Raw genomic sequence first — 230,686 nt, 5'->3', positions numbered from 1 at the left:
CCCTGATCTTGATGTGAACATATATCCTGAAACAGCACTGGCGGATATTACACTGGCGGATGTTGAGGGTTATGATGTAATCATGACAACCAACAATACGCAGTGGTTGGCGGGAGGTAACGTAAGCCCTGCACTGATTGGTGATCTGCTGGCAGATTATATTGACCAGGGCGGAAAAGTAATTGCCAACTGTTTTGCTTATGACTATGATGCATGGGCGCTTGAAGGCAGGTTTATTACTGAAAATTATGGTCCGTTCACAGTAAGCAATACTGATTTTACAAATGATGTTACTTTGGGTACTGTTCATGAACCGGGACATCCTATCATGGAGAATGTATCTGCAATAGGAAATACATTCCTTTTCCAGGATCCGGGCTTAGCCCCGGGAGCTACGCTGATAGCTGACTGGTCTGATGGAAATCCTTTTGTAGCTGCTAATGATAATGTAGTGGCGCTGAACCTGCTTCCGAGCAGCGGCGGTGGTATACCGGGCTGGACAGGAGATCTTCCTACCCTTTATCACAATGCTATTATGTGGCTGTCAGGAGCAAGCTTTGTATCAACTGACATTAAAGAGGGTACACTTTCAGGAGGCGAATCTATTGATGTTAACGTTACGATCAGTGCAGAAGGCCTGGAGTCAGGGTTCTATGAGGCTAACATAGATATTACATCCAATGATCCTGTTAATGGTTTAGTTCAGGTACCCGTTTCCTTAAACGTACTTGGGCCAGCCGTAACTGCTAACCCTGAATTCTTTGATGTTACTGTAATCAAAGGACTTTCAGCTACACGTCAGCTTACTTTGTCTAACAACGGTTCGCTGGATGCGGAATATGTAATAGATGTAGTTAACGGAACACCAGAGCCCGAGCCTACGTTCAGTGCTGGCTATGCTAATACACCACCAAGAAGCAATGCTTTTTCGGGTGCTGTTTTAGATGTGGCTGCAGCTGTGGCCAAAGGCGCCGGCCAGATGGCTGCTGGTGATGAGATATACAGAACTGGTTTTGAAAACTTTGCCATCGGAAATATTAATGGCCAGCAAGGATGGACAGGACAGTTTGGTAACTGGAGAATCGAAGCGAATAACCCGGCTACAGGTAGCCAGCATTTCAGAGGGTTGTCTGATGGCTTGGGTCAGTCAGCAGCTTTTACTTCTCAACTTGAAATGGGAGGTGAGGCCGTTGCCACTGCTTCTATGGATATTGATCTTGAAGCCGGAGCTTCATGGTGGATCTCAACAGAGTCATCTACTGCCATCAATGGTCGTGTGATATTTGATCCTCAGGGTAATGTGGTAATGGTTTCTGATGACGGTGCCGGTGGTGCTGCATTAGATACTTTGACCTTTAATGCTCCTGATGATTATTTCAACGTCGCTTTTGAGGTAGACAAAGTTTCAGGCAACTTCAAGTTCTATATAGATAATGTAGAGGTATTTGAAGGCAAAGCTTTCTCAACTGATCTTGAATTTGTAGCCGTAGTTTCTCAAATGGAAATTGCCGGACCTACATTTGATATGGATAACCTTTCAGTTTATGAAGGACAGCTTGTTCCTCCATTCCTGAGTCTGTCAGATTATGCCGGAGTAATACCTGCAGGATCAAGTGTTACACTTGATGTTGAATTTGACGGTTCTCAAATTGACTTTGGTACTTATTTCAGAGATATCCAGGTATTCATTGGCGGAGCTTCAAGCCCCGATCTTGTAATCCCTGCAACATTTACAGTAACAGGGCAATCTTCAGTAGAGGTTACCCCACAGGTACTTGAGCAGGTTGTAAATTACAAGGAAGCGGAAACTACCGAATTCACCATCAAAAACACGGGTGGTAAAGCGCTGAACTTTGATATCGGCGTATTTGGTGCTGACCTTGAAGATCAGCAAATGCGTATGGCCGAAGCCAGAATACCGGCAGCTTCAAAGGCTAAGTTCGAGAAAAACATGGCATACCAGGCCACTCAAACTCGTTCTGTCGGTGTAGCTCAACTTGTAGCTGGTGAAACTATCTTTGCGGAAGACTTTGACGGAGGTACATTCCCTCCTGCAAACTGGACCGTAGTAGATAACGAAGGATCCGGATTGGTTTGGAGCACTCTGGCCGAGCAAGGATTAGAAAACTGGGCTGGTTCGGGAGAAGCTGCTTCCGTTAATAGTGATGCTAATCAGGGAGTGGAGTTTGATACCGAGCTGGTTACTCCTGCAATTGATATAGCTGGCAGAACTGGCGTAGTTGTTCAATACAATGTTAATTACTTGAACTTCATAGGGTCTGATTTCCTTGATCTGGAGGTAACTACGGATGACGGGGCTACATGGACTACAGTACTTAGCTGGAACGAATCACACGGAACAGGTTTCGGTACCCCGGGTGAATTTGTAGTGGCTGAACTGGATGATTATGTGGCCGGAGCTTCAGAAATGAAGCTGCGATGGAGATACTACGATCCTAATTCAGGCGACTGGGATTTCTATGCTCAAATTGATGATGTCGAAGTATTAACAGATGCTACTACCTGGCTTACGGTTTCACCGGCAAGCGGTACAGTGCCTGTAGGCGAAGAACTGAAGATCGATGTTACCTTTGACGCTTCCAAAGTGGATCCGGGCGAGTATTTCGCTGGCATCTTAGTCAATAGCAATGCGGCAAATATGCCTGTTGCGTCGGTTTTTGCTATCATGGAAGTGCTTAGAGCCGCTGATATTGAAGTTAGCCCTACTTCTTTGGAGCAGGTACTGGTTACAGGTTTCTCTGACACTCAGACTTTGAACATTACCAATAATGGAGAAAGTATACTGAGATATGAATTGGGAGGATACCTAAAAAACAGTAAAGTAGTATCTGTAAGTAAAAACAATGATGGAAGGATAGAGCCAAACCTTAGAACAGCACCCTACGATGGTGAGTTGTATCAGGGTAAAAAGGCTATACCTCTGACTAACATAGAACAAACCGCTGGCTCATTGGCTTATGGCACCGACTTCGAAAGCTTCGAACTGGGTGATATCAATAACCAAAACGGCTGGTTTGCTCAATACGGTAACTGGACAGTTGAAGCAGAAAACGCCGATAGTGGAGTTAAACACTTCAGAGGTCTTTCTGACGGACTTGGCCAGTCAGCGGCCGTTACACCAGGTGTTGGTATTGGCTCGGAACCAGTATCTTCATTCACCACAGATGTAAATCTGACCGGAACAGGTGTAACCTGGCAGCTCATACCACAGTCTACTACTGCCCAGCTGGTAATTACAAGATTGCAGATTAATCCTGACGGATCCATGGATGCACTTGTTGATGATGGAGCAGGAGGTGCTGTATTCGAAACTGTGTTGGATGCTGTAAGTACTTCATACTTTAACCTTAAGCTTGAAGTTGACAGGACCACCAGTGAATTTACAGTATTTGTAGATCAGGAAGCGGTTTATACAGGACAGGGTTTTGCCGGTGACATAGAGGAGGTCGTTATACTTTCTTTGATGGAAACTGCAGGTCCTACTCTGGATCTTGATGATTTGAACATTTGGGATGGCGAAGCGCCAATTCCGTTCTTGTCAGCTAATCCTGAGTTTGGAAATATTGCCGCAGGTGAAACAGTAGAAATCGAAGTTACTTTCGATGCCACTAACCTTGAAAAAGGAATTTATGAAGATCAGATCATTGTTTTCAGTAATGACCCTGATCAGCCTGAAGTTGAAGTGCCGGTGACATTAGAGGTTATCAATCCTCCTGCACTTGAAGTTTCTCCTGATACTATCATTAGTGATGTAGTGCTCAATACTATGAAAGAGCATACCGTTACAATTGCCAATGCAGGTGAGGCTAATCTTAGATTTGGATTTGCAGGTTATGGAGATGCTCCGGTACCTGGTGAGTTCAGAAGAGAAGATGACTTCGGTCCGGAAAGAAGGAAAAAGATGCAGGAAGACCTTGATAAGTCCAGAGCATATAATCCTGCCAGACCTATAACCTTCATGGAAGGTGAGCAATTACTGTTTGAAGATTTCGAAGGGACTACTTTCCCTCCTGAGGGCTGGACATTGGTTGACAATGAAGGTACAGGTGTTGTATGGGAGTTGTCTGACGAAAACTATACCGGTGGTACCGGAAAATCAGCCATTGCCAATAGTGATGCTGCCGGTACGGCAGAGTTTGATACTGAGTTGATCACTCCGGAAATCAATGTTGATGGTAAAGAAGGAGTAGCGGTTCAGTACTATGTAAACTACCAAAACTATCTCAATCAGGATTTCCTTAACCTGGATATCAGTACAGATGGTGGTAGCTCATGGACAACCGTACTTAGCTGGAACGAAGACCACGGAGGTTTATTCACCGTTCCCGGTGAGTTCGTAAGTGTACCGTTGGATGAGTACCTCGAAGGTGCTTCTACAATGATGCTGAGATGGCATTATTATGATCCTAACACGGGTGACTTTGACTGGTATGCGCAAATCGACGAGGTTGAGATCATCTATGAAGGTATCCAGTGGTTAACTGTTGATCCGGGACAAGGTATTGTACCTGGTGGAGAGTCGTTAGACGTAACAGTGACCTTTGATGCTACTGAGGTAGAAAAGGGACAGTATGTGAAAGATCTTCTTTTACTTACCAACGTTCCTTCAGAGCCTGAGAAAGTGCTTCATATGGTGATGAACGCTGTAGGTATCGAGCCATTGACTCTTGAGTCATTGTGTTCTGATAATCCTGATGAGGAAAGAAGATGGAGCGTTTATAACCCTAACAGCTTCGAGGTAGATACCTATTGGTTTATCATAGGTTCTAATGAGGGTGATAGCCTTACTGTAAAACCTGGTGAGAATATCTTTACCAGCAATACTTTAAGTGACAGACCTAATACTTTGAAACTGAAATGGCTGGATGAAAGTCAGCAACCTCAGGAAACAGTAAAAGAGTCTGCTTTCAACCCTTGTGGTATTGAAGAGCTTACGCTTGAGTCACCGTGCTCTAACAACCCTGACCTGTTCAGAAGATGGAAGGTGACCAATGCCAATCCGTTTGGCATAATGGTGAACTGGGAAGTGCTGGGCACTACACAAAGCGGTAGCTTATGGGTAGCCAATGGTGTTACGTATTTCTATACCGAAGCAATAGCCGGTGATAACACAGCCAGAATCTCCTGGTTGGATGCCGAAGGCGAAGAGCACGAAGTAGTAACTACATCAACCGGTGAAGTTTGCGATATAGACAACTCTTGTATGGGTGATGAGGTGATCTCGTTCACTCAGGGCTTGAGGAAGAAGGGTACTATGGTACCGCCTCGCAGAAGCAATCCTGAGCTTGCTCTTGGAATGCCGGAAGAGAACAGTGAGATCAACTTTGTATCTCTGGGCTTCGGAGGTGAGTTAGTGATCAAACTCAATAACATAGTGGCTGACCAGCCAGGTGATGACTTTATCGTATTCGAAACTACATATGATGATGTAAATGATGAATGCGGAGTTTACCCTGAAACAGCCGATGTATATGTGTCTGACAATGGTGTTGATTTCTACTTCGTAGGATCGGCCTGCAAGGACACTGCGTTTGATATTGCTAACAGTGGTTTGATGGATATCCAATATATCAAAATAGTGGATACTTCAGATATCAACTACAAAGGCTTCGGTCCTGCAGCAGATGGTTTTGATGTGGATGGTATCCACTGTATCAATGCCCACTACTCAGCGGCCAGACACCATGAATTCGGCTTGGCGAATACCGTGCCTAACGAGCCTTATGAGAAAGCGATAACTACTTTCCCTAACCCATTCCAGGATGAAATATCTGTAACGATGGAAGTAGAGAAAGAAGGAGTCTACGAAGTGATGGTACACGATATCTTCGGAGCATTGATCTATAAAGGAAAAGTGAACTCTTCATTGGGTGAGCTGAGAACTGAAATTGATGCCAGAGGATTCGCAAGAGGTACTTATACCATAACCATTACCTCAGAAGACGAGCACTACAAAGAATCAAGTCTGTTGATTAAGAAGTAGTGATATAGTATAGGTTATTGAATTAAGGGCTGCCCGTTGGGTGGCCCTTTTTTTATAATCGCTCCTGAGTTTGTATAGCGAACTTATTTACCCTTATATTTGTATTCTTAATTGAAAACCGGGGCCGACCGGTTTTGACAGGATGTGTGATTACGTGGGTAAGCATGCAGGCTCATGGGATGAGAGCCTTGAAAGATAGTTCCACAACACAATTGGCGAATCTAATTACGCCATGGCTGCCTAATCTTAACAACTCGTTAAGATAGCAGGCTTAAACGGTTGAATCGCCAGACGCGATTCCCGGGCCACACTCTGCTGACCGTCGTTATGTCCGGTCAGATTTGGAGTGTCGAACAGACATAACTAGTGCTGACAGGGTTGTGATGTTGGTGCGAAACTTAATCGCAACTAAGGTAAAGTTCGGTGGTTGTCTACCTCGCTTTACTCGAAAATCCAAAGACAACTAAGCATGTAGAAGACACGATAGTTGCCTTCACTGGACGAGGGTTCGAATCCCTCCGGCTCCACCAAAAGGGGGAGAGTAGTTTTAGAGCTACCCTTCCCCTTTTTTATTTCTTTAATTTTTGCTGATAATGAGGGAATTACGTGGAAAAATGAGTTAACCCTGTCAGTTCGAACTGCATCATTTTCACGATTATACCTAATACCTTCAGGGAATATCAATTGTTGCAGGCTTTGCTTTTTGGTGTAGTCTGATAAATCCCACATTTTCAGTATGTTACAACTTAAATCGAGTGTGAAATCAATGCATTCGGTCAAGTTCGAACTACTCACAGCCGAATTTTCTATTTTCTGCTCAATTGTAAGCTTCTCCTCCCTGAACTTGGAGGCATACTTGTCGAACAATGGCCGTTCAATTTCGCCTATGACAAACCTTTCTTCGATGCCTTCCAGCTTCTTTTCAATCTGCGATAATTGTGATTTGTACAATTTGATTTCTTCGAGAGCCTCGGCATTCAGTGTATGGAACAGCTTCTCCATTTGAGCCTTCACTAGTGGCTTATACTCGGTGCATAGCTCATAGTAGCTTAACATGCCACGGAATAGTTCATTTACCTGGTTGGCATTGCGGTTTTTGGCGCAGCCTTTCATGCGGCACTTGTAGTAATGGATGTTCTTCTTTTTGACGATATATCCAGTCATTGGAGCGCCACAGGAATCACATTTAAGGAATACCTTGAGCGGTAAACGGTCGTTTACAGGGTTTACTTTGTATCCCTGCGGTCTTGCCCGGTTAACATTGTTGATTTTGAAAAATAGCTCCTCACTGACCAACGGCTTATGTTTTCCCTTTACGGCTTCCCCCGGGATCAGGGTGTTTACAATAATGCCGCAATAGAAAGGGTTTTTGAAAATCTTAAATATCTTCTTGTCTGTCATTTTCAAACCCATAGACGTGAGCCTTTGAGCAATTTCCACATTCGTAAGCCCCTGCGACTTCCAGTGAAAAGCCTTCCTTAACAGTTTGCCATCCTCATTGATTTGCAGGTCATGTTTATCGGCTGTACTACCCAGGTTTACATTTGTGTAGCCTAACGGAGCTTGCCAGACCCAATATCCCTTGCTGATTTTCTGTTTCATCCCTGTCATGCACTTCTCCCTGCGCTGCTCATTATCAAATTTGCCAAAGAGATAGTACAAGTCTTGCTGAAATGAGCCGGACGTAGTATTAGGATCAACCTCTTGGGTGACTGATAAAGTTACTACGCCACGGTTAAGCAAGTCCTGACTAATATACGCTCCATTGGTGCCTGTTCTGGAAAACCGGTCATAGCTGTAAACAATGATGTATGAAACCTTTTTAGATCGTTTGACAAACGCCAGCATCCGCTGAAATTCCTTACGCCCGTCACTTTTTGCGGATTCATAGGTGCCCCCAAAATAGCCGATAACCTCCAGCCCTTTTCTACTGGCAAATTCTTCACAGTACCGTTTCTGGCTTTCAAGACTGGCACCTTTTTCCATCTGCTCCCTGGAAGATACCCTTGTGTATATAACAGCCTGGTTAGAGTTTCTTTGTTTCTTACTCTTTGAACCTTTAGTAAATTGACTGAATGCCTCTAAAGTGTTTTTCATGGTCTTTTTTTATGGTTGTTATAGGCTTGATAAGCCATTATACAAAATTCGTGCATAAAATCAGCAAGCCGGTGAGCTTCTTGCTCCGTGATGTTTTCAAAGCCGCTACAAACCCTTATTTCGTTTACAGTAAGTTTACATTTATCATTTAGATTTTCCATTACAGGTGAAAAATTGACGGCTATCCTGTTTTACAGTGATGCTATCGGCCTGTAATGTCCCTTTTATTGAGGGTGAGTTTTCAGCTAACTTTATTTTAACAGTACTTTTAATTACCGCTACCTTCCCGTTGGACGTTTTGACCATGATGTCCTGGTATTTGCTTTCGTTTACTATGTCAGTAATCTTTCTCTTTACGTCATGTACTTTTACCATTTCAAGGGTATTCATCTTCCTGTTTTTGAAACGGATGGTAACCGATTCGCACAATCCATCCAGTCCCATCTTAATGGCTTTCTGGAGGGCCAGGTCATGAAATCTTTCATTGTTGTTATTGGTTGTCATTTTGAGTTTATTTTATGGTTTGAATTTTTAATTTGTCTGAAATATCCCAAAGTACGGGATACCCTGCGTCAGTGATAGCCAGTCCGCTTTTGTCAGTTCTAATGAAGAAGTCGGCAAGGTCAAGGCCATTGTTCCGGTCATTGGCAGTAGCATACCTTTCCAGCAGGGTAGAGGTTCTGACCCGAAAGCCAATGCCTCCTAAATAAGCGGCCTTTTTCTTCCATAGATCAAAACAGTTTAGGTCAGGGAAAAGAATGATGTTCCTGTCTTTCAAAACTTCACAAATGGAGGCTTTGAGGTTGTTTGCACTTCCACAGGCCAGCCATAGGTAATCAGGAAGCAGTACCGTCATGAGTACAGCGGTTTTTTCACTTTCTACGATGGCAACGGTTTTGTCCGGGTACGCTGCGAGCTGATTCTCTCCGAAAAAGCATTGTTTCAACTCAAAATCATGAAGCAAACCTCTTTTTTCCATCAGGCTATGAACCCAATGTAAACGATTGTAAGGTTCCTTTACTCGTCTGCCTGTTTCCGCATGATAAAGCATGATCTTACCAGCCCTTACAAAGTGGGCGATGTCTACCTGCCAGAAAACAGTTGCCCCCCTCCAATGAGTAGCAGTGCCAATATGAAATCGCCTTCTTACATCTTGTATAGTCTCACTATTAAAAAGCGTTGCCACATATTGTAAAAAATTGTTTTCACAGTTTACAGCCATTGACTTTTCCAGCAGGCCGTATGGGAGATAATGGCTTGTCTTTTGTTTGGCATTACTTTTAGAACTGTAAACGCGGTTTACAGTAGCGCTTGATTCCTTTTGGTAACTAAATGCAGTGTAATGATATTGACAGTTTACCTCCCGGTCACACCTTCCGACATGATCGGGTAAATAATCTCCCGTTAACGTGTCCACGTACCGCACTAACCTTTTCCGCCCACATGACGGACATTGAAATTTTTTTGAAGTTTTATCTAATATATATCTGTAGGTATTCATTGCTACTTGTTAATTGAAAAACCAGCCGTCACAAAGTGTCACTGGGTGTGACACATAACCTGCTGTAAATCATATACTTATATTGAGTGTCACATTTTTAATTTTGTGACACCTGATGACAGAAAAAAGTCATTTCTACGCTCCATTGCCGTTTTTCATTTTCTGCAGCGTCCTTTTAACCCTCATCGGATGTACCTTAAATTGCCTTGCTATATCCCGAAAGGAGCGGCTTTCATCTTCTTCATGACAGGTGATTATCTGTAGATCCAGTTCCTCCTTTTCCTTTTGAGTCTTAACCCGCAAATGTTCGTATTCGCTCCCATAGTTCAGAAATTGAAAGATCATGCAGTTGTCATTTTTGACAAGCTCACCAACTATGACATTATCACTGCCATATATTTTTTCGCAATTTCTTTGTTTTACCTGCTTGATATACCTGACATATTCGCTTTGGGTACTCTCACCTACGGCTATAGCGCTGTCAGCAAAATTCATGAGGGCACTGCTCCCGAAAAGGTCCTTTTTCTCAATTGGCCGCGAGCAATCCCTTTTTGGAGTATGTGCTAGGATCAGGAATGTATAGCCATGCATTTCCTTCAAAGCCTTTAATCTTTTCATCAATGCCAGTACACCTTTAGACTTTTCAAGCGTATCCTGCAGATAGGTGAGGTTGTCAACAATTACTATTTTTGCCCCGTGAGATATAATCAATTGCTCAATTTCTTCCAGCATAGCCTTCCCATTTTCAATATAAGTATCTTCATTGAGCAATGCCTTGCCATTGGGTTCAACCCTTAATAATAGGTCACTAAATTTATAATGGTTGTTACCTCTATTGGAGTATCGTATTTCTACCTGTTTATCTGAAAGCTCAAAATCAAACAACAAGACCTTCTGTGGTCCAACTTCTAGCTTAAAACCAGGTATGGCCTCGCCCTTTGTGATGGAATCGGCTATTTGTACTGATATGGCTGACTTACCCAAGTTGGTATCGGCAAAGAGAAAACATATTTCACCTTCAAACCATAGCTCGCTGAGAAGCATCTTTGGCATTGGCTTCTGGCTTGCATCTTTCATATATTGGTTCATTGTTTTCACTGTAAACACCTCTTCACGTTTTTCAGAAACCTTCAGTGTCTTTTCCAACTCTTGAATTTCTTCTTGCAGCGCGGAAAGGCGGATCGGGTGATGTGCTGTCCCGTTTACTCCTTTTATAGTTCCATTTACTGACATATTCAGGGTTTTTGACCGTTCCTGATTTTATTTGCAATACTTTCTATATCGCTTTCCTTGTAAAAGACTTTAGCACCTACTTTAAAATAAGGCAGGCGTCCTTTTTTACGCATATACCAGAACCACGTAGTTTCCCGGCCTAGCCTGGCCTTGGCATCATCTTCTGAAATATGCTCTCCTTCAACAGGTATTTGTTGACCTGCCTTTCGTAGTTGTCTTACTGCCTCCCGCAGATCGTCAATGATCTCCTGGGGAATCATCATAAAAGTGTTGTTATTGGATTTCATCTGTTGTTATTGAATTAATAAGTGTGTATTTGTTTTAATTTATACGAACATTGTCTGTAAATTTTTTTTGTTTTCGAAATGTTTACGGCCTGTTTACTTACTGTTTATATAGAAGTTTACTGCGCGATTGATAAATTTTATACGCTCCTTTATCTTTTCGGGCTTTCCAGGGTAAAGTTGAGCCAGCCTGCTGGTATAGTCAGCAACGGTAGTCCCGTCAAGCCAGTCAATAACAGCATCAAATTGCCACCTGAGGAGCGCATCAGGCATATTATAAAACTTGCAGTACTGCTCAAAGTAAGAAACATCCTGATCAAAGTTCTCAGGTAAGTTTTTGGGCAGGTCATCAAATAGCCTTTGCGCCCCGCTGTAAAGCATATCAAACGTCATTCCCCTATCAGCCCCAATGTAAAAAACATAAGATTCAACAGGATTACTCCTCATAGCTGCTTCTCCTAGTTGATGTTTTAAATATTCACTTAATGCAGTTAATAAAGGAGTACCATATGTCTCGTATTTGTTTCCAAGCCCCTTTACTTCGTAATTATCTCCATGCAGGTTTATCTCATGCTCAACAATAGCTCTGATTATCCTTCGCTCATGATCAATTTTATGAGTGGTATGAGTGCCTTCAATATGTATAAAATCATCGTTTATCCTGCTTTTAAATTGTGTGTTTTTACGATTATAAGTCACCATGATGTATAGCGGATGTACGGGGCCTGGGCCAAGTGATTTATTGAGAAAATGTTTAATGGTTACTTTCTTTTTCCGAGCCATACAGTGGTGATAAGCTTATTGATAAGTCAAACATAAATGAAAAGTTATTTCAAATCAAATATTTTAATAACATTTGTTTTTAACTTGTTTTATTTGAAACTGTAAACACTGTTTGCAGGTGAAAGTCATGGAGACCGGTATGTAAAATTAAAGCTCCTAAGGAGGTAGTTATTATTTTGTAGCCTTTCATTGTACTTCATTATACATTTTCGCTTGGTTCCATGACAATGTACCTTATATTCCCTTAGTTGTCTTTTTGTCCTTCCCCAATTTTTGCAAAGCGTCACATAGGTGTCACAATCTCTAAAATTGTGACACCTATATTAACTTTTTGATTTTCAGCAAATTAAGCATCACAATATGTGACACTTTGTGACACCTTTGTAGCTGTGGCATCATCTTTTCGGGCTGGCATAAAATTATGAATTGCGCCAACAGGAAATGAACCGCTGGGAAATGCCTCGCTAACCGGCCCTAAAGCCGTATCGCGGCTTGCATTTGAAGCTGGCTTGAAGCCTTCCATACGGCTGATTTCCGCCTGTAGCTGAGCGACAATATCTGATTTTTGGGGGCATGGGGAACTCCTTTTCAAAGCTTTGTGATCATAACACAAAACCAATTACTATTTTTTAGTAAAAACAAATGCAATAAAGCTAAAAATTTTAGTAAAGTAAATGCCTAATAAGTTGCTCAGCGTAAAACATAAAATGTTCCCAGTGTAAAATGTTTGACTAAATACAATTGGGTTTGTACATTTACCTTAGGCTGTTACTACTACTTTAACACGAAAGTGTAACCCACCCATTTAATATGAATACTAAAAAAGTGTTTGAAGCAAATAACGAATTGTCGGATATCCTATTGAACAAAGGACTTATAGAAATAACCTCCTTAAAAGATAAAGAGAAAGGTCTAAGAATCTTTAAGCCGGCAGTAGCCTCAAAAAAGAAAATTTATTTTGATCACGCCGACATTACTGTATTCTATGGTAATCTTTTACAAGATAGCCTATTGGAACTCTCAGAAGAACAACTCCGTCAGCTCCTTCTTTTTTGCAAGCTACCAATTACTGACTTTAGATTAGTTGACTACTCTGGTGAGTTCAGTTTTGTGCGGATGAATTCTAATATGAAAAGGGTCAGGGAAGAGGTAATCAATTACAGGAAATTTGATGTGCAAGAATCAAAGAGGAGAAAAATTGAAAACATACTAAAAGTATATGACAATATAGAAGTGTTTTAAGAGACACAGAAAATACATCAAACTACCGCTCCATAAGTAATATATGTACTCATACACCGATCTTTCAATCATTCCTGATAATGCATACAAATTTGCTCAATTCATTGAAGGTGGATGTTATGACAACATTATCTATTACGAGTTTCATCAGGAGGTGAACCCCGCTGAAATTTATAATTGTATTGAAGGCCTTGAAGAGTTTAACAACAGGTCTGGTAGTTTGCATAAAATATTTTTTGCTTATGACCTTGTAGACCAAGTGCCGCAATAATTCATGTTGCTTTAAAAATTGCTGATGAATGGTTTATAGCCAGGGACTGTGGCGCTAACTTCTATTTAGGATATGGGCCTTGCGGAATATTAGAATTGCGAAAAGCATGCGAAATCAAGGGTGTAATGAGTTTTTTATCGACCGAAAGCTTTGATAAATGGATAGAAGATAAATTTGGTAAAGCGAAGTCTCCTTTAACTTCGGGACAAAAAAAAGAAGATGCAGCCCAGTTTAAAACTATTTGCCGCAAGCTGGAACATCTCGCAGTGGATATGCAAAATCAACCTGACATATATAAGGACTTGAAGGAAGAGAATATTCGCTCTAAAATGAAAACGCCATTGAACACTATTTTTGAAGGAAGAGTATCTGCAGAGGCTAAAAACTGTAAAGGAAAAACTGATATACTTATCAAAACGAAGAATGGACTTAACGAGCATATTTTCGAATTAAAGATCTGGCGTGGCATCAAAACATTAGAAAGTGCCATTACTCAATTAAATGGATATTTGGGCTGGCATAACAATTTCTGCGGTATAATCATATTCTGTTACAGACAGGGCTTTACAAATATTCTAACAGAGATTCATAGTTATCTCTTAAAAAACTATGAGGAAATACATCGGCACAAAGAGAGTCAGTTTACCTTTCAAATGGTACATGACAAGGACAACAAAAAGAAAATCGAAATTCGGTTGGTTCTTATAAACTTAAAATGTTAAGTGCTTGCTCTTCTAGCTCGCCGACAACTTCACATTCTCCACCACCACCATCATCCCTCCAGGAGCATTGAGCCTGATACTTTTATAGTTCCCTTCTACCAAATAATCAATAAGCTTTAACCCGGAATATGCAGACTTCTCCAATAGCCGTACGCTGCCATCAGGAAGGCTTACTTCAATGGTATTGTATTCTCCGGAACTTATGATTTGCAATACTTTTAGCTCAACGGTCGAGAACAAATCGATTTCATTGATAATTAGCCCGGCTTTCGGGTGAGCGAAGAACTCCCTGATGATCCTGGTGAGGGAAATATTAAAATGACTTTCATAAAGGATCTTCTCTCTAAGTTCTTCGGGATAAATGCTGACATCGTTATTAAACAACGGGAGCCAACCACCATCACCAAATATCAGCAGGTTGACAGGCTCTTTGCTAAAAATGGCTTCGCTGACTAACAGTTGAAATAGGTTGAACTGTTTACTGGCTTTTTTTCTTTTTACCCCAATCTTAATAACCTCAATCAGTTCGGTCATAGAAGAACCATCGCCCCAATCATCCATCAACTCCTGCTCCATGCGAATAAGGCGCTTCATAATCTGAAAGTCCACATGGTAGAAAAGCTCTTTTTTCGTGCGTTTAAGTACCTTGCTTTTTATGCCAATGCCTTGAATATCATCCAACACCCTGATCCATACGAATTCAAGGAAATTAAACCTTCGATGAATGCCTTTGTTTTTTCTGGGGGTTATGATTAACTTTTTCGAATCCCACGTATCTATGGTACGATTATGCACGCCTGTATCCGTGACAGAAAGTATAGGCTCCGAATTGAAAAGGCGATTAAATTGAACGGCCTTTACCGTGCCTGCTATTGAGAAAACATTTTCCAGTTTTTGTAACATAAATCAAAAATACAAAAAATGTATTTTCATTTTATCTTATTTTGTATTTTGTGTAGTTTAGCGAATGAAATGACTGTATCAGTGTTTAAACGCATCCACCATACCTATAAGATGGTCATTATTACTAAGAGCTTTATGTAATGTTTCTTTTAATAAGTCAAGATTAGTACTTTATAACAGTCAATTATTTCCATTTCAGTACAAATCAGTCAATTTATAATTTCGTGTTATTGTTGGTAAATTCAGAGGTGTTCAAAAAGTTGATAAATTGTATTTTTTCTATTAGTGTCTATCGCGATAAATTGTAAGTGCTTAGTTACTAACGTAATTATGACATGAAACTCGTCGGATTATTTCACTCGGAAAGCTCTAGGTTTGCACTAATCAAATAAAACGTACAAACCATGAGCACAAAAAGAATTATTGTAATTGCCATAATTGCAACATTTGGAACATTGACTATGTCATGTAACGAAGAAGAAGTTAAACCGGCTATAAAAAACACTATTGAAGTAGCCACGGAAGGGAATGGTGGTCATGTTGAGCCACCTGTGGAAAATGGGAATTAGAAATAAAGAAAGGTTAAGTTGTATAGATTTGCCTATGCATGTAAGATAACGAAGCTAATTCATATACGGTCAATCAATTTATATCAACAATTTTGCCTGATACCATTTTGAAACCGACCACCTTATGAAATTTGTTTTACCTACGGCTACAATATTTTACCTTTTGCTAGTTGCATGTTCTGATCAGGAATCTATTGTCTCTTTTGACGATTCGAATGACCTCCAAAACCTTGAAAGAATTTATCAGGAATATGCGGAGCATTATTCTGAACCACATGTCGCGTATGACATGTTGGAAAAGTTAAGAATTCAAGCAGAGCAAGTAGGTAGTAAAGCGTATTTAGCAAAATATTATATTGGATACGGGTATTTGAAGAAGCAGAATAAGCATTTTGATGAGGCTGTCACTGCATTTTTGAATGCCCTCCATTTATATCAACAGGTTGGAGATACACTGTTTCAGGCTAAGGTATTAAATAATTTAGGAGATATTTATCGCATCACTAAATTAACCGAAGAGTCCCTGCACTATTTTAAGGAAGCAGAAACTTTGTATCTAAAAATTGGCAGGAGGGATAAGCTTGCCGGATTGTATGAGAACATAGGGCTGATTTTTCTTGATAGTAGTTCTTATGATATTGCAAACCAGTATTTTTCCACGGGTATGCAAATCAGTCTGGAGAACGAGATGGATCAATTTATCCATCAGTACTATAACTTATTTGGGGAACTATATTTTAAAAAAGAGAGCTATCAAACTGCCCGAGATAACTATTTTTCAGCACTTGACATAGTAGATGAAAACAGCCTTAGGACGGCATTCATTTACGGAAATATTGGAGAAACCTATTTAAATGAGGGGAAAATAGAAACGGCTGAAAGTTGGTTTAACAAGTCTTTAACCCTTAAAAAATCCATTGATAATGTCGATCTAAGGCCTACACTAAATTACTTGGGACAGGTGGAGCTTCAGCGGGGAAACTTTAAGAAAGCACTGAGCTACTTTGATCAAGTAGTAGACCTATCAAAAGAAGATGTAATCAATGATGAGCTAGATGTGGCTTTAGAAAATATCCAGACCGTTTATGAAAGTAGTCCGGGCATGCGAACCGATGAAGGTTTTAAGAGATCGCTATATTATTTTGGCGTAGCGCGTGAAAGTAAGAAAGTTTTGGCCGAGCTTCAGTCAAGACTTAATACCCTCTATGCCCAATATTCAGTCAAAAAGGGTTATAATGAGTATATCTATGAAAATAATCTTAGGAATGAAAAGGAGGGCAAATTCCAGTCAGTTGTAGCCGCAGTCATACTGGCTTTATCATGCTTAATTCTCCTCGCCGCTATAATAATCTATAGGAAGAATCTTAAAGTGACAGCCCAAAATTTAAAGACCGCCAAAGAAGATTTAAGGATAACAACAAAAGACTACCAGCTTTCTAAGACACAAATTGAAAGGATTAAGCAAACACTAATCGAAAGTGGATATCCCCCATACCGCAACGTTTAGATTACATTGAAAGGTTTTTCCTGATTTTATCAATTACAGCTTGGGAATCTTCAGCTTCCCGCTTATACCTTTTCATTTCGTTTTCAAAAGATGCAGACTGATCACGTAATGCCTGGATCTCAATTTTGGATTGCTGTAAAGCTTCAATAGCCTTCCCATAAGCCTCTTTAATGTCTTTCTTTGCCAACTTTTCTGATTCTTCAATAGCTTGAAGTGTTGGACTTTTTGCAACAACCTTAGGATACTTGTAAAATAGCTCGTCAGTGGAAATATCAAATATTTTCGCAAGTACAGGTACAAGTTCAGATGGCACCTTGCGTCTGCCTTTTTCATAATTGGAAATCACGTCTCTACCCAGAGATTTACCGGTTATTTCCTTGATTTTTTCACCCAATTCGGCCTGAGACCATTTATTTCTTGTACGAAAGTGATAAATTCTTTCTTCTATTGTTGTATTATTCACGACAATATATTAATTTCGAATCATTATTGTTTTTGACTACAAAAGATTCCACTTAATAACTTTTGATGTAGAGTCCTTTTTCAAATTTACAATTAAGATCATTAATTACCATGACCAATCAACCCCTTAAATTTCCGTATTTGGAAAGCAATCTTGAAACCGAATATAGTACTATTCTGGAACAAGTGCATGCACTTGTAGAGCGTTCACCGATTTGCTGGCTAGCTTATGAGCAACTTGAAGATTACTTCGCTGGTAATCAAATAACTGATGATTTGAGTTTTCACATTAACGACGGAGCTATAGACTTTGTCAAAAGTAATTGTGAAGACCCTATAGCATTTATGCTGTTTGATCAAAAGTATGTAGCCTTCGGAAACCCGATAACCATTGCGGAAGAAGAACCATCCGAAAACATGAGTGTCAGGCGCAACAGAAAGCCTATCCGTTATTCTTTAGGGTACCTTAAAGAGAAATTGTCCAGGGTTAGGCGACGCTAACAGCAATCGTGGGAATACCACTTATCATTTGGCGGCTTATGCAGTTGGAGGATTTAGTTACCTCCAAAAGTACAGGGACATTGGAAGAGCTTGCCGCGAAACTTGAAATGAATACCGAATTAACGAAAGCATATATAGAAAGCCTGGCAGAAATGAGGGAATGCAAAATTGAGTACGATGCCGGGTGCTCAAGCTTTGTCTTTGTTAGCCCTAATTGGGTTTAGGTTGACGGGTAACGGGAGGTGCAGGAAAGCGCACCTCCCAAATACCTTAACAGATTTACAGATCGCAAATGAAGGAAAGTAAGTTTTTAGAGCGCATAGAGCGCATGGACAAGCTCATTCAAAGGCGCCGGACCGGAAGAGCAGAAGACCTTGCCAGAAGGCTGGACATATCCACCAGAAGCGTATTCAATATGCTCAGGATTATGAAAGAGGACTTCAATGCCCCGATCGTATTTGACAGAGGCCTGAACACCTACAGATATAAAACCGAAGGCAGCATAGTGGCGGCCTTCGTAGCAAAAGAAAAAACATAAAACACTTTGCCTTATGTGTTTGAGTTGGGCCATCCGCGGGGAGCGGCAAGTGTCTCTCCCGGGTGCCCATTAAACTATGAAACTATGGAAAGAAAAAACAACCGATGGGAAGAATCGGCAGAACGCTATGGCCAGCTATTGGACGCCGTCAACGACCTGATCCGCCACACCAGCCAGCTGGCAAAGTCTTACGAAGACACCAACATGGGATTTGCCCACCTCATCTATGAAAAAGGCCTATACGAGATCATGAAGAAAGCCAATACCCTGCAAGACTACGAAAGAAGCTTCGAAATGATGTACTACAGCCTTAAAGGACAGGTAGAGCAACTCAAACACCTGCGAGGCGTGCTGCAAGTGATCCTGATCAAAGACCCGGTCAATATCCCGACAAACTAAAGTACATGAGGATTTTTGATTACACCCACCGGCTTAAAGGCAACTACTTTATCTATGTGAAGGATAAAGTAGTACTCATGGACACAGAATACCAGTCCCTCAGACCGTCGAGTTTTTCCTTAAGGCTGTTTTTCCGCCTAAAGCGCTGGCAGCTATATGAAATACCTCCTGGGAGTGCCCTATATCAGGATTTGTTGACAGACTATATACAACTCGTTGATAATCTAATATTTATGAATAAATCGCAGTTTAAATATGATTAAACTTATTTAAACTATAAAAATTATATCTATATTCGCCATCCCCAAAATTAAATTTATCTCAACCTTTAATTAATCATGAAACCTACGAAATTCCTGATTGCATTACTCTTTTGTGCATTATCCATAGACGTTATTGCCCAGGGCGATGCCCCGACACAAGCCCCGGAAGCGGGCTTTCAGCTTGGCAGCGACATTACCGGTGGTGCCGTAAGCGCTGTCAACCTGTTTACAGGAGAAGTCAGTTTTCCTTTAAACCTCGTATCCCTTCCCGGTCAAAACGGGATTTCCCCCAATGTCAGCATATCTTATAATTCCGCAGGTGTCAGCCGGCAAGCTGAGGTTTGGAACAGGGACGCTCCCGCCGGGGTGATTGGGTTGGGCTGGCAAATGGATTTCCCAAAAATCATTGTAGATCACAAACAAACCGGTACGCGGGAAGATGATGATTTTTACCTGATGGATGGCGGGGTCAGCCAAAAACTTGTACTGATCAGGAACGGTGCTACCCAGCATTACACTACAGAACAAAAATCAGCGACAGCCATAACTTATAACCCTGCGCTTGAAGAATGGAAAGTAATAAGCGGAGATGGCGTGATCATGACTTTCGGTAATAAAAACAGCAACCGCAATACTATCCAGTGGGTTGTAAATCATGGTAACTGGATTGGCAGCAGCACACGCAGCACTAATTCCTCATCGATGGCCTATATCTGGAACTTGTCCGAAACCCAAAACCGCCTCGGCGATAAAATGACATTCCGCTATGAAGAAGCAAATCAGTTAGCCGGTGGCAAAAAACAAACAGAGACTTCCTATCTCAGCCAGATCGCCGGGCCGACAGGCGCTAAGATCAATTTTATCTATGCCGACAAGCAGGCGGGCGAATATGTAGAACCTCATCAGGAAAAGGCCGAACCGGATGCCTACCAGGAAGTTTATCAAAAAAGATACCTGCACCATATCGATGTGATCAACCCCTATGGCTTAAAGCTGAATACCTTGGGCTTTACCTACGAGTTGCTCGGGGCAGGGCATAGCACCAAACGCTTATTAACTTCAATTAAATCCACCAACAGCTTCGGAGAAACCTCGCCCGGTATTGCGTTTGAATATGAGCGTTCAGGTGGCCTCATAGGCAAAATATCCTCTATCACCGGGGCTATGGGGGGCAAAGTCAATTACCATTATGCACCGGTTACGCTTTCACACTCGGAGCGCTTTAAGAGTATAACAGCACCCGCCGGTTATGGGGCTCCTTCGGTATGGCAGGGCAATAATTTTGTACTGGCGGGCTGGCATGAGCTGGATGCTGACGGCAAAGCCAAAAAATCCGGTGCGGCATTCAAGCTACAGGCCCACACATGGGATGGAAGATGGATCAGCCGGGATATCTTTAATATCAACAACGTAGTTTATGAATATGGAAGCTACAGGGATATCCAGGTCGTGGCTATGGGGGATTACTTTGCCTTTCTGAAAAAGACATCCAGCCAAAGCTATTCTTTTTATGCGTATCATAAAGACCCGCAGCGCCCCGGCGAATGGGTAAGCTTCGGGCAAAGCTTTGACTTAGGCGGCGGACAGCCCACCCTGATGGGAGGTGATAACTTCGTGGCCGTGGGAGAGCGTGAAGATGGTGACCTGCACATCATCACCTGGGATGGTCACGGTTGGGAGAAAAAGGTTATAGCCTATGCAGGCAATAAAGAGGTGTTTAACTACACGGCTGCCAACAACTACATTATCCGGCATAGCACCTACGGCAGCGATGATGTGGAACTATACCATGTTAATGGTAAGCGGGAGTGGACGCGCAGCAAATTTCCTGAAACTTATGAAGTGGATACACGTCCCGACGATTTGGTACGTTGGTACGCCTCCAACTCTTTTGCTGTATTGATCGGAGAAAGCTTATTTCTAAACAGCAACAAGTTTATCTTTAATTGGGACGGGAATTACAATGTCAACCAGCGAACCGACATAGACATACAGGACAATGATGCCATTATAAATATCGTAGGAAATGACCTGGTTGCCTTTAAATTTCCTCAAACGCAGATCAAGGCCTACCGCTATGACGGCGGGCAGTGGAGAAGTACTTCGGGCATGCAATATATGTATGCTGCCTTCAGCGCCCCTTCCTACGGTGAGGATATCATTCTTTATACTGATAAGGATAGCGGTATTGGAAAGCGCAATATTTATAACCCCAACACGAGTACCTGGAGTGGAAGTGTAAATTTAAGCAGTAGTGGCTACCAGCAAATGGCCGGGCCTGATGGTCTGTTTTATAACAACTATAAATTTTACAAACGTAAGGTTGATGGCACCGTATCGCAGCTGGCAACAACTTCTAATACCACTTTGCGTGGCAAGCCCCATTACGGCATCGGCATGGAGCCTTTCGCCATCTACACGTCAGGAAGTGACAGCTATATCCAAAAGTTTGATAATGGCGAAGATGCAGGATTGATCACACTAACAGGCCGGAAAATAGACGGCCCTCCCTGCGATGGCTTTAACCTGCTTTCCCGCCAATATGTTAACGGACAGATCATTGCTTCATATAACGGCAGTTGTCCTGACCGGGCAACGAACCTGCAACTTAGCTACCTGGCAGATGGTGAGGTTTCAGGGCAGATTACGCGACAGGTGGTCAGCAAAGTAGAGGTCAATGACGGGTACCAATCAAGATATACAGCCTTTAGCTATACCACTAACACGGCCAAGGCGGATGTGAGCGGTATAACCGCGCAGTTTAATAAGGCAAGGGTTATTCCGGGAAGTAGTAGCGCTTCATCCACGCCATACGGTTATACGGACACGTATTTCTTTAATGGGTTAAGCTCTGAGGAAAGCAGCCTTCCGTTTCCGGATGAACAGGCCAACCCCGGTTTTAATTTAGGCACATTGATGGGGACGGCTTATGCTGCTTACGGCTATGATAAGGAAGGTAATAACGTTTCGGTCAGCAAAACCACCTATAAAGGATTTTTATACCTTAATTATAATGAGGCCGGAGGCTTGCAATACCAGTCACGTTATATCAGGCCTGTTCATCAATATAGCAAGGTAGATGGCCTGAGTACCGAAACCCGCTACACTTACAATACTGAAGGGCAGAAAGCCACGATGGTGGCTGAAAACTATAACAGCTCCGGCAGTAAAGATGTCATCACCACATCCAGTAAATACTGGTGGGAGGCTTATGATCCTAACCTCACAGGTACATTCCTGGGGCCGGTAGTGCAGACCAGTGAAAAAGTGAACAACACGACAATTGCCAGCACGGCGACCCGCTGGAAATCCCATACCGGAAAAACTACTGCCCCGATGCCTTACCGCAGCTATACATGGAAAGGTACCGGCTTACCGGATTTCAGTGCCTGGAATGGTGATCCGTCAACGTCTGACTGGCTCATCACAACCAACATCACCGAAAGGGACCGGGACTTTAATATTGTCAGCACCAAAGATATGGATGATCGCTACACCACCAATGTCTATGACCATTATGGTGTTCAGGTTGCTACTGTTTATAATGCAGCCCCCGCAGAAGTGCTTTGTGCTGATTTTGATGATCATGACCTGATCAACAGTTCGGGAAGCTGGACGGGCACGTCTCACTGGCAATTTGACAATGGGACAATGAAATTTGATAACGCCTCCCAGAGCGCCAACCTTTACAGCAATAAAGCTGTCAGCACCTCTAAAAATCAGATTGCGGAGTTTGATTACAAGCTGGTCCACGGCACTGGCTACCTGGCCTATCATTTTGGAAAGCAATCGGCGGCACATGCCCCTCAAAACTCAGGCTACACGGTGCGCATCTACAGCGATGCCATTAAGGTCTATTACACCGGAACCCTGCTTGAAAGCTACACCTTTGCCAATGATAAGAGATGGCACCACCTTACTGTACGAAAGGGTGGTAAGATTAAGGTGATGCTGGATGGGGTGAAAATCATAGAAACCCTTGCTTCTTATGCTTATGGAACGTACGACGGGATATATGCCACCTCCGGCAAAATGTATACGGATAATTTCAGGCTCTACCCCGAAGATGCTTATGCTACCAGTACTTCGTTTGACAAAGACCATCTCTATGCTACCGCCTCCATCAGCAGTGAAGGGCTGATAACGCGGAAACTATATAATAGCCTTGGCTATGCGGTGGCTTCCATAGGCATTGACGGTACACCTTTTTCAACCTCTGCCGGGTATAACGGCTACCGCGAAACAGGGAGCTTCAATACCGCAGACCCACCCAGTGCGCATACCACCACCATAAAGGCCAAAGATGGGATTTATGAAGATTTTGCAACAGATAATCCGCACTGGAAATATCAGGAGAATAGCAATGGGGCAACGCCTGTATTTAAATTTGAAAATGGTGAACTGCACGTAACCAGTAGCGGTGGTGCAACCAATGGACAGGCCGATATCTATTATCTGGATATGTCAGGAGAGCTAACGGGCAATGTAGGTGTTGAATTTGATGTGCGTATGATCCAGCCCGGCAATAACCATGCTTTGGGGCTGGCCATGGGCGGCGATGGATGGGACTTGCGCAATGGAAGTGCTGAAAATGCCGTATGGCTCGATTTCTCCGCTAACAAGTTGCAAACCCATAATGGCCAGTGGAGCACTATAAAAACAAACCTGGAAGCAGGCACCACTTACCGCATCAAGGTCGTGGTCAATACGGAAAGGGGCACGGCTGATTATTTTGTGGACGGGAGGCTTTATCTCAACGACCTGCCCTTAAGGGCTAACACCAGCGGTATTCAAAAGGTTGGCTTTCTCCATTACAGCTATGGAAGCGCCAGTGCATATGCCGTCGATAATGTGGTCGTCTATGCTGATCCTATAGAAAGCACTACCTACCTGGATGCTGCGGGTAAGGTATTGCAGCAGCAGGGCAAGGAAAGTGACACCACTTTATTGGTCAGCCAGCAGCTTTATGATGCGCTCGGACGGGGCGATGTCACGGCAAAACTTACGCGGGTAGCAGGGGATTTCGGTTATCGTCAGAATTTTATCACAAACTATAACCGCGGTAACGGCTACATGTATGGTGAGGTAAGGGACCTGAACAATGACGGTTATTACCCTTACAGTGCTACCCGGTATGAAACTTCACCGTTAGGCAGGGTTTTAGAACAAAGCAGCCCCGGCACTACTTATAAGTTGGGGTCGGGTAAAAACGGAAGTATTGAATATCTCACCACTTCGGATATTGATCTGGGCTACGCCGGGGGTAAATACAGCGTGGTAAAAACCATTTCTCCTGATGGTAGCGAGCAGATTACCATGAGGGATCTGGCAGGCAATGTAATTTTGGAAAAAGCCGGCCCGGTTACCGGTACGGACCAGGAGCCCCATTATACAAATAAAACCGTAACGAGCGGGCAAAGCCATGCGTTTTCAGTTCCCTTCAGCAGTGAGGTAAGCTATGACTATGCAGATGTGGAGACGTATAAGACGCGGGTAAAAATAGGCACCACACCGGGCGCCGGGGATATTGTGGATGGAGAAGTTAACGTCTCCGGCACATTTCAGGCGCAGGCCGATAAGACCTATTACGCAACGGTAGTTTTTGAACTGCCGGAACCGACCTTATATTATGATCTCGATTGCACCACGATTATCGAATATGATCCGAAGTACTGCTTTGATGAGAACAATTGCCGGATATTATGCGTCCCGGATATTGTCTATTACGATTATGATTGCAGCACGCCGATAGACTATGATCCTGATTATTGTTTCAATGCGCAGAATTGCCGGATCAGTTGCGGGCCTACACCGGTCAGGTATTACGATTATGATTGCCGTACGCCTATTGCCTATAATCCTGACTACTGTTTCAATAACAAGTATTGCCGTATTATGTGCCCTGCGCCCTCGGTGGCCGATGCCCGGGCAAGGCAGCTCAACAATAAATCATACCTGAAACTGACATACGCTGATGGTAAAGTTTGGGTGGATGGCCATACGATCTATGCCACGACTACTTATAAGTATGACACTTATGGTCACCTGGTTAAGGTCTATCCGCCCAACTTCCACAACCCGCCGAATAATGAGGTGGACAGGAATGCTTATATCAAGACATATGCTTATGACTTCTTAGGCCGGGTGAAACAGCAAAACGGCCCGGATCAGGGAACTACAAAGTCTGTTTATAATGAGAATACAGGCCGTCTGGTCTTTTCTAAGGATGGCAATGGTACGATCAGCTATTTAAAATATGACCGGGAAGGCCGTGTGATTGAAAGCGGTATCTATACAGGGACATGGAATGAAAGCACTCTTCAAAGCCTGGCCAATGGCGCTGGCCCGGCGGCTTCCGACACGAAAGCAAGGCAGCATCATACCTATGAATCCGCTTTGGGCGATGATATTTTCCACCGGGGGGAGCTGGTCAGGACAACAACCTATTACGAGGGTAACAATGATGTCGTAAACGAGTATTTCACGTATGACCGGTATGGCATGAAAACCAAAGGGCTGCGGGTAAGTGACTACAGTGAAGAAACGGTAACGCTCAGCTATGCGAGGAATAATGTCGGTTCCCTGATTGAAGAAGTGGTGCCCGGTTTGGGTACACTTACTTATGGTTATGACAGGTTGGGCAGGCTGATTGCCATTGGTGAAACCGGTGCGCCTGAAGCCTACGCTTCTTATACCTACGGGCTGAATGGCGGGCTGAGCCAGGAGAAGCTGAACAACAACAGCTTTGTCCGTAATTTCAAGTATGACGGCACAGGTAAGCTGGTACAGATTGATGATCCGTATTTCAGGGAGGATATCAGCTATAGTAATGGCTATGGCGGAGACACTTATCATTCCGGACTGATAGCCCGAACGACCTATAACTATAAGGACATCACTACCCTGGACGGGGCACCTGCCACCTATCATTATGCGTACCGCTATGACAAGCTCGGCAGGCTTGTGGTGAGTGACAACAGTGCGGATAATAATTGGGACATCGGGGTCGGGAGCCCCACCGGCTATGATCCTAACGGCAATATCCTGAGTATAAAGAAAGGCAGTACACAGCAACATTACAGCTATTATAATAACACCAACCGCGTAAGCCGCATTTCCGGCAGTACGGACCAGTTCAGCTATGATGCCAATGGTAATATTACCAGCTCTCAGACCAAACAATTAAGCGACATAACTTATGACAGCTATTTCAATAAGCCTTTAAGCACGGTTTATGAGGGTGGTGTGGCGCGATACCGCTACAGGGCGGATGGTGAGCGCGTGATGAAGACCACGGTCCCTGCTGATGGCAGTGATACACATTATACCCTGTATGTCAGGGGCATGAATGATTACCCAATGATCGAGAAGGAGCGGATTGATGCAGGGGACTGGCATACGAAGTATTTTGTTTACGGGCTTACGGGGCTGATCGCTTCTAAAACGGTAACGGCTTATGCCAACGCGGGCTTCGCGCCGAGTACCGCTACTTTTGAAACGGATAAACGGGCAGATGAAGAACAAGAGTTTGGTGAGTCTTACCGCCAGGCACCTATCGTCAATGCCAGCCTTTTCAATGCCACGAAAGCAAAGGATGCATCTTATGCCCTGAAGCTTACCGGGGAAGCGGGTAAGAAAGTCGGGGTAACGAAGATGCTCCAGCTCTATCATGGTGATACGGTAAAGATGACTGTATCGGCCAAGTACCTGAAGGCTCCTGAAAACAACAAAAGTTTTGTACCTGCGGCATTGGCGGCGGAGCTGGTGCAATCGCTTGGCATCCCTGCCGGGGCGGAAGGTAATTTGTTTCAGGCGGCTTTTGAAAATGCGCTTTCCATCGGGGCAGCAGGGCTACAGGCGGATGAGAAGGGTGTGCCTCAGGCGTTTCTGAATTACATCTTTTTTGATAAGCATATGAACCCGGTAAGCTATGGCTATAAACCGATTACCGAAGCGGCTTATGAGGATGGCACCGGTCGCAAACATGAGGTTATAGAGCTGGAGATGATGGCCGACCGTGAGGGGTTTGCGGTGGTCTATGTGAGCAATGAAAGCCGCGAGTATAGCGAGGTGTATTTTGATGATTTTTCGGTGCAGCAGGTTTCCGTACCGCAGGTGAAGTTTTATAGCAGAGATCACCTGGGCTCTACGCGGGTGGTGGTCACGGCAAGTGGTACAGTGGATGCTCGCTATGATTATGATGTGCTTGGCAATATTGTAAGGCAGGAAGAAGGGTTTATTCCCAATGTTTACCGTTATACCGGCCAGGAATATGATGCGGAAACGGGCCTGCATAATTACAGGGCAAGGTTTTACGACAGTGACCTGGGCAGGTTTTATGCTGTAGACCCGCAGGGGCAGTTCCATAGCCCTTATACGGGCATAGCAAACAACCCGGCCAATTTTACTGACCCGTCAGGGGAAATCGTCCCCTTAATTGCGATTGGTATTGGGGCGGTCATTGGCGGTGCTATCAATGTAGCAATACACTGGAACAAGATAGACAGCTTCGGTGATGGTATGGTGGCCTTTGGTATCGGTGCCGTGGCCGGGGCAGTAGGTGCTGCCACCGGGGGAGCGGCTTTTACGGCCATGGGTGGTGCAGCGGCAGGAGCCGGAGGCTTTATAGCAGGGTCTATCGGGGGTATGGCAGGGTCGGCTGCGTCTATGCCAATACAAAGTGTGGGCAATTCCTTGTATTTCGGTGATCCTTATTTGACAGCTAAAGACTATGCTATTGGTATTGTAGCCGGTGGGCTTATTGGAGGGAATTTCCAGGGAATTGCTGCACTGCGAAACGGTAGAAATTTCTGGACGGGTGCGTTTGGCTCTCCAAGCCCTGTAGTAGCACCTAGCGTACCTACTATTGCCAGACCTGAAATTCCTGATACCGAGCTTTTGCCTATGCCACTGAGCGAGGTGAAAAAAGCGCCATTGGCCAGCTCAGCACCAAAAGCGGCGCTGCCGAAAGATCCGCTCGGGGCAAATGGAATGAAGATTGGCGGTGGTGATTTCCTCGAAAATACTATATATTTGGATGAGGTTGTTATTTCAGCTAAACCAAGCACTTCAACCTGGAATCAGTTCCAAAAGATGACAGCAGGACAATTCGTATCAAGAGCTGAAGCTGCAACAGCATGGAATGTATATAAACAGGCCAATGGTATTGTAACAGGAACTACGCGAAGCATGGCTCAGAGGAGTGCTTTTTTGAAAGAGGCTGGTGCTTCTGGGAAATATCCATCATGGATGAAACCTTGGTTAAATGGTGGTAAAGTTCCCCCAGGCTACCACGTAGATCATTATAAAGCCCTATTTGATGGAGGCCTGGATATTCCTGCGAATATGCGTTTAAAGGATATTACAACTCATATAACTAGACATAGATATTATAGACCGTAATAGGAAACCAGTATGAAAACAAGAAAAATAATAGTGCCAATTGACCTAGAGAAACCTGAAAAAAAGATCAGTGATTTTCTTTATCCAAAATTATCAAATGAAGGGGCTAAGTTCTTTCAGGTAAGTAAAGAGAAAGAATGGAGATATGGTTTGGTAATATTAAAAGGAGGTGGAATAACGGAAAATGATCTGTTTGCAAGAATTGTTGATGCCAAAATAAAAATTGAATCAGTAGATGGACTCCTAAATACCCTGAAGGCTTATCTGGAAAAAATAAAAGAATTTTCAATTGGAAATATTGTATGTATTGAAAGTTCAAATAATGACGCCGGTTTTAAACTAACGAAATATGCCAACAGACCCAGTGTAAAAAGAAATAGTAATTTACCCTAGTTTAGATGGATAAGTACTTCCCTCATCTGGTCTTATGTTTAAGCGCAGCGATCCTAAGATCTAAAATGAAAACAGGGCGTCCGCCCCTGACACTTGTGAGTAGTGATTTTAATGGATTGCTTTTAGAACTTGAAAAATAAACTTTGATAAGCGGCCTTCGGCAAAGCGGAGGCCGTTATACAGACACATATACACGACCCTAAGAATTTGACTTGGTGGTCAAGCGGTGCTCATAGAAGTGCAGCAGATGCATATAACAATGCATGGTCTGAGTTCTTTAGAGCAACTCCAAATGCTACTCGTCAGCAGATTGAAAGTTTTGGAAGTTCATTAATGAAAAGTTACGGATTTTAGGTATGAAAAAATTTTATAGTTTTCAGTGGGCTCAAAAAAGAGGCGAAATCCTTGTTGAAGCACTGAAAGAATATGATGAAAAGGCTCTTATGCATGGTAATTTAGTTTTAGAGACCCCTTTTTGGGTGAAGGTCAGTGAAGGAAAAAAGCTCTATGATATAGCACACCTACAAGACCCTTTTAATTTTGCTGTTTCGGAACGAGTGTACAACTTATTGAAGGAAGCAGGACTTACAGGATGGAGCAGTTACGAAATAGCTATTGAAGGGAGAAGCGAAAAGTATTATGGTTTTCAAGTAACAGGCAAGTGTGGTAAGCTCGATGTGCCTAAAGAAGAAGGGTTTTACACAGGATATAAATTTGATTATGATACTTGGGACGGTTCAGACTTCTTCTCACCCGAAGACACTTTACTTATATTTTGCACGGAAAGAGTAAAGACGTTTTTTAAAGTAAATGAAGTAACCAATACTGAATTAACTGACATTAGTGTCGTTAAAGCCTACTCGGTTGGCACTATTTAAGCAGCATATTACTTTTTTAAGAAAGCTGCTGTTTCAGATTAGACTTTAGCAGGAAAATAGACAGCGTTTTCTTTTGGTCATCCTAGCTGCTGCGTTTTATTAACAGATTAAGAAGCTCGTTATCCGCAATGCAGATTGAACTGCAACCCAAAGGTTATGTCTAACTTTTGGGTACAGTTCAGCAATCGGGCTTTTGTTTTATAGAACATCTTGCGGCCTCACGCGGTCAAATAAAACGTACCTACTATTGCCAGCTCCGAAATTCCTGACACGGATCTTTCACCATGCAGAGGGCTTGCTTAAAAGATACGGGCTTGAACATTTACCATATGTTCCATACTAAGTTAATATGATATGAATAATAATATTTCTTTAAAAGGAGAAGATATAAAACTAGATATTGGATCACAATATTATGTAATTGATGCTCTTTATCTAAACGAGTTAAAAGAAGGTATTGATAACCTCCAAAGAGATATTTTAGATGAAGAAATTGAATCAAAAATATTTCCATATACAGAAGCTCCATTTGCTAAAGTAATTCCTAGTAAAGACTCGTTTCAAGTTCGGAGTATTAAGAAAGCGGATCGTGAAGAACTACCATCTGAAGAAAGGTATTATTTCTCATGTGATACAGAGTTAATACTTTTTATTAAGGAATCTCAGCTAGAACCATTTATCAAAAAGTACAACTATGATGATCTAGTGGATTCGCTAACCGAAGAGATTAACTCAGAACACTGGAAACAAATCACGGAAGGTATACTCCAAAATGATATTGGTTTAATTCTCTCCCCAGGAATAGATTCTGGATTCGAGTTTGAGGGAAGTGGGTTTTACAAAATCACTTCATAGTTGATGTTAATGGAAAGTCTACTTAAACCTAACACGAAACCGAGGTAGCGAGCGCTTTTACCCGGCAAGAAACTGAACTTGATCATAATTTAATTGAAGAGTTAAAAGGTAAGATTTCCTTTCCTTTTGACTTTGAATTAAAGAACGAAAAGCTATCAATTCCAATATGATTTTGGTATGCAAAACTTAAAGATTTAGGCTGGACATTTTAAATTAATTTGACAAACCATGGAAAAAGAAATAGATAAATTCGCTTCTCATGCGATCAATCACCATAAGTACACTGAGGAAGGTGATTGGAAAAAAGGTAATGCCGAAATAAAAAAAATTAACAAAGTCTATAATATTATAAAGGGCGGAGGGACTGAAGCAAAAAAGGAGTTATTAAAACTAATTCATTCAGATAAAACCGAAGTTGCCGCACTTGCGGCGACATATAGCATGACTTTCAGCCCGGAAGAATGCATTGCCGTTCTTAAAGACTTGTCACAAAAGAATTTACCTCATGTTAGTTTTGCATCAAAACAGGCAATAGAAAATTGGAATAATAATGAATGGTACATTGATTAAAATTATTACAATGAATTCTTATAAGCACTGAAGTCACATTGAAATTGTAAAAGCGCCTAGCTTGGAAACATGAATATTGAAAAGTTTGCCTCTGGTTTCAGCTTTAAAAAATCTTGTACTCTCTTATTCAACCACGCAAACCTTTTACAAATTGGTGGAGAGGATATCAATAAGCTTAAGAGATATGAAACAGTATTTAATTGAAATTAAGAAGTTGTTACAACACAAGGAAAATGTAACCACTCATGAGGGATTAGTTTCTGAGATAGTCATGAATAATCCGGCTAATAGCGACGAAACTCTTACATGTCAAAAGTCTCTGAAAATAGAAATTCCAGAAGATTATAAACATTTTCTTAACGAATTTAATGGAGGTATAATTTTTAAAGTGGAAGATTTCGCTGGCTACAGGTTTTTAGGAACCAACGAGATGTTAAGCGAAAATCGTTTTCAAAGGGAAAATTTTGGGGAAGATTGGGCCGATGATGTTCTTCTATTTGGCGTGTGTTTGGGCGACAATGAATATTTAGGTTTTAGAGTGGAAAAGAAATCCTATAAAATACTGCACTGTATCATGGAATTGTATCCAGATGAATGGCAAATAATCGATACTAATTTTGATCATTTTTTAGCTAAACTAATCAGGGAAAGAGGACAAAAGTATTGGTTAGAAAATCACGATTGATGTATTTCTCTATTTAATTGAAGAGTTAAAAGGTAAGATTTCCTTGCCTTTTGACTTTGAATTAAAGAACGTGAAGGAAAGCGCCAATGGGATAATTGTGAATAACAATTTAAACGAATTAAAAATACGGTATCCCTGTAGGTTTTTAAACATAGAGAAAAATGACTATAAAAGATTTCTTTTCATTTAACAGTAAACTTGTTTCATCAACAATACAAGTTAGTGCAGTCAGCTTAAAGGATTTTTCGCCTATTGACCCGGATAAGACATATCCGTATGATGAGAATAGATTAATACAAGGAGACTATACAGACATTTCATTCCCTGTTCTGTTTAAGCAGGAATATGGAAAAAAGCTGCAGGATATGCTGGATACCGGCTGGACAAGTTTGCATCTTGTATCCGATAAGATGACAGCCGTTTTGTAAGACTTCCCTTCTTTAGTACGGGTTTAAATTTAATTTTTTTCTCAAACAGCCCGACACAAAATTATTGAAGCTTACGAACAAGTAAAGGCTAAAATGAACGACTCCTTACAGTCGTCGGCCTTGACTGGTACTTCACTTTCAATGAGTAGTTTGTTTTGTGCTTTTAATGGTTCGAAGTTTTTCCTTGGGTTAAACTATGATCTACCAGTGGCAAGTATATCTGAGCCAGAGCAAACAAAAAACGAACCCCTCAAATCTGAATAGCCGCTATCGCCCATCTGGAGTATTATAATATCGGTCTTTCTATATTAACGCTTCTAAAAGGTGTATATTAGCAGGTAGTCCGTGACCATGTTATCTCAAAAAACACTTATTCCATGAAACTATATATTAAATATATGGTGAGCCTCAGATGCAAAATGATGGTTAAGCAGGAGCTGGAAAAACTGGGCTTACACTATGTGTCTTTAGATCTGGGTGTGGTAGAGGTGTTGGAAAACATCTCTGATGAACAGCGTGAAAAACTGAAAATAAACCTGAAGAAATCCGGACTGGAACTACTAGATGATAAAAAAAGCATTCTGATCGAGAAAACAAAGAGCATTATCGTTGAAATGATCCACTACTCGGATGAATTGCCAAAGATTAATTATTCAGATTTTATTGCTGAGAAACTCAACTATGACTATACCTACTTGTCCAACATATTTTCAGAGGTAAAAGGCATTACCATTCAGCAATACATCATAGCTAATAAAATAGAAAAGGTAAAAGAACTACTATTATACGATGAATTAACACTCACAGAAATCTCCTATCGGCTCCACTACAGCAGTGTAGCACACCTGTCCAACCAGTTTAAAAAGGTGACCGGTCTGTCACCGTCTTATTTCAAAAAGCTTGGCAAAAAGCGAAAAAGTAATCTTGAAAACCTGTAAGATATGCAACATCCATGTAGTTGAATGTAACGCATTAGCGGTTTGTTATATCCACCTTTACAACTATCAGGCCAACTAAAACACAAGGAGGGATATAATGAACGACTTATGATGACAATAGCAATTATTACCTATATAGGATAGATGCAAGTGCGCAAGGCTCGACAGATGACGCGAGATTAGAAAGAACAACCATGGATACCCGGGGTAGATTTCAATTTGGGTTGAAGGCAGGGATCAATTACTCTAATGTTTATGATACCAAAGGGGAGAAGTTTGTAGCAGATCCTAAATTCGGTATTGCTATGGGGGTTTTCTTAGCTATTCCTGTTGGAGAGACAATAGGAATACAACCGGAGGTGCAATTTTCTCAAAAAGGGTTTAAAGCGACAGGGATGATACTGGGAGCAAGCACCTTATGAATTTAAAAGAACGCCCAGCTACTTGGATGTACCTCTGTTTGTTACTTTGAAGCCCGCGGAGTTCCTGACGCTAATGGCGGGTCCGCAATATTCTTACCTTATTAAACAAAAAGATGAATTTACCAATGCTTTTACAACTGTAGAACAGGAACAGGAATTTGAAAATGACGATGTGCGAAAAAGTACGTTAGGATTAGCTGCCGGATTAGATTTGAACTTTGAACATGCCGTAGTCAGTGGCAGAGTAGCGTGGGATATTCAGAAAAATAATACAAACGGATCATCCACCACACCGGAGTACAAGAATGTATGGTTTCAGCTAGCGTTGGGCTATAAATTGTAGATTAAGAGAGGGGCTAAAAAGCATGGCAAGGTAACATAGTTCCTCTTGACATTCACTTCTTTAATCAAAAATTCTTTGAACACCTCAAACCAACAAATGCTATGTGTAAACCTGTGAAATTCTCCACATTTAAATCAAATAAGGACGCTCCAAATTACCTTGAAATCAATGATTTGAAGAAACACATAAAGCTGGTAACGAATAAAAACATTCGTTACCAGCAAAAGATAACACGACAAAAACAGGAATTAATTGAAATGGCCGAGATTAATACCCGGTTCCTGCTAATAATCGGTCATGATTTAAGAAATCCATTGAGCGCTGTAATGGCAGTGCTTAAGTTACTACGCGATTCCAATCCAAGTGATACTAAAGAGTATATCGATATTGCTTCAAATTCGGCAGCTCGAGCTATTCACCTTTCTAATAGTCTTGTGGCCTGGGCCACGTCTCAGTACGAAGGAGATAGGTTACAGATGACAGAAATTAATCTGCATGACCTGCTTACCGATGAGGTAGCGAATTCCTTTGTAAGTGCCAAACAGAAGCAAATATCATTGGTATATGAGGGTACTTCCCCCGGGTGTGTAGTGGCTGATGAAGAAATGATCAAAACCGTACTCAGAAACTTGATCAGTAATGCGATAAAATATACGCCTTTGGGTGGTAGAGTTACAGTATTAGCATCCAGAACCAAACGCATGGTTAAAATCTCGGTGAAAGATACAGGCGTTGGTGTAACCCCTGAGATGCGCAAAAAACTAATGAGAAAAGATTCGTTTTTTTCAACTCCCGGGACTATGAATGAAAAAGGAACGGGTTTAGGGCTGTTAATATGCAAGGATTTTGTTGAATTACATGGCGGAAAACTATCTGGAAGTAGTAAAGCAAAGCGAGGCAGTACATTTCATTTTACATTGCCACTTAGCTTGAAATAACGCAGTGGCTTTATCCAGCAAGCTATGCTACAGGTTAGTTACAGACATATTTCTTGAGTTGCCGATTGATAAGTGGGATATATGTAACATTCACCTTTTAATGTGTAATGTATTCATCTATCACTATCACGACCTTTACATTACAATTTTATATAAACCAAAAAGAAGATGGATAATACCGATAAAAAACCAACCAATCAAAATGTGACGGAATTCAAAATAACTGGAAACTGGGATAAGCAAGCACAGGTTCTTAAGCAGAAATTTCCTCAGCTAACAGATCAGGATCTGAAATTTGAACCCGGCAAAGAAAAAGACCTGCTCAAAAGAGTAGAGTCCAAGCTCCATAAAAACCGTGAGGAGGTGATTAACATCATCAAAAAAGGACAACCTGAAAAGGCAGGATTATAGACTTTTAAATGAAAAACGCGATTATTTAACAGATAACACGGGATACATTTAAAATCGAAGGGGGCAGCTTGGGACCAATGTCCTGTTCTGCTCCTTTTTTACTATTTAATACCTCATTCAAAAATGGAAAGTGTTGAACAAAAAAAATCGCAGGTCTTCATTGTCGTGGAAATAATAGAATATGTACCTAACTCGGTGGTGATCAAAACGATCATAAAAAAAACTACAGGTAATGTGAGTGCCGTTTCATTTGACTCGGGTGAAGCACTAACAGAAAAAACATCGCCTTTTGATACGTTTATTCAGGTAATAGATGGAAAGGCAGAAATTGTAATAGATGGCAAAACGAATGTTCTGGAAACCGGGCAATCCATTATAATACCCGCTCATATGTGCAATACAATAAAAGCCAATGTGAGGTTTAAGATGATCTCAACCATAATAAAGAGTGGATATGAAGAGATTGTATGAAACACACACTGTAAATAAATAAAACCATGGAAAATGTAAATGAAAACAAGTACAAAGAAGGGGACATAGTGTATGAAAAAACAAACCCTGATGTGAAGTTGGTAGTGAGACGCTACTTAAACAGGATCTATTACTGCAAATTTCAGGATGATGCCGGACGAAAAGAGTTAGCCCTTTATGAGAGAGAAATAGGTGCCAGCCCTGCTATCGCAAACCCTGACTATTAAATCTGTTTGAGCATCAGTCAGAACGCATATCTATTTTCCAAATTGTAAAACGATACCCTATGAAAATTGCCTATATAAGCACCTATTCTCCACGAGAGTGTGGGATAGGTACTTTTACTACAAACCTGGTAAATGCTATGGCTTCTGACAAATCTGTAGAAAGCTTAGTAGTTGCACTTAATGACTATGATCAGGGCTATGCATATACGGGAGAAGTAAAACTCATCATTAATCAGGAGCACCAGGCCGACTATCTGGAAGCCGCCAATTACATTAACCTCAGCGGGGCGGACCTTTGTATTCTTGAACATGAGTTTGGTATTTATGGGGGGCAAAGTGGTATATATATACTTCCGTTGCTACACCGGTTAAACATTCCGGTAATCACCACATTACATACTGTTTTAAAGGCGCCTTCATACAGCGAAAAGGCAGTGATGAAGGAAATATGTAAGATGTCTGACAGGCTTGTAGTGATGACCCATAAAGCTATGAGGCTCCTTCTCAACGTTTACGATGTGCCACAAAAAAATATAGAACTTATAGAACACGGAGTTCCTGATATTCACTTTGATCGCAGTCAGTCAAGAAAAGAGCTTAAACTTGAGCGAAGGAAAGTGCTCCTTACCTTTGGTTTTATTGGGCGCAACAAAGGCATTGAGACGGTAATAAGAGCGCTGCCAGAGGTTATTAAGGAATATCCCGATGTGTTATACATGGTGCTCGGCAAAACACATCCCAATGTTATCAGACAATCCGGAGAAGAATATCGTAATTCACTCCAGCTTCAGGTCAAAAACCTTGGACTCAATAAGCATGTTGTTTTTCTCAATGAGTTTATTGATGAGCAAGAATTGTTCAAGTATTTATCCGCATGCGATATCTATATAACCCCCTATACCCATGAGGCACAAATAACAAGCGGCACACTTACTTATGCTATGGGTTCCGGGTGCGCCGTACTATCAACACCGTATTGGCATGCGGCGGAGCTATTGGCTAATGCGCCTGATCAGCTCTTTGACTTTCATGATTCCGAAGCTTTATCAGCCATTCTAATGAGGCTACTTGAAAAACCGGCACTGTTAAAACAAATCCAGGCAACCGCCTCTGAGTATGGCAAGAGCATCACATGGCCCAAAATCGCGGATAAGTATAAGGCCCTGGCCAGCCATGTTCTGGCGCAACCAGGTGAGTTGGCCATTAAAAAAGAAACGGTCATTGACCTGCTTCTGCTACCTCCGTTTTCGCTGGCACATATCAGGCGCCTTACCGATGATACCGGTGTTATTCAGCATGCAAAATTTGGTATCCCTAACCTTAAGGAGGGCTATTGTATAGATGATAATGCCAGGGCCCTGTTGATGGTATTAATTGCATATAAGCAAAATAAGGATGCATTATCGCTGGAGTTGTCCCCTATATATTTGAGCTATATCCATTATATGCAAAACCAAGATGGGACTTTTCGTAATTTCCTTAGCTTCAGCAGAAATTTTCTTGACGATGTTGGCTCGGAAGATTCTTTTGGGAGAACGATATGGGCGTTAGGGTATTTAATTGGTAATGCCCCTAATGATGCTTATTGCCAAACCGGCAAGCTGATGTTTTTTGAGGCGGCATCTAATTTTGAAAAAATAAAATCGATTCGTGGCATTGCAAATACCATTATTGGGATTAGTTATTACTTAAAAAGTAACCCGGGAGATGCTAAAATGCTGGAAGTTTTCAGCAATCTTTCCAATAAACTCGTGCGGCATTATGAAGATAACCATACAGCGCACTGGTTCTGGTTTGAGTCTTTGCTGGCTTATGATAATGGAATATTGTCCCTTGCAATGCTTCATGCAGCAGAAATTCTCGGTGAAGATAAAATAACCCAGATAGCACTCGACTCGATGGACTTCCTCACCCGGACTACCATGAAAGAGGGGTATCTTTCAGTTATTGGAAATAAGGAATGGTATGAGAAAGATGGTACCCGATCTACTTTTGCTCAACAGCCCGTTGATGCCATGGCCATGATCCTGATGTATCATCAGGCTTTCCATCTTACACGCGACAAGGAGTATCTGAATAAATTATTCTCTTCTTTCATGTGGTTTTTAGGAGAAAACGACCTTCGTATGACGCTGTATGATTTTGACACTAAAGGCTGTTGCGACGGTTTTGAAGATTATGGGGTCAACAGAAATCAGGGAGCAGAGAGCTCGCTGGCCTATCTTATATCTCATCTGGCCGTATTGCAGGCACATGAGGAGTTTTATAATCCGGTAGAGATTACTCACAGCAATGGCTTGTTTAAAAATGACAAGAGGAAGGCACAAAATTCAGGAATGAAATTATAACGGGAATTAGTTATTGAAAGCAGCCATATTATCATCCATCGCCTGGCGAACACCACCTGAAGGTTACGGTCCCTGGGAGCAAGTTGCTTCCAATATTGCCGAAGGGCTGGTGGCCCTTGGTGTAGATGTAACACTTTTTGCCACGGCAAATTCTATAACTGAGGGTAAGCTGGCCTCAATTTGCCCTATGCCATACGAGGAAAATAATAATATTGACCCTAAAGTATGGGAGTGTCTGCACATCAGTCATCTTATGGAGCAGGCATCTCAGTTTGATATCATTCACAATCATTTTGATTTTCTGCCGCTTACCTATTCCCGGCTGATTGACACTCCGATGATTACCACTATTCATGGTTTTTCTTCTCCGGGTATTATGCCAGTATATAAAAAGTATAACAACTCCAGTGCCTATATCTCAATCTCTGATACTGACCGGCACTCAGAGCTTAGCTATCTGCGTACTATATATCATGGCATAGACCCCAAGCATTTTTCTTTTAATGAAATTAAAGACGACTATCTACTTTTCTTTGGAAGAATACACCCCCACAAGGGCACCCATATAGCCATAGAGATTGCACGATTGACCGGATGCCGTTTAGTAATAGCAGGGCTCATACAGGATGAAATGTATTTTGATGAGTTGGTTAGGCCTTATATTGATAATGATAAGGTTCAATACGTTGGGAATGCCGGGCCCAGTCTGAGGAATCAGTTACTTGGTAAGGCAAAGGCCCTCCTTCACCCGATATGTTTTGAAGAACCCTTCGGGTTGAGTGTAATAGAGTCCATGATGTGCGGTACACCGGTAATTGCATTTGCAAGAGGTAGCATGCCGGAGCTTATCATCGATGGCACGACCGGCTATCTCGTTAATGACACTTCGGATGCAGTGGCTGCCATAAAAAAGCTAAAAAATATTTCTCCTTACGCATGTCGTGAACATGCCCAAACAAATTTCAGTTTGAAGCAAATGACCGGGGATTATTTAGAGGCCTATAAAAGAGTGATAGAGATGCGATGAATGGTATTTTGAACTTCCCTGATTATAACATTTACCTTTTACTGTTTACCCAAATACCGTTACTATTTACGTCTGCCGGTCACACTTACCATCGGCTCGCCAAATACCGCTTACCGAATTAACGCCTCCAATAATTCTTCCATATCCACCACGCCATAGGTAGAGGAGTAATCCGATACCGCATAAGGCAGTATGAGGCTCTTGTTATGAATGATAGAGCCACAGGAATAGACCACATTGGGTACATAGCCATCCCGCTCATCTTCTTTTGGAGAGAGTAACGGTTCCTTGAGCCTTCCTATTTCTTTTGTTGGGTCCTCCAGGTCAAACAGTGAGACGCCGAGACAGTACCGTCGCATAGGCCCTACACCATGGGTAATGACCAGCCACCCTTCTTCTGTCCGTAGCGGTGAGCCACAATTGCCCATTTGCGTAAATTCCCACGGAAACCGGGGCTCCTGAATAATAACAGGCTTGTTCCACACTGTCGTTCGGGAGGAGTACATCAGGTAGTTGTTCACACCGTCAATCCGGGCCAGCATAGCATACTTGCCTTTGATTTTCTCAGGAAACAAGGCCAGGTTTTTATTTAGGGCCCCTGCGCCATGAAGTGGCATAACCCTGAAGTTGTAAAAATCTTCGGTAGAAAGCAGTTTGGGCAGAATGGTATGCCCATTATAGGCTGTATAAGTGGCATATATTGTTTCCTTTTTATTATCATCAGTAAAGCGTACAAACCTTGCATCTTCAATACCCCGGCTTTCTGCTTCAGAAGCAGGAAAAATGACCCGTTCCGTTATATCCGAATCATGGTGGAACTTCACATCGTAAAATGAATCCGCCAGCCAGGTCATTTCTTCAAGGGCCATCCTGCGATCTGCACTGATATCACCATTGTTCAATACCCTACCCACGGCCACCTTCAAAGCATAGTATTCAAACATCTCCGGAAGGTCCTGCATAATAGCCGCTGAGTATTTGGCCGGGATGTTCATTTCACCCAGTTTTTTTACAAACCGGGATTTGTTGTACAATTTTTTATGCACCACTTCAGCCGTATCGATATTGCGGCCTACTTTCATGATAGAGAGATTATTGTTCTTATCCAACACACCCCTTCTGAACACAATGGATGAGATATGTCCTTCTCCTGTAGCACGAAATGACATGAGGACCCTTTTCTCCCCGTTTTCAAGATATGACTGGTCCAAGTCCTCAATAATTGATGGATTGAAAAAAGCCGCGGATTCAATAGAGTATTCCATAGTACAATAAGAACCTATCAGCATTTTTCTCTCTTCTGAGAGACTTTGGTAGTCCAATTCCATACCTTCTATTATATGCTGAATATTGGCACAATGTCTTAGAAATACACGGGTAATATTCCGGTGGCGGCTCGCAAAATCGCGCAGCGTTTGCTCAAGAACGAAACTCACCTGAATATCATTCATGGCCATAACACGCGTGATCATATTTCGGGTCCTGTCATCACCGTTCATAAAATATCTGGCAATCACCCTACTTGAATCAGGAACAAATCTCACACTCTTTCTGGATACAGAAACCCGCATATTGTTCAGTCTTAATATCTCTTGAATGTAACCGAAAAATGTTGCATCACATAGATAAATCGCATCTCATTTCTGCGGATATTATTCGGCCCGCAGTATTTACTATTTTAAGATTTGTAATGAGGGATGGATATTAATGAGTACTCTTGTGTTTCAGATGATTTTGTAAAAGACAATAAACTGACTTTGTTGTTATAATAGCAGCTTGAAAGATGCCAAATTTTTATTAATTACCATTAAATGCATTTAGAAATCGGCAATATACTTTTTGTAGGATCAGTATTGCTTCTCATCAGCGTAGTAGCCGGCAAAACTTCCTATAAGTTTGGTGTACCTACCCTTATCCTGTTTTTATCTATAGGCATGCTGGCAGGTTCTGACGGTCTGGGAGGAATAGTTTTCGATGACCCGGGATTGGCCCAGTTTATAGGCATAATTGCTTTAAATTTCATACTTTTTTCGGGAGGTTTGGACACAAGCTGGCTTGCCATTAGGCCGGTGTTGTGGCAAGGAGTGGCATTATCTACCCTGGGAGTACTACTCACCGCATTATCACTGGGTACATTTGTATGGGCCATTACAGATTTTACCATTTATGAAGGGCTGCTGTTGGGAGCCATTGTTTCTTCTACTGATGCTGCGGCTGTATTTTCAATTCTGCGATCAAAAAGTTTAGCCCTAAAGGCCAATTTAAGGCCTGCCCTGGAGTTGGAAAGTGGTAGTAACGACCCTATGGCTTATGTGTTGACGATAGCATTTCTCGGGCTTGTGGTTGATCAGGATCAGAACCTGCTTTCCATCATACCCTTTCTACTTCAGCAAATGATAATAGGAGCACTTGCCGGGTTGCTTTTCGGCAAGGTAAGCAAATATGCCATTAACCGGATCCGCCTCGATTTTGAAGGGCTGTATATTGTTCTTGTCATAGCGCTAATGTTTATTACTTTTTCAGCAACAGACCTGCTTAATGGGAATGGTTTTTTAGCTGTTTATCTTTGTGCTGTATACTTGGGCAACCAAGACCTGATCCACAAAAAGTCAATTATGAAAATGTTTGACGGGCTTGCCTGGTTGATGCAGATCGTTATGTTCCTTACACTCGGTCTTCTGGTGTTTCCCGGGGAAGTAGTGCCGCTGATGGGTATAGGACTGATAATTTCACTTTTTTTACTCGTAGTGGCAAGGCCTGTAAGTGTACTGCTGAGTTTACTACCCTTCAAAATGAAAATGAGACGAAGGTGGTATATTTCATGGGCAGGCCTGCGCGGAGCTGTCCCCATCGTTTTTGCTACTTACCCGTTAATCGCCGGTATAGAAAAAGCGGATACCATCTTTAACATTGTCTTTTTTGTATCCGTAACCTCTATACTGACACAGGGCACAACGCTATCGATAGTTGCCAAATGGCTGCATGTGGCACTGCCACAGAAAGCAAAACCTAAAACACCTATTGACCTTTTTCTGGCTGAGGGAGCAAAGTCGGAAATAACTGAAATCAGTCTTCCGGGCCAGAACTCTACTGTGGGCAAAAAGATAGTAGAACTGGATTTCCCCAAAACCGCTATTATTGCCATGATAAAAAGAAAAGGAAAATTCCTCACACCGAATGGGACGACTGTACTGGAAGCAGGTGATACTCTTATTATACTATCTGAAAACAAACAGGGCGTCGAGCAGGCACGTATTAGCTTGAATATCACATAGCAACAATTATTAACCAAGTATGATGACCGATCAAAGATGAAACGTTTTATTAAGGTCCTGCCCTTTCTTCAACCGGTAACATGCAAAAAAAACTTAACCGATCCGGCTCTTTGAGCCACAGCGACCCTTCAGCTTTTACGCTTGCTACAATAAAAAAAGAACCAAAGACAGAATTGCTTTGGTTCTTTTCACTGGTTGTTGAATGGAACTAATTAACAGGTGAGATCAATCGTCATCTAACTTGATATAACTGGTCAAGGTCTCCCAGCTAAATGGCCGGATTACAATATCAATTCTTCTATTTTGAGCTCTTCCTGTGGCAGTTTCATTATTGGCCAAAGGCTTGCTTTCACCAAAACCGGTAGTGCTAAAGTGAGAAGAATCAATGTCAATATTCGCCTTCATGTAGCTGAGTACAGCATCTGCGCGCTCAAGGGATAAGTTAAGGTTGGCATCATCACTTCCCTGCGAGTCGGTATGGCCTTCTATGACGATATCCGCGTTCTTAAAAATTTTAACAGCCCTTTCAAGCTTAGCTAATACGGCATAATCCACCTGTTTAATCTGAGCTTTTCCTACATCAAAATTCACACCTGTCAACCGTATGATAACATCATCTTTTTGACGAAAAACCTGGGCTTCATCCTGGGTGAAAATACGCTGGATCTGATCAAACTTGGAATCAATATCTTCCGCTCTATCTATTTTTGCCTGCAGGGCCTGCTGTTTTTTCATCGCATCCTGTGCATCCTGCAATTGCTGGCCGTTCATAGTTTCCTGAATTTTGCGCTGCTCACTGAGCATTTCTGATAAAATATTGTTTTTTGCCCTGGATTCATACAGGTCGCCTTCCAAATTCACCATTCTGGCCTCATCTTTATTGATACTGGCTATAATTTGGGTCACAGGAGCATCGACACCCTGATCAAACTTCATGTCAATTCCGAGGCCTTCACCGATGGTACTAATAGGCTTATACATCATCAGGAGGTAATCTTCTGTTTCGTAGTCCAACTCATCCAGGGATTTTTTCTGTTTTGCAATGTGCATGGCCAGAGATGCTTTATACTCTGCTTCTTTGGCTAAATGTCTGGTCTCATCCGTATCATACCGGTTCTCCGCAAGTGCTTTTTCAGCATTATTGATCAGCAATTTAGCCTCATTAAAAGTTTTAGGAGCTAATTTATAGGCCTTTTCATCATCGGCCTTTTCTAAAAGTTCCTTGGCACGTGTCAAATAATTGGCTTTGATAGATTCAAGTTCCGCTTTTCTATATAATCCCGAAGCACTTTTTGCTTTCTCTTTAGCATCATGTGCGTCACCTTTTTCGAGTTCTACCGCGGCCTGCTTCATTTCTTCTTCAGCTTCAGCCCACATTCTTTTGCTAAACTGACCCGCTTCAGCATTTATCGCGTCATTTCTTGCTGATAATGCCCCTGAAAACATAACCGCACTTACTTTGGAATTCTCTATAGATTCAGAAAACTTGTTAAACGCAGTGCTGATGTTTTCCTTAATTTCGGAAAGTTCACCATCTTTACTATAGTCATCCATGGCTTGCCGGTAAGCCTCCATTCCCTCACGGTAGGTCTTTGGTGATAATACGTCGGCCTGCGCTGTAGTGGCAGATAACATTACCTTATTCACGTCATCGAACATCGATGTTTGCAGTTGCTGGCCAATTATATTGCCGTTGAAAAGCAAAGCGGCAACCAAGGTCCCGATTGATTGTAATATATTCTTTTTCATAGTTGGTTTTATTTAAAATTGTCCTTCATGATGATCCGGGCAGATTTTAGCCTTAATGCCTGTTCTGCAAGTCACCAAATACAAAGGTCACCCATGCCGAACGATTTAGTCTTACATAGTAACCGGTGTTTGTTACACATTTCACGTATTATTGGTTAAAATGGGGAAGTAAGCCTCCTGAAAGGATCTTTTTTTGGAGCAATGGTTATGGCCTAACCACGATAAACAGATTTCTCTTTCTTTGGTTTAATATCTGGTAGATCCGGAATCTTCATTTTACGTTTTATTGTTCACTAAATTTATTATTATACGATGAAAACAAACCAAATTCTAGGCTTTGAAGACCCTGTTGACTCATGGACTCACTTGTTTGGAGCCCTGGCCGTAGGTATTTTGCTAGTCTACCTTTTCAGGAGAGGAGGGATAGGCAGAAGGTACCCTGTTCCAATTATCATTTACGGGTTTTCCTGTATTTTCCTTCTGTCCATGAGCGGTGTGTACCACATGATATCAAGAGAGTTTACTGCTCGATATGTGTTGAGAATACTTGATCATGCCGGAATATTTATCCTTATTGCAGGTACCCTTATTTCCGTTCATCTCGTTTTGTTTTCCGGTTTTATGAAATGGGGTATCACCATTATAGCTCTGGTAATAGCTGCTCTCGGCATTACATTTGGATCAATATATTTCAATGAGCTGCCAAAATATACAACTCACATAGTTTACCTTGTCTTTGGGTGGCTTGGTCTGGTTTCTATCATTGGTATTTGGAAATTAAAAGGAGCCACATCATTTAAATATTTACTTTATGGTGGATTGGCTTATACCATAGGGGCGGTTATAGACTGGATGCAATACCCGATCTTACTCCCTGGCTACTTTGAGGCGCATGAGCTTTTTCATGTTGCCGTATTGATTGGAATAGCCTTTCACTGGGTTTTCCTCTTTCAATCCATCCGGTCTGCTGATCAGGAGAGTTGAAACGGCAGGCCTACTAGCGGGAAAGAAAAATAAAGTATATCCCAGAGGGGGCTGACCGGCAACAAAATCAGGAGATGGGGTTGACCCTGCCCAATTGCCGAAGCATTCGTATATGACTTACAATTGCGTCAAAAAAGGTTCTTTTGGTATGATAAGGAATGCCATACTCCTCAGCAGTAGATTTTACAATCTTTGATAATTGCCGGTAATGCACATGACAAACATTCGGTAGCAAATGATGTTCTACCTGATAATTCAACCCGCCAATCAGCCATGAAAACAATCTGCTGCCCGGGGCATAATTAGTAGTTGTAGCCATCTGATGCAGTGTCCAGTTTTTATCCAACAGCCCATTTTTATCAGGCAGGGGGAAATCCGTATTGGGCATAACATGCGCGGTTTGAAAAACAACACTTATTAAAAGGCCAGTGATAAAATGCATAGTAATAAAACCCAATATAATTATCCAGGCGCTCAAGGGTACCATGATCAACGGCAGTATTAATGCATAAGAATAATATAACAGCTTCCAACCTACGAGCTTTACAACTTCTTTTCCAAACACCTTATTTTTGTCAAGAAGGCCCAGATTTTTGTAGCGGGTAATCCTTACAAAATCTTTCATGGTAATCCAGGATATGGTGGAAAGTCCATAAAAAAACCAGACATATATATATTGAAACCGGTGTAGCCAGTAGTGCTTTGCGTGTGGTGAAAATCTAAGAAAAAGGGGGGTATTGATATCATCATCAGCTTGCTCTATATTCGTATAGGTATGATGTAATACATTGTGCTGGATCTTCCAAACGGTCGAGTTAGCACCTATAAGGTTCATGGTAAAGCCCATCACCTTGTTCACCCTTTTATTTTTTGAATACGAGCCATGTATAGCATCGTGCATGACCCCCATACCTATTCCTGCCATGCCTATCCCACTCAATATATATAACATAAAAAGTAACGCTACATGGGTGATTACCCCAAAGCTTAAGATAATTAGCGGTATAAAAAATAGTGATAACATAAGCACTGTCTTAAGCGTCATGCTGGCATTTCCGTATCGGCTCAGATTATTCAATTTAAAATAATCACTCACTCTACTATTCAAAACTGTTGAAAAATCAGAGCCGTTGTTTTTAGAAAATTTTAGTTTTTTGATAAGATTAATATTTAAATGTTTCGATCCTTATTAATTGGATATGTCACCTGATTCAGGTTCTCCATTTACCTTTTGCTTAAGAAATTATTCGATTTTTTAGGAAGGAAGTAATTTGAAAACAATATGTAATAAAGTAACGAGCAGGCTATCATATAAGTTCTTATAATTAAATGTTACCTCCAAAAGAAGCGCCATGGAGAACAACCCTGTTCTTCAAGTGGACCTTGCACCAGTTGCCCGGGCAAGGAGCTGTTATCGCCTAAAGTAATTTACTTTAGTCACCATTCATTTTGAATGAAACGTTATGGGAAATGCTTAAATAAAAATAAATTCAGTATTTCTGATTTATTTCTCAGGGTCATTCTAAGCCTGTACAACAATCGCTTGTAGGGATTTTCCAGATACCAGCCGTTTAGTTTTGCATCACTCAAATATACTTGATTATCAGGATGATACCTGCATACCACAAATCCACGGCCGTTGAGTTCTATAGTAGCCCTTTGTCCGGTACGGCTTTTCAGTACCATTGGTAGCCCCATCGCTAAAATTACTTTTTTGTTCATGGCCAGGTAGAAGTTAAAGGTGATTTCGTAAACTGTTTTTCCTTGCCTAGACAGGCTTACGTACCTATGGTAACGTCAAGCGACAGAAAAAATCTATAAATCAGTAACATATGTAACTTCTGGTTTGCCGTATGTAACGTTTTAATCACTTCATACAGCGACATTTACACTAAAGACCATAATTATGAAAAATTATAATGAGGACAATTCTACAGGAAAGAATCATGGGGGTTCACAACCTAACCTTCCTTTAAAATTGTTAGCCTGTTCTTCAATGATAGGGGGAAAGGTAAACAACACCAGCGGAAAATATTTGGGCAAGGTCAAGGATGTGATGATTGAACTGAGCACAGGTAAAATAGAATACTTTGTAATCGAGTTGGGCGGCTTTTTTGGCATAGGTGATAGATATTTTGCCTTTCCATACTCACTCGTTAAAGTAGACACCATAAACCAGAGCTTTACATTGGATCAGGATCCGGAGATTATCAAGAAGGCTCCCGGGTTTGACAAGAATCACTGGCCAATGACAAACAGACATGCGTACTCTAGTGCAAATTCATACTGGGGAGGGTTCATGGGGCCAAACACGGGGAGTTCCTATTGAAGCTCGTAGTATATGCATGCTAAACACGCAGTTGATATAAAATTACGATCATGGAAAAGTATATGAACAACGCAACAGTAATTACTTCTAATTTGAAGGTGATCTACGCAATATTCCACAGCCGGGAATCATCTGACGGTGCCTTAAGAAATCTTAACAGGCATGGGTATTCAAAAAAGGAGGTGGTCATTAAGCAATATAACCCTGACGGGCTGTTTTTCCTTAAATCGCTATTTGGGTTGAAAGTGGGGGCAATTGCGCTGGGTCTCTCAGCAGGAGCTTTAGTTTTAATCTTCTTCGCATTTAGCCAAAGCTTGTTGCAAGTTAACCTACTCCTGTCAGTGTTGTTTAGCATGGCAATTGGGGCGATCTGGGGCGGTACACTTGGCTTTTTAATAGCACCGCAATTAGACCTCCTTATGGAGAAGCAGAAGCCTGTACTTTTAGCAGGAGATACTTTGTTAAGCTTTCAGCCAAAGAACGAAAGAGACAAACAGTTCTTTGTGCGGTCTGGCTGGAAAACATTGCCTAAATAAACAGGAAAGAACTATGGATATTTTGAGGAGCTGGAGAGAACAAAAAGTGATGCTAAAATGGAGATTTCCATTTCTCACTGATGACGATTTTGCTTTTAAAGAGGGTGAAAAAGAGAGTATGCTAAACCAGCTATCCAGTAAGCTTAGAAAATCAAGAGGAGAACTGGAATTGCTATTCCAGGAATTGCAGAAATATTAGAATCGAGTTTTTCCAACCCGACCTTTCAAATTTACAGAGAAAAAAACGGAGAATCTTGTTAAACTTTTCCAATACTCAAAAATTTTCTAAAGCCAAGAGGAATCAAAAATTTGGGTTTCCTTTTGTTATAGTAGAAGAGAAGGGACCTGAACTTAAATTGACTGCCAGCTAAGGTTACTTTTTTATAAAACCCTGTAATTGAGGATGGATTGAACGTCCTCCCTCAAAAAGTTCGAAATTGAGACCTTGGGGTCCACAGAAGTTAAAAACCGGTCAAAAATCGACGATTTTAGCCGGTTTTTACATTTATGAAGTTCGAACCCCTGAAGGTCAGTTAAATTTTTAGTGTGCAGTATTTGATATTACAGATTAACCAAATCATTTTTTATTGCATATATGGCCAAGCCAATTCTATTTTTAATTTCTAATCTTTCAAAAAGAGCCTCACGGTATCCATCTATTGAACGAACCGACATGCCCATTTCATCTGCTATTTCTTTATAGGTAAGTTCTGAGCAAACCAGTTGAAGAAACTCTAATTCTTTTTCACTAAAACTATGTCTTTGCTCAACCTGAAGCTGATCAAGTAAAATCTGCCCAACTTGGCTTGAGTAATAGAAACCTTTATTTATTATTTCGTTTAAAGCAACTTCCAATTCATCTGGGTCGGCCTCTTTTAAAATATAGCCACTTGCCCCAGCTTTTAACATCTTAATAATAGTTGACTCATTTTCATACATAGAAAGGGCTAATATTTTAATTTCTGGATAATTGGCTTTAATATGTTTTGCTGTTTTATAGCCATCCCAACCTTTCATATTTATATCTACTAAAGCTACCGAAGGTAATGTATTTTTGAACTGACTTATTAATTCTTCACCGTCATTCCCCTCATAGATGACGTTAAATCCAACGAAACCATTAATTATCTCTACTATTCCTTTTCTGAATAAGCTATGGTCGTCAGCTACAGCTACAGTGTATTTACTCGGATTCATATTTTAGCTCTCGGTTTATTAATAATTCAACTGATGTTCCATGCCCTTTTTCACTGTTGAATGCTATAGTTGCATTAATTGCCTTAGCTCTTTTATGTAAATTTAGCATTCCTAATCCTGTTTCCTGGGAGGTTTCACTCATGTCATAGCCTATTCCATTATCTTTTACTATTACCAAAATTCCTTGGCTATTAGAACTACAATGAAATTGGATTATTGTAGCCTTTGCGTGTTTGATTATGTTGTTTACAATTTCTTGGATTATCCGGTAAGCTATAAGCTGTATGCTTGGCGCTAAAACTATATTTGGCTTTTCAATTTTGGTAATGATTTTATGTTTGCCTAATTGCTCAAGTCTTGAAGCTTCTTGTTGTAATAACTCTGAAAAACTCTTGCGTACTATGAAATCGGAGTTCATTTCTTTTGATAGATTTCGTAAGTCTCCGATAGCCTTTAAAATTAGCTCTTTTAAAAAAATAAATTTTTCATCTGGTATAGGATCCCTTCTTTTTTGAAGTTGACTTAACTGCAATTTGGCCAAGGATAATATCTGACCAATATTATCATGTATTTCCTGAGATATGTACGTCAGAGTTTGCTCCTTTACTTCAAGCTGCGCTTTAAGTAGCTCTTTTTGGTAATTATTTTCGAGTTCTTTGACATGTACATTATGTCTGTTCTGAGCTTTCTGATAGAACAGTAAAGAGGTAATTATAATACCTACTAGCATGATAAAAAGAAGTGTGCCGGAAATGACGAGTACTGCTATAGGAATATTTTCTTGCATAGGAAACCTATTAAATACAAGCTGTATAATGCATAATTTAACAATTTTATAATTATGCTCAATTCCTTGGCCAGTGTCTCATTATCTCTGGCTATATATGCACTTAGTCCCATTTGGAAAAATGTGCCACAATAAAAAAAGAGGTTGCCTGTATTGATCCAGAAATAGGGGTTTGTAAACAAACTTGAGTGTTCAGGAGGGTTAGCGTACAGTTCATATACATATATTAAGGCATATAGCACAATAATAGTGGACCCTAGCAGGAAGCTATAAGTATTGGGCATGTGTAGGCCTTCTATAAAAATGGATAAATAAAAGGAGGTAATTAAGAAAAGCGGCACGATAACCAGCCAGTACCTGTTGAGTACCTTGTTTCGTAAAATATTTTTATAAATGAGCGTAATAAGAATGAATTCGAGAGGCTGATAAAAATGATCAATGACATTGTTATACTCTCTTTCAATAGCCAAACCACTTAACTCAAAGAGAAGGACAGCAATGAAAAGGATTTGAAAATATCTGTAGGTAGCTAAAAGGTATTGCCTGTTGGTAGTACATGCTACCAAACAGGCGATGATTAAAATAATATAAACTAAGAATAAAGTCATTGGGTTTTCTTTCTTCTTTCTTCTTTTTTCTTTTCTTCTTCCTTCTCATTTTCCTTTTTCGTTTCTTCTTTCAGTTCAAGAATTGATAAAAAATCTGTAATTGCCTCTACAATATTTTGATCCTTTAAATCCGTCATTTTACCATCCATAGAACCTACGGTTGGCCACCTTTCTTCTACAATAGACAATTTAGACTCTTTTATGGCGGGTACAGCTTTTCCAGCTGAATCAACTGGAATTACGGCAATAGTTTGCCCTTTTAATAAATCATTATTTTTTTTATTATAATCAACACCATACAGCATTACTAAGGCATCACAACTCTCTAATTTCAAAAGCTCATTTAACACTGCTTTACTTATTATAACACCATTCGGCTCATGTGATATATTAGTTTCTGGGTTACTCTTAATATTTCTAACCCGTTGACAATAATGTTTCATGATTTTTTCGCATTCAGAAAGATCAATTCTTTCAGCTACTTTGTTTCCAAATGCCTTATTAGTCTCTTCATTACATGCGATGTAGACTCTTAATTTTCCAAGCAGACTTTTCGAATTTTCCATAACTATAGGTTTTTGGTTAATAAATGGTTTAATAATATAGCTCTATATTCGTTATAATACCTTCTGCCGACAAGGGTGTTTTTAACACAATCTCCGGGGATAACCCCAAATACCCTGATAAAATATATTCCTGTTACGGTGTAAATACCTTTAATATCAGTCTTTTATTGGAATAACTTGGGCGTTATAATCAATGAATCCATAAGTATTTAAACCAATTATGCCATGAAAAATTTATTAAAAAACACCAAAGCATTGTACATATCCGTATTAATTCTCCTCAAAGGAAATTTACTTGCTTCTACCAGTGCTAATACAGTAGATTATTATATTGATATGGAAAGTCCTGTAATACAGCTATCTGCGGTTGGGAAGGACGCAGATAATAACTATCATTTTATCTTTGGTTTTAACTGGACTTCCGATACTACCGCATTTCATAGAGATATGATGCCGAGTATAGATAAGCTTCATTTTGTTAAATTAGATCAAAATACACCATTTTATAGCCAACTAAACCCTGTGGCTTCTCCTGTTTATGAATTTGTTGTAAAACATGATGACATAGATGAGATAGACGAGGTCAAGTTCTATTGTACATATATAATTGGAGGGCGAGTCTATAATACTAAGCCTGTCCACCTTCAACTCCGATTTGAAAATGATCCTGACCTTGACATTAAGATATCTAGTGAAGGATTATATTACTTTACAAATTCGATTACTCCGAAGGTAAAATTAGGAGCTAATATTGATGGGGTACGTATAGAGAGTTTAGTCATCAAAGAAATAAACAGCAATGAAGCCCCTGTTTTGGCAGCTGGCGATGGGTTGAGTCATATATATTTAGGACCCCATCAATATACAGAAGTGAGTTTCCACGCATATTCAGGTCGAAGTTTAAGCGTTAACAATGAGTATTTTGTAATAGGTCAAATTAGAGTCGGGAGTGAAGTTAAATCTTTTAGCAAAAGGTTAAGGGCTCTTAAAAGGTCGATGTATTATGTAGTTGCACCTGTTCACGAATTGGAAGTATACGGAAATAGTGATTTGGAAGTATTCGTAAATACATCGGCTCCAGTCAAAGAAGTAAAGGCGGAAATATTAGAAGCCTCTGTTCCGGCAACACTTAAATATTATGACCTGGAAGGTGCTGGGGAAAACAGATGGCGGCTGAAAATTAACTCTTCAAATAAGAGTATATCTTTTGGAAGCTATACAATTAAATTTACAGGTACTTCCGTAGAAGACACACCATTAATTGTAAAGGAATATTCATTTAAAAAGAAACCTATAACCTGGAAATCCATTCATATTAAAGAAAGCAAAGCAGGTTATAGTATAACCGCTGAACTGACATATCCCGTAATAAATAAATCAGATGTTGAGTTACTTTTAGATAGTCATGGTTTCTCTATGTCATCTGTCGATAATAAGATATTCACAAAGGAGTTTTCTTTAAATGATCAAAGTCTTAAGGAATTCACGGAAGCAATGAATGATGATAACTTTAAGAGAAATATTGCAGTTGGTATTCAAGTTGAAGGAGTACCTTCTGACAAGAATGTTATTTTTACTGCAACCATTCTTGATATGAACCAGTTTGAGGGCAAGAAGAAAAAGGAAATTTGTGAAAAGTTAGAGGAAATAGGTTTTGAAGAAAATCTTGACAAGATAGCATTATCTATTAGTGAAGAGCTCAAAAAGGATGAGCCAGATCGTGAATGGGCAAAGAATGTTTGGTCAGATGCTATTGAGTATGCTCCAAAAGTATTAGGACTGATAGCTATGTTTTTTTAAGTTTTGAAACTAAAGGTTTTATACTTTAAAATCTAAAATTGCTCTAATATCCTCCCTCAAAAAGTTCGAAATTGAGACCTTGGGGTCCACCATCGCCCGCCGAAGTCCGATCAGGACGAAGGCGGGCATTTTTGTTTGTAGTCCTGCCTTTTAACTTCCTGGCAGTTCGGCCGGGCTACGGCGGAGGAACTCCACCATCGTCCACCACGGTCCGATCAGGACAAAGAGGGCATTTTTTTGCAGTCACTTCCTTTTGAACTTCCCAACAGTTCCGTCGGGCTAAGGCGGAGAACTCCATCATCGTCCACCATAGTCCGATAGGACGAAGGCGGACATTTTTGTTTGCAGTTACTTTTTGTTAGCTCCCTGTAGCTTTGGGCGGGCGGTGGCGGGCCATCACCAGTTACGAGGTTTTGTTTCAATTAATTCACTCCATATCATTTTAGGTTGATACGTAGAATTTCCTTTATTTGTAATTCTACTTTGTACCCCATATAAATCAGCCAGAGTGAAGAAGTTTTCCCTTATGGCTTCTGAATATTTTGTTTGTTAAAATTTGATTGATGATGTGGTACGTTTATATCCTGAAATGTAATGATGGTACGCACTATGTTGGGTGTACCAACAGCGTGGAAAATCGCTTGAAAAGACATATGAATGGGGAGGTGCATTATACTAAAAGCAGGCTGCCAGTTGTTGTGATTGTTTATACTGCATTTAATGACAAATACAAGGCCTACCAATATGAGAAATATTTGAAATCAGGATCAGGAAGGGCTTTTTCTAAGAGGCATTTGTTGTGATGTGGGCTTTTGCTATTCCAAAACAGTACTGGCGGATGTCCTTGTTCATTACAGGTTGTAGGATTGCTGTGCTGAACCTGGGGCCAAAAACGATCCCTTGCCCAAGGATAGCATGAAATGTCTGATTTCTCGGAGAATTGTTTTATTTTGTAAGCATGTACCTCAATTAAGGAATTAGAATATTAGAACTGAGTTCTCTTTCATGAGATATCTACTGACATTATTAATATTAATCGGTGTTAATGGACTTCATGCCCAGAAGCAAGACGCCAATCTTATGGCTGGTCATAATGCTTTGTCGAAAGGAGAATATAAGGAAGCGATAGAGGCTTTCTCCAATGTGCTTAAATACGATAAAGACAACAAAGAGGCATTGATACATAGGAGTAAGGCATATTATTCCTTAAAAGACTATGAGAAGACAATAGCAGACTGCGATGCAATATTGAATATTGACCCGGAACTTGAAAGTGTATATGACTTATCCGCTATGCACAATATGGCGTTGGCCTATAATAGTTTAAAGAAATACGATAGGGCGCTGTTATATCTTGATGAGCTAAAACAGCTGCAACCGGACTACCTTCCTTCATATGAGAGTGCAGGGTACAGCCATTTGGGGTTAAACCAGTTAGATTTGGCTCTCCAGGATTTTAAAGCCATGGTTCGGCTCGACTCAACCTCGGAAAAGGGTTATTATGGAATTGGTATGATACATTATTTGAAAGCTGAATATTCTAAAGCCATTGAAGCCTACAACCAAGCCATTCAAATTAATCCGGATTATGCCATGGCTTACCAAAACCGAGGTTCCGCCAAAAGGGAGTTAGGTGATATGGAAGGCTGTTGCGTGGATTGGAATAAGTCTTATATGCTTGGCCTGGTGCAGGTGGAGGCTTACTTGGGAGAGTATTGTAGGTGAGGTGTTTTGGGGCGGAGTTGTGGTGTGTTATAGGTCAGGTTGCGAGCCGGCTCATTATTTTGAAAGCTCCTTAATTCAAAGTGGTTTCAAGTCTTTCTTTCCATTTCTTCCAGTCGGGCATTATTGTTTCTTGAAGGTCGTAGAATGCACGTGTGTGGTTGTGATGTATTAAATGACACAACTCATGAATAATGACATATTCTATACTTCCTTTTGGTGCTTTGATCAATTCTGGATTTAGTATTACTTTTCCTTTGGGCGTGCAACTTCCCCAACGCGTAGGCATCTGCCTGATTTGAAGCTCTGGCTGATCGATGTTGTATCGGGTAAAAAGTGGAAGTATCTTTTTTAGGGTTTCTTCAAAGTGAACAGATGCTTTCTCTCTGTACCATTCTGATAATAGATTCTTTGCTGAAGTATTGTCTTTTTTCAATACGAATAACCTTCCTCTAAATAGCTTCACTTCATTGGCTGCTGCCTTTTCGATTCTAAGTTTGTACTGTCTTCCTAAGTAAAGATGAGTTTCACCATTGATGTATTTACGGGATGGTGTTAATGGGTGATAGGATAGAAACTCCAGTTGTTGCTTAATGATCCATGGTGCTTTCTCCCTGAGTTTGGTTTTTAGTTTTTCTTCTGTAGTATCAAGAGGAGCAATCACCTTTACTCTACAATCGGGGTACACCCGAATGCCGAGGGTTTTGCGATCCTGATATGAGAGCTCATAGTTAATCTCTCTGGAACCAAAAGCTAAAGATTCAATGGTTTCTTTTTTAGACATATTTCAACTTGGCTACTTTTAGTCCTTCCTCTACCAATTCATCTATCAAGTCAAAAGGCAGCTCTATGTCTTGTTGGGCTTTGAGGTCAAACAGATAGTCATCTATCTCAATTTTAATCCTGCCTTCAATGTCAGATTTGTTCACCCAGTCAATGATGGGCTTGCCATTTTCAAATACTATGGACTTAATAACATGATCAATGCCTTCAGCCATCACGGCAGCTATATTTTGAGACCCTTCTGTACGCTTAAGGTGACCTTTAAAAATCTCATTAACCAGGTTGTAGATGGCAATGCCTGTCTCATTTCCAGTAAGGTTTTCGGGTACGTTGTCCTGTCTGCCGTTATGAAACTGATCTTCGTATTGCCTTGCTTTGTTGAGATAGTCAGCTTCTGAGATTCGGTGCTGGTGATAATCCTCGATGGTATCTCGGATGAGCCTTGATAGCTTCTTGAAATACACGGGATCTTCATTCATTTTTACATTAATCGCTTTGATTGTCCTGCTTGCAATGTGATCTGCTTTGGCAGCCTTGCTGGTTATCTTCTCAACTTCCCGGTCTCTTTCTTCTTTATCAAAAATGTTGACCATTTCAGTAATGTGAAGAATTTCGCCTTCCGTGGTAATGTGCTTATCAATCAGCTTCTGAACCTGTGGTTCATATTCCTTGTATTCCAGATCGTCAAAGTATCTACGCTTGACAGAGATTCTTAACCCAAGGAAGAATTTGGCATCCTGTTTATATTTATTGATTTGCTGCTCGGGTGTTTTGCTGATGAACTCAAAACTAGATAAAGCAAGTTTAAGCAATCGGGCAAAAGCTGATACCTTTTCATAAAAGAAATGTCTGACAGCTTCATCCTGTAATAATTCTTCATAAGCAGGTTCATCATACTTATTCCTCACTTCTTTGAAAATGTCCCACACTTCTGAGTGAGCCTGAGGTAGCTTCTTGATTTCTTCATTGATATTGGTCAGCGTACCTTCCAAATCAGCCGCATCATAATTGTTGGCTCCCGAGTAGGTTTCTAAGGCTGTATCCAGATTCTCCAGGTTGCCATAATAGTCAATGATTAAGCCATGTTCCTTGCCAGGAGCTAAACGGTTTACTCTGGCAATAGCCTGTAACAAAGTGTGCTCTTTAAGCTGGCGAGTGAGATACAAAACGTAGTTATTGGGGGCATCAAAACCTGTTAGTAGTTTATCTACCACAATGATTATTTCAGGGTGGTCTTGCTTTTTGAATGAGTTGATTAGAGACTTTTCATAGTTCTCGGAATTGCCATACTGATCCATTCTGGCCTTCCAAAACTTCAATATCAAGTCATCACTTTCTTCAAATGCATCATCATAGTTTTCCCGAACATCAGGAGGGGAGATAAGGACTTCACAGGTTACTTTTCCAATCTCCCTGATAAACTCACGGTAGCGGATAGCTGTAGTTTTGTTGGGGGCTACTAACTGGCCTTTAGCCTTTAAGCTTCCAAATAGGATGCCCTGAACATTTTGCTCGTAGTGGTCTGAAATGTCCCAGGCACGGGCATAAATAATCTCCTCTGCTTTATTGAGTTGATTGGTAGAACTGAATTTTCGTTTTAATGCTGCTTTACCGTATGGAGTCAGGGGTTCGGATACTCGATCAAAGTAGTTGTCCAATGGCTTTTCATTAACCTGAATTAGGTTGTGGCGACCTTCATATAGTAAGGGAACCACAGCTCCATCCTCAACAGCATCTGTAATGGAGTACACATCTATCAAGCCACCAAAGCGGTTTGCAGTGCTCTTCTCTTTCTTCATTAAAGGTGTTCCGGTAAAGGCGATAAAGCAGCCTTTTGGAAATACCTTTTGCATTTTGATGTTGAATGTGCCGTACTGACTTCTATGGCCTTCATCTACCAATACAAAGATTTCAGGTGAATCAAAGCCTTCTTTAGCTCGGTTGACAGCTGCCTCAAACTTGTGAATCAAAGTAGTGATAACCGTATCACCTGTACCGGAAAGAAGCTCTACCAAGTGCTTACCAGTTTGAGCATTCTCTACTGGTATTTGACATTTTTTGAAAGTCCCTGTGATTTGATCGTCCAAATCAATGCGGTCGGTAACTAAGATGATCTTAGGGTTCTTGATTTGAGGATGTGTAGCAATCAGTTGAGCTAACATGACCATAGTTAAGGATTTACCACTTCCCTGAGTATGCCAGATTACACCGCCTTTTCTTAATCCTTCACTGTCTGTTTTAACAATTTTATCCAAGGTGTTGTGTACAGCAAAATATTGCTGGTACCTTGTAACTTTCTTGATGCCATCATCATACAGGGTGAAGTTGAAGAATAGGTCTAAAAGTCTCTCTGGCTGACAAAAGCTAAACAGTAGCTTGTCCTGCTCTGTTACTGCCTGTTCTTCCTTTTCGAGGTTCTGGAAGAAAGTCCAGACGTTTTTGTAGCGTTCCTGGAATAGCGTTGTTCTTTCGTTGGCAGGAAGTGGCTGATTTTTTAAGGTCTGGAGTTTATCGAGCCATGCAGTTTCTTCTGCTTTGGTTTTAAAGAGTTCTTTCCAAAAACTCCAAAACTCTTTCTGGGTGGCAGTTGTAGCGTATTTGGCTTCATGGGTAGCCAATCCCATCACCAGGTTGGAGTATTGATACAATGCACGTATTCCGTCTTCCTGCTGATTCCTTAGATGCTGCTCAATTGACTTGTCGATTGGGTCTTTGATCTTTGGACTTTTGCACTCAATAACCACAACCGGAATACCATTGATAAACAATACTATATCAGGACGGTAATGCTCGCTACTGCCACTTCTGAGTACACTAAACTCTTCTGATACGTGGTAGGTATTGTTTTCAGGATGTTTCCAATCAATGTAATGGAATGAGAAGCTCTTTTTGTCACCCAAAACAGATTGCTCAAAGCTCCTGCCCAGAGTGATTAGTTCATAAAAGGCTTTATTGGCAGCCATAAAACCATCCTGAACTGGTAGATCACGAATGGCAAGAATAGCGTTGTTTACATTGGCATCAGAAAAGAGGAACTCTTTTCCTTTATATTCAATGGTGTTGATGACTTGAAGTTGATCCTTCAAAATCGTCTCCAACAGCACATTGGAGGTTCTGCCTCCACGGGCTTCCAAGGCCTGCTCAGGAGAAAGATATTTCCAGCCCATATTCATGAGTAGCTTCAGTGCGGGAAGCTGTGATATATGGTCTTCTTTAAATGATGGTACTGCCATGTCCTTATACTTTGTTAATACTTTTGCTCAATTGGCATATTTTCGTCAACTAATAATACCTTGTGCATTACTTGAAATTCTTATACATCTACTCTTTGTTTCTACATCTTTTCGTGTAATGTTTGTACCCGTATTTTCTTTATTGTTTGTACTTCCGTCTTGTACATCATTGTCAATTCTTGTACACCTATCTTTTACTTATACTGTTACTCCTAGTTTATCTCCTAGTTTATCTCCTAGTACTAGGGTTTAAAACCCAAATACCCGCTTTCCTGGAACCTTCTCTTTTTAATGCACCTTCTTTTTGCATAGCTGCTAAATGATAATCAATACCTTTAACAGTTATTCCTATTGCATCTGCAAGTGCTTCTCTTGTAATAGAAGGATTACCTTCAATAAGGTTCAATATAAGTTCTCTATTATCACCAGATACAGTTTTTCCCGAAGCTTTTTCAGGACGTTGCATTACAACTGTGAACATTCCATCTGTTTTAAATTCTGGTTCAGGAAGTTTGGCAGTCTTCATCTGATCCTTAATTCTTCCAATACCCGAGCCCACCTGTTCGACCATGCGGATTCGGACAAATAACCCAAAGACCAAAGGATTTCTGCTGTGACTTTTGGTTCCAAAGTCAGTAGGAGAGATGGCGCTTGTTAATCCACCCGGATTGGTGATTTCTACGCGATCGTTAAATAACTCAATGGTAATTTTCGCTCCTTTATCATAGTAATCACGATGGCAAAGGGCATTGATGATGGCTTCTTTCAAGGCCGTCTCAGGAATTTCCCATATTTCTTTTCTAGGCCCACCGCCTTCTATTTTATAGCGGACATTCAGTTTGTTTTTTAGCCACTGCATAGCCTGCTCATACTGCTTTATCAAAGGACCCCCAAATATCTTGTCGTCTATGATTTGGGTTTTGACCTCTTCTTCGAATGCAATACAGCGGATCATGGCCGTTTCAATAAATTGCTCAGGCGCTGATCCAAAGAACAATACTCCTCCGTTTTTAATGTTTTTGTCGGGTAAAACAAGTCTGAGGTTCTGGATTATTTGTTCCTGTGAAATTGTTTTTGATAGCCCGCTTTCCAGGCGAAACTCCTCAAACCAGCTTTGATCAATATCCGTATTTACACTAAAATCCGGGCAAGGTGCTTCGTCAAAATAGATGCGATCAGACTGCTGAAAAAAATCCCGCATCTGTTCTACAGTGGTGAGTTTTTGCGTATTTGGGCCTTGTCGAACATAAATAGCGCCGGACAGTACATAAGGTTTTTGAGGGCCGCTATTTACCTCAATCACCCAGACAATTTTTCCTTCTACTTCAACCGGATACAAAATGGTGGGAATATGGGGGTTGATTTCATTGAGAGAGTTCTGGATGGCTGATCTTTTCGAATTATCTATTTCTACACCGTGAATTTTGTTATCATCGCTCACCCCAACCAACAAAACACCCCCGGCTGCATTGGCAAAGGCACAAATCTCCTCACTCAACTCTTTGAGTTTATTGGGCAAACGCACTTTAAACTCCGCGTTATAGCCCTCTCCGGATTGGATGATGGATAGGAGGGATGATGGTGTAAGGTGTTTATTCATTTCTGACTACTTCTATCCGTCACATCAGCAGCAAAAGATGAGTGATTTGATTCATTTATAAATGAAGGTGCTGTCATTATCGATTTGTTGAAATGTTTTTTAGTCCTTTCATTATCAAGAATACTATTTCATGGATGTTGGTACTTTCAAAAAGAATTAAGTTTTCTTCTTTGGATAATCCGTTACCTTTTGAAATCGTATCCACCGTATATTTTTTAAAGAAATCCACGAGGTAATCATAATCCAGTTTTACCGTAGATTTACCTGAAGTGTATGATTTAAATTTCTTCAAAAAGTCTGTGTCAAACTGAAAATCATTAGTCATTTGAGGAGGTATATCCCCTTGGATTATTTTTATGATTGACTTAGCAGCCCCCCCAAATCCACCAATTAAATAAATAGGCTTATTTGCCTTTAAAGTTTGATAAGCTTCTTCCACGATTCCAGGATAATATCCTACACCGGAATTATCGAGCAGCTAAAAACGCTATTCTCAAAAACAGCAAGCGCAAGAGAAGCGGGGCTAAAAAAAGCGGATTTCTCCTACCAAAGTAAGAATGGTAAGTGTGCCACTTGTGGAGGTCATGGAAAAGTAAAAACCAGCATGGATTTTATGAGCGATGTCTGGCTGACCTGTGATACCTGCAAGGGAATGCGTTATAACGATACCTTTCTGGCATGCAAATTAAAAGAGCGTTCTATCGGCGAAGTGCTTCAGATGACCGTTCTGGAAGCTATAAATTTTTTTGAGTCAGGAGCTATTGTAGAAAGCCTTGAAGTGCTCAGGCAAGTAGGGGTTGGCCATTTACGTTTGGGGCAGGCAGGTAATACCTTGTCTGGAGGGGAATCTCAACGGTTGAAACTGGCAACCTCCATACTACAAAAGCGAAAAGGCCGTACACTGTACCTCTTCGATGAACCCAGCACCGGCCTTCATTATTTTGATATCCTCCAATTAATTAAGGTCTTTCAATCCTTAGTCGACCGTGGCGATACCGTACTTTTCATTGAACACAATACCACTTTGATTGGGGCGGCCGATCAACTCGTTACGTTGGGGCCAGGTAGTGGTGAGGGTGGAGGGACAGTGATGGGGTGATTCAAACCTTGGAGGTTTATTTACGACACACAAGAAACCTCCAAGGTTTAAAAACATACCTGCTACCTAAGCACCATAGTATGTGTCAACACCGTTTGAGCATCTTCGCCCTGGCTCAGGAATCTGAGGATGTATAATCCTTTAGATAAATTTCTTCCGTCAAATTCTGCCTCATGGCTTCCGGCTTCTTTTATTTCATCAACGATCACGCTAACAGGTTTTCCCTGGCTGTCAAATACCTCCATTCTTATCTTTTGGTTTTTGTGAAGTTCATAACGGATGGTTGTTATACCTGAGAATGGGTTAGGGAAGTTGCCTTTTAGTGATACAGCTTCAGGGGTTTCCAATGCCGTTAAAACTTCCTGCTCTACTTTGCTAGTTTCAGCAGAGATGGACTTAGCCTGATAAGTGTCGTAAGTGTAATTTATATTTAACCGGGGCTGCATGTATCCTTCTGAGCTGTAGAAGTCCCAACCATCACCACCGTCAGGTAATATAGCCCAGCCATAATTACCTGCACCGTCTGACCAGGCCTGTAAGCTTTCCGTTACGTCGATGCTTAGCATGCCCTCTGAGGTGTTGCTCACGGAGCCATCAGCATGGCGAACAGCCTCTACGTCATTTGCCTGTATACCGTTATCAAGCGTATTCCATGTTTCATTTTCACTCCAGGTTCTCAGCATGCGGTGTAGCGAACCACCATTACCAGCATTGATCACACGCACATTTAATGTGGCACTCACAACATTTACATTCTGAGGCACCTGGTGCTGGCCATTTCCTATAATATTATCAAAGCGAAGTAAAGCCTGATTATCCCTGCCACTCCACCACGGATCGGCATCATCTACAATTAAAGTGGTTCTGTTGCCATAAGCACTGTTTTTTTCATGTCTTCTTATGTAGGTGTCTACTGTGCCAGAGTAATTGTTCAGGCCATTTTGTATAACAATATTTACAGCCCCATCCGACGTGACAGCAAGCGACTGGTCAACGTTAAACCCAGATCCGGGAACAGATGGCAGACCCAGGAAATTTAACGACAGGTTGGCTACATCTGCATATCTGATGGGCTGAATGGCGTCTTCATCATATTCCTGGCTATAACTTGGATCTCTTCGGGTTTCTGCATTGAGTGCATAAAGGTCCGCTCCCATAGCTACCCCCGGGCCCCAGACATAAAATGGGATGGTATAGTTATCCGGATGCAACAAATTGCCATGCCCGGTACTGCCGAGTTCACCACCATGGTCAGCAGTTAAGATAATGGCCGTTCTGCCGGCCAGTCCCGGAGTGTTTTCTATAGTAGCAAACAAATCGCCTATAAGAGCATCAACTTCTGCCACCTTTTGTGAATATTCTTCAAGCGGGGCAATATTCCAGCCTGTAGAGTGGCCCTGGCTATCAGGATACCTGAAGTGAAAGAAAGCGTAGCCATATTGACTTACTTTATAATCACTGATAAACTGCGCCGTAAGCTGAGCCATATCTCCGTTATACACATAGGTGTCAATTTTATCCTTTCCGTTGTTCTCCCCGGTAATATCAGGGGCACCATTGCTTGCATTGTAGGAATTTTCAAATAAGATAAACTTGCTTTTTCCGGCATAAAGCGCTGTTGATAACCCATGATCATGAGCCACATCAAAGGCCGAAGCGATGTAGCCGGCAAAGGTATGCAGCGTTACAGGTCCAGGGTCGCTATTCCAGATAAAATTATGGGCATTTTTACCAAGCACCTGCCGGCCGGTTACTTGCGAGGTATGTCCGGGTATGGTGGAAGTGTTTGATCTGTCCGTGCGTGCATTGTCTGTCCAGGCACCTTCTGTACGAAATCGGAAAAAATTCGGGAGCCTTTCCTGACCCATGGAGGTGATTACATCGGGGCGAAGGCCGTCTACACTGATGTGCAGTACATGATCAACCCGTGGTACATTGCTTCCGTTTTGGGAAAAACTTTGGTGTAAGCCAGCTAAAAGGACTAGTAAAATACTGGTAAATGTAATAGTTCGATACATGATTTTTGGTTTAGTTGGTTTGTGAATTTTAAGATAGTATCCAACTATTATTGAACCATTACTTCGTTATTATATGTAAATTAACCTTGGTTTTCCTTCAAAACTTAACTCTCTTACTGCCTGATAGATGAAATATTAATATAAAGTTTATGGCTTTAGGAAAACCCTCATATTTTTTTATTGATATGTTTACCGCTTTGGAATAGCACCAACTTCTCCCTCCATTGAGATTTAAATTTTTGTAATATTGGTATTTATTGTCTCGGGTAAATTTGAACTATACATCCTATAAACAGAGAAACAAATGAAGTTGCACGAGCTTATTGGATGGTTTGGAGCCATAACATTTATAGTAGCATATTTCCTGCTTAGCATCAAGGTTATCAGAGGTACGGGTATATTATACCATGTACTCAATGCTGTTGGCGGACTTTGCCTGGTTATTAATGCAGTTTACCTGAGAGACAATCCTACATTTGTAGTTAACCTGGTCTGGATGCTTATTGCCATAGTGGCTACGGTACGCAATGTGCGAAGTGAATAAAACGAAGCTATACCAGAGTAAGTGATATAAGGTTTAAAGCCAGGGACCTGTAGGTTTCTATTTTTCTCTGATACTCTTCCGTACCTTCCAGCATGCCCAGATAATAGTAGGCACCTTCGATAAGTACAAAAACTTGTTCCGCAAGCTCCGACACATCCTCCACATTAATAATATTGTGTCTTTGGTAATGTTCCAGTACAGATGTCAGCATACCCCGGAGGGACTCATGCAGGAGCCTGAAGCTGTTTTTGATCCGGTCATCCCTGTAACTGAGGGCATAGCAACTGTAAAAGACTCCGTCATCAAACAGCTCGTTCCATTTTTTTGAGAACAAATTATGAATAAGCTCTTTCAGGTTTTCCGCAGTTGGGTGTTGTGCATCAAACTGAAACATGCCCTTGTATCGTTCCAGGGTAAAATTTATCAGAGCCAGCAAAAGCTCTTCACGAGTTTTAAAGTAATGAATGATCAGACTCGGGTTGATATCAAGATGTCTGGCAACTTTGGCAATGGAAGCATTTTCAAGACCTGTTTCTTTGGCCACTTCATAAAAGGCGTTGATGATCTCCGTTTGACGAACCTCTTTTAAACTTTTTCTTCCCATTAAATTACTGTTAATACAAAGTTAACCACAGTGCCATTAAATAGTATTTCCTATTATCGTTTTATTATAAATTGAACGACCGTTCAATTTATAAGTTGCCATTAACTAGTTTTAAAAATCACTTAATAATGGTAAAAAAATCATGCTTAAAAAAACACTCCAAAGTTTTATCTGTGGTTTCATCTGCACATTGAGTTTGTATGCGCAGGAATCCGGCATATCCGGAAGGATCACAGATGTTCAAGACGGTAGCCCTTTACCTGGTGTTACCGTGCTGATCAAAGGTACAACACGTGGTACGGCCTCAGATGCGGATGGCACTTACAGGTTGCCGGCATCAAAAGGTGAAGTACTTGCCTTTTCATTCATTGGTTATGAAAGTCAGGAAATTACCGTAGGAGACTCCCCGGTTATAGATGTGGTGCTGCAACCGGATATCACCACCCTGTCTGAGATAGTGGTAGTGGGCTATGGAGAGCAAAAGAAGGTGAATTTATCAGGGGCGGTAGATGCCATTGACAATACGGTACTGGCCAATCGTCCCAATCAAAACATTGCACAGGGGTTACAAGGCATTTCTCCAAATTTAAATATAGACTTTCTCAGTGGTGAGCCCGGTGCGGTTCCTAATATCAACATCAGGGGCATAACTTCGATCAATGGAGGGGATCCGTTGATACTGGTTGACGGAATACCCATTACCCCGGCAGAGCTTAATACAATCCCCCCGGGTGATGTGGCTGGTATTTCGGTACTTAAAGATGCCTCATCGGCCGCCATCTACGGAGCACGTGCCGCCTATGGAGTTATTCTCATTACTACTAAATCAAGGTCAGAAGAAGGTGTCAGCATAAGCTATACTAACAACTTTTCAATGAGCAGACCCACCGTACTGCCTGATAAAGTTACCGACCCTTACATCTATCTGAGAGTGCGGGAAACCTCGACAGATAATACACCCTGGGATAACCAGAACTACAGCGACCAGACCTACCAGTGGGCAAAAGAGCGCTCCGATAATCCTGAACTCCCCGCAGTAAGGATCAACCCTACGGATGAGTCACTTTGGGAATATATGGGAGATAAAGACTGGACCAGGGAATTTCTGGACCATTATAATTATTCTCAGCAGCATAATCTATCCATCAGCTCAAGGGGTGAGCGCACCAGCTTGCTGGTATCAGGCGCCTACGATAATCAGCAAGGTGTGCTCGACCATATCGCAGAAGATGGTTATCAAAGGTATTCGCTACGTTCAAAGCTCAATATCGACCTTACAAAGTTTCTGAAAGTGGGCAACAATACCTCAATGGCTTTTAGTGAAAGGGTGAGGCCAACCTACTTTGGAAGCGACGATAATGACGACATGTGGCAGATATACAACTTCCATCCTACAGATTGGGATATAAACCCTGATGGCTCTTATGCCAATACAGAAGTTGGCAGGTACATGGCTCAATTACAAACTGGCGGAGAGAGCGTATCCAATTTTAACATTTATCAGACCTCTTTTTTAGGAGAACTATCACTTTTCGAAAAAGTGTTGAAGCTAAATGCTGATTACACCATCCGGAAGAACATAGAGGAAGTAGAGCAGTTTGCAACCAAATATAATATTGGTTTTGGTCCTGAGGATATCAGGGAGGAAGGGGACAGCTGGGCCTATCAAAGCAATGCAGATAATACTTACTCAGTGTTTAATATTTACACAACCTTCAGCAAGACTTTTGGTAGCCATCAGGTTAATGCTGTTGCAGGATACAATCAGGAGCATAACAGGTACGAATCTACCTTTGCACAGAGAGATGGCCTGATCACAAACAGCCTGCCCACCATGGCACTGGCTACCGGTGAATCGCAGGTTGGAGAAAGTGTACGCGAGTGGGCTATAAGAGGCTTGTTTTTCAGGGCCAATTATATTTTTAAAGATAGATACATATTCGAATTCAACGGCAGGTACGACGGTTCATCAAAGTTTCCTAAAGATAGTCGTTGGGGATTCTTCCCTTCTGCCTCAGTGGCCTGGAGGGTTGACGAGGAGGCATTCTTTAGTCCCTTGTCTAACCTGTTCAGCCAATTTAAGCTGAGAGGTTCCTACGGATCGTTGGGGAATCAGTTTGTAGGAGAGTATGGCTATATTTCTTCCATGGAAGCTACCCAAGGTAGCTACATTATCGGAGATCAGCTGCCATTGGTCGTAAACTCTCCTTCGTTGGTTTCGCCTAACTACACCTGGGAAAAAGTGAACAGCAGCAACATAGGATTGGACCTGGGTATATTTGACAACAGGATAACTACCTCCTTTGATTACTATTCCAGGGAGACGATCGGCATGCTTACATTAGGTCGTGAGTTGCCCGATGTATTGGGTGATGCAGAGCCACTGGAGAATTCGGCCGATTTAAAAACTACCGGATGGGAATTGGCTGTTGGCTATCAAAACAGCTTTCAACTGGCCTCAAAGCCATTTAAAATCAGTTCACGTTTTATAATTTCAGACAGTAAAAGTACCATCACCAGGTTTGATAACCCGGAAAGAAACCTTACCCAATATTACAAAGGAATGGAGCTTGGAGAGATATGGGGTCTTGAGAGTGACGGGTTCTTCCACTCCCAGGAAGAAATTGACGCACTTGACCAGTCCGATATTGTGCCCTGGGGTGCCTTGTCTGTTGTAGAGGGCTGGCCCAAATACATAGACCGGGACAACAACGGCAGAATAGAAAAAGGCGCTACCGTTGATGATTCCGGAGACTTGTCAGTAATTGGTAATTTACTTCCAAGGTATCGTTATAGCCTTGATCTCAATATGTCGTGGAAAGGCTTTGACCTTCGCATGCTTTTCCAGGGTGTTGGTAAAAGAGATTTTTATCCGAGACACTACCTGTACTGGGGTTTTTACCAGCAACCCTATGCCGGTGGTTATGAGCACCTGCTGGACTATTACAGGGCCACTTCAGACAGTGAAACGGAAAGGGCCAAACATAGCCAGTCTTACCTGGATGCAGGCCTGGCGGATGCCAATACGGATGCCAGGTATCCCGTGCTACAGTCATGGTTGGCTGACAGAAATCTGGGGGAGAGAATAGACGAGGCCCAGGGACTGGCTATACCGCAGACAGGCTACATGCTGAACGGTGCCTACCTGAGACTTAAAAACCTGACTATCGGCTATACAATTCCGCAAAGTTTGCTTTCAAGGCTTAAGATCTCAGATTTAAGAGTATATGTGAGTGGTGAAAATATAGCGGAATGGTCTGAACTGAAAGACTACTTTGACCCTGAGTCAATCAATGATGATGTGGCCAAAATGAACCCTTCGGCAAGTACTGCAAGCGGATGGGGCTATAGCTACCCGCAGCAAAGAAAATATTCTATCGGACTTAGCATCACGCTATAATTAACCTGAAAATTATGAAAAAGATTATACTACTGCTTTTGACCGCTACTTCATTGATGGTGGCATGTGATGACGATTTTCTGGAAAAGTACCCTGAAACCTCCATTTCAAGAGAAAATTTCTTTAAAACGGAGGAAGACCTGATGATTTATACTTACGGGCTGTATGATTTTGAAGGAGTAGGGAAGTATGTCAGTGATATTGGCACTGATAACCAGGCCACCACCGGTGCAACGGAAATTAAAACCATGATGACTGGTACCCCATCTGCTACCAGTATTACCGGCGGATGGAACTGGGATGCGTTGAAGGACATCAACTACTTCCTTGAAAGCATAAAAGAGACTGATCTTCCGGAGGAAGTGGTTAATCACTATGAAGGCGTGGCCAGGTTTTTCAGGGCACGATTCTACGTAAACAAGGTAAAGCGCTACTCTGATGTGCCCTGGTATGACTTTGTCCTGGAGCCCGATGATACCGAAGCCCTGATGAAGGCCCGTGACCCAAGGGATGTCGTGTGGACCAAAATACTGGAGGATTATGAATTTGCAAGGCAAAATGTAAGGGCAGACCAACCTGAAGGTGCGGTGAATAAATGGGTGGTGCTGACCTATATGGCCCGCCATACCTTATATGAAGGTACCTATAGAAAGTACCACAGTGAATTGGGGTTGGAGTCTACAGCAAACGACTTTCTCGCTATAGCACGTGATGCAGCCCATGAAGTGATCAACAGCGGGCTCTACTCTATTTACTCTACGGGTGCAGGAGCCCAGGACTATGGCAGTTTGTTTAACAGCGCCGACCTGACAGGTAATGCAGAGGTTATACTCACCAATATCAGTCAGGATGAGATCAAGAACAGTGGATGGTGGGAGTATATGTTTGGTAACTATGAGGCATGTCCCGGAAAGGACCTGCTTCAGGCTTACCTGAATGCAGATGGCTCGTACTATTCGGAGCTGGTCGATTTTGAAACGAAACAGTTTGTTGACGAATTTGAAAACAGAGATCCGAGACTTTACCAGACGTTTGCTCACCCAGGGTGGGAATTGATCAACACGGCCACCTATGCGCAGGGAGGCGGTATATACATCCAGCAATTGCAGAAAAACTTTTCTGGTTATCATCAGCTAAAAGGGTTTATTAATAACCCGGACCAGACTGTGTTAAACAATGTTGATATACCCGTTTTGCGATATGCCGAAGTACTGCTTACCTACGCTGAAGCCCGGGCCGAGCTTGCTGAGCTTACCCAGTCAGACCTCGACGTAACGGTGAATGCGATTCGTGACAGGGTAGGTATGCCACACCTTACATTGGGTGTAACAGCAGATCTATGGCAGCAGGAGAAGTATTCAAATGTTGCATCTCCGGTATTATTAGAAATAAGAAGAGAGAGAAGGGTAGAGCTTGCCCTGGAAGGTTTCCGAATGGATGATCTCATGCGATGGAACGCAGGTCATATCCTCGAAGAAGAGCCTCGCGGACTTTACTTTCCGGGTCTTGGTGAGTATGACCTTACCGGAGACGGTGTGGAGGATATAAAGCTGATACCTGCTTCGGAGTCTGTTCCGGCAACAAAAGAGACCAACTCACTGGGGGTACCATTTATCTACTACAGGGTAGGCGATGTAAGTACGGACGCTTCTTTCTTCCTTTCTGATGGAGAAAAAGGGTATGTGGTGGCTGTAGAAGACAGAGGTGTTTTCCAGGCCCCCAAATACTATTACAGACCTGTACCGGCAAACCAGGTGAAGTTAAATCCTAACCTGAAACAGATTTTTGGCTGGTAGCTTACCATCCGATATTGACAATATACCGGATCAGCAGGAGGTTTTCCTGCTGATCCATTTTTCCGATACCTGAATGAACAAGATTATGGTTAAAATCAAATTACTGATCGTTATTATTATTAATTGTACCCTCTCATCATTTGCTCAGAAAAAAGCCGTATTTATTATCCTTGATGGAATACCAGCCGATGTTATTGAGTCAGTAGAAACACCTGCTCTGGATGAAATATCCAAGGCCGGCGGGTACACCAGAGCCTATACCGGCGGACGCGCAGGAGACTTTTCTGAAACGCCGACCATATCCGCGGTTGGGTATAACAGCCTGCTTACCGGCACATGGGCAAATAAGCATAATGTATGGGGAAACGGTATTAAGGATCCCAATTATCATTATTGGAATATTTTCCGCATAGCCAGGCATAAAGACCCTTCCCTTAAAACAGCTATTTTTTCCACGTGGCTGGATAACCGGACCAAGCTTATCGGTGAAGGTCTTGATGAAGCAGGAAATATTAAAATGGATTATGCTTTCGATGGTTTTGAACATGACCAGAAGAATTTTCCGCATACCAGGGATCGCCGGTACATTTTTGATATTGACGAGCATGTCTCCAAAGAAGCCGGGCGCTACATACAGGCAGAAGGTCCTGACCTTTCATGGGTTTATCTTGAATTTACTGATGACATGGGACATAAGTATGGCGACAGCGATGAAATGTATGAAGCTGTAAGAAAGGCGGATACCCAGGTAAAAAGGATTTGGGATGCATTGAAATACCGGGAAGCGCATTTTAGCGAAGATTGGATGATAGTTATTACTACGGACCATGGGCGCGAAGATAAAACAGGAAAAGGGCACGGAGGACAGTCTGAAAGGGAGCGCACCATATGGATGGTTACCAACAGCGATGACCTGAATGAAAGTTTTAGTCAAATGCCTGCCATGGTGGATATCATGCCCTCGATACTTAAACATATGGAGATTGAAGTCCCTGGTGAGCTGGCTGCTGAGATAGACGGGGTCTCTTTTATAAGAGATTTAGCTGCCAAAGATCTGGAAGCGAATATCGCCGACGGCGTGTTGTATTTGAAATGGAAGTCATACGCTGAAAAAGGTAAGGCAAGATTTTATATTTCCGGCACTAACCAGTTCAAAACAGGAGGTAAAGATGAGTACATGGAGCTGGGAGAAGCCGGAATACAGTCCGGACAGGCGCAATTCAAACTTCCAAACGGAGACCTTAAACCTTTTAAAGTACTGATGAGGTTTGAAAGGATAACCCTAAATACCTGGATAAGTAAGGGAAATAAAAAACTTTAATTGGCAGCACCGCCTCTGCCGCAGGAAAAAAATCGAATGACCGTTGTCATGACTGCTACAAATTTGCCATAACCCTTCACCTAACAACAAAATCAACAAAACCTATGAAAAAGAAACTCTTGTTACTGTCACTATTAGCAGTATTACTCTTGCTGAAAGATGCAAATGCCCAATACGTAAAGCCTTATCTCCAGGCGGCTAAGCCGACTTCGGTTTGGGTAAGCTGGAAGACCGATAATGGCACCAACCCCACCGTCCGTTATGGTCTTTCGGCCAATAATTTGGCGCAGACCGTTTATGGTACTACGGTAAACCTTGAGCCCAAAGATTATACCTATAACACGCCCTATCATTGGCATAATGTAAAACTAACAGGCCTCACACCTGATACGGGCTATTACTATGAGGTAAGAAGCGGAGCATCGGACCGGTCGGAAGTGCATTACTTCAGAACCCCTCCTGCTCTTGGCAGTAAAAAGGACAAACTCAGGTTTATTGTGTTGGGTGACCACCAGGTATTGAACTATCAGGGAAGCCCTTATATGAAGTTCAACGAACTTGTACAGGCTGCCAAAAGCAAAGCTGAGCAGCTGTACGGTACGCCGATTGCTAATAATATCAACCTGATCATCAATGATGGGGACCAGGTAGATGTAGGTACTTTGAATCACTATGAAAATATCCATTTCGCCAAACAGAGCTACATCACTCCCAACCTTCCTTTGATAACTGCTGTGGGAAACCATGAGACCTATGGTTCTATGGGGATAGAGGCATACTATGAACACTTCATTTTAAATGATGAGTTTGATTATAAAGGCATCAGCTCCGGCACGGAGCGATACTATACCTATCAGTTGGATAACGTGCTCATTATGGTGCTGGATACCGAGCTTACTGGCAACACACAACTCAATTGGGCAAAATCGGTGATCAGCAAAGCAACTACAGATGCCAGTGTGGACTGGATCGTAACAATCTCTCACAGGCCTTATCAGGCAGAACAGTACTCAAACGACTATTCCGGTTGGTACGGAAATTCAGTGTTACCTGCTCTTAAATCTACGGACAAATTTGTGTTGCATATTGCAGGCCATCACCATTTATACGCACGAGGCCAGTTCAAAGACCACTCCGGCTACCACATGATATCCGGTGGTACCGCGTGGCCTCAATACTGGGGAGACTCCGGGAATGAAACTGACCATCAGGAGACGCAGGGCTCTTGGTCTAACTTTGCATACCAGATTATTGAGGTAGACAATGTAAATGAAGAAATGAAGGTGCAGTCCTATACTATAGGCAGCCTTGATAAAGTTAAAAATAACGAGCTGCTGGACGAGTTTCATTTAAGGCGCGGGCTGGACAAACCAACTACACCATCGGTTACCAACAATGTTTCAGAGCCTGTTACTTTGCCCTATACTTTTAAAAGTAGTGCCTATTACTCGGCAGCTCAGGAGCCATTTAACTCCACACAATTCCAGGTATCTTCTACAGAAGGTTTTTCTACAGTTAAAATAGATGAGCTTCGCCACTTCGAAAATTACTATGGCCCCGACGGCCAGCGAGACGAAACCCGTAATATTGGTTTGGGACAAGGAATATTTGACCTGACCATAAGGTCTAACCAGTTGAGCAACGGAAGTTACTTCGTTCGTGTAAGGCATCGAGACCAAAGCCTGAACTGGAGTGAGTGGTCTGTGCCATTATCCTTTGAAATAAATGGCAGTGTGGATGCAGATCCTGCTATTTCTTTAAATAAACAAAGCTACGCTCCGAATGAAATCATCCAGGTTAGCTATGCCAATGCTCCCGGAAATGCCAAAGACTGGATCGGTATTTATAAAAAGGGGAATATACCCGGAATGAACGCTTCTACCCAGTGGGCCTATATCGGTGGAAACAGCAATGGTACTGCAAGTTTCAGCATAGCAGAAAGCGGAGAATATTTCGTGACCCTTTTTGAAAACGACGGATATACCGAACTGGCCGGGCGTATCTATTTCTGGGTGGGCAGCACCCCTGTGCTTACTTCAGATAAACCAGCCTATAACGAGGGTGAAAATGTGGATATTTCTTATACATCTGCCCCGGCCAATCCAGAAGACTGGATAGGTATCTATAAAGTTGGTGTTGAGCCATCCGCAGGAGCTTATGCCAGCTGGCAGCGGGTCAGCGGAGTGTCAGGCTCACTTACATTTTCTGATCTGCCTAAAGGATACTATTACGCAACATACCACCTCAACAACGGATACGCTGAGGTTGGTGAGCGAATTTATTTTCAGGTAGGTACCCAGATTACCACCATAAGCACTGACAAAAACAGCTATGGGCTGGGAGAGCCTGTTACTATTACTTTTGCCGATACGCCCGGAAAGGAGAAGGACTGGCTGGGCATTTATCATGATGGAGACACCCCGGGCATTGAGCAATTATACACTTACAAATATTTTGACGGACTTACTAATGGTTCGACGGTAATAGATGGTACCGAAGGCAACGAAGGAGCCCCAAATCAACTTCCTGTTGAGCCTGGAAGGTATTTCATAGTTATGTTTACCGATGACAGCTACAATGAGGTATCCAACAGGGTATACTTTGATGTTACCGATTTGAACCCTGCAACCTCGGTAAGTACTGACAAACTGGTCTATAATAGCGGTGATGTGGTAAAGATCAGCTTTGCTCATGGCCCCGGAAACACCTGGGACTGGATTGGTATTTATAAAAAAGATGATACACCGGGTACTCAGTATGCCTACAAATGGAAATATGTTGATGGCAAGGAAGCCGGAACCCTGAGTTTTGCCAATGTGGCTAACGGAGAGTATTTTGTCAATTTGTTTGAAAATAATGGCTATGTCGAATTGGCCGAAAGAAAGAGTTTCAGGGTAGGTTCACCACTGACGGCATCAGAGGTAGTGAGCTCGGCAGATGGGAAAATAAAGGTATATCCGAATCCTTTTAACAAATACCTCAATATTGAAGCTGTCAATCCAATTACAAAAGTCGTTTTGATTGATCCTGCAACGGGTGCCACCGTAATGGAAGAATCAGGCCTTGAGGGGAAAAGTATTACACTCAAAAATAAGGCGCTGGTTCCCGGAAACTACCTGTTGAAAGTACATGCCGGAAAGACTTATGAAGTTCATGTAGCGATAGAAAAATAAATCTTGTTCATCGAGGGCTGTTTCAAATGTTTCTGTTCATACCTGTTTAAAGTGGAAACAGCCCTCTAAATACTTATTAGCCATGAAAGTTATATTAATGCTATCGGTTTTCATACTTACTTCCTTTATGCACCCCCTCAAAATGTCGTTCAGCAGTATGTCGGTGAGCAATGAAGGGAAGGTAAAGATTGAAACCCGACTTTTTTTGGATGACCTTACACTACACATCGAAGACAGGTACCGGTTAAAGGATGCGGACTTTTCTACGCCGGCCGCGAATGGCTCAATAGCACTGCAACAGTATATCCGGGAAAATATACATATACTACAGGCGGGAGATACCATTTATTTCATTATTACAGGTATTTCACTTTCGGAAGACGGGCAGGCATTGGTAGTTGAAATGGAGAGTGCGGGTGCTCTTGATAAAAAGCAAAGCTATAAGGTTAAAAACAGCCTGCTTTTCGATATTTTTAAAAAACAAAAGAACCTCCTGATCATCAAAGGTAAGGAGTACTATAAATTCTACTTTACCATTGATGACCCTGTGCAGGAGGTAAATTAGAGTTATTTGGATAAAGTACGAATTATGGAGCCGCCATTCATCAGACTATATCTTTAGTCGGCTCCTTAATCCTCAATGGCCTCAATACCCTGCCGTTTAAGTTCGGCAAGATGGTCCTTCATAGCTTTGAGCTGCTCCGGAGAGTGGCCCTGCCAGGCAGTAATCTCTCCTACAACTTTAAACGGATGGAGAGAGCGGTACGACTTTGTAGGGTTACCCGGAAATTTCTTATCTGTCAAATTTGGATCGTCCTCGATTAAACCCGTTGGCTCAACGATATAGATTCTTTCACGCCCTTCACCTGAGGCAAGTTCTGCCCCCCAAATGGCTGCATCCAGGGTAGCTGTAAGGTATATGTACTTAGCTTTTCTCCTTTTGCCATAGTTAGAGATATAGCCTGCTTCTATGAGATCGCCTGTTTTAAGGTCTGCTTTCGTGCCGTGATAGAATGTCAGTGAATAGTCTATTGTCTTGTCTGTTTCCAATGTTGTTATATGGTTTTGAGTTGTTGTTTACAGTTAGGTTGAAGCCGTCAAGATTTTGTTTGGCTATGAACTACGCAATATCTTCTCCATCTTCCTTCCCTTAGCCAGCTCATCTACAAGCTTATCTAAATAGCGAACCTGTTGTGTTAAAGGGTTCTCTATTTCCTCCACACGATATCCGCAGATCATACCGGTAATGAGATACGCATTGGGATTAAGCTCAGCACGCTGGAAGAACGTTTCAAAAGTTACCCCTTCCTTGATGAGTTCCTCCATTTTTTTTGTGTTGAAGCCTGTTAACCACTGAATGACTTCATGTAGTTCATCTCTAGTACGGCCCTTTTTCTCCACCTTTGCCAGGTACATTGGATAGACAGACGCAAAAGCCATTTTTGCAATACGCTGATGATGTGTTTCGGATTTGTTCATACCCTCACATTTTGGTGATTAAGTAATTGCCCTGTTTCCTGGCATGTAGCCTATAGGTTACCAAGGGCCGGCGAATATCTAATCTAGCAAAATCTGTGGGAGCTTACAACGGTTTAAACGGATAGTCCGGATTTTTAAAAAAGTAATCAATTTCTATTCTTGTAAGGGGTAAGGAAAGCGTTTATCTCGTTAGAGGCATATTCAGAATGGGCGATTATTTTACTGTCAATTATCGCTTACCAACACCCCATGTCCATTACCGGCACCACCTCTATCGTCCCTGTCCTGACGGTCGAGCCATTCCTGATGTTTCTTTTTGGCAGCTGCTTGCCTCTTTGCCAGCTTGTCTGCTTTTTTCTTTTCAGCAACTTCTTTATTTATACTCTTCAGTCCAGCCTTGGTTTTACCCTGTTTTCCACTATTAGAGTCTCCGAACCCATGTGCCAGATTGCCTTTGAATTTCCTTGCAGCTTTTTGTTTTGAGCGTGCGTCCTGTTTGGAAGTTGTTTCGTATTGCAGTGCACGAAATGCATTTCTGTCAGCTTTGCTTTGTTCAGATCTTCTTTTATTTTTTGCTGCAGCTTTTTGTTTTTCTTGTTTCTTGTTACCTTTCTTTCCAAGTTGGATTACCTGAGCACCCCCGTTGGTTTGTTCGTTTTGTTTGAACTGCGTGGTATTACCTGAATAGCTATTTGCTTCTCTTTGTGCCTGCATCTCGGATACTAGAACTTTAATGTCTTCAACCAAATCCAAAGCAACCTCATCTCCCTCTTGCATTAAAGAATGGCCAAGATTAATTAGCCCTTCAATATCACCCTCAACCCACAACTGGTCTAGTAATTTCTTATCATTTGGGTGTTGTAAAACACCATTGGAATAAACGGCTTGTTCACCTTCAGATATAGGATCATCATCCAACTCCATATCTCCTTGTACATTATCAACTTCTTCCAAAAGTTTTTTTGCATCCTCGTTGTTCGCTTGTACGTGTGAGTAGTTCCAACTATCCTCTACTTTTTTTGCAAAAACATGAAATGAAGCTTTATTTGCTCCACCCAAGGTTACAAATTTAATTGTCAGGTGAGGTTCTGATTCGGGCGTGTACTCCAATGACTCGGAATCCTGCTGATCGCAATGGAGCCCTCTTTCAACGATTACACTATTATTGTTCGATTCCTCCATCCTCTCTTGAAGTGTTGGAATATCTGAACAAGCCTGTTGTAATATTTTAATGTTTATAGCTTTTATTTCGTCTTCTGTTAATGATCCTGATTCGAATACTGTATTTTCAAATGATCTCCATCCTTTATTGTGTTTTTTGTTTTTCTTTGTGTTTTTTGGGGTATGGAAGATTAATTTCCTTTGAGTGACATTATCTTGATTGTTAAGTTCAGGATTATTTTGATTTACTGTGGTTTGTTTAGTTATAGTGTCGAAAATATTCATTTGCAAAGCCTTACTTCCCATTACATCTGCCTCTTTTTCGAGGCTGGTATCGTCGTTGATATTTACAGTGTCTTTCAGCTGTACGGTAGGCTTAACTCTTCCTTGCTTTTGTTGTACGACATGCCAGGCTTCATGTGGAAGATGTCTTTCTTGTCCAGGAGCTAAATGAATCTCCGTGCCTTGGGCATATGCATGAGCTTGTAACTGAGCGGGTTTGCTGGAATTGTAATTTACCTTTACGTCATCGAGAGAGTGGCCTGAGAGATTTTCTATACCAGCCTTTAGTTCATTAGGAAGTCCTGTTTCATTAGCAGGATTTTTAGTATTCAGCGATAACTGGTTGTTATCGCTATGCAAGTCAGCAAAGTGATTTTTAATAAGTGAATGTTGACTTTTGGAAATATCACGGTCTAGGCTTGTCATATTTTTATTGAGTCTACTGCCCTCACCATGATTATTGCTCAATATGTTATCCCTCATATCTAAAATTTTATTTTATATCAGCAATTATAAAATTAGGGCGCACAGGAATTTATAGCAATACCCAAGGTTGGGTATTTTGGCCTTGATTTTACCCATATTCTTATGGGGTCAAACTGAAGTAAGCTCGATTTGCTTGGCTTAGAAATACGGAATAAGACCCGTATTAATCATTGAAACCTATGATTTACAAATACTTGAGAACTAAGCTTTGATTTCTTTTTAAAAGTTGACAGCTTTATACGAACCCGGTCAATACTGGTGTTTATGTACTATAACTAAATTTCTATTTTGAGATCGTCTAGTTACTTTTACACACCGCGATACTCAGACGGCCCGTAGAGTTTTGTTTGGAGAAAGCAGTACCAATATTAGTTGCAGCAAGAACAACGTCTTTTCCCTCGCCGGTGGCAGATAAATGTATCTTTACACTGCCATCGAATTTAAGCAGGTCATCATAGCCAAACTTGCCGTTATCAATCAGGTCATTAAGCATAGTGCTACTTTTCCCGGTGTCGGCATAAAGGTCGTTAAGGGTGAAGGCAATATCGGCATCCTGGGTGCCCAAGTCGCCATAGTGGAAATGAACAGGGTGATACGCTTCTCCATCCGTACCCTCAAGCTTGACTTCCACCTGCAGACCCAAGTCAGCTCTTTCCATGAAGGTTACCGTGCCATAAACAGGGAAGTCAGAGGCCTGCAAAAGGTTATAGGTCACTTGCCGGCCGGTGAAATCAGTGTTTTCATTCTCACTATCAGTGCAGGCAGATAAAAGCATACCGCATACTACCCATGTCAATAAAAACGCCTTTTTCATAAACTGAAATGTTAATTTCAACTAATATACGTATTTCTCAGGTTTTTAGCCAAAAGCAAGAGGCTACACGGAGCGTTATTTTCAATATAATTTTGGCATATGTATTTTTTTGAAACAACTTTGCAGGCATGAGAGCGCTAAGGAATATAATTATTTCATTTCTTATCCTAAATGTTTTAGGAAGCACACTCATGGTTCCGCTGGTTTACCTGGACTTCGAACTTCGCAGGGAGTATATTGCCAGGGTACTCTGTATTAAAAAAGACGAGCCCATTACAGTCTGTGGTGGTAAATGTTATCTGGCGAAGCAGCTGAATAAAGCCAGTGAACAGCAACAAAACGACAAGCAAAACACTTCACGTACTGAGCCTATTAGCTTTTTTAAAGTTGAAATTGTTGAAAAAGACTATAGCCGGCAAATTGTCGAAATCAATGCTGCTCAAATACCAAAACAGGACACACATGTTTTGAGGTCATTTGTGGCAGATATCTTTCACCCGCCCCAAAAGGTTTAATCCAACTTTGATGAAAAAGCATCTCATGACAGATGTGATGCAACGGATTAGAATAGTTTCTGCTTTCTGTGCTAATCGCAGCATAGGGCCATTTGGTCGCAGGTTATTTATGGCTATTCTTTCCGCCTGAATTTTATTAATCAAAAAATTAAATCTTTTTCAAAAAATGAAATTATATAATCTTTTGGTCATGACGCTCATGGCCCTGGTACTATTGGCTTGTAATGACGACGATTCTGATGATGCTCAGAGTTTTGGAACCTTTCAGCTGGAGTTTGATCATAGAGTGGGAGACAAGCAGATGCAGCTGTCTGAAGCAGGTTCTGCGGATTATGTTTTCTCTACTGGTTCGGGAGAGGCATTTAACTTAACCCTGTTTGGCTATTATGTGGGAAAAATCAAATTGGAAGGCCCTAATGGAGAGCTTTATGAAGACGAAATCAGCATCACTGCGGCGGAGGTAAAAGGCTACTATCATGTGTTGCAAAATGAGGCATCATCCAAATACATTACCCTCGAAAACGTTCCTGCCGGCACCTATAACAAGGTAACTTTTATTATTGGAGTTGAAGAAGACGGAGTAGAGGAAGGTGCTGCCGGAGGTGTGTTAGACCCTGCCGAAGGAGCCTGGTTTTGGAACTGGAATGCCGGTTATATTGGATTTGCTATAGAGGGAGCGGCTGAAAACTCTGCACAGGAAAAAGTAGAAGGAGATGGGTGGGTTATCCATGAGAAATCTTTTTCACTGCATGTAGGCGGGTGGAAAGACGTAGAGCCTGTAACCGGCGAGTCACAAAAATTTGTCAATAATGTAAAGACCGTGACGCTGGACTTTGATTCTGAGATCAGGGTAGCCGAAAATCTGGAGCCAAATGCTCACATTATCGTTGACCTGCTTAAAGTACTGGATGGTGCAGACATAGATTTTTCAACTACCTACTCTGTCCATTCACCCAAGGCAGGACAACCACTGGCCAACGTTATTCCTGATGTGTTTATATTAGATCATACCCATCAGTAAAATGTTTGGAAGTAATAAATATGCACACCTGGCCATATGCTCGGTGTGCATATGCCTGTTCGTATCCTGCGAAAAAGACACGGATATGACACCCGACAACACTTATGCCTTTACGAAACCTGCAAACTTTCCCGAGCCAACATATACCTTTGATAACAATGAGGTTACCAAAAAGGGGTTTGAGCTTGGCAGGAAGCTTTTTTTCGACCCTATACTATCAAAAGATGGAAGCATCTCCTGTAACAACTGCCACATACAGTCCACGGCATTTGCGGATTCACAGCAGCATCCGCTGAGTGTAGGTATAGATAACCGTTTGGGAATAAGGAACGCACCATCGCTGGCCAACATGGCATTTTATCCTGATTTTTTCTGGGATGGAGGCGTTAACCATCTCGATTTTGTGCCTATAAATGCCATTGAAAGTGAATTTGAAATGGGGGAGACTTTGAGCAACGTTGTACAGAAGCTAAATGATCATGATGAATACCCGGGTCTGTTTAAAGAGGCGTTTGGTACAGACAAGGTTACGTCACCATTCATGTTACAGGCACTATCGCAGTTTATGCTTCTGATGGTTTCTTCCAATTCCCCATACGATCAATATGTTCGTGGCGAAGGTATATCCTTATCGGAGACGGAATTGAAAGGGCTTGAGCTTTTCAATTCCAAATGCACTAGCTGCCACAGCGGTGAACTGTTTACTGATTTTAGCTACCGCAACAATGGGATAAGTGGGGAGTTTACCGATGAAGGAAGAGGCTTGATTACAGAGAGTAGCGACGATGTCGGTAAATTTCGTGTACCAAGTTTGCGTAATGTAGCTTTGACTGCTCCATATATGCATAATGCCCGGTTCAGTACCCTTCAAGAAGTACTTGACCATTATGATGAAGGCATTCAACAGTCATCAACACTTGACCCGTTGCTTGCCGAAGGAATCTCGCTCAACGAGCAGGAGAAAGAGCAGATCATAGCTTTTTTAAAAACATTAACAGATCAGGAATTCCGGTCAGATAAACGATTTCAAAATAATTGACATGAAAAAAATATTAATAATACTGTTATGTGCTATCGGGCATCAGGTAGCTGCATGTGATGTGTGTGGCTGCAAACTCGGCGGCCTTTACTTTGGAATATTACCACAATTTGAAAGTCACTTTATAGGCTTGCGTTATAGTCATGCGGCCTTTAATGCCACCATAAAATACAACAGCGAATACCTGGACGACGAATTTTCCGATGATACTTACCAGCGTATCGAATTACTGGGCAAATATGCGATTAGCCCTAAATGGCAAATAAACGCTGTAGTGCCTTATATGATGAATAAAATGGATGGCAGCCACCAAAAAGTAGAAGCTTCGGGCATGGGTGACCCGGTTATATTGCTGTACTATAATGCTTTTAACAACAGTGAAAATATGGCCCGTAACCTGAAACACGTCCTTTTGTTAGGAGGAGGGCTGAAACTACCGTTGGGCAAGTACGATCAGGACGATCAGGGAGAAATTATCAATCGTAATTTTCAGTTAGGTTCAGGAAGCGTTGATTACATAGTTTCATTAAATTATACTGCCCGTTTAAACAAGATCGGTGTAAATCTGGAGTCTTCGTATAAAATGAATACCGCTAATAAAGATGATTATCGCTTTGGTAACCAGTTTAACATGAGCGGTTATTTGTTCTATTCATTAGAAAAACCTCTTTTTTCAGTTCTCCCGTTTGGAGGTGTATTTTATGAGCAGGCGGCTATGCATGAGCATGGGAAGATAGATGAGATCAATACCGGGGGAGATGCGTATTTTGCTACAGCCGGGGTACAGCTATACCGGGGAAAATTCAATGTGCTTGCCCAGTACCAGATACCAGTGTCACAAAGCTATAATGTAGATAAGACAGCCACCATAGAGGCCGGAAACCGCCTGACCCTAAGCGCAATATTTAGTATCAGGTCTAAAAATAATTGATAATGAGCCATTGCGGGAAGTTGCCCGAAGATGCCCGGCAGGGATGAACCCGGGCAATTTTCTCCTGGAATGTGATTACTGTGTTTTTGTTGCGTGTATCTTTATGAGACAGGGTGAAATCTGTTAGATTAACCCGGTTGCACACTGTATAATCAGAAAAATGAAAAAGAAAATTCTAATTACAGGAAGTTCAGGGCATTCAGGAAACCAGATATCAAATTTACTCAAAGAAAAATATGATGTAGTTGGTGTTGATCTGGTTGAAGGGGAACATACCCATCATAGGGGAAGTCTGACAGATAGAGATTTTGTGTTCCGCATTGCAAATGGCATGAGCGCAATAATACATACTGCATCACTTCATGCCCCACATGTTGCTACCCATTCCAGGAAGGATTTTATAGATACAAATATTTCTGGAACCTTAAACCTGCTCGAAGCATCCGGGGCAAATGGAGTCACAAAATTTATCTACACGAGTACCACTTCCTTATATGGTGAAAGCCTGAACAATGAAAACGAGGCGGTATGGATAACAGAGGAGACGCCAACCATTCCCCGTGATATCTACGACATTACCAAAATAGCCGCCGAAGGATTGTGTCGTGATTTCTTCAGTAAAGATGGATTACAAACTTCGGTCTTAAGAATCTCAAGATTTTGGAATGAATCAATGGAGAGAAGGCTGTTTTACCGGATGTATCGGGGTTTGGATGTACGCGATGTTGCTTTAGCTCATCAGTTGGCAATCGAAAAGGAATTTCTACAGTTTGATATTTTCAACATTTCAGCCCAAAGCATTTTTACGAAAGATGACTTGTTTGATTTAAAGCATAACCTTGGAAAACTGCTCGAAAAGAAAATCCCGGAATTGATAACCTACTATAAAATGATGAATTGGGCAATTCCGGATTCAATAGACAGAGTTTACGTTATAGATAAGGCCAGGAGAGACCTGGGGTATGAACCGGCGTATAACATTGAGCGAATGCTGAACGACCAGATTAAAACTACTTCTCAATCATAACATAGTATTATTTAAGGTGATCAGTAACTGACCACCTTAATTTCTTCTGCACTGATATCTTTACCCTTATTTAACCCAGATAAAGGCCTGAGCCAAGTTACCCGGCGGATAACCTCATAATTGACATAGCACCCCATGGCTGTAAAAACAATTACTGATGTAAATTTCAACTCCACAGCCATTTCCAAAGGCAAAATCAAATAAGAGCCAAGGTACAGCCAAACCATATGCACGATGTAAACCGGGTAAGCGGCCTGGCTTAGTGAGTGCAGCGTGTCACTCGGTTTGTTGAGATGTTTGTAGCCAAAACCAAACACGCCAAATATCCAGAACAGGGTTTCTACAGGCAAGAGCAGTTCAGGCCCTTTAAGCTCAAAAACGAGGAGCCGGATGAGAAATAATGCAATTGCTATCCCCAGGTAGGCCTTGCGCCACCTCAGTACTGTTGGCCAGAACGTTTCACCTGCCAGCATACAGCAGAATCCTGTAAGAAAGCAAAGAAAACCAAAGACGAACCCATGCCAGGTAACGGCATACATTTCGTAAGGGTCGGGCTGGATCAGTATTGTTTCTAATACAAATGGTACAGCAATGATCAGTATACTCACGGGACGGGAGAACAGCCGCTTTAACCATCTCTTCAGCCAGGAGTTTTCCTTCTCCCTCAGGTAGACAAATAGTGGGGATAAGAGCAGTACATAGATGAAGATGTTGCCCAGAAACCAAAGATGCGCAGGTGAAGGTACCCATGCCAGATCCTGATGGTAATAATCCTGCCACAATAGCTGGTGAAGTGGTACAATACACAACACTCCGAACACAAAAGGCAGAAAGATCCGCCTGGTGCGTTCCAGCAGGAGGGACTTCAGGTTGCGTTTGCGCAGGGCGAACCAAACTCCCATGCCTGAAACAAAAAACAGCAGCGGAATGCGCCATACATTCAGAGCAGACATGGGTATCCAGATAGATTCAAGTGGCTCATGGCTCTGAATAAAGCCTATGAAAACGCCCCAGGGCTGGAATACGATTGCAATGTGGTAAATCAATAATAAACCAATGGCAATCACCCTGATCCAGTCGATGTCATATCTTCTTTTATACATGGTTTATTATTTTTTTAGCAATGAGGCAATTTTAGGGCGTTCGGCTTGCAGCCTGTCGTAGTCGAGCTTAAGCCCGAAAGGTCCAAGGTCTTTTCCTATCTGGTCGTATATAGGCTTTAAAGTATCAAAAGGTATAGTCACCACCTCAAGGGCGGTGCTCCCTTGGTTGTTTTTGATCTCCTTGTCAGCACCAGCTTTTAATAACGCCGCTGCCAGCTCCGTTCTCCCGAAAAAGGCAGCCACCTGAAGAGGAGTTGAACCTTCTCTATTTTGCAGATTAAGGTCAGCACCACCATTTATTAGTGTCAGGCCTGCCTCCGTTCGATCAAATGTAGCTGCAATAGTTAATGGTGTGGAGCCCCACTGGTCTTTTTGATCCAGGTCAGTGCCTGCCGCCACATGCTTCTGCACGGCATTTACATTACCCATGAATACGGCTTCATGAATACTCATTTTCGGTGCTTCGGCTGCGACATTTTCTCCGGTGCTTTTCATTTCCTGGCTGGTGCCATTGCAGGCAGCAGCCCATATGATTGTGACTGCAGCTATTAATCCTTTGATCGTTAAATTTTTCATAATAAGTAATTTTTTAATTGTTTATAGCAAAGCTCAACCAAAAGCAGCTGCGTCACTAAACACGAAAAAAGCAAAACATATAAGCTTTGAACATCCTGTATAAAATATGATGCAACAGTATAAAGTATGAAGCAAAACCTGCCTCAGGATTGATTTATTTCAGGGTTTCCGGTTTTTGTTTGATGATTATTTTCGACACTTTTGAGTGTCAGGAAATTTTATTTACTAATGCAAAATTCGACTTCTAAAGACTCACCGTTCATCAGACAGATCACGGAGATCATTGACGGGAATCTTGCCAATGAACAGTTTGGTGTTTCTGAGCTGGCCGAGGCAATGCATATGAGCCGGTCGAATCTACTGAGAAAGGTACAAAAGGAAGCGAGCTGCTCTGTGAGTCAGTTCATCCGCCAGGTAAAGTTGCAAAGAGCTTTAGAAATGCTGAGGAATGGTTCTTTTACCGTTTCTGAAATTTCCTTTAAGGTTGGTTTCAGCAGCACATCGTATTTTATAAAATGTTTTCGCGAGCAATACGGGTACACGCCAGGTGAGGCAGTTCAGTCTGCTGAGGAAGAAGTTGTAGTAAAAACACCTCATAAGTCTTCATCAGATAAAAGAAAATACGGGTGGCTGGCCATGGGTGCTGGAATAATTCTACTGGTATTGACGGCAATATTCTTTTTCAATAAATCTCCAGGGCATACTTATCCGGTAGAAAAATCTATTGCGGTGCTTCCCTTTATTAATAATAGTACCGACTCTGCCAACGTGTACATCATCAATGGCGTGATGGAGTCTGTGCTTGGGCATCTTCAGAAAATAGAAGACCTTCGTGTAGTGAGCCGCACTTCTGTGGAGAAATACAGAAATACCAACAGGAGCATTCCTGAAATTAAGGAGGAACTGAATGTGAGCTATATTGTGGAAGGCAGTGGTCAGAAGGTTGGTGACGAAATTCGGCTGAATATCCAGCTTATAGATGCCACCGGAGACAGGCATTTATGGGCCAGGGAGTACCAGCGTAATCTCGGTGACATCTTTGACTTGCAGGTTGATGTGGCCAAAAGTATAGCGCAGGAAATACAAGTGATTATTACTCCAGAGGAAGAAAAAAGAATAAAAAAAGTGCCCACTGATGATATGGTGGCCTATGACTATTATCTGCAGGGTATCGATGCGCTAAACAGGGATTCCGAAGAAGGTGTATTTGAAGCGATTGACTGGATGGAAAAAGCTGTTAAGAGGGACAAAAACTTTGCCTTGGCTTATGCCTATATTGCCATTGCTTATTATTATTTGGATGCTTTCCAGGTTCAAAAAAAAGTACCTGTCGCAATCGAACTATAATGCAGACCAGGCACTGCTTATAGATGCGCACCTGGGGGATGCACTGATTGCCAAGTCATTTTACTATATAAATGCTAATGACTATGAAAAGGCTCTGCCTTATCTCGAAAGGGCTCTGGAGTACAACCCCAATTCCGCCCAGGTGCTCAATGCTCTTTCTAATTATTATACTAACTATATGCCGAATACGGAGAAATATCTTGAATATGCTCTTAAAGGGATTCAACTTGACATCAATTCCAATGATTCGGTAACAACCAGTTTTATTTACCTGCACGTAAGCAATGCGCTCATCCAGGCTGGCTTTATCAGTCAGGCCCGGCAATATGCAGAAAAATCGTTGGCGTACAACCCTCAAAACATCTATTCTGATTACCTGAGGGCTTATATTATTTATGCTGCTGACGATGACATAAACAACTTACAAGAGAGCTTGATCAACATACTGGCCAAAGATACCACCAGGCTGGACGTACTTCAGGAAGTAGCCAAGGTTTGTTATTACAATGAAAACTATGAGCTGGCGAATAAGTATTACAGCAAATTTCTAAGCCTGAAAGAATCCCTGGATCTGGATATTTACCCCTCTGAATATTCAAAAATTGCCGTGCTGCACGATAAGCTTGGTATGCCGGATAAAGCCGACCACTATTTGAAGCTTTTTAAGGATTTTGCCGATGAGGATAAATCCATTTATAAACACATCAGTCTTGCAGCATATTATTCCTATGAAGGTGACCAGGACCGGGCCTTGCAGGAGCTGAAGCTTTTTGCCAGAGAGGATGATTACTTCTATTGGGTCCTGATGTTTGAAGATGATCCTATGATGGAAAAAATGAAAGATCACCCGGAATTTGATAAGGTATACAAGCAGTTGGAGGATAAGTTCTGGAGGAGGCATGAAAGGATAAAGGAGACTCTTGCAGAGAAGGGATTGTTGTAAGGCCGGTCAAGCCAACTCTAATCTTTCAAAATTGAATTCATCCATGTCGCTATGGATTTTTTCTTGTTTGGCAACTATGTGAATAACTCTTCACTCTCCCTCTGTATTCGGGAGTATTGGTAATTGTGCTGGCAACGCCGTCAGCATGTATCCTGTTTTTATCATTTCAAGTTTGCCTCCGGATGATCTGTCAGGTAGCCCTGGCATCCAACTATCGTGCTGATTTGCGTTCCGTTGGCTATTTCAAAAAAAAAAGAGAGGTGTCTCAGAAGCCACTATTGTGATATACTGAAATCGAGACATTAAACCTGAGTGGCTTCCATATTGGAACACCTCTTTTTTCTTATAGAAGGTCAGGAGCCCGATTAGCTCCTGATCCTTAAACAGTAAAACTCTGGCTGGAAAACGAATGCGGATCAGTTCCAGCCGCCGCCAAGTGCCTGGTAAATACTCACACGTGCATTCATTTGCTGCTTCCTCGTTTCTACCAATTCAAACTTTGACTCCAATGCATCGCGCTGGGTCAAAAGCACCTCCATATATTCTGCCCGGGCAGAAGTAAAAAGGTCGTTGGCAATATTGATCGATTGCACAAGTGCTTCCACCTGCATGGATTTGAGCTCATAGCTTTTTCCCAGATTATCAATTTTCGCCAGCTGATTAGCCACTTCAATGTATGCCTTCAGGATAGTCCTCTCATAATTGTAAGCTGCTTGTATCTGTTTGGCATTGGCACTGTTGTATGTTGCCTTTATAGCATTCCTGTTAACCAATGGAGCTACCAGATCTCCGGCAACGTTATATAGCAATGATTCCGGGGTCTTTACCAGGTATGTAGGATCAAAGGCCTGCAACCCGATGCCTGCTGTAATGCCCACCGATGGATAAAAGTTAGCTTTGGCCACCATTACATCCAGCTTTGCAGCTTGCAGCTCAAGTTCTGCCTGCCTGATATCAGGGCGGTTCTCCAGTAACTGGGCAGGTATACCTGCCTGAATAGTATCGGGAATTATTGTAGTAAAAGCATCTGAATCCCTGGCCACTGGCTGAGGATAGCGGCCCAGCAGGAAGTTGATCCGGTTTTCGGTTTCTATGATCTGTTGCTGGATCTCATATTGCAAACTCCTGGTGCTGAGTACTTCAGCTTCAAACTTCCGCACGGCCAGTTCTGTAACCCGGGCAGCCTCCTTCTGCAGCCTGACGATTTTCAGCGCATTGCTCTGAATTTCAATATTCCGCTTTACTATTTGCAGCTGGTTGTCTAATGCCAGCAGTTCGTAGTACGCGTTGGCAATCTCGGATACCAGGTTTGTGACCATGAAATTTTTGCCTTCAACTGAAGACAGGTATCTCATTACCGCTGACTTTTTAGCATTGCGCAGTTTGTGCCAGATGTCAACTTCCCATGAGGCAAAGGCACCTACAAGATAATCGGGCAGCGGCTCCGGCATTTCCCTTCCCGGCTCAATTTCTGTTGTGGCTTCGCTTGCCCCGCGACTTGTGTACCTGGCCACTTTATCTATACCGGCACCTGCCTTTACATCCACAAAAGGCAAATATTCTCCCTTTCGTGCCTTTACTTCATTTTGAGCTATTCTTATCTCCTGCAAGGTGATATTAAGCTCCTGATTGTTGTTCAGAGCGGTATCAATCAAGGCTACCAGGTTAGGGTCAGTAAAATACTCCCTCCAGCTCACCTTGGCCGTATTGGTAGTGTCCCGAGAGTCTGTATAGCCTCCGGGTACATCTTTACCTGGCGTTTTTTCGACCACAGCAGGAATGGAGCATGCTGCAAAGAGCAGTGTAAGTATCGCTGCTCCCAGGCATGGATATATTATTTTTTTACGCATTTTGGACATAATCTTCAGTTAATGGGTTGTCATCTTCATCTTTAATCAGTTGCCTTCCGTCTGCCAGGTGGGCGAATATGAAATACAGCCCGGGGACGACGATGACCCCGAAAACGGTTCCGAAGAGCATACCACCAAGGGCAGAAGCCCCGATAGTCCTGTTACCAATGGCACCGGCGCCGGTAGCGATCACCAGCGGAATAAGGCCCGCTATAAAGGCAAATGAAGTCATCAATATAGGTCGGAAACGTACTTTAGCACCTTCTATGGCTGCATTGAAGATGGTCTCTCCCTGCTGGCGCTTCTGAACTGCAAACTCTACAATAAGCACTGCATTTTTTCCCAACAGCCCTACAAGCATAATCAGGCCGATCTGGGCATAAATGTCATTTTCAAGTCCCATAGCTTTGAGAAGCAGGAATGACCCGAACACCCCTACGGGAAGAGAAAACACGACAGCCATCGGAATGATGAAACTTTCATATTGGGCTGCCAGCACGAGATAAACAAAGACCAAAACAATAATAAAAATATAGAGTGCTTCATTGCCCCTGTTGGATTCGTCATATGAAAGGCCTTCCCAGGCTATGTCATAGCCTTTGGGCAACGTCTGGCTGGCCACTTCCCGAATAGCCTGTATAGCATCGGCAGTTGTATACCCTTTGGCCGGCAGGCCCTGTATAGCGGCGGAGTTGTACATGTTGAAGCGGGTTACTTCATTGGGACCCTGCATCTTTTTCAACTTCATAAATGAAGAGTAAGGTACCATTTCGCCGTGGTCATTTTTAACAAAAAGCTTCAGCACATCTGATGGCAGCCGTCTGAACTCAGGAGCTGACTGCACATAAACTTTGAAGAAGCGCCCGAATTTAATAAAGCCCTGCTCATAAGTACTTCCGATCAGGATGTTGAGGTTTTCCATCGCTTTGCCTATGGATATACCTTTTTGCATGGCCAGGTCATTGTCAATCTCCAGCTCATATTGCGGGTAATTGGCTGCGAAAAAGGTGAAAAGCCCGGTAAGCTCTTTGCGTTTGCCCAGATTGTCCATAAACTCCTGGTTTATTTTATCAAACTCCTGGTAATCAGTGTCGGTGGTTTGATCCAGCAACCGTAGGGAAAAACCACCCGAAGAGCCAAAGCCCGGAATCGCCGGAGGTTCGAAGAACTCAACGATTGCTCCCAGGCCTTCAGATTTCTCTTCCAGCTCTTCCATAATCTCCTTTACCGAATGTTTCCGCTCTGACCACTTTTTCAGGTTGATGAGGCAGGTTCCTGCGTTTGATCCCCTTCCTTCGGTCATGATCTCATAGCCCGCCAGTGAGGATACTGACTCTACTCCGTCGATTTCCTCACATATTTTCTGAAGCTTTTGCGATACCTGGTTAGTCCTCTCCAGAGTCGCACCCGGAGGTGTCTGGATAATGGCATAGATGGTACCCTGGTCTTCACTGGGGATAAATCCTGAAGGTAAAATCTGGTTTTCGTAAAATATTCCGGCACAGAATGCCAGCAGTATGCCGAAGGTAAGCCACTTTCGACTGACAATGGATTTCAGCAGTCCCACGTATTTGCCGGTGAGCTTATCAAACCCGCTGTTAAAACTGTCCAGCGCCTTAGTGAGCAGGTTCTTCCTTTTAGCTTTTCCGTGGTTGTTCTTCAGCAACATGGCACATAATACCGGTGTGAGTGTAAGGGCGATGATAGCCGAAATTACAATTGAGCTGGCCATGGTAATGGAGAACTGGCGATAGAAAGTGCCCACCGGGCCGGACATAAAAGAGATGGGAAGGAAAACCGACACCATTACGGCTGTAATGGCAATGATGGCACCACTGATTTCTCCCAGCACTTTTTTAACTGCCTTATAAGGCGACATGCGGGGGTGCTCTTCCATTTTCGCATGCACAGCTTCAACTACTACAATGGCATCATCTACCACAATACCAATGGAAAGCACCAAAGCAAACAAGGTGACCAGGTTAATGGAGAGTCCGAAAAACTGGATAACAAAAAACGCACCGATCAATGATACCGGAACCGCCAGGATAGGTATGAGGGTAGAGCGCCAGTCGCCAAGGAAGATGAACACCACCAGGGCTACCAATATGAATGCATCACGAAGCGTATGGATTACCTGCTCAATGGATGCGTCAAGGAACTGTGATACGTCATAGCTGATCTTATAGTCCATTCCCGGCGGGAAGGTGGCTTCCATCTCCTTCAGCTTTGCTTTTACTTCTTTTATTACATCACTGGCATTGCTACCATAGTTCTGCTTCAGCACAATGGCAGCGGAAGGGTGTCCGTCCAGGTTGGAATAGATGTCAAAAAACTCACTGCCCAGCTCTGCTTTGCCAATATCTTTCAGGCGTATACTTTCACCTTCGGCATTGGCCCTGATGATCACATTTTCATATTCTTCAGGCTTATTGTACCGTCCTTTGTAGGTAAGCACGTACTCAAGCGACTGGGCTTTGATACCGGAGCTTCTGCCTAACCGGCCCGGTCGGCCCACAATGCTCTGCTCACCAAGGGCCTCCATAACTTCTTCCACAGAAATATTGTAAGCGCGCATACGATCGGGGTTAAGCCAGATGCGCATGGCATATTTGCGGCTACCCAATATCTGTGCTCTGGCCACCCCTTTGATCCTGCTGATTTCAGGGATCATTTTTACATTGGCATAATTGTACAGAAATTTTTCATCCATGCTTTTATGCTTACTGTAAAGGTTTACATACATAAGCATGCTAGGCTGAATGGGCGTAATGATGACCCCTTCGCGCTGAACCAGTTCAGGTAACAGCGGCATGACCTGGTCTACCCGGGTCTTAACGCGTATAACGGCCTCGTTAGGGTCGGTACCCGGTTCAAAGATTACTCTCAGGGTAGCCTCGCCTGCACTGGTGGCATCCGTGGCAATATACCTCATACCCTGAACGCCATTAATAGAGTTTTCCAGCGTGATGAGGGTAGACTTAACCAAAACATCGGCACTGGAACCCGGGTAAGCGATGAAAATATTGACTGTTGTCGGAGCTATCTGAGGGAATTGTGATATCGGTAGCTGTTTAATAGCCAGTGACCCTACAAAAACTATAATGATGGAAATCACAATAGCCAGCACGGGCCGGTGTATAAATTTACTAAACATGTTTTCTTATTTTTAGTATTTAATTATTCCGCGTACAGATCCAGTTGAGACAAGGCAATGCGGCCTTCTACCAATTCGGAGTCTATCTCGTCATTTTCTCTCACCAGACGTAAGCCATCCAAAAGGATCTTGTCATTTTCAGTCAAGCCGTCTTGTACTACATATATGTGTGGCATTTCTGCTGCTATGGTGATTTCCCTTGATTTTAACCTGTGGTCTTCATCTACTACATAGACATATTTCTTATCCAAAACCTCGAAAGTTACTTTTTGCGGAATGATCAGAGCATCCTTCAAAGCAATATTCATAACAATATTCCCTGTTTCACCATGTCTTAAAAGGCCTTTGGGGTTGGGGAAGGTTGCCCTGAATGGGATATTCCCTGTTTCATTATTAAAATCGGCCTCTATGGTTTCGATGGTTCCCGTTTGATCAAACAACCTGTTGTTGGCCATAAGCAGGTTCACTTTTGTAGTGCTGTCCTTTGTAGTACGGGTCATGTAATCCAGATATTCGGCCTCAGGCACATTAAAATAAACCCACATGTGGCTATTGTCCGAGAGGTTGGTAAGCAAGTCCCCTTCATCTACAAGGCTCCCCTGTCTCACCTGGAACCTGTCAATGATGCCATCGAAAGGTGCTTTGATCTGGGTTAACTGGAGGTGCACCCTGGCGAGGGCCAGTTCAGCATTGGCCTTATCAAGCTTGGCTTCTGCCATGGCCAGTTCATTGGGTGCTACCACATTGCTGTCTGCCAGCCTTTTGGTATTTTTGTATTCAATATTGGCAAAGTTGACCTCCGCCTGAGCTTTTTGTAATTCTGCCTCATACAAGGCAGGCATGATCTGGAAAAGAAGCTGTCCCTTTTTCACAAACTGCCCTTCGTCTACATAGATTTTTTGTAAATAACCTCTCTCCTGCGCCCTGAGCTCGATATGCTGGATCGAATGGATCTGGCATACATACTCCTGGGTGATTGCCGTATCCATTTTAACAGGATGGGTAACGGGTAATTTAGCTTCTTTTTCGTGATGCGCCTCTTTTTCTGAGTGACAGCCCGTATGCAACAATAAAGCACACAAGCCCACGACTGTGAGAACTCTCTTCATCATAGATAATTTTTATAGTAGTTTTGAAAATTTTAAAAGGATATAAACGGAGTGCCGGACCCACGGACAAATTCCTGTGCAGATCAGTAATTAAACAACTCCGGGAAAGGCCAGTACTGATTCAATTGCCTGGCGGGAAAGGTTTTAAATCATATTCTGAACACCTGGAGAATGAGATATAGCCCAGGAGAAAGGATATTAAGTGATTGCCTGCCGGAAGGTACGGCTTTGCGTAAATAGCTGAAAAGGTGTTGATGAGATTGTTTATATGGGAAGCCGATCAGAAAACCGGCATACCCAGGATGGGTTCTTGAAGAAACGGATTCTGACTCTTCTTCTTCGCAGTTTTCAGGCACTTCGAAGATGATGTGCTTTGTAGGTGCGTGCGATGAGTAAGGTCTGGAGGTGAGAACTTCTCGTTCTTCGTTAAAGCTTTGGTGTGTCTTTTTTAAATGATTGGCTAGTGAAGATCCGGGCTCATGGTTTTTGTACACATGGGCAAACTGTTGGCTATATCCACCTATCAGGTAAACTAACAGCGAAAGAATAAATCCAACAATTAATTTCTTCATAGAACCACAAAGCTAAATAAAGATGTTGTTTGAGGCAACTGGTTCGTAATTATTGATTTGTTAAGTATTAAACAGGATACGTATAGGCTTTCCTGATAATATCCATGCATACTGAAAACCGGGAACAGGTAAACGTCAGTCATATGCGAACGGCTTTGGCATTAGTGATACTTCCCGGAATTTCTTTATTACAAAGCCCATTCATACCATCAGACTCTTTCATAATAAAGAAAAGTGCGCAAGCGTAGGGGAACAATATCTTTGTGTATCATCTGACGGAGGAAACGTTGCGTCACAGGCCGTCGTTCCAGATGACAATAAGACTGGCTAAAGAAGATGCGGAGCTTAATGGCCAGGTAATTAGCAAAGGGCAGGTGGTACTGGCGATGATCGGGTCGGCAAACCGTGAAGAAAGCAAGTTCTGCAATGCTGATGTCTTTGATATTCATCGCCATCCCAATCCTCATTTGGCATTAGGGCAGGGCATACATTTTTGTTTGAGAGCCCCATTGGTTCATCTCGAAGCTAAAAATGCATTGGCAGCGCTTTTGAAGAGATATTCCACTATAGAGTATCAGGAACCTTTCACTTTATACCCTTCAGAAAACAGTGCGGTATATGGATTGAGAAGCTTACCCTTGCGTGTAAGCAAGTAAACTAAAGCACAACTAGTTGGTGCCGTCTGCTCTTTCAGCGGGTTTTGAAAAAGACGGACTGCGTCATTATATTGAAGGTATCCCGGACTGGTTATAAGTTTTATTGCACTTAGAAGCTGCTGGTCCGGGATATTTGCCTAACTCCCGGCAAACGGTGTCCCGAAGATGCCAACGGCCAATTCTGCCCAAATAAGGAATAGTGCCAGTAGGATAGCAGCACAAATGATAAGGCGGTGTGTCGTTTTATGCACTTTGCGCATCACAAGCTCACAGGCAAGGCCTGTGCTCAGCAGCAGTACGCCGGCTATAATAAAATCAAATGCTGACCAGTCTACCTCATTGGAGAACTGCATGGCTATAAAAGGAATCAGTAAAAGTATGGCTACTGCGAGTATAATTCCTGTCAATCTTTTGTTTTTCATCATTATCAGAGTTTTTTTCGGAAATGTGTATGACATCATTTTATAGCTAAAGTTAATAAAAAGTACTTTGTATTTCAAAGTAAGTGTTAAAAAAATTATCTCCTATGGAAAGGCTGCATGCCTTTTGAAAGCGGGGAGGTTCAAAATAGAGGGGAAAGCGTCCGGAATTCAATCAAAAAAGTAGACTGGGAAATTCTGTCAGAAATATTTTTTTAGAAGATCGGTAAGCATTTCGGTCGTTAATGGTTTATTTTTAAAATCCTTGATCTCATGCGAGAACTGTTCTGATGCCATTTTTTGATCGTCAGAGTTTAAAGAACTGGTTAGCATTACAACTAAAATGGGGGCACTGTTTTCGAACAGTCCTTCTTGCCGGGCTCTTTCCAGAAAGTCAAAACCATTCATACCCGGCATATTGATATCCAGAAAGATAAGATTGGGAACGGGGTATTTTTCAGTGTGCTCTTTGCTGAGCCTAAGGTATTCCAGAGCTTCTTCACCTGTAGTAACAGTTTTCACTTCTTTTGCTGCCGGAATCTTATTTATTGTGCGTGTGTGAATAAAATTATCATGCACATTGTCATCTATGAGGAGTATACAGTCTACCATATTCATTTAGTATCAATCTTTTGTTTTGATATAGTAAAATAAAAACTTGAACCAGCTCCCGGTTTGGAGTCAACCCAGATTTGTCCGTCATTAATTTCAATTATTTTTTTACAGGTTGCCAAGCCAATGCCGGTGCCGGGATAGTCATTTTCAGTATGGAGCCGTTGAAAAATAAGAAAGATCTTTTTTAAATAATCTTCCTTAATTCCGAGACCGTTGTCTTCAACTGAAAACTCCCATAAGTCTCCTTTATCTCTGCAGCGAATAGCTATTTCGGGTGCAATGTCCCTCTTTCTGAATTTAATGGCGTTGCTGATCAGGTTTTGAAAGATTTGCTTGATTTCAATATTGTTGCCGGTAATTACCGGCAGATTTTCGGCAGTTACCTTTGCCTGGTTTTCTTTCAGCACCCAATCCATATCCGCTAAAATCTCTTTTACTACCGTATTGCAATTGACCTTTTCCAGTGTTCTGTTCCGGCCTATTCTGGAAAAATTCAAAAGCTCTCTTATAAGTACTTTCATCCTTTCGGTAGACTTCATGATTACACTGAGAAAATACTTATTCTCCTCATCCAGCAGATCCCTTGTAGATTCTTCCAGTACAGCTACAAAGTTGGTAATGTTTCTCAGCGGTTCTTGCAGGTCGTGAGAGGCTACATAGGCAAATTGTTCCAGTTCCTTGTTAGATAGCTCCAGCTGGTCGGCATATTCTTTCAGTTCTACGGCAGCTTTTTTCTGGGCCGAAATATCCCTGATGGCTGCAGAAACAAGCAGGCCTTCTTCGGTATCAAGCGGACTTAAGCTGATCTCTACCGGAAATTCATCGCCATTCTTCTTTTTGCCGTACAATTCAAGGCCCGCTCCCATAGCCCTTGCTTTTGGTTCTGCAAAAAAAGACTTGCGGTGAGAGGGGTGAATGACCCTGTAGCGGTCAGGGATCAGTATGTCTATGTCCTGGCCAATTATTTCTTCACGTTTGTAGTCAAAAAGTTTTTCTGTCTGCGCATTGATCAGTACAATATGCCCCATCCTGTTAACTATGACCATAGCATCAGGAGCAGATTCGAGTAAGCCCTTAAACTTTTCCTCACTCTTTTTTCTTATGGTAATATCTCGAATAGCGGCCGATACAAAAACTCCGTCCTCAAGTTTTAGAGGACTTAAACTAATCTCAACAGGAAACTCCGTTCCATCCTTACGCATGCCATAAAGCTCAAGGCCAAGGCCCATTTCCCTAACCTTAGGATCTTCAAAAAATCTCTTGCGGTGCCCCGGGTGCTTATCTTTAAAGCGTATGGGGATAAGTGCCTCCACATCCTGCCCTACCAACTCTGTGCGGTTATAGGAAAAAAGCTTTTCGGTTTGGGCATTTACCAATACTATCTGACCGAACTTATTCACTATTACCATGGCATCGGGAGCAGATTCCAGTAAAGCCTGAAATTTACCTTCCGCTTTCTTTTTATCGGTGATGTTACGCATCACTGTAGTGGTACCTAATATCTTTCCCTCCGGGGATTTTAAAGGAGCCAGGCTTACTGATACATAAACGGTATTCCCTTTTTTATCAATCCTCTCGGTTTCATAATTTTCTACTTCTTCACCCCATAAAATACTTTCACCCAAACGCTTTTCTTCATTGGCTTTTATAAGTGGTACAATCGGGCTGATGTCGTTTCCTGTCAGTTCTTTGCTGGTATACCCAAAAAGTTTTTCAACTGCTTTATTTGCAAACAGTATCTTACCGTTGAGATCCCGAACAACAACGGCATCTTTGATGGATTCCAGAATCGACGAATGAGAAAAATCTTTTGCCTGAATTTTAGTCATAGCCACTGGTATTATTAAGATGCCCTGAGCGATAAATGTGAGTGGGTACATCATAAAAATAAACTTTTTTATGTTCAAACATCGCTTAAACTAAGATAATATAATAAAAAGTATATTTCATGTCAGGTGAGATATACGTAAATAGCTGGTTTTTTGAGGCTTGTAATCAGCGTATACTATTTTCTGGTTATGGCGGATAAAGATTATGGCGGTGTAAGAAAACCTGTAAAAGAGACAAAAAAACGAAATAAAATATACATTGAGGTATGAGGAGGTACACCTTAAGGGGCATCGGTCTCAAGGTGAGTTAAGGACAGTTTTTGTATGAAAATGTTTAGATCATACAAAATAAAAAATTCACCTAACCCATACTCTTATGAAAACAATGACCTTTACCCTCGCACTTACACTATTTTGCTGTTTACAAATCAATGCGCAAAATCGTGGTGAACTGGTCAGCTATGAGCTGATAGCGGAGAAGTCTCCTGATCAAATTGATGATTTACTTACAGGCGCTACAGGTATACCAGGCTTTTTTATTGACTTCCTGGTACCAACCACTTTTGACGTTCGGGTTTATAAAGTAATTTATAACACTGTTGACGGTCGCGGACAGTCAACAATTGGTTCCGGTGCTCTATATATTCCAGAACCCTATCCCTGCGATGCCCCTCTTGCTGCTTATCTGCACGGAACGATCATAGATGAGGCCAGCGTACCCTCAAACTTAAGTGGTGTAGAAGGTGCAATAGGCTGGGCAATGGCTACGGATGGTTATGTTGTAGCATTGCCGGATTACATTGGTATGGGTGAAAGCCCCGGAGCACACCCCTACGTACACGCTCAAAGTGAAGCCACTGCGTCGATTGATATGATGCGGGCAGCTCGTCAGCTATGCGGATTGATTGGGGTGGGCCTAAATGGCCAGGTTTTTATTTCCGGATATTCCCAGGGAGGACATTCGACACTGGCTACCCAGCGTGAAATAGAGCAGCACCATGCAGCAGAGTTTGATCTGGAGTACATTGTAGCCGGAGCCGGGCCATATGATCTGTCAGGTACTCAAAAGGACTTTGCTTTTGACAACCCCTTTTATACCAACCCCTCTTTTCTGCCATATGTTCTGCAAGGATATCAGGAAGTGTATGGGAATATTTACAGTTCTTTATCAGACGTGTATGTTTCTCCCTATGATCAACAAATCCCTGTATGGCTCGATGGCTCATTGTCCGTAGAGCAGATAGATGCACTGCTGCCTGCCAACTGGAAGACCATTTTTAAAAGTGACTTCTTAAATAGTGTGGAAAATAACTATTTCCACCCTGCCAATAGCGCATTACGGAAAAATAACCTGTACGCATGGACCCCAAAAACTGAAACGCGCCTGTATTATTGCACCAGCGATGAACAGGTAGACCCGGCGAATTCCCTTGTGGCCTGGTTTAATTTCTTTTTAAGAGGAGCCGGTGGACGGGTATCAGCTATTCCCCTGGGCCCTTTTATGCATAGGGACTGTGCACCCATCGCTTTGCTGGTAGGCAAGGCCAAATTTGATCAGTACCGCCAGGACCAAATATGCAATTCCCAGTTTGCAAAAGCCAAAAGAAGCAAAATAGAGCCACAACGTAGGGATATGCAGCATTTTGACGATCTGGTCAACGAAAAGAACGTTCCCGATCTTCCTACCCAGCTTAGAGAGAAGGGGCTGAACGATCTAGCCGACGTGATTGAAAATCAAGGCAATAAAACAAACCTGAAACTATTCCCAAATCCGGCCAACTCTTTTACCGTGCTGGATATGAGCCAGCTTGGAGAAAGTGTAGAAGCAGTTAAAATTATGGACACTTCCGGCAAACTTATAAGACACATAGATCTAAGGCAACAGACAGACAGTTTCGAGCTGGATGTTCGCGATCTGGATCCGGGAATGTACATTATTGCCGTGGAGGGCGATGACATACACTATCTCAATTTGATGAAACAGTAATTATGTAGTAAAGGAACGGGGAGTATCTCCGTTCTTTTTCATTTAGAATAAATGATCAAATGTACTCGTTTTAGTTTCAGGAAGGGGTATAGTTCTGAGATGGAGCCAACTATTGATATGGGCCACTACATCGGCTGGTGTGTTTGAAGTCTCCGTTGATTACCGGTTCATTTTTTCATCGAACAGGATGTAATTCAAACAGGCTGCTGGCCTCGCATCACCTGCATCGTTTCCTCTCACCAACATACCTGCTCCATCCGCACTGCTAAAAGCATCATAAGTCGATTAGTATATAGGTCAGGAATAGGTTCTGGGTAGACTTACATGTCCTGCAAGGCTTTCTAATTTTAACTAATATTCTTCATGGATTTATTCTTCTAACTTTTAGGCTAGTTACAACTCCATTATTAGTTTTTATTGTAATGCTTTCGCAATTATCTTTAAACTGATATAGTTTGTTTGAAACTTTCATAATTGACTTATTATTTGCAAGAATATCCGAAATTCTTGCCCCTACTTTAATAACATCATCAATATTGTACTCCGAGGAAATCAGTTCTATTGATAATATCTGCTCATTTTCACCAAACATTTGCCAGGTATTTGGGTCACTTTCTGTATAAACAACCAGCTCTCCTAGCTTAAGTATATCCGGGCCATTTGAATAAAATAAATTATACAACCCTACTGTCCCTTCCTTGTTACTAATTGAGTAACTTTTTCTTTCATTATTACTCAATATTGTGCTTGTCGTGAACCTTTCTGTAAGCTCTTTTAGATCTGTTCTATTTACTTGGTTAAGCAGATCCAAGCAACTATCTATTCCCCCTAAATCCACAACCTCACGGTTGGCTACTTTCTCCTCTGTGTTTTTAACTTCTGGATTTCTTTCTTGGTGATTATTGCTATTCTCTCGCACTGGAGTGCTACAACTAATAAGAAATATTGATAGTGTTAATAACTTTGACATCATAAAGATATATCTTTTATAGGTTCAATCTTTTCAGGTATCTCAGATGTACGTCTTTCTGCGGCATTCATCAGTACATTAACATCAACAGTTGAGCCGATACCAACAGGGGTTTGACCTGCTTTGAAAACTCTAAATTGATTTTCTGAAGGGTGAGCTGTCGTATAAACCATGTTACCATTTGACTCATCTTTAGGGCCTACCTGATCATCACCTGCTGCCACAACAAGTGCTCCTGTCGCTTCTGCTAGTTCTTGAGCAAAAGAACCCTCCCCACTCCAATCAGTACCAGCATTCACCCTCCCAGATAAATTACAGAACCCTCTGCAAACTTAATTTCACGAGATTCAACCCACTTGATATTTCACCTATATCTGATGTCCTAATCCCATTGTGGAAGCCATCCTTTCCGAACATAATATCGGGCACTCCGTGAGAAAAAACACCTAGAAAACCTATTCCCTTGGCATCACCTGCACTTTCTGTTTTAGAAATTTGCGATAGCAATTGCCCGACATAACTGAATAATGCAACAGATTTCTTCTTAAAGTTGACAAAAAGCACTTAAGGAAAACGATCAAATAAGAAACTAAATGTCTTGATCTATATGCTCCAAAACCTCAAATTCTTGTGTGGTCAAGTTGTAATTATGATAAAAAGCAAAAGACCAATCCGTATCTGGTTTGTCTATTGTTCCAAATAATACAACTGTGTTATTATCAATTTTCTTAAACCAGTACCCATGGAAGATTGCAGTTCTGAGGAATTCTTGTCCGGTAAATTTTGAGAAGTCATTTTTTGTAAAAGTGCTATCCAGAATAACTTCTCCCCCCTTTTTTATGACTAAATTGTTCTCGTAATTACGGTACTTATAAATATATCTGGTACCATTGCTTTCGTATTCTTGCACTACAAACGAATCAAGAGCCGTGCGAATGACTGATATCTGGAGTGCCAATTCTGTAACGATTGTATCAGTTTGTGATATCTCCTTCTCTTTCGGGATAAACCTTTCATTTATTTGAGATTGTTTTGGGAATGGAATTTCCTGTTTTATGGAATCTTTATTGTATGCAATTTGCCAGGCAGGTTGTTCTTGTTTTTGATTACAAGCTGCAAAAAACAAACAGACTGATATTTGCACTAGGTATTTAATCATTTTAAATGTCTTATTGTTTACTCTCCAACATTGTGTCAAATTCCACTTGAGAGTTTATCGGAGGCGGGCAATAAATAAGGAATTATAATAACCAATCCGATCAACGCTATACAGGCAGCTCAACCTCTTTATTATACTTATTTCGATACTCGATGGGTGTAAGTCCCGTTAATTTCTTAAACAAGTTTCTAAAGGCTTTGCTGTCGGAATACCCGACGTCGTACATGACCTCGTTGATATTTTTTCTGCTCAGCTCAAAATCACGCTTGGCGGCTTCTACTTTTACCCGCTGCATGTATTCTGCAATTGTGTTGTTGGTGGCCTTTTTAAACCGTCTTTCAAAACTTCTTCTACTTACGCCCAGAATACTTACCAGGTCGTCAATAGCTATCTTTTCCTGGTAGTTTTTCTCTATGTATTCCTGGCCTTTTTTTACTTCTTCGTCGTTATGGTCCTTCTGTCCGCTGAAAATGGTAAAGGCCGCCTGACTTTCCCTGTCTATATCGATAGCGAAATATTTTGCAGCAAGTATGGCTGTATCGCGGTCTACATATTTTTCAACGAGGTAAAGCAGGAGGTTCCAGTAAGAATTGGCCCCACCACTGGAGTATATACCATTTTCTTCAGTAATTATTCCGCCATCCACTACCTCTACATCAGGAAAAGTGTCGCGAAATTGATTGTAAAAGGCCCAATGCGTAGAGCATTTTTTACCGTCTAAAAGACCTGTAGAGGCAAGAAGAAATGCTCCCAGGCATAAAGAAACCACTTCGGCTCCGGCGTTATAGTGCTTTATAATCCACGGGATGGCTTCCTTGTTTTGTTCAACCGCCAGTTTCAAATCTCCGAATAAGGCAGGTATGATGATCATATCAGTTTTATCAACTTCATCCAGGGTTTTGTCTGCACGAACAGCATATATTCCCCCTAAAAAATTTATTTCCCGGGACAATCCCACCAATTGCACCTCAAACAGAGGTTTCTTGCCTGCTGCCTGTAAAAATTGATTTACCGCAGTAAAGAGGTACCGTGGATCTGCAACTGCCTCCATTACAGCAGATTCGGGAACAAGTATGGATATTATTTTCATTGATATAGGTTTTTAGCAGGTTTATCTGATCAAATATACTGCATCATTTTGCCGGAATCAACTCCCCAAAATGCCGCTTTTACACCGCTGCTTAGTCACCCTATCTTCGGTAATTTGTATTACAATGATGAAACGATCATTAAGTATGGGTACACTGCCTCTCAAAAAACGTCATTTACCTAAACCATAAAACTATGGAAACAATTATAGATAGAGCACCTGAAAAGTTAATTCTTGAAGTGGATAATGTATTTGATAAGTTAATTCACTCAGTCATGCGGTTTGATGAAAAACAGTTCAATACAGTGCCTTTTGAGGGAAGCTGGACGGCTGGTCAGGTAGTGAAACATATTATTATGTCTGTTGCTCAATTACCTGATGAGAAAACGCAGGTAGCTGAAAGAGATTACGGTATGCATGTAGATCCTATTAAGGAGTTATTTTTGAATTTTGGGATCAAAATGGAATCGCCTGAATTCATCGTTCCGGAAAACCTGACCTATGATAAGACCGGACTTATCTTGGAGCTTAAAAATATACAGCAGCAGCATACCGATACTATTAAAACTTCGAACCTCTCAGTGCTATGTATGGATTTTGAGCTGCCCACGTTTGGGTACTTAACCAGGTATGAATGGATAAAATTCTTTATTTTTCATACACAGAGGCATATGGTGCAAATTAACAATATTTATCAGGGTTTATTTGATGCAGGCTTATGAACAAACTTGTAACCTATCTTACATTTAACGGCAACTGCCGGGAGGCTATGATCTTTTACCAAAATTGCTTTGGGGGTGAACTGTACCTGCAAACCATAGGCGACACACCGGAAGCAGAAAAACTTCCTAGAGAGGTAAGGGATTACATACTACATGCCTCTCTTGACGGGAACGACCTGGTTTTGATGGGAACAGATATGGTCGAGGACAATGGTCTTATCAAGGGCAACGCCATGTCTATAATGGTTGAATGTAACGATGAGCTTGAAGTGAGGAAGTATTATGAAAGGTTATCAGAAGGAGGGGTCGAAACTCACCCCCTGCAACCTAACTTTTTTGGCAATTTGTTTGGAGGGCTCCGGGATAAATTTGGAAACCACTGGCTGCTACACTCCAAATAATGGTGTATAACAAAATTCAATTTAACCACCGAAATTATGAAAAGAGAAACATTTAAAATCACTATTAATGCTGCTGCTGAACGGGTATGGGAGGTCTTGTGGAGTGACAATTATTATCGGCGTTGGGCAGCGGTTTTTATGGAGGGGTCGCTTGCTCAGACCGACTGGAAGGAGGGTAGTAAAGTACTGTTTGTTTCACCGGAGGGAGAAGGTATGGTTAGTAGCATTGTAAGCAAGAAGACTAACGAGCACATGGTGTTCAGGCATTTGGGCACTATAAGCAAAGGAGTGGAAGATCTTGATAACGAATGGACCGGCGCTATGGAATCATACAAGCTTGAAGCTAACGGAGCTACTACGCTGACCGTAGAGATGGACTCGACAGAAGAATATTTAGAGTACTTTAAAAAAGCATGGCCGAAGGCGTTAGATAGCATAAAGGAGCTGGCCGAGAAAGACAGTCCCAAGGGGTAAGAAAGGCCGGTTATCATCTAAGGTAACCGGCCTCTGTTTTAAATTATTTGGAAATTACTATCAGCGTGGTGTTCAGCATATTATCACCCACTACCTGTAATGTATAGGTTCCGTTAGCCAGTGAGCTAACATCAATAGCCTGTTCAGCATTTTTACTTACCTCTGCTATTTTTGACAGTACCTTTCTGCCTGTAAAATCAATTACCCTGATCTCCGCAGAACCGTGGATACCCTCAGTTTGAATGACGATCTCGTTTGATGCAGGATTAGGATAAGCCTTTATCTGTTTTGAGGCAAGGCCTCTTAATCCGGTAATCTCCTCTACAAACTCTACAGAAGAGCCGTCTGTAGTAGCAGTAACCAGAGCCTCATTACCGGCCTGGTCCCTGTATGATATCGAAAAGGCAATCAGGCCCGGGCTGTCACCCTGACTCATGGTACGCGTAGCCCTCCACTGAGTGTTTACCAAAGTAGCCACCACCGTATTTCCGGCAATTGTCACTGTGGGATCAGCTATCTTTTCGCTGGCAGTAAATGTCAGAGTAACCTTATCATCAATGGTAGCAACTGATTTGTCGCTGTTATCAGATGATATGGAAGTATTGCTTAAAGTCGGAGCCGTTTTGTCAAAAATCACGGTTGACTCATCGGTGGTTGCAATTACTTGCTCTCCTGCATTGTCATCCAGGTCAGCGTAGTCTATTGTGAATGCTACCTTTCCTTCTGTATCAGCCTCGGTAAAAGTATGTTTAGCAATCCATACACCCTCGGATAGAGTAACTGCTACAGTATTTCCCTGAATAGTAACAGTTGGTGTCTGAATGGTTTTGTTGGCCTTGAATTGCAATGTCACTTCATCCCCAACTTTAGCAAATTCACTGTTTACATTATTTGAGCTTATACTTACTTCATTCAACGAAACAGAGGCAATTACATTGACTGAATAATCCTCAACCTCTCCATAGCTAAATGATTCGCAGGGGTTAGGTACACCATTAAATTTCATACTCACCCTCATCCTGGTTGTGCCGTTAAGCGCACTTGCAGGAACAGTAAATGTACCACTAACCGGAGTGTCTTTTGAAGCACTTTTTGACCAAACAAGTTCGCCCTCATCTGTAAGCAGGCCATTTTGATTGTAGTCTATCCATACTGCATATCCTTCATTGTATGTTGTTGAAGTCCATGTCGGAGTTATTGTGATTGTATATTCGGTATCTACAGCTAAATCAGTGCTGATAGATGTGAAATCTGAATAACCACTGGCTGTACCGGCAGCATTATTAATTCCTTCCAGCTGTACAGACCCTATATATTCATCTGCTATACTATTACCCTGAGAGGTGCAATATTCCAGGATCAGTTCTTCTGTAGTGAAGGTGACTACCGATGTAAAATTAGAAGATGACCCTGTACATTTGCTTCTTACCTGTACCTCATAAGCTGTAGATGACAACAGGTCAAACAATTGTTTTGAGTTACCTCCTGCGCTGACAGTTGTCCAGGTGTCACTGCCCTGAACCCTGTATTGTACATCAAAGATGGCCCCGATATTTTGATCCCATGTTAATGAGGCACTGCTGGCACTAACTTCGGTTACCGTCAATCCTGTAGGGACGGTAGCGTTACACGCAACAGCAGCTGCTATTTCAAAATCAGCATCACTGATGTCATAGAAAATATTGCCTATTGCTTCGATCTTGATCCTGCAGTTGGCTGACAAATTGTTGGGTACGGTTATTTCTGCTGTACCGTTATTAGGTGCATTACTTACCAATGTGACAGGGAAGGTTTGTCCTCCATCGGTAGATAAAAGAATATTTACATTTGAACAACTAATCGGGGCCTGGTCAGTATTGGCTACGTTCCAGGTTACAACTTGTATTTGTCCTTCGTACCATGAGATTGATGTATTGGGGTCAGTTACAAAGAACGGGCCTGAGTCACCGTCAACGGTCACTTTCATCAGGTCGTCAGAAGTCTGGCCACCACCTGCATTATTATCCCTTACAGTTAGTGAGAAGTTCATTGTTCTGCCAACAGATGGCAACATCTCCCATGTAGATCCCATTTCTCCTGCCAGAACTGTACTAATTGCAGGCATATACCTGTCTGGGGATGATGTTCCCTCCAAAGATCTGAAAAGAGGCCCTTGAGCCCACGTTGATTCAGGACTTCCGCTTCCCGGGGCTTCTTGAGGGTCGTTTTGTTCCCAGCAATAAGTGAGTGTACCATTACCATCGGGGTCGGTACCGGCACCCTTAAGTATAAACGGTGTAGATCTTGGTATTGTATAGTCATTACCCGCGTCAGCTACAGGAGGGTTGTTGGAAAGGTCAACAATTACCGCGCATCCTGAACTTTCTCCCGTTTGAACATTGGCAGAAATGTCCCTGATGTTTACATAGGCAAAGTAAGCATCGCTATTACTTTGAATGTTGGTAGAGCATATGCCGGCATAACCCATTATGCTGCTCCCGCTCGCAGGTTCAACCTCCGTAAGGCCACTTCCACTTCTGCTACAAGTGTTCATGGTATGGTAGCCTCCAAACTGATGGCCTATTTCATGTGCCACAAAATCTACATCGAAGGGGTCTCCTGTCGGATCCGAGCTTCCTGTAAATCCACTGCCCTTTTCTCCGGATGTACAAACGCAGCCTATACATCCCGCATTTCCTCCGCCTGTGGTATTGAAGTTATGGCCGATGTCATAGTTAGCGTCGCCGATAATAGCATCAATGGTTTCCTGTGTTTTTGTATTCCATTCATTTGTCCATGGATCAGTGCTGGTATCTCCATAATAGATAATCGCATCATTATTGGCTACAATCTCCATGGTGATGGCAAGGTCCCTTTCATAAATCCCGTTTACACGGGTCATGGTAATGTTCATCTGGGCAAGGATATTAGCTTTTTTCTCCGCATCCGTGCCTGATCCGGCAAATATATTTCCGTACTCAGCATTACATGACAAAGCCAGGCGGTATTTTCTAAGTTTCTGATCATTGGTCTTTAAGGTTGAAATATTATTGCCTTTTCCTGCTCTGCCAATATTTTCATCCATCGTACATTGGAAGTCCTTCTCATCACGAGTGAGGTCCTTCCTTTTATATACAGTGTAAGTTGATTTGTCTGAAGACACAGGGTCAATATATACCATGCCTTCTGAAGTCATCAGGAGACCATGAAAACCTCTTTGATCAGATATACTGAAGCGTATGGTTGAAGCCGGATTGTCAATGCCCTGGCCTGCATATGACTTTATGCCGGGGTATTTTTTTGCAAGATCAGGGTGCAAGGTTGGAGCTTCTACAACATTGAATTTCTCCATTTTTCCATCGGCATTAGGGAAAAATATTACCTGGGCATTTTTTGAAGTGGCAGAACCTCTCATTCCGGTTAGCCTGAGCGTTTCTTTCAGGCCTTCAAAATCCAGAGCCAGGGTTTTGTATAAATGGGGCTTGGTGAGTTTACGGCTTAAATTATCGGCCGCCGCAGCATTGGACTCCTTCCAAAAGCTGCTTTGAGAATATCCCGCTGTTAACGCAGATAGTAAAAACAGAACAGTAAAGATTCTTTTCATTCGAGTTGATATTAAACAGGTTTGTATTAAGTATTTATAGTTTACGAAATTACAATTGTACTATTTTTTTTATTTAAAACCATGTAAAGTCTGTTCATACTTGATATTATAGGCTTGAATAGTTTCACATAAAATCTATTTTTGTTTTAAACCAGCTGTAACCACCCTTGACAGATTCAAAAAACATTGCGACACAGATACGTTCCGGTGATGTACAAGCCTTTGAGGGTTTGTTCAGGAGGCACTATGCTGGGATGTGTGGCTATGCTTTAAGATATGTGGAGGGGAGTGCTCTGGCTGAGGAAATGGTTCAGGATGTTTTTCTTGGCTTTTGGGAAAAAAGATTGACTTTGGAAATAACAGGGTCCGTCGAGGCTTATCTATACCGGTCGGTAAGAAACGCATGCCTCAATCATATCAAGCATGCAAAAGTAAAACACCGTTATGCCGAGTCGCATATTTCCACTGTAGTTGAGGAGGAGAATCGGGTTAGCGATAAAGTAGTCGAGCTGGAATTGCATGAAAGAATCGAGACCTGTGTAAACCAGCTTCCTCCTGAGCGGAAAAAAATATTTAAAATGAGTCGAGAGGAAGGGCTGAAGTATAAGGAGATAGCAGGCCAGCTTGGGCTTTCTGTTAAAACCGTTGAGGCCCAGATGGGGAAAGCCTTAAAATTTCTCAGAGAGAATCTGATAGAATATTTGCCTGCAATAGCTATTCTGATACAAGTTTCAATAATGGTAAAAGAATGGCTGATAAATTTTTTTAACCACGAGTAAGGTTAAATGGTAGTTAAGTTGTCAGTATGTATACAAGATAATGAGAAATGAACGTGTAAATATAGATGACGAATTACTGGCTTCGTATATGTCAGGTGAGGTAGATGCCAATGACAGGAAAACTGTTGAGCAGTGGATTGACCAGTCAGATACGAACAGGCAGTATTTTGAAAAGCTAAAGACCCTTTGGGAATATGCCGGTCCGGACATTTCACCCCGGGAAGCGGATGTTGATGTAGACAGGGCATGGAGCAAGCTTAAGCAACAAATTGATCAGCAGCAGGAGGATCAGTTAAAACCGGAAGGCAGACAATTATACTTCTATCTGTCACGTGTCGCTGCCCTTCTTGTCCTGGGCTTAGTTGTTTTCCTGGTTTATCAGTCATTAGTAAAATCACCAGTTGCCAGCGAAATGGTGATTGCATCAAAGGAGATGGTAAAATCGGATACTCTGCCAGACGGCTCGCAGGTTTCCCTGAATGTTAACTCAACGGTCACTTTCAACGAAAATTTCTCAAAAAGCGAACGTCTGGTAACTCTGAAGGGAGAAGCCTTTTTTGATGTAGTAAAGGATAACATGAGGCCATTTATAATTGATACGGATGGTACTACAGTAAAGGTTTTGGGTACTTCCTTCTACGTACGCAACTACGACAGCCTTGGCATTATCGAAGTAGGGGTGGAAGAAGGCATTGTACAGGTCACAAGTCACGGTAAGGAAACAATACTTCAGGCTGGAGAATACATCTCCGTCAGCAAGAACAAGCGGGAGTTTTCAGGAATGCAGCGTTATAACCCTAATGATATTTTTTGGATGTCGAAAACCATAGCATTTGAAAAACAGTCTCTGGAGGCGGTTTTCTCAACATTAGAGCGAGCTTACCAGATATCCATCGATGTTGAAAATCCTGAAATTTTAAATTGCAGACTGACCGGAAAGTTTTATAAAGAGCCTGTTGAGCATGTTTTTGAGATTATAGACGCAAATTTTGGATTTACCACCATCCAAGAAGAAGGTCGCTTTGTCGTTTCAGGCCATGGTTGCGATTAAGGCCACGCTGAAATATAGCTCAGTGGTTGTCTTTGTACTTCATTTTTTCTGCTGTACCGCTCAGCAGACTAATATTCTGCACAAAGACATAAGCCTGACTGCAAATGACATATCACTCTCAGAGAGCCTTTCCGTGCTTTCAAATAAGGCCGGCTTTACCTTTTCTTATGATGCATCTATTCTCTCTTCTGAGCAAAAAGTTTCGATCCATGCACAAAGGGAACCTTTAAAAAAAATTCTGGACAATATTTTACCCAGAGATGTAGAGTACAGAACCAGCGGAAACCATCTTATTCTTCTAAAGAAGGCAGCAGACAAGGCCTCTGGTAAACGGAAGACCGGGTATCATGTATCGGGCAAGGTTAGGCATGCTTCTCAAAATGCTCCCCTGGAAGGTATAGTTGTTTATGAGGTGAGCAGTCTGGTGTCCGCTGTTACAGATACGGGAGGTAATTTTTCGCTTTTGGTACCTACAGAGTTTGAACAGCTGGGCTTATCCTTTAGCCGAAAAAGCATTAAGGATACCGTTATCCTCATTCCCCGAAAAGATCAAAGTATCAATATTTTGCTTCAGCCCCAGGAAACCATCAGACAGGTAAACAGTATCACAACCTTGCCTGTTGGTCAGCCCGGGCCGGTTGAGTCATTATCATTTGTCCAACAACTGGTCTCTGACAAATCACTTTTACGAACAGAGAATTCTGAGCTGGTATTGAATAAACCTGGGCAGATCTCCATCCTGCCCAAGTGGGGAACAAACCTGAAAATGAGCGGGTTAGTTGAAAATAACTTTTCCGTTAACCTTATGGCGGGCTATGCTTACGGTGTAAATGGATTTGAATTAGGTGGACTTTTCAATGTAATCCGTAAAGATGTAGAAGGTGTGCAGGCAGGGGGCATTGGTAATTTTGTAGGAGGTAACACCAGGGGCTTTCAGTTGGGAGGCATTTTTAATCATAACAGAGGTGCATTTATTGGCTTTCAGGCTTCGGGTATTAACAATCTCGTAATAGACTCTCTGAATGGAGTGCAGCTTGCCGGTATTAATAATGTACTGAAAGGCGAAATGAAAGGGGTACAAATCTCCGGCATCAATAACCTGACCATCAGGAATGTCAATGGACTTCAGTTAGGTGGGCTTACCAATATTACCCTGCGCGATGTTCAGAGCGTGCAGGTGGCAGGAATATTTAATAAAGGAAGAAACGTGAAGGGGGTTCAGTTTTCAGGTTTGGTAAATATGGCTGATGAAGCAGCCAAAGGGGTACAGGTAGCAGGCCTGGTAAATTTGGCTGGCGATGTAAAAGGTCTCCAGTTTGGAGGCCTGGGTAATGTATCGAATGCCACGGTGTCCGGTGTTCAGATAGCAGGGATTTTCAACTACGCAAAAAATGCGCATAGCAGCCAGATAGCACTTTTTAACCTGGCGGACTCCGCATCAGGTACGCCAATTGGTTTACTGAGCTACGTTAAAAACGGATACCGGGCATTAAAACTATCATCTAATGAGCTCTTCCCATTGGAGCTGTCATTTAAAACCGGAGTCAGACATTTTTACAATTCTTTTTCCTTCGGATACGGCAACTGGGAAGGTAAGAGCTGGTGGGGGTTTGGGTATGGATTTGGTACCGAGCGGGCTCTGACCGACGTTTCGTCCCTTAATCTACAGTATACGGCCTTTTGGGTAAATGAAGAAGAGAAACTTCAGGAAGAAGTTAGCCTGCTTAACCGTATCAATTTGAGTTGGGTTTATCATAAGGGAAATATAGCCTTCACCATTGGCCCTGCTATAAACATATGGTTATCAGAATGGAGACACCCTGTCAGCGGAGAGTACCTGACTAACCTGGCTCCATATACCATAGCTGAAAAAAAATATGGCACTACCCAACTTCAGATGTGGATAGGTGGCGAAGCGGGAATCCAGCTATTCCGCTATTAACCCTTCGGGCAGCAGTAATTTTTTTTAATAAATAATCATTTTCGGGTAAGGGTATAGGAAGACTTGGTTGTCATCCATGTGTAACTCAAAAAATGAAGACACATGATCCACAAACAACAAGTTAAAATATTAATTGCTCTCATTATTTTTCTGAGCTTTTCATTGATCACAGTTCTGAAGGCACAGGAACTAAACCAAACAGTACGTGGCAAAGTAATTGACAAAGATTCCAGAACACCATTGCCGGGGGCTAATGTGTTGATACTTGATACTGAGCCGATAATGGGCGCTAGTACCGATCTGAATGGCGACTTTAGAATTGAAAACGTGCCCGTAGGACGGGTAAGCCTAAAGATCACTTATATAGGTTATGAAGATGTGATACTGCCAAATATACTGGTTACATCGGCTAAAGAAGTAGTACTCGACCTTGTTATGCAGGAGTCCCTTACAAGTATGGATGAAATAGTGATCAAAGCCGATAAGGATAAATCAGAAATAGCCAATGAAATGGCATTAGTAAGTGCAAGAGGCTTTACCGTAGAAGAAACAAAACGATATGCAGGGTCTTTAAATGATCCGGCCAGGATGGTCTCAGGCTATGCCGGAGTAACGGGTGATGCCTCAGGAAATAATTTTATTGTGGTCAGGGGTAATTCTCCCAGAGGGATTCAATGGAGGCTGGAAGGGATTGAAATACCTAATCCCAACCATTTTTCTGATGAAGGTGCGACAGGCGGACCTATAAATGCTTTAAATAGCGAAATGCTTTCCAATTCCGAGTTCTATTCCGGTGCGTTTGCGCCTGAGTATGGCAATGCACTTTCCGGAGTGTTTGATATGAGGCTAAGGAAAGGAAATAATGAGGAACATGAGTATAGCGTATCGATAGGTATACTCGGGACAGCAGCTACCGCAGAGGGGCCACTGTCCAAAGAAGGCAAAGCATCATTTCTTGTAAATTACAGATATTCAACCCTTACACTACTTAGCGAATTAGGCGTTTTGGATTTTGACGGAATACCTAAATATCAGGACCTTTCTTTTAAGGTGCACCTTCCTACTAAGCGTTTAGGTACTTTTTCAGTGTTTGGACTGGGAGGCAAGAGTAATATACTTACTAAAGAATATGATGAAGAGGACGAGGATAAACTCCTGCATCAAGGCGACTATCAGGCTGATATGGGAGTGGTTGGTGTTACACAATATTTACCTCTAAGCTCTGCAACATATCTTCAAAACAGTGTTTCTGTTTCAAAAAATGGCAGCGGGTACCTTGGACAGGAGCCGGACAGTCAGCAAAGACTGGTAATGCTTGATGATGCCCGGCTGGATAAGTATTCCCTTAAGGGTGCCACCACACTAAACCATAAATTTAACGCCAGACATAACCTTCAAACGGGCCTGATCTACACCTTTCACAATTTTGAGTTTTACAGTCAATATTATGATAAGGAGCCTGAAATGTATGTGGTTAATCAAGATGTCAGTAAGGATGCAGCACATTACCAGGGCTTTGCTAGCTGGAAATACCGCCCGTGGGAAGATGTAACCGTAGTAAGCGGCCTGCATGCCCAGGGGACGACACTAAACAGTAATGCCTCTATTGAGCCCCGGGTCAGTGTACGGTGGCAGTTTCGTCCACGCCAGGCCATTTCGGTGGGATGGGGTATACATGGCAAAATGGAGTCTCTGACCAACTATTACAGCATAGTTGCAGATGAATCGGGTAATACCTCAATGCCAAATACAGGAATAGATTTTTCCAAGGCGCAGCATTATGTTATAGGCTATGAAAATAAACTTGGAAATAACCTTCTCCTGAAAATGGAAGCCTACTACCAGCACTTATACAACATACCTGTTGAAGACAAACCAAACAGCTCATATTCATTGCTGAATCAGGTAGAATGGTTTACCGACCGCAAACTGGTCAATGAGGGTACGGGTGAAAATATCGGCCTTGAGCTTACATTGGAGCGCTATTTTGCAGATAGCTATTTCTTCATGGTTACAGCATCACTTTATGATTCAAAATATAAAGGTATGGATGGAATAGAAAGAGACAGCCGCTTCAATGGCAATTATGCAGGAAATGTGCTGGTAGGTAAAGAGTTTGCTCTGGGCAGTAAAAGCGGAAAGAAAAAGGTTCTTGGTTTGAATATGAAGGCCTCTTTGCTGGGGGCCAGAAAGTTTACACCCCTGGATGCAGAAGCTTCCATTGCTCAGGACGAGGCCGTATGGCTTGAAGATCGGGCATATTCTTTTGAAGGCGACGACGTTTTTCTTACCAATCTGAGTATTACCTATAGAGTGGATAGAAAAAGGACCAGCCAGGAGTTGAAACTTGATATACAAAATGTGACGAACAATGCTGCCAGGGTTGAGCAGTACTACAATGACGTCACCAACAAAGTGGAATATCTCGATCAACTGCCACTACTTCCTGTTTTGATGTATACCATCCATTTTTAGATCAGAACTTATAAACCTCGGCAACCTCGCAAAGGTTAATTAAACACAGCCTGGTACCGACCAGCCGCCATGTTGCCGGGGTTTTCTACAACCATCCAATTGGCTCCGGGCCGGTACTACTACAATTCAGATACTAATTGAAACTTGCATTATAGCCAATGGCTAATGTTTAAAAATAAGAATTATAATCCCTTGTTCATCCATCCGTCGATGCAGCAAACAATTCCTCTGTTATATCTTCTGTTAATCGATAACCCGACACTTACTCCGCACTTACTGTTACCGCTCAATGTTTGGGATACTGTAGAATTTTTTATGTCCTCTTTAGATCAATTGAGAAGGGAAGTAGGGCGAGCAAATTATTTTTTAAACTAAATTATTTTTAAAACATGTCTGATTTTTTTGTTTCCATGACTAAGTCATGGTTAACCCGGCTTTTTATGTTTTGTTTCATCATTATTGTTTTTATTGGCTGTACGGAAGATGAACTTCTGGCAGACTCATCCCTGGCTGGCGAAAATGCACCTGAGGAGGCAGCGGTCTTCCAGGCTGGGGAAGTAGCAGGTTGTACCGATTCTCGGGCTATTAATTCAGGTGGGGCCTCCTATGACAACAACACGTGCCAGTACACACCCACTTCGTGTGCTGATTGCGACTATGTGGTTCGGGCTGGCGATAAGGTAATTGACAATGCCTGGATCGGCTTACCTCCGGGATCTACTATTGGTATAAAAAGCGGCGGCCGTGAACCTGTCATCTTCAGAAATTTTCATGGCACTGCTGATCAGCCATTTATCTTTATTAATTGCGACGGGCCTGTTAAGATCACCGGAGATCTGCCAGGGATAAAACTTCATAACAGCAGCCATATCCGGCTCACCGGTACAGGCTCTACCGATGATTATGGGATCGTGGTGGCTGGCACAAGACCTTTTGGCGTGGTTGCCGAGCTGGGCACCACTGATTTTGAGATTGATCACCTTGAGGTAAAAGGTACCAGGAGTGCCGGCATCGCTGCCCGTACCAGGCCGGTATGCGATGGCAGCACAAACAGAGGTACTTTCATACAGCGGAATACAATTATTCATCATAACTACATTCATGATGTGGCAGACGAAGCCATGTATATAGGAGGGTCTCACTGGCATACCAGTTTCCCTGCCATAAGTGAGTGTTCCGGAAAAATTTTATATGAGCCTGAGCTCGAAGGAGTCCGCATCTATAACAACCGTGTGGAAAATACCGGCCGAGACGGTATTCAGGTCGGAAGTGCCACCAAAGACTGTCAGATTTACAACAATCAAATCATAAACTATGGCTTGCAAAACATTACAATTCACCAGTCAGGAATCCAGATAAACCCGGGTACGACAGGGGAAGTGTACAATAATTTTATCAAAGGAGGCACTGGCAGGGCTATTTTTATCAATGGATATGATAACCAGGTTTATAATAACCTTATTTTAGATTGCTCCAAAGATGCCATACAAATCGGTGACAGAAATCCACCGGCAGGTATGAGTTATCGGATTGTAAACAATACCCTTGTAAATATAGACGGTTACGGTGTTAAGATGAACTCAAAGCTCAGCGTGGATAATGTGTTCTACAATAATGTACTCATCAATACCTCCGGAGACATTTATAAATTCGATAATAACATGGATTTTGATGTAAGCAACAACTTTTTAGGTAATGGTATAGAAGAGGCTGTATTTGAAAATCCTCAAAATCTTGATTTTTCGCCGGTAGAAGGTAGCCCAATATTTGATGGCGGCTTAGGTATGGAGCAAATAGACAATATCAACATCACCAGCGATTACTTGTTTCAACTCAGGAAATCAGGAGAGCAGGTAGATATAGGTGCGTTTGAGAAACAGGTAGATTAAAACGTTGTAATTCAGAAAGTAGTAAGTGCTGCTGTTAGTCGATGTATGAAGTACCTGTTTTTGTACTGAGGTTAATAGCAGCTTACTATTTTAAAATAACTAGAATATTGCCAAAGTTGTACTTAAAAAATATTATAATTTACGAAATTTGTTATAAATTGTATTATTGTTTCAATCTTAGTCGGAATTCATAAAATATTCTTTAGCTGATCCGTTAGTTATCCCGGGTAGAAAATCAGGATTACAGAATTAAAATTGAATTAAAGCCTTTGCTCCCCAAATCAAAGGGTAAGAGAAAACGGAAAATAAAAGAGATACAGGCGAAACCAACAAAATCTAATGAAAAACATTGTCCCGCTACTTACTTTACTTATCATCATCACGGCTTGTGGTTCAGATGAAAATGTTGATGTCACGCGTTACGAGTTGCTGCCTAAAACCGGTGTTTTGGCCAACTGTACAGATGTTCTGGCTTCCAATAAATCTGCTGGATTTTCTTTCGATAACAATTCCTGCCAATATTCGTCCAAGGCATGTGCTGACTGCGACTTTATTGTGGAAGCTGACATGCAGATAATTGATAACAATGACCTGAAGCTGCCCCAGGGTGCTGTAATTGGTATCCGCGCTGGCAGACGAAACTCGCTGATCTTCAGAAATTTTTATGGTACTGCTGACAAACCGTACATCATAACAAATTGCGATGGACAGGTAGATATAGCGGATAATGTACCTGCAATAAAATTGCATACTCTGAGTCACGTGCGTTTGACCGGCACCGGGTCTACTGATGACTATGGAATAAAAGTTTCCCAGGGAAGCCCATTTGGCATTGTAGCCGAACTGGCGGCCACTAATTTCGAAATAGACCACGTTGAGATCACTAATGTAGCCGGTCCGGCAATTTCAGCACGAACCAGGCCGGTATGTGATGGAAGCACCAACCGGGGCACCTTCACTCAAAAAAATACCGTCGTACATCATAACTATATTCACGACGTTGAGGGAGAGGGATTCTACATAGGAGGCTCACACTGGCATACCAATTTCCCTCCGATAGCAGACTGCCCGAGCCTTGTTTTGCTTGAGCCTCAGCTTGAAGGTGTCAAGGTTTATAATAACATTGTTGAAAATGTTGGGCAGGATGGTATTCAGGTTGGTGGAGCAGTGCTCGGGTGTGAGATTTATAACAACGTAGTGATAAACTACGGACTCAAAAATATCCAGGTGCATCAATCCGGGATCCAGATCAATCCTGGTACTACCGGCAGTATATTTAGCAACCTGATCAAAGGAGGTACAGGAAGTGCCATATTTATCAATGGTTTTGCCAATAAGGTATTTAGCAATGTAATTGTGGATTGTGCCAGAGATGGAGTACACATCGGAGACAGAGAACCTCCGGCTGGTAAAAGTTATGTGGTGGTCAACAATACCATGTATAACGTAGGCGAGTATGCCATCTACATGAATTCGAAGCTGAGCATAAACAATGTATTCAATAATAATTTACTGGTCAATATCACAGGTGGGCTTCACAATAAGCTAAATGACGAAATAAGCCTGAATATAGACAATAACCTTGAGCTGATGGATATAACCGAAGCCGACCTCGCAAACCCTGATCAGTATGACTTTTCGCCTACGGACAACAGCTCGCTGATCGATGCCGGAATTACCGTCAGCGACCCCAACGTCTTGGCTGATTATATGCTGAACAACCGGAAAGCCGGTCAGAGTATTGATATAGGTGCAGTTGAATACCAGAGAAACTGATATTTTGATAAGCCCGTGAGGCATCTTGCCTCACGAGGCTACTCAGAAAACAGCTTGTACATCTCAGCGGGCACCCTTACAGGTTTCAGAGATTCACCTTCCACCATGCACCATTCCGAGCGGGACTTTGCCAGAAGCTGGCCGTCCTTATAAAACTCCGCAAATCGCTCACACCTTACACCCTCAGTTTTCCCTATGAAGGTAGTTGCCTCTATCTTATCACCAATAAATGCCGGGCGTTTATATTCGATGAAGTGGTTCAGCGCTACCCATTTGTATCGCATTAGTTCCGGAGTGGCCCGTGCCTGCCAATGCCGGTGAGCAAGATGCTGGACCCATTCCAGGTAAGTTACATTATTAACATGCTTCAGATCATCGATATCATCTTCCTTTACAATGATCTCAGTTCTGAAGATTTCCGGTTCAAAAGCAGTCATAGGGAATTGGTTAAATATATTAATGTAAAATGGCTGCATCAAATTCCACATAACAAACAGAGATGGTTGATACAGCAGCCACTTTAAAATTTATGAGGTTACACTACCTAAGCTCAAACGAATAATACCCTCTGCGTCCCTGGCTGTTTACCCCTTCTATAATTACTCTTCCACGGATTTTTTCGAGGATCTCAACCAGCCTTTGCGGCGACTTAATAGGATTCCTGTTAATATCGGTAATAATGAAATCCTCAGTGATACCTATTCGCCTCACCAGGCCATTGCCTATATTAAATACCTTGACGCCGTAGTCAATACCGATAATATCCCGCTCTACTTTAGGTACCGCCTCAAACTGCGCACCCAGCGACTCTGATGTATATATTTCACGCTTAAGTACGGAGGTGGTTCCTTCACGGTTGGTGAGTGTCAGGTTTGCCTGCCGGGTATTATCACCCCTTTTGTAAGTAAAGGTTACCTTATCCCCCGGAGAGTGATAGCTAAGCTCTTCTTCAAACTGACTTTTGCTGTTTACAGGTGTGTCATTGATCTTTAAGATAATATCACCTTCTTTTAACCCTGCTTTTGCTGCTGCACCTTCATTTTGGACATAAGCCAGCAGTACGCCGTTGAATTCCCTGTTTACTGCAATGTCAAGCCTTTTTGCAATAGCCGCATCAAAATCAGTAGCTTCACCTCCAAAAAAGGCCTTTTGCACTTCGCCGTATTCAATGAGGTCGCCCACAATCTTCTTTACTATATCAATAGGTACAGCAAAACCATAACCGGCATACGAACCGGTACGTGAAAGTATAGCAGTATTTATGCCTACAAGCTGGCCCTGTCGGTTAACCAGCGCACCACCACTGTTGCCCGGATTAATTGCGGCATCGGTTTGTATAAAAGATTCTATAGGAAATTTTCCCTGCAATATATTGATCTCGCGGCCCTTGGCACTCACGATACCCGCAGTAACCGTAGAGGTGAGATTGAAGGGATTTCCAACAGCAATTACCCATTCACCGACATTCAGGTTTTTGGAGCTTCCTGTTGGTATAGCCGGTAAGTTTTGGGCATCAATCTTCAATACCGCCAGGTCAGTGGAAGGGTCAGTACCTATAAGCTCTGCATCATATATGCGCTTATGGTAGACTACTTCCAGCCGGTCAGCATTTTGCACCACATGGTTATTGGTGACAATGTAACCGTCTGCAGTAAATATAACTCCCGAACCACTGCTGATCTGCGTATGAGTGCCCGGATTTCTGTCAAAAAACCAGTCCATGTAACTGCGGCTATAACTGGTTTCGGAAATATTTTTAATATAAACCACACTCTCGGTACTGGTCCTGGAAGCTTCTACGAAGTCACTTTCCGGAAGCTCAGTCCTGGTGGAGATACCGCTGTACATGGTTGCATTGCTGTCGCTGGTATTGCTGGCCAGGTGTACGGCATGAGATGGAGGTGTTAGATCCTGGTTTTGCCCGGTTTTAAGCTGATCATAAGTAAAAGACCCGCCCAAACCAGCTATAAAGCTTACTGCTATTACATAAATAGTTTTACGCATCATATATATTTTTTTATATCCTTTACAAAAACTATGCTGCCCTTTTAAAACGAGACAAATTTTCAGGGGTTGTAAGTTTTTGCCAATTATAATAACTATTAAAATGACAAATAATTATCAAAGGAACACGACTAAAAAAGAAGTTAGTTCAATAGGGTGAGTTATGTATATTTGTGAGTATGGGATTCAGGTCAATATTAAGTAAGCCATTCGCTTCATATATCGTCGGTCAGCAAAAGAAATGGTCGGCAGAACCAGGAAAATATCAGGCAAAAATTTTCAACGAAATAATAGGCAAAGCCACCGGCACAGTATTCGGTAAGGATCATGCCTTCGGAGAAATAAACAGTCACGATGATTATAAAAAGCGGGTACCCATCCGTGATTATGAAGAACTGTCACCTTATGTGAAACAGATACTTGATGGCAAAGCAGATGTACTATGGCCCGGCAAACCCGAATACTTTTCAAAGACCTCCGGCACCACGTCAGGTGTTAAATATATTCCGATTACTAAAGAATCCCTTCCCAACCATATTAACAGTGCCAGAAATGCACTGCTTAGTTATGTGCATGAAACCGGTAAGTCCAGGTTCCTGGATGGTAAGCTCATCTTTCTTTCCGGTAGCCCGGAGTTAGGCCAAAAAGCAGGTGTCAATACAGGCAGGCTTTCAGGGATAGTGAATCACCACGTGCCAGGTTACCTAAGAACAAATCAACTGCCCAGTTATGAAACCAATTGTATTGAAGACTGGGAACAAAAGCTGGAAAAGATCATTGATGAAACCATAAATCAGGATATGACGCTGATCTCGGGCATTCCACCCTGGGTGCAGATGTACTTCGACCGGATTCAGGCAAGGACAGGGAAGAAAATAAAAGATGTATTCCCGAATTTCGATCTTTTCGTTTACGGAGGGGTCAACTTTGAACCTTACCGGGCCAAGCTTTTTGATTCCATTGGTCGCAAGGTGGACTCAGTAGAAACATACCCAGCCTCCGAAGGTTTTATTGCCTATCAGGATTCGCAAAAAGAAGAAGGACTGCTGCTGCTTTCAAACTCAGGCATCTTCTTCGAATTCATCCCGGCCGATGAATATTTCAATGAAAACCCTACCCGCCTGTCGATAGAGGAAGTAAAAACAGGAGTAAATTATGCCGTGATCATCAACAGCAACGCCGGCCTTTGGGGGTACTCCATAGGCGACACCGTAAAATTTGTGTCTACCAACCCGCACAGATTGCTGGTAACAGGCCGGATCAAGCATTTTATTTCGGCTTTTGGGGAGCACGTAATAGGTGAGGAGGTTGAAAAAGCCATGAAACATACTATTGCAAAGTTTTCCGAAACTGAAATTGTGGAGTTTACAGTAGCCCCACAGGTAACTCCGGACGAGGGATTACCTTTGCACGAATGGTACGTAGAGTTCTCTAATTCACCATCTGATTTGGCAGCCTTCGAAAAAGAGTTAAATTTGCAGCTTCAAAAATTAAATTCTTATTATGATGACCTTCAGACAGGCAACATACTCAGAAGCCTGAAGATCATTCAGTTGAAAAGAAACTCCTTTATAGAGTATATGAAATCACAAGGTAAGCTCGGCGGGCAAAACAAGGTGCCCAGACTGTCCAACGACAGGAAAATTGCCGATGAGTTGATGAAATACAAAGCTTAAGATCAATGGCACGTGTATCCTTAATCCTTATATTTTTTCTATTATGTTCCTGCGTTTTTGGGCAGCACAAAAGTTTCAATACAGAAGAAAGTATTTGGAGGAAGGGAGTGATAAAGCTCGAAGAGGGGCAGACAATTGAAGGTGAGATAAATTTTAATTTTGTCTCCGATGTATTGAAGGTAAGGCAATCAGAAGATGAGCCGGGGGAAATATTTAACCCCAATAAGGTATTATACTTTGAGCTTAATGAAGGTGATCAAAAAGCATTATTTTACTCTTTACCCTACGATTTTAATGAAGATGGTAGGTACAAACCGTCCTTTTTTGAGGTTATTTACCAAAATGGAAAGGACGTGTTGTTGTCCAGACATGATTTTAGGTATAAGGAAGATGATTTTGTTAACGATCCTGTATTGGGCTATACTCATGACACAAAGCAAGAAGACGTTTATCGGACGATTTACCTGGCCACTGGAGGTGAGGTTTTTCCAGTACTAAAGGGACGTGTCAAAGATTTTTGGTCTTTTATATTTGATAAGGGAATTGCATTGGGTTCGGATAAGTACGATGAAAATGTAAAGTACAGCGAGAGCAAAACCGAAAAGGAAAAGGTGAAGTACAAAAATATTCTTGAAGAAGATTTGGGTATGCTGTTCCCTGATGCCTATTATGACCTCAAAGAATTCATTAAAGAAAATAAAGTAGATATGGATAAAGTCGAAGGCTGGAAGTCCATTATTGATTATAAAAATCAACTGAATAAATAAACGTTGACGGAAATTATTAAAAAGAATATAGCCATACTTGGCTCAACAGGTTCAATAGGAACGCAGGCGTTGGAAGTAGTAGATGCTAACCCGGACCACTTTCAGATTGAAGTGCTGACAGCACAAAATAATTGTGACCTGTTAATATCACAGGCCCTGAAATACAAACCCAATGTGGTGGTAATAGGTAACGACAAGCACTATGATAAAGTAGTCGATGCATTGGATAAGCACGACATCAAGGTCTATGCAGGAGAGAATGCTCTGGCTTCTGTAGTCGAAATGGATACCATTGACCTGGTATTGACGGCATTAGTAGGTTATAGTGGCTTAAAACCTACTATAAGAGCTATAGAAGCGGGAAAAAATATTGCACTGGCCAATAAAGAAACACTGGTAGTAGCAGGAGAGCTGATCACTGGTATGGCCCGGGAAAAGGGAGTAAATATCTACCCGGTCGACTCTGAGCACTCAGCGATCTTTCAATGCATAGTGGGCGAGTTTCACAATCCGATTGAGAAGATCATCCTTACGGCCTCAGGTGGACCATTCCGCGGCATGTCGAAAGAGCAATTGGAGAAGGTTACAAAAGCACAGGCACTAAAACATCCTAATTGGGATATGGGTGCAAAGATTACGATAGACTCAGCCACCCTCATGAATAAGGGGCTTGAGGTGATCGAAGCCAAATGGCTTTTCGGACTTAAACCGGAGCAGGTTGATGTTGTCGTGCATCCGCAGTCCATTATTCACTCCATGGTGCAGTTTGAAGATGGCTCCATCAAGGCTCAAATGGGCTTGCCTGATATGAAGTTGCCTATCCAATATGCTATGGCTTACCCACAGCGATTGAAGTCTGATTTCCAGCGTTTTAACTTCGTAAATTACCCGGCCCTCACATTTGAACAACCTGATAAGAAAACTTTTCGTAATCTTGCACTAGCGTTTGAAGCTTTGGACAAAGGCGGTAACATGCCATGCGTACTCAATGCTGCTAACGAAATAGTGGTAGCGGAATTTTTAAAAGACAAGGTTGGTTTTCTTGAAATGTCCGACATAGTGGAACATTGTATGGAAAAAATTGCTTTTATAAATGCTCCTACATACGAGGATTACGTAAACACAGATAAAGAAACAAGAATCAGAGCTTTAGAACTTATAGATTAATGGAAGGATTAGTAATGACCGCTCAGATAATTCTGAGCTTATCAATTTTAGTAGGGCTTCATGAGATGGGACACCTGCTCGCCGCAAAGGCGTTTGGAATGAGGGTGGAACAGTTCTCTATAGGGTTTCCTCCTAAAATTTTCAGTTTTAAATATGGAGAAACGGAGTATGCGCTTAGTGCTATACCGCTGGGTGGATTTGTGAAAATTTCCGGAATGATAGATGAATCCATGGATACCGAGGCCATGAAACAGCCACCTCAGCCTTACGAATTCCGGTCAAAGCCGGCCTGGCAAAGGTTGATAGTTATGCTCGGAGGTATCATCGTCAATGTCATCACCGGTATAATTATTTTTATCTGCCTTACATATATTTATGGAGATACCTTTATTTCCAACGATGCTGTCAATGAACACGGGGGCATAGTGGCACTAGAAGTAGGTGAGGAGCTGGGCCTTCAAACAGGTGATAAGATCGTGAAAATTAACGGGAAAGAATTCGAAGATTTTTCTGAAACCGTTAACCCCAGTGTATTTATGGGTAGCGGATCCTACTATACGGTTGAGAGAAATGGTGAGCTTGTTGATATTCAGATTCCCGGTAACTTCATAGAAAAAATGAATGATAAGGAAGCAGCCGGAAAGTTCATTATGCCCAATGTACCTGCACTGGTTGGGGAAGTACAGAAGGGATCAATTGCCGACGAAATAGGGCTACAGGAATATGACAGGATCGTGGAGATCTCGGGCAGAAAAATAGAAAATCCGAGAGACATGTCTGAGGTGGTGAAAGGCTATAAGGAAGATACTATTTCACTGACTATCGAAAGAAACGGCGAGTTGTTGAGCTACAAACGCGATTTCAGAAATGATACCATCATCGGAATCGGGTTTACTTCACCAAAAGATATGTTTGCCAAAATAGAATATGGACTGGGAGAGTCTATCGGTAAAGGAACGGAAAGAGCCTTTGGGATTGTATTTCTACAGATCAAAGCTTTTGGCAAAATGTTTAGCGGTGAATTGTCAGTGCGTAAATCATTAGCAGGCCCTATTGGTATAGCCCAGGCTTATGGTGGAGACTGGCAGTGGGAGCGCTTCTGGAGGATGACAGGCCTGTTATCTATGGTGCTTGCATTTATGAACTTACTACCGATACCTGCATTGGATGGTGGACATGTCATGTTCCTGAGTTATGAAATAATATCAGGAAGAAAGCCATCTGACAGATTTTTAGAAAATGCACAAAAGATTGGAATGGCATTTCTTTTACTGCTGATGGTATTTATCATCTTCAATGATATATTCAAAATAGAATTTGTCAAGAACCTGTTTGGAATGAACTAAGCAGGACTTGAAGTATAAATATAAAGGATGGGGATCTCAGATTGAGGTCCCCATTTTTATTGGTAAGTTTTTAGTGCTTCGGTATCTGTCTTGTCAGGGTCCGATGAGTTTACCCATAGTGGAATATAACCTTATGAGACCGCAGATTTGAAGAAGACTTATGACTATTTTGCTTCAGGGATTGGTGTACAGGCCAGGTAAGTTTGCCAATTCCTAAAAGATCAGGTAAAATATGTATTAATGTAGGGGTGCTTTTTTTGCACCTGAGAGTTTTATTCATCCATCTTATCGCGGTAGATCTCAAACTCCACGCGGCGATTGAGCTTTTTGTCTTCCTCGGTCACTTCCTTTACGATAGGCTTGGAACTACCGTATCCCTTGGCAGTGATCCTTGCATCTTCAACACCTCCGAAGAAAACAAGGTACTCCTTGATGATATCCGCTCTGTCTTGAGATAGCTTTAAATTAAAATCTTCCCTGCCATCGGAATCGGTATGACCTGAAATGCGTAGGTTGAAGTTCGGGTTATCTAAAAGGAAGTCAGCCATTTTATCCAGGTCGCCATACATAGGCGTAGTCAGGGCTGCCTTACCTTCCTCGAATTCAAGGGATTCAAACTTCATCCTGCTGGAGATGGAAGAGGTTTTTTTGTGCAGTTGCATTTCTCCATCCAGGTAAAATAGTTCTTCAATCCTGAAAAACTCCTCACCCTGAATAATGAGAAGGTAGTTGTTATTGTTAATGAGGTCAAATTCGAATGAACCATCGGGACGCAGAAATTTCGGAGCTACCTCAATGCCGTTATCCAGGTCAATGATAGAAACAATTCCCTTAAAAGGCTTGCCGGTTTCCTCATCAGTCAAAGAACCTTCTACTTTGGTGGTAGCTCCGGGCTGGGCCTCCATAGGTACGGGAAATGAGTATAGGTCCAGATTGGCCATGTTATTTTCGACTGACCGGGCATAATATAAATCCTCGGCCTTGGAGTCGATAGTGAAATAAAACTCACTACCCGGCCCGTTAACCAGAGGGCCTATGTTTTTTGGCTCTATCCAATTGCCTGCGATGTAATATGATTTATAGATGTCAAACTCACCGAAGTTCAGGCTTTGGCCGTTGGAGCTGAAATATAATACATTTCGGACATGGTGATAAAACGGGCTTACTTCCGAATTCCGAGTGTTGATAATTGGCCCCATATTGACGGCCTTAGACCAGTTGCCATCCTGGCTTCGAGTGGTATAATAAAGGTCCGAAAGTCCAAATCCTCCAATCCTGTCCGAAGCAAAATATAGAGTGTCCTCATTATGCGATAATGACGGGTGAGAGTCCCAGGTTATGCTGTTTACATTTACACCAAGGTTTTTCACCTGGCCCCAGGTACTGTCCTGCTGAAGCACCGCAGTAAAAATATCACAATCACCATAGGAGTCCGGAGAATTACACCTCGCAAAGAATAGTGTTTTACCGTCTTTGCTAAGAGTAGCAGAACCCTCATTATACTGAGTATTCAATGCTTTAAATTCTTTTGTTTTATTCCATCCGCCAAAAGAATATTCAGTAAAGAAAAGGTCTTCGTCATAAACGGGATCAATACCGCGATGGTGAGAGTTCCTTTTAGAGGTAAAGATCAGCGTTTGATCATTAGCACTTAAGGTGGGTGCATAGTCAGAGAGTTCGGAGTTGACCAGCTCTCCCATATTCAAAAGCACACTTCTGGGCGGGCGGAGTGTGTCTACTTCCTTCCTGTAGTCAACCAGTTCGTAGTAATATTCAAGAGGGACATAATAATCCTTGTCGTTGATAGTAAGTGAGTCAAATTGAAGCTCTATTTTTCGTATGTCAATATCAGAGCGGTGATGCTTAAGCACAAGCTTGTAAAGCAGTTTGGCTTCGTCATAATCGCCATAAATCTCAGTAAGTTTGGCCAGTCTCCAGAGCCAGTAGGTATCGCGATAAAAGTTCATGATGCCGAAATTCTTCACATACGATCTCAGCATAGGGTATAGTGCTATCCAGCCCTTTTCAGTCTCAAGTTTTTTTATCTGCTTTAGCTTACTTTCATTATAGTAGTATGGTATTTTGTTAATATTAGGAAAATTAAACAGGTCGGAATTGCTGAAAGTGGTAATAGAATCATTTAAAGCCAAGACTCCGCCGGACTTTCGGGTCTTTCTTTTTTCCTGACTTATTGCCTCATTAGTCAGTATAATGACAAAGAAAAAGCAAAAAATCAATTTAATTGTTGTTTTCAAGGCCCTCCTGTTTTTCTTTGCAAGTATGCATTTTTCTGTGCAGTATGCCAGATATTAAAGATGTTATAAAAAAGTATTTTTTTCAAAAAGTAAGCCAAAAGAGTTTGGCACACCTATTGACCCTTAATACTACCAACCTAAAAGTTAACGATTTAAACGATAAATGTGTCAGTTTGACATGTTTTATGACTATAAGAACGTAAATATGTTTCATAAATTATTTTTGTCTGATTTAGTGCAGGAGGATTCCGAAGGTCTTATTCAACTGATTAATCCCGAGGAGGAGGGAGAGAATCCGCCGGAAGATATCCCTGAGGATGTTCCTATATTACCAATCAGAAATACCGTTTTGTTTCCGGGAGTTGTAATACCTATAACTGTAGGTAGACAGAAATCCATCAAACTTGTGAAGAAAGCCTACCAGGGCGACCGCTACATAGGTGTAATTGCTCAGAAGAATGTACAAACGGAAGATCCCAATAAAGAGGATATCTATAGTGTAGGTACAATTGCCCGTATTATTAAAATGCTGGTATTGCCCGATGGAAACACCACAATTATCATCCAGGGGAAAAGCAGGTTCGAAATTGATTCGATCCTTAAGGAAGAGCCGTATATTACTGCTAAGGTGAAGTTATTGAAGAGTGACTTTCCCAAGGGCAATAAAAAAGAAATCAAAGCCATCATTCAGTCGTTAAAGGATGCCGCTTCAAAAATACTAAAACTTAACCCTGAAATACCCCAGGAGGCGCAAATGGCCCTTGATAATATTCAGGATCTCGGGTTTCTTACCCATTTTCTTTCATCTAACCTTAATGCAGAGGTTGCCGATAAGCAAAGGCTTTTGGAAATCAACGATGGCATCAGGCGGGCAACACTACTGCTTGAATACATGCTAAAGGAGATCCAGCTATTAGAACTGAAGCATGACATACAAAAGAAAGTACACACTGATATAGATCAGCAGCAAAGAGACTATTATCTCAGGCAGCAGATCAAGGTCATGCAGGATGAGCTGGGCTTTGACGGGCCGGACCAGGAAGTAGAGGAGCTGAGAATTAAGGGAGAAAAGAAAAACTGGCCTGATGAAGTAGCCAGGCATTTTAACAAAGAGCTGGATAAAATCCTCAGAATGAACCCTGCAGCAGCGGAGTATCCCGTAGCTATGAACTATGTGGAATTGCTATTGGAGCTGCCCTGGCATGAATATACTAAGGATAACTTCGACCTGAAAAGAGCCAGGAAGATTCTGGACAAAGATCACTTTGGAATGGAAAAGGTCAAGGAGCGTATTATTGAGTACCTGGCCGTCCTTAAGCTCAAACAAGATATGAAGGGCCCCATCTTATGCCTTTATGGCCCTCCGGGAGTAGGTAAGACTTCATTGGGGCGTTCTATTGCCAAGGCTTTGAAAAGAAAGTATGTCAGAATGTCACTGGGGGGTGTCCATGATGAAGCAGAAATAAGAGGGCACAGAAAGACTTATGTAGGTGCGCTGCCCGGTAAGCTGATCCAGAACATCAAAAAAGCCAAGTCTTCTAATCCGGTATTTATACTTGATGAAATTGACAAGGTTAGCTCTGACTTCCGTGGAGATCCTGCGTCTGCTCTGCTTGAAGTGCTTGATCCTGAGCAAAACAGCACCTTTGCAGATAACTACCTCGAACTTGAATATGATTTGTCGAAGGTACTTTTTATTGCAACAGCCAACTCATTGGAAACCATCCATCCTGCATTACGGGATAGAATGGAGATCATTGAAATATCAGGATATACCCAGGAAGAGAAAGTGGAAATTGCTAAAAAACACCTTATACCCAAGCAGAAAAAAGAACATGGACTGAAAAGCGCTGATGTAACCTTTCATAAAAAGGCCATTGAAAAGGTGATTGACGGATACACCAGAGAGTCCGGTGTGAGGAATCTTGAACGAAAGCTTGGATCCGTGATTCGTCATGTTGCCAAGTCCATTGCCATGGAGGAGGAGTTCAACCAAACAATTACTGCTGATGAGGTTGTAAATATTATGGGTGCCGAGATCTTCGATAAAGAGCTGTATCAAGGCAATGAAATAGCCGGGGTGGTTACCGGGCTTGCCTGGACGCAGGTAGGAGGTGAGATACTGTTTATAGAATCGAGTCTGAGTAAAGGGAAAGGAAAGCTGACGTTATCCGGACAGTTGGGCGATGTGATGAAGGAATCAGCCATGGCGGCGATTTCGTATCTCAAAGCTAATGCTGAAAGGCTGAATATAGATCATCGCGCCTTTGACCAGTATGACCTGCACGTACATGTTCCTGCCGGAGCTGTTCCCAAAGACGGCCCTTCTGCGGGTATCACCATGTTCACTTCACTGGCTTCTATCTACACACAGCGCAAGGTAAGAGAGAAACTGGCTATGACCGGGGAGATTACACTGAGAGGTAAAGTACTGCCGGTAGGCGGAATTAAAGAGAAAATTCTTGCTGCAAAAAGGGCTGGAATTAAAGAAATTATACTTTCTGAGAGAAATAAGCGAGATATTAGCGAAATTGACGAAAGATATATAAAAGATTTGAATATAAACTACGTTGATACTGTCGATGAAGTACTTAAAGTGGCACTTTTAAAAGACAAAGTGAAAAACCCCATGAAATTTACTTTTGCGGATACAACGGTCAGTAGCAATAACTAGAGCCGGAAATATTTGATGCTGAAAGATATCATAGCCGTTGTTTGCCTGTTAGCTATTTGTAGCATTGGCCATGCACAGGTAGGCGGACAACGGTCATATGAGTTCTTAAATATTCCCTATTCGGCAAGAACCAGCGGGCTTGGAGGTGTAAATGTGTCACTGGCAGATGTTGATCTTAATATGGTCTATAGCAACCCGGCCCTGACTTCAGATACTCTGTCTGGCCATCTGTCATTTAACTACCTTTCCTACTTTGCCGATATCAATAGCTTTTCGTTTGTATATCAGCATGACTTCGGTAAGTATGGGGAATGGTTTTTTGGGGCCAATCATTTTGACTACGGCACCATTGAAAGCTTTGACAATACCGGAGCTGATTTGGGAGAAGTGGAATCCGGAGAGACAGTGGTCTACCTGGGGAGAAGCCATAGTATAGCGCATTTTACGGTAGGCGCTACCTTTAAATTCGTCAACTCGTCTATTGCAGGATATACTTCTAATGCCCTTGCCATGGATATCGGAGGTGTCTTTAAGCATCCTTCGCAAAAGTTTACTACAGGGCTGGTGTTTAAAAATATTGGGTTGGTTACTTCTCAATACACCGATACTGACGAAGCTAAACTACCTTTTGATGTACAGTTTGGTGCTAGTTTTAAGCCTAGCCACATGCCCTTCAGGTTCTCATTTACAGGCTACAACCTGTATCAGAGAGATGTCAGCTACTACGACCCGGCTCAAATGCCGGCAGATGACAAGCCGGGAGCCTTCGATAAAATATTCAGGCATATTGTAATAGGGACAGAGCTCCTGCTAACAAAAAATGTAAATTTAAGGATGGGATATAACCATTTGATCAGGCAAGAGTTAAAGTTAGAAAACACTTCCGGTGGAGCCGGATTCTCATTCGGTCTGATGTTTAGGATAAAAGCCTTTGAGTTTGCCTACAGCAGGGGAGGATATCATGTGGCTGGTGGATCCAATAACTTTACACTTACTGCCAACACAAACTTATTTTTTAGAAAAGGAAAATTGTAAATCATGATAGATCAGAAAACATATTTTACGCCAAAGCAGATAGTAGAAGAACTTGATAAATACATCATTGGGCAGAAGGATGCTAAACGCAATGTAGCCATTGCACTGCGTAACCGCTGGAGAAGGATGAATGTAAAGACGGATATGCAGGGCGAGATTGTTCCCAACAATATTTTAATGATCGGTGCAACCGGAGTGGGGAAAACAGAAATAGCCAGAAGACTGGCTAAAATAGCCAATGCACCGTTCACAAAAGTGGAAGCTTCGAAATTTACTGAGGTAGGATATGTTGGCCGTGATGTGGAAAGTATGGTCAGGGACCTGGTAGAACAGTCAGTAAACCTGGTTAAAGAGGAGAAGAAGGAAGAAGTAAAGATGAAAGCTGAACAAATTGTAGAGGATATAATTCTGGATGCACTGATTCCTCCGTTAAAGAGCAACGGTTTCAGTCAAAAGAATCCGGCTTCTACAAGCACACCTACAGGAGAGCTACCCCAGACAGAGCAGGAGCTCAATGAAAAGACCCGTGAGCGCTTCCGGGAGAAGATCAGAAGCGGGGAAATGGAAGACCGAAAAATTGAAATTAATGTACAAAAGCCTGCAAATGCAGGCGTAGGCATGATAGGTGGTGGTATGATGGATGAATCCTCGATGATCAACCTGCAGGAAATGATCAGTGGCATGATGCCCAAGAAAAATAAAAAAAGAAAGGTTACTATTGGAGAAGCACGGAAAATATTGATGGAAGAAGAGTCTTCGAAGCTCATCGATATGGATGAAGTAAAAGACCTGGCAATAAAAAAGGCGGAGAACACGGGGATTATTTTCATAGATGAGATAGATAAAATTGCCGGTGGCGCTTCCAAGAAGGGGGGCGGTGGCCCTGATGTAAGCAGGGAAGGAGTACAGCGTGACCTGTTGCCTGTTGTGGAAGGAAGTACGGTAAATACAAAATACGGCATAATGAGGACGGATCACGTACTATTTATAGCTGCCGGAGCGTTTCATATAGCCAAACCGTCTGATCTGATTCCGGAGCTACAGGGCCGGTTCCCGATCAGGGTAGAGCTGGATAATCTGACCAAGGAAGATTTTTATCACATACTTAAAGAACCAAGGAATGCTCTGACTAAACAGTATGAAGCGTTGCTGGCATCAGAAGATGTGGAACTTTCTTTCCAGGCAGATGCGTTGGAAGAAATAGCTGAAACTGCCTTCCATATTAATACCGAGGTTGAGAATATAGGGGCACGAAGGTTACATACCGTCATGAGCCAGTTACTTAACGAATTTTTGTTTGATGTGCCCGATAAGATCGGCCCGAACGCCAAAATAGTAGTGACCAGGGAGATGGTTAAAGAAAAATTATCTGGTTTGGTTAAAAACAAAGACTTAAGTGAATACATACTTTAAATACAACCTTTTAAGTTGAAGAAGTTACTTCTTTTAACAACTATTACTTTCGGTCTGTTTGTTGCAGCATTTGCGCAAACAGATAGTATAACAGCGGTCAGGGAGGCCTATATTCAGGAGTTTCCCGACCGGTTTTATTTGAAGCCAATTCTCACGGTGCGTAATATGAGCTTGAGGGTAGATGATAAGGTGGGAGATCAGCAATCCGTTAAATACGAGCCTATTAATAACACCTATCTGGGGCTGGGCCTATATATGTTTAACCTCGGTCTTGAGCTCTCATTAAGGTTACCCTCCAGTGATGAGGACGAGCAGCAGTATGGTGAGACCAGTGCATTTGATTTCCAGACCAATATTTATACAAAGCGCTGGGGTGCAGATGTGGCATACCAGAACTACGAAGGCTTTTATATCAAAAATCCGGAGGACAGATTTCTTGAATGGAGAAGCGACCATCCTTTTATTCAGAGAGAGGACCTGGAAGTGATGAATTTTCAGCTTAATGGATTTTATATGTTCAATAACGATAAGTTTTCTTATCGTTCGTCATATATGCAGGCCGATAAGCAAAAGAAAAGTGCAGGATCGTTTCTTTTAGGGACTACATTCGGCGTATTCAGATTTCGGGCTGATTCGTCATTAATACCGGTGTCGGGGGAGGCAGCAAATTCTGATAAAGGTCATGTGGAGGCAGGTAAGTTTACCACGTTGGGTATATTGCCGGGATATACCTATAACTTTATATTGAAGGATTTCTATCTTAATCTTTCCTTCTCCGCAGGGCCTGCGAACATCTGGACCCGATCAACTACCACAGAAGGAACCGACTCAGCAGTTAAGATCAGGCCTGTTGTAGGTGCCAGAGTGGCCGTTGGTTATAACAGCGAGAAATTCTTTTGTGGCTTCAGTATGGTAAGCCAGTCAGTAAGTTATGGGCTGGACAATATTGACGTGAATGGACAAACAGGAAATGCAAAGCTGTTTTTTGGAATCCGTTTTCTGGAGAAAGGTGTAATGAAGAAAAACCTTTTTTAGGTTACCTTCTTTTTAGGGTAATCAAAAAACAATAAGCGTCCATTACCAAAATCCACGTCCTGCCAGCTGTCAACCTCAAAAGTACAGGCAAATACCCCACAGGTCGGAATATTGTCCAGGTATTCATCCGTGAGACTATTGGCAAAATCTGTAAAACCCGGGTTATGCCCGAAGATCATAAGGGAGAGCCATGTGTCGTCGGTACTGTTGACGATATCGAGCAGAGAGTCCTCGCTGGCGTGATAGAGATGATCATTTATCTCGATTCCATCCAGTGGGTAATCCAGTTCCCTGGCTATTGTTTTGCAGGTGGTTAGTGCACGATTGGCAGGGCTTGAAAGCATAAGGTCGGGAAAAATGCCCCTGTTATTTAATCTTTCTCCCATTTTAGGAGCATCCCTTTCTCCTCGTTTGTTCAATGGCCGGTCTTGATCAGAAAGGTTGGGATAATCCCAGCTGGATTTGGCATGCCTGACAATATATAGTGTTTTCATGATGTAATGTTTTGGTTTAACTGCTCAAATCTCCAAGATCCAAGAGTATGCCGGATAAACTTGTAGAGTCTCCGGGATATACCACAAGGCCGTAATGAAGCTTTGAGTCGGCATCTCATGCTTAATTTAACAAAATTCTGAAATAAAGTTTTGAAGCCTTACCTGAAATTCTCTGATATCACTCCCCCGGTATGTAGAAACCGATCTCCTCAGGATGATCACTGACGAGTTCATGCCTCCGGAGTTTGCGCAGCATCCAAAGTGTCAGGATGTCTCCCGATGCAGCCCAGGTAAAGAAAATGCCAAATATAATCAGCCAGCCATTGGCAATAATTATAGCTACTATGGCAGGTATAATGCCCATGAGTAATCCTGGAGCTGCACCACCCAAAGCATAATGCTTTACTTTTAAAGGTTCTTTACAATGACAATAGGGAGCCATAGCCTTTTGATTAAAACCGAAAGCAATAGATTTAAACCCATTTTTTGCAAAATATGCCCAAATGGCGCCATGGAGTAATTCATGCAAAACTATACCTAAAGGAAGAGTAATAAGAAATGAGATACTAATGAAACTCCTCAAGCCATTGTGAAATTCCAGATAGCCGTAAAGGAAGATGTAGGGTAGGACAAAAAGCAGAAAAACAGGGATGAGAAAAAGAAAAGCCAGCAAATTAACAGAGGAACCTTTCAAGGTATATGTTCTCCCTTTTATTTGCTGGCTTTCCATTAAGAGATTTATTTCACCAATTTCTTGTACTTAATGCGTTTAGGGCCTTCATCCCCAAGACGCTGTCTGCGGTTTTCTTCATATTCGGTAAAGTTACCGTCATACCATACCACCTGCGAGTCTCCTTCGAAAGCAAGAATGTGAGTACATACCCTGTCGAGGAACCACCTGTCGTGGGAAATGATAACTGCACAACCACCGAAGTTCTCCAGCGCCTCTTCCAGGGCCCTTAAGGTATTTACATCCAGATCGTTGGTAGGCTCATCCAGCAGTAGCAGGTTTGCGCCTTGCTTCAGAGCGATAGCCAGATGCACTCGGTTTCGCATTCCGCCGGACAGCTCCTTAAGTTTCTTCTGCTGGTCTCCGCCACTGAAATTAAACTTGCTTACATAAGCGCGGCTGTTGATTTGCTTACCACCCATGTTGATTACCTCATTACCACCACTGATGGCTTCCCATACGGTTTGCTCAGGCTTCAGATTATGGTGTTCCTGGTCTACATAGGCAATTTCAACTGTTGGGCCCACCTCAAAAGTGCCTTCATCAGGTTTTTCCTGCCCGGTGATCATTTTGAAAAGGGTAGTTTTACCGGCGCCATTTGGTCCTATAATACCAACAATGCCTGCTTTAGGCAGAGAGAATTCCAGGTTCTCATACAGTAGTTTATCTCCAAAACCTTTGGCTACGCCATGCGCCTCGATTACTTTGTCTCCAAGCCTTGGTCCGGCTGGTATAAAGAGTTCCAGCTTAGCTTCCTTCTCCTTTGTCTCTTCACTTAGTAGCTTGTCGTAGGCATTTAACCTCGCTTTTGCTTTAGCATGCCGGCCTTTGGGTGACATTCTTGCCCATTCAAGCTCTCGTTCAAGGGTTTTCTGACGCTTGGACTCGGATTTTTCCTCCTGGCTCAGGCGTTTTTGCTTTTGCTCAAGCCACGAAGAATAATTTCCCTTCCAAGGAATACCTTCACCGCGGTCAAGCTCAAGTATCCACCCTGCAACATTATCAAGGAAATACCTGTCGTGGGTTACGGCTATTACAGTTCCTTCGTAGCGTTGGAGGTGTTGCTCCAGCCAGTGTACCGATTCAGCATCGAGGTGGTTTGTAGGCTCATCCAATAATAAGATGTCGGGCTCCTGAAGCAATAACCTGCATAAGGCCACACGTCTTTTCTCACCACCGGACAGGTTCTCAATTTTTGCATCGGCAGGAGGTGTTCTCAGAGCATCCATTGCTCTTTCCAGCTTGCTGTCCAGTTCCCAGGCGTTAAGTTGATCGAGTTTTTCCTGTACCTCTCCCTGCTGCTCAATAAGCTTGTTCATGGCGTCAGGGTCTTCCATTAGTGCAGGGTCAGCAAACTTTTCGTTGATCTCTTCGAATTTCTTTAGCAGGGCAACGGTCTCTTTTACTCCTTCCTCTACTACTTCCTTTACCGTTTTAGATGGATCAAGCTGAGGTTCCTGCTCTAAAAGGCCTACAGAATAGCTGCCATCAAATACTACTTCACCTCTGTAATCTTTATCTACTCCTGCGATTATACGTAGCAGGGAGGACTTGCCTGAGCCATTAAGACCCAGCACACCAATCTTGGCTCCATAGAAGAAAGAAAGGTAAATGTCCTTCAAAACATGTTTATTAGGCGGGTAAATTTTATTTACCCCCGCCATTGAAAAGATTATTTTTTCGTCACTCATATTATCTACTCTTAAAAAGCTGTTCAATAACAAATTTATCGTTTTAAGCCAGAATGCAGCCTAACAAAGAAAAATTTTAAAAGAAAAAAAATAAAGGTTTGTAAACTTTTAGAAAAAGCATTACGTTTCAGCGGTAAGTTAATAATTAGCATTCTGAGTTGAGGGGTGAGATAAATAAAACAAGAAAATATTTGATTTGACCTTTTTAATTTTATTTTTGCACGAAATTTCAGAAGCATAAATCATAGGAGGATTTATCTATGTATTGGACACTAGAATTAGCATCGTATTTAGAAGACGCGCCTTGGCCTGCTACCAAGGATGAACTCATTGACTATTCCATCAGAACAGGAGCACCATTAGAGGTGGTTGAGAATCTACAGGAGTTGGAGGATGATGGTCAGCCTTATGAGAACATTGAAGAGATCTGGCCGGATTATCCGACCAAAGAGGATTTCTTTTTTAATGAAGACGAGTATTAATTTTTAATAGATATAGACTTCTATTAGTATTTGATATTAATTGGCTGGCTTTTACCTCAGTAAAAGTCAGCTTCCGTGTTCTTTGTAATTCAATAAAGCTTCTGCAACCGCAATATCTTCGGGAGTAGTAACTTTTATATTTTCATAGCTTCCTTCGAATAAGGAAATTTTATATCCTGCACGCTCGGCTACACTGGCATCATCCGTCAGGCTGGCCTCTTCTTTGATCATGTAAGCCTGCTTGATAAGCTTTACAGCAAATGTCTGCGGAGTTTGTATTAGCCTGTAATTGGCCCGGTCTACAGCCTTGGTAGTGTCCTGATCTGTGATTCGAATCGACTCCTTCAGCCTTACCGCAGCAATCGCACTTTGATGAACAGCAGCCAGCCTGAACGACGCAGCGATGATATCCGGACTTATCAGCGGACGTACACCGTCATGTATCGCTACAAGGCCTGTTTCATCTTTTATCTGAGCCAGGCCATTCTTTACAGATTCAAATCTTGATGCACCACCGCTGGTTATTAGAAGTTGTCTTTTGAAATTATGCCTGATACATAAGTCTGTCCATGTGGAAATGTCGGCAGAGGGAAGCACTAAGATTATTTGGATATGATCCGAATATTTAAAAAATGCCTCGAGTGTGTGCATCAGAATAGGTGTCCCGTTCAGCAACATAAATTGCTTTGGGGTGGCACTGTTCATTCTTGTGCCTTTTCCTCCGGCGACTATAATTGCGTATTCTTGAGAAGCCATAAATAAAAATCGGATGGCTTTGGGCCATCCGACTAAATTATATGATTTTTTGAAATTTTAAACAATAAGCATGGCATCGCCATAGGTAAGGAACCTGTATTTTTCCTTAATGGCAGTTTCGTATGCTTTCATTACCAGATCGTATCCTCCGAATGCTGCTGCCATCATAAGTAAAGTGGACTCAGGCATATGGAAGTTAGTGATCATGGCATTGCAGATCTTGAAATCGTAAGGAGGGAAGATGAATTTGTCGGTCCATCCTTCTTTTGGTTTAAGTCTGCCACTTGCAGATACCGAAGACTCCAGTGCACGCATGGAAGTAGTGCCTACTGCACATACCCTTTTCTTATTATCCAGGGCTTTGTTTACTATTCCTACCGTTTGTTCATCTACCCTGAAATTTTCAGAGTCCATTTTGTGTTTGGTAAGATCTTCAACATCCACTGGTCGAAAAGTGCCCAGACCGATGTGAAGTGTAATGCTACTCAGGTCTACACCTTTGATCTCAAGGCGCTTCATGAGCTGCTTCGTGAAGTGCAAACCTGCAGTTGGAGCTGCTACAGCTCCTTTATGTTTTGCATAAATAGTCTGGAAACGCTCACGGTCCTCAGGCTCCGCTTCTCTTTTTATATATTTTGGAAGAGGGGTTTCTCCCAGGCTGTCTATAGTTTTATAAAACTCCTCATCAGTTCCGTCATAAAGGAAACGGATAGTTCTTCCGCGAGAGGTAGTATTATCTATTACCTCGGCAACAAGGTCGCCTTCTCCAAAGTATAATTTGTTGCCTACCCTTATTTTACGTGCAGGGTCAACAAGTACATCCCAAAGATGCATCTCCTGGTTAAGCTCTCTCAGCAGGAAAACCTCAATTTTTGCTCCGGTTTTCTCTTTGTTTCCATATAGCCTCGCAGGAAATACTTTTGTATTATTATTTACAAGTACATCTCCCTCGTTAAAATACTCTACAACATCCTTGAAAGTGCGGTGTTCAATTTCGCCTGTGCTCTTGTGCACTACCATCAGGCGAGATTCATCCCTGTTTTCGGCCGGATATAAGGCAACCAGTCCGGTTGGTAGATCAAACTTGAATTCTGATAATTTCATATTTAATATTACGGTATTAAATAAAAGGGTTAGTAATAAAAAATTAGCTTGCAAAGATAGATATTTATTTGACAAATAAGGGTTCGCTACTTAATATACTTTAAAATAAAATTACGATAGTGTTAATAAAACTTATACTGGAAAGCTTCAGGTTTGCGTGGAATGCCCTGCGGATGAATTTGCTACGGACTGTACTGTCATTATTGGGAGTTACCATAGGTATTTTTGCCATTATAGCAGTGTTTACTCTGGTCGATTCGCTCGAGAAAAATATCAAAGAGAGTTTTTCGTTCCTTGGGGCCGGAGTCATTTACGTAGAAAAATGGCCGTATACTCCGGATGCCAACGGAGAGTACAAGTGGTGGGATTTTATGAGCCGCCCTAACGCCAGCTACAATGAGTACAAGTTTTTACAGACAAACCTGAAAAACCAAAATGGGATAGCTGTTTTTGCGGTTAAAAGTAACATTACAATAAAACGTAAGAATAACAGCATTAGTGAAGTGGATCTCCGGGGAGGTAGTTTTGGCTATAGCGATATCTTTGAAACCAATATCACCTCAGGAAGATATTTTACAAGAACCGAGGTCGAAGCAGGTCGTAATGTTGTTATACTTGGTGATAACCTGGCTAAAGCGCTGTTTCCTAACGGTGAGGAGCCCCTGGGTAAGGAAGTGAAAATGAGTGGGTTGAATTTCATGGTAATTGGTGTTATTAAAAGGGAGGGAGAGAGCTTTTTGGGTACCCCTAGTAATGATGATACAGCTATAATCCCCTATAATTCATTTAGAAAACTCTACCAGACAGGTACCGGAGCGATTAATGAAATTGGGTCAGCTGTTGGAGTCAAAGGCTATGATACTGATGTCGGGCTGGTAGAACTTGAAAACGAGATAACCGGATTGTTGAGAACCAAACGGGGCCTTAAGCCGCGTGAAGATGATAATTTTGCGCTTAACAGGCCCGAAGCTATTGCGAATGTTATAGGAGGTGTTTTTGATGTTTTTGGCATTGCGGGATGGATCATTGGAGGGTTCTCAATATTAGTAGGAGGGTTTGGCATAGCTAACATTATGTTCGTATCAGTCAAAGAAAGAACTAATATTATTGGTATTCAGAAGTCACTGGGAGCTAAAAACTATTTTATTTTATTTCAGTTTTTGTTTGAAGCTATATTTCTCAGTGTTATTGGTGGGGCTGCTGGTTTGGTGCTTGTGCTATTGATCACCTTTATCCCCATGGGGAGCCTTGAAGTGGTACTCTCGTTGAAAAACATCGTTCTTGGACTGGGGGTGTCTGCTGCTATTGGTACAGTCTCCGGAATTATCCCTGCTGCCCTTGCTGCGAGACTCGATCCTGTAATAGCTATCAGGTCCAATTAAAAAAGAATATCCCGGCACAAATATCTTGAGCCGGGATATGAAATTTCTACAATTCTTAAAACAGTGAATTAAGAATTTTAAATTGTGAGCCAGTATTATCTATTCCTGCGCCGGTATTGGTTTTTCCAGATCCTCACCTTTGATTTTAGCTTTAATTTTGGCTTCAAGTTCATCCATTAGTTCAGGATTATCTTCGAGCAATGTCTTTACCGCATCACGTCCTTGTCCCAACTTATTGCCATCATACGAGAACCATGAGCCGGCCTTTTTGATCACCTCTAACTCAACACCCAGGTCTATGATCTCACCAACCTTGGAAATTCCCTTGCCATACATGATGTCAAACTCTACTACTTTAAAGGGAGGAGAAACTTTGTTTTTTACCACTTTTACACGGGTACGGTTACCGGTAATGTCATTAGCCCCTTCTTTAATCTGGCCTATTCTGCGAATGTCGAGACGTACAGAAGCATAAAATTTCAAGGCATTACCACCGGTAGTTGTTTCAGGGTTTCCGAACATCACGCCGATCTTTTCTCTCAACTGGTTGATGAAGATGCATGCGCAGCCGGTTTTATTGATAGTTCCTGTGAGCTTTCTCAGTGCCTGAGACATCAATCGGGCCTGGAGACCCATTTTACTGTCACCCATTTCACCTTCAAGCTCACCTTTTGGTACAAGGGCAGCTACCGAGTCAATTACGATAATATCAATAGCTCCCGAACGTATCAGGTGCTCTGCAATTTCCAACGCCTGTTCACCACTATCTGGCTGAGAGATAAGCAGGTTTTCGGTATCAATGCCTAATTTTTCTGCATATACCCTGTCAAAGGCGTGTTCGGCATCAATAAATGCTGCAAGGCCACCTTTCTTTTGAGCTTCGGCTATGCAATGCATAGACAAAGTAGTCTTACCTGAAGATTCAGGGCCGTATATTTCAATAACTCTTCCTCTAGGAATTCCGCCAACACCCAATGCCAGGTCAAGGCTTAAGGATCCCGTGGAGATGGCTGGTACATCCACTACCCGCTCATCACTTAGCTTCATCACTGCACCTTTTCCAAAGGTTTTTTCCAGTTTATCAATTGTTAATTGAAGTGCTTTTAATTTTTCGTCCTTTTCAGCCATTACAAATGTGGTTATTATTAATCGTCAAAGCGGTGAAGTTACTAAGTTCTAGGCATAAAACTTAAATAGCAATCCAAAAATTGTTTTGACCTGACCCGCTTTTTGGGATCACTTTTTTATATTGCAGCAAAACCTTAATATGAAATCCAGACTAGGTGTATTGCTGCTCCTGGCAGCATCCTTACAGGTAAGGGCACAGTTAGATAACAGACCATTTGAACAGCGATCGAAGATTAATCCGGCAGATTCCAATTCACTGTTTTTAGGAATTAATACTTTGGGTTTCTTTAAGAACAACGAGTACTTTAACGATATAGCGGACGGTTATACCCTTTTTGGCTACCAGCTCAATCCTTACCTGAGTTATAATCCGGCGCCGAATTTTAAATTAACCGCTGGTATTTATCTTCAAAAGGATTTTGGCAGCGATGGGTATGAAGAAATTGCCCCTACTTTTTCGCTTGAATATCTACATGGCCATACCAGGATTATTTTCGGTAATCTGGAAGGGAGCATTTCTCACAGGCTTATCGAACCTCTTTATGACTTTGAAAAAGTATTGAACAACCGACTCGAAAACGGCATACAGGTGATTGTAAATAAAGATCACTTATTTATAGACGGATGGATTGATTGGCAACATATGATCTACAAAGGGGAGAATGATCAGGAGGAAATTACAGGAGGCCTGTCATTTAACTATAATGTCCTTAAAACTGAGCAAGTGCGGTTATGGATACCTGTACAGTTTTTAGTTAAACACCACGGAGGCCAGATTGACAGTAGTCCAGCGCCTTTGCAGACTTATACTAATACTGCAGCAGGATTTAAGCTAGAGTTTACCGGTAGGGAAGGAAGTTTTATAGAAAGTATTAGCACCGACAACTACTATGTTGTTCATGAAGACTTCTCTACGGAGGTAATTCAGCCATATGAAGACGGGAGTGGCTGGTATCTGAACGCCGGCATGAAGACCAAAGCTAATATAGATTTTATGACCAGCTATTGGCGTGGTCATGAGTTTATCCCCATAGCAGGCGGGCAGCTTTACCCATCTGTGTCCTCTACATTCAAGAGTCCCGAAAAGGTCGAGGAAGTCAGGGAGTTGTTAATTTTTAGGTTTACTCACAATCTCAGAGTTACCGATCAGCTTTGGCTTACTACCAGGCTGGAACCGTTTTATGATATGGGTAATGGGAACTTTGAATTTTCTCACGGGTTTTATATCAATTATACAACAGATTTTTTTCTGTTAAGAAAACGGAGTCACAGATGATCAAAAAAGTTACGTTAGCCATATCGGTAGTTTTGGTGATATTGATAATCTGGAACTTTGACCTTGTGGTTTACGGTTTGAAACAGGCCAGCGGGCAGCTACATATTGTCTGGAATGCCAGATCTGTAGAAGATTACCTGGCAGATCCAGCTGTGGCAGACAGCGTGAAACGAAAGTTATATTTCATTCAGGAAGTGCGGGAGTATGCAGTTGATGAACTTGGGCTTAATGACAGCGACAACTACACCGCCATGTATGATCAAAAAGGCAAACCGGTGCTTTGGGTAGTAACGGGAAGCAAACCATATGCCTTTGAAGCTAAAGAGTGGAAGTTTCCTGTAGTGGGCACTATGCCTTATAAAGGTTTTTTTGTTGAAGAAGATGCCAATAAAACCATGGAAGAGCTCAAGGATGAAGGCTATGATGCCGGGGTGAGAACAGTGGGAGGGTGGTCTACACTAGGGTGGTTTAAAGATCCTATTTTAAGTAATATGCTTTATCGTAATACCGGAGATCTGGCCAACCTGATCATTCACGAATTAGTTCATGCCACTATTTTTGTTAAAGATAGTGTCGAGTTCAATGAAAACCTGGCTTCTTTTATTGCAGATAAGGGAACTTACCGGTTCTTAAAGGATAAATACGGAGAGGATTCGCAGGAGTATAAAACATATGCCAGAGAGGTGGAAGATGAGCAGGACTATATTGAACATATATTAAGGGGTGCTGACAGCCTGGAAGTACTGTACAGTGCCTTTGGTAATATTGAGGAGGAAGAAAAGAAAATGCAGAAAGAGGATATGATAGCCCATATTATGCAGGAGCTAGATACATTGAAACTCAACAAGGCAGATTACCTGCAGGGGATCAAAGGGTATCAGCCCAATAATACCTACTTCATGTCGTTTATGCGCTACAGGTCCAGGCAAAACAATCTGGATGACCTTTATACACAAAAATTTAATAGTAATTTAAATGAATTTATAGCTTACTTAAAGAAAAAACATCCTTTTTTGTAAGTTTCAATGGTGAGGAAACGTCTAATGATAAAAATACCTTCATCTATACTTATTATAATTCTGCTATGTTCATTTATTAAGGGTGATCATAAGCACCAGTATCGTACAATCAATAATAGTTGCTTTGTACGTGGAGAGGTCATCGAGTACAAGGCGCATTACGGGTTTGTGCACGCTGCCGAAGGCAGGATGGTGATCAGCGATGAAATATATAATGTAAACAACCGGCCGTGTTTTAAAATTGATGTTTATGGTAAATCCATAGGGATGTTTGACCTCTTTTTGCGGATCAGGGATAACTGGGGGACTTACCTGGACACCGGAGCCATAGTGACACAAAAGTTTTACAGGGTAATAGAGGAAGGAAAATACCGAAAAAATGAAATTGTAGAGTTTGATCACAGCACTAAAGAGGCGAAGGTGAAGACTTTTGACAATAAAAAACAGAAATGGAGACCTGTTGAAACTTTTGATGTACCCAATAACATTCAGGATCTCGTCAGCGGTTATTATTACATAAGGACCTTGCAATTTGATAAACTTAAGGAGGGTGACATTATAAAAATAGACGCTTTCTTTGACGATGAAGTTTACGACTTTAAGATCAGGTTTGTGGGCAGAGAAAACGTAAAAACCAAGCTGGGGCTTATCAAATCTATTGTGCTGTCGCCTATAATGCCTGAAAACAGTCTGTTTGATGGTGAGAATTCCGTTAAAGTCTGGATTTCCGATGACAGAAATAAAGTGCCAATAAAGATTAAAGCTGAGATGTTTGTGGGAGCAGTTGAAATAGATATTATCAAATATGAAAAAGGTAACGATTAAGGAATTGTTAATATATCTTTATTAACTTTTTAATAAAGAATTTTCTCTATAATTTTATTTATTGTTTGTAGTAATATTGAATCGAAATTCAATTAAAGAGAATAAACTATGGGAAACAAGCAAGGCCATAAAGTGCTTGTTGTGGATGATGAAGAAGCAATTCTTGAGCTGCTGAAATACAATCTTGAAAAGCAGGGATTCGAAGTTAAAACTGCACTGGATGGTGTAAAAGGTGTTGAAATCGCCAAGAGATTCAAGCCTGACCTTATTCTGCTGGATATCATGATGCCCCGGCAAGATGGTGTGGAAACCTGTAGGCAATTACGGGAGATACCTGACATATCTGGTACATTCATTATATTCCTTACCGCCCGCTCGGAGGAGTATTCGGAAGTGGCAGCTTTCGATGTTGGCGCCGATGACTACATCACCAAACCTATTAAGCCGCGTGCATTGATGAGCAGGATCAATGCCTTCTTCAGAAGAGATACAAAGAAAAAAGAGGTAACAAATCAAATATCTATCGGTGATCTGGTTATAGACCGTACCAGCTACACTGTGCAGATGAAGGGAAATGAAGTATCGCTTCCTAAAAAAGAGTTTGAGCTTCTGTATTTTCTGGCACAAAATCCCAATAAAGTATTCGACCGTGACGAATTGTTACAAAACATTTGGGGATCAGATGTTTATGTTTTAGCAAGGACAGTGGATGTTCATATCAGAAAAGTTAGAGAAAAAATAGGAGATGACTACATCAAAACGATCAAAGGTGTAGGATACAAGTTCAGCCTTAACTAGCATATGGTATTTAATTCCAGGTTAATTGCAGTGCTTCTGGCCTTTTGCATTGCAGTGGTTACCACCTCTTTCCTTTCTCTGTTTAAAGAGGTAAGTAGTAACGCTTTGGTGGTTACTTTTCTTATTAGCCTTTCTTCCACCTACCTGCTGGGCTTTATCATACTCGAGTTTCTGATTTTTCGTGAGATTAATAAAATATACAGTCTGCTTGATAAGCTAAGAGATAGCGAATTAACTACAATCGATCAGAATAAGTCCGGTTTGTTCAATCCTTTAAAGAAGATTAACGAGGAGATTTTTTCTTATGCTGCTTTGAAACAAAAGGAAATCGATGAGCTTAAGAAGCTCGAGGCTTTCCGGAGGGAGTTCATTGCAGATGTGAGTCACGAGCTCAAAACTCCAATATTTGCTGCCCAGGGTTTTGTACATACTTTGCTTGATGGAGCAGTAAAGGACAAAAGTGTAAGGAGCAGGTTTCTGAAGAAAGCAGCAAAAAGCCTTGACGGACTTGATATCCTGGTGCAGGACCTGCTGACTCTGTCGCAGATTGAAACCGGTGAGATCAAAATGCATTTTGAGACTTTTGATATCAGGCAACTTACTGAAGAGGTAATCGATCAGTTTGAAAATAAGGCAGAGAAGAAAGATATTGAACTCAAAATAGCTGAACGTGCTCCTGAGCAGGTTCAGGTTTATGCAGACTGGCAAAGAATCAACCAGGTGGTGACCAACCTCGTTAGTAACGCCGTAAAATACTCAAATAGAAAAGGTAAAGTGGTCATTGACTTCGAGGTCACAAATTCGCATGTGATAACCAAGGTAAAAGATACCGGAGAAGGGATACCCCCAGAGCATATAAAAAGGATTTTTGAGCGGTTTTACCGTGTGGATAAAAGCCGTTCGCGTGAAAAAGGTGGTACAGGCCTGGGGTTGGCCATCGTCAAACACATCATGGAAGTCCATAAGTCCAGGGTAGAAGTTACCAGTGAGCCTGGTAAAGGCTCAGTATTCAGCTTTAAGCTCCCCATGAAAGCACCGGATCAGGTCATAAGCGAGTAGACTTTAAACAGAAATTTTCAGCACTGCGCACGTTTTATGCTTAACCGTCGGAGTTATAGTATACTCCGTAATTCCGGCAGGTATAATAAACGATTCTGCAAAGTGTACTACAAATGGTTTGAACTTATTTTGAGGACTGTCTACAATAGCTTCTTCGCCTTCTACAAGGTTCAATACCTGTATGCACCCATTGGTTTGTTGGAGTAGCTTGTCCTCAAACCAAAGCCTTTTAATGCTTAGTTGATCTCCTTCCTGATTAAGTATATCTTCATTTGAGGTACTACCTGTGGTGTCGGATGGGTGATAATACTGATCATAAATGGTATCCTCAGAGATCGGCACCGGAATCAGTCTGTCTGTTGCCATACCAGCAGATGTCTGGCCCATTTCATCCGGGTCCAGAATGTCTTCCGGAATCTTAAAACTGAAAATATCCGGTGCGGAAGTTATACGGAGGATCATAGTGTTATTCCCATGACTGTGAACCAAACCGGCGGGGATGTTAATGTGATCATGTTTTTTCACGCTTACAGTGTTCAGCCACTTATCCAGCGCTGTCTTGCTGATCGAATTGTTTTTATTCAGGAGTTCGGGCAGGTTTTTCTTGTTTATTTCCTTTTTAAACCCCAACCTTAGCCTGGCTCCGGGATTGGTATCCATAATGTAAAAAGTCTCCCCCTGGCTATAGTAAACACCAAAATTGTCTTTAAGAAAATCGATGTCCGGGTAGATATGTAGATTTTCCTGGGCTCCATCAAGGTTATCGATAAACACCATTCTTATAGGAAGTTCAGAGCCAAAGTGGTTATAAACGGTATCGCCAAGTAGTCTTTTGGGTTCCATATAGATGACGTTGATCGATGGTACTTCTATCAGGTAGCCATTGATCCTGAAAAGAATATTGTTTTCTTCAGCAACGCAATTAAATACCCAGGAAAACTCATCTTCCTTTTGCTCCTGTATATAGTTATTGGCTTCCCACAGTTCAGGATCGTAGAATGGTGCAGTAAAGAAAGGCTGCGTTGTAGACTGAATGAGGGCTTCCCTGATAATATCCCCCGTGGCAAGCTTAGGTTTTTCCCAATTATTGGTTTCCAGAAAGTAATCGCACTGCCCTAAAAGCTGCTTTTTCAATTTATCACAAATTTTCCAATCAATGAAATAACTCCAGCGGTACTGCAAGTCGAAGGACAGGTTGTTATTCGAAACCCCGACATTCGATACATCATTTCTTTTAAATCGCTGTAATATTTCCCATCTTGACATGTCAGCATATATGAGTATATCGGGAGTGCAGATCTTACTGGCACCTACACCAAAGATGAGAATGACACCCTCTTCTATAAAATCAATATTTTGTCTAAGGGCGGCCAGCTTGTTGGGATCAAAATAGTCCTCAATATCGTTGGTAGAAGCTTTGGCTGAAAAAGGCATGCCTGCAAGGTCTTTCTCGCATAGCCTGTTGATCTCTTCTTCATTTTTGAACACGTCCCTGGAGGTGCAGGTAGCATTTACAGGTATCCTCTTTTTCAATTCCCGCAGGTTGATATCTTCATAAGTGCCCTGGTAGCACTCCACAGTAATGATGATCTTCCTCGAGTGAAGGGATTTGATTTTGGCATTTAAAGTATCAGCAATTTTATTCCACCCTTCCCAGCAGGATTTGGTGGAGGTTTGTACTTCGATGTAGGGGCTTTTGTTTTTCATATAAAAATCAAAGTAATATTAATCAAAAGTATTTCTGGCCGGCTCTTCTGCCATTAAAAAAATCAGTTCGCCTCCCCTGGATAATAGTTCATGGGAGATCTTATGCGTGTTAATTTCTTTTCCGTTGAACGTAACGTTGCTTACGTACCTGTTTTTGTCCGATAATCCCTCAGCGCGGATCAAGAGTTTTTTATCGCCGGGCAGAGTCAGGCTCACTTCTTCAAAAAGAGGTACGCCCAGCTCATATTCACCACTTGCAGGGTCGAGCGGGTAGAAGCCTAACGCTGAAAATATATACCATGCTGACATCTGGCCGCAGTCTTCATTGCCACAAAGTCCTGCAGGCTCGGCCTTGTATAGTTGATCCATAATAGCCCTTACCTTTTTCCCGGTTTGCCAGGGCTGGTCAGTATAGTTGTACAGGTATGGGATGTGGTGACAGGGTTCATTGCCATGCACATACTGGCCAATATAGCCCGATATCCATTCAGGAACAGGGCTGTCTGACTGAGGAGTATTGAATAAAGCATCTAATTTTTTTCTGAACGCCTCTTTTCCCCCCATAAGTTCCGCCAGCTTCTCCGGCTGGTGAGGTACAAACCACGTGTAATGCCACGCATTGGCTTCAATATAGTCTCCGCTATTGTACTGCGTCGGATTGAAATTACTTTTCCAGTTGCCCAGGGAATCCTTTGCCCGCATAAACTTGGTTTCCGGATCAAAGAGGTTCAAATAGTTTTCACTTCTTGATAGATAACGTTCATATTCATCGGGTTTATTGAGAGCCTTGGCCACCTGCGCTATGCACCAGTCGTCGTAAGCATATTCCAGGGTTAGGGATACCGATTCATTGTCATCCGTTGCCGCTACGTAGCCCAGCTTTTTGTAGCTGTTGAGTCCGAAATGATCGGCTTCGGCACTTTTTTTTATGGCATTATAAGCTTTTTCGATATCAAAACCCCTCAAGCCTTTCAGGTAGGCATCTGCAATAACAGGTGCCGCATGGTAGCCGATCATCATGTTGGTTTCATTGCCAGCAAGGTCCCATACGGGCAGGTAGCCATACTCATCGTAGTGCGCAAGCATAGAATTGATAAAATCGTCCACCCTGTCCGGATGGAGGATGGTGAGCAACGGATGTTCGGCGCGGAAAGTGTCCCAAAGGGAAAAAGTAGTGTAGCGGTCATATCCTTGTGCCTGGTGTATATTGCCATCAGCACCCTTATATTGTCCGTTAATGTCTGAGAATAATGTGGGGGCCAGCATGCTTTGGTAAAGGGCTGTATAAAAAGAGGTAAGCCTTTGAGTATCTCCGGATGTGACCTTTATCTTATTGAGTTCCTTGCCCCATGTGTCAGCGGCAAAGGTTTTTGCCTCGTCAAAAGAAAGTCTGGCAGATTCTGATGTCAGGTTAAACAAAGCATTTTCTGCGCTCACAGAGGATATACCTGTTTTTATGGTTATGTGCCCCTTCTCCAATGTTTTAAAGGTAAAAACACCTTGCAGGTTTTTGCCGGTTGCCTGTGTGCTGTTAACAATAGAGTCACCGGTGTATAAGGCAACTCCTTCAAAAGCTTCGGAAAAAACAGAAGAAAAATATACCCTTTGATCTGGTGCCCAGCCGGTTGATTTTCTGTAGCCGGCGATGAGGCTGTCGTTAATTACTTCAATGTGAGTGTCGGTGGTGCTGTCCCAGTTGCGGGCATAACCGAGGTTGAGAACTATTTGAAGGCTGTCTTTATTGCTGACACTATATTTTTGTAATCCTGTTCTTTTGGTTGCTGTTAGTTCTACATTGATGCCGTAATCTTCAAGGAAAACCTGATAATAGCCCGGACTGGCTTTTTCCTTATCATGGCTGAACAATGAATAATAAGGAGAACCAACTGATTTAATTAATGAATCGGAGCGCTCCTGGGGTAAAGGGTAGGAGACAGGCATAAAAGATATATCGTACAAGTCACCTATTCCGGTGCCGCTCAGGTGCGTATGGCTAAAGCCTGCAATTACAGAGTCGGGATAAAAATAACCCGATATCCAATCCCAGCCGCTTCGTCCGTTATCAGGGCTCAGCTGTACCATGCCAAAAGGAACGGAAGCCCCGGGATATGTTTTGCCTTTGCCTCCTGTGCCTATGAAAGGGTCAACGTAAGACAAAACATTATCCTCAGCCTCAGCAGCTTTCTCAGGCTGCTTTTGGCACGCAATAATCATTAGCAATATGATAAATCGGGTATATCTCACAGCTCCTGTGTTCTACTGGTTCTTTTCAATGATCACTGGTTCGCTCATAGATGGCGGGCGATTTTCTACGGAAGCCCCCCATTCTTTATTGGGCTTTTCACTCATCCTGAATGTCAGTTCACCACCTTGCATGATCTCATCGTGCTTGATCCATGGCCTATTGAGTGGGGTGTCGTTCAATGATGCTTTTTCAATGAAGACATTATCCGTACTGTTGCTTGCTGCTTTGATGACAAATGAATTTCCATTTTCAAGACTTAAAGTGACTTCGTCAAACAGTGGGCTGCCAATCACATAAGACGGATAACCGGGAGTGACCGGGTAAAATCCCATAGCACTAAACACATACCAGGCAGAAGTCTGTCCATTGTCTTCATCTCCACAATAGCCATCAGGTTGAGGGCTGTAGAGTTTATCCATTACATTCCTGACATGTTTTTGGGCTTTCCAGGGCGCCCCGGCATAGTTGTACAGGTAGATCATGTGCTGTATGGGCTGGTTGCCATGTGCATAGTTGCCCATATTGGCAATCTGCATTTCACGGATCTCATGGATAGTGAAGCCATAGTAAGAGTTGTCGAAATCAGGCGGCATGGTGAATACGGTATCCAGCATGGAAATGAAATCCTTTCTGCCACCCATCAGATCGATAAGCCCTTGTACATCCTGAAATACTGACCAACTGTAGTGCAGGCTGTTACCTTCTGTAAAAGCATCGCCCCATTTGAGTGGGTTGAATGGCTTTTGAAACGACCCATCCTTGTTCTTTCCGCGCATGAGGTTTGATTCCTTGTCAAACACATTTCTGAAATTTTCGGATCTTTTGGCAAACAGACTCACCTCTTCCTCTGGTTTGTTTAGGGCTTTGGCCAACTGCCAGGCACAGAAGTCTGCATAGGCATACTCCAAAGTCCTGGCGGTATTTTCATTGATACCAACGTCATAGGGCACATAGCCTAACTGGTTGTAATACTCAGCACCACGCCTCCCTACAGAACTCAGGTCAGGGTGTCCCTGCCGGGAATTTTTGAGTATGGCCTGGTACAAGGTTTCTATATCATAGTCATGTATTCCCTTAATGTATGAATCGGCAATAAGCGAGGCCGAGTTCGAGCCGATCATGCAGTCCCGGTGGCCCGGACTGGCCCATTCAGGAAGCCAGCCGCTTTCATTATAGGTATTGACCAGGCCTTGCATAATTTGCTTGTTTAGCTCCGGATACATAACCGTGAAAAAGGGGAATACTGCCCTGAAGGTGTCCCAAAAGCCGTTATCGGTAAACATATATCCGGGAAGCACCTGGCCGTTGTAAGGGCTGTAGTGTACAATCTCATCACTGGCATTGATCTCATAAAACTTCCTCGGAAACAGCAGGGTGCGGTATAAGCAGGAGTAGAAAGTTTTTTGCTGATCAGTGGTGCCACCTTTGACTTTTATCTTGTTCAATTCGGTATTCCATACTTTGGCGCCCTCCTCTTTAACATCCTCAAAGCTCTTTTGCCCTATCTCTCTTTCCATGTTTAGCCAGGCCTGCTCGTGACTGATGAAAGAGGAGGCTACTTTAGCATTGACCTTTTCGCCTCTTGCAGTTTTAAAGCCAATAACTGCTCCTACATGATTGGCCTCTGCGGAAGTAGCATTCCGGTTGAGGGTAGAATCTTTCCAGGTATGATAGACTTCGAAAGGTTTGTCGAACTGTACTACAAAATAATTTTTGAAGTTTTCCGGTACACCGCCGTGGTTGTTTTTACAATACCCGATGATCTTTTGCTCTTCCGGGATGATCTTCACCATACTTCCCATATCAAAGGCATCCAGCAGGATGTAGGCATTCTCTGTTTCTGGAAATGTAAACCGGAAAAAAGCGGCCCTTTCAGTTGGGGTTATTTCCGTGGTTACATCATAATCAGCCAGATAAACACTGTAAAAGTGAGGGCTGACCTCTTCTGCTTTATGCGAAAACCATGAAGCCCGTTTATCTTCATTCACTTCCAGCTTACCAGTGAGTGGCATGAGCGAGAAAGCAGCATAATCGTTGATCCACGGACTGGGCTGATGGGTTTGTTTGAAGCCCCGGATCTTATAGGCATCATAAGCGTAAGTCCAGCCGTCGCCCATTTTTGCTGTTTGCGGGGTCCAGAAATTCATGCCCCAGGGGCGGGCAATGGCAGGGTAGGTATTGCCATTGGAAAGTTTGAACTCGGAGTCGGTGCCCATCAGCGGGTTGACCAGGTTCACAAGCTCTTTTGATATGGGTGTGTTGCTGCTTTTCGGTTGCGATGTCTGTGGTGTTTTGTCACATCCCAAAAGCAAACCAATAACAATTAAAAATATGGGGGTTTTCATAGTAATATTAGCTTTTTGTAACTTCAGAAAGTGCTTTCCAGTGGGCATCGCTGACCTGGTCCATCGAGAAAATGGATATACCGCCAGCTCCGCCTTCCAGGGCTACTTTATAGGCTTCCTGGAGTTCTTTCGGTGTTAATGAAGGAATATAAAGGCCGCTGTACAGAGGCTTTTTGGTTTGCATGCGGGCAATACCTTTAATTGTATGCTCTTTGATCCAATCAATATCCTCGTTGTAAAAGTTATGGTACAACATGGGCAAGTAGGCATCGAGGTTCCAGTTGCCCCATTGCTGCCTTACCATTTGCCAGTTCGGGAACACGGCGGCCGTGATCATTTTGTTATATTTTCTTGCTTCCGGGGCAAGCTTTTTTGTTACCAGGTTGGTGATGGCATCATACCTGAATTGTCTCCATTCCTCATTGGCAGAAGGATCTTTCAAATCTTTGAGCGGATCTATGCCTGTTTGCTCTTTAAACTGATTGCGGCAGTATTCGGAGTAGCAATAGTCATATTGCGGATACTCCCGGTCTTGTACTATATCGTACTTCGGCTGTAATGCCTCTGCCAGAATAACATCAGGGAGCCGTACATAGTCGAGATGTACGCCATCAATATCATCGATTTGTGCGAGGGATTCGACGTTCTTTCTTACAAATTCCTGGGCTTCAGGGTTGCAGGGGCATAAAAATTTGTAATAGTCCACATACGCGGGGTGCGTGGCGGCAGATTGTCCTAATCCGTTTACCGCATACCAGTCCGGATGCTCTTTCACTATTTTTTCATTGTTACAGGGCATGGTCCACATCCAGGCGTGGAACTCCATATCCAGCTCTTTGCAGATTGGCACCAGCTTTTCCAGCAGCTTTTCTTCCACAGGAAACCGGTCGTTGTCGTAAAAAGTGTGGTTGCCGTTATAAACTTCAAGCAGTATGGCATCGATCCCTGAACTCTTCACCATCGAAAGCTTCTTCTTCCAATCGTCAGTAGACAACCCCAGTTGCGGTGTTACCCAGGTCCAGTTTTTTGAATTGAGTGAGGCATCAATAACAGAAGTTTTTGCAGCTTCACTGCTGGCCTGGTTTGCGCAGGCTTGCAGGATGGTATTTGTGCTTAAAATGGCCAGGCTGCCCTTGCCTAAAGTTTTAAGGAATTCTCTTTTTTTCATTTTGACAGTTGTTTTGGTGTTTTCCAGATTTCCCCGTCTGCCTTGATATGCCACTCCATTCCTTTCTCTATTGCCGGGTATTTTATCTCAAATAATGATTCGGTTGTTTCAATCTCAGGTTTTTGATCTATTTTCTGCCTGATATGTTCGGGCAGGTTTAGTTTTGTTAGTTCATCCGTGTAGACGCCATGCTGTTCATAATATTGCTTTTCAGCATAGTAAAGGTTCCTTAGCAGCCACTTAATGTCCTCTTCGGGGTTTGGTTTGAAGGCCACTTCACTCGTACCCGCATGCTGTTTGCTAAACTGCACAAAGCCCCACATTTCAGGGAGGTGCATGTTAATAACCCCCTGAGGAGACCACACCCAGTTATATTCAGGGTAAGGTTTGTTTGTAGCCGGATCGATCTCTTTCCTGTATTGACCGCCGTCATTGACAATCCGCCAGTTAACGCGGGAGAAATTGATCCGCCAGTGGTCGCCATCCTGTGGCTTTTTGCCTTTTGAAGCCGCTTCTTCAAGCACTGCCCATGGAAAAGCCAGTTCCACGATCCAAAGCCTGTCCCTGTCATTGGGGTTGTTCAGAGTGCCCTGGATTTGAATGGCACTTTTCAGCCCCCGGATGTCCCATGAGTCGATGGCAGGGCCACCGTTCAGGTACGGCTTGATCAGCATCAGGTCCCAATAGGTGCCCAGGGCGTTGATCTCAAACTCGTAATACTGGTGAGTATCACCATCAGGATCAATAAAAACTTCAAAGTCATTTTCATGGAATATGACCATGTCACGCTGGTCATACGTTGCCCAGATGTCTGGTTCGATAATTTCAGCAGCTATGTAAAAATATTGGTCGTCCCATAGCATCTTGGCCCGCGTGCGGTGAAGTGGTTTGGGCTTTGCATCACCTTCAATGTCCACAAAATCGTCAGTCCAGGGAGCCTGTTTCCAGTCTTCTTCATTCAGTTTGCCATCTATAGTCAGAGGCTTCCGGGTGTGGTGGCATATATAATCTTTTGGGGCATACTCAAATCCGGTGTTTTGGGCACAAGCCGTCGGCACTTGAAGAAGAGTATAACAAATTATTGTATAGAAGATAATTTTCAACTTCATAATCTATTGATGGTTATCCTTGAGCTTAAAAGTGAGATTGGAGCCGTTTGTCAGTTCCTGATGGGAGATAAAATATTTATTGAATGGCTTTCCGTTTAAGGTCATCTGATCTATATAAAGAGCATCGGGACTGTTTTTTTCTGCCTTGATCATCAGGGTTTTGCCTTTGTAGTATTTGTCGTTCAGATGAATGGTGACCTGATCAAAGACAGGGCTGGTGAGGGCATAGGTCATATCACCGGGGCAGTGTGGGTAAATGCCCATCATACTAAAGACAAGCCAGGCCGAAAGTGTGCCTGTATCATCATTACCGGGTATTCCTTCCGGCGCATTGGTATAGTGCTTCTCAATTAACTCCCTTACCTTTTGTTGTGTGCGCCACTCTTCGCCTTTTACATAGTTGAAAAGAAAAGGGTAGGTAATGTCAGGTTCATTCGCCATGTCGTAGTTGTTTTCATCAAAACAGGTTTGAAGCATCCGGGAGAATGGTCTGTCGCCGCCTACCAGCCTGATCATGCCGGGGATATCATGCGGTACATAGAACCGGTATTGCCAGGCATTACCTTCTACAAAACCAATTACAGGTTCGAAATTCGCACCTGCTTTGGGATCAAAAGGTGTAAGCCAGGAGCCGTCTTTCATCCGCGGGCGCAACATGCCTGTAGATTTGTCAAAGTAATTGCGGTAACTCAATGCCCGCTTGCTGAAATACTTGTAATCCTTGTCTTTATTCAATGCTTTGGCCAGTTGTGCTATGTTCCAGTCGGCAATGTTATATTCGAGAGATGTGGATACCGTACCCCAAAGGCCGTCGTAGGTATTTTCCGGAATGTAGCCAAGCTCAATATATTTTTCCAGGCCCGGGCGAAGCTTATTACCATCTTTCTGTGGCATAGCAGATTTTTTAATTGCCTCATAGGCCAGATCAATGTCGAAATCCCTGATTCCTCTTAAATAAGTATCGGCAATTACAGGCGTTGCCGGGTCGCCCACCATAACTTCTGTTTCCATACCCAGCAATTCCCATTTGGGAAGCCAGCCACTCTCTTTGTACATGCCCAGCATACTTTTAACAAGACCTGATTGGAGCTCCGGATAGGCTAAGGATAGTAGGGGATGCAGGTTTCTGTAGGTATCCCACAGGGAGAAGACCGTATATCGATTGCCTTTGGTATTACCTGTGCCATGTGTTCCCATAAGTGGGTAATCTCCGTTTACATCCTGAATGATGTTAGGGTGGATCAGGGTATGGTACAATGCGGTATAGAAGATTGTTTTCTCTTTGTCCGTACCTCCCTGAACCTCTATTCTTTTTAACATTTCAAACCATGCCTTTTTCGCCTTATAGGCAACATGGTCAAGATCGAAGCCGGGCTGCTCTTTTTCCAGATTTTCACGCGCATTTTCAATACTGACATATGAAATGCCAATTTTCACATCAAGGGTCTCCCCTTTATGGGTATTATAGGAGAAAAAAGCGCCGACGTTATCCCCGGCCATTTCGTGGTGGTAGTTGTAGTAAGGTTTGTACTGTTCACTGTATTTCGTCCAGGCGGCTTCAGCTTTATATTCAGGCATTTTTTTCCAGACACCGTAATTAACGGCAGGCTTGCTGAAGTTTGCTACGAAATATACCGGCCTTACATCTTCCGCATTGTAGCAAAATGTGCCGATCAGCTTGTACCCCTCTACTTCCGTGTCAGAAACTATTCTAAGCATGGCCCCGGTTTCATTGGTGAGTCCCAGGCCAAGGTTTAATAATATATGTGCCTCTCCACCCGGGAAAGTATACCGGCTTATGCCAGTTCTCAGTGTGGCACTCACTTCACTTTTGATGTTGTATTTGGTTAAATGATTAGAGTAATAGCCCGGGTAGGCCCGCTCTTTGGTATAGGCAGTGCCGTATTTTTCCGGATTCAGTTCCAGAGCGCCTGTTATCGGCATCAGCAGGATGCTCCCCAACTCAGGGCAGCCCACGCCACTCAGGTTAACATGGGAGTAGCCTGTCAGGAAACTATTTTCATGTACATACGGTCTGGAATGCCACTCGCTGTCTTTTTCAAATACATTGCCCTCCCCTTTTTTATAAGCTACATTAAAAGGCGTGACAGATGCCATGCCTGCCGGTAATACTGCGCCGGGGTGCGTGGCTCCATAATTGGAAGTGCCGATAAAGGGATTGACATAATCAGTATTGTCCTGTGCTACTGCCTGAGCGGCGAATATTAAACTAACCATACATATGCTTAATCCTTTTACCATGAGTTCTATATTACTTTTATGCCTTTATTAATAAAAATCTGAAGTGCGTCATTAGGTTGGTTGATTTCGGTGATCAACGTTTGCACCTTGAGTATATCATCGATCTTGAACGGCTGGATTCGACTGATGGCTCCCGAAAGGCAGAGGGCTATCACTTTTCGAGAAGCATCAATGAACGCTTTTTTTGTTAATGCCAGTTCCCTGTCACCACCAGTAATGCCTATATCCGGGTGAATGCTGGGAGCTTCAATAAGACAAAGGTCAGCATGGATATCTTTGAGGTAGTTGATTACTTCCAGACCGGCGCTCACCAGTGATTTATGTATGATCTTTCCACCGAGGAAGATAACCTCCAGATTGCGGAATTCACAAAGCTTGGTAGCTATGGCCAGTGAGTTTGTAAATACTAGTGCATTAAGGTCCCGGGGCAGGAGATCAACCAGTATCAAGTTAACAGGATTGCCGTCAAGAATGATCACCTCATCATTTTTGATAAACTCTTTTGCTTTGGTGGCGATAATTAGTAGTTCTTCATTGCGGGTGGGGTTGATCTGGGCCGAAGTGATATGTGGGTTTGCCATAGCACCACCATGCACCTTTTTTACAAAACCGTTTTCGGCCAGTTCTTTAAGATCCCTGCGAATAGTGTCTTCCGAAACATTAAGTTTTTTGCTCAGCGTGTTAGAGTGTACCTTATTATACAGGCTGATAAGGTGTAGTATATAGTTGTGCCGTTCTTCTTTTAACATTTATCGATGATTGAGGTTAATCTGAATTTCAATCAAAAATACGAATTCCTAAATATAACGAATAAAAGCGCACAAACCTGCAATGTTTTGCGTGTTTTTGTTGTAATGTGTTGATGGTAAGAGCCTAAATATTTGCATTTACTCCTTTGGTGCGGGTTTTAAGCTTGAGTTTATGTGTGAATATTAAATGTTTGAACATTAATTATATAATTATATAATTTTATTTTAGTATTTAAACATATAAATGTGCATGAATATGCATGAATATGCATGTTTGTGTTGGAATTGTGTTTTTCTTTTTCTAGTATTAATGCATGTTATCAAAACTAAACCCCATATACTATGTTCAAAAAACTACTTTTTATAATGGTCATTGGGTTTTGCTTTATTATACAGGCAAAAGCCCAGGTGGTCGTTTCTGGTAAAGTCATTGATGCCAGTGAAAACGAACCTTTACCAGGAGTGACAGTTTTGGTCGAGGGTACATCCAATGGTACTATCACCGATTCTGATGGAAATTACAAAATTGAGGTAAAAGAGAACCAAAGCATTTTCTTCTCTTTTGTCGGTTATGAATCACAGACAATTCCTGTAAGCAATCAATCTGTTATTGATGTGGCACTGATGCCTGACATTACTCAACTGACAGAGGTTGTGATTACCGCATTAGGTGTGGAAAGAGAAAAGAAAGCTTTAGGTTACTCGCTGACTGAAGTTGACGGAGAAGAAGTTTCGACAGTTAAAGAAACCAACGTCATTAATTCATTGGCCGGTAAGGTTGCCGGTATCGTGGTTTCACCCAACACCTTTGGCCCCGGAAGCAGCACGCGGGTGATCATCAGGGGTAACAACTCCCTTACAGGTAACAACCAACCTCTTTATGTTGTAGATGGAGTTCCCATGGATAATGCAGGTTTTGGATCATCTAACCAGGATATTGCAGATGAATACTCAAGGGCTGATTATGGTAACGGTATCGCAGATATCAACCCCGATGATATAGCTTCTATTTCAGTGTTGAAAGGACCTAATGCTGCTGCCTTATACGGATCACGAGCCAGTAACGGTGTAATACTAATAACTACGAAAAAAGGGACCGATAGAAAAGGTCTCGGTGTTAGCTTTTCATCCAGTGTAATGTTTGACAAGCCTTTAGTATTGCCGGAGTTTCAGAATGAGTATGGACAGGGATCGCAGGGTAGTCATGACCTGACAAGTGGTAGCTCCTGGGGAGCTCCTCTGGATGGAAGCTCGAAGCCATACTTTACAGGGGAAAATCGTCCTTACGCTGCTCAGCCGGATAATGTTAAAGACTTTTTCAGGACAGGTTCCAACGTTATCAATACCCTGAGCTTAACCGGCGGTAACGAAAATGCAAGTGTGAGATTTTCTTATACCAATGCCCAGGCCAACTCTATTTTACCTAACTCAGACATCAGTAAGCATAATTTCAACCTGAGAAGCTTTGTGAAGCTGACCGATAAACTCTCTTTCGACAGTAAGATCACTTATGCCAATATTGAAGGGCACAACCGTGCCACATTAGGTACGGAAGGAGTTGTAGCTAACATCTACTCTGTTCCGAGAAATATAGATTTTAGCGACCTGAAGGATTTTCAACAGGATGGAAGCTTTGCGGTAAGGTCGTACAGGCTAACGCCCGAGGGAGACCTGGCAACCGATACACCAAATCCTTATTGGGTACTGAATAATGATCGTAATGATGATGTGAGGAACAGAACGTACGGATTTTTCAAAATGGACTATCAGTTTACCGATAATTTTTCAGCTTTTGCCAGAATAGGTGGAGACTTCACTGATCAGAATATTGAAACAGTAAATAGCTATGGTCACTGGTTTTACGGAACCGGCCGGTTCAGTTACGGAACCAGTAAGTCTAAAGAGATCAATGCGGACTTCCTGTTAAGCTACAATAAGAATTTTGGAGGAGACCTTGCGTTTTCTGCGAATTTTGGAGGTAATCACCGGTATGAAGAAGATGAGAGCTATGTAGTGAGAGGTGACGGGTTTAAGATACCGACACAAGCTACCTTACCAAGTGCCACTAATTTGTTTCCTGAGTATTCTTTCAGAACACCCAAAGAAGTTAACTCACTGTACGGCTCTGCCCAGATCGCCTACAGAGAAACATTATTTTTGGACGTAACCGCAAGAAACGACTGGTCTTCAGCGCTTCCGTCGGATAACCGCTCCTATTTCTATTCATCAGCCAGTTTATCGGTTTTGATCAACGAGTTTATTGACAGCAATCAAAATTTCCTAAACTTCACTAAAGTGCGTGCAAGCTGGGCCCAGGTAGGTAATGATACGGATGCATTCCAGCTTGCTAATACTTACACACTTGATACTCAGGGATATTTGGGTCGTACCTCTTTATTTAGAGAAGAGACGCTTTATGATCCTAATATCAAGCCAGAGCAGGTTTCAACCATTGAGTTTGGTTTGGAGTGGAAAATGCTAAACAACAGAATTTATGGAGACTTTACTTACTACGACATCAAATCAGAGGATCTGATTTGGGGAGTTAGGATTTCGGAAAACACCGGATACAAGTATTACAATACAAATGTGGGAGAAATGACCAATAAAGGTGTTGAATTGCTTATAGGAGGTACTCCAATCAAAACCCCTGATTTCACTTGGGATATTTCACTTAACATGGCTCATAACACCAATGAACTGGTTGAGCTGATTGAGGATGTAGATAATTATGCCTTCAGTACTACCAATGGTGGAGCTGTGGTGGTACAGGCAACAGCAGGAGGTGGTTTTGGAGATATTTATGGGACCGATTATGCTAGAGATCCTAATGGTAATATCATAGTTAATGCTGCCGGAATACCGGTTTCAGGTTCTGAAAGGGTCTACTTGGGTAATTATCAGCCAGACTGGGTAGGGGGTCTTTCTAATAGCTTTACTTATAAGAACCTGTCATTTAAGTTTTTAATTGATGCAAGAATAGGCGGAGAAGTATTTTCAGGAGCTGATGCTGCGTTGGATGCATCTGGTGCATCAGAAAGAACACTGCAATACCGAACTGATGGAGTTGTACTGGATGCTGTTGTAAATACAGGTACTGCCGAAGAGCCCGTTTATGAGCAGAATACGTCAAATATTACCGCACAACAGTATTTTGGAGCATTGCCTGCTTCAGAATATGTTTACGATCAGACCAACGTGCGTATGAGAGAGATGTCATTGGTTTACAGATTCCCTCATAGCATTATTGGTAATACATTTATCAAAGGTGCATCAGTAGGTCTTATCGGGAGAAATCTGTTCTTTCTGACTAAGAAGATTGACAACTTCGACCCTGAGTCAAGTTACAGTACCACCTCGTTTGGCCAGGGCGTGCTGTTCTACAATCTGCCTACTACCAGAAGCTATGGCTTCAGCGTAACAATTGATTTTTAATATAAAAGTAAATCGTAATGAAAGCTATATATAATAAAGCATTAACACTAGGGCTCATCGTGCTGGCATCATGTACGTCAGATTTTGATGATATGAACAAGAAGCCGGGTGCAGTAACTGCTGATCAGGCCAGTGGCCGATACTTTTTAACCAATCCTCAGTTTAAGCTTTTTGCACCAGATCGTTATCCATATTGGAGAGGGCCTCTTGTCCATGGCGATCGGTATGCAGGGCACTTCTGTTTTGGTTTCGACGGATCATGGTGGACGGATGAACTTGGGTACTCCTATGATGGGGCTTATACCGATGCGACCTGGGACTGGCAGGCAGGCTATCTCAGAGGTATTGATACATATCTGGATCTGACAGCAGCAGGTGGTGAATTTGAAAATGATAAAATGCATGCTGTCGGGCTTATTCTTAAGGGGTTGTACTACCAGAAGTTTACTGATATTTTCGGGGAAGTGCCTTATTCTGAGGCCGGAAATCCTGATGTGTTGAGCCCAAAATTCGACACCCAGAAAGATATCTATCAGGGTGTGATTGCTGAACTGAACCAAGCAATGGCTACCATTGGCGATGCTACGGCTACAGGGGAAGCCCTGGAAGATTTAGGTCCAAACGACTTGTACTACGGTGGTGATCTGCAAAAGTGGAAGAAGCTGGCTAATACTCTGAAATTAAGAATGGGACTCAGGGCCTATGGTGCTTCTGGTGCTGATTTTGCCAGTACCGCCATCACCGAGGCGCTTGCAAGTCCCCTGATCGAAACTCAGGAAGAAAGTGCTTTGTTGATCAAGGACCAGGTGATTTCACAATGGGGTAGTGCCGCCTATGGAGATGTATGGCACAACTTTGGTCTGGGTTCAAACTGGACTGTGAGCAAAACGCTTATCGATATGCTCAGGGACAATGCAGACCCCAGGTTGGAGAAGTATGCTACACCTGCCGAAGGAGGTACTTTAATCTTACCTAAACCGGCTGATGCTGCTGAGCAGAAAGCTTTGGATCTCATGCTGTCTAACCTGGACGATGCCGGAGTGGTTTACAGCACTGCCGACGTAGTAGTGGAAGGTGAAGACAAAGTGGAAATAACTATGCCTGAAAACACACACTATATCGGACAGCCTTCAAGGCTAAATCTTACCAGCTACTATTTCGCAAACTATAATTTCTTCTCAAAACCTGCTGAGATCATCACCAGGGCCAAAAATAGCGGTGAGATCTTCCCTGAGCTTATACTGACCGCAGCCGAAGCTTATTTCCTAAGGGCAGAGGCTGCACTGAAAGGGTTTGGTGGTGATGCCAACACACTTTATCAGGAAGGTATCAGACAGGCTATGCTCCTATGGGATGTGGAAGAAGAGGATATAACCACCTTTTTAGGAACTGCTCCAGCCACACTAGCCGGTACTAACGATGAGATGCTTGAGCAGGTCAGTATTCAAAGATGGATAGCAAGCTACACCGATGGCTTTGAGGCCTGGTCAGTGGTACGTAAGTCGGGTTATCCTACGGACGTAGCTGATGGTGTTGATGATCCGGATATCTATGGTTTCGGAGAGATCAATGGTGTTTACCCTCAAAGAATGCGATACGGAAGCAATGAAAAGAACACCAATGGCGCTAACCTGCAGGATGCATTGACAAGGCAAGGGCCTGATCAGCAGGATATTGAGCTTTGGTGGGCAAAATAAGGTTGATTCTGCATGGGCATTGGGTTGGCTTCTCAGAAGTAGCCCGATGTCCGTGTTGATGATTTTTTAACATTTAATGACAACAAATACCTACTTTTAGAAGAGAACAGCACTTTTCTGAATTTTCAAAACACTTCGACAAGGAATGGATAACGTATCGCAGAATGTCAGTGTAAAAACTGATATGGAGACAAAAAGCTATACCGGGCCTTTTGTTACAGTCACTTTTTTGTTTTTTATGTGGGGGTTCATTACCGTAATGAACGATATACTCATCAATACCTTCAAAGGTATATTCGACCTCACCGCCCCGCAACGTGCGCTGGTACAGTTCGCGTTCTTTGGGGCATTTTTTATTGTTTCACTCATTTATTTCATCATTTCCTCTTCAAAAGGCCGTGATCCGATCAACAGGATCGGTTATAAAAATGGTATGGCCATAAGCCTGCTGATCTGCGGAGTGGGATGTATTGCATTCTACCCTGCTGCCTTGCTTCATTCTTATACAGCCTTCCTCACCGCCCTTTTTGTGCTCGCTTCTGGTGTCACCTGTCTGCAAATATGTGCCAATCCGTATGCGACTATTCTGGGAAAACCTGAAAGCGCCTCAAGCAGGCTCAACCTGGCCCAGGGATTGAATTCCCTGGGAACTACCGTAGGGCCGATTGTAGGTACTATTTTAATTTATCAGGTATTTTCTTCCGGTGAGCTTACCGTCAATTCCGTGGCCAACACCTACCTGGTCTACGGGCTGGTGTTCATAGGCTTTAGTGTGCTCACCTTTATGAGTAAAATGCCCGCCTTTAAAAATGAAGATACCATAGAACCCGGACTGGGAGTATTGAAAAACAAGCACCTGGCTTTGGGAATAATTGCCATTGCGTTTTACGTAGGCTCAGAGGTGGCCGTGGGTAGCTGGATTGTCGAGTTTTTAAAAGAAGATCATATCGGAGCGCTGGGCGAAGCTGATGCCAGCTATTTCCTGTCCTACTTTTGGGGCGGACTTATGCTTGGCCGCCTGATTGCCAGCACCTCACTCAATGCAGAAATATCGCGTTATCAGAAACTGATCAGAATGCTGGTGACTGCTTTTGGAGTGTTCTTCCTTATTTACGTGGTTACGGGCATTAAATATGAAGGTGGAGGCTTTGTGTTTTTACCACTGGATTTCAGCTATATTTTACTTTACCTGGTATTAATAGCCATAAACTTCCTGGCTTTTACCATCACTTTTAACAATCCCGCAAAGGCATTGGTAGTATTCAGTTCTATTAATGCACTACTGCTACTCTTAGCTATAACCACCTCTGGAAAAATAGCCTTCTGGAGCATCATCGGTACAGGATTGTTTTTCTCCATAGGCTGGTCAAACATATTTTCACTGGCCATCAAAGGACTTGGAAAATTTACCAGCCAGGGCTCATCCTTGCTCATTATGGCTATTGTTGGAGGAGCCATTCTTCCGGGAGTACAAAGCTTTGTGATCCAGTCACATGGCGTACAGTTGTCATTCATCATACCATTGCTGGGTATGGTCTATTTAATTTTTTACGGAGCCAAAGGGCATCAGGTAACTAAAAAAGGATCATGAAAGAATTAGTAGCAGGAATAGATATAGGAGGTACCGGTACCAAGTTTGGCCTTACTGACCGGGAAGGCAATGTATTGAGTTCAGGCCAGATCAGCAGTACGAGCCAGGAAAGCTTTGAGGAGTACCTCGAAGAGCTGCATGCAGGCCTTGAAAGCTGTTTGGCAGAGCTGAATGCAAAGGACAATGGATATAAAATAGTTGGGATAGGAGTAGGAGCGCCCAACGGCAATTATTATAAAGGCACTATAGATGATGCGCCTAACTTGCGCTGGCGAGGTATTTTGACGTTTGTAGAAGCCTTTAAGCAATATTATGATGCTCCCATAATACTGACCAACGATGCCAATGCAGCAGCACTTGGAGAGATGCTCTTTGGAGGAGCAAAAGGGCTAAAAGATTTTGTCGTGATCACTTTGGGTACCGGCTTAGGCAGCGGGTTTGTGGTCAATGGTGAATTGCTATATGGCTATGATGGCTTTGCCGGAGAAGTAGGCCATACCATTGTAGATGTCAATGGCCGTGAATGCGGATGTGGAAGACAGGGATGCCTGGAAACCTACGTTTCTGCTCCTGGTTTGGTGCGTACGGTTCAGGAGCTGCTGGGGAGATCCGTGGCAAAGTCGGCCCTGAGAAAAGTGAGCTTTGAAGATATGACTTCAGCGCTGATAGCCCAAAAGGCACAGGTAGGTGATGCCATAGCTTTGCATGCCTTTGATTATACTGCAGAAATACTCGGACTGAAACTGGCCGACCTCGTGGCACACACCAGCCCGGAAACCATATTCCTTTTCGGCGGCCTTGCTAATGCCGGCGACATCCTCTTTGATCCTGTACGCCACTATACCGAAAAATTTATGTTAAACCTGTATAAAGACAGGGTGAAAATCCTTCCGTCAGCCATAAGTGAACAAAATGCTGCCATACTTGGAGCCGCCGCACTGATATGGCACGACTTGAAAAATATTGAATCCAAACATCAAAACCTTTCCGTATGCTAAACAGCAAATTGAAAATATTTAAAAGGAAAAGCAAATTATGGATATGGCTGTCCCTGGTCATACTTGTAGTAACCGCATGTAGCAAACCAGTAGAGCAGACGGCTAATGAAACAGTCGAAGAAATACGCTATACCCAATATGTAGACCCATTTATAGGTACCGCTGCACACGGCCATACTTACCCGGGAGCAACAGTACCCTTCGGAATGGTGCAGCTTAGCCCTGATAACGGCACCCATGGCTGGGACTGGGTTTCAGGATACAACTATGCGGACAGCGTCATCGTGGGTTTTAGCCACACACACCTCAGCGGCACAGGCATTGGAGACCTGGCAGATGTGCTTTTCATGCCTGTGCAGCGGGAAATTCAAATTAACAAAATTGTAGCCACCAGAAAAGATTACGATTACAAGTCAGCTTTTTCACACAGCAAGGAAAGCGCTGAGCCGGGCTATTATGGTGTGTACCTGGATGATAACCATGTAAAGGTTGAGCTCACTGCCACCGAAAGGGCAGGCTTTCACCAGTACACTTTTGATGGTTCAGGCAAGCCACAAATTGTCATTGATCTGGGCTTTGCGATCAACTGGGACAAACCCGTGGATACTTACCTGAAAATAGAGAATGATACCACACTGGTCGGATATCGAAAGTCAAAAGGATGGGCTGATAATCAGCAACTATATTTTTCGGTTAAATTCTCAGAACCGGTCACTTCGTATACCATTTATAAGGACGGAGACGCCACTGAAGGCCCGGAAGCGACTTCGCCCAGGCTACTGGCCGTGCTTGAATTTGGTGAGGGAAGTAAGGTAGTCAGAGCCAAAGTTGGGTTATCAAGTGCAGATGTAATAGGCGCAACCAAAAGCCTTTCCGAAATTGATCACTGGGACTTTCAGCGTACGAGAAAAGAAGCTTCGGATAAATGGGAGGCAGAGCTGAGCAAAATACAAGTGCAAAGTGAAGATAAAGATGCCCTCGAAACTTTTTATACAGCGCTTTATCACACTAGCCTGGCCCCGGTGCTCTATTCAGACCTCAAAGGAAAATACAAAGGTGCCGATGGTGAACTGCACCAGGTAGAAGACTATACCAAATACTCGATCTTTTCTCTGTGGGACACATTCAGGGCAGCTCACCCACTCTTCACCATCACCCAGCCGGAAAGGGTAAATGACTTTATCAATTCCATGCTGAGTCACTACGACGAGTATGGCCTGCTGCCCGTGTGGGAGCTGACCGGCAACGAGACCAATACCATGACAGGCTACCATGCCATTCCGGTGATTACTGATGCCTGGCTCAAAGGGTTTAGTGGCTTTAATAAAGCCAAAGCGTACGAAGCCATGAAAAAGAGTGCCATGCAAGACATTCGCGGGGTTAATTTTTACAAAGAGTATGGCTACATCCCGGCCAACTTTGAAAACGAATCCGTAACCAAAAACCTGGAGTATGCCTATGATGACTGGTGTATAGCGCAGATCGCCAAGCTGATGGACAAGCAGGAAGATTATGAATACTTCATGAAGAGATCGCAGAGTTACAGGCACCTGTATGATTCCACAACCAAATTCATGAGAGGAAAACTTGCGGATGGAACATGGAAAGAGCCCTTTGATCCCAAATACTCCTCGCACCGGGTAGATGCAGAATACACCGAAGGCAACGCCTGGCAGCATAGTTGGTTTGTACCCCACGATGTGGAAGGGCTGATCAGTTTGATGGGCGGTGAGCAGCCGTTTGTAAAAATGCTCGATTCGCTGTTTAGCGAAAGCTCAGAGATCCATGGAGAAAATATTTCTGCTGATATTTCCGGTCTTATCGGGCAGTACGCCCACGGTAACGAACCCAGCCACCACATTGCGTACCTCTACAACTTTGCAGGGCAACCCTGGAAAACACAGGAAACAGTACAAAAAATAACAGGAGAACTATACAGTAACGAACCTGCAGGCCTTTGCGGTAATGAAGACTGCGGCCAGATGTCGGCATGGTATGTTTTTTCATCACTGGGTTTTTACCCCGTCAACCCTGCCAACAGTATGTATGTTATAGGCACGCCGATGTTCGAAAAGGTAGCCATCAATCTGCCAGACGATAAGCAGTTTGAAATTATAGCAGAAGGTCTGGGAGGGAAAAACACCTACGTTCAAACCGTTGAACTCAACGGCCAGCCATTGGAAAGGTCATATATCAAACACGGTGAATTAATGGGTGGAGGTACCCTGAAATTTGTAATGGGTCCCGAAATTAACCGGAAATGGGCCGTAGAAAGTAAGAACTATCCTTATTCAGGACTTGAAAAAGATTTAAAGAATGACACAGAAAACCACTAATGCAAGTCAATTGTCAGGGGATAAAAATATGTTTGAAAAGATCCCCGTCAAGGTTTATGACGACCCTATCGATGCCTCTGCAGCCGTAGCGCAGGAGATAGCCGGGTTGATCAGGGAAAAAGATTCAAAGGGGGGTAAGTGCGTGCTGGGCCTGGCAACAGGCTCCACGCCTACCAAAGTTTATGCAGAGCTGGTCAGGCTGCACCGCGAAGAAGGCCTCAGTTTTAAAAACGTAGTCACCTTCAATCTGGATGAGTACTATCCGATAACCCCGGACTCGTTACAGAGCTATGTCAGGTTTATGAATGAGCACCTGTTTGACCATATCGATATTCCGGCTGCCAACATTCACATCCCTGACGGCACCCTGCCTGCTGAAGAGGTCGCAGCTTATTGTGTTGAATATGAAAATAAGATCGCTTCCTACGGAGGGCTCGACCTGCAAATATTAGGAATAGGACGAACAGGCCACATCGGGTTCAATGAGCCGGGCTCCACCATTACCAGCAAAACCCGGTTGATCACCCTTGACCACGTCACTAAAGTAGACGCTGCCAGTGACTTTTTCGGAGAAGAGAATGTTCCCCGAAAAGCCATCACTATGGGTGTAGGCACCATCATGGAAGCCAGTCGCATTATCCTCATGGCATGGGGGGAAGGCAAGGCTAGCATCATCAAACGGGCGGTAGAAGGAGAACCCAGCCATGAAGTGCCGGCCACATTTCTTCAAAACCACCCCAACGTACTGGCAGTACTGGATACAGCAGCGGGTGATGAGCTCGTAAGGATCGGTCAGCCATGGATGGTGAGCGACTGCACCTGGACGGCTGAGCTTCAAAGAAAAGCAGTGATCAACCTGTGTGCTAAAGTGGATAAACCCATTCTGAAGCTCACGGACCGTGACTACAATGACAATGGCCTCAGCGACCTTGTTGCCAACTTTGGGCCGGCCTATGACATTAACATCAGGATATTTAACGAACTGCAACACACCATCACCGGTTGGCCCGGAGGCAAGCCACATGTAGATGACAGCCACCGCCCTGAGCGTGCCGAACCTGCCAAAAAGCGGGTACTGATCTTCAGCCCGCACCCGGATGACGATGTCATTTCCATGGGAGGTACCCTGATCCGTCTGCACGATCAGGGGCACGAAGTGCATGTTGCTTACCAGACTTCGGGCAACATTGCCGTATTTGATGATGACGTGATCAGATTTGCCGATTTTGTTAGCGACTACCACCAATCTTTTGGGTTTGTGAAAGAAAATGCTGACCGCATGTTTGAGCAGGTGGTTACCCAGATCAGAGACAAGGGGCCGGGAGAGACTGACAGCAAAGAGGTACAAAATATCAAAGGACTGATCAGAAGAGGGGAGGCAAAAGCTGCCTGCCGCTATATCGGTCTGCCCGAGGAGCATATCCACTTTCTCGATATGCCTTTCTACGAAACCGGTCTGGTGAAAAAGAAGCCGCTGGGCGAAGAAGATGTAAACATCATTGTTGACCTGATCACAAAAATAAAACCACACCAGATCTATGCTGCGGGCGACCTTTCAGACCCGCACGGTACACACCGGGTATGCCTGGATGCCATTTTCAGGGCACTTAACATCCTTAAAAAAGAGTCGTGGATGAAAGACTGCTGGGTGTGGCTGTACCGGGGCGCCTGGCAGGAGTGGGACATCCACCAGATAGAGATGGCCGTGCCTTTAAGTCCCGGAGAGCTGTTGAAGAAAAGAAGGGCCATTTTTAAGCACCAGTCCCAGAAAGACAGGCCACTGTTCCCAGGTGCCGACAGCCGTGAATTCTGGCAGCGTGCCGAGCAGCGGAACAGGGAAACCGCCCACGAATACGACAGGCTCGGCTTGCCGGAGTATGAAGCCATAGAGGCATTTAAAAGATATTTTTATTAGAAGCCACAAAAACCACACACATGAAGAGAAGAGACATCCTTAAAATAGCATCCCTTAGCCTGCCGGCATGGGGCATTTCCCAGAGCCTTTTCGGGAAGGTGCTTCCTGCTTCGCGAATATCTGCCAAAGGCCCTGTTGTAATATCCACCTGGAATCACGGCCTGATGGCCAATGATGAGGCCTGGAAGGTGCTGGAAAAGAAAGGCAACGCCCTGGACGCGGCGGAAAAAGGTGTGATGATCGTAGAAAATGATCCTGAAAATCAAACGGTAGGCATTGGAGGCTTCCCGGACAGAGATGGCATCGTTACCCTTGACGCCTGTGTCATGAGTAAAGACGGATGTGGTGCTGTGGCCTTTTTACAGGATATCAAAAACCCGGTGGCCGTAGCGCGTAAAGTGATGGAAGAAACGCCGCACGTTATGATCGTAGGAGAAGGCGCCAAACAATTTGCCCTCGCCCAAGGATTTAAGCCGGAAAATTTATTGACGGAGAAAACAGCCAAAGACTATAAAGAATGGCTCAAAACCTCGGAATACAAACCTGTGATCAACATCGAAAACCATGATACCATCGGCTTGCTGGCCATGGACCATAATGGTGATATTTCGGGAGCCTGCACTACCAGCGGTGCAGCCTGGAAAATGCACGGCAGGGTGGGCGACTCACCGATCATAGGTGCAGGGCTTTTTGTAGACAACGAAATCGGCGGGGCATGCGCGACAGGCCTTGGCGAAACCGTGATCAGGTCAGCCGGAAGTGCTATGGTAGTTGAACTGATGCGCCACGGCTATGGGCCGGCGGAGGCTTGCAAGGAAGTGGTGAAGCGTATTGTGAAAAACGAAAAGGATATCGCCAACATACAGGTCGGCTTTTTGGCACTACGCAAAGACGGTACCTATGGAGCGTACAGCATTCACAAAGGCTTTACCTACGCAGTCAAAACCCCCGAATTATCAAAATTATTAGACTCACCTGCTGTAAACAGTTAAAAACGTGAGCATACACCTACTAAACAAATAACGAAGTGGCTTTAAAAGTAACGGATAAAAAGAGCGCAAGGGCAAACTTTCGTAATGTTTTAAGTATCAATGAAGGTTGGCAATTCAGAAAAGCCGGTACCACACAATGGTATGATACCACCGTGCCATCTACCAATTTCACCGACCTTCTGAAACATGGCCTGATAGATGATCCCTTTTACAGGGACAACGAAACCAAATTACAATGGATAGAAAATGAAGATTGGGAATATCAGCTCAACTTTGAGGTCAAACCCGAAGATCTGGAATATGATGTTGTTAACCTTGTGTTTGATGGACTGGATACCTACGCAGACGTTTATGTGAATGGCACCCTGATATTCAAATCAGATAACATGTTTGTCAAATGGCAGCATGATTGTAAACAATTATTAAAAGTAGGCTCTAACGAATTAAAACTCTATTTTCATTCCCCAATCAAAGTAACCCGGCCACTCTATGAAAAAGCAGGTTTTACTTACCCTGCCGGGAATGATAAATCTGATGACAAACTCAGTGTTTATTCCCGTAAGGCACCCTATCACTTCGGTTGGGACTGGGGACCGCGATTTGTAACTTCAGGCATTTGGCGCCCCGTGTATCTTGAAGCCTGGAATGATCTGGAGATAGCTGACCTTTATGTTGAGCAAAATGCACTGACAGAGAAAAGGGCAGTGATTACAGCCCATGTAGAGATTAATGCAGTTGAATCTCAAAGCATTGATTTGCAGCTATCAGCTACATCTCCGGAAGGTACAGGCGTTGATGTGAAGAAGGAGCATGTATCGTTGCAGAAGGGTAAAAACAACATTTCGCTCACCGCTACCATCAGTGACCCCAGGCGATGGTGGCCCAATGGCATGGGCGAGCCCAATATTTACAAGATAAAAGTGAAGGTGCAAAAGGATGGTCAGACTGCCGCCGAAAAGCATTTGAAAGTCGGACTGAGAACGATAGAAGTTATAAACAAACCGGATGGTGACGGCGAAAGTTTCTTTGTTAAAGTCAACGATACCCCTGTTTTCATCAAAGGAGCCAATTACATTCCCTCGGATAGCTTTTTGGATAGGGTCACCTCAGAGAAATACAGGGAAGTTTTCGATAATGCCGTGAATGCCAACATGAACATGCTTCGCGTGTGGGGAGGAGGCTTCTATGAAAACGATGAGTTCTATGATCTGGCTGATGAACGTGGCATCATGATCTGGCAGGACTTCATGTTTGCCTGTAGCATGTATCCCGGAGACGACGCTTTTCTCAAAAATGTCGAAAAAGAGGCCGTTTATAACGTAAAGCGATTGAGAAATCACCCCTCGATAGCTTTGTGGTGCGGCAATAATGAAATAGCCATCGGCTGGGTCTCCTGGGGCTGGCAAAAGGAATTTGGCTATGACAATGTCACCCAGATACTCCTGAAAAAGTACTACAATAACCTGTTCCATAAGCTGCTGCCCAATGTTGTCAAAGCGCTGGACCCTGAAAAATTTTACCTGCCATCTTCACCGATCAGTGACTGGAAAAAACTGGATGATCTGAAAATCGGCAATAACCATTATTGGGGCGTGTGGCACGGAGAGCTACCATTCAGCTCTTACAACACCTATGTCCCCAGGTTCATGAGCGAATATGGTTTTCAGTCATTCCCGGATATCGATTCGGTAAAAAAATATACAGAGCAGGAAGACTGGGATTTGATGAGCCCTGTAATGTTGCTACACCAAAAGCACCCCAGAGGCAATGCCCTGATCAAAAAATATATGGAGGAGCACTACAGCCAGCCCAAAAACTTCGAGGCCTTTTTATACCTGAGCCAGTTGCTACAGGCAGAAGGCATCAAAACCGCCATCCATGCCCATCGAAGGAACAAGCCATTCTGTATGGGCACACTTTACTGGCAGCTAAATGACTGCTGGCCGGTGGCCTCATGGTCAAGCGTGGATTATTATGGCCGATGGAAAGCGCTCCAGTTTTTTGTTAAAACCGCCTATCAGGAAATCATAGCCTCTACCATTCAAGAGGATGATCATATTGAGGTCTTTGTCATTTCCGATTCACTTGTGCCTCAAAAAGTTGTTCTCGAAGTAGATGTACTCGACTTCTCAGGAAAGAAAGTTTACGAAGGCAGACACAACCTGAACATTGCCGAGAATAGTAGCAAAGCTGTGTGCAAGACCACGGTTAAGCAGCTAATAGATGGTAAGGATAAGGCCAGCCACATGCTAACCGCGAGAATCGTGAGGGATGGTGAAGTTATTTATGAAGACAATCACTACTTTGTCGAACCTAAAGCCATCAAGTGGAAAAGGCCTGAAATAGAGACAAAATTCAGACAAGAGGCAGGAATGACTGTAATAGAGCTTTCGGCAAATGTGTTGGCCAGGAATGTATGTTTAAAAGCATCCGGGTTTGAAAATAACTTTTCAGATAACTATTTTGACCTGGTTCCCGGCAGAAAGAAAACAGTAACAATAAATACAGACGACCACTTCGGGCTGGAAAAAGACCTGACCGTATATTCACTTTATGATGCCTGTATCGAAATATGAAGCTTGAACTGATAGACGTAGTAATCATTGTTGGCTACCTGGTTTTGACCATTGCCCTTGGGTTTTACTTTTCTAAAAAAGCTTCCAAAGACCTGCAAGCCTACTTTTTGGGAGGTAAAACCATTCCCTGGTGGATATTGGGCGTCTCAAATGCTTCCGGTATGTTTGACATCACCGGCACCATGTGGCTGGTGTCTATGTGCTTCGTCTATGGGCTTAAAAGTGCATGGTTGCCATGGATCTGGCCAACGTTCAATCAGGTATTTCTGATGGTTTATTTATCCGTCTGGTTGCGCAGGTCCAATGTAATGACCGGTGCCGAATGGCTGGAAAAACGCTTTGGCAATGGCCGTGGAGCAGAGCTTTCGCAGTTGGTGGTAGTTATTTTTGCATTGATCAGTGTGGTTGGCTTTATCGCCTACACCTTTAAAGGAATTGGTAAGTTTTCCCAAACCTTCCTGCCCTGGGATCTGGAACCCGATACTTATGCACTTATTCTGATTGGTTTTACCTCGCTCTATGTCATCAAAGGCGGAATGTATAGTGTGGTCATCACCGAGCTTATCCAGTTTGTGATCATGACCATTGCCTCCGTGGCCGTAGGGATTATCGCCATGAACCTCGTGAGTCCCGAAATGCTGGCAGAGCACATCCCGGAAGGCTGGAAAAATGTATTCTTCGGGTCGCACCTTGAACTGGACTGGACGGGCATCATCAATTCTGTCAACACCAAAATTAGTGAAGACGGTTTTACATGGTTCTCATTCTTTGTGATGATGATGCTCTTCAAAGGCGTGCTTGTAAGTATGGCAGGCCCCGTGCCTAACTACGATATGCAGAGGATCCTGGCAACCAAAACTGCAAAAGATGCTGCCAAAATGAGCGGCCTGGTATCGCTGGTGATGTATTTTCCGCGCTACATGCTCGTTACAGGCCTTACCATTCTGGCTATAGTATTTCTTGGTCCAAAGATCAGTACGGAATCAGGCTTTGATTTTGAAATGATCCTGCCTTATTCTATCAATAATTTCATTCCTGTCGGTTTTACAGGGCTGCTGCTAGCCGGATTAATTGCTGCATTTATGTCAACTTATGCCGCTACTGTCAATGCAGCCCCTGTATATTTTGTTAATGACATCTACAAAAAATACATCAAACCGGACGGCAGCAGAAAGCTGTATGTGCGGGCCAGCTACATTGCCTCCTTCGTGATCATTGTGCTGGGTATTTCTTTTGGTTTCATTATCGAATCCATCAATTCCGTAACTCAGTGGATATTCGGTGCCCTGTTCGGTGGCTACACCGCAGCCAACCTGTTGAAGTGGTACTGGTGGAGGTTCAACGGCTTTGGTTATTTCTGGGGCATGATGGCCGGTCTGGCAGCTTCACTGATATTGCCTTTCCTGTTTCCTGAGGTTCAGCCGCTTTACGCCTTCCCGTTTATTCTCCTGGTCTCCTTGGTTGGGTCAATAGGAGGCTCTCTGCTCACCAGGCCGGATAATGAAGAAACCCTCATCGACTTCTACAAAAGCGTAAGGCCCTGGGGCTGGTGGGGACCGGTTAAAAAAATGACCATGGAAAGATATCCTGACTTTCAGCCGAATAAGAATGCAGGCAGGGATGCTTTTAATATCGTGATTGGAATGATCTGGCAGTTTACCCTTGTCGTTATGCCGATCTACCTGGTTATAAGAGAATTGTGGCCGATGCTGATCGCATTTTTGATTTTCGCTGTAGCATCCGTGATCCTAAAGAAAAACTGGCTCGACAAGCTGGAAAATGATTAATGAATGAAGAAAGACATTTCCCGATATATCAGAAGATCTATAGTTGCCCTGGCCTTCGTGTTGTGCATACTTCCATACCCTAACCAGGCACAGCAGAAATATACCGATGATTGGCAAACCCTGCGCGAACGCCCATATCCCAAGTGGTTCAAAGAGGCCAAACTTGGCATCTTTATTCATTGGGGACTGTATTCTGTGCCCGCATACTCTGCAAAGAACAGCTACAGCGAATGGTTTTTGAAAGGGTTGCAAAGTGGTGACTCCACACGGACTACGTTCATGAAGAAAGCCTATGGTGATGGCTTCACCTACAACGATTTTGCTCCGCTGTTTAAAGCAGAACTGTTTGATGCGGCACAGTGGGCGGAGCTGTTTAAAGCTTCCGGCGCTCGTTACGTGGTGATGGTTTCCAAACATCACGATGGCTATTGTCTCTGGCCCAGCAAATATGCCCGGAACTGGAATAGCGTAGAGATAGGCCCAAAGCGCGATATAGTAGGTGAACTTACCAGTGCTGTGAGATCAGAAGGACTGAAAATGGGGCTTTACTACTCCCTGCCGGAATGGAACCACCCGTTGCACCGCTGGGACACAGACCCTCACAGGAATATTGGGAATTATGTGGAGCAGCATATGATCCCACAGTTTAAAGAACTGGTCTCTACCTACAAACCATCACTGATATTTGCTGACGGAGAGTGGTTCAATACCGCGGAAGAATGGCATTCGGCAGAGCTGATCTCCTGGTATTACAATTTGATGGGAGAGGAGGCCGTGGTGAATAACCGCTGGGGCTCGGGCAGCGACATAGGCTTTTTGACGCCGGAATATAGCGCAGGCCTTGAAGCCATGGAAAGACCATGGGCAGAAGTCAGAAGCCTGAGCAGGTCATTCGGCCTGAACCGGAATGAGGGCCTCAACGACTACATGGCTCCCCGCGAACTCATCCATTTTTTTACAACTACCGTGGCTAATGGCGGTGGCCTCATCCTCAACGTTGGCCCCGGTGCAGACGGTATGATCCCTTTGCTTCAACAGGAGCGCCTCCTGCAATTGGGTGAATGGCTCAAAATAAACGGTGAAGCCATCTACGGAGCAGAAATGAACAGCAAGACCAGTGAGAAGTATGAAGCAAAACTATCCAGAGTTGAGGCTAATATTAACTTTGACCTCGTCAGGGATACTCCGGGCTACCCTGTTAAAGAAGACAATTTTACTGCCGTCTGGCAAGGTTACATTCAGCCGGAATACTCCGAAACCTATAGCTTTAGCGCAGAGGCGGATGATGCCATCAAGGTCTGGATTGATGGAAAGTTGGTGGTGGATACCGAGGCTGATAATGTTTCTCCTATAAAGTTGAAAGCCGGAAAAAGATATGCCTTTAAAGCACAATACCATGAAAGTACTCACGATGCCAGCGCGAGGTTGTTCTGGGCCTCTAAGAGCCAGGGAGAAGGGGTGGTTCCATCTGATAGCTTTTACAAAAGTGATCAGGGGGATGAGCATGGCTTGGCGGCTACCTATTCCTCTGAAAGAGAATGGTTGCTCTATACACGTAACCATAATAACCTCTATGCCATAGCCCTGGAGTGGCCTGAAAGTGAACTTGCCCTGAAGTTGCCTGAGCCTAAGCCCAACACAAAAATATCCCTCTTAGGAAGGGAAGGGTACCTGTCCTGGCAATACGACCAGGGAACTTTAACGATAGATGTTAGTGAGATAGGCTATAATGACATACCCGGAAAATATGCATGGACATTTAAAATAGAAGATTATCAATGAAGACACTGACCTACCTTGCTTTGCTAAATATGATCGCCTTTTTAGCATGTAGCCCCATGCAGCAAGATGCTGTCCAACCTCAGCCGCCCGCTATTATTCCTCAGCCTGTTCAGATGGAGGTGATGGACGGGGCCTTTGAATTGTCAGCTAATACAGCAATTGCCTACAGTGAACAGGATGAAAATGCCAAAGTTATAGCCGAAATGCTTAACAACATGCTCCATCCGGTACTGGGACAAAAACTTCAATACGGTGATGATCAGAAGAATGCGATCCGGTTTGTGAAGGACTCATCCATTGAAAACGCTGAAGGCTACAGGTTGAATGTAGATCAAAAAGGCATTACCCTTTCAGCAAGATCAGGAGCAGGCTATTTTTATGGAGTACAAACCTTACGACAACTATTGGAAAATAGTGACATCAGGCCATCGAACAAGGTAATGATACCGTGGCTCAAAATAAATGACCATCCGCGCTTTGAGTGGAGAGGGATGATGCTGGATGTATCACGCCACTTCTTTCCTAAAGACTTCATTAAAAAGTTCATCGACTACCTGGCTATGAATAAGCTGAACACATTTCACTGGCACCTGGTAGACGATCAGGGATGGAGGATTGAAATAAAAAAGTACCCGCTGCTCACCGAAAAAGGAGCGTGGAGAGTGAACAAAGAGAATCTGCACTGGAACTCCCGGTCCACACCAGAAGAGGGTGAAGTAGCAGATTTTGGTGGTTTTTATACCCAGGAAGAGATCCGGGAAATTGTAAAGTATGCAGCGGAAAGACATGTGACCATTGTGCCTGAGATTGAAATGCCGGCACATGTAAGTGCAGCGATATCTGCCTATCCATGGCTTTCATGCAAACAAGAGCCTATTCCAGTTCCATCCGGAGGCGTCTGGCCGATCACCGATATCTATTGCGCAGGTAACGACAGCACCTTTATGTTTCTGGAAGACGTGCTGACGGAGGTTATGGATTTATTCCCTTCTCAGTACATTCACGTGGGCGGAGATGAAGCCACCAAAACAGCGTGGGAGCAGTGTCCTAAATGTCAGCGAAGGATCAAAACCGAAGGGTTGTCAGATGTCCATGAACTGCAGAGCTACTTCATCAGCAGAGTAGAGCAATTCCTTAACGCCAATGGCCGCCGTCTGATCGGTTGGGATGAAATATTAGAAGGAGGGCTGGCCCCCAATGCCACTGTAATGTCATGGAGAGGTATGAATGGAGGGATAGAGGCCGCCAAAGAAGGCCATAAAGCCGTCATGAGTCCGGGTACACATTTATATTTTGATCACTACCAGGGACAGCAGCAGTTGGAACCACCGGCTTTCGGAGGTTATTCACCCATCAGCCACGTCTATACGTTCGATCCCGCTCCTGATTCCCTCGGAGAAGCTGTCGGCTACATCTTAGGAGGTCAGGCTAACCTGTGGACAGAATATGTACCAACCCCGGAGCATGCAGAATACATGATATTCCCCCGCATCTATGCACTGGCCGAAGTTTTGTGGACGCCAAAAGAAAAGAAGGATTGGGACAATTTCATTGACCGGGTCAACAGGCACCTTCCCACACTCGACAAGATGGGTGTGAACTATGCCAAAAGCATGAATAACGTAGACATTGTGCCTGTGTTTAACGAAACAGAAAAGACCATCTCCATGAGGATGGAAGCTGAAAACCCTAAAGGTGACATCTATTATACTACCGATGGTTCAGAACCGGATGCTGAAAGTGAAAAGTATGCTTCCCCATTATTTCCGGGGCGTACTATGCAGATCAAGGCGGGCTTGTTTCAGGGTGATCAATTGGCCGGAAAAATCTCAACTACCCAAATCTTTATTCATCAGGCCTTTGGTATGAAGCCACAGCAGGCTAACCCACCAGCAGAAAAATATTCCGGCAACAACGAATTTGTGCTGACAGATGGTATCCGGGCAAATCTGAACTTTGGAAGCGGCCAATGGCAGGGCTTCAACGGGAAAGACATGGAAGCCGTTTTTAGTTTTGATAATCCGGTTATCGTTAAAAAAGTCAGAGTTGGTGCCCTTCATGATTACGGAAGCTGGATTTTCAGACCTAATCAGGTTACCGTTTATGGCTCTAAAGAAGGCAACATCTATGAGCTATTGGGGAAAACGCAAGCTACACTTCCCGTAACAACAGCAGAAAAGCAAATAGTTCACTTCGATATCCAACTTTCCGGGCAGCAGTTCTCCAAAATAAAAATAGTCGTAGATAACATAGGAACCTGCCCCGAAGGCCACAGCGGCGAAGGGAGTTCTGCCTGGTTATTTGTGGATGAGATTATTATAGAATGAGTAAGTTGTTTGCAGGTAGAAATGAATAAAAAGCAGCTTTACTCTGCGTTTTATTGCTATTTTATACGAGTTTGCCCAACGGCTATTAACAACTTTCTGAAGTGCAGACCGTAATTACAGTGCTTGATATGGAAATGATATAATTTGAATATGTGTAGCGTTGTATATATTTAATTGTTGGGTATCATTTGGTGCCGTGCTATTGCAAACCGCTTAATTTCTTGTTTCTAATTTTGAAATTAGCTAATCTAACGGTATGAATTTGAGCCAAATCAAAATCTATAGAATTCTGCACATTGAGAACATTCCTCATATTCTTGAGAACGGTATAACTCATAAGAATTCACCAAGCGCCAATTCTGATTTCGTGGGAATTGGAGATGTTAGCCTTATTGATAATAGGAATACTAGACGAGTACATGTTGATAATGGAAATACTTTTAACACAATCGAAACCATAACGCTCGGTGATTTTACACCTTTTTACTTTGGTGTTAAGATGCCAATGCTGTATGTAATTCAGCAAGGAGGAAACTTCGTTGAAAAAGCAAATAAACCAGAAGATATCATTTATGTGGCATGCTCCATTGAATCAATAATAAACTCAGACCTCATATATTACTTTTCTGATGGTCATGCAACAGACTTCTTAACAACCTTCTATAATAAAGATAGAGTAGATCAACTACCACTGATTGTGGATTGGCCATCTGTCAAAATGCCTTATTGGGGAGGACAAGAAAATCTTGACATTAAAAGAAAGAAACAAGCCGAATTCTTGGTGCAAGGTGATATTCCACCTGACTTTATTATAGGATTTGGTTGTTATAATGATTCAGCTAAACAAAAATTGATGGAATTCGGAATAGATAAAGAATTAGTTAAAGTCATTCCTAATGCTTATTATTAACCCGTAATTATGATCAAGTATTTAACAGGAAATATTCTCGATAGTAAAGCCGAGGCACTAGTGAACACAGTTAATACAGTTGGTGTCATGGGAAAGGGTATCGCTTTGCAATTCAAGAAAACTTATCCTAACAACTTCAAGGCATATAGCCAAGCGTGTAAAGACGAACAAATTGATATTGGTAAGTTGTTCGTAACAAAAGATAGGAATTTAAGCACTGGTGAGAAATACATTATCAATTTTCCAACTAAGAAAAACTGGAGAAAACCTTCAGAATATGAATATATCGAAAAAGGTCTGGAAGATCTATTAAATGTTATAGACACCTATAAAATCAAAAGTATAGCCATTCCTCCGTTGGGTGCCGGTAATGGTGGTTTAGATTGGCAAAAAGTAAAAAAGATAATTTCAAAATATTTGGATCAAGTTGATGCAGAAATTATAGTCTATGAACCATCGACTTTAATTAAGGAAAAGCTAAAGAGCGAAAGAGTGAAGCTGACAGACGCAAGAGCGTTACTGTTATATGTTTTATTCGATTTGGTGAGAAACGGAGAGTACATATCTGAGTTCTCTAGTGAGAAAGTGGCCTATTTTCTTCAGAAATTTGGAGCAAGGAAATATTTTAAATTAACGTACCAGCCCAACTTTTATGGACCATATTCAGGCAAAGTCAGATTTTTGCTAAATGCTCTAAATGGGAGTTATATCATGGGGTATAGCGATATGAATAAAAAACCTTTTGAGCCATTAACCCTAATTGCTGATGGGTATGAAGAGGTCAGGAGATTTGTAGAAGCTAAACCTGAGCTCAAGAAAATTGCAGAAAATACTATTGAATTCCTCAATGGATTCTATTCGGATTTTGCACTTGAGCTACTTTCATCTATTGATTTCATATCTGAACAAGAAAAAAGCTTAGATCGAAATATCATAAACGAGAGACTAGAGTCATGGAGTGATAGGAAACGCTCAATGTTCTCTAATCCTAAGTACTTAGATATCTCACTCCAACATCTTAGTAAAGTGCAACGATCATTGTAACTAGCAGACGCCCCACAGGTGCTAAAAATCCATAGGCTTATAAGCTTTTGCAAGGCAATTTGAATGAGATACCTTTAAACAAATTAGGCAAAATTCAAGCCTACGGACTTCAACTTGACGTAGAGTACAATTTCCCTTTCAAATTCAATATCACAGGCCAAACGTAATCCCTTTACAGAAGAAAGACTTTTACTGTGTCTTTCCCTCGCATTACGCCATGTAATCAATATCGTATTACTATTGGATAATTTTACATGAGTCCCGCCCGTATTTCCTCCTTAAATTGGAGGTTAATATTTCAAGTAGACCCCTATCTGGTTTATTTGAATGAATTTGCAACCTAAAACCAAAAAACCTATGCCCCTTAACAAAACATCAAAATACCATTATCATACATGAAGGAGCGGATTAACTGCTCAGCGCCGTCCCAAGGCGTAATCATGTAAACATCAAAGTGAACATGGTGATATTGTAAAGCCTCCTGCAAACCCTCTGGTTGCAGGCAACCAATTACTGTGCCCTTTCAGCAAGGGCGTCAGAACCACCTATTTATTTCAAACAACTACAAACAACCAAACCCAAACCAATTCTAACTATGAAAAAGAACTGTTACTTCATACTACGGAAGTATGTGCTACTCATGATTTTACTCATGGGAGCCGTAAGCATGAACTACGCCCAAACCAAAAAGCCCTGGGATGTGCTCAGGGAAGGCGGAACCTACGAGGAAATAAAAAGAGCGACCGATGCCTATTTTGAAACCCATGATACCGGAAGAGGTAGTGGCTATAAGCAGATGCAGCGCATTTTATATTTTATGAAGCGCCGCAGCCGACCCGATGGCTCTATCATAAGCCAGGATGAAAGCTGGAAAAAATATGCTGCCTTCAAAGCTAAAGCCAAGGCCAGCTCGCGTACCAATTCTGTCAACAACTGGTCGCCACTCGGTCCAGGAAGGCTGGAGCAGGTAACCACAAGCTGGGCACCCGGCGTGGGCAGGATACAGGCTTTTGCCCGGTTGGAAAACGACCCCAACCTCATGTATGTCGGCTCACCATCCGGCGGAGCCTGGAAATCTACCGACGGAGGTAATTCATGGATACCCATAGCTGATGACCTCGCCGCTATCGGTGTTTCGGATATTGTCATTGATTATACCAACCCCAATACAGTTTATATCACCACCGGAGACCCAGACTCATGGGACACCTACAGTATTGGCGTTATGAAATCAACGGATGGAGGTATCACATGGCAGTCAACAGGCTTGCAACACGATGTGTCTCAAAGCAAGGCTCTCGGCAGGATCATCATGCACCCAAGTAACCCTAGTATTTTGCTGGTAGCAGGTTCAGACGGAATTTACAAAACAACTGATGCCGGGGCGAATTGGACTAAAATTTATAACCAACGTGTATATGATATCGAGTTTAAGCCCGGTGATCCCAATATAGTTTATGCTACAGGGCCTAATTTTTTAAAATCAACTAATGGAGGTAATTCATTTTCAGTAGTCACCAGCGGGCTGCCATCTTCATTTTCATCTTCATACAGAGCATTCCTTGCTGTGAGTCCTGCTGCACCTGGCTACGTTTATATTGTCTATGGCATAGGTGCAGGGGCAATATACAGGTCAACGGACAGTGGCAGCTCCTTCACCACAAGAAAAAGCTCAGGCAACGGATATAACATCATGGGGTATACGCCGAACGACAACAGCAGCCAGTCCTGGTATGATCTGGATATTGCAGTTTCCCCCACCAATTATAATGAAGTACACATTGGCGGTGTTGTAACCTACCGATCGCTTGATGGTGGTGCCAACTGGTCACAAACCTCCAAATGGACCCACGTAACCGGCCCTAACGGAGTGCCTGCCGTACATCCTGATATCCACGTTATGGAATATGTTGGCAATACGCTCTATATTGGAAATGATGGCTATCTTGTTATGACCACCGACCGGGGAGATTCCTGGCTGAACCTCTCCAATGGCATTGCCACACGACAGTTTTATGGTATAGGAGTTTCCAGACTCGACCATACCATGGTAGCTGGCGGAGCTCAGGACAATGGTACCAGCGTGTACAAAAACTCAACCTGGTATGAGTGGCTGGGGGCTGACGGTGGAGAAGCTATTGTTGATAAAGACAATACCAATGTAGTTTATGGTACTACCCAAAACGGCGGGTCATGGTATAAAAGTACTTCCGGTGGAGAGAACTCCATTAGCTTAAATGGCCCGGGTACAGGAGCCTGGGTAGTGCCCTATGCCCAGGCGCAGGATGTTGCCGGCACTTTTTACGTAGGGTTGTCAGGAGGCACAATAAAGAAAAGTAGCAACAGCATGCAGTCTTGGCAAAACGCAGGCCGGGCAGGTAATGCAACCATAGAAAGCATAGCTATCGCTCCGTCTAATTCCAACTATATATATGCAGCATCAGAAAACGGCATTTATCGCACCACCAATGGAGGAAGCGGTAACTGGACCAACATTACCAACGGCTTGCCTGCTATAGTCAATTATATATCAGTCCATCCCGATAATCCTCAAAAAGTGGCAGTAGCTATCAGGGGGTACAGCGGACAAAAAATATATATATCTAACAATGCCGGTAACAGTTGGACAAACATTTCAGGTACATTGCCAGATATGAGTGCCAATTGCGTAGTATGGCATAAAAATTCTGCCAATGGCATCTATGCAGGTATGGATGTAGGCGTTTATTATAAAGATGACAATACCGGAGGCTGGGTTCTGTTCTCCCAAAGCCTTCCTAATGTAATTGTCAACGAACTGGAAATCCACGAAACGGCCGGAAAGATTTATGCAGGTACATACGGTCGTGGACTCTGGGTTGCGGATGTCTACTCCGCAGGAGGCACAACAGCCCCGGTAGCAGCCTTTGCTGCTGACCAAACTGTGATTACTGAAGGCGGTAGCATCAGCTTCACGGACCAATCTACCAATTCACCAAGTCAATGGAACTGGAGTTTCCAGGGAGGTACACCTTCAACCAGTACCGGGCAAAACCCTGTAGTTACCTATGCAACGGCAGGTGTTTATGATGTAACACTTACCGTAACCAACAGCGCCGGTAATGATACGGAAACTAAAACCGGCTACATTACGGTGGAAGATCCCGGGGTAACATATTGTGCAAGCACCAGTAGTAACTCATCTTACGAGCACCTTGCCAATGTGACCGTTGGAAGCTTTTCTAACCCTTCAGGTGCTACCAATTACTCTGATTTTACCAGTCTCGTTATTCCACTTGCCCAGGGAGGCAACAGCATATCCCTTACGCCAGGATTCAGTGGCCAGGCCTATCAGGAGTACTTCAGGGTATGGGTAGATTTCAATCAGGATGGAGATTTTGACGATGCCAACGAACTGGCTTTTGACTCAGGAAGCAGTAGCCAGACCGTACAAGGCACACTCACTGTACCTTCGGGAGCATTACCGGGAACAACAAGGCTTCGGATATCCATGAAGTACAGCGGAGTGCCCACGGCTTGCGAAAGCTTTCAGTATGGGGAAGTGGAGGATTATACAGCCAATATAGGATCCGGAGCTACCCTTCCTGCGCCATCCAATATGTCAGCACAAGCCGTTTCCAGTTCTCAGATTGACCTCTCATGGAGCGACAACTCTGCGGATGAAGAAGCATTTGAAATTCAGCGTTCTGATAACGGTGGCTCTTATGTTTCCATCACCGAAGTTGATGCAGGTGTTACGTCCTATTCTGACCAGAACCTTCAGGCAGCAACCAGCTACAGCTACAGGGTCAGGGCCAGAAAGCAAAGCAGTTATTCAGCCTATTCAAACAGTGCAGGTGCTACCACACATCAGGCAGTATCATATTGTGCTGTAACCAATGGCAACCCCTCAGGCCAGTATGTAAGACGTGTCAGGTTGGGAAGCATAGACAACACCACAACATATGAAGCAGATGGCTACTCGGATTACACCAGTATATCTGCCACCGTGGTTCAGAGTGGTTCGGAAACACTGGTGGTCACTCCGCAATACACCTGGGCAGGATCAAGGGCCAAGGCATGGATAGACTGGAATAAGGATGGAGATTTTAATGATGCAGGCGAAGAAGTGCTGAGTGGAATAGGAGCCTCTGCATCATATTCATCTACCGTGTCGATCCCTTCAGGAACCAGTGGGGTGTACAGGCTAAGAGTGAGGACTACCTACGGAGAAACTCCAACGCCATGCAATGACCAGTACCATAGTGAAATGGAAGACTACACCATCAACGTGTCTCCGTCAGCAGTAGCACCGCATCGGCAAGAAGAGGTCACTGCCGAAATCAAGCAACTGGTGGTATATCCGAACCCAACCCAGAAAACCATTTATATCAGGCTGACCGGAGCGCAAATGGAAAACGCAAAAGTGAGCGTATTGAATGTAGCAGGAAAGATAGTCTACGAAAGCAATTACGCCGGCGAACCCATTCATCTCGACAGGCTGGTCAAAGGAGTTTATATTGTGAAGCTGATGGTAAACGATAGCAGCTATGAGCAGAAAATAATCCTGGAGTAGGTTACTCGGGACTTTGACGGAGACTTAATCTGTCAGTTGAAAAGAAGGTGCCTCAAAAGTTAAACGTCCTTAATCAGGATAAGTAGCTTTTTGGTACCTTCTTTTGTTAAAGTAGTCAGTAATTCTGTCGGCAATCGGCAAAAGCAGTTGGCAAACATATGCCCCAGTACCCAGTTCCATCCCGGAAATCAGAAAAAACATTACCTTTGCGGCATGGCAAAAATGAAGTTTGAGGATTTAATCATTTGGGAAGACGATAACTACATCGTTATTAATAAACCGGCATTTATTTCTACGCTTGCTGACAGGAATGATACTGTGAATATTCTTGAAATGGCAAGGGCATATCATGAAGATGCCCAGGTGTGCCACCGGTTGGATAAGGAAACCACCGGAGCGTTGGTTATTGCCAGAAACCCTGAAGCATATCGCCACATGTCTATTCAGTTTGAAAACAGGGAAGTGAGCAAGATATACCATGCGGTTACAGACGGCATTCACGACTTTGACAATAAAGAAGTAGACAGGTCGATCCTAAAACTGGGCAACGGAACTGTAAGGATTGATTATAAGGGAAAGGAAGCACAGACCTTTTTTAATACATTAAGAGCGTACACTGCCCACACTTTGGTGGAGTGCAAGCCCATCACCGGCCGCATGCACCAGATCAGAGTACACCTGAGTAGCATAGAAGCTCCGATTACCGGTGATGAAATGTATGGAGGCAAACCTCTGTATTTGTCATCCATCAAGCGGAAGTATAACCTGAAGAAGTGGACAGAGGAACAACCGCTTATTAAAAGGCTTGCATTGCATGCTCGCAGTCTTACCTTCAAAGTACTCAATGGCAAAGAACTCTCTATTGAGGCACCGTACCCTAAAGACTTTAGGGTACTTGTGGAGCAGTTGGATAAGAATAACTGATGGGACGATTTAGATGGGATAATGAGCAATTCAAATATTTTCAAGCTCCTGTTGCATTTAAAAATATATACATCTATCTTTGTGTCCCTTTTTCAGGGGCGAATTATCTATTGTCAAAAATTATAAAGCTTTTACAGCGTGGATACTTTAAGTTATAAGACAGTTTCGGCTAACAAGGCAACAGTAAACAAAGGTTGGGTCATCGTTGATGCCGAATCTAAGGTTTTGGGCCGGTTAGCTAGTGAAGTTGCGAGAGTGATCAGAGGAAAACACAAGCCTGATTTTACTCCGAATGTTGATTGTGGAGATAATGTTATCGTTATCAATGCAGATAAAATAAAGCTGACAGGAAAGAAATGGACTGATAAAGTTTACATTTCTCACACCGGTTACCCTGGTGGTCAGAGATCTGCTACTCCAAAGGAAGTTATGGCCAAGAAATCATCTACAATCCTTGTAGAGAGAGCCGTAAGAGGAATGCTCCCTAAATCTAGATTAGGAAGAGTTCTATTCAAGAATTTATACGTTTATGAGGGTGCCGAGCATCCGCATGAAGCTCAAAAACCTAAAGAAATTAAACTATAATCAATGGAAGTAATTAGTTCAATAGGAAGAAGAAAGACCTCAATTGCCAGAATTTATATGACTTCCGGTAAAGGAGAGATCACTGTAAACAACAAGAGTGTGGAGGATTACTTTCCTGCGGGTATTTTACAGACTATCGTTCGCCAGCCGTTAAATACTGTTGGTCAGGATGGTAACTTCGATATTAAGGTTAATGTTGATGGTGGTGGACCTGCTGGTCAGGCAGAAGCTATCAGACTGGCATTATCAAGAGCATTGTGCGAAGTAGATGCTGAGAACAGATCTCCTCTTAAAAAGGAAGGCTTTCTTACCAGAGACCCTAGAATGGTCGAAAGAAAGAAATACGGAAGAAGAAAAGCGAGAAGAAAGTTCCAGTTCAGTAAACGTTAATATTTACTGTTAACAGGATATAAAATAAGAAAACAAATAATTAATGGCTGATAAATTAGAATATAAAGACTTACTTGATGCTGGTGTTCACTTCGGACACTTAACGAGAAAGTGGGATCCCAAAATGGCTCCATACATTTTTATGGAGAAAAATGGTATCCACATTATTGATTTAAATAAGACCCTTGAGTGCCTCGACAAAGCATCATATGCACTTAAGAACATCGTAAGATCAGGAAGAAAGGTTTTGTTCGTAGCTACTAAAAAACAGGCACAGGATGTTGTGACTGAAGAAGCTAAGAGATTAAACATGCCCTATGTAACTGACAGATGGTTGGGTGGTATGCTTACCAACTTTGCTACTATCAGAAAATCATTGAAGAAAATGTCTTCAATTGATAAGCTGATGAAAGATGAGGCTTACCTTAACCTTGCAAAAAGAGAAAGATTAACTATCACCCGTGAAAAGGAAAAACTCGAGAGAGTACTTGGTGGTATCGCTGATCTTAACAGGCTACCAGCTGCACTTTTCGTGATCGATGTTAAAAGAGAGCATATTGCTGTAAAAGAAGCTCAAAAGTTAAATATCCCTGTATTTGCTATGGTGGATACTAACTCTGACCCTACAGGGGTAGACTTCCCCATTCCGGCAAACGACGATGCGTTCAAATCTATTTCGCTTATCACAAAGCAAGTGGGTAAAACCATCGAAGAAGGTTTGATGGAAAGAAAGAAGGATAAAGAAGAGGCAAACCTACAGAAAGAAGAAGAGGCTAAAAAAGCAGCAGACAAGGAATCTGTAGAATAAACAAAATAAATTATACCGATAGATAATTCAAAAAGATTGAACATTGGCCACAAACTGATGTTCAATTTTTTATTAAAGACAAATCAAATTAAGAATATTAAAATATAAGTAACTATGGCTATTACAGCAAAAGACGTAAATAAGCTTAGGCAAATGACTGGTGCCGGAATGATGGATTGCAAGAAGGCACTTACCGAAGCTGATGGCGATTTTGACAAGGCAATAGACCTTCTAAGAAAGAAAGGGCAGAAAGTATCAGCTTCAAGAGCTGACAGAGATACTACAGAAGGATCTGTTTTCGTAAGAACAAACGGTGATGGTACAGAAGGTATCCTTATTGCTTTGAATTGTGAGACTGACTTCGTTGGAAAGAACGAAGAGTTTCAGAACCTTGGAAATGCTATTCTTGATGTTGCTTTTGAGAAGCAACCGGCCAATATCGATGCTCTTAAGCAAGAGAAACTTGGAAATCTTACGGTAGAGGAAAAAATCACTGAACTTGTAGGTAAGATTGGTGAGAAGATCGAGATCAGTGAATACGTGAGAGTAAATGGTGAGGCTGTAGTGCCATACATTCATGCTGGTAGCAAATTAGGAGTATTGGTATCTCTTAAAGGTGTTAACGGTGCTGATGTACAGGAAGCAGGTAAGGATGTAGGTATGCAGATTGCTGCCATGAATCCTGTAGCTGTAGATAAGGATGACGTTGATGCTACAATAGTTGAGAAGGAATTGGAGATAGGTAAGGAACAGGCTTTGGCTGAAGGGAAGCCTGCAAACATTGTAGAAAAAATAGCTGAGGGTAAGCTTCAGAGATTCTACAAGGATAATACTTTGTTAAACCAGCAGTTCGTTAAGGATAGCTCTGTAACAGTAGCAGGCTATCTTGATAGCATATCAAAAGGTTTAACAGTAGCAGAATTCAAAAGAGTAGCTATAGGATAAAAATAGTTATTTGATAATAGGAAAGCCGTTGCGACTATGTTGTAACGGCTTTTCTTTTTTATCAGCCTTCCGTTTATGTAAAACATCCATTTGCTATTTGGGAGGAGCGGCATGCATTGTAAATTCATATCATTCTGATCGTGAAATTCTTGATGTTTTGTTCCTGACTCAATGCAATTGTAGTGTTGGGTCAATGTCTTATTTGTTTCATTCTATTGCTATATTGTAATAGTTTTCCGAGTCAGTAAATCCTAAATCAAATAAGTATGACAACACAACTACACAAATGTATTATGGTTATCCTGTTATCTTTTGGGATAATCGGTATGTCCTGTGCACAGTTTTCAGTTAGTGGCATAGTAAAGGATATTGAAGGAGAGCCTTTAGTTGGGGTGAATATAGTGGAGAAAGGAACCGGAAACGGAACCATTACTGATCTGAATGGTAAATACGCACTTCAGGCCGGCTCTGATCAGGCAGTACTGCAATTCAGCTTTATAGGATTTGATACTGAGGAGGTTTTTATTGACGGTAAATCTATAGTTGATGTCGTAATGCTACCGAATCTGACACAACTTATGGAAATTGAGATTGTAGGCTCAAGAAGCCTAAACAGGTCAGCCACTGAAACCCCAGTGCCTGTTGATATCATTCCCTTGTCGGAGGTGGCAACTACCTCAGGGCAGCTTGATGTAAATCAAATGCTTCAGTATGTGGCGCCATCATATAATGCCAATCGACAGTCGGGAGCGGATGGTAGTGATCACATCGATCCGGCAACCATTAGGGGATTAGGACCGGATCAGACTTTGGTTCTTGTTAATGGTAAAAGACGACACCAGTCATCACTCATCAATATTTTCGGTACACGAGGCAGAGGCAATACGGGAACTGACCTGAATGCTATACCCGTTTCTGCCATTGACAGAATTGAAATATTGCGAGACGGAGCCAGTGCACAGTATGGCTCAGATGCCATTGCCGGCGTGCTCAATATTGTACTTAAATCCAGTGTGGGGAAGTTCACTGGCTGGGTTAACTCAGGGGTGCGAAAAGAGGGCGACGGAGAAATGGTGCAGGTAAATGGCAATTACGGATTCGAAACGGGTAACGGAGGTTTTGTAAATGTAACGCTGGATTACCTGCATAAAGGGAGAACAAACCGTCCTGCTGACCCTGTGGTGTATGATGTCTACCGCCGTAAATTTGGCGATGCTGAATCAGATAATTTTGGTGCGTATTTCAATGCAGAGATGCCGCTAAAAGGAGAAACTAAATTTTATGCATTTGGGGGATATAACTTCAGAGACACGGATGCCTATGCCTGGACCCGTGGTGCCGATGAAGATCGAAATGTTCAGGCCATTTACCCTAATGGTTTCGACCCTCATATTTTGTCTAATATTAGCGATAAGTCAGTTTCTGCAGGAATAAAGACGGATGCCAATGGATGGAAGATCGACTTTAATAATACTTACGGGCAAAACATATTTCACTATTATGTAGATGGTACACTCAATGCCTCATTGTTGGAGAAATCACCCACTTATTTTGATGCAGGTGGGTTTAAACTGGCCCAAAATACCACTGGTCTTCACTTTTCGAAATATAATGAGTATATGCTGGCAGGATCCAATATTGCCTTTGGGGCAGAGTATAGAGTAGAGAATTATCAGATTTTTGCCGGAGAAGAGGCATCTTGGAAAAATTATGGCATAATTGATACGGTAATCAATAATATGGTAGTGCCATGGGATGCGCTTCAGAGGCCCGGTGGATCGCAGGGTTTTCCCGGATTCAGGCCTGATAATGAGGTTGACGAATTCAGGACAAATATTGCCGGGTATATTGATTTTGAAGTGGATTTCACCAGCAGATTTATGCTCGCAACTGCTGTACGTGGAGAGCGGTACAGTGATTTCGGAACTACGATTAACGGGAAGCTGGCTTCCAGGTTTGCTCTCTCAGACAGGTTTGCCATAAGAGGGTCGGTGAGTACAGGTTTTAGGGCGCCGTCACTAGCTCAGATCTATTTTAACTCTGTATTTACCGATTTTGTTTCCGGTGTTGCTGTAGATAAGATCATAGCCCAGAATAACAGCCCTATCACACGAGCGCTAGGTATACCACCATTGAAACAGGAGAGGGCATTGAATTTTAGTGCGGGATTTACTGCAGAGCCTGTCTCCAGATTGACACTTACGGTAGATGGGTATTTTGTGGATATACAAGACAGGATAGTTTTAACGGGAGCATTTGAAGATACAGACCCGGAAATAGGATCGGAACTGCAAGCTCTCAATGTGGGAGCAGCTCAGTTTTTTACCAATGCGGTGGATACCAGGACGACTGGTGTTGATATTATTGTTCAGTATTCGACCAGGATGGGGCGGGGTGATCTGAAAGCTACCATGGCTGCAAATTTTAATGATATGTCTATTGAAGATATAAAAACAAATCAGAAGCTGGCCGGGAAAGAGGACATTTACTTTGGGGAAAGAGAGCAATATTTTTTATTAGCTTCTGCGCCGGATAGTAAGATCAACCTTACATTGGATTATACAATAGATAAATTCAATATTAACCTCCGGCTGGTGCGTTTTGATGAAGTGATTCTCATCGACTGGCTGGGCACCAAGGATGTGTATGAGGCGAAGATATCTACGGATCTTGCTTTGGGTTATAAGTTTACCGATAATATCAGGCTGATCGTAGGAGGCTCTAATATACTGGATGAGCTCCCGACCAGGCAGGATACCGAAACAGAAACAGGAGGATTGTGGGACCCCGTACAAATGGGCTTTAATGGAGCATTCTATTTTGCCAAGCTCGGGTTTACCTTTTGATAGTAAATTTTTTAGAATGCAAAAAAGAGGCTGCCATAACGGTGGCCTTTTTATTTTACCTCTTTCTGGAATTTAATTTTATAAATTATTTATAGGCTTTTTTCTGTATAGCTTAAGAGGTGTCTGAAAATTTCCAGAGTTGGTAAAATTTTCAGTCATAATTATAATGTTTTTTAAATTTTTGATTTAAAATGACCCTATGTTTAAATATTTATTAACAATAACGTTTGCAGGTGGGTTAAAAAATACCCTGTATATTGAATATACATGCTAAATTTTACATTTAATGGGTAAAAAATAAGCTATCTAACTTCATAATCTCGATATTTTGTTTTTCATTTGGCTTTACGATTCAAACTTTTGATTGCAAATCATTAAATACAAACCTGTTATTATGGAGAAGTTCTTTTTGAGCGAATTACCTTTGGCTGTCAGGGAAAGTGCCCTGGAAGCCACTGCCAGTGCCGACAGTATTGATCTTAGTCTTGTCGCAGAAGGCCTTTTTACGGCCAACAATATTTGGATGATGATGGCTACTGCCCTGGTATTTATTATGCACCTGGGCTTTGCCGGTGTCGAAGCTGGCTTTAGCCAGTCTAAAAACACGGTTAATATCCTTTTTAAAAACACGCTTACTCCTGTTATTGGTATTCTTACTTACTACATTATAGGGTTCAACCTGATGTACCCCGGTTTTGAAACCCCCGGGTGGTTCTCTTTTGGAGGCTTCTTTCTTGACCTGCCTTCGAATGGTAACACTTCTGATTATGCAAGTGGGGGTTATACCTACTGGACAGATTTTTTGTTTCAGGCTATGTTTGCAGCAACTGCAGCAACCATCGTTTCGGGGGCAGTGGCTGAACGTATAAAAATATCTTCCTACATCACCTTTACATTATTGTTTGTAGGTATTGTGTACCCGATCATCGGAAGCTGGAAATGGGGTGGTGGTGCACTTCATGCAGCTGGTTTCTATGATTTTGCCGGTTCTACCCTGGTTCATTCAGTTGGAGGATGGGGAGCTTTGGCTGGTATTATGTTATTGGGGCCTCGCATAGGAAAATATGTTGATGGAAAAGTAATTGATAAACCAGGATCAAGTGTGCCTCTGGCCACCATAGGTGTTTTTCTTTTATGGCTGGGCTGGTTCGGTTTCAATGGGGGCTCAGTGCTGTCGGCCGATCCGGGTAAAGTGTCTTTTGTATTGGTTACAACCAGTTTGGGCGCATGTACCGGCGCACTGGGAGGTCTCCTGGCCGGGTATTTCGTTTTCAAAAGACTGGATTTTGGTATGGTTCTTAACGGCCTGCTTGCAGGTTTGGTAGGAATAACTGCTGGTGCGGATGTGATCAGTCCGGGTTGGGCGCTGGTAGTAGGTTTTGTGGCAGGAATACTGGTAGTACTTTCAGCTATTACTCTCGATAAACTAAAGCTTGATGACTGCGTAGGGGCAGTATCCGTTCACCTTGTATGTGGTGTATGGGGAACACTGGCTGTAGGTATTTTTGGAGTAACGGCTGAGGGTACTCCTATGCCCTTCCTGCCTCAGCTCTATGGAGTAGCGGTGTGTGGTGCTACAGCTTTTGCCTCTGCTTTTATCATCTTTTTCGTGCTGAAGAAACTTTTTGGTATACGGGTTTCCGAACAACATGAAATAGAAGGGCTTGATAGTCACGAACATGGTATACGAGGTTATACCATTGTATATGACGAATAGGCTATAAAAAATAAGAAGCCCTTCTGAAAGAAAATCTCACCTTTCTCCCAGAATTAACGGGCTTCTATCAGTTAACGCAATTATTAACTTAACCCAAAAGTAAGATGAAAAAGTCATTTACGCTATTTACTATGTTACTTTATTTCACTGTTTTACCGGTATTTGCTCAGGACGAAGAGGAGAAGAGCGGAGAGTTCTCTCTGTCAGGTTCCATTGATGTTTACTATAGGGCTAACCTCAACGCTAAAAATAGCGGAGAGAATTACCAGGCACCAGGTACATCATTTGGTAATTTACCCGGATTCAGTCTTGGAATGGTAAATTTTATTGGTTCTTATCAGGCTGAAAAAGGTGGCTTTGTGGCTGACCTTGCATTTGGTCCCAGAGGTGAAGATGCTGTTTTTGCATCACCATACTATAATTCTGAGAGAGGGAGTTCGCAAATCATCAACCAACTCTATGCCTACTGGAACGTAAATGAGGCGTTGACACTCACCTTAGGTAATTTCAATACATTTTTGGGTTACGAAGTAATATCGCCCGCTGCCAACTTCAATTACTCTACTTCATATATGTTCTCCTATGGTCCGTTTTCACACACCGGCTTAAAAGCGGATCTGCAAGTGTCAGATGATTTTTCGCTAATGGCCTCTGTTATGAATCCAACGGACCTTACTGAATTTAACCCTGTTGGTACATATACTGCAGGTCTTCAGGTCGGCTTATTCGGAAGTACTTATATTAATTTTCTCTATGGTGATCAGGATGGTAAACTGGATGAAGATGAGGCGTCTGCCGATGATTATTCAGCAGGCAGTACCTTCCAGGCTGACATCACTACCGGAGTAGAAGTATCGGACGCTTTCTTTCTTGGCTTTAATGCTACATACAATACCACCAGTGTAGGTGAACTCTACAATGGGAGTGATGTGGTCGATGCGGATGGCGACGGTGCGGGCTTTTACGGAGCCGCCGCCTACTTGCAATTAAAGACGTCTGAGACTTTCGCAATAGGCACAAGAGTAGAATATTTTAAAGTATATAATAATGGACTTGAAGTGATCACTCTTGATCCTGATGGAGATGGTAGTGTGCTTGACATCACACTTTCGGCCAATGCCAGGGTCGGTAACCTGACCATTATCCCGGAATTGCGGTTCGACACGTCCTCTGAAGATTCTTTCTTAGATAGGGACCTTGAGCCGAACGGAAGCCTGGCATCATTTCTTCTGGCAGCAGTTTATACCTTTTAAAATAGCTGATGAGCGTACTGATTCACATATTGATACTTAACAATTTATTGCTGTCTGTTGAAATGTTGGGCACTCCGGTAAAACCGGAGTTTCCAGCGTTTTATGAGAAGATAGTACCCTGCATTGGTCATGGGCGTGAAGCTATTTACCAAGGGGTTGTAGAATATTTTGATGAGCAGGGGAGCTCTAAGGATGTGGATTCTATTACCCTTCTCATTTCGAACGCCAAACTCCGTATCTACAGTCGCATACTTGGGGAGGTCAAAAAGCCTGTCGGTGAGGCCACTTTCCAAATACGTGTGGATGTAAAAGATGAAAAATTCAGGCTGATCATTTATGACCCATGGTTCAGAGCCTTTGTTAGAGACAGGTATGGAAAACTGGTATCTGATGACAAGGCCGAGCAGGTGACCGATGAGAATTTTAAACACAGAGTTTCACTTTTTAAAAAGATAGAAACTCAATTACAAGCTTATATAAATGACTCAGGACAGAAAATAAGAGAGGGGATGGTTGAAGATGAATTGTATAATATAACTAATTGGTAATAATTGTAAATGTTTTAAAACTATGGCAAAAACTAAACTCGAGTATGTATGGCTGGATGGTTATAAGCCAACCCAGTGTTTAAGAAGTAAGACAAAAATAGTCTCTGATTTTGATGGGACCCTTGAATCATGCCCTATGTGGTCATTCGATGGTAGTTCAACCCAGCAGGCAGAAGGAAATTCATCAGACTGTTTGCTCAAGCCGGTTGCCATTTTCCCGGATCCGGGAAGAAAGAATGCCTATCTGGTAATGACAGAAGTGCTTAACCCTGATAAAACTCCCCATATTAGTAATGGACGCGCACTTATCGATGACGATGACAACGATTTCTGGTTCGGATTTGAGCAGGAGTATTTCCTGTGGAATCCCGATACTAACTTGCCTTTAGGTTTTCCTACCGGTGGGTATCCACGTCCGCAGGGCCCTTACTACTGTTCCGTAGGTTCTAATAATGCGTATGGAAGAGAAATAGTTGAAGAGCACCTTGATCTGTGTCTGGAGGCAGGTATTAATGTAGAAGGTATTAACGCTGAAGTGGCTACCGGTCAGTGGGAATTCCAGGTATTTGCCAAAGGTGCTGCCGCAGCCGGTGATCAAATCTGGATCGCCAGATACCTGTTGGAAAGAACAGCTGAGAAATACGGTTTGTCAATCAACTGGCATCCAAAGCCGTTGAAAGGAGACTGGAATGGTTCAGGTATGCATGCCAACTTCTCCAACAGTATCCTGCGCACAGCTGGTTCTAAAGATGTTTATGATATGGTTTGCGAATCATTTGGTCCCAGGGTAAAAGAACATATAGAGGTATATGGCGCAGATAACGACCAACGCCTTACTGGTGCACATGAAACCCAGTCTATCGATAAATTCAGCTATGGAGTTTCTGATCGTGGTGCCTCAATCAGAATACCCATCGGAACTGTTGAGAACGGATGGAAAGGTTGGCTTGAAGACAGACGCCCGGCTTCTAATGGAGATCCATACAAAATTGCCGCCAGGATTATTAAAACTGTAAAAACAGCCGAAGTAGCTGTTGAAGCGGCTATATAATTTCAACCTGTGAATTAAGTGTGCCCTGATAAGGGAAGAGAGCTGTCAGGCTTTCTTCCCTGTCTTTTTGAAAATAGCCTCAAAAGCATTTTTTAATTCCTGACCAGCCTTTTCCAGGTTGGTTTCTGCTTCCTCCCAACGGTCTTTGTGAGTTTCTTTAAAATTTTTAAATTCCCCTTTTAAGGTTTCTGCATTTCGTTTTAGCTCTTCTATTCTATCCGCATAATCAACCTTTGCCTGGTCCTTTGCCACTTTCAGGTCTTCTATGAGCTCGTCTATTTTCTTGCCGATATCCTGAAATAAGTGCTCGGCTTTGCCCTGATTTTGATCTTTCATTATACCATTTTGTTTATTTATTGTTAATTACGTATAAATTAAAAGTTAGTTTATAAATACAATGTATATGAAGCATCACCAGAACCCTATGGAGCATATTGCAGAGCTGTTGGAAACCAAGGCCTGCGTCAAACAAGAGACTTACAGGAATCTGCAAGATGTATTTAGGGCACTGATGACAGAGGCGGATAATGTGATCAGGGAAGTCGATAAGAAAATTAAGAAACGGGATAAGGATGTCACCTTTGAGGTCACCAGTATCAGCGATAATGAATTCCACCTGAAAGTAGCCGGTGATTTGCTTATTTTCTTTATGCACAGTAATATCATTACGCTCGATAAGAAGCATAGCCTGAACAAAAGTAAGTACGTAATGGACAACCCTATGCGAAAATACCTGGGACAGATCAATGTCTACAATTTTATGGCAGACTCCCTGAAGTACAACAGGATAAATGATCCTGGCTATCTTATTTCAAGGTTATTTATTAACAGTGAGAAGCATTTTCTGATCGAAGGTGATGGTCAGCTGAACTATATGTTTGAGGATGTTTCCTCTCAACCTGTTACCCCTACCGATATTAGTGTTTTTATCCAGATGGTTATTTCACAGGCTATTGATTCTGATCTGATCACCTCACCTTTTCCAGCAATAAGAACTATTACCCTGAGTCAGAAGAATGAAAAATCCCAGGCACTGGGAGGTGGGTACAAGATCGGTTTTCAAATGTCATACCAGCAGGATATCAAATGATACAAATAGTTGATCTGTTATTCTAAAACCAACCATTTATATGCGAGCATAAATTATTTGACGATGGGGCTTACTTTATGTTATTCTTCCTTCAATCTCAGCGTTAAAGGTTTATCTTTGTGATAAATTAATTGTGAAAATGTTGTTACGAAAGTTATTGATATTGTTGGTAAGTGTGATTCTGGTGGCGGGGTGTGCATCATCAAAAAAGCGGAACGGCAAAATTAAACCGGGTAAGCCGATACCATGCCCGATGAAGGATTGCTAATAGAACATGAAGAAAATTGTTATAGCTATTGACGGTTACTCTGCCTGTGGGAAAAGCACAACAGCCAAAGCCGTGGCCGCTGTTTTAGGGTACACTTATATTGATACCGGAGCCATGTATCGTGCTATTACCCTTTACTTTCACCAAAACCATGTGAGCCTTACCAATAAAAAAGACGTGGTGAAGGCTCTTGAGAATATTGATATTACCTTTCATAAAAATGAGAAAACGGGACTAGCGGAGACATTTCTTAACGGACTTAATGTGGAAAGCGAGATCAGGAAAATGTATGTTTCGGAGAATGTAAGTCAGGTAAGCTGTTTGGTAGAGGTAAGAAAGGCTATGGTAGCACAACAGAGAAAACTGGGAAAGAAGAAGGGCGTGGTTATGGATGGCAGAGATATAGGTACTGTGGTTTTTCCTGATGCTGAGCTCAAAGTGTTTATGGAAGCGGACATCTATGTGCGGGCAGGAAGACGACAAGAAGAGCTGTTAGAAAATGGCCAACTTGTGGATTTGAGCAAAATAATTGAGAATCTGAAAAAGCGTGATCATATTGATAGCACACGGGAGGAAAGCCCATTGCGGAAGGCCGACGATGCACTTGTATTGGATACAACATTCCTTACCCTTGAAGAGCAGGTAGATGAAGTTATAAATCAGGCTTTAAGCAAAATATTGAATGATAAAAGGGAATCAGTGGATGCTGAATAACCGCCTTAATAATTATTTGTTTTAAATTATAGTCTGAGATTTTAATTGTAGGAAAAATTGTTAATTTTGCCTCGATTTTAATGATAAGATTTGAATCTTAAAGTAAAGCATGTCTAAATTCATCAAGCTAAAAAAAGGGTTTGATATCAACCTGGCGGGCAAGGCTGAGAAGAAGATCGTAGAAGTTGAACAACCAGAAACTTTCGCGTACAAGCCTTCAAGTTTTCACGGTATTTTAAGGCCGAAACTAAAAGTAAAGGAAGGGGACACTGTAAAAGCAGGTACACCTATACTTTTTGATAAAAAAAATGACAAAGTTCTACATGTTGCGCCGGTTAGCGGTGAGATCGTGGAGATCAGAAGAGGTGAAAAAAGAAAACTTCTTGAGGTTGTCATTTTGGCCGATAAAACCATCGAATACGAAGCATTCGAGAAACATACCGTATCAGATATCAATGGTTTATCCAGGGAAAACATAGTCGACCAGATGCTTGGTGGCGGTGTTTGGCCCAACCTTGTTCAAAGACCATACGGTGTTATTGCGGATCCTTCCGAAACGCCAAAATCTATTTTCATTTCTGCTTTCGATACTCATCCTTTGGCTCCTGATTATGATCTGATCTTTAAAGGTCAGGAACAGTATTTTCAGGCAGGTATTGATATCTTGAAAAAGCTGACGCCAGGTGCAGTGCATGTTAATGTCAATGCTGATGCGGAAGTATCACCAATGTTTGCACATATAAAGAATGTGGAACTGAATAAATTTTCAGGTCCGCATCCTGCAGGTAACGTTGGTGTTCAAATCCATCACCTTGATCCTATTAATAAAGGTGATGTTGTTTGGACGATCAATCCTTTTGGGGTAATTCAGATCGGTAAGCTCTTTCTTGAAGGCAAATACGATGCTTCAAGAATAATTGCCGTAGCCGGTTCAGAAGTGAAGAGCCCGCAGTATTACAAAACATATACCGGAGCATCTATTAAGAGATTTGTAGAAGGTAATCTCAAAAATGACCACGTAAGATTTGTTTCAGGCAATGCGCTGACAGGTAGAAGGGTTGCAGCTGATGGCCATTTGGGCTTTTTTGATAACCTGCTTACAGTACTGCCTGAGGGTGATAAATATGAGCTTTTCGGATGGATCAAGCCGACTACTCAAAAACTGAGTTTTCAGAGAGCGTTTGGCCTTTTCTCGTTCCTGTTCCCTAATAAAGAATATGCACTCGATACCAATGTTAAAGGTGAACCACGTGCTTTCGTACAAACAGGAATATTTGAAAAAGTAACTCCTATGGATATATTACCCACATATCTTCTGAAAGCTATTCTGGCTGAAGATTTTGATGATATGGAATCTCTGGGAATATATGAGATTATCGAGGAGGATCTTGCACTATGTGAATTTATAGATGTATCCAAGCATGATATACAAGATATAGTTCGTGAAGGCCTGGACTTAATACGGTATAGTTAATCCATAAAGATATAAGAGCGATAAAATGAAGTTTTTAAGAGAAGCACTTGATAAAGTAAAACCTCACTTCGAGAAAGGCGGAAAGTGGGAAAAGTTTTACTATATATATGAGGCTCATGATACATTGCTGTTTGCTCCTAACCACACTACCAATTCAAAAGGAGTGCAGATTAGGGATGCGATGGATATGAAGCGTTTGATGATGACAGTAATCATAGCAATGATCCCCTGCTTGCTGTTCGGTATATACAATGTGGGATATCAACATTTTCTAGCCATCGGTCAACCTGAGGCGGGTTTTGGAGACATCGTTTTAGTAGGACTGATACAGGTTATCCCGATCCTGGTTGTTTCTTATGCGGCTGGTTTGGGTACTGAATTTACATTTTCTGTAATCAGACAGCACCCCATCAATGAGGGCTTTCTGGTCACTGGTATGCTGATTCCATTAGTTATGCCCCCGGATATTCCGCTATGGCAGGTAGCATTGGCTACAATATTTGCGGTAGTCATTGCCAAGGAAGCTTTCGGAGGAACAGGTATGAATATACTTAACGTTGCGCTTACAGCCAGAGCATTTTTATATTTTGCATACCCTAGTCAGATATCTGGCGATGTATGGACTTACATTGGTGGTGCAAATAAAGCTATTGAAGGTTTTACAGGAGCAACTCCATTATCTATTGGTGCTGAAACAGTAGAGAATGGCAAAAGCGTAGTCGCATCTTTAAGTGCATATGGCAGTGGGTGGGCTGATGGAATTTATGAGTTCTCAAATATGTTCTTTGGCTTCATGCCGGGTTCAATAGGGGAGACCTCAACACTTATGTGTTTAATCGGAGCACTTATTCTCATATTTACCGGGGTAGGAAGCTGGAAAGTTATGATTAGTGTTATAGCGGGAGCTTTTGGAATGGGACTATTGCTGAACGGACTGGCTGTAAATGAGTTTATGGCGATGCCTGCGCATTACCACCTTGTCATTGGTGGATTGGCATTTGGTACAGTTTATATGGCAACAGATCCTGTTACGGCCTCACAGACAGAAACCGGAAAATGGATATATGGTTTAATGATTGGGATGCTGACAGTTGTTATCAGGGTCTTTAACCCGGCATACCCTGAAGGAATCATGCTTGCAATACTATTTATGAACGTATTTGCACCACTTATTGATCACTATGTAGTAATAGCTAATAAGAAAAGGAGGTTACAACGTGCGACAGTCTAACGGATACATTATATTATTTACAGCAATTATGACTATCATAGTTGGAGGATTGCTGTCTTTGGCTTCACAAGGTCTGGCACCAGCACAAAAGAAGTCAATTGAGCTGGATACCAAGAGTTCTATTCTGTCTTCTGTGATGGACAGAGAGGAATTAAAGAAAATGAAGCCTAATGAAGTACTTGAAATGTACGATAAGAGGATAGCTTCTTTAGTTGTTAACATCAACGGTGAGATTGTAGAGAAAAATGAAAAGGGAGAGCCTATCGTTGCAGAGGAGATCAGTATATTGAAAAACTATAAGAAGAAGCCCGAAAACAGACTTTATCCTGTTTTTAAATATATGAATGCTGAAAATCCCGAAAAGGTGGATTCATATATCCTTCCGCTCTACGGATCAGGACTTTGGGACAAGATATGGGGCTATGTGGCATTGAACCAGGAGCTGAGTACTATTGTTGGTGTGTCCTATGATCATAAGCAGGAAACACCTGGCTTGGGCGCCAGAATAGGGACGCCTGAAATACAAAACAGGTACGTTGGCAAAGAGATCTATGATGAACAAGGTAATCTGGTTTCTGTTACTATGGTTAAGGGGGAAGGAAATGCCGGGTTAGATTCACATCACGTAGATGGAATGTCGGGAGCTACATTGACAGGAAAAGGAGTTAATGTGATGTTGAAAAATTACCTTAATTATTATCAATCTTATTTTAAGAAAGTAAAATCTGGCTCAGTTGCTGCACTTTAAAGTTGTAGTAAGAGACATTTAGAAACAGATACTATAATATTATGAGTACTGAAACTTTAGAGCAAAAGAAGGAAGAAGTCGTTCAGAAACCTGCTGAGGGCCTACTTTCCAAAAGAAGAAAAAGATTAATATCTGATCCGCTTAATGAGGATAACCCTATTACCGTACAGGTACTTGGAATCTGTTCTGCACTGGCGGTTACCGTAAAGATGGAACCTACCCTGATCATGGCTATAGCTGTGGTCTTTGTGGTGGTTTTCTCCAACCTTATTATTTCACTTTTAAGAAACCTCATTCCCAACAGGGTAAGGATCATTGTGCAGCTGGCCGTAATTGCGACATTAGTAACACTGGTAAGTGAGGTGCTGAAAGCATACAATTATGAAATGTATAAGATCCTGGGAGCTTTCGTAGGTCTGATTATTACTAACTGTATTGTGATGGGTAGACTGGAGGCATTTGCCATGGGGAATAAGCCCTATGATTCCATACTTGATGGATTAGGCAGTGGTTTCGGCTATGCATGGATCATTTTGACAGTGGCTTTCTTTAGAGAACTGTTCGGGTCGGGATCTATATTTGACTTTAAAATCTTCGAGGCAGTAGGCATTAGCAATTTTGCTACGAATGGATTAATGGTTGACTCCATTGGAGCATTTATGGTATTAGGTATTTTGATCTGGGTACAAAGATCTAAGACAGGTTACGTAGAACACTAAAAAGTATTTAGAAATGGAATTAGTAAGCTTAGGAATAAAATCCATCTTTATCGAGAACATGATCTTTGCCTATTTCTTAGGTATGTGTTCTTTCCTTGCAGTTTCTAAAAAGGTGTCTACGGCAGTGGGCCTCGGAGCTGCAGTTATATTTGTATTAACTATTACCGTGCCGGTTAACTGGTTGCTACAGGAGTACATATTAAAGGAAGGTGCCCTCTCATGGCTTGGAGCTGGTTTTACAGAAGTTAATCTGGAATTTCTGCAATTTATCATGTTTATTGCCATTATAGCTGCTATGGTTCAGCTGGTAGAGATGATCATTGAGAAATTCTCACCCTCTCTTTATGGTTCATTAGGTATATTTCTGCCTTTGATCGCTGTTAACTGTGCTATTCTGGGATCCTCATTATTCATGATCCAAAGAGATTATCTGCTTTCTGAAGCTACAGTATTTGGCTTTGGCTCTGGTATAGGCTGGATGTTGGCTATCGTGGCACTTGCTGCTATAAGAGAAAAACTGAAGTATTCTAATGTGCCTGCCGGATTGAAGGGTTTGGGTATCACCATGTTAATCACGGGATTAATGGGGATTGCATTCAAATCTTTTATTGGTATCGCTCTTTAAGAACAAAAAGATAACAATTATAGTTAAAAGGGTTTCTACTGGTTGGGAACCCTTTTTTTATATACTAACAACACTGAACTATGAGCAAGTTTACCTTTCATCGATTCATTAGCTATTTCTTTAGAGGCTTGTTGTTTGTAGTGCCTTTGGCACTTACTATTTACATCATCTATGAAACGCTTGAGTGGCTGGATGGGCTTATACCTGTTAATATACCTGGTTTAGGTTTAATAATAATTATTGTTAACATAACTTTTTTGGGATATCTCGCTTCTTTCTTTATTACGAGGCCTTTCTTTGATCAATTGGAGAGGTACCTGGTGAAAATACCCCTGGTTAATATTATTTACACCTCTATCAAGGACTTGATCGGAGCTTTTGTGGGCGAGCAAAAAAAGTTTAATGTGCCGGTCACGGTATCTATGACAGAAGACGGGTCGGTACTTAAAGTAGGGTTTATAACCCGTGATGACCTGGCGGAGATTGATCTTCCCGGATATATGTCGGTTTATCTGCCCCATTCCTATAACTTTTCAGGAAACCACTTTCTTGTTAAGAAGAGTCATGTTCGACCATTACATATGAACGGCACCAATGCCATGAAATTTGTGGTGTCAGGAGGCGTGTCGGGTTTGGAAGAGGAAAAGAAGAGGGACGCAGGATTATAGCGTCCCCAATACGTATTTTCTTGCTGGACAAAGCACTAACTAATTACGCCTGAACCTATAAGTTCATCTTCATGGTACCAGGCAGCAAATTGTCCTGATGCTATGGCTTTTTGAAGCTTGTCAAATATAATATACAAGCCTTCTTCTCTCATAAACAACGCTGCCGTTTCAAGGTCCTGACGATATCTTATGCGTACCTTGTAGGTGGTTTGCGAGTCGCCAGTACACATTGCCAGGTCCTCCCGTATCCAATGAATGTCTCCGGGTTTTATTAGTAAACCTTTTCTGTAAAGTCCCGGATGATCCTCTCCCTGCCCTGTGTAGATAATATTCTCGTTGGTATCCGTCTCAATAATAAACAGCGGCTTCGGTGTGCCTCCTATATTCAGACCTTTGCGCTGGCCTATCGTATAGTAATGTGCTCCGTTATGCTCACCCACTATTTTGCCATCATTGAGCTGATACTGATAGGTAGCACTCATCTTTTGGAGGATCTCAGGCGATGTTCCGTTAAGTTCCATTTGAGTTGCACTGTTTTTAAAAGTACTGGCCTCTGCCGGAACCTCTACCACTACACCTTTTTTGGGCTCTAACTTCTGCTGAAGAAACTCAGGAAGTCGAACTTTGCCTATAAAACATAACCCCTGGCTGTCTTTTTTGTCCGCGGTGATGAGGTCTTGCTCTTTGGCTATCCTTCTTACCTCCGACTTTTGAAGCTCACCTATGGGAAACAGTGCTTTGGATAACTGATCCTGAGTGAGCTGGCAAAGAAAGTAGCTTTGGTCTTTATTAGGATCCTTGCCTGCAAGCAGTTGATAAATTGTTTTTCCACCATCCTCGGTCACTCCTTTTCTACAATAATGTCCGGTGGCAATATAATCTGCTTTTAAACGCATTGCAGCCTTTAAGAATATGTCAAATTTGATCTCTCTGTTGCAGAGCACATCCGGATTGGGTGTTCTTCCTTTCTGGTATTCGTCAAACATGTAATCAACGATACGCTTTTTGTACTCCTCGCTAAGATCGATGGCCTGAAAAGGAATACCTAATTTTTGGGCAACGATCATCGCATCATTACTATCCTCAAGCCATGGACACTCCTTACTTATGGTTACACTGTCATCATGCCAGTTTTTCATGAACATTCCTATGACGTCATAACCTTGCTCTTTTAACAAGTAAGCGGCAACACTGCTATCCACACCGCCCGACATACCTACTACTACTCTTTTCATCTTGCAAAGTTATACGTTTAGGTTTAAAAACCGTTGCTTCTATTATCGTAAGCAATGCGAAGTTCGAAAAGTTCAGGTCGTGGAGTCCAGGCAAAGTAAGTGTAAACAGGGAATTGGTGCTGTTAATTAAATTGTGGATACTGAAAGTTTGTGGAGCAAGCAGATCGGAAAATGAAACTTACAAGTGAGGCTGACCATTGAAAATCAAAACAGCGTTCATCTCTGTGTTACCCTTGTTTGCCAACTTGCTGTAGACAGCTGTCTGCCAAACACTGAAGTCGAAAAGCTAATGTTCCCGGAGATTAGGCTTGATTCCTTATTTCCTCATTAAGGGATTAATTATAGTTGCGAGTATAAGCCTGTAAGATGTGGTAGGGGCGCCGGATTTTACATCAGGTGATTTAAGATTACCTAACCCTAACCCCACTCTACCCATTGCTGAGAGAGTGAGATAGGATCAGGAAACTTACAAACAAACTATAAACCAAATTCGATTAATATCGGTCGAGACAATCTTTAATTATCTTTATCTATTTCATGTATTATTTCTTCTACCATCTCCAGAAAAACCATGACACGATGCTCGCTGCTCAAATAGAGATTCTTCATTTGACGGATAGCATAATCGTTCATAATAAAATGATTGAGGAAGAAATTGACTTTACTATCATTGGAGTTCAGTCCCCGGTACTCTTCACGTTGAGAAGGGCTATTAAGAATATACCGAACCTTCTCCATCAGGAAATTATCAGAAAGCATCAGCCTTTCCTGTTCTCCTGCTCCCATTTTCGATTTAGTCATCATCTTTAACCCGATTCATCTTTATTGTTGGCTTGAAGAAGCAAAAAAAACATGAATTGGAAAAACGCGACAAATCGTTTTGACAAGCTTTATATTAGGTAAAATTCACCAATTTTATAGGTAAAATTACCTAATCTGTAAAATGCCGGATCCCTCTGATCCTGTCCTTTGGCCTTTTTTGAAAAAAGGAGCTAAAAAGTACATCCGTTACAAAAGTATTTGAATTTTTATTTTCTTATACTTAGAAAATCTAAAGAGTAAATAACACGGAAGTTCTTAATAGAGAGATGCTTACTTGTTAAGAAAGCTCCAAAAACTTACACATTGTAATCTATGGTTTAGTAAATACTTATATTCTTGCTCATGGAGGAGTGATAAACTAAAACTTGTGAGTAGTTGGCGATTAAATAAAGTCTTTTTTGAACATACCTCTGATACAATAGCCATTGCTAATAACAGAGGAAAAATACTCTATGTCAACCCGTCTTTTGAGCGTGTTTCTGGATACGAGAGGGCTGAAATTGAGGGTAAGCCGATAGATACAATTCATTCAGATGAAACTTTTTCAAATGCTTATTGGGAGAATGTAAAAGAGCTTGATGAAAGCAAAAATATTTTTCGAAAGGTTTTTGTTAATAGAAAGAGAAACGGCAATTACTTTTATCTGGATACTAAAATCATACTTTATAACTCATCCGCTGCAAAAACCAGGAACTATATTTTAATAGGAACGGATATTACAAATGTGCTGGAGCAAACACAGCGGATCGGCCTGTTAGAAGTGGAGTTGCAAAAATCAAATCAAACACTTGATACCCTGCTATACAAGTCATCGCATGACCTCCGGGCTCCGATTACAACCATCCAGGGATTACTTAACCTGGCCAGAACAGATGTGAATGATGACAAGCTTCTCAACTATCTGGATATGATTGTTCAAAGCACCTCCAGGCTCGATTCACTTTTGGTGGACCTCAGAAAGCTGTCATGGATTCATGCCAATCGGTTTTCAGTGCAGGAGATTAACTTTGAGGAGCTTGTACGAAGTATCCTGGAAGACCTGTCACGTTTTATACCTGTAAGTGAGATTAATATCGTAGTTGACGTAAAGGTTAAAAAGAAACATTTTTACAGCAAATACCTTATTAACAGAATATTACGCAACTTAATAGATAATGCCTGCCGCTATCGCTACGACAGGAATACTGAGAAGCATATGGTGGTAATAGGCATTGAGGAAGTGGACAGTGAATTGCATTTTTTTATTCAGGACAATGGCAGAGGTATTAAGGAAGAAGCTCAGGAGAGACTTTTTGAAATGTTTTATAAGGCGGAAGCCGTTTCAAACCGGAACGGGCTGGGCTTACATATAGCAAGGGCCGCAGTTGAAAAGCTGAAAGGGCGGATAGAACTTTCAAGTGCTTACAATAAGGGGACAAAAGTTAAGGTCACTTTGCCTTAAAGGGGCTAGTTCATTCCTGTTGATCTTCTGCAGTAGCAGGCACAGGAGAAGAAGGTTGCTCGGTGCGGCTGCCCATAAGCCTGACAAGTAGCTGAGCATCCGGTAATTGAGAAAGTATCACCTTGGTCAGTACCAATAGTGGTACCGAAAGGATCATGCCCGTAATACCCCATAGATACCCCCAAAAAACCAGACCGAGTATTACCACAATAGTATTAAGTGAAAGGCTTGAGCCAGTGATCCTCGGCTCAACCACATTACCCATTATTATTTGAACAGCCATCAAAAGGATTATGAGAAGGCCAACCATGCCTATTGAAGAAAATTGGATCAGGCCGAATAACAATGGAGGGATGGTCGCAATAATGGAGCCCACGGTTGGAATAAAGTTGAGAAGAAAGGCAAGAAAACCCCAAAAGAAGGAAAACTTAATGCCGAAAGCCCAGCAAATGATAAAATAGCCTAAGCCGGTGAGAAAACTGACGAAAAACTTAACTTTCATATAAGTGACTATTGAAGACTTTACCTGCTCGAAGCCTTTCAGCATACTTTTATCATTGTCTGTAGAGCCTTCTTCGAGGTAATGGATATACTGTTCGTACTTAAGTATGCCCCCGAGAAAACCGATTAGGTATATGGCTGTCATAAAAAATGTGCCTGTAAAATCGCCAAGAATTCCTGCAAATTGCCCCGAAGATTTTATCAGCCAGTCGTAGCTCATAACACCTGAAATGATGTCAACCAGATCTCTGGATTGAATCTCAATGCCAGGCAGGTTATTGATCCACACCAGTGCCTCATCAAGTTTGATACTTACCTGGTTAAGCAGATACTCCTTCTGCCTTATTATGTTTACGCCAGTTCTGTAAAACAACATCCCCAGCAGCCATAAAACTCCCAGACTGCTAACTGAAACCACCGTAAGGCTTAAGGGAAAAGGCCATCTTTTACTTTCAAACCAGGATAGAACCGGTTGCAGTAATATGGCAATGAAAAGTGCCAATGCCAGAGGGATTAGTAAAGATGATAGTATTGAAAGGAGATAAACGAATAAAAACGCCAGTAGCACGGATAAAATGTTCTTGATCTTCTTGATATCCTTCTCCATGAAGCGGTTTTTTATACTTGAAGCAAGAAAGATAACACTTTATTGATAATGATTGAATAAATGCAGAATTATATACATAAGAGGGGCGATATAGAGATTTATACATTGACCGCACACGTCATAATCATTCCTTATCTTTATAATATAAATGAGAAAGCTATGGAAGATCTTGCTGTTCGAAAAAACTCTTTGAAATTTATGGTTGAAGTCTCTTGCCGTCAGGATCAGGTTAAGTATGTAGTTACAAGATATATAGAGGCCAATCATGATTATGAAATGGATCATAATGCGTATTTGGCCAAACACGATATTGTGGAATATAAGGGTAAGTTATGTAATTGCCATCAGTTGATACATGGCACCGTTGATTTTTTGCAGCAAAAAATAGAGAACAGAGTGAACAGGGAGACTAGAAAACTACATTTGAAGCGGGATTTTTCATCAAAACTTTGAAGAATATAAAGTTGCCCTGCATACGCGATGCAAGGCAACTGAAAAACTGATTATATTTAAGCTTCGCACTCAGGGCCTACTAAAGTAGGCTCAAGGCAGGTTCCGCCTCTTAGCACATTTTGATTTTTAACCGAAGTCACGAAACTTTTAACTTGTAACGTTTTCAATGTGGCTTTTTGTTTTTTACTGTTTTTCATTGGTTTTAGCATTTAATTTGGTTTTTCCCTACTCTGTTTAATGTAAGGCTTTTCGGGTTATCGCCTTTTTTTGTCAAAAATTATGGAGTCCAGCACCAATTCACCGATTCAATACAAGTTTTAGGCTGGGTTTTGAAATAAGGGCAGTCCACGTTAAAGGTGGGTACTGCTCCGCCACGTACCTCTTTCATAGAGGTCACGAAGCTCTTCACTTTCAAGTCATTAATTTTAAGCTTTTTCTTATCTCTCATAATTGTTGAGTTTTGTGTTTTGCTAAATTAGGCGATACAAGAAGTTATGAGCTATGAGATTTCCTTATAAAATTACGCACATGATTTTATGGGCAAGTTTGACTTGTTATTTCAGTGTCAGTTAATTTGATAGGATGATTTTTTGAAAAATTGTAGTTTTAACTTGTTTAAACATCCTTTTTCCGTATGTAAGTTTTTGGGTGAAATATATATTTTCTTGGGATTATAATTGAAGTTCGGGTGAGCCGAGGCAGGATAGACTATATTGTTTGGGGTTGATAATTAGTCAATTGATGTTAATTATAAAGAATTCAACTCCCATTAATTCTTTATAAGAAATATGTGAGATTTTACTGTTAACATAAGTTTCTGCCATTAGAGGCTGGTATGAACTTCTGGAGAACTTTTAGTAGCAGTGGTGCTTCGGGGTTAAATTTTTGAATTACATTTGAAATTCAAATATAGCTTTTATGGAAAGTAGAAAATTGTTTTGCGGAGTGAGGGTTATAGAGCTGGCATCGGTGCTTGCAGGGCCAGGAGTAGGGCAATTTTTTGCAGAGCTTGGTGCTGACGTGATCAAAGTGGAAAACCCTGCAAGCCGGGGAGATGTTACGCGAACGTGGAAGCTTAAAGACGAGGCCGACGGAGATGTGTCGGCTTATTTTGCCAGTATTAACTGGGGTAAAAAGTCTATCGGCCTTGACATATCAGAAAAGGTAGGTCTTGAAATTTTATACAAATTAATATCAAAAGCGGATATTGTCATTGCCAGTTATAAGCCGGGTGATGCAGAAAAACTGGGGGTTGATTATCAGTCATTACGAAAAATAAAGAAAGACTTACTCTACGGGAAAATAACCGGTTATGGTAGCGATAACCCAAAGGTAGGCTATGATGCCATCATTCAGGCTGAAGCTGGTTTTATGTCCATGAATGGAGATCCGGATGGTAAGCCTGTCAAAATGCCGGTGGCACTAATGGATGTTCTTGCCGGTCATCATCTTAAGGAAGCTCTGCTTTTGGCGTATATCCACAGACTGAAAACCGGGGAGGGGAATGAAGTTTCGGTGTCATTAATAGAGGCAGCGGTAGCCTCACTTGTCAACCAGGGTACGAACTGGCTGATAGCCGGGAAAGTACCATCAAGGCAGGGGTCATCACACCCTAACATTGCCCCTTATGGGGATATTTTTACTTCAAAGGATCAGCGTGAAATAATACTTGCCGTTGGTACTGACAGGCAATTCTCTTCTCTTTGTAATTGCTTGGGGTTAAGTAATTTATGTTCCGATGAATTGTATAAAAATAATGCTGTGAGAGTCAGGAACAGGCAAGACCTTTTTGCACTTTTGCAAGCTGCAATTTCTACATACGAATCCAAAGAATTGATCCATGAGCTAAACAAGCTGAAGGTGCCTGTGGGTATAGTGCAAAGTGTTAATGAAGCTTTGGAAATGCCTGAAGTGAAATCTCTGATGCTTGAGGGCCACGCTGTACGTGGGATTGCTACCTTTGCAGGACATTTTCATAACGAAAAAGAAAAAAATCCCCACCTTTCCCCACCACCTCATTTTGGGGCCCAGACAAGGGAAATCCTTTCGGCTGAGTTACTCATGTCTGATGATGAAATTCAGAATTTACAAAATCTGTCCATCATAGCCTGAAGGTTGAGGCCCGTCGAAGGAGAAATGTAGGCTTTGACAGGTTTAATGCTCCACTTTTTGGGAATTATGGAAAATTTCTCCCACTTTCCCCCACCATTTTTTCTGTGTATGATTAATCAGATGTTGCAACTCCTTGCGGGATTTGAATTACGTTTTTTGCTTGAAAATCAAATATTTATGTTGTTTTATGAAGGTTTATTGTAGCCTGTGCAATATCTCGTAGTTGCTTTTCACGGGTGGGAAGTTATGGTTTTTATGGATAAATGCTACCTTCGCGTAAGAAAAAATGTAAAAAAGTGGTGGAAAGTGGTGAAAAGTGGTGGAAAATGTCAAATATTTTTCTATGTTTGTTTATTAGAATCAGAGCATTAGCACCACAATGGCATTTTTCACTAGTGAATATGAATGCAAGATCGACGCAAAGGGCAGGCTTGTACTGCCGGCAAAGATCAAAGCAAACTTACCAGAGTCGTCTGGTAACGAGCTCGTTGTGAGGCGTGGTTTTGAGCCTTGTCTGATTCTGTACCCCATGGTAGAATTCAAAAAGATCTACTCAAAAATTGCCGGGCTTAATGAATTCAATGAAGAATACAGAAAGCTTCAGCGTAATTTCTTCCGGGGTAGTTCTGTAGTTGAACTTGACAATACCGGTAGGTTTCTGATACCTAAACTGATGCTGAGCTATGCCGGATTAGGCAAAGATGCTGTGGTGGTCGGTATGGGTAATAAAGTGGAGATCTGGGACCCGGTGAAATATGAAGAACATCTGATCAGTGATCCGGGTGAGTTTTCAAAGCTTGCCCAGAAGTATCTGGATGAGTAGCGGTTGCTAAGAGGCGGGTTAATAGCCGGTTGCAAAATATAAATGCTAAGGTGGAAGGAAAGTAAGTTCCAAATGGTAAGTAAAGCTTAATGTCTGAATCTAACAGCAACTATCATAAGCCCGTGATGCTAAAAGAGTGCATCGAGGGGTTGGACATCAGGCCGGAGGGAGTTTATGTAGACCTGACCTTTGGTGGCGGAGGTCACTCCAGGGCCATACTGGAAAAATTAAATGGAGGCCATTTGTATGCATTTGATCAGGATCAGGATGCCAAGGCAAATGCAGAAAAAATAAATAATAGTTCTTTCACATTCATAGAGGGCAATTTCAGGTACCTGAAAAGATACCTGAAAATGTACGGAGTAAAAGCAGTTGATGGGGTTCTTGGAGATCTGGGAATTTCTTCACATCAGATTGATGACGCGAAAAGAGGTTTTTCAACACGGTTTGATGCGGAACTTGATATGCGTATGGATCAGTCGGCTACTAAAACTGCCCGTCAGGTGGTAAACGAGTACAGTGAGGAAGATCTGCATAGGATATTGGGCATGTACGGTGAGGTTCGTAACGCAAGAACACTGGCCAGGGCGATAGTTGCTGCTCGTATCAATGCTGAGATCAGAACCATTGAGGACTTGAAGAGGATTCTGAACAAATACGTGAAGCGAGGTAAGGAGAACAGGTATTATGCTCAGGTTTTTCAGGCCATAAGAATCGAGGTGAATGAAGAGTTGAAGGCACTGGAAGAGGTGTTGGAGCAAAGCAGTGAGCTGCTGGCCACTGAAGGGAGACTGGTGATCATGTCATACCATTCCCTTGAAGACAGGCTGGTGAAGAATTACATCATGAAGGGAAAAGTGAGCGGAGATGTGGAAAAGGATTTTTATGGCAACGTGATAAAGCCTTTGGAGGCAGTGACCAGGAAGCCGGTGACAGCTTCAGAAGATGAACTTAAAGAGAATAACAGGGCACGTAGTGCAAAATTAAGGATAGCAAAGAAATTGTAGATATGGCTACAAACAGTTACAGAATTAATGAAAAGCAAAGCACAAGAGGCAGCATATTTTCCAGGTTGGAAAAACTGGTGCGTATTGATGCCGCTTTTGCTCATGGGCTGCCGGTAAAATACCTGCCGCACATTCTTTTTGTAACAGCCATTGGAATATTCTACATAGGCAACAATCATTATGCTGAAAAGAACATAAGAAAGATTGACCGCCTGAAAGAACAGGTAGAAGATCTTAGGGCAGATTATACTACACTTAAGGCTGACTACATGTATGCAAGTAAGCAGTCGGAAGTAGCTAAAAATGTAAAAAAACTAGGGATTACAGAAAGTTTACAGCCACCTGAAAAAATTGTGATCAAGAAATAAGTGAATATTAAGAAGTCCATATTACTCAGAGTCAGGATAGCATTTTTGCTGGTGACGATCTTTGCGGTCGCCATAGTGGTAAAAGTGGGTAAAATCCAGTTTGCTGAAGGAGAAAAGTGGAAGGAGATCGCAGACCAGACTAACGTTAAGTATATGACTGTAAAGGCTACCCGCGGTAACATATATTCTGATAACGGGAGCCTTCTGGCTACATCATTACCCTTTTATAAGGTAGCATTTGATGCCACCATAGCATCAGATGAAGTTTTTAACCAGGGTATTGACTCATTGGCGCTGCTCTTATCCAGGTACTTTGGAGACCAGTCGCAGGAGGCCTACAGAAGAAAACTTAAGAATGCCCGGGCTTCAGGCAAGCAATACATTGTCATTAACCGGGAGCAGGTGGGCTATCAGGGTAAAAAGCAGATGTCCACCTGGCCCATCTTTCGTTATGGCAGATTAGGAGGCGGAGTAATTTTTCATAAGGTCGACAAGAGGTTCAGACCTTTTTCTAATTTAAGCCGGCGGACGATTGGATTCATCAATGAAAATAACCAGGGAGCAGGGCTTGAATATAGCTTTAATGATAAGCTGGCAGGGAAAGATGGAGAAGCGCTGTATCAGAAAATGGCCGGGAGCACCTGGAAGCCTGTTTTTGATGGATCAGAGGTAAAGACTGAAAATGGTTTTGATATAGAAACGACTATAGACATCAACCTTCAGGATGTGAGCGAAACCGCGTTGCTGAGAGCGCTGGAATACCACGAAGCTGATTACGGAGTGGTGGCGGTGATGGAGGTCAGTACAGGAGAAATAAAAGCAATATCAAACCTGAGCAGAAACAGCCAGGGATATTACTATGAAAGATACAATTATGCTGTTGGAGGTTTGAGGGAGCCTGGTTCCACCTTTAAGCTGGCCACTATGATCGCCCTTTTGGAAGATACCAACATGAGCCTTGGTGATAGTGTGGAGACTGGTGATGGAAAGTATAAATTCTATGACAATACTGTAACTGACCATGAAGAGGGAGGCTATGGTACCATCACTGTCCGTGAGGCTTTTGAGAAATCTTCTAATGTGGCTATGGCAAAGCTGGTAGATAAATATTTTGGGCTAAAGCCGGAAAGATTTCTTCAGTATATCGATAACCTGGAATTGTCAAAACCACTGGGACTACAGATCAAAGGAGAGGGGATTCCGAAGATCAAAAGACCAACAGACAAAGACTGGAGTGGAATTACGCTGCCCTGGATGGCTTATGGCTATGGCCTGGAACTTACACCTTTACAGTCGCTGGCCCTTTACAATGCTGTGGCTAATGATGGGAAAATGATCAAACCTATTATAGTGAAGAAAGTAAGAAGAGCTGATAAGGTTTTAGAAGAATATAGCACTGTGGTACTGAATAAAAAGATATGCTCGGATGAAACGCTGGCAAAGGTAAGAGTGATGCTTGAAGGTGTAGTGGAGCGTGGAACAGCCAATAACATCAAGAACAGTCATTATAAAATTGCTGGAAAGACAGGAACTGCCCAGATTTTAGAAAATGGCCGGTATACAAAGAAGTACATCACTTCTTTTGCCGGCTATTTCCCAGCCGATAACCCAAGGTATAGTGCTATTGTGCTGATCAAAAACCCGAAAGGATGGAGGCAGTATGGCAGCAATGTGGCAGCACCGGTTTTTAAGGAGATCGCGGATAACATCTACTCACGTGATATCGATATGCACAGACCAATGGTTAAAGAGTATGTTGCCGAAGCAGGTGTATTCCCGGTTATACGTTCCGGAAACCATGATGATTTGAAATTTATATGTAACGAATTAAGTATTTCCAATCATAGTGCAGGGGACCAGGATTGGGTGACCACCCAAAGATTTGGGAATGCCATCAAATGGAAAGACAATAAGGTAAACCCGCAGTTTGTTCCGGATGTAACGGGGATGACATTGCGCGATGCCATTTACATACTGGAGAGTTGCGGGCTCAGAGTAGACATTCAGGGCACAGGCCGGGTCTCCCGGCAGTCGCAGGCGCCGGGTACCAAAGTGTTGAAAGGGAGTGAAATAAAAATTGATTTGAGCTGATGGGGGTATTGAAAGATATATTATATAAAACTTCCCTGGTCTCTACCTCAGGTAGCATGGACAGGGAAATTTCGCATTTAGCTTTCGATTCAAGAAAAGTGAAGGGCGGAACCCTGTTTATTGCTGTTAAAGGTACTCAGGCAGATGGACATGCATTCATTGGGCAAGCCGTAAAAGCTGGCGCTGTAGCTGTGGTTTGCGAAAAGCTGCCGGATGATATTTCCGATGAGATTACCTATGTTGCTGTTAAAGATAGTAGCAGAGCCTTGGGCTGGATTGCCTCTAATTTCTATGGAAACCCGTCTTCAAAACTTCGGTTAGTAGGAGTAACAGGTACCAATGGAAAAACTACGGTGGCTACATTGTTATACAACGTCTTTAGAAAGATGGGACATAAAACAGGCCTGCTTTCTACGGTTGTCAATAGAATAAATGATGAGGAAATCCCGGCTTCTCATACTACGCCTGATGCCATCAGCCTTAACGAGCTGCTGGATGAAATGGTGAAAAAGGGATGTGAATATGCTTTTATGGAAGTGAGTTCTCATGCTATACAGCAAGAGCGTGTGGCAGGTCAGAAATTTGCCGGAGCCGTATTCACTAACATAACCCATGATCACCTGGATTATCATAAAACTTTTGATGCATACATCAGTGCTAAAAAGAAGCTGTTCGATGAATTGGATTCAGAGGGTTTTGCGCTGGTCAATGTAGACGATAAGAGAGGCAGGATAATGCTCCAAAATACGAAAGCTGCCAAAAATACTTACGCTTTGCGTAGTGTGGCCGACTTTAAGGGAAAACTCGTGTCCAATACCCTGCAGGGGCTGGAAATGGAGATCGACAATAAAAACGTGTGGTTCAGGCTAATTGGAGATTTTAATGCCTATAACCTTCTGGCAGTATATGGTGTGGCGGTATTGCTGGGTAAGAAATCAGACGAAGCACTGACTCAACTTTCATTACTTGACGGGGCTCCAGGCAGGTTTGAACAGGTGATGAACAATTCCAGTGTGACCGCGATTGTGGATTATGCCCATACACCCGATGCTTTGAAAAATGTGCTGGAAACGATAGCAGAATTCAGAGCTGAAGCCAGGCAGGTAATCACTGTGGTAGGATGTGGTGGAAACCGTGATAAAGGAAAAAGGCCATTAATGGCTTCCATTGCCTGTAAATGGAGCGATAAGGTGATCTTAACTTCAGATAACCCTCGTGATGAGGAGCCATTGGAGATCATAAAAGATATGCAGGCCGGTGTAAGTCCTGCTGATTATAAAAAGACTGTAGTATTAGCAGACAGGGAGGAAGCTATAAAAACGGCTTGCCTGCTGGCTGATAATAATGATATCATACTTGTTGCTGGTAAGGGACATGAAACTTACCAGGAAATAAAAGGAGTAAAGCACCCTTTTGATGATAAAGAAGTACTGGGAAGAATGTTAAACCTGTTTGCCAAAGAATAGATAGATGCTGTATTACTTTTTTGATTATCTGCAGAGAGAATTTAACCTGATCGGAGCCGGGGTATTTCAATATATCTCGTTCCGGGCTGGCATGGCGGCAGTTATCTCGCTGTTGATTACTATCATGTTTGGTAAAAAACTTATCAACTTCCTGAGAAAGAAGCAGGTAGGAGAAAGTGTACGTGATCTTGGGCTTGAGGGGCAAATGGAGAAGAAAGGCACACCTACAATGGGCGGACTGATCATTCTGAGTGCCATATTGGTGCCGGTGCTTCTTTTTGCCAAACTGGATAATGTGTATGTTATCCTGCTTATTGTGGCGACCGTATGGCTTGGGTTAATTGGCTTCCTGGATGATTATATTAAGGTATTTAAGAAGAATAAAGAAGGGCTTGCAGGTAAGTTTAAAGTTGTGGGCCAGATTGGTATAGGCCTTATAGTAGGGCTCACCCTGTACTTTCACGACGATGTGGTGGTTAGGGAATATTCGGATGACGCTGTTATAGAAAACAATGAAGTTATACGTGAATACCATGACGTAAAATCGACCAAAACTACGGTTCCCTTTTTTAAGGATAATGAGCTGGATTACGATAGCATCGTGCCGTTTTTGGGACATGATTACACCTGGATCATTTATGTACTCATTGTAATCTTCATTATCACCGCAGTTTCAAACGGAGCTAATATTACAGACGGTATTGATGGTCTGGCGGCAGGAACTTCGGCAATTATAGGGCTTACACTGGCGATCTTTGCCTACTTGTCCGGTCGTGTTGACTTTAGCGATTATCTGAATATCCTGCATATCCCCAATCTGAGCGAAGTGGTGATATTCTGTACCGCATTTGTAGGAGCATGTTGTGGGTTCCTTTGGTACAATTCATATCCTGCACAGGTTTTTATGGGAGATACAGGCAGCCTGTCTTTGGGAGGTATTATTGCTGTAGTGGCACTGGTGGTAAGAAAGGAGCTTATGATACCTGTACTATGCGGAATATTCCTGATTGAAAATCTTTCGGTGATCATGCAGGTGTCATATTTCAAATACACCAGGAAAAAATATGGTGAGGGTAGAAGGATATTCTTAATGTCCCCACTGCATCACCACTATCAGAAAAAGAATTTACATGAATCCAAGATCGTAACCAGATTCTGGATAGTAGGGATATTATTGGCGATTTTGACTTTGGCAACATTAAAATTGAGATGATTTAATAGATATAAACTGATAAAGACATGATTAATATGTGCGACATCTATACGGCTATTTTCAGTGCAATTACTAAGCAGATAAAGATTATGGTGAGAAGAGGAGTTGCATATGTTAATGGAAAAATAAGCTTAGGCAATATAAACAGGCAGATACAGATAGAATGGTGAGTAGAAAAGTGACCATATTGGGTGCGGGAGAAAGCGGTACGGGAGCGGCGCTGCTTGCAAGGAGCAAGGGGTATGACGTTTTCGTTTCTGACTTTGGAAAGATTAAAGACAGCTACAAAAAAGAGCTGACTGATGCTGGTATTGCTTTTGAAGAAGGTAAGCATTCTGTAGACATTATTTTTGAGTCCAGTCTGATCATTAAAAGCCCGGGTATCTCCGAGAAGTCGGATATTATAAAGAAGGCCCAGGCTAAAAACATTCAATTTATAGACGAAATTGAATTTGCGGCGCAATACACTACCGCGAAGATCATAGCTATTACAGGTACTAACGGGAAGACCACAACCACACTGCTTACCTACCACCTGCTAAAAGAAGCGGGGTTGAATGTAGGTCTTGCAGGTAATGTGGGGCACAGCCTGGCGAAACAAATCATTGAAGACAAACACGACTACTATGTAGTGGAAATGAGCAGCTTCCAACTGGACGGCGCTGTATACTTCAAACCATTTATCGGAGTATTACTAAACATTACTCCCGATCATATGGATCGCTATGACTATAAGCTGACCAATTACGTTGATTCTAAATTTCGTCTTGTTAGCAACATGACACCAGATGATCACTTTATTTACTATGCGGATAATGTGCTCATACAGGAGGCTATAAACAAAAGGTCGATAAAGGCTCAGTTACACGCTGTATCACTGACTGATGAAGGTCAGACACATGCAGCCAATGGAGAAATAATTTTTGATGACGGCTTTAAAATAGCCCAGCAGGATACAGTACTGAGAGGCGAGCATAACGCTATAAATATGATGGCAGCAATCTCAGCAGCCCGCATATTGAAGGTAGATGAAGAGTGCATAAGGCAAAGCCTGAAGACATTTAAAAATGCACCACATCGGATGGAGTATGTTGCTACTATCAACGATGTGGACTTTATCAACGATTCGAAAGCGACTAACGTGGACGCGGTAAGATATGCTCTGGATAGTTTCACCGTGCCGTTGGTATGGATTGCCGGCGGCATTGATAAAGGTAATGATTACAGTCTGGTAATGGAGTCTGTAAATGCTAAGGTAAAAGCGCTGGTTTGCCTTGGAAAAGATAACAGTAAGCTAAGAGATGCCTTCCATGAGCAAATCATCAACTTACTGGAGACTGACAATATTAAGGATGCCGTAAGATCAGCCCTGGGATATGCCGAGGCACATGATGTGGTATTGTTGTCACCGGCATGCGCGAGTTTTGACTTGTTCAAAAATTATGAAGATAGAGGAAACCAGTTCAAGCAGGCAGTACTTGAATTGAAACAGGAGTTTGAAAGTAAAGCTTTAAATCAATGAAAAAGATAAAGACATGGGTAGATGAACATCTGCACGGCGATCCGGTGATATGGGCCGTGGTCTTTGCCTTATCACTGATCAGTATACTGGTAGTATATAGTGCTACAGGTACACTAGCCTTTAAGCGCATGAGTAACCCGGAAACCTACCTGTTTAAGCATACAATGCTTTTAGGAGTCGGTTTGCTGGCTATGTGGTTTGCCCATAGAGTTGATTACAGGTATTATTCAAGAATATCACGGCTGGCATTATGGGTCAGCGTGCCGCTGCTCATCTATACGTTTACCAACGGTATGAGCCTGAATGATGCCTCAAGGTGGATCATGGTACCAGTGATCAATGCTTCATTTCAACCGTCTGACCTGGCGAGTTTGGCATTAATAACCAGCCTTGCCAGCATGTTGTCCAAGCGGCAGCAGAATATAGCTGATTTTAAAGAATCGCTGATCCCGATTCTGATCTGGTGTGGTGTGATTTGCGGTCTGATCGCTTTGACAAACCTCTCATCAGCCATCCTGTTGTTCCTGACATGCATGCTGATCATGTTTATAGGCAGAGTACCGGTTAAATACCTGGCTATGCTGGTGTTTGTAGGAGCATTATCAGGTGTGGCAGCATTGAAGTTTGGGGTGAGGGCAGAAACGGCAAAGAACAGGGTAGAGAGTTTTATAGAAGGTAAAGAATTGCCATTTCAGGCACAACACGCGAGAATAGCAGTGGCTACAGGAGGAATTACAGGCAAGGGTCCGGGGCAGAGTCAGCAAAGAAATATATTACCTCACCCATATTCTGATTTCGTGTACGCGATCATCATTGAAGAATATGGCATGATAGGAGGAGTAGTAGTACTAGTACTATACCTGATATTGCTATCTAGAGGCATGAAGGGAGTCATTAACAGTGAAAGAGCCTTTGGAGGATTATTATCAGCAGGACTGAGTTTTGCCCTGGTTCTGCAGGCCATGGTAAACATGGGAGTTGTAGTCGGGTTGGGGCCAATTACTGGTCTGCCATTACCGATGGTAAGCATGGGGGGTACCTCCTTACTTTTTACTGGTCTTTCAATTGGTATAATATTAAGTGTAAGCCGTGGCGAAGTTGATAAAAGCTGGACAGGCAGCACAAGTAAAGAGATTAAAAATATGATAAGAGCGTAGAAATTTCAATTTACAGTTACTGGTTCATGGTTGACCATTTAGTGGGCCATTAACTAAAGGACTGTAAACCAAGAACAAGATGTAAACTAAGAATTAAGAACAAAGAACTGTTGAAAACTGAACGACCATATCGATTTATCATTAGCGGCGGAGGCACCGGCGGACACATATATCCTGCCATAGCTATAGCTAATGAGATTAAGGCTCGGTTTAGTGATGCTCAGATACTTTTTGTAGGAGCAAAGGGTAAGATGGAGATGAAAAAAGTGCCTGAAGCAGGCTACAAGATCATCGGTTTATGGATCAGTGGTTTTCAAAGGAGAATTTCTATTGATAACCTTTACTTCCCGTTCAAGGTTTTGTTCAGTTATGTGGCAGCTAACAGAATAATAAAAAGGTTTAAGCCGGATGCCGTGATTGGTGTGGGAGGGTACGCCAGTGGGCCCATAATGCTGGCAGCAAGCAGCCGTAAAGTGCCATCCATGATCCAGGAGCAAAACTCTTATGCAGGCTTGACCAATAAGCGCCTTGGTAAAAAGGTGGAAAGAATATGCGTGGCGTATGAGCACATGGAGCGGTATTTTCCGAAGGAGAAGATTGTGATAACAGGGAACCCAGTAAGGAAGGATATACTAAATGTTGAAGAAAAGAGGGAGCGCGCATTAAAGCATTTTGACCTTAAGCCGGATAAAATGACCATTCTGGTCCTGGGAGGAAGCCTTGGAGCCAGAACGATCAACAACAGCATCGTTAAGCAGCTCCGGCAGATTGTAGATGCGGGAGTGCAGCTGATCTGGCAGACCGGTAAGTTTTACCATGAAGAGATGGTTGCAAAGGCAAAAGGCCTGAACCTGGAAAATATAAGGATACTTGAATTTATCAGGGAAATGGATCTTGCCTATGCCGCTGGTGACGTGGTCATATCCAGGGCAGGAGCATTGTCAATTTCAGAGCTGTGCCTTGTAGGCAGGCCGGTGATATTTGTGCCCTCACCTAATGTGGCGGAAGATCACCAGACCAAGAACGCAAAAGCTCTGATCGATAAAAACGCCGCAGTGCTGGTGAGGGATGTAGTGGCTGAGCAAAGACTCGTGACAGAATCACTTGCTTTGCTTAAGGATGAAAAGAGAAAGGTCCAATTAGCCGGGAATATTAAGCAGCTGGCAAAGCCCAATGCAACAGAAGATATTGTAAATGAATTGATGAATATAATAAAGTGACGCTGAAAAATTACCATAGTGTATATTTCCTCGGGATCGGAGGGATTGGTATGAGTGCCCTGGCCAGGTGGTTTAATGAAAACAACTTCTACGTGGCGGGCTATGACCGTACCAGTACTGAACTTACCCGCCAGCTGGAGGCTGAAAATATTTCCATACACTATCAGGATGGCGTTGACTTTATTCCTAAAAAGATAAAGGAAGATAAGGAGGGCTCACTGATCGTTTACACGCCGGCCATACCTAAAGGGCATCTTGAGTTTAACTATCTGAGAGACAAAGGGTATGTTATTCAGAAGCGGTCGCAGGTATTAGGCATGATATCAGCCGGTTTTTATACAGTGGCAGTTGCAGGTACCCATGGTAAAACCACTACTTCATCTATGGTTGCGCACCTGTTGAAATCTGCAGGGCGTGATATAACCGCTTTTTTAGGTGGTATTGCCACCAACTACCGATCAAACTTCATATCTAATGAAGAGATTAGTACGGAAACCGTAGCTGTAGTAGAAGCGGATGAGTTTGACAGATCATTTTTGGCACTAAATCCTGATATCGCCGTAGTCACAGCTTCGGATGCTGACCATCTGGATATCTATGGAGATAAATCAAACCTTGAAACTTCATTTAAGGAGTTTATAGGGAAAATAAAGACAAAAGGTAAACTATTTATAAACGAGAAAATAGCAAAAGAACTAACTACAGACTTTAAAGGAACTGTCTGTACATATGGAATAAACCGGGGACATTTTTTTGCCAGTAACATTACCATGAAAAATGGATTTTTTGAATTCGATTATTCGGACGAGAGGCACAAGATTGAGCGACTAAGATTAGGCGTTCCCGGTTTTCATAATGTTGAAAATGCGACAGTAGCAATTGCTATTGCGCTGGATCTCCTTTTAAGTCCTGAAGAAGTAAAGGTTGGGATAGAAAGCTATTTGGGAGTAAAAAGGCGGTTCGAGTACCTGCTCAGGGGGCAGGATGTGGTGCTAGTTGATGATTATGCCCATCATCCCGTAGAGATTGAAGCATTTTTGAAATCATTAAGGGCGTTGTATCCCGACAGAAAGATCACGGCCATTTTTCAGCCACATCTTTACTCCAGGACAAGGGATTTTGCCGACGGATTTGCAGAAAGTCTGAGCCTCGCTGATGAAGTGATACTGCTGGATATTTATCCAGCCAGGGAGGAACCCATAGAAGGGATAACATCCGAAATCATTTTTAAGAATATTTCGGTGGACGAGAAGGTGCAGTGTTCCAAACAGGAATTGCTGGAATGCCTGAGAAACAGGGAATTAGATGTGGTGGCAACGATTGGTGCAGGAGACATCGACCAAATGGTGCTGCCGGTTAGAGATTTATTAAAGAACAGATATCATGTTTAAGAAACTGAGACTAAAAAAAGGAGTGAAAGTGGTGTTGGCCTCCCTCGGATTGATATCTGTAATTGGATTTACAGAGAGCAAGCAAGACGGAGACACATGCAAGGATATCGTGATCCGGATCGACAACCAGTACGATAATTACTTTGTGAATGAGCAGGATATACTCTCGCTTATGACCTCTGCCGGAGCACATGTAGTTAAAGGTGCCAGTTTTAAAGACCTTAACCTGAAAGAAATAGAAGAAAGAGTAAAAAGTGACAGGTTTATAAAAAAGGCTGAGATCTATAAAGATCTTAAGGGAAATATGCTGGTCAATGTTGATCTCAGAAGGCCATTTGCAAGAGTAATTCAGAGCAACGGTCCTGATGCTTACATAGCTACGGACGGAGCGGTTTTACCAGTGTCAGATAAGTTTTCATCGCGGGTTGTACTCATCTCAGGCAAGTATACCGGGCAACTGGTCAAAAGTGATCTGCTGAGTACAGATGAAGGGAAGAAAATCTATGCTATGCTAAGATTTATCAATAGTGACAAATTCTGGAAGGCCCAGATCGCTCAGATTGATATTGATAAAAAGTTGAATATGACGCTGTACCCCCAGGTAACTAAGCAATATGTAGAGTTTGGGCAACCTGAAGAGTTGGAAGAAAAGTTTAAAAAGCTTGAGATCTTCTATAAGCAAATACTACCACGAAAAGGGTGGAACACTTATGAAAGAGTGAATTTAATGTATGAAGGACAAATAATTGCGGAATAGTTACAGCTGGACGGTTTACGGTAAGATAACTGAAAAGGGTAAGATGAAATCCGCAAATTAAAAGAGAAACAACCACTAATAAATAAATAGTTACAACCATGGAAAATGACAAAATAGTAGTCGGACTTGACATTGGTACCACGAAGATCTGCGCTATCGTGGGACGCAAGAACGAGTTTGGGAAGCTTGAAGTTCTTGGTATGGGCAAAGCGGAGTCAGATGGTGTTATCCGCGGTATAGTAACCAATATTGATAAAACGGTAAACGCGATTGAAAAGGCGGTTAGGGAGGCTGAAGATCAATCGGGCATCGATATCAGAGTAGTCAATGTAGGTATTGCCGGTCAGCACATCAGAAGCTCTATACATCATGGCAGCATCACAAGAACCTCTAATGATGATGAGATCACCATTGAAGATATAAATAGATTGAGCAATGACATGTACAGGATCGTAATTCCTCCCGGGAGTGAGATTATACATGTTATGCCACAGGACTATACGGTAGATTATGAAGACGGTATTAAAGATCCGGTAGGGATGTCGGGTGTAAAACTAGAGGCGGACTTTCATGTAATTACGGCTCAGACAAATGCCATCAATAACATAAACAAATGCGTAAGACGTGCAGGTTTGGAAATTGAAAACCTTATCCTTGAACCCCTGGCTTCGAGCCTGGCCGTATTAAGCGATGAGGAAAAAGAAGCTGGCATTTGCCTGATCGATATCGGTGGTGGTACTACTGACATTGCTATTTTCCATGATAACATAATAAGGCACACCGCGGTGATACCTTTCGGAGGTAACATCATTACTTCAGACATTAAGCAGGGTTGCATGGTGATGCAGCACCAGGCAGAGCTGCTGAAGACGAAATTTGGTAAAGCAATTGCGGAAGAAGCCAGCCCCAACGAGATTGTTTCCATACCTGGTATCAGAAATAGGGCTCCAAAGGAAATATCCATTAAAAACCTGGCTCATATTATTGAAGCCAGAATGGAGGAGATCATAGAGCTGGCACATACTGAGATCATCACCTCTGGCTTTGAAAACAGGCTGGCAGGTGGTATTGTCATCACCGGTGGTGGTGGCCAGCTGAGTGGACTTAAGCAACTGGTAGAGTATATGACAGGGATGGATGCCCGGATCGGATACCCTAATGAGCACCTGGGAAGAAGTAAAATGGATGCTGTTAAGAGCCCTATGTTTGCTACTTCCGTTGGCCTTGTGCTTTCAGGTTTTAGAGCCCTTGACGAACGGGAAAACAGGTACAAGGAGGTTAGAGCGGCCAATAACAGGCCGGGGACAAAGAAAAAGGAAACCGGAAGCGGTGACTTCTTCAGTAAAATACTTAACAAAACAAAGGGATTGTTAATTGATGACTTAGACGGAAAAAACGAGTATTAACGATCCGGAATTAATTTTTGCAACCACTAAATTTTAAATAGTTATGTCTGAAAATGCATACAAATTCGATATTCCAAAGCACCACAAGTCGATCATCAAAGTGATCGGTGTGGGAGGCGGTGGAAGTAACGCTGTTAACCACATGTTTAACCAAGGCATCAAAGATGTAGAGTTTGTTGTTTGTAATACCGACTCTCAGGCTTTGAAAACCAGCGCCGTGCCGGGTAAGATCCAGATAGGTGTTAACCTTACCGAAGGTCTGGGAGCAGGAGCTAATCCTGAAGTAGGTAAAAATGCTGCATTGGAAAGCAAGGAAGAAATAAGAGACCTGTTGGGCAATGATACCAAAATGGTATTTATTACAGCAGGAATGGGCGGGGGTACAGGTACTGGTGCTGCACCGGTAATCGCCCGCATAGCCAAGGAAATGGACATACTTACAGTAGGTATAGTTACAGCTCCTTTTGGCTTTGAAGGAAAAAAGAAAGCCACTCAGGCTGAAATAGGGATCAATTCGCTGAAAGAGAATTGCGACACCGTATTGGTTATACTTAACGACAAACTGAGAGAGATCCATGGTAACCTCTCCATTGGCAATGCCTTTGCACAGGCCGACAATGTATTAACAACAGCAGCTAAAGGTATTGCGGAGATTATAACAGTTGCGGGTTATGTAAACGTCGACTTTCAGGACGTGCGAACTGTAATGCACAATGCAGGGGCCGCGGTTATGGGATCAGCAGAAACCAAAGGAGAAAACAGAGCGAGGAAGGCTGCTGAAGAGGCATTGGCCTCTCCATTATTGGATAACAGAGATATACTTGGAGCTCAGAAAATATTACTGTCCATTATTTCAGGGGATCAGGCTGAATTACAAATGGATGAGCTTACAGAGATTACCGAGTACATCCAGGAGCAGGCTGGTGACGATGCTGAGGTGATCTTCGGTCACGGTGTGGATCCTGATCTGGGAGATAGCATCAGAGTGACTGTAATTGCCACGGGGTTCGACCATGACGAGGCCTATCTGCCTGAAAACAGACGAAAAGAAAAGCAGCTGGAGAAGGAACAACAGCAGGTAGAGCGAAAGGTGTATGACCTTGAGGCGAATAAGCAGATCAATATGTTCTCCAACGATAACTCAGTAAATAACACTCAGGGTGAAATAACCAAGAGAGAAATTGATCAGCCTTCTTCCGGGAATAATAACAATGGTAATTCATCAAGTAACTCTCAGGAAAGAGGTTATTCATTCACGAGCCCGGTAAATGCAACCGATGACGATGGAGACGACGGACTTTTCTCAGAGTTGGAAGAAGAGTTTGAGATTATGGATGAAAATGATACTGATCAGCACATCAATGATGATGGTATGATGGATATCCGAAGTACTAAAGACAGGCTTCAGGAAAAAGCACAGGAAAGACTTCAAAAACTGAAAGGCTTGAATAAGTCTGAGATGAATGCCAATGAATTTAAAGAAAAGCTGGATGTGCCCGCTTATTTAAGAAGAGAGGTGCGTTTGCAAAATGTACCCCATTCATCCGAAGCACATGTGTCTAAGTATAATCTGAATGATGATAACCAGATTTTAGGTAACAACAGATTTCTGCATGATAATGTAGATTAAGACTACTGATTGGCATTAGCAGCATAGAACCGGCTTACTCCCAATTGTAGTGGTTGTTGGTTGTAAATTTTTCGGCCGGTGCTGTGATGCCATTTTTTAAACGTGAGACCTCCCGGGTGCGCCCGGGAGGTTTTTTTCTTGTTCCCAGACAGGTTCTTTAACATGTTCCTTCCTCTGGACAGGCAGGCCTTTGCCAGGTTCTTTTATTTGAATCAAAGATCATTGTTTTTACTTCCTGATGGATGTCTCTTGAAGAGAACCCCTCGGCAATTGTGTACTCCGCATCATTTAACAGTACTCCATTCTCTTTATCCCATTAGCATCAAAAAAAGTATCAATAGGGACCTTTCGGAAAGTAAAATGTGGCTTTTGGAAAGTTGAATATGTGATTTAGTGCTAAAATTCGTTTTTTGAGCAATTACATGGATTTGTGAATGGACATTTGTATTTTGTTTAATCGCTTAAACACCCAAAACCTTTACGCTATGAAACTTGAAAAGATACTGGACAACCTTAACTCCTTTGAGAAAAACTCCTTCCTTAAAATCATTGATGGAATTGTTGCAGAGAAACCTAAGAATACAAAAGAAGTCGATAAGATACTTAATGATGCTAGTGGGGGTGATTTAAAGGCCATGGACAGTATTAATATTTCAAAAGTATTTAATCTGGTTACTGATGAATTTGCAGAATATGTAAAGCAGGAATTTTTAAATGCAACCTCTCAAATAGATATCCTTACGGATATTTTAGTAAGGGATGGTAACTGCATTATGAAACAGGATTGGTTATCGCGTTTGTATGATACAGAGTTAAAGCAATTAATTAAGAACACAAAGATTTTTCAGTCACAAATAGACGATGAAAAATCCGAATTAGATCCGATAAGGCAGCGTGACTACCAAATTTACAGGGCATGTGTAAATACGGCATTAAACAATGATTTGGAAAACAATTTGGAATGTAAAGTAAGTTCTGATGAACAGTCAATGCTAAATACCCTAGCCCGAGAACTTGAGTTATCAAACGAGGAAGTTAAGCTTATCAATTATATGGTAGTTTCTGTAAAGCAGATGGATATAGATACCATTATTAACGAACTCAAAAACCTCGGAATCATATTTTACTCCAAAAAGACAAATATGGTTTATGTAGCGGACGAGGTAGTTTCAGTACTAAGAAAGGTTAAAGGTAAAAACGTAGCTGATAAATTTTTCAGAAGGGTGCTGCGCCAGCTTAGGGAGCCACAAATTAATATGATTTGTAAAAAGCACAATATGGACTGGCGGAAAGACTTGGACAGTAAGATGAAGGGTATAATAAAGGAGGGAATTTCATTTACGGGTGTTCTGGTTAACGATATACATAAAGAAGGTGTTACTCTGACCGAAAAGAAGAAATTCATCAATGATTTGTGCGACAATAAACTTAGAATAGTTACACCCCTTAAAGGAGTCACCATCGAAGATAAGTTAGCAAACCTTGTTAGTTACTTTGAAGATATAGAGAGGGATGATAAAGTAGGAATATCGATTGACGGTTATGAGAAACTGCTTATTGAACTTGGAGAGACCATTCCAAAAGTTAATAAGCTACTGAAAGATGAGTTTGAGTTGCAAGATGAAAATGTCATGAAAAGCAGCTATTTGCTTGATTATAATATCAAACCTATAGATGTTTTAGAGATTATACCGGAGGCTGAACTCTGTAAATTCTGTGAAAAAAGAGATATAAAGACTCGGGGAGATGTAATTGTTAATATCCTTGATAATTACACGGATGCTGAAAATTTATATTTGGAGAACTATTCTAGCATTGGCTATAGAGACTTGGGTACATTAAAAGAGAATGGAATTACAGTAAAAGAGGCGGAGATTGGGATATTGTTTGAAACACTTACGAAGAAAATATTTTCGAACCTTGGATTTTCGGTTGATGAAGATTTAAGAAAGCAAATCAATACCTCTAAAGACAAAATTGACATTCTGCTCAATATGGGTAACGATGATCTGATACTCGTGGAGTGTAAGTCGGTGAAAGAAAGTGGGTATAACAAATTTAGCTCTGTTTCGCGCCAGCTAAAATCTTATATGAAACTTGCGGAAAAGAATGGTCATAAAGTGATAAAGTCATTATTGATAGCTCCTGATTTTTCTGACGACTTTGTTAAAGATTGTGGTTTGGACTACGAGTTGAATCTTTCTCTAGTGACTGCGAACTCCTTGACCAAAATCCAGGAGGCGTTTAAATTGTCTAAGCACAAGACATTTCCATATAACCTCCTCATGAGAGATGTGTTAATACAAGAGGACAGAGTAATTAAAGCCATCGGGAAATAAAAAAATCTCCAGTCATTCACGACCGGAGATTTAAACTTTGTATTTCTACCCCAAGACCTGTCCCCCGACAGGTCTTTTGCACAACACGTTTAGTTAGTTATTCCTGAAAGTATACTGCAAAGAAGCAGTAATCCATCTGCCCTCCTGAGGATAAGCAAAGCGGGTACTGCCACCCTGATAGTATTTGGTATCAGCAATGTTCTTTACTCTCAGGTCCACCACAAGGTCATTGAATTTTACATTTAGTCCGGTATTGATGACAAAAGCCGCATCCGTGTAGTTGTCAGGTACACTTGAGTCCGAACCCAGAGCGGTGATTGGAGAAAACTGTGAGGAGACATATTTTAAGCCAACGTTAAAAAATACCCTGTTTGAAAAATAATAAGTACCAATCACATTAGCTGTAAAAGAGGGGATATTCGATATTTTTGAATCATCCACTTCGTAGTCCGTGGCATCTATCGCATGCTGATAGGTGGCATTTGCAAGTATATCAAGATTACCCACTTTTGTTCTTACCTGCTCCTCTATTCCCCAACTGGTTAATGACCCGGCATTTCTATATTTAGGGTCTTCGGGGCCAGCCTCGGGATCACGATAAATAAAATCAGTCAGAGACTGGTAGAAGAAGTTGATATTATTGTAAACTTTTGAAGATAACAATCTTGAGTCCAGCGTTAACTGCAACGCCTGCAGGTTCTCAGGCAGCAAATCCCTTGAGCCTGAATAAGAGGGGAGACTATTGTAGCGGTACCAATAAGGGGCATCTACAAAGGACTTGGAGTAAGAAAGCCTGACATTATGCGATGAACTCGCCTCATAAATAAGTGCCAACCTGGGACTAAGCGCATCCACATTGTCACCTTCATGTCGGTTTTTAATGTCGTAGCGGAAGCCAGCATTGACC

187 protein-coding genes, 1 other RNA gene and 1 pseudogene (2 of these 189 running past the window's edge) are annotated in these 230,686 nt (G+C 42.4%); 125 read left to right on the top strand and 64 right to left on the bottom strand.

The annotated features are described in order from the left end of the window. Positions 1-6,004, top strand: partial view of an Ig-like domain-containing protein gene (locus LVD17_RS03160; RefSeq protein WP_370688826.1) — the 3' portion only. Its footprint begins 2,867 nt before the window's first position; 6,004 of the gene's 8,871 nt are visible here — the last part of the coding sequence; its start codon lies beyond the left edge, outside the window; its stop codon occupies positions 6,002-6,004. A 120-nt stretch (positions 6,005-6,124) separates the two neighbouring features. Next, positions 6,125-6,534: a transfer-messenger RNA gene (gene ssrA, locus LVD17_RS03155) on the top strand. 736 nt (positions 6,535-7,270) lie between these two features. On the opposite strand, the pseudogene LVD17_RS28645 reads toward ssrA, so the two are convergent. The 7 genes and pseudogenes from LVD17_RS28645 to LVD17_RS03125 all read right to left on the bottom strand — a co-directional run. Continuing rightward, positions 7,271-8,101, bottom strand: a pseudogene (locus tag LVD17_RS28645) (recombinase family protein); the annotation flags it as partial. Positions 8,102-8,245: 144 nt separating this feature from the next. After that, positions 8,246-8,605, bottom strand: a complete 360-nt coding sequence (locus tag LVD17_RS03150) for a hypothetical protein (RefSeq protein WP_233764703.1) — start codon at positions 8,603-8,605, stop codon at positions 8,246-8,248. A gap of 7 nt (positions 8,606-8,612) precedes the next feature. After that, on the bottom strand, positions 8,613-9,602 hold the full coding sequence (locus LVD17_RS03145; RefSeq protein ID WP_233764702.1) for a DUF6371 domain-containing protein: 990 nt from the start codon (positions 9,600-9,602) through the stop codon (positions 8,613-8,615). A gap of 135 nt (positions 9,603-9,737) precedes the next feature. Next, positions 9,738-10,835 carry an AAA family ATPase gene (locus tag LVD17_RS03140; protein WP_233764701.1) on the bottom strand — a complete coding sequence of 366 codons (1,098 nt, stop codon included), beginning with the start codon at positions 10,833-10,835 and terminating at the stop codon, positions 9,738-9,740. A 2-nt stretch (positions 10,836-10,837) separates the two neighbouring features. Beyond that, on the bottom strand, positions 10,838-11,122 hold the full coding sequence (locus LVD17_RS03135; protein ID WP_233764700.1) for a helix-turn-helix transcriptional regulator: 285 nt from the start codon (positions 11,120-11,122) through the stop codon (positions 10,838-10,840). Between the two features lie 93 nt (positions 11,123-11,215). Further along, positions 11,216-11,902 carry a hypothetical protein gene (locus LVD17_RS03130; RefSeq protein ID WP_233764698.1) on the bottom strand — a complete coding sequence of 229 codons (687 nt, stop codon included), beginning with the start codon at positions 11,900-11,902 and terminating at the stop codon, positions 11,216-11,218. A gap of 346 nt (positions 11,903-12,248) precedes the next feature. After that, positions 12,249-12,494 (bottom strand): hypothetical protein, encoded by a 246-nt coding sequence (locus LVD17_RS03125; protein ID WP_233764696.1) that lies wholly within the window; start codon positions 12,492-12,494, stop codon positions 12,249-12,251. Positions 12,495-12,712: 218 nt separating this feature from the next. Between LVD17_RS03125 and LVD17_RS03120 the strand changes: the two genes are divergently transcribed. The 3 genes from LVD17_RS03120 to LVD17_RS03110 all read left to right on the top strand — a co-directional run bounded on the left by LVD17_RS03120 (position 12,713) and on the right by LVD17_RS03110 (position 14,137). Next, positions 12,713-13,144 (top strand): hypothetical protein, encoded by a 432-nt coding sequence (locus LVD17_RS03120; protein WP_233764694.1) that lies wholly within the window; start codon positions 12,713-12,715, stop codon positions 13,142-13,144. A gap of 43 nt (positions 13,145-13,187) precedes the next feature. Then, complete coding sequence (locus LVD17_RS03115; RefSeq protein ID WP_233764693.1) at positions 13,188-13,415, top strand: hypothetical protein; 228 nt, start codon at positions 13,188-13,190, stop codon at positions 13,413-13,415. A 125-nt stretch (positions 13,416-13,540) separates the two neighbouring features. Further along, positions 13,541-14,137 (top strand): hypothetical protein, encoded by a 597-nt coding sequence (locus tag LVD17_RS03110; protein WP_233764691.1) that lies wholly within the window; start codon positions 13,541-13,543, stop codon positions 14,135-14,137. A gap of 12 nt (positions 14,138-14,149) precedes the next feature. Here LVD17_RS03110 and LVD17_RS03105 read toward each other — a convergent pair whose 3' ends face one another. Next, on the bottom strand, positions 14,150-15,040 hold the full coding sequence (locus tag LVD17_RS03105; RefSeq protein WP_233764689.1) for a hypothetical protein: 891 nt from the start codon (positions 15,038-15,040) through the stop codon (positions 14,150-14,152). A gap of 404 nt (positions 15,041-15,444) precedes the next feature. On the opposite strand from LVD17_RS03105, the gene LVD17_RS03100 reads away from it, so the two are divergent. Then, positions 15,445-15,609: a hypothetical protein gene (locus LVD17_RS03100; RefSeq protein ID WP_233764688.1), complete on the top strand. Its 165-nt coding sequence runs from the start codon at positions 15,445-15,447 to the stop codon at positions 15,607-15,609. A gap of 124 nt (positions 15,610-15,733) precedes the next feature. Beyond that, positions 15,734-17,116, top strand: a complete 1,383-nt coding sequence (locus tag LVD17_RS03095) for a tetratricopeptide repeat protein (RefSeq protein ID WP_233764687.1) — start codon at positions 15,734-15,736, stop codon at positions 17,114-17,116. Position 17,117: 1 nt separating this feature from the next. On the opposite strand, the gene LVD17_RS03090 is transcribed toward LVD17_RS03095, so the two are convergent. After that, complete coding sequence (locus tag LVD17_RS03090) at positions 17,118-17,579, bottom strand: helix-turn-helix domain-containing protein (RefSeq protein ID WP_255702559.1); 462 nt, start codon at positions 17,577-17,579, stop codon at positions 17,118-17,120. A gap of 140 nt (positions 17,580-17,719) precedes the next feature. Between LVD17_RS03090 and LVD17_RS03085 the strand changes: the two genes are divergently transcribed. From LVD17_RS03085 to LVD17_RS02990, 21 genes are all read left to right on the top strand, one after another. Next, positions 17,720-18,079, top strand: coding sequence for a hypothetical protein (locus tag LVD17_RS03085; protein WP_233764685.1), 360 nt, complete (start codon positions 17,720-17,722; stop codon positions 18,077-18,079). Between the two features lie 8 nt (positions 18,080-18,087). Next, the gene (locus LVD17_RS03080; protein WP_233764684.1) at positions 18,088-18,303 is read left to right on the top strand and encodes a hypothetical protein; all 216 of its coding nucleotides are present in this window, start codon (positions 18,088-18,090) and stop codon (positions 18,301-18,303) included. Positions 18,304-18,371: 68 nt separating this feature from the next. Then, positions 18,372-18,617 carry a hypothetical protein gene (locus tag LVD17_RS03075; RefSeq protein ID WP_233764683.1) on the top strand — a complete coding sequence of 82 codons (246 nt, stop codon included), beginning with the start codon at positions 18,372-18,374 and terminating at the stop codon, positions 18,615-18,617. 84 nt (positions 18,618-18,701) lie between these two features. After that, positions 18,702-19,016: a hypothetical protein gene (locus tag LVD17_RS03070; protein ID WP_233764682.1), complete on the top strand. Its 315-nt coding sequence runs from the start codon at positions 18,702-18,704 to the stop codon at positions 19,014-19,016. Positions 19,017-19,021: 5 nt separating this feature from the next. Continuing rightward, complete coding sequence (locus LVD17_RS03065; RefSeq protein ID WP_233763826.1) at positions 19,022-19,279, top strand: hypothetical protein; 258 nt, start codon at positions 19,022-19,024, stop codon at positions 19,277-19,279. A 75-nt stretch (positions 19,280-19,354) separates the two neighbouring features. Next, on the top strand, positions 19,355-28,681 hold the full coding sequence (locus LVD17_RS03060) for an RHS repeat-associated core domain-containing protein (protein ID WP_233764681.1): 9,327 nt from the start codon (positions 19,355-19,357) through the stop codon (positions 28,679-28,681). Between the two features lie 12 nt (positions 28,682-28,693). After that, positions 28,694-29,074 (top strand): hypothetical protein, encoded by a 381-nt coding sequence (locus LVD17_RS03055; RefSeq protein WP_233764680.1) that lies wholly within the window; start codon positions 28,694-28,696, stop codon positions 29,072-29,074. Between the two features lie 356 nt (positions 29,075-29,430). Next, positions 29,431-29,952 carry a hypothetical protein gene (locus tag LVD17_RS03050; protein WP_233764679.1) on the top strand — a complete coding sequence of 174 codons (522 nt, stop codon included), beginning with the start codon at positions 29,431-29,433 and terminating at the stop codon, positions 29,950-29,952. A gap of 354 nt (positions 29,953-30,306) precedes the next feature. Then, positions 30,307-30,807, top strand: coding sequence for a hypothetical protein (locus tag LVD17_RS03045; protein WP_233764677.1), 501 nt, complete (start codon positions 30,307-30,309; stop codon positions 30,805-30,807). Between the two features lie 228 nt (positions 30,808-31,035). Further along, positions 31,036-31,377 carry a hypothetical protein gene (locus LVD17_RS03040; protein WP_233764675.1) on the top strand — a complete coding sequence of 114 codons (342 nt, stop codon included), beginning with the start codon at positions 31,036-31,038 and terminating at the stop codon, positions 31,375-31,377. 184 nt (positions 31,378-31,561) lie between these two features. Then, entirely contained in the window at positions 31,562-32,062 is a 501-nt protein-coding gene (locus LVD17_RS03035) for an SMI1/KNR4 family protein (protein ID WP_233764674.1), read from the top strand. Positions 32,063-32,223: 161 nt separating this feature from the next. Continuing rightward, positions 32,224-32,490: a hypothetical protein gene (locus tag LVD17_RS03030; protein ID WP_233764673.1), complete on the top strand. Its 267-nt coding sequence runs from the start codon at positions 32,224-32,226 to the stop codon at positions 32,488-32,490. A gap of 377 nt (positions 32,491-32,867) precedes the next feature. Next, complete coding sequence (locus LVD17_RS03025; RefSeq protein ID WP_233764672.1) at positions 32,868-33,428, top strand: helix-turn-helix domain-containing protein; 561 nt, start codon at positions 32,868-32,870, stop codon at positions 33,426-33,428. A 194-nt stretch (positions 33,429-33,622) separates the two neighbouring features. Next, entirely contained in the window at positions 33,623-33,850 is a 228-nt protein-coding gene (locus LVD17_RS28460; protein WP_255702558.1) for an outer membrane beta-barrel protein, read from the top strand. Between the two features lie 22 nt (positions 33,851-33,872). Beyond that, positions 33,873-34,193: a porin family protein gene (locus LVD17_RS28455; RefSeq protein ID WP_255702557.1), complete on the top strand. Its 321-nt coding sequence runs from the start codon at positions 33,873-33,875 to the stop codon at positions 34,191-34,193. Positions 34,194-34,294: 101 nt separating this feature from the next. Further along, positions 34,295-35,131 carry a sensor histidine kinase gene (locus tag LVD17_RS03015; protein ID WP_233764671.1) on the top strand — a complete coding sequence of 279 codons (837 nt, stop codon included), beginning with the start codon at positions 34,295-34,297 and terminating at the stop codon, positions 35,129-35,131. 168 nt (positions 35,132-35,299) lie between these two features. Then, entirely contained in the window at positions 35,300-35,542 is a 243-nt protein-coding gene (locus tag LVD17_RS03010) for a general stress protein CsbD (RefSeq protein ID WP_233764670.1), read from the top strand. A 123-nt stretch (positions 35,543-35,665) separates the two neighbouring features. Beyond that, positions 35,666-36,013, top strand: a complete 348-nt coding sequence (locus LVD17_RS03005) for a cupin domain-containing protein (RefSeq protein ID WP_233764669.1) — start codon at positions 35,666-35,668, stop codon at positions 36,011-36,013. Between the two features lie 26 nt (positions 36,014-36,039). Continuing rightward, positions 36,040-36,240, top strand: coding sequence for a hypothetical protein (locus tag LVD17_RS03000; RefSeq protein ID WP_233764668.1), 201 nt, complete (start codon positions 36,040-36,042; stop codon positions 36,238-36,240). Positions 36,241-36,299: 59 nt separating this feature from the next. After that, the gene (locus LVD17_RS02995) at positions 36,300-38,588 is read left to right on the top strand and encodes a glycosyltransferase family 4 protein (RefSeq protein WP_233764666.1); all 2,289 of its coding nucleotides are present in this window, start codon (positions 36,300-36,302) and stop codon (positions 38,586-38,588) included. A 13-nt stretch (positions 38,589-38,601) separates the two neighbouring features. Beyond that, positions 38,602-39,615, top strand: a complete 1,014-nt coding sequence (locus tag LVD17_RS02990; RefSeq protein WP_233764664.1) for a glycosyltransferase family 4 protein — start codon at positions 38,602-38,604, stop codon at positions 39,613-39,615. Between the two features lie 110 nt (positions 39,616-39,725). On the opposite strand, the gene LVD17_RS02985 is transcribed toward LVD17_RS02990, so the two are convergent. Beyond that, a complete protein-coding gene (locus tag LVD17_RS02985; RefSeq protein WP_233764662.1) occupies positions 39,726-41,186 on the bottom strand; it encodes a glycoside hydrolase family 130 protein in 1,461 nt (486 codons plus the stop codon). A gap of 240 nt (positions 41,187-41,426) precedes the next feature. Between LVD17_RS02985 and LVD17_RS02980 the strand changes: the two genes are divergently transcribed. Further along, on the top strand, positions 41,427-42,890 hold the full coding sequence (locus LVD17_RS02980) for a potassium/proton antiporter (protein WP_233764661.1): 1,464 nt from the start codon (positions 41,427-41,429) through the stop codon (positions 42,888-42,890). Between the two features lie 225 nt (positions 42,891-43,115). Here the strand turns inward: LVD17_RS02980 and LVD17_RS02975 are convergent, their stop codons facing one another. After that, positions 43,116-44,639, bottom strand: a complete 1,524-nt coding sequence (locus LVD17_RS02975; protein ID WP_233764660.1) for an OmpA family protein — start codon at positions 44,637-44,639, stop codon at positions 43,116-43,118. A 312-nt stretch (positions 44,640-44,951) separates the two neighbouring features. Between LVD17_RS02975 and trhA the strand changes: the two genes are divergently transcribed. Further along, on the top strand, positions 44,952-45,623 hold the full coding sequence (gene trhA, locus LVD17_RS02970) for a PAQR family membrane homeostasis protein TrhA (protein WP_233764659.1): 672 nt from the start codon (positions 44,952-44,954) through the stop codon (positions 45,621-45,623). 67 nt (positions 45,624-45,690) lie between these two features. On the opposite strand, the gene LVD17_RS02965 is transcribed toward trhA, so the two are convergent. Continuing rightward, positions 45,691-46,647 (bottom strand): fatty acid desaturase family protein, encoded by a 957-nt coding sequence (locus LVD17_RS02965; protein ID WP_233764658.1) that lies wholly within the window; start codon positions 46,645-46,647, stop codon positions 45,691-45,693. A 437-nt stretch (positions 46,648-47,084) separates the two neighbouring features. Beyond that, positions 47,085-47,345 (bottom strand): hypothetical protein, encoded by a 261-nt coding sequence (locus LVD17_RS02960; RefSeq protein WP_233764656.1) that lies wholly within the window; start codon positions 47,343-47,345, stop codon positions 47,085-47,087. Positions 47,346-47,529: 184 nt separating this feature from the next. Here LVD17_RS02960 and LVD17_RS02955 point away from each other — a divergent pair, with 184 nt between their 5' ends. From LVD17_RS02955 to LVD17_RS02945, 3 genes are read left to right on the top strand one after another with little or no spacing between them, the layout of a single operon-like run. Beyond that, a complete protein-coding gene (locus tag LVD17_RS02955) occupies positions 47,530-47,952 on the top strand; it encodes a PRC-barrel domain-containing protein (RefSeq protein WP_233764654.1) in 423 nt (140 codons plus the stop codon). A 50-nt stretch (positions 47,953-48,002) separates the two neighbouring features. Then, positions 48,003-48,488, top strand: a complete 486-nt coding sequence (locus LVD17_RS02950) for a hypothetical protein (protein ID WP_233764653.1) — start codon at positions 48,003-48,005, stop codon at positions 48,486-48,488. A gap of 13 nt (positions 48,489-48,501) precedes the next feature. Then, positions 48,502-48,687 carry a hypothetical protein gene (locus LVD17_RS02945; protein ID WP_233764652.1) on the top strand — a complete coding sequence of 62 codons (186 nt, stop codon included), beginning with the start codon at positions 48,502-48,504 and terminating at the stop codon, positions 48,685-48,687. Between the two features lie 362 nt (positions 48,688-49,049). Here LVD17_RS02945 and LVD17_RS02940 read toward each other — a convergent pair whose 3' ends face one another. From LVD17_RS02940 to LVD17_RS02925, 4 genes are read right to left on the bottom strand one after another with little or no spacing between them, the layout of a single operon-like run. Next, positions 49,050-49,685, bottom strand: a complete 636-nt coding sequence (locus LVD17_RS02940) for a response regulator transcription factor (RefSeq protein ID WP_233764651.1) — start codon at positions 49,683-49,685, stop codon at positions 49,050-49,052. Continuing rightward, on the bottom strand, positions 49,672-50,472 hold the full coding sequence (locus LVD17_RS02935) for a sensor histidine kinase (protein ID WP_233764650.1): 801 nt from the start codon (positions 50,470-50,472) through the stop codon (positions 49,672-49,674). Before LVD17_RS02935 ends, LVD17_RS02940 begins: the two co-directional genes overlap by 14 nt. Continuing rightward, complete coding sequence (locus tag LVD17_RS02930; RefSeq protein ID WP_233764649.1) at positions 50,451-51,080, bottom strand: hypothetical protein; 630 nt, start codon at positions 51,078-51,080, stop codon at positions 50,451-50,453. Before LVD17_RS02930 ends, LVD17_RS02935 begins: the two co-directional genes overlap by 22 nt. Next, the gene (locus LVD17_RS02925; protein WP_233764648.1) at positions 51,077-51,646 is read right to left on the bottom strand and encodes a hypothetical protein; all 570 of its coding nucleotides are present in this window, start codon (positions 51,644-51,646) and stop codon (positions 51,077-51,079) included. Before LVD17_RS02925 ends, LVD17_RS02930 begins: the two co-directional genes overlap by 4 nt. A gap of 225 nt (positions 51,647-51,871) precedes the next feature. Here LVD17_RS02925 and LVD17_RS02920 point away from each other — a divergent pair, with 225 nt between their 5' ends. The 3 genes from LVD17_RS02920 (at position 51,872) to LVD17_RS02910 (ending at position 55,171) form a co-directional block, all read left to right on the top strand. Then, positions 51,872-53,446 carry a hypothetical protein gene (locus tag LVD17_RS02920; RefSeq protein WP_233764647.1) on the top strand — a complete coding sequence of 525 codons (1,575 nt, stop codon included), beginning with the start codon at positions 51,872-51,874 and terminating at the stop codon, positions 53,444-53,446. A gap of 563 nt (positions 53,447-54,009) precedes the next feature. Beyond that, positions 54,010-54,249, top strand: coding sequence for a GIY-YIG nuclease family protein (locus LVD17_RS02915; protein WP_221417984.1), 240 nt, complete (start codon positions 54,010-54,012; stop codon positions 54,247-54,249). Between the two features lie 202 nt (positions 54,250-54,451). After that, a complete protein-coding gene (locus LVD17_RS02910) occupies positions 54,452-55,171 on the top strand; it encodes a tetratricopeptide repeat protein (RefSeq protein ID WP_233764646.1) in 720 nt (239 codons plus the stop codon). Positions 55,172-55,241: 70 nt separating this feature from the next. On the opposite strand, the gene LVD17_RS02905 is transcribed toward LVD17_RS02910, so the two are convergent. The 4 genes from LVD17_RS02905 to LVD17_RS02890 all read right to left on the bottom strand — a co-directional run bounded on the left by LVD17_RS02905 (position 55,242) and on the right by LVD17_RS02890 (position 61,223). Next, on the bottom strand, positions 55,242-55,952 hold the full coding sequence (locus tag LVD17_RS02905; protein ID WP_233764645.1) for a M48 family metallopeptidase: 711 nt from the start codon (positions 55,950-55,952) through the stop codon (positions 55,242-55,244). Then, positions 55,945-59,184 (bottom strand): type I restriction endonuclease subunit R, encoded by a 3,240-nt coding sequence (locus tag LVD17_RS02900; RefSeq protein WP_233764644.1) that lies wholly within the window; start codon positions 59,182-59,184, stop codon positions 55,945-55,947. The genes LVD17_RS02905 and LVD17_RS02900 overlap by 8 nt, the downstream gene beginning before the upstream one ends. A 229-nt stretch (positions 59,185-59,413) precedes the next feature. After that, complete coding sequence (locus tag LVD17_RS02895) at positions 59,414-60,784, bottom strand: AlbA family DNA-binding domain-containing protein (RefSeq protein ID WP_233764643.1); 1,371 nt, start codon at positions 60,782-60,784, stop codon at positions 59,414-59,416. Positions 60,785-60,860: 76 nt separating this feature from the next. After that, on the bottom strand, positions 60,861-61,223 hold the full coding sequence (locus tag LVD17_RS02890) for a hypothetical protein (protein WP_233764642.1): 363 nt from the start codon (positions 61,221-61,223) through the stop codon (positions 60,861-60,863). Between LVD17_RS02890 and LVD17_RS02885 the strand changes: the two genes are divergently transcribed. Beyond that, positions 61,206-61,883: an excinuclease ABC subunit UvrA gene (locus LVD17_RS02885; RefSeq protein ID WP_233764641.1), complete on the top strand. Its 678-nt coding sequence runs from the start codon at positions 61,206-61,208 to the stop codon at positions 61,881-61,883. The genes LVD17_RS02890 and LVD17_RS02885 overlap by 18 nt on opposite strands. Positions 61,884-61,945: 62 nt before the next feature. On the opposite strand, the gene LVD17_RS02880 is transcribed toward LVD17_RS02885, so the two are convergent. Beyond that, on the bottom strand, positions 61,946-63,901 hold the full coding sequence (locus tag LVD17_RS02880; RefSeq protein ID WP_233764640.1) for an alkaline phosphatase family protein: 1,956 nt from the start codon (positions 63,899-63,901) through the stop codon (positions 61,946-61,948). 304 nt (positions 63,902-64,205) lie between these two features. Here LVD17_RS02880 and LVD17_RS02875 point away from each other — a divergent pair, with 304 nt between their 5' ends. Further along, a complete protein-coding gene (locus LVD17_RS02875; RefSeq protein WP_233764639.1) occupies positions 64,206-64,445 on the top strand; it encodes a CBU_0592 family membrane protein in 240 nt (79 codons plus the stop codon). Positions 64,446-64,452: 7 nt separating this feature from the next. Here the strand turns inward: LVD17_RS02875 and LVD17_RS02870 are convergent, their stop codons facing one another. Then, entirely contained in the window at positions 64,453-65,049 is a 597-nt protein-coding gene (locus LVD17_RS02870; RefSeq protein ID WP_233764638.1) for a TetR family transcriptional regulator, read from the bottom strand. A 142-nt stretch (positions 65,050-65,191) separates the two neighbouring features. Here LVD17_RS02870 and LVD17_RS02865 point away from each other — a divergent pair, with 142 nt between their 5' ends. The 5 genes from LVD17_RS02865 (at position 65,192) to LVD17_RS02845 (ending at position 75,304) form a co-directional block, all read left to right on the top strand. Further along, a complete protein-coding gene (locus LVD17_RS02865) occupies positions 65,192-68,449 on the top strand; it encodes a SusC/RagA family TonB-linked outer membrane protein (RefSeq protein WP_233764637.1) in 3,258 nt (1,085 codons plus the stop codon). Positions 68,450-68,463: 14 nt separating this feature from the next. Then, positions 68,464-70,245, top strand: a complete 1,782-nt coding sequence (locus LVD17_RS02860) for a RagB/SusD family nutrient uptake outer membrane protein (protein WP_233764635.1) — start codon at positions 68,464-68,466, stop codon at positions 70,243-70,245. Positions 70,246-70,330: 85 nt separating this feature from the next. Further along, positions 70,331-71,566: an alkaline phosphatase family protein gene (locus LVD17_RS02855; RefSeq protein WP_233764633.1), complete on the top strand. Its 1,236-nt coding sequence runs from the start codon at positions 70,331-70,333 to the stop codon at positions 71,564-71,566. Positions 71,567-71,670: 104 nt separating this feature from the next. Beyond that, positions 71,671-74,739 (top strand): purple acid phosphatase family protein, encoded by a 3,069-nt coding sequence (locus LVD17_RS02850; RefSeq protein ID WP_233764631.1) that lies wholly within the window; start codon positions 71,671-71,673, stop codon positions 74,737-74,739. An 82-nt stretch (positions 74,740-74,821) separates the two neighbouring features. After that, a complete protein-coding gene (locus LVD17_RS02845; RefSeq protein WP_233764630.1) occupies positions 74,822-75,304 on the top strand; it encodes a DUF6702 family protein in 483 nt (160 codons plus the stop codon). Positions 75,305-75,369: 65 nt separating this feature from the next. On the opposite strand, the gene arr is transcribed toward LVD17_RS02845, so the two are convergent. The 4 genes from arr to LVD17_RS02825 form a co-directional block, all read right to left on the bottom strand. Beyond that, positions 75,370-75,789: an NAD(+)--rifampin ADP-ribosyltransferase gene (arr, locus tag LVD17_RS02840; RefSeq protein WP_233764629.1), complete on the bottom strand. Its 420-nt coding sequence runs from the start codon at positions 75,787-75,789 to the stop codon at positions 75,370-75,372. Positions 75,790-75,852: 63 nt separating this feature from the next. Continuing rightward, positions 75,853-76,218 (bottom strand): DUF2200 domain-containing protein, encoded by a 366-nt coding sequence (locus LVD17_RS02835; protein ID WP_233764628.1) that lies wholly within the window; start codon positions 76,216-76,218, stop codon positions 75,853-75,855. 225 nt (positions 76,219-76,443) lie between these two features. Next, positions 76,444-78,144, bottom strand: coding sequence for an eCIS core domain-containing protein (locus tag LVD17_RS02830; protein WP_233764627.1), 1,701 nt, complete (start codon positions 78,142-78,144; stop codon positions 76,444-76,446). A 301-nt stretch (positions 78,145-78,445) separates the two neighbouring features. Continuing rightward, entirely contained in the window at positions 78,446-78,961 is a 516-nt protein-coding gene (locus LVD17_RS02825) for a superoxide dismutase family protein (RefSeq protein WP_233764626.1), read from the bottom strand. A 128-nt stretch (positions 78,962-79,089) separates the two neighbouring features. Here LVD17_RS02825 and LVD17_RS02820 point away from each other — a divergent pair, with 128 nt between their 5' ends. The 5 genes from LVD17_RS02820 (at position 79,090) to LVD17_RS02800 (ending at position 83,494) form a co-directional block, all read left to right on the top strand. Then, entirely contained in the window at positions 79,090-79,476 is a 387-nt protein-coding gene (locus LVD17_RS02820; protein ID WP_233764625.1) for a hypothetical protein, read from the top strand. 166 nt (positions 79,477-79,642) lie between these two features. Then, positions 79,643-80,497: an MbnP family protein gene (locus LVD17_RS02815; RefSeq protein ID WP_233764624.1), complete on the top strand. Its 855-nt coding sequence runs from the start codon at positions 79,643-79,645 to the stop codon at positions 80,495-80,497. Position 80,498: 1 nt separating this feature from the next. After that, positions 80,499-81,536 (top strand): cytochrome-c peroxidase, encoded by a 1,038-nt coding sequence (locus LVD17_RS02810; protein ID WP_233764623.1) that lies wholly within the window; start codon positions 80,499-80,501, stop codon positions 81,534-81,536. Position 81,537: 1 nt separating this feature from the next. Next, a complete protein-coding gene (locus LVD17_RS02805; protein ID WP_233764621.1) occupies positions 81,538-82,467 on the top strand; it encodes a transporter in 930 nt (309 codons plus the stop codon). A 160-nt stretch (positions 82,468-82,627) separates the two neighbouring features. Further along, positions 82,628-83,494: an NAD-dependent epimerase/dehydratase family protein gene (locus tag LVD17_RS02800; protein ID WP_233764620.1), complete on the top strand. Its 867-nt coding sequence runs from the start codon at positions 82,628-82,630 to the stop codon at positions 83,492-83,494. A 20-nt stretch (positions 83,495-83,514) separates the two neighbouring features. Here LVD17_RS02800 and LVD17_RS02795 read toward each other — a convergent pair whose 3' ends face one another. Both LVD17_RS02795 and LVD17_RS02790 read right to left on the bottom strand, forming a co-directional pair. Then, on the bottom strand, positions 83,515-84,597 hold the full coding sequence (locus tag LVD17_RS02795) for an acyltransferase family protein (protein ID WP_233764618.1): 1,083 nt from the start codon (positions 84,595-84,597) through the stop codon (positions 83,515-83,517). A 6-nt stretch (positions 84,598-84,603) separates the two neighbouring features. Continuing rightward, on the bottom strand, positions 84,604-85,173 hold the full coding sequence (locus LVD17_RS02790; RefSeq protein WP_233764617.1) for an ankyrin repeat domain-containing protein: 570 nt from the start codon (positions 85,171-85,173) through the stop codon (positions 84,604-84,606). A 228-nt stretch (positions 85,174-85,401) separates the two neighbouring features. Here LVD17_RS02790 and LVD17_RS02785 point away from each other — a divergent pair, with 228 nt between their 5' ends. After that, a complete protein-coding gene (locus tag LVD17_RS02785) occupies positions 85,402-86,520 on the top strand; it encodes a helix-turn-helix domain-containing protein (RefSeq protein ID WP_233764616.1) in 1,119 nt (372 codons plus the stop codon). Further along, entirely contained in the window at positions 86,474-87,463 is a 990-nt protein-coding gene (locus LVD17_RS02780; RefSeq protein ID WP_233764615.1) for a tetratricopeptide repeat protein, read from the top strand. Before LVD17_RS02785 ends, LVD17_RS02780 begins: the two co-directional genes overlap by 47 nt. Positions 87,464-87,879: 416 nt before the next feature. On the opposite strand, the gene LVD17_RS02775 is transcribed toward LVD17_RS02780, so the two are convergent. The 4 genes from LVD17_RS02775 to LVD17_RS02760 all read right to left on the bottom strand — a co-directional run bounded on the left by LVD17_RS02775 (position 87,880) and on the right by LVD17_RS02760 (position 94,151). Beyond that, entirely contained in the window at positions 87,880-89,313 is a 1,434-nt protein-coding gene (locus LVD17_RS02775) for a TolC family protein (RefSeq protein ID WP_233764614.1), read from the bottom strand. Then, positions 89,306-92,470, bottom strand: coding sequence for an efflux RND transporter permease subunit (locus tag LVD17_RS02770; RefSeq protein ID WP_233764613.1), 3,165 nt, complete (start codon positions 92,468-92,470; stop codon positions 89,306-89,308). The genes LVD17_RS02775 and LVD17_RS02770 overlap by 8 nt, the downstream gene beginning before the upstream one ends. A gap of 23 nt (positions 92,471-92,493) precedes the next feature. Then, the gene (locus tag LVD17_RS02765; RefSeq protein WP_233767922.1) at positions 92,494-93,579 is read right to left on the bottom strand and encodes an efflux RND transporter periplasmic adaptor subunit; all 1,086 of its coding nucleotides are present in this window, start codon (positions 93,577-93,579) and stop codon (positions 92,494-92,496) included. A 149-nt stretch (positions 93,580-93,728) separates the two neighbouring features. Continuing rightward, positions 93,729-94,151, bottom strand: a complete 423-nt coding sequence (locus tag LVD17_RS02760) for a hypothetical protein (protein WP_233764612.1) — start codon at positions 94,149-94,151, stop codon at positions 93,729-93,731. A 263-nt stretch (positions 94,152-94,414) separates the two neighbouring features. Between LVD17_RS02760 and LVD17_RS28450 the strand changes: the two genes are divergently transcribed. Further along, a complete protein-coding gene (locus tag LVD17_RS28450; protein ID WP_255702556.1) occupies positions 94,415-94,807 on the top strand; it encodes a cytochrome P450 in 393 nt (130 codons plus the stop codon). 137 nt (positions 94,808-94,944) lie between these two features. Here LVD17_RS28450 and LVD17_RS02750 read toward each other — a convergent pair whose 3' ends face one another. The 3 genes from LVD17_RS02750 to LVD17_RS02740 all read right to left on the bottom strand — a co-directional run bounded on the left by LVD17_RS02750 (position 94,945) and on the right by LVD17_RS02740 (position 97,724). Further along, positions 94,945-95,229 carry a hypothetical protein gene (locus LVD17_RS02750; protein WP_233767920.1) on the bottom strand — a complete coding sequence of 95 codons (285 nt, stop codon included), beginning with the start codon at positions 95,227-95,229 and terminating at the stop codon, positions 94,945-94,947. 198 nt (positions 95,230-95,427) lie between these two features. Next, on the bottom strand, positions 95,428-95,844 hold the full coding sequence (locus LVD17_RS02745; protein WP_233764611.1) for a response regulator: 417 nt from the start codon (positions 95,842-95,844) through the stop codon (positions 95,428-95,430). Then, positions 95,841-97,724: a PAS domain-containing sensor histidine kinase gene (locus LVD17_RS02740; protein ID WP_233764610.1), complete on the bottom strand. Its 1,884-nt coding sequence runs from the start codon at positions 97,722-97,724 to the stop codon at positions 95,841-95,843. The genes LVD17_RS02745 and LVD17_RS02740 overlap by 4 nt, the downstream gene beginning before the upstream one ends. Positions 97,725-98,046: 322 nt before the next feature. Here LVD17_RS02740 and LVD17_RS02735 point away from each other — a divergent pair, with 322 nt between their 5' ends. Continuing rightward, positions 98,047-99,657 (top strand): T9SS type A sorting domain-containing protein, encoded by a 1,611-nt coding sequence (locus LVD17_RS02735; protein ID WP_233764609.1) that lies wholly within the window; start codon positions 98,047-98,049, stop codon positions 99,655-99,657. Between the two features lie 361 nt (positions 99,658-100,018). Here the strand turns inward: LVD17_RS02735 and LVD17_RS02730 are convergent, their stop codons facing one another. The 4 genes from LVD17_RS02730 to LVD17_RS02715 form a co-directional block, all read right to left on the bottom strand. Continuing rightward, the gene (locus tag LVD17_RS02730) at positions 100,019-100,630 is read right to left on the bottom strand and encodes a hypothetical protein (RefSeq protein WP_233764607.1); all 612 of its coding nucleotides are present in this window, start codon (positions 100,628-100,630) and stop codon (positions 100,019-100,021) included. Next, positions 100,627-100,926: a hypothetical protein gene (locus tag LVD17_RS02725; RefSeq protein WP_233764605.1), complete on the bottom strand. Its 300-nt coding sequence runs from the start codon at positions 100,924-100,926 to the stop codon at positions 100,627-100,629. The genes LVD17_RS02730 and LVD17_RS02725 overlap by 4 nt, the downstream gene beginning before the upstream one ends. 290 nt (positions 100,927-101,216) lie before the next feature. Beyond that, a complete protein-coding gene (locus LVD17_RS02720) occupies positions 101,217-101,786 on the bottom strand; it encodes a DUF4738 domain-containing protein (protein ID WP_233764603.1) in 570 nt (189 codons plus the stop codon). Between the two features lie 106 nt (positions 101,787-101,892). Further along, entirely contained in the window at positions 101,893-102,876 is a 984-nt protein-coding gene (locus LVD17_RS02715; RefSeq protein ID WP_233764601.1) for a GlxA family transcriptional regulator, read from the bottom strand. 194 nt (positions 102,877-103,070) lie between these two features. Here LVD17_RS02715 and LVD17_RS02710 point away from each other — a divergent pair, with 194 nt between their 5' ends. From LVD17_RS02710 to LVD17_RS02700, 3 genes are read left to right on the top strand one after another with little or no spacing between them, the layout of a single operon-like run. Continuing rightward, a complete protein-coding gene (locus LVD17_RS02710) occupies positions 103,071-103,598 on the top strand; it encodes a DinB family protein (RefSeq protein WP_233764599.1) in 528 nt (175 codons plus the stop codon). Further along, positions 103,595-103,999: a VOC family protein gene (locus LVD17_RS02705; RefSeq protein WP_233764598.1), complete on the top strand. Its 405-nt coding sequence runs from the start codon at positions 103,595-103,597 to the stop codon at positions 103,997-103,999. Before LVD17_RS02710 ends, LVD17_RS02705 begins: the two co-directional genes overlap by 4 nt. A 36-nt stretch (positions 104,000-104,035) precedes the next feature. Then, positions 104,036-104,473: an SRPBCC domain-containing protein gene (locus tag LVD17_RS02700; RefSeq protein WP_233764597.1), complete on the top strand. Its 438-nt coding sequence runs from the start codon at positions 104,036-104,038 to the stop codon at positions 104,471-104,473. A gap of 43 nt (positions 104,474-104,516) precedes the next feature. Here LVD17_RS02700 and LVD17_RS02695 read toward each other — a convergent pair whose 3' ends face one another. Continuing rightward, on the bottom strand, positions 104,517-108,056 hold the full coding sequence (locus LVD17_RS02695; protein WP_233764596.1) for a reprolysin-like metallopeptidase: 3,540 nt from the start codon (positions 108,054-108,056) through the stop codon (positions 104,517-104,519). 167 nt (positions 108,057-108,223) lie between these two features. On the opposite strand from LVD17_RS02695, the gene LVD17_RS02690 reads away from it, so the two are divergent. The 6 genes from LVD17_RS02690 (at position 108,224) to LVD17_RS02665 (ending at position 117,968) form a co-directional block, all read left to right on the top strand. Then, positions 108,224-108,835, top strand: coding sequence for an RNA polymerase sigma-70 factor (locus tag LVD17_RS02690; RefSeq protein ID WP_233764595.1), 612 nt, complete (start codon positions 108,224-108,226; stop codon positions 108,833-108,835). 40 nt (positions 108,836-108,875) lie between these two features. Further along, entirely contained in the window at positions 108,876-109,886 is a 1,011-nt protein-coding gene (locus tag LVD17_RS02685; RefSeq protein WP_233764594.1) for a FecR family protein, read from the top strand. After that, positions 109,825-111,828, top strand: a complete 2,004-nt coding sequence (locus LVD17_RS02680; RefSeq protein WP_233764593.1) for an STN and carboxypeptidase regulatory-like domain-containing protein — start codon at positions 109,825-109,827, stop codon at positions 111,826-111,828. The genes LVD17_RS02685 and LVD17_RS02680 overlap by 62 nt, the downstream gene beginning before the upstream one ends. A 102-nt stretch (positions 111,829-111,930) precedes the next feature. Continuing rightward, positions 111,931-114,303 carry a TonB-dependent receptor gene (locus LVD17_RS02675; protein WP_233764592.1) on the top strand — a complete coding sequence of 791 codons (2,373 nt, stop codon included), beginning with the start codon at positions 111,931-111,933 and terminating at the stop codon, positions 114,301-114,303. Positions 114,304-114,743: 440 nt separating this feature from the next. After that, positions 114,744-116,192 (top strand): right-handed parallel beta-helix repeat-containing protein, encoded by a 1,449-nt coding sequence (locus tag LVD17_RS02670; protein ID WP_233764591.1) that lies wholly within the window; start codon positions 114,744-114,746, stop codon positions 116,190-116,192. Positions 116,193-116,531: 339 nt separating this feature from the next. Continuing rightward, positions 116,532-117,968 carry a right-handed parallel beta-helix repeat-containing protein gene (locus LVD17_RS02665; protein ID WP_233764589.1) on the top strand — a complete coding sequence of 479 codons (1,437 nt, stop codon included), beginning with the start codon at positions 116,532-116,534 and terminating at the stop codon, positions 117,966-117,968. A 38-nt stretch (positions 117,969-118,006) separates the two neighbouring features. Here LVD17_RS02665 and LVD17_RS02660 read toward each other — a convergent pair whose 3' ends face one another. After that, positions 118,007-118,405, bottom strand: a complete 399-nt coding sequence (locus LVD17_RS02660) for an acyl-CoA thioesterase (protein WP_233764587.1) — start codon at positions 118,403-118,405, stop codon at positions 118,007-118,009. Positions 118,406-118,508: 103 nt separating this feature from the next. Continuing rightward, positions 118,509-119,975: a S1C family serine protease gene (locus tag LVD17_RS02655; protein ID WP_306415977.1), complete on the bottom strand. Its 1,467-nt coding sequence runs from the start codon at positions 119,973-119,975 to the stop codon at positions 118,509-118,511. Positions 119,976-120,151: 176 nt separating this feature from the next. Here LVD17_RS02655 and LVD17_RS02650 point away from each other — a divergent pair, with 176 nt between their 5' ends. Genes LVD17_RS02650 through rseP form a run of 4 tightly spaced genes read left to right on the top strand, consistent with a single transcriptional unit; the run spans position 120,152 to position 124,928 of the window. After that, the gene (locus tag LVD17_RS02650) at positions 120,152-121,648 is read left to right on the top strand and encodes a GH3 auxin-responsive promoter family protein (protein WP_233764586.1); all 1,497 of its coding nucleotides are present in this window, start codon (positions 120,152-120,154) and stop codon (positions 121,646-121,648) included. 5 nt (positions 121,649-121,653) lie between these two features. Next, positions 121,654-122,415: a hypothetical protein gene (locus LVD17_RS02645; RefSeq protein WP_233764585.1), complete on the top strand. Its 762-nt coding sequence runs from the start codon at positions 121,654-121,656 to the stop codon at positions 122,413-122,415. Positions 122,416-122,418: 3 nt separating this feature from the next. Continuing rightward, positions 122,419-123,582: a 1-deoxy-D-xylulose-5-phosphate reductoisomerase gene (locus LVD17_RS02640; protein ID WP_233764584.1), complete on the top strand. Its 1,164-nt coding sequence runs from the start codon at positions 122,419-122,421 to the stop codon at positions 123,580-123,582. Continuing rightward, positions 123,582-124,928: an RIP metalloprotease RseP gene (gene rseP, locus LVD17_RS02635; RefSeq protein WP_233764583.1), complete on the top strand. Its 1,347-nt coding sequence runs from the start codon at positions 123,582-123,584 to the stop codon at positions 124,926-124,928. The genes LVD17_RS02640 and rseP overlap by 1 nt, the downstream gene beginning before the upstream one ends. 272 nt (positions 124,929-125,200) lie before the next feature. Here rseP and LVD17_RS02630 read toward each other — a convergent pair whose 3' ends face one another. Beyond that, on the bottom strand, positions 125,201-127,183 hold the full coding sequence (locus tag LVD17_RS02630; protein WP_233764582.1) for an OmpA family protein: 1,983 nt from the start codon (positions 127,181-127,183) through the stop codon (positions 125,201-125,203). A gap of 205 nt (positions 127,184-127,388) precedes the next feature. Here LVD17_RS02630 and lon point away from each other — a divergent pair, with 205 nt between their 5' ends. From lon to LVD17_RS02610, 4 genes are read left to right on the top strand one after another with little or no spacing between them, the layout of a single operon-like run. Next, on the top strand, positions 127,389-129,857 hold the full coding sequence (gene lon / locus LVD17_RS02625) for an endopeptidase La (protein WP_233764581.1): 2,469 nt from the start codon (positions 127,389-127,391) through the stop codon (positions 129,855-129,857). Between the two features lie 15 nt (positions 129,858-129,872). Further along, the gene (porQ, locus tag LVD17_RS02620) at positions 129,873-130,892 is read left to right on the top strand and encodes a type IX secretion system protein PorQ (protein WP_233764580.1); all 1,020 of its coding nucleotides are present in this window, start codon (positions 129,873-129,875) and stop codon (positions 130,890-130,892) included. Between the two features lie 3 nt (positions 130,893-130,895). Continuing rightward, the gene (gene hslU, locus LVD17_RS02615) at positions 130,896-132,305 is read left to right on the top strand and encodes an ATP-dependent protease ATPase subunit HslU (RefSeq protein WP_233764578.1); all 1,410 of its coding nucleotides are present in this window, start codon (positions 130,896-130,898) and stop codon (positions 132,303-132,305) included. A gap of 15 nt (positions 132,306-132,320) precedes the next feature. Beyond that, positions 132,321-133,340 (top strand): DUF4421 family protein, encoded by a 1,020-nt coding sequence (locus LVD17_RS02610; protein ID WP_233764577.1) that lies wholly within the window; start codon positions 132,321-132,323, stop codon positions 133,338-133,340. Here the strand turns inward: LVD17_RS02610 and LVD17_RS02605 are convergent. From LVD17_RS02605 to ettA, 3 genes are all read right to left on the bottom strand, one after another. Continuing rightward, on the bottom strand, positions 133,337-133,834 hold the full coding sequence (locus LVD17_RS02605; RefSeq protein ID WP_233764576.1) for a SixA phosphatase family protein: 498 nt from the start codon (positions 133,832-133,834) through the stop codon (positions 133,337-133,339). The two genes, LVD17_RS02610 and LVD17_RS02605, sit on opposite strands and share 4 nt — an antisense overlap. A gap of 178 nt (positions 133,835-134,012) precedes the next feature. Further along, positions 134,013-134,564: a DUF3267 domain-containing protein gene (locus LVD17_RS02600; RefSeq protein WP_233764575.1), complete on the bottom strand. Its 552-nt coding sequence runs from the start codon at positions 134,562-134,564 to the stop codon at positions 134,013-134,015. 8 nt (positions 134,565-134,572) lie between these two features. Then, entirely contained in the window at positions 134,573-136,255 is a 1,683-nt protein-coding gene (gene ettA / locus LVD17_RS02595) for an energy-dependent translational throttle protein EttA (protein WP_233764574.1), read from the bottom strand. A 260-nt stretch (positions 136,256-136,515) separates the two neighbouring features. Here ettA and LVD17_RS02590 point away from each other — a divergent pair, with 260 nt between their 5' ends. Next, complete coding sequence (locus tag LVD17_RS02590; protein ID WP_009578808.1) at positions 136,516-136,737, top strand: DUF2795 domain-containing protein; 222 nt, start codon at positions 136,516-136,518, stop codon at positions 136,735-136,737. Between the two features lie 66 nt (positions 136,738-136,803). On the opposite strand, the gene LVD17_RS02585 is transcribed toward LVD17_RS02590, so the two are convergent. Together LVD17_RS02585 and queA are read right to left on the bottom strand one after the other, a co-directional pair. Beyond that, positions 136,804-137,493, bottom strand: coding sequence for a 2-C-methyl-D-erythritol 4-phosphate cytidylyltransferase (locus LVD17_RS02585; RefSeq protein ID WP_233764573.1), 690 nt, complete (start codon positions 137,491-137,493; stop codon positions 136,804-136,806). Between the two features lie 57 nt (positions 137,494-137,550). Next, positions 137,551-138,597, bottom strand: coding sequence for a tRNA preQ1(34) S-adenosylmethionine ribosyltransferase-isomerase QueA (gene queA, locus LVD17_RS02580; protein WP_233764572.1), 1,047 nt, complete (start codon positions 138,595-138,597; stop codon positions 137,551-137,553). A 116-nt stretch (positions 138,598-138,713) separates the two neighbouring features. Between queA and LVD17_RS02575 the strand changes: the two genes are divergently transcribed. Continuing rightward, complete coding sequence (locus tag LVD17_RS02575; protein ID WP_233767917.1) at positions 138,714-139,979, top strand: ABC transporter permease; 1,266 nt, start codon at positions 138,714-138,716, stop codon at positions 139,977-139,979. A gap of 99 nt (positions 139,980-140,078) precedes the next feature. Here LVD17_RS02575 and recA read toward each other — a convergent pair whose 3' ends face one another. Then, the gene (gene recA, locus LVD17_RS02570; protein WP_233764571.1) at positions 140,079-141,107 is read right to left on the bottom strand and encodes a recombinase RecA; all 1,029 of its coding nucleotides are present in this window, start codon (positions 141,105-141,107) and stop codon (positions 140,079-140,081) included. A 139-nt stretch (positions 141,108-141,246) separates the two neighbouring features. Between recA and LVD17_RS02565 the strand changes: the two genes are divergently transcribed. The 5 genes from LVD17_RS02565 (at position 141,247) to LVD17_RS02545 (ending at position 146,084) form a co-directional block, all read left to right on the top strand. Then, positions 141,247-142,383 carry a lipid A deacylase gene (locus LVD17_RS02565; RefSeq protein WP_233764569.1) on the top strand — a complete coding sequence of 379 codons (1,137 nt, stop codon included), beginning with the start codon at positions 141,247-141,249 and terminating at the stop codon, positions 142,381-142,383. Continuing rightward, positions 142,380-143,402: an aminopeptidase gene (locus LVD17_RS02560; RefSeq protein WP_233764568.1), complete on the top strand. Its 1,023-nt coding sequence runs from the start codon at positions 142,380-142,382 to the stop codon at positions 143,400-143,402. Before LVD17_RS02565 ends, LVD17_RS02560 begins: the two co-directional genes overlap by 4 nt. A gap of 24 nt (positions 143,403-143,426) precedes the next feature. Continuing rightward, positions 143,427-144,227 (top strand): DUF3108 domain-containing protein, encoded by an 801-nt coding sequence (locus LVD17_RS02555; RefSeq protein ID WP_233764567.1) that lies wholly within the window; start codon positions 143,427-143,429, stop codon positions 144,225-144,227. Between the two features lie 108 nt (positions 144,228-144,335). Beyond that, entirely contained in the window at positions 144,336-145,025 is a 690-nt protein-coding gene (locus tag LVD17_RS02550; protein WP_233764566.1) for a response regulator transcription factor, read from the top strand. Between the two features lie 3 nt (positions 145,026-145,028). After that, positions 145,029-146,084 (top strand): sensor histidine kinase, encoded by a 1,056-nt coding sequence (locus LVD17_RS02545; protein ID WP_233764565.1) that lies wholly within the window; start codon positions 145,029-145,031, stop codon positions 146,082-146,084. A gap of 3 nt (positions 146,085-146,087) precedes the next feature. Here the strand turns inward: LVD17_RS02545 and LVD17_RS02540 are convergent, their stop codons facing one another. From LVD17_RS02540 to LVD17_RS02510, 7 genes are read right to left on the bottom strand one after another with little or no spacing between them, the layout of a single operon-like run. Next, positions 146,088-147,791: a class I mannose-6-phosphate isomerase gene (locus LVD17_RS02540; protein ID WP_233764564.1), complete on the bottom strand. Its 1,704-nt coding sequence runs from the start codon at positions 147,789-147,791 to the stop codon at positions 146,088-146,090. 18 nt (positions 147,792-147,809) lie between these two features. After that, positions 147,810-150,035 (bottom strand): GH92 family glycosyl hydrolase, encoded by a 2,226-nt coding sequence (locus LVD17_RS02535; protein WP_255702555.1) that lies wholly within the window; start codon positions 150,033-150,035, stop codon positions 147,810-147,812. Positions 150,036-150,047: 12 nt separating this feature from the next. Next, on the bottom strand, positions 150,048-152,381 hold the full coding sequence (locus LVD17_RS02530) for a GH92 family glycosyl hydrolase (RefSeq protein WP_233764562.1): 2,334 nt from the start codon (positions 152,379-152,381) through the stop codon (positions 150,048-150,050). A 7-nt stretch (positions 152,382-152,388) separates the two neighbouring features. Then, a complete protein-coding gene (locus LVD17_RS02525) occupies positions 152,389-153,549 on the bottom strand; it encodes a family 10 glycosylhydrolase (protein ID WP_233764560.1) in 1,161 nt (386 codons plus the stop codon). Continuing rightward, positions 153,546-154,658 carry a carbohydrate-binding family 9-like protein gene (locus LVD17_RS02520; RefSeq protein ID WP_233764559.1) on the bottom strand — a complete coding sequence of 371 codons (1,113 nt, stop codon included), beginning with the start codon at positions 154,656-154,658 and terminating at the stop codon, positions 153,546-153,548. The genes LVD17_RS02525 and LVD17_RS02520 overlap by 4 nt, the downstream gene beginning before the upstream one ends. Before the next feature lie 3 nt (positions 154,659-154,661). Next, positions 154,662-156,896 carry a GH92 family glycosyl hydrolase gene (locus LVD17_RS02515; protein WP_233764558.1) on the bottom strand — a complete coding sequence of 745 codons (2,235 nt, stop codon included), beginning with the start codon at positions 156,894-156,896 and terminating at the stop codon, positions 154,662-154,664. Between the two features lie 29 nt (positions 156,897-156,925). After that, positions 156,926-157,669, bottom strand: a complete 744-nt coding sequence (locus tag LVD17_RS02510) for a DeoR/GlpR family DNA-binding transcription regulator (RefSeq protein ID WP_233764557.1) — start codon at positions 157,667-157,669, stop codon at positions 156,926-156,928. Positions 157,670-158,011: 342 nt separating this feature from the next. Between LVD17_RS02510 and LVD17_RS02505 the strand changes: the two genes are divergently transcribed. From LVD17_RS02505 to LVD17_RS02390, 24 genes are all read left to right on the top strand, one after another. Then, a complete protein-coding gene (locus LVD17_RS02505; RefSeq protein ID WP_233764556.1) occupies positions 158,012-161,104 on the top strand; it encodes a SusC/RagA family TonB-linked outer membrane protein in 3,093 nt (1,030 codons plus the stop codon). 17 nt (positions 161,105-161,121) lie between these two features. Further along, complete coding sequence (locus LVD17_RS02500) at positions 161,122-162,801, top strand: SusD/RagB family nutrient-binding outer membrane lipoprotein (RefSeq protein WP_233764555.1); 1,680 nt, start codon at positions 161,122-161,124, stop codon at positions 162,799-162,801. 145 nt (positions 162,802-162,946) lie between these two features. Further along, a complete protein-coding gene (locus tag LVD17_RS02495; protein WP_233764554.1) occupies positions 162,947-164,392 on the top strand; it encodes a sugar MFS transporter in 1,446 nt (481 codons plus the stop codon). Then, positions 164,389-165,390 (top strand): ROK family protein, encoded by a 1,002-nt coding sequence (locus tag LVD17_RS02490; protein WP_233764553.1) that lies wholly within the window; start codon positions 164,389-164,391, stop codon positions 165,388-165,390. The genes LVD17_RS02495 and LVD17_RS02490 overlap by 4 nt, the downstream gene beginning before the upstream one ends. Further along, positions 165,384-167,726, top strand: coding sequence for a GH92 family glycosyl hydrolase (locus LVD17_RS02485; RefSeq protein WP_233764551.1), 2,343 nt, complete (start codon positions 165,384-165,386; stop codon positions 167,724-167,726). Before LVD17_RS02490 ends, LVD17_RS02485 begins: the two co-directional genes overlap by 7 nt. Next, positions 167,707-169,641 (top strand): glucosamine-6-phosphate deaminase, encoded by a 1,935-nt coding sequence (gene nagB, locus LVD17_RS02480; RefSeq protein ID WP_233764549.1) that lies wholly within the window; start codon positions 167,707-167,709, stop codon positions 169,639-169,641. Before LVD17_RS02485 ends, nagB begins: the two co-directional genes overlap by 20 nt. Positions 169,642-169,661: 20 nt before the next feature. Further along, positions 169,662-170,633 (top strand): isoaspartyl peptidase/L-asparaginase family protein, encoded by a 972-nt coding sequence (locus LVD17_RS02475; protein WP_233764547.1) that lies wholly within the window; start codon positions 169,662-169,664, stop codon positions 170,631-170,633. A 35-nt stretch (positions 170,634-170,668) separates the two neighbouring features. Beyond that, on the top strand, positions 170,669-173,209 hold the full coding sequence (locus tag LVD17_RS02470) for a beta-mannosidase (protein ID WP_233764546.1): 2,541 nt from the start codon (positions 170,669-170,671) through the stop codon (positions 173,207-173,209). Beyond that, a complete protein-coding gene (locus tag LVD17_RS02465; RefSeq protein ID WP_233764545.1) occupies positions 173,206-174,996 on the top strand; it encodes a sodium:solute symporter family protein in 1,791 nt (596 codons plus the stop codon). Before LVD17_RS02470 ends, LVD17_RS02465 begins: the two co-directional genes overlap by 4 nt. Positions 174,997-174,999: 3 nt before the next feature. Beyond that, positions 175,000-176,778 (top strand): alpha-L-fucosidase, encoded by a 1,779-nt coding sequence (locus LVD17_RS02460; protein WP_233764544.1) that lies wholly within the window; start codon positions 175,000-175,002, stop codon positions 176,776-176,778. Next, positions 176,775-179,105, top strand: a complete 2,331-nt coding sequence (locus LVD17_RS02455; RefSeq protein WP_233764543.1) for a beta-N-acetylhexosaminidase — start codon at positions 176,775-176,777, stop codon at positions 179,103-179,105. Before LVD17_RS02460 ends, LVD17_RS02455 begins: the two co-directional genes overlap by 4 nt. Before the next feature lie 256 nt (positions 179,106-179,361). Next, entirely contained in the window at positions 179,362-180,015 is a 654-nt protein-coding gene (locus LVD17_RS02450) for a DUF4433 domain-containing protein (protein WP_233764542.1), read from the top strand. 9 nt (positions 180,016-180,024) lie between these two features. Continuing rightward, complete coding sequence (gene darG / locus LVD17_RS02445; RefSeq protein ID WP_233764541.1) at positions 180,025-181,059, top strand: type II toxin-antitoxin system antitoxin DNA ADP-ribosyl glycohydrolase DarG; 1,035 nt, start codon at positions 180,025-180,027, stop codon at positions 181,057-181,059. A gap of 595 nt (positions 181,060-181,654) precedes the next feature. Next, the gene (locus LVD17_RS02440) at positions 181,655-185,614 is read left to right on the top strand and encodes a GEVED domain-containing protein (protein WP_233764540.1); all 3,960 of its coding nucleotides are present in this window, start codon (positions 181,655-181,657) and stop codon (positions 185,612-185,614) included. 213 nt (positions 185,615-185,827) lie between these two features. Further along, a complete protein-coding gene (locus LVD17_RS02435) occupies positions 185,828-186,538 on the top strand; it encodes an RluA family pseudouridine synthase (RefSeq protein WP_233764538.1) in 711 nt (236 codons plus the stop codon). Between the two features lie 138 nt (positions 186,539-186,676). After that, entirely contained in the window at positions 186,677-187,123 is a 447-nt protein-coding gene (gene rplM, locus LVD17_RS02430) for a 50S ribosomal protein L13 (protein ID WP_233764537.1), read from the top strand. 3 nt (positions 187,124-187,126) lie between these two features. Next, entirely contained in the window at positions 187,127-187,513 is a 387-nt protein-coding gene (gene rpsI / locus LVD17_RS02425; RefSeq protein ID WP_155174053.1) for a 30S ribosomal protein S9, read from the top strand. A 43-nt stretch (positions 187,514-187,556) separates the two neighbouring features. After that, on the top strand, positions 187,557-188,321 hold the full coding sequence (rpsB, locus tag LVD17_RS02420; protein WP_233764535.1) for a 30S ribosomal protein S2: 765 nt from the start codon (positions 187,557-187,559) through the stop codon (positions 188,319-188,321). A gap of 114 nt (positions 188,322-188,435) precedes the next feature. Then, on the top strand, positions 188,436-189,266 hold the full coding sequence (gene tsf, locus LVD17_RS02415) for a translation elongation factor Ts (protein WP_233764533.1): 831 nt from the start codon (positions 188,436-188,438) through the stop codon (positions 189,264-189,266). 266 nt (positions 189,267-189,532) lie between these two features. Next, positions 189,533-192,112, top strand: a complete 2,580-nt coding sequence (locus LVD17_RS02410) for a TonB-dependent receptor (protein WP_233764532.1) — start codon at positions 189,533-189,535, stop codon at positions 192,110-192,112. 394 nt (positions 192,113-192,506) lie between these two features. Continuing rightward, positions 192,507-193,829, top strand: a complete 1,323-nt coding sequence (locus LVD17_RS02405) for an ammonium transporter (RefSeq protein WP_233764531.1) — start codon at positions 192,507-192,509, stop codon at positions 193,827-193,829. Positions 193,830-193,933: 104 nt separating this feature from the next. Then, positions 193,934-195,082 (top strand): porin, encoded by a 1,149-nt coding sequence (locus LVD17_RS02400; protein ID WP_233764529.1) that lies wholly within the window; start codon positions 193,934-193,936, stop codon positions 195,080-195,082. A gap of 8 nt (positions 195,083-195,090) precedes the next feature. Beyond that, positions 195,091-195,630, top strand: coding sequence for a hypothetical protein (locus LVD17_RS02395; RefSeq protein WP_233764527.1), 540 nt, complete (start codon positions 195,091-195,093; stop codon positions 195,628-195,630). Positions 195,631-195,652: 22 nt separating this feature from the next. Then, positions 195,653-196,681 carry a glutamine synthetase beta-grasp domain-containing protein gene (locus LVD17_RS02390; RefSeq protein WP_233764525.1) on the top strand — a complete coding sequence of 343 codons (1,029 nt, stop codon included), beginning with the start codon at positions 195,653-195,655 and terminating at the stop codon, positions 196,679-196,681. Positions 196,682-196,726: 45 nt separating this feature from the next. Here the strand turns inward: LVD17_RS02390 and LVD17_RS02385 are convergent, their stop codons facing one another. Then, a complete protein-coding gene (locus LVD17_RS02385) occupies positions 196,727-197,017 on the bottom strand; it encodes a sll1863 family stress response protein (RefSeq protein ID WP_233764523.1) in 291 nt (96 codons plus the stop codon). A 67-nt stretch (positions 197,018-197,084) separates the two neighbouring features. Between LVD17_RS02385 and LVD17_RS02380 the strand changes: the two genes are divergently transcribed. From LVD17_RS02380 to LVD17_RS02345, 8 genes are all read left to right on the top strand, one after another. Continuing rightward, a complete protein-coding gene (locus LVD17_RS02380; protein ID WP_233764522.1) occupies positions 197,085-197,771 on the top strand; it encodes a hypothetical protein in 687 nt (228 codons plus the stop codon). A gap of 274 nt (positions 197,772-198,045) precedes the next feature. Then, positions 198,046-198,753, top strand: coding sequence for a (d)CMP kinase (gene cmk, locus LVD17_RS02375; RefSeq protein WP_233764521.1), 708 nt, complete (start codon positions 198,046-198,048; stop codon positions 198,751-198,753). Positions 198,754-198,862: 109 nt separating this feature from the next. Continuing rightward, positions 198,863-200,227, top strand: coding sequence for a Na(+)-translocating NADH-quinone reductase subunit A (locus LVD17_RS02370; protein ID WP_233764520.1), 1,365 nt, complete (start codon positions 198,863-198,865; stop codon positions 200,225-200,227). Between the two features lie 25 nt (positions 200,228-200,252). Next, positions 200,253-201,458: an NADH:ubiquinone reductase (Na(+)-transporting) subunit B gene (locus LVD17_RS02365; RefSeq protein ID WP_233764519.1), complete on the top strand. Its 1,206-nt coding sequence runs from the start codon at positions 200,253-200,255 to the stop codon at positions 201,456-201,458. A 28-nt stretch (positions 201,459-201,486) separates the two neighbouring features. Continuing rightward, complete coding sequence (nqrC, locus tag LVD17_RS02360; RefSeq protein WP_233764518.1) at positions 201,487-202,206, top strand: NADH:ubiquinone reductase (Na(+)-transporting) subunit C; 720 nt, start codon at positions 201,487-201,489, stop codon at positions 202,204-202,206. A 41-nt stretch (positions 202,207-202,247) separates the two neighbouring features. Beyond that, positions 202,248-202,925 carry an NADH:ubiquinone reductase (Na(+)-transporting) subunit D gene (locus tag LVD17_RS02355; RefSeq protein ID WP_233764517.1) on the top strand — a complete coding sequence of 226 codons (678 nt, stop codon included), beginning with the start codon at positions 202,248-202,250 and terminating at the stop codon, positions 202,923-202,925. Positions 202,926-202,938: 13 nt separating this feature from the next. Continuing rightward, positions 202,939-203,550 carry an NADH:ubiquinone reductase (Na(+)-transporting) subunit E gene (gene nqrE, locus LVD17_RS02350; protein WP_233764516.1) on the top strand — a complete coding sequence of 204 codons (612 nt, stop codon included), beginning with the start codon at positions 202,939-202,941 and terminating at the stop codon, positions 203,548-203,550. Between the two features lie 80 nt (positions 203,551-203,630). After that, entirely contained in the window at positions 203,631-204,218 is a 588-nt protein-coding gene (locus LVD17_RS02345; protein WP_233764515.1) for a DUF502 domain-containing protein, read from the top strand. A gap of 35 nt (positions 204,219-204,253) precedes the next feature. Here the strand turns inward: LVD17_RS02345 and mnmA are convergent, their stop codons facing one another. Together mnmA and LVD17_RS02335 are read right to left on the bottom strand one after the other, a co-directional pair. Next, entirely contained in the window at positions 204,254-205,453 is a 1,200-nt protein-coding gene (mnmA, locus tag LVD17_RS02340) for a tRNA 2-thiouridine(34) synthase MnmA (protein WP_233764514.1), read from the bottom strand. 516 nt (positions 205,454-205,969) lie between these two features. Then, entirely contained in the window at positions 205,970-206,257 is a 288-nt protein-coding gene (locus LVD17_RS02335; RefSeq protein WP_233764513.1) for a hypothetical protein, read from the bottom strand. A gap of 385 nt (positions 206,258-206,642) precedes the next feature. Here LVD17_RS02335 and LVD17_RS02330 point away from each other — a divergent pair, with 385 nt between their 5' ends. After that, on the top strand, positions 206,643-207,716 hold the full coding sequence (locus LVD17_RS02330; protein WP_233764512.1) for a PAS domain-containing sensor histidine kinase: 1,074 nt from the start codon (positions 206,643-206,645) through the stop codon (positions 207,714-207,716). A gap of 10 nt (positions 207,717-207,726) precedes the next feature. On the opposite strand, the gene LVD17_RS02325 is transcribed toward LVD17_RS02330, so the two are convergent. Further along, positions 207,727-208,824, bottom strand: a complete 1,098-nt coding sequence (locus tag LVD17_RS02325; RefSeq protein ID WP_233764510.1) for an AI-2E family transporter — start codon at positions 208,822-208,824, stop codon at positions 207,727-207,729. Between the two features lie 60 nt (positions 208,825-208,884). Here LVD17_RS02325 and LVD17_RS02320 point away from each other — a divergent pair, with 60 nt between their 5' ends. Then, positions 208,885-209,277 carry a hypothetical protein gene (locus LVD17_RS02320; protein ID WP_233764509.1) on the top strand — a complete coding sequence of 131 codons (393 nt, stop codon included), beginning with the start codon at positions 208,885-208,887 and terminating at the stop codon, positions 209,275-209,277. A gap of 56 nt (positions 209,278-209,333) precedes the next feature. On the opposite strand, the gene LVD17_RS02315 is transcribed toward LVD17_RS02320, so the two are convergent. Further along, complete coding sequence (locus LVD17_RS02315) at positions 209,334-209,474, bottom strand: pinensin family lanthipeptide (protein ID WP_233764508.1); 141 nt, start codon at positions 209,472-209,474, stop codon at positions 209,334-209,336. Positions 209,475-209,554: 80 nt separating this feature from the next. Further along, positions 209,555-209,725 (bottom strand): pinensin family lanthipeptide, encoded by a 171-nt coding sequence (locus tag LVD17_RS02310; RefSeq protein ID WP_233764507.1) that lies wholly within the window; start codon positions 209,723-209,725, stop codon positions 209,555-209,557. A gap of 470 nt (positions 209,726-210,195) precedes the next feature. On the opposite strand from LVD17_RS02310, the gene LVD17_RS02305 reads away from it, so the two are divergent. The 15 genes from LVD17_RS02305 to LVD17_RS02235 all read left to right on the top strand — a co-directional run bounded on the left by LVD17_RS02305 (position 210,196) and on the right by LVD17_RS02235 (position 229,779). Further along, positions 210,196-211,389 carry a CaiB/BaiF CoA transferase family protein gene (locus LVD17_RS02305; RefSeq protein WP_233764506.1) on the top strand — a complete coding sequence of 398 codons (1,194 nt, stop codon included), beginning with the start codon at positions 210,196-210,198 and terminating at the stop codon, positions 211,387-211,389. Between the two features lie 379 nt (positions 211,390-211,768). Further along, the gene (mraZ, locus tag LVD17_RS02300) at positions 211,769-212,212 is read left to right on the top strand and encodes a division/cell wall cluster transcriptional repressor MraZ (protein WP_233764505.1); all 444 of its coding nucleotides are present in this window, start codon (positions 211,769-211,771) and stop codon (positions 212,210-212,212) included. 89 nt (positions 212,213-212,301) lie between these two features. Next, entirely contained in the window at positions 212,302-213,219 is a 918-nt protein-coding gene (gene rsmH, locus LVD17_RS02295) for a 16S rRNA (cytosine(1402)-N(4))-methyltransferase RsmH (protein ID WP_233764504.1), read from the top strand. 2 nt (positions 213,220-213,221) lie between these two features. Further along, complete coding sequence (locus LVD17_RS02290) at positions 213,222-213,587, top strand: FtsL-like putative cell division protein (RefSeq protein WP_233764503.1); 366 nt, start codon at positions 213,222-213,224, stop codon at positions 213,585-213,587. Beyond that, positions 213,588-215,678: a PASTA domain-containing penicillin-binding protein gene (locus tag LVD17_RS02285; protein WP_233764501.1), complete on the top strand. Its 2,091-nt coding sequence runs from the start codon at positions 213,588-213,590 to the stop codon at positions 215,676-215,678. Further along, complete coding sequence (locus LVD17_RS02280; RefSeq protein ID WP_233764500.1) at positions 215,678-217,144, top strand: UDP-N-acetylmuramoyl-L-alanyl-D-glutamate--2,6-diaminopimelate ligase; 1,467 nt, start codon at positions 215,678-215,680, stop codon at positions 217,142-217,144. Before LVD17_RS02285 ends, LVD17_RS02280 begins: the two co-directional genes overlap by 1 nt. Before the next feature lie 4 nt (positions 217,145-217,148). Continuing rightward, the gene (gene mraY, locus LVD17_RS02275) at positions 217,149-218,357 is read left to right on the top strand and encodes a phospho-N-acetylmuramoyl-pentapeptide-transferase (RefSeq protein WP_233764499.1); all 1,209 of its coding nucleotides are present in this window, start codon (positions 217,149-217,151) and stop codon (positions 218,355-218,357) included. 163 nt (positions 218,358-218,520) lie between these two features. Beyond that, positions 218,521-219,879: a UDP-N-acetylmuramoyl-L-alanine--D-glutamate ligase gene (gene murD / locus LVD17_RS02270; protein WP_233764498.1), complete on the top strand. Its 1,359-nt coding sequence runs from the start codon at positions 218,521-218,523 to the stop codon at positions 219,877-219,879. Then, positions 219,876-221,036 carry an FtsW/RodA/SpoVE family cell cycle protein gene (locus LVD17_RS02265; protein ID WP_233764497.1) on the top strand — a complete coding sequence of 387 codons (1,161 nt, stop codon included), beginning with the start codon at positions 219,876-219,878 and terminating at the stop codon, positions 221,034-221,036. The genes murD and LVD17_RS02265 overlap by 4 nt, the downstream gene beginning before the upstream one ends. A gap of 110 nt (positions 221,037-221,146) precedes the next feature. Then, positions 221,147-222,256, top strand: a complete 1,110-nt coding sequence (gene murG, locus LVD17_RS02260; RefSeq protein WP_233764496.1) for an undecaprenyldiphospho-muramoylpentapeptide beta-N-acetylglucosaminyltransferase — start codon at positions 221,147-221,149, stop codon at positions 222,254-222,256. Then, positions 222,253-223,647 (top strand): UDP-N-acetylmuramate--L-alanine ligase, encoded by a 1,395-nt coding sequence (murC, locus tag LVD17_RS02255; protein ID WP_233764494.1) that lies wholly within the window; start codon positions 222,253-222,255, stop codon positions 223,645-223,647. Before murG ends, murC begins: the two co-directional genes overlap by 4 nt. Then, entirely contained in the window at positions 223,640-224,404 is a 765-nt protein-coding gene (locus tag LVD17_RS02250; RefSeq protein ID WP_233764493.1) for a cell division protein FtsQ/DivIB, read from the top strand. Before murC ends, LVD17_RS02250 begins: the two co-directional genes overlap by 8 nt. 98 nt (positions 224,405-224,502) lie before the next feature. After that, positions 224,503-225,810, top strand: coding sequence for a cell division protein FtsA (gene ftsA / locus LVD17_RS02245; RefSeq protein WP_233764492.1), 1,308 nt, complete (start codon positions 224,503-224,505; stop codon positions 225,808-225,810). A 43-nt stretch (positions 225,811-225,853) separates the two neighbouring features. Continuing rightward, positions 225,854-227,440: a cell division protein FtsZ gene (gene ftsZ, locus LVD17_RS02240; RefSeq protein WP_233764491.1), complete on the top strand. Its 1,587-nt coding sequence runs from the start codon at positions 225,854-225,856 to the stop codon at positions 227,438-227,440. A gap of 485 nt (positions 227,441-227,925) precedes the next feature. Further along, complete coding sequence (locus LVD17_RS02235; protein WP_233764490.1) at positions 227,926-229,779, top strand: hypothetical protein; 1,854 nt, start codon at positions 227,926-227,928, stop codon at positions 229,777-229,779. A gap of 93 nt (positions 229,780-229,872) precedes the next feature. Here the strand turns inward: LVD17_RS02235 and LVD17_RS02230 are convergent, their stop codons facing one another. Further along, positions 229,873-230,686, bottom strand: partial view of a TonB-dependent receptor plug domain-containing protein gene (locus LVD17_RS02230; RefSeq protein WP_233764489.1) — the end only. It continues 1,262 nt past the right edge of the window; 814 of the gene's 2,076 nt are visible here — the last part of the coding sequence; its start codon lies beyond the right edge, outside the window; it ends in the stop codon at positions 229,873-229,875.

The sequence above is a fragment of the Fulvivirga ulvae genome (assembly GCF_021389975.1).
In the GTDB taxonomy this organism is placed as follows: Bacteria; Bacteroidota; Bacteroidia; order Cytophagales; family Cyclobacteriaceae; genus Fulvivirga; species Fulvivirga ulvae.
Note: the sequence above shows the minus strand (reverse complement) of the source record. Positions and strands in the feature narration are given on the sequence as shown.

What these genes read in the sequence shown, in the direction of transcription:
- LVD17_RS03150 (WP_233764703.1), bottom strand. Translation starts at nt 8,605, where the DNA reads ATGACAACCAATAACAACAATGAAAGATTTCATGACCTGGCCCTCCAG.
- LVD17_RS03145 (WP_233764702.1), bottom strand. Translation starts at nt 9,602, where the DNA reads ATGAATACCTACAGATATATATTAGATAAAACTTCAAAAAAATTTCAA.
- LVD17_RS03140 (WP_233764701.1), bottom strand. Translation starts at nt 10,835, where the DNA reads ATGTCAGTAAATGGAACTATAAAAGGAGTAAACGGGACAGCACATCAC.
- LVD17_RS03135 (WP_233764700.1), bottom strand. Translation starts at nt 11,122, where the DNA reads ATGAAATCCAATAACAACACTTTTATGATGATTCCCCAGGAGATCATT.
- LVD17_RS03130 (WP_233764698.1), bottom strand. Translation starts at nt 11,902, where the DNA reads ATGGCTCGGAAAAAGAAAGTAACCATTAAACATTTTCTCAATAAATCA.
- LVD17_RS03120 (WP_233764694.1), top strand. Translation starts at nt 12,713, where the DNA reads ATGAATACTAAAAAAGTGTTTGAAGCAAATAACGAATTGTCGGATATC.
- LVD17_RS03115 (WP_233764693.1), top strand. Translation starts at nt 13,188, where the DNA reads ATGTACTCATACACCGATCTTTCAATCATTCCTGATAATGCATACAAA.
- LVD17_RS03110 (WP_233764691.1), top strand. Translation starts at nt 13,541, where the DNA reads ATGAGTTTTTTATCGACCGAAAGCTTTGATAAATGGATAGAAGATAAA.
- LVD17_RS03105 (WP_233764689.1), bottom strand. Translation starts at nt 15,040, where the DNA reads ATGTTACAAAAACTGGAAAATGTTTTCTCAATAGCAGGCACGGTAAAG.
- LVD17_RS03100 (WP_233764688.1), top strand. Translation starts at nt 15,445, where the DNA reads ATGAGCACAAAAAGAATTATTGTAATTGCCATAATTGCAACATTTGGA.
- LVD17_RS03095 (WP_233764687.1), top strand. Translation starts at nt 15,734, where the DNA reads ATGAAATTTGTTTTACCTACGGCTACAATATTTTACCTTTTGCTAGTT.
- LVD17_RS03075 (WP_233764683.1), top strand. Translation starts at nt 18,372, where the DNA reads ATGAAGGAAAGTAAGTTTTTAGAGCGCATAGAGCGCATGGACAAGCTC.
- LVD17_RS03070 (WP_233764682.1), top strand. Translation starts at nt 18,702, where the DNA reads ATGGAAAGAAAAAACAACCGATGGGAAGAATCGGCAGAACGCTATGGC.
- LVD17_RS03065 (WP_233763826.1), top strand. Translation starts at nt 19,022, where the DNA reads ATGAGGATTTTTGATTACACCCACCGGCTTAAAGGCAACTACTTTATC.
- LVD17_RS03060 (WP_233764681.1), top strand. Translation starts at nt 19,355, where the DNA reads ATGAAACCTACGAAATTCCTGATTGCATTACTCTTTTGTGCATTATCC.
- LVD17_RS03055 (WP_233764680.1), top strand. Translation starts at nt 28,694, where the DNA reads ATGAAAACAAGAAAAATAATAGTGCCAATTGACCTAGAGAAACCTGAA.
- LVD17_RS03050 (WP_233764679.1), top strand. Translation starts at nt 29,431, where the DNA reads ATGAAAAAATTTTATAGTTTTCAGTGGGCTCAAAAAAGAGGCGAAATC.
- LVD17_RS03045 (WP_233764677.1), top strand. Translation starts at nt 30,307, where the DNA reads ATGAATAATAATATTTCTTTAAAAGGAGAAGATATAAAACTAGATATT.
- LVD17_RS03040 (WP_233764675.1), top strand. Translation starts at nt 31,036, where the DNA reads ATGGAAAAAGAAATAGATAAATTCGCTTCTCATGCGATCAATCACCAT.
- LVD17_RS03035 (WP_233764674.1), top strand. Translation starts at nt 31,562, where the DNA reads ATGAAACAGTATTTAATTGAAATTAAGAAGTTGTTACAACACAAGGAA.
- LVD17_RS03030 (WP_233764673.1), top strand. Translation starts at nt 32,224, where the DNA reads ATGACTATAAAAGATTTCTTTTCATTTAACAGTAAACTTGTTTCATCA.
- LVD17_RS03025 (WP_233764672.1), top strand. Translation starts at nt 32,868, where the DNA reads ATGAAACTATATATTAAATATATGGTGAGCCTCAGATGCAAAATGATG.
- LVD17_RS28460 (WP_255702558.1), top strand. Translation starts at nt 33,623, where the DNA reads ATGGATACCCGGGGTAGATTTCAATTTGGGTTGAAGGCAGGGATCAAT.
- LVD17_RS03015 (WP_233764671.1), top strand. Translation starts at nt 34,295, where the DNA reads ATGTGTAAACCTGTGAAATTCTCCACATTTAAATCAAATAAGGACGCT.
- LVD17_RS03010 (WP_233764670.1), top strand. Translation starts at nt 35,300, where the DNA reads ATGGATAATACCGATAAAAAACCAACCAATCAAAATGTGACGGAATTC.
- LVD17_RS03005 (WP_233764669.1), top strand. Translation starts at nt 35,666, where the DNA reads ATGGAAAGTGTTGAACAAAAAAAATCGCAGGTCTTCATTGTCGTGGAA.
- LVD17_RS03000 (WP_233764668.1), top strand. Translation starts at nt 36,040, where the DNA reads ATGGAAAATGTAAATGAAAACAAGTACAAAGAAGGGGACATAGTGTAT.
- LVD17_RS02995 (WP_233764666.1), top strand. Translation starts at nt 36,300, where the DNA reads ATGAAAATTGCCTATATAAGCACCTATTCTCCACGAGAGTGTGGGATA.
- LVD17_RS02985 (WP_233764662.1), bottom strand. Translation starts at nt 41,186, where the DNA reads ATGCGGGTTTCTGTATCCAGAAAGAGTGTGAGATTTGTTCCTGATTCA.
- LVD17_RS02980 (WP_233764661.1), top strand. Translation starts at nt 41,427, where the DNA reads ATGCATTTAGAAATCGGCAATATACTTTTTGTAGGATCAGTATTGCTT.
- LVD17_RS02975 (WP_233764660.1), bottom strand. Translation starts at nt 44,639, where the DNA reads ATGAAAAAGAATATATTACAATCAATCGGGACCTTGGTTGCCGCTTTG.
- trhA (WP_233764659.1), top strand. Translation starts at nt 44,952, where the DNA reads ATGAAAACAAACCAAATTCTAGGCTTTGAAGACCCTGTTGACTCATGG.
- LVD17_RS02965 (WP_233764658.1), bottom strand. Translation starts at nt 46,647, where the DNA reads ATGTTATCACTATTTTTTATACCGCTAATTATCTTAAGCTTTGGGGTA.
- LVD17_RS02960 (WP_233764656.1), bottom strand. Translation starts at nt 47,345, where the DNA reads ATGAACAAAAAAGTAATTTTAGCGATGGGGCTACCAATGGTACTGAAA.
- LVD17_RS02955 (WP_233764654.1), top strand. Translation starts at nt 47,530, where the DNA reads ATGAAAAATTATAATGAGGACAATTCTACAGGAAAGAATCATGGGGGT.
- LVD17_RS02950 (WP_233764653.1), top strand. Translation starts at nt 48,003, where the DNA reads ATGGAAAAGTATATGAACAACGCAACAGTAATTACTTCTAATTTGAAG.
- LVD17_RS02945 (WP_233764652.1), top strand. Translation starts at nt 48,502, where the DNA reads ATGGATATTTTGAGGAGCTGGAGAGAACAAAAAGTGATGCTAAAATGG.
- LVD17_RS02940 (WP_233764651.1), bottom strand. Translation starts at nt 49,685, where the DNA reads ATGAATCCGAGTAAATACACTGTAGCTGTAGCTGACGACCATAGCTTA.
- LVD17_RS02935 (WP_233764650.1), bottom strand. Translation starts at nt 50,472, where the DNA reads ATGCAAGAAAATATTCCTATAGCAGTACTCGTCATTTCCGGCACACTT.
- LVD17_RS02930 (WP_233764649.1), bottom strand. Translation starts at nt 51,080, where the DNA reads ATGACTTTATTCTTAGTTTATATTATTTTAATCATCGCCTGTTTGGTA.
- LVD17_RS02925 (WP_233764648.1), bottom strand. Translation starts at nt 51,646, where the DNA reads ATGGAAAATTCGAAAAGTCTGCTTGGAAAATTAAGAGTCTACATCGCA.
- LVD17_RS02920 (WP_233764647.1), top strand. Translation starts at nt 51,872, where the DNA reads ATGAAAAATTTATTAAAAAACACCAAAGCATTGTACATATCCGTATTA.
- LVD17_RS02915 (WP_221417984.1), top strand. Translation starts at nt 54,010, where the DNA reads ATGATGTGGTACGTTTATATCCTGAAATGTAATGATGGTACGCACTAT.
- LVD17_RS02910 (WP_233764646.1), top strand. Translation starts at nt 54,452, where the DNA reads ATGAGATATCTACTGACATTATTAATATTAATCGGTGTTAATGGACTT.
- LVD17_RS02905 (WP_233764645.1), bottom strand. Translation starts at nt 55,952, where the DNA reads ATGTCTAAAAAAGAAACCATTGAATCTTTAGCTTTTGGTTCCAGAGAG.
- LVD17_RS02900 (WP_233764644.1), bottom strand. Translation starts at nt 59,184, where the DNA reads ATGGCAGTACCATCATTTAAAGAAGACCATATATCACAGCTTCCCGCA.
- LVD17_RS02895 (WP_233764643.1), bottom strand. Translation starts at nt 60,784, where the DNA reads ATGAATAAACACCTTACACCATCATCCCTCCTATCCATCATCCAATCC.
- LVD17_RS02880 (WP_233764640.1), bottom strand. Translation starts at nt 63,901, where the DNA reads ATGTATCGAACTATTACATTTACCAGTATTTTACTAGTCCTTTTAGCT.
- LVD17_RS02875 (WP_233764639.1), top strand. Translation starts at nt 64,206, where the DNA reads ATGAAGTTGCACGAGCTTATTGGATGGTTTGGAGCCATAACATTTATA.
- LVD17_RS02870 (WP_233764638.1), bottom strand. Translation starts at nt 65,049, where the DNA reads ATGGGAAGAAAAAGTTTAAAAGAGGTTCGTCAAACGGAGATCATCAAC.
- LVD17_RS02865 (WP_233764637.1), top strand. Translation starts at nt 65,192, where the DNA reads ATGCTTAAAAAAACACTCCAAAGTTTTATCTGTGGTTTCATCTGCACA.
- LVD17_RS02860 (WP_233764635.1), top strand. Translation starts at nt 68,464, where the DNA reads ATGAAAAAGATTATACTACTGCTTTTGACCGCTACTTCATTGATGGTG.
- LVD17_RS02855 (WP_233764633.1), top strand. Translation starts at nt 70,331, where the DNA reads ATGGTTAAAATCAAATTACTGATCGTTATTATTATTAATTGTACCCTC.
- LVD17_RS02850 (WP_233764631.1), top strand. Translation starts at nt 71,671, where the DNA reads ATGAAAAAGAAACTCTTGTTACTGTCACTATTAGCAGTATTACTCTTG.
- LVD17_RS02845 (WP_233764630.1), top strand. Translation starts at nt 74,822, where the DNA reads ATGAAAGTTATATTAATGCTATCGGTTTTCATACTTACTTCCTTTATG.
- LVD17_RS02835 (WP_233764628.1), bottom strand. Translation starts at nt 76,218, where the DNA reads ATGAACAAATCCGAAACACATCATCAGCGTATTGCAAAAATGGCTTTT.
- LVD17_RS02830 (WP_233764627.1), bottom strand. Translation starts at nt 78,144, where the DNA reads ATGAGGGATAACATATTGAGCAATAATCATGGTGAGGGCAGTAGACTC.
- LVD17_RS02825 (WP_233764626.1), bottom strand. Translation starts at nt 78,961, where the DNA reads ATGAAAAAGGCGTTTTTATTGACATGGGTAGTATGCGGTATGCTTTTA.
- LVD17_RS02820 (WP_233764625.1), top strand. Translation starts at nt 79,090, where the DNA reads ATGAGAGCGCTAAGGAATATAATTATTTCATTTCTTATCCTAAATGTT.
- LVD17_RS02815 (WP_233764624.1), top strand. Translation starts at nt 79,643, where the DNA reads ATGAAATTATATAATCTTTTGGTCATGACGCTCATGGCCCTGGTACTA.
- LVD17_RS02810 (WP_233764623.1), top strand. Translation starts at nt 80,499, where the DNA reads ATGTTTGGAAGTAATAAATATGCACACCTGGCCATATGCTCGGTGTGC.
- LVD17_RS02805 (WP_233764621.1), top strand. Translation starts at nt 81,538, where the DNA reads ATGAAAAAAATATTAATAATACTGTTATGTGCTATCGGGCATCAGGTA.
- LVD17_RS02800 (WP_233764620.1), top strand. Translation starts at nt 82,628, where the DNA reads ATGAAAAAGAAAATTCTAATTACAGGAAGTTCAGGGCATTCAGGAAAC.
- LVD17_RS02795 (WP_233764618.1), bottom strand. Translation starts at nt 84,597, where the DNA reads ATGTATAAAAGAAGATATGACATCGACTGGATCAGGGTGATTGCCATT.
- LVD17_RS02790 (WP_233764617.1), bottom strand. Translation starts at nt 85,173, where the DNA reads ATGAAAAATTTAACGATCAAAGGATTAATAGCTGCAGTCACAATCATA.
- LVD17_RS02785 (WP_233764616.1), top strand. Translation starts at nt 85,402, where the DNA reads ATGCAAAATTCGACTTCTAAAGACTCACCGTTCATCAGACAGATCACG.
- LVD17_RS02780 (WP_233764615.1), top strand. Translation starts at nt 86,474, where the DNA reads ATGCTTTCCAGGTTCAAAAAAAAGTACCTGTCGCAATCGAACTATAAT.
- LVD17_RS02775 (WP_233764614.1), bottom strand. Translation starts at nt 89,313, where the DNA reads ATGCGTAAAAAAATAATATATCCATGCCTGGGAGCAGCGATACTTACA.
- LVD17_RS02770 (WP_233764613.1), bottom strand. Translation starts at nt 92,470, where the DNA reads ATGTTTAGTAAATTTATACACCGGCCCGTGCTGGCTATTGTGATTTCC.
- LVD17_RS02765 (WP_233767922.1), bottom strand. Translation starts at nt 93,579, where the DNA reads ATGAAGAGAGTTCTCACAGTCGTGGGCTTGTGTGCTTTATTGTTGCAT.
- LVD17_RS02760 (WP_233764612.1), bottom strand. Translation starts at nt 94,151, where the DNA reads ATGAAGAAATTAATTGTTGGATTTATTCTTTCGCTGTTAGTTTACCTG.
- LVD17_RS02750 (WP_233767920.1), bottom strand. Translation starts at nt 95,229, where the DNA reads ATGAAAAACAAAAGATTGACAGGAATTATACTCGCAGTAGCCATACTT.
- LVD17_RS02745 (WP_233764611.1), bottom strand. Translation starts at nt 95,844, where the DNA reads ATGAATATGGTAGACTGTATACTCCTCATAGATGACAATGTGCATGAT.
- LVD17_RS02740 (WP_233764610.1), bottom strand. Translation starts at nt 97,724, where the DNA reads ATGATGTACCCACTCACATTTATCGCTCAGGGCATCTTAATAATACCA.
- LVD17_RS02735 (WP_233764609.1), top strand. Translation starts at nt 98,047, where the DNA reads ATGAAAACAATGACCTTTACCCTCGCACTTACACTATTTTGCTGTTTA.
- LVD17_RS02730 (WP_233764607.1), bottom strand. Translation starts at nt 100,630, where the DNA reads ATGATGTCAAAGTTATTAACACTATCAATATTTCTTATTAGTTGTAGC.
- LVD17_RS02720 (WP_233764603.1), bottom strand. Translation starts at nt 101,786, where the DNA reads ATGATTAAATACCTAGTGCAAATATCAGTCTGTTTGTTTTTTGCAGCT.
- LVD17_RS02715 (WP_233764601.1), bottom strand. Translation starts at nt 102,876, where the DNA reads ATGAAAATAATATCCATACTTGTTCCCGAATCTGCTGTAATGGAGGCA.
- LVD17_RS02710 (WP_233764599.1), top strand. Translation starts at nt 103,071, where the DNA reads ATGGAAACAATTATAGATAGAGCACCTGAAAAGTTAATTCTTGAAGTG.
- LVD17_RS02705 (WP_233764598.1), top strand. Translation starts at nt 103,595, where the DNA reads ATGAACAAACTTGTAACCTATCTTACATTTAACGGCAACTGCCGGGAG.
- LVD17_RS02700 (WP_233764597.1), top strand. Translation starts at nt 104,036, where the DNA reads ATGAAAAGAGAAACATTTAAAATCACTATTAATGCTGCTGCTGAACGG.
- LVD17_RS02695 (WP_233764596.1), bottom strand. Translation starts at nt 108,056, where the DNA reads ATGAAAAGAATCTTTACTGTTCTGTTTTTACTATCTGCGTTAACAGCG.
- LVD17_RS02685 (WP_233764594.1), top strand. Translation starts at nt 108,876, where the DNA reads ATGAGAAATGAACGTGTAAATATAGATGACGAATTACTGGCTTCGTAT.
- LVD17_RS02675 (WP_233764592.1), top strand. Translation starts at nt 111,931, where the DNA reads ATGATCCACAAACAACAAGTTAAAATATTAATTGCTCTCATTATTTTT.
- LVD17_RS02670 (WP_233764591.1), top strand. Translation starts at nt 114,744, where the DNA reads ATGTTTTGTTTCATCATTATTGTTTTTATTGGCTGTACGGAAGATGAA.
- LVD17_RS02665 (WP_233764589.1), top strand. Translation starts at nt 116,532, where the DNA reads ATGAAAAACATTGTCCCGCTACTTACTTTACTTATCATCATCACGGCT.
- LVD17_RS02660 (WP_233764587.1), bottom strand. Translation starts at nt 118,405, where the DNA reads ATGACTGCTTTTGAACCGGAAATCTTCAGAACTGAGATCATTGTAAAG.
- LVD17_RS02655 (WP_306415977.1), bottom strand. Translation starts at nt 119,975, where the DNA reads ATGATGCGTAAAACTATTTATGTAATAGCAGTAAGCTTTATAGCTGGT.
- LVD17_RS02650 (WP_233764586.1), top strand. Translation starts at nt 120,152, where the DNA reads ATGGGATTCAGGTCAATATTAAGTAAGCCATTCGCTTCATATATCGTC.
- LVD17_RS02645 (WP_233764585.1), top strand. Translation starts at nt 121,654, where the DNA reads ATGGCACGTGTATCCTTAATCCTTATATTTTTTCTATTATGTTCCTGC.
- rseP (WP_233764583.1), top strand. Translation starts at nt 123,582, where the DNA reads ATGGAAGGATTAGTAATGACCGCTCAGATAATTCTGAGCTTATCAATT.
- lon (WP_233764581.1), top strand. Translation starts at nt 127,389, where the DNA reads ATGTTTCATAAATTATTTTTGTCTGATTTAGTGCAGGAGGATTCCGAA.
- porQ (WP_233764580.1), top strand. Translation starts at nt 129,873, where the DNA reads ATGCTGAAAGATATCATAGCCGTTGTTTGCCTGTTAGCTATTTGTAGC.
- hslU (WP_233764578.1), top strand. Translation starts at nt 130,896, where the DNA reads ATGATAGATCAGAAAACATATTTTACGCCAAAGCAGATAGTAGAAGAA.
- LVD17_RS02605 (WP_233764576.1), bottom strand. Translation starts at nt 133,834, where the DNA reads ATGAAAACACTATATATTGTCAGGCATGCCAAATCCAGCTGGGATTAT.
- LVD17_RS02600 (WP_233764575.1), bottom strand. Translation starts at nt 134,564, where the DNA reads ATGGAAAGCCAGCAAATAAAAGGGAGAACATATACCTTGAAAGGTTCC.
- ettA (WP_233764574.1), bottom strand. Translation starts at nt 136,255, where the DNA reads ATGAGTGACGAAAAAATAATCTTTTCAATGGCGGGGGTAAATAAAATT.
- LVD17_RS02590 (WP_009578808.1), top strand. Translation starts at nt 136,516, where the DNA reads ATGTATTGGACACTAGAATTAGCATCGTATTTAGAAGACGCGCCTTGG.
- LVD17_RS02585 (WP_233764573.1), bottom strand. Translation starts at nt 137,493, where the DNA reads ATGGCTTCTCAAGAATACGCAATTATAGTCGCCGGAGGAAAAGGCACA.
- queA (WP_233764572.1), bottom strand. Translation starts at nt 138,597, where the DNA reads ATGAAATTATCAGAATTCAAGTTTGATCTACCAACCGGACTGGTTGCC.
- recA (WP_233764571.1), bottom strand. Translation starts at nt 141,107, where the DNA reads ATGGCTGAAAAGGACGAAAAATTAAAAGCACTTCAATTAACAATTGAT.
- LVD17_RS02565 (WP_233764569.1), top strand. Translation starts at nt 141,247, where the DNA reads ATGAAATCCAGACTAGGTGTATTGCTGCTCCTGGCAGCATCCTTACAG.
- LVD17_RS02560 (WP_233764568.1), top strand. Translation starts at nt 142,380, where the DNA reads ATGATCAAAAAAGTTACGTTAGCCATATCGGTAGTTTTGGTGATATTG.
- LVD17_RS02555 (WP_233764567.1), top strand. Translation starts at nt 143,427, where the DNA reads ATGATAAAAATACCTTCATCTATACTTATTATAATTCTGCTATGTTCA.
- LVD17_RS02550 (WP_233764566.1), top strand. Translation starts at nt 144,336, where the DNA reads ATGGGAAACAAGCAAGGCCATAAAGTGCTTGTTGTGGATGATGAAGAA.
- LVD17_RS02545 (WP_233764565.1), top strand. Translation starts at nt 145,029, where the DNA reads ATGGTATTTAATTCCAGGTTAATTGCAGTGCTTCTGGCCTTTTGCATT.
- LVD17_RS02540 (WP_233764564.1), bottom strand. Translation starts at nt 147,791, where the DNA reads ATGAAAAACAAAAGCCCCTACATCGAAGTACAAACCTCCACCAAATCC.
- LVD17_RS02530 (WP_233764562.1), bottom strand. Translation starts at nt 152,381, where the DNA reads ATGAAAACCCCCATATTTTTAATTGTTATTGGTTTGCTTTTGGGATGT.
- LVD17_RS02525 (WP_233764560.1), bottom strand. Translation starts at nt 153,549, where the DNA reads ATGAAAAAAAGAGAATTCCTTAAAACTTTAGGCAAGGGCAGCCTGGCC.
- LVD17_RS02520 (WP_233764559.1), bottom strand. Translation starts at nt 154,658, where the DNA reads ATGAAGTTGAAAATTATCTTCTATACAATAATTTGTTATACTCTTCTT.
- LVD17_RS02515 (WP_233764558.1), bottom strand. Translation starts at nt 156,896, where the DNA reads ATGGTTAGTTTAATATTCGCCGCTCAGGCAGTAGCACAGGACAATACT.
- LVD17_RS02510 (WP_233764557.1), bottom strand. Translation starts at nt 157,669, where the DNA reads ATGTTAAAAGAAGAACGGCACAACTATATACTACACCTTATCAGCCTG.
- LVD17_RS02505 (WP_233764556.1), top strand. Translation starts at nt 158,012, where the DNA reads ATGTTCAAAAAACTACTTTTTATAATGGTCATTGGGTTTTGCTTTATT.
- LVD17_RS02500 (WP_233764555.1), top strand. Translation starts at nt 161,122, where the DNA reads ATGAAAGCTATATATAATAAAGCATTAACACTAGGGCTCATCGTGCTG.
- LVD17_RS02495 (WP_233764554.1), top strand. Translation starts at nt 162,947, where the DNA reads ATGGATAACGTATCGCAGAATGTCAGTGTAAAAACTGATATGGAGACA.
- LVD17_RS02490 (WP_233764553.1), top strand. Translation starts at nt 164,389, where the DNA reads ATGAAAGAATTAGTAGCAGGAATAGATATAGGAGGTACCGGTACCAAG.
- LVD17_RS02485 (WP_233764551.1), top strand. Translation starts at nt 165,384, where the DNA reads ATGCTAAACAGCAAATTGAAAATATTTAAAAGGAAAAGCAAATTATGG.
- nagB (WP_233764549.1), top strand. Translation starts at nt 167,707, where the DNA reads ATGACACAGAAAACCACTAATGCAAGTCAATTGTCAGGGGATAAAAAT.
- LVD17_RS02475 (WP_233764547.1), top strand. Translation starts at nt 169,662, where the DNA reads ATGAAGAGAAGAGACATCCTTAAAATAGCATCCCTTAGCCTGCCGGCA.
- LVD17_RS02465 (WP_233764545.1), top strand. Translation starts at nt 173,206, where the DNA reads ATGAAGCTTGAACTGATAGACGTAGTAATCATTGTTGGCTACCTGGTT.
- LVD17_RS02460 (WP_233764544.1), top strand. Translation starts at nt 175,000, where the DNA reads ATGAAGAAAGACATTTCCCGATATATCAGAAGATCTATAGTTGCCCTG.
- LVD17_RS02455 (WP_233764543.1), top strand. Translation starts at nt 176,775, where the DNA reads ATGAAGACACTGACCTACCTTGCTTTGCTAAATATGATCGCCTTTTTA.
- LVD17_RS02450 (WP_233764542.1), top strand. Translation starts at nt 179,362, where the DNA reads ATGAATTTGAGCCAAATCAAAATCTATAGAATTCTGCACATTGAGAAC.
- darG (WP_233764541.1), top strand. Translation starts at nt 180,025, where the DNA reads ATGATCAAGTATTTAACAGGAAATATTCTCGATAGTAAAGCCGAGGCA.
- LVD17_RS02440 (WP_233764540.1), top strand. Translation starts at nt 181,655, where the DNA reads ATGAAAAAGAACTGTTACTTCATACTACGGAAGTATGTGCTACTCATG.
- LVD17_RS02435 (WP_233764538.1), top strand. Translation starts at nt 185,828, where the DNA reads ATGGCAAAAATGAAGTTTGAGGATTTAATCATTTGGGAAGACGATAAC.
- rpsI (WP_155174053.1), top strand. Translation starts at nt 187,127, where the DNA reads ATGGAAGTAATTAGTTCAATAGGAAGAAGAAAGACCTCAATTGCCAGA.
- rpsB (WP_233764535.1), top strand. Translation starts at nt 187,557, where the DNA reads ATGGCTGATAAATTAGAATATAAAGACTTACTTGATGCTGGTGTTCAC.
- tsf (WP_233764533.1), top strand. Translation starts at nt 188,436, where the DNA reads ATGGCTATTACAGCAAAAGACGTAAATAAGCTTAGGCAAATGACTGGT.
- LVD17_RS02410 (WP_233764532.1), top strand. Translation starts at nt 189,533, where the DNA reads ATGACAACACAACTACACAAATGTATTATGGTTATCCTGTTATCTTTT.
- LVD17_RS02405 (WP_233764531.1), top strand. Translation starts at nt 192,507, where the DNA reads ATGGAGAAGTTCTTTTTGAGCGAATTACCTTTGGCTGTCAGGGAAAGT.
- LVD17_RS02400 (WP_233764529.1), top strand. Translation starts at nt 193,934, where the DNA reads ATGAAAAAGTCATTTACGCTATTTACTATGTTACTTTATTTCACTGTT.
- LVD17_RS02395 (WP_233764527.1), top strand. Translation starts at nt 195,091, where the DNA reads ATGAGCGTACTGATTCACATATTGATACTTAACAATTTATTGCTGTCT.
- LVD17_RS02390 (WP_233764525.1), top strand. Translation starts at nt 195,653, where the DNA reads ATGGCAAAAACTAAACTCGAGTATGTATGGCTGGATGGTTATAAGCCA.
- LVD17_RS02385 (WP_233764523.1), bottom strand. Translation starts at nt 197,017, where the DNA reads ATGAAAGATCAAAATCAGGGCAAAGCCGAGCACTTATTTCAGGATATC.
- LVD17_RS02380 (WP_233764522.1), top strand. Translation starts at nt 197,085, where the DNA reads ATGAAGCATCACCAGAACCCTATGGAGCATATTGCAGAGCTGTTGGAA.
- cmk (WP_233764521.1), top strand. Translation starts at nt 198,046, where the DNA reads ATGAAGAAAATTGTTATAGCTATTGACGGTTACTCTGCCTGTGGGAAA.
- LVD17_RS02370 (WP_233764520.1), top strand. Translation starts at nt 198,863, where the DNA reads ATGTCTAAATTCATCAAGCTAAAAAAAGGGTTTGATATCAACCTGGCG.
- LVD17_RS02365 (WP_233764519.1), top strand. Translation starts at nt 200,253, where the DNA reads ATGAAGTTTTTAAGAGAAGCACTTGATAAAGTAAAACCTCACTTCGAG.
- nqrC (WP_233764518.1), top strand. Translation starts at nt 201,487, where the DNA reads ATGACTATCATAGTTGGAGGATTGCTGTCTTTGGCTTCACAAGGTCTG.
- LVD17_RS02355 (WP_233764517.1), top strand. Translation starts at nt 202,248, where the DNA reads ATGAGTACTGAAACTTTAGAGCAAAAGAAGGAAGAAGTCGTTCAGAAA.
- nqrE (WP_233764516.1), top strand. Translation starts at nt 202,939, where the DNA reads ATGGAATTAGTAAGCTTAGGAATAAAATCCATCTTTATCGAGAACATG.
- LVD17_RS02345 (WP_233764515.1), top strand. Translation starts at nt 203,631, where the DNA reads ATGAGCAAGTTTACCTTTCATCGATTCATTAGCTATTTCTTTAGAGGC.
- mnmA (WP_233764514.1), bottom strand. Translation starts at nt 205,453, where the DNA reads ATGAAAAGAGTAGTAGTAGGTATGTCGGGCGGTGTGGATAGCAGTGTT.
- LVD17_RS02335 (WP_233764513.1), bottom strand. Translation starts at nt 206,257, where the DNA reads ATGATGACTAAATCGAAAATGGGAGCAGGAGAACAGGAAAGGCTGATG.
- LVD17_RS02325 (WP_233764510.1), bottom strand. Translation starts at nt 208,824, where the DNA reads ATGGAGAAGGATATCAAGAAGATCAAGAACATTTTATCCGTGCTACTG.
- LVD17_RS02320 (WP_233764509.1), top strand. Translation starts at nt 208,885, where the DNA reads ATGCAGAATTATATACATAAGAGGGGCGATATAGAGATTTATACATTG.
- LVD17_RS02315 (WP_233764508.1), bottom strand. Translation starts at nt 209,474, where the DNA reads ATGAAAAACAGTAAAAAACAAAAAGCCACATTGAAAACGTTACAAGTT.
- LVD17_RS02310 (WP_233764507.1), bottom strand. Translation starts at nt 209,725, where the DNA reads ATGAGAGATAAGAAAAAGCTTAAAATTAATGACTTGAAAGTGAAGAGC.
- LVD17_RS02305 (WP_233764506.1), top strand. Translation starts at nt 210,196, where the DNA reads ATGGAAAGTAGAAAATTGTTTTGCGGAGTGAGGGTTATAGAGCTGGCA.
- mraZ (WP_233764505.1), top strand. Translation starts at nt 211,769, where the DNA reads ATGGCATTTTTCACTAGTGAATATGAATGCAAGATCGACGCAAAGGGC.
- rsmH (WP_233764504.1), top strand. Translation starts at nt 212,302, where the DNA reads ATGTCTGAATCTAACAGCAACTATCATAAGCCCGTGATGCTAAAAGAG.
- LVD17_RS02290 (WP_233764503.1), top strand. Translation starts at nt 213,222, where the DNA reads ATGGCTACAAACAGTTACAGAATTAATGAAAAGCAAAGCACAAGAGGC.
- LVD17_RS02280 (WP_233764500.1), top strand. Translation starts at nt 215,678, where the DNA reads ATGGGGGTATTGAAAGATATATTATATAAAACTTCCCTGGTCTCTACC.
- mraY (WP_233764499.1), top strand. Translation starts at nt 217,149, where the DNA reads ATGCTGTATTACTTTTTTGATTATCTGCAGAGAGAATTTAACCTGATC.
- murD (WP_233764498.1), top strand. Translation starts at nt 218,521, where the DNA reads ATGGTGAGTAGAAAAGTGACCATATTGGGTGCGGGAGAAAGCGGTACG.
- LVD17_RS02265 (WP_233764497.1), top strand. Translation starts at nt 219,876, where the DNA reads ATGAAAAAGATAAAGACATGGGTAGATGAACATCTGCACGGCGATCCG.
- LVD17_RS02250 (WP_233764493.1), top strand. Translation starts at nt 223,640, where the DNA reads ATGTTTAAGAAACTGAGACTAAAAAAAGGAGTGAAAGTGGTGTTGGCC.
- ftsA (WP_233764492.1), top strand. Translation starts at nt 224,503, where the DNA reads ATGGAAAATGACAAAATAGTAGTCGGACTTGACATTGGTACCACGAAG.
- ftsZ (WP_233764491.1), top strand. Translation starts at nt 225,854, where the DNA reads ATGTCTGAAAATGCATACAAATTCGATATTCCAAAGCACCACAAGTCG.
- LVD17_RS02235 (WP_233764490.1), top strand. Translation starts at nt 227,926, where the DNA reads ATGAAACTTGAAAAGATACTGGACAACCTTAACTCCTTTGAGAAAAAC.